The 230,686-nt window shown below is 71.3% G+C and carries 176 protein-coding genes, 2 tRNA genes, 3 rRNA genes, 6 pseudogenes and 1 riboswitch (2 of these 188 running past the window's edge); of the genes and pseudogenes, 77 read left to right on the forward strand and 110 right to left on the reverse strand.

Annotation, left to right across the window (positions count from 1 at the left end; all coding sequences use genetic code 11):
* The 5 genes and pseudogenes from OED52_RS10800 to prcA all read left to right on the forward strand — a co-directional run.
* Positions 1 to 32, forward strand: a pseudogene (locus OED52_RS10800) (nitroreductase family deazaflavin-dependent oxidoreductase); it begins 347 nt to the left of the window's first position.
* A gap of 103 nt (positions 33 to 135) precedes the next feature.
* Positions 136 to 1,629, forward strand: a complete 1,494-nt coding sequence (gene dop, locus OED52_RS10805; protein ID WP_264150912.1) for a depupylase/deamidase Dop — start codon at positions 136 to 138, stop codon at positions 1,627 to 1,629.
* A 154-nt stretch (positions 1,630 to 1,783) separates the two neighbouring features.
* Positions 1,784 to 1,975: a ubiquitin-like protein Pup gene (locus OED52_RS10810; RefSeq protein ID WP_264150913.1), complete on the forward strand. Its 192-nt coding sequence runs from the start codon at positions 1,784 to 1,786 to the stop codon at positions 1,973 to 1,975.
* On the forward strand, positions 1,972 to 2,826 hold the full coding sequence (gene prcB / locus OED52_RS10815; protein ID WP_264150914.1) for a proteasome subunit beta: 855 nt from the start codon (positions 1,972 to 1,974) through the stop codon (positions 2,824 to 2,826). Before OED52_RS10810 ends, prcB begins: the two co-directional genes overlap by 4 nt.
* The gene (prcA, locus tag OED52_RS10820; protein ID WP_264150915.1) at positions 2,823 to 3,608 is read left to right on the forward strand and encodes a proteasome subunit alpha; all 786 of its coding nucleotides are present in this window, start codon (positions 2,823 to 2,825) and stop codon (positions 3,606 to 3,608) included. Before prcB ends, prcA begins: the two co-directional genes overlap by 4 nt.
* A 22-nt stretch (positions 3,609 to 3,630) precedes the next feature.
* Here the strand turns inward: prcA and OED52_RS10825 are convergent.
* A pseudogene (locus tag OED52_RS10825) lies at positions 3,631 to 5,103 on the reverse strand (bifunctional phosphatase PAP2/diacylglycerol kinase family protein).
* A 61-nt stretch (positions 5,104 to 5,164) separates the two neighbouring features.
* Between OED52_RS10825 and pafA the strand changes: the two are divergent.
* From pafA to OED52_RS10860, 7 genes are all read left to right on the forward strand, one after another.
* Positions 5,165 to 6,523 (forward strand): Pup--protein ligase, encoded by a 1,359-nt coding sequence (gene pafA, locus OED52_RS10830; RefSeq protein WP_264150916.1) that lies wholly within the window; start codon positions 5,165 to 5,167, stop codon positions 6,521 to 6,523.
* Positions 6,524 to 6,616: 93 nt separating this feature from the next.
* Positions 6,617 to 7,645: a helix-turn-helix transcriptional regulator gene (locus tag OED52_RS10835; RefSeq protein ID WP_264150917.1), complete on the forward strand. Its 1,029-nt coding sequence runs from the start codon at positions 6,617 to 6,619 to the stop codon at positions 7,643 to 7,645.
* Positions 7,642 to 8,655, forward strand: a complete 1,014-nt coding sequence (locus OED52_RS10840; RefSeq protein WP_264150918.1) for a helix-turn-helix transcriptional regulator — start codon at positions 7,642 to 7,644, stop codon at positions 8,653 to 8,655. The genes OED52_RS10835 and OED52_RS10840 overlap by 4 nt, the downstream gene beginning before the upstream one ends.
* 110 nt (positions 8,656 to 8,765) lie before the next feature.
* Positions 8,766 to 9,032, forward strand: coding sequence for a Sec-independent protein translocase subunit TatA (gene tatA / locus OED52_RS10845; RefSeq protein ID WP_264150919.1), 267 nt, complete (start codon positions 8,766 to 8,768; stop codon positions 9,030 to 9,032).
* Between the two features lie 115 nt (positions 9,033 to 9,147).
* Positions 9,148 to 10,068, forward strand: coding sequence for a twin-arginine translocase subunit TatC (tatC, locus tag OED52_RS10850; protein WP_264150920.1), 921 nt, complete (start codon positions 9,148 to 9,150; stop codon positions 10,066 to 10,068).
* On the forward strand, positions 10,065 to 12,788 hold the full coding sequence (locus OED52_RS10855) for a DEAD/DEAH box helicase (RefSeq protein ID WP_264150921.1): 2,724 nt from the start codon (positions 10,065 to 10,067) through the stop codon (positions 12,786 to 12,788). Before tatC ends, OED52_RS10855 begins: the two co-directional genes overlap by 4 nt.
* Positions 12,789 to 12,885: 97 nt before the next feature.
* Positions 12,886 to 13,650: a DUF4333 domain-containing protein gene (locus OED52_RS10860; protein WP_264150922.1), complete on the forward strand. Its 765-nt coding sequence runs from the start codon at positions 12,886 to 12,888 to the stop codon at positions 13,648 to 13,650.
* A gap of 12 nt (positions 13,651 to 13,662) precedes the next feature.
* On the opposite strand, the gene OED52_RS10865 is transcribed toward OED52_RS10860, so the two are convergent.
* Positions 13,663 to 14,643, reverse strand: a complete 981-nt coding sequence (locus tag OED52_RS10865) for a 5'-3' exonuclease (protein WP_264150923.1) — start codon at positions 14,641 to 14,643, stop codon at positions 13,663 to 13,665.
* Positions 14,644 to 14,678: 35 nt separating this feature from the next.
* Between OED52_RS10865 and OED52_RS10870 the strand changes: the two genes are divergently transcribed.
* Both OED52_RS10870 and OED52_RS10875 read left to right on the forward strand, forming a co-directional pair.
* Positions 14,679 to 15,818 carry a M24 family metallopeptidase gene (locus tag OED52_RS10870; RefSeq protein WP_264150924.1) on the forward strand — a complete coding sequence of 380 codons (1,140 nt, stop codon included), beginning with the start codon at positions 14,679 to 14,681 and terminating at the stop codon, positions 15,816 to 15,818.
* Positions 15,815 to 16,558 (forward strand): SDR family NAD(P)-dependent oxidoreductase, encoded by a 744-nt coding sequence (locus OED52_RS10875; RefSeq protein WP_264150925.1) that lies wholly within the window; start codon positions 15,815 to 15,817, stop codon positions 16,556 to 16,558. Before OED52_RS10870 ends, OED52_RS10875 begins: the two co-directional genes overlap by 4 nt.
* Positions 16,559 to 16,630: 72 nt before the next feature.
* Here the strand turns inward: OED52_RS10875 and OED52_RS10880 are convergent, their stop codons facing one another.
* Together OED52_RS10880 and OED52_RS10885 are read right to left on the reverse strand one after the other, a co-directional pair.
* Complete coding sequence (locus OED52_RS10880; protein ID WP_264150926.1) at positions 16,631 to 18,094, reverse strand: dihydrolipoyl dehydrogenase family protein; 1,464 nt, start codon at positions 18,092 to 18,094, stop codon at positions 16,631 to 16,633.
* A 134-nt stretch (positions 18,095 to 18,228) separates the two neighbouring features.
* On the reverse strand, positions 18,229 to 18,993 hold the full coding sequence (locus OED52_RS10885; RefSeq protein ID WP_264150927.1) for a precorrin-3B synthase: 765 nt from the start codon (positions 18,991 to 18,993) through the stop codon (positions 18,229 to 18,231).
* Positions 18,994 to 19,077: 84 nt separating this feature from the next.
* On the opposite strand from OED52_RS10885, the gene OED52_RS10890 reads away from it, so the two are divergent.
* Positions 19,078 to 19,494: a PPOX class F420-dependent oxidoreductase gene (locus OED52_RS10890; RefSeq protein WP_264150928.1), complete on the forward strand. Its 417-nt coding sequence runs from the start codon at positions 19,078 to 19,080 to the stop codon at positions 19,492 to 19,494.
* A gap of 96 nt (positions 19,495 to 19,590) precedes the next feature.
* Positions 19,591 to 20,124: a glutathione peroxidase gene (locus OED52_RS10895; protein ID WP_264150929.1), complete on the forward strand. Its 534-nt coding sequence runs from the start codon at positions 19,591 to 19,593 to the stop codon at positions 20,122 to 20,124.
* Positions 20,125 to 20,157: 33 nt separating this feature from the next.
* On the opposite strand, the gene OED52_RS10900 is transcribed toward OED52_RS10895, so the two are convergent.
* The 3 genes from OED52_RS10900 to OED52_RS10910 are packed head-to-tail and all read right to left on the reverse strand — an operon-like array spanning position 20,158 to position 23,842.
* The gene (locus OED52_RS10900) at positions 20,158 to 21,528 is read right to left on the reverse strand and encodes a metallopeptidase TldD-related protein (protein ID WP_264150930.1); all 1,371 of its coding nucleotides are present in this window, start codon (positions 21,526 to 21,528) and stop codon (positions 20,158 to 20,160) included.
* Entirely contained in the window at positions 21,525 to 23,033 is a 1,509-nt protein-coding gene (locus OED52_RS10905) for a TldD/PmbA family protein (protein WP_264150931.1), read from the reverse strand. The genes OED52_RS10900 and OED52_RS10905 overlap by 4 nt, the downstream gene beginning before the upstream one ends.
* A 44-nt stretch (positions 23,034 to 23,077) precedes the next feature.
* Positions 23,078 to 23,842, reverse strand: coding sequence for a TSUP family transporter (locus OED52_RS10910; RefSeq protein WP_264150932.1), 765 nt, complete (start codon positions 23,840 to 23,842; stop codon positions 23,078 to 23,080).
* A 113-nt stretch (positions 23,843 to 23,955) separates the two neighbouring features.
* On the opposite strand from OED52_RS10910, the gene OED52_RS10915 reads away from it, so the two are divergent.
* The 4 genes from OED52_RS10915 to OED52_RS10930 are packed head-to-tail and all read left to right on the forward strand — an operon-like array spanning position 23,956 to position 28,490.
* Positions 23,956 to 24,492: an FxsA family protein gene (locus OED52_RS10915; protein WP_264154654.1), complete on the forward strand. Its 537-nt coding sequence runs from the start codon at positions 23,956 to 23,958 to the stop codon at positions 24,490 to 24,492.
* A 19-nt stretch (positions 24,493 to 24,511) separates the two neighbouring features.
* Positions 24,512 to 26,125 (forward strand): amidohydrolase, encoded by a 1,614-nt coding sequence (locus tag OED52_RS10920; RefSeq protein WP_264150933.1) that lies wholly within the window; start codon positions 24,512 to 24,514, stop codon positions 26,123 to 26,125.
* Positions 26,122 to 27,714: an apolipoprotein N-acyltransferase gene (gene lnt / locus OED52_RS10925; protein WP_264150934.1), complete on the forward strand. Its 1,593-nt coding sequence runs from the start codon at positions 26,122 to 26,124 to the stop codon at positions 27,712 to 27,714. Before OED52_RS10920 ends, lnt begins: the two co-directional genes overlap by 4 nt.
* Entirely contained in the window at positions 27,714 to 28,490 is a 777-nt protein-coding gene (locus tag OED52_RS10930) for a polyprenol monophosphomannose synthase (RefSeq protein WP_264150935.1), read from the forward strand. Before lnt ends, OED52_RS10930 begins: the two co-directional genes overlap by 1 nt.
* 51 nt (positions 28,491 to 28,541) lie before the next feature.
* Here the strand turns inward: OED52_RS10930 and OED52_RS10935 are convergent.
* The 5 genes and pseudogenes from OED52_RS10935 to OED52_RS10955 all read right to left on the reverse strand — a co-directional run bounded on the left by OED52_RS10935 (position 28,542) and on the right by OED52_RS10955 (position 33,486).
* A pseudogene (locus tag OED52_RS10935) lies at positions 28,542 to 29,536 on the reverse strand (AurF N-oxygenase family protein).
* The gene (locus tag OED52_RS10940; protein ID WP_264150936.1) at positions 29,533 to 30,438 is read right to left on the reverse strand and encodes a prephenate dehydrogenase dimerization domain-containing protein; all 906 of its coding nucleotides are present in this window, start codon (positions 30,436 to 30,438) and stop codon (positions 29,533 to 29,535) included. Before OED52_RS10940 ends, OED52_RS10935 begins: the two are co-directional and overlap by 4 nt.
* A complete protein-coding gene (pabB, locus tag OED52_RS10945; RefSeq protein WP_264150937.1) occupies positions 30,435 to 32,561 on the reverse strand; it encodes an aminodeoxychorismate synthase component I in 2,127 nt (708 codons plus the stop codon). Before pabB ends, OED52_RS10940 begins: the two co-directional genes overlap by 4 nt.
* 7 nt (positions 32,562 to 32,568) lie before the next feature.
* A complete protein-coding gene (locus OED52_RS10950) occupies positions 32,569 to 32,916 on the reverse strand; it encodes a chorismate mutase (RefSeq protein ID WP_413247646.1) in 348 nt (115 codons plus the stop codon).
* Positions 32,917 to 33,150: 234 nt separating this feature from the next.
* Entirely contained in the window at positions 33,151 to 33,486 is a 336-nt protein-coding gene (locus OED52_RS10955) for an RNA polymerase-binding protein RbpA (RefSeq protein ID WP_264150939.1), read from the reverse strand.
* A 237-nt stretch (positions 33,487 to 33,723) separates the two neighbouring features.
* Here OED52_RS10955 and OED52_RS10960 point away from each other — a divergent pair, with 237 nt between their 5' ends.
* Complete coding sequence (locus OED52_RS10960; protein ID WP_264150940.1) at positions 33,724 to 34,056, forward strand: hypothetical protein; 333 nt, start codon at positions 33,724 to 33,726, stop codon at positions 34,054 to 34,056.
* A gap of 23 nt (positions 34,057 to 34,079) precedes the next feature.
* On the opposite strand, the gene OED52_RS10965 is transcribed toward OED52_RS10960, so the two are convergent.
* Complete coding sequence (locus OED52_RS10965) at positions 34,080 to 34,673, reverse strand: hypothetical protein (protein WP_264150941.1); 594 nt, start codon at positions 34,671 to 34,673, stop codon at positions 34,080 to 34,082.
* A gap of 508 nt (positions 34,674 to 35,181) precedes the next feature.
* On the opposite strand from OED52_RS10965, the gene OED52_RS10970 reads away from it, so the two are divergent.
* The 5 genes from OED52_RS10970 (at position 35,182) to OED52_RS10990 (ending at position 60,770) form a co-directional block, all read left to right on the forward strand.
* Complete coding sequence (locus tag OED52_RS10970; RefSeq protein ID WP_264150942.1) at positions 35,182 to 57,195, forward strand: non-ribosomal peptide synthase/polyketide synthase; 22,014 nt, start codon at positions 35,182 to 35,184, stop codon at positions 57,193 to 57,195.
* Between the two features lie 102 nt (positions 57,196 to 57,297).
* Positions 57,298 to 58,473: a cytochrome P450 gene (locus OED52_RS10975; RefSeq protein ID WP_264150943.1), complete on the forward strand. Its 1,176-nt coding sequence runs from the start codon at positions 57,298 to 57,300 to the stop codon at positions 58,471 to 58,473.
* Positions 58,470 to 58,664 (forward strand): ferredoxin, encoded by a 195-nt coding sequence (locus tag OED52_RS10980; protein WP_264150944.1) that lies wholly within the window; start codon positions 58,470 to 58,472, stop codon positions 58,662 to 58,664. The genes OED52_RS10975 and OED52_RS10980 overlap by 4 nt, the downstream gene beginning before the upstream one ends.
* Complete coding sequence (locus tag OED52_RS10985; RefSeq protein WP_264150945.1) at positions 58,661 to 59,824, forward strand: NAD(P)/FAD-dependent oxidoreductase; 1,164 nt, start codon at positions 58,661 to 58,663, stop codon at positions 59,822 to 59,824. The genes OED52_RS10980 and OED52_RS10985 overlap by 4 nt, the downstream gene beginning before the upstream one ends.
* A gap of 10 nt (positions 59,825 to 59,834) precedes the next feature.
* Entirely contained in the window at positions 59,835 to 60,770 is a 936-nt protein-coding gene (locus OED52_RS10990; protein ID WP_264150946.1) for a LysR family transcriptional regulator, read from the forward strand.
* A 24-nt stretch (positions 60,771 to 60,794) separates the two neighbouring features.
* On the opposite strand, the gene OED52_RS10995 is transcribed toward OED52_RS10990, so the two are convergent.
* Complete coding sequence (locus OED52_RS10995; RefSeq protein ID WP_264150947.1) at positions 60,795 to 61,385, reverse strand: TetR/AcrR family transcriptional regulator; 591 nt, start codon at positions 61,383 to 61,385, stop codon at positions 60,795 to 60,797.
* A gap of 149 nt (positions 61,386 to 61,534) precedes the next feature.
* Here OED52_RS10995 and OED52_RS11000 point away from each other — a divergent pair, with 149 nt between their 5' ends.
* The 6 genes from OED52_RS11000 to OED52_RS11025 are packed head-to-tail and all read left to right on the forward strand — an operon-like array spanning position 61,535 to position 68,332.
* Positions 61,535 to 62,512, forward strand: coding sequence for a phosphotriesterase family protein (locus OED52_RS11000; protein WP_264150948.1), 978 nt, complete (start codon positions 61,535 to 61,537; stop codon positions 62,510 to 62,512).
* 54 nt (positions 62,513 to 62,566) lie between these two features.
* On the forward strand, positions 62,567 to 63,523 hold the full coding sequence (locus OED52_RS11005) for a phosphotriesterase family protein (RefSeq protein ID WP_264150949.1): 957 nt from the start codon (positions 62,567 to 62,569) through the stop codon (positions 63,521 to 63,523).
* 44 nt (positions 63,524 to 63,567) lie between these two features.
* Positions 63,568 to 64,686 (forward strand): FAD-dependent oxidoreductase, encoded by a 1,119-nt coding sequence (locus OED52_RS11010; RefSeq protein WP_264150950.1) that lies wholly within the window; start codon positions 63,568 to 63,570, stop codon positions 64,684 to 64,686.
* Positions 64,687 to 64,723: 37 nt separating this feature from the next.
* On the forward strand, positions 64,724 to 65,656 hold the full coding sequence (locus OED52_RS11015) for an alpha/beta hydrolase (protein ID WP_264150951.1): 933 nt from the start codon (positions 64,724 to 64,726) through the stop codon (positions 65,654 to 65,656).
* The gene (locus tag OED52_RS11020; protein ID WP_264150952.1) at positions 65,649 to 66,602 is read left to right on the forward strand and encodes an MBL fold metallo-hydrolase; all 954 of its coding nucleotides are present in this window, start codon (positions 65,649 to 65,651) and stop codon (positions 66,600 to 66,602) included. Before OED52_RS11015 ends, OED52_RS11020 begins: the two co-directional genes overlap by 8 nt.
* Before the next feature lie 5 nt (positions 66,603 to 66,607).
* Entirely contained in the window at positions 66,608 to 68,332 is a 1,725-nt protein-coding gene (locus OED52_RS11025; RefSeq protein ID WP_264150953.1) for a CocE/NonD family hydrolase, read from the forward strand.
* Between the two features lie 140 nt (positions 68,333 to 68,472).
* Here the strand turns inward: OED52_RS11025 and OED52_RS11030 are convergent, their stop codons facing one another.
* The gene (locus OED52_RS11030) at positions 68,473 to 68,826 is read right to left on the reverse strand and encodes a VOC family protein (protein ID WP_264150954.1); all 354 of its coding nucleotides are present in this window, start codon (positions 68,824 to 68,826) and stop codon (positions 68,473 to 68,475) included.
* 216 nt (positions 68,827 to 69,042) lie between these two features.
* On the opposite strand from OED52_RS11030, the gene OED52_RS11035 reads away from it, so the two are divergent.
* Both OED52_RS11035 and OED52_RS11040 read left to right on the forward strand, forming a co-directional pair.
* The gene (locus OED52_RS11035) at positions 69,043 to 70,113 is read left to right on the forward strand and encodes a class I SAM-dependent methyltransferase (protein WP_264150955.1); all 1,071 of its coding nucleotides are present in this window, start codon (positions 69,043 to 69,045) and stop codon (positions 70,111 to 70,113) included.
* A gap of 122 nt (positions 70,114 to 70,235) precedes the next feature.
* Positions 70,236 to 70,604 (forward strand): HNH endonuclease, encoded by a 369-nt coding sequence (locus OED52_RS11040; protein ID WP_264150956.1) that lies wholly within the window; start codon positions 70,236 to 70,238, stop codon positions 70,602 to 70,604.
* A gap of 1,080 nt (positions 70,605 to 71,684) precedes the next feature.
* On the opposite strand, the pseudogene OED52_RS11045 reads toward OED52_RS11040, so the two are convergent.
* Positions 71,685 to 71,918, reverse strand: a pseudogene (locus OED52_RS11045) (TAXI family TRAP transporter solute-binding subunit); the annotation flags it as partial.
* A gap of 150 nt (positions 71,919 to 72,068) precedes the next feature.
* Here OED52_RS11045 and OED52_RS11050 point away from each other — a divergent pair.
* From OED52_RS11050 to OED52_RS11075, 6 genes are all read left to right on the forward strand, one after another.
* Complete coding sequence (locus tag OED52_RS11050; RefSeq protein ID WP_264150957.1) at positions 72,069 to 72,287, forward strand: hypothetical protein; 219 nt, start codon at positions 72,069 to 72,071, stop codon at positions 72,285 to 72,287.
* A 104-nt stretch (positions 72,288 to 72,391) separates the two neighbouring features.
* The gene (gene soxR, locus OED52_RS11055) at positions 72,392 to 72,865 is read left to right on the forward strand and encodes a redox-sensitive transcriptional activator SoxR (protein WP_264150958.1); all 474 of its coding nucleotides are present in this window, start codon (positions 72,392 to 72,394) and stop codon (positions 72,863 to 72,865) included.
* Positions 72,866 to 72,913: 48 nt separating this feature from the next.
* Entirely contained in the window at positions 72,914 to 73,654 is a 741-nt protein-coding gene (locus OED52_RS11060; RefSeq protein ID WP_264150959.1) for a VIT1/CCC1 transporter family protein, read from the forward strand.
* A gap of 59 nt (positions 73,655 to 73,713) precedes the next feature.
* Positions 73,714 to 74,907: a Fic family protein gene (locus OED52_RS11065; protein WP_264150960.1), complete on the forward strand. Its 1,194-nt coding sequence runs from the start codon at positions 73,714 to 73,716 to the stop codon at positions 74,905 to 74,907.
* A 103-nt stretch (positions 74,908 to 75,010) separates the two neighbouring features.
* Positions 75,011 to 76,069 carry a tyrosine-type recombinase/integrase gene (locus tag OED52_RS11070; RefSeq protein ID WP_264150961.1) on the forward strand — a complete coding sequence of 353 codons (1,059 nt, stop codon included), beginning with the start codon at positions 75,011 to 75,013 and terminating at the stop codon, positions 76,067 to 76,069.
* An 84-nt stretch (positions 76,070 to 76,153) separates the two neighbouring features.
* Positions 76,154 to 77,572, forward strand: coding sequence for an NAD(P)/FAD-dependent oxidoreductase (locus tag OED52_RS11075; protein ID WP_264150962.1), 1,419 nt, complete (start codon positions 76,154 to 76,156; stop codon positions 77,570 to 77,572).
* Positions 77,573 to 77,636: 64 nt separating this feature from the next.
* On the opposite strand, the gene OED52_RS11080 is transcribed toward OED52_RS11075, so the two are convergent.
* The 3 genes from OED52_RS11080 to OED52_RS11090 all read right to left on the reverse strand — a co-directional run bounded on the left by OED52_RS11080 (position 77,637) and on the right by OED52_RS11090 (position 80,169).
* Complete coding sequence (locus tag OED52_RS11080; protein ID WP_264150963.1) at positions 77,637 to 78,089, reverse strand: PaaI family thioesterase; 453 nt, start codon at positions 78,087 to 78,089, stop codon at positions 77,637 to 77,639.
* Positions 78,090 to 78,222: 133 nt separating this feature from the next.
* Positions 78,223 to 78,741: a hypothetical protein gene (locus OED52_RS11085; RefSeq protein WP_264150964.1), complete on the reverse strand. Its 519-nt coding sequence runs from the start codon at positions 78,739 to 78,741 to the stop codon at positions 78,223 to 78,225.
* A 711-nt stretch (positions 78,742 to 79,452) separates the two neighbouring features.
* The gene (locus OED52_RS11090) at positions 79,453 to 80,169 is read right to left on the reverse strand and encodes a hypothetical protein (RefSeq protein ID WP_264150965.1); all 717 of its coding nucleotides are present in this window, start codon (positions 80,167 to 80,169) and stop codon (positions 79,453 to 79,455) included.
* Between the two features lie 205 nt (positions 80,170 to 80,374).
* Here OED52_RS11090 and OED52_RS11095 point away from each other — a divergent pair, with 205 nt between their 5' ends.
* The 7 genes from OED52_RS11095 to OED52_RS11125 all read left to right on the forward strand — a co-directional run bounded on the left by OED52_RS11095 (position 80,375) and on the right by OED52_RS11125 (position 87,678).
* Positions 80,375 to 81,796: a FecCD family ABC transporter permease gene (locus OED52_RS11095; RefSeq protein ID WP_264150966.1), complete on the forward strand. Its 1,422-nt coding sequence runs from the start codon at positions 80,375 to 80,377 to the stop codon at positions 81,794 to 81,796.
* Positions 81,793 to 82,908 carry a FecCD family ABC transporter permease gene (locus OED52_RS11100; RefSeq protein ID WP_264150967.1) on the forward strand — a complete coding sequence of 372 codons (1,116 nt, stop codon included), beginning with the start codon at positions 81,793 to 81,795 and terminating at the stop codon, positions 82,906 to 82,908. Before OED52_RS11095 ends, OED52_RS11100 begins: the two co-directional genes overlap by 4 nt.
* Complete coding sequence (locus OED52_RS11105; protein WP_318841876.1) at positions 82,905 to 83,780, forward strand: ABC transporter ATP-binding protein; 876 nt, start codon at positions 82,905 to 82,907, stop codon at positions 83,778 to 83,780. Before OED52_RS11100 ends, OED52_RS11105 begins: the two co-directional genes overlap by 4 nt.
* Positions 83,781 to 83,857: 77 nt before the next feature.
* A complete protein-coding gene (locus OED52_RS11110; protein ID WP_264150968.1) occupies positions 83,858 to 84,268 on the forward strand; it encodes a BlaI/MecI/CopY family transcriptional regulator in 411 nt (136 codons plus the stop codon).
* A 13-nt stretch (positions 84,269 to 84,281) separates the two neighbouring features.
* Positions 84,282 to 85,232, forward strand: coding sequence for a M56 family metallopeptidase (locus OED52_RS11115; protein WP_264150969.1), 951 nt, complete (start codon positions 84,282 to 84,284; stop codon positions 85,230 to 85,232).
* A gap of 75 nt (positions 85,233 to 85,307) precedes the next feature.
* Complete coding sequence (gene gndA / locus OED52_RS11120) at positions 85,308 to 86,759, forward strand: NADP-dependent phosphogluconate dehydrogenase (protein WP_264150970.1); 1,452 nt, start codon at positions 85,308 to 85,310, stop codon at positions 86,757 to 86,759.
* A 4-nt stretch (positions 86,760 to 86,763) separates the two neighbouring features.
* Entirely contained in the window at positions 86,764 to 87,678 is a 915-nt protein-coding gene (locus OED52_RS11125; protein WP_264150971.1) for a DMT family transporter, read from the forward strand.
* On the opposite strand, the gene OED52_RS11130 is transcribed toward OED52_RS11125, so the two are convergent.
* A complete protein-coding gene (locus tag OED52_RS11130; protein WP_264150972.1) occupies positions 87,632 to 88,270 on the reverse strand; it encodes a class I SAM-dependent methyltransferase in 639 nt (212 codons plus the stop codon). The two genes, OED52_RS11125 and OED52_RS11130, sit on opposite strands and share 47 nt — an antisense overlap.
* A 342-nt stretch (positions 88,271 to 88,612) precedes the next feature.
* Here OED52_RS11130 and OED52_RS11135 point away from each other — a divergent pair, with 342 nt between their 5' ends.
* The 6 genes from OED52_RS11135 (at position 88,613) to OED52_RS11160 (ending at position 97,391) form a co-directional block, all read left to right on the forward strand.
* Positions 88,613 to 89,998 (forward strand): hemolysin family protein, encoded by a 1,386-nt coding sequence (locus OED52_RS11135; RefSeq protein ID WP_264150973.1) that lies wholly within the window; start codon positions 88,613 to 88,615, stop codon positions 89,996 to 89,998.
* The gene (locus tag OED52_RS11140; protein WP_264150974.1) at positions 89,995 to 91,128 is read left to right on the forward strand and encodes a hemolysin family protein; all 1,134 of its coding nucleotides are present in this window, start codon (positions 89,995 to 89,997) and stop codon (positions 91,126 to 91,128) included. The genes OED52_RS11135 and OED52_RS11140 overlap by 4 nt, the downstream gene beginning before the upstream one ends.
* 28 nt (positions 91,129 to 91,156) lie before the next feature.
* The gene (locus tag OED52_RS11145; protein WP_264150975.1) at positions 91,157 to 92,089 is read left to right on the forward strand and encodes a 3-methyladenine DNA glycosylase; all 933 of its coding nucleotides are present in this window, start codon (positions 91,157 to 91,159) and stop codon (positions 92,087 to 92,089) included.
* Positions 92,090 to 92,158: 69 nt separating this feature from the next.
* Positions 92,159 to 94,342 carry a malate synthase G gene (locus OED52_RS11150; protein WP_264150976.1) on the forward strand — a complete coding sequence of 728 codons (2,184 nt, stop codon included), beginning with the start codon at positions 92,159 to 92,161 and terminating at the stop codon, positions 94,340 to 94,342.
* 218 nt (positions 94,343 to 94,560) lie between these two features.
* Positions 94,561 to 96,246, forward strand: coding sequence for a substrate-binding and VWA domain-containing protein (locus tag OED52_RS11155; protein ID WP_264150977.1), 1,686 nt, complete (start codon positions 94,561 to 94,563; stop codon positions 96,244 to 96,246).
* Positions 96,247 to 96,248: 2 nt separating this feature from the next.
* Positions 96,249 to 97,391: a metallophosphoesterase gene (locus OED52_RS11160; protein ID WP_264150978.1), complete on the forward strand. Its 1,143-nt coding sequence runs from the start codon at positions 96,249 to 96,251 to the stop codon at positions 97,389 to 97,391.
* 134 nt (positions 97,392 to 97,525) lie between these two features.
* Here the strand turns inward: OED52_RS11160 and gcvP are convergent, their stop codons facing one another.
* The 11 genes from gcvP to OED52_RS11215 all read right to left on the reverse strand — a co-directional run bounded on the left by gcvP (position 97,526) and on the right by OED52_RS11215 (position 107,243).
* Positions 97,526 to 100,378 (reverse strand): aminomethyl-transferring glycine dehydrogenase, encoded by a 2,853-nt coding sequence (gcvP, locus tag OED52_RS11165; protein WP_264150979.1) that lies wholly within the window; start codon positions 100,376 to 100,378, stop codon positions 97,526 to 97,528.
* A gap of 163 nt (positions 100,379 to 100,541) precedes the next feature.
* Positions 100,542 to 100,637: riboswitch (glycine riboswitch) on the reverse strand.
* A 77-nt stretch (positions 100,638 to 100,714) separates the two neighbouring features.
* Positions 100,715 to 101,341 (reverse strand): MerR family transcriptional regulator, encoded by a 627-nt coding sequence (locus OED52_RS11170; RefSeq protein WP_413247647.1) that lies wholly within the window; start codon positions 101,339 to 101,341, stop codon positions 100,715 to 100,717.
* Positions 101,342 to 101,591: 250 nt separating this feature from the next.
* Positions 101,592 to 102,065, reverse strand: coding sequence for a bifunctional nuclease family protein (locus OED52_RS11175; protein ID WP_264154657.1), 474 nt, complete (start codon positions 102,063 to 102,065; stop codon positions 101,592 to 101,594).
* Positions 102,066 to 102,181: 116 nt separating this feature from the next.
* Entirely contained in the window at positions 102,182 to 102,919 is a 738-nt protein-coding gene (gene ftsR / locus OED52_RS11180) for a transcriptional regulator FtsR (RefSeq protein ID WP_264150980.1), read from the reverse strand.
* Positions 102,919 to 103,380 (reverse strand): glycogen accumulation regulator GarA, encoded by a 462-nt coding sequence (gene garA, locus OED52_RS11185; protein WP_264150981.1) that lies wholly within the window; start codon positions 103,378 to 103,380, stop codon positions 102,919 to 102,921. The genes ftsR and garA overlap by 1 nt, the downstream gene beginning before the upstream one ends.
* A gap of 156 nt (positions 103,381 to 103,536) precedes the next feature.
* Positions 103,537 to 103,941, reverse strand: coding sequence for a glycine cleavage system protein GcvH (gcvH, locus tag OED52_RS11190; RefSeq protein ID WP_264150982.1), 405 nt, complete (start codon positions 103,939 to 103,941; stop codon positions 103,537 to 103,539).
* 42 nt (positions 103,942 to 103,983) lie between these two features.
* On the reverse strand, positions 103,984 to 104,697 hold the full coding sequence (locus OED52_RS11195; protein WP_264150983.1) for a DUF881 domain-containing protein: 714 nt from the start codon (positions 104,695 to 104,697) through the stop codon (positions 103,984 to 103,986).
* A 3-nt stretch (positions 104,698 to 104,700) separates the two neighbouring features.
* Positions 104,701 to 105,060: a small basic family protein gene (locus OED52_RS11200; protein ID WP_264150984.1), complete on the reverse strand. Its 360-nt coding sequence runs from the start codon at positions 105,058 to 105,060 to the stop codon at positions 104,701 to 104,703.
* Positions 105,057 to 105,917: a DUF881 domain-containing protein gene (locus OED52_RS11205; RefSeq protein WP_264150985.1), complete on the reverse strand. Its 861-nt coding sequence runs from the start codon at positions 105,915 to 105,917 to the stop codon at positions 105,057 to 105,059. Before OED52_RS11205 ends, OED52_RS11200 begins: the two co-directional genes overlap by 4 nt.
* 4 nt (positions 105,918 to 105,921) lie before the next feature.
* Complete coding sequence (locus OED52_RS11210) at positions 105,922 to 106,524, reverse strand: CDP-alcohol phosphatidyltransferase family protein (RefSeq protein ID WP_264150986.1); 603 nt, start codon at positions 106,522 to 106,524, stop codon at positions 105,922 to 105,924.
* A 101-nt stretch (positions 106,525 to 106,625) separates the two neighbouring features.
* Positions 106,626 to 107,243 (reverse strand): NUDIX hydrolase, encoded by a 618-nt coding sequence (locus OED52_RS11215; RefSeq protein ID WP_264150987.1) that lies wholly within the window; start codon positions 107,241 to 107,243, stop codon positions 106,626 to 106,628.
* A 247-nt stretch (positions 107,244 to 107,490) separates the two neighbouring features.
* On the opposite strand from OED52_RS11215, the gene OED52_RS11220 reads away from it, so the two are divergent.
* Together OED52_RS11220 and OED52_RS11225 are read left to right on the forward strand one after the other, a co-directional pair.
* Positions 107,491 to 108,525, forward strand: a complete 1,035-nt coding sequence (locus tag OED52_RS11220; protein ID WP_264150988.1) for a phosphotransferase family protein — start codon at positions 107,491 to 107,493, stop codon at positions 108,523 to 108,525.
* Positions 108,526 to 108,612: 87 nt separating this feature from the next.
* Complete coding sequence (locus OED52_RS11225; RefSeq protein ID WP_264150989.1) at positions 108,613 to 109,008, forward strand: MmcQ/YjbR family DNA-binding protein; 396 nt, start codon at positions 108,613 to 108,615, stop codon at positions 109,006 to 109,008.
* Positions 109,009 to 109,059: 51 nt separating this feature from the next.
* On the opposite strand, the gene OED52_RS11230 is transcribed toward OED52_RS11225, so the two are convergent.
* The 36 genes from OED52_RS11230 to OED52_RS11405 form a co-directional block, all read right to left on the reverse strand.
* Positions 109,060 to 109,476 carry a VOC family protein gene (locus OED52_RS11230; protein ID WP_264150990.1) on the reverse strand — a complete coding sequence of 139 codons (417 nt, stop codon included), beginning with the start codon at positions 109,474 to 109,476 and terminating at the stop codon, positions 109,060 to 109,062.
* A gap of 141 nt (positions 109,477 to 109,617) precedes the next feature.
* Positions 109,618 to 109,691 (reverse strand) — tRNA-Pro (locus tag OED52_RS11235).
* Positions 109,692 to 109,787: 96 nt separating this feature from the next.
* Entirely contained in the window at positions 109,788 to 111,224 is a 1,437-nt protein-coding gene (gene der, locus OED52_RS11240; protein WP_264150991.1) for a ribosome biogenesis GTPase Der, read from the reverse strand.
* Positions 111,221 to 111,883: a (d)CMP kinase gene (gene cmk, locus OED52_RS11245; protein ID WP_264154658.1), complete on the reverse strand. Its 663-nt coding sequence runs from the start codon at positions 111,881 to 111,883 to the stop codon at positions 111,221 to 111,223. Before cmk ends, der begins: the two co-directional genes overlap by 4 nt.
* A gap of 29 nt (positions 111,884 to 111,912) precedes the next feature.
* Entirely contained in the window at positions 111,913 to 112,821 is a 909-nt protein-coding gene (locus OED52_RS11250) for a pseudouridine synthase (RefSeq protein ID WP_413247648.1), read from the reverse strand.
* Between the two features lie 124 nt (positions 112,822 to 112,945).
* On the reverse strand, positions 112,946 to 113,647 hold the full coding sequence (gene scpB, locus OED52_RS11255; RefSeq protein ID WP_413247649.1) for an SMC-Scp complex subunit ScpB: 702 nt from the start codon (positions 113,645 to 113,647) through the stop codon (positions 112,946 to 112,948).
* Entirely contained in the window at positions 113,644 to 114,555 is a 912-nt protein-coding gene (locus OED52_RS11260) for a segregation and condensation protein A (protein ID WP_413247650.1), read from the reverse strand. Before OED52_RS11260 ends, scpB begins: the two co-directional genes overlap by 4 nt.
* 5 nt (positions 114,556 to 114,560) lie before the next feature.
* Complete coding sequence (locus tag OED52_RS11265; RefSeq protein WP_264150993.1) at positions 114,561 to 115,514, reverse strand: ParA family protein; 954 nt, start codon at positions 115,512 to 115,514, stop codon at positions 114,561 to 114,563.
* A 134-nt stretch (positions 115,515 to 115,648) separates the two neighbouring features.
* Positions 115,649 to 116,623 carry a site-specific tyrosine recombinase XerD gene (gene xerD / locus OED52_RS11270; RefSeq protein WP_264154661.1) on the reverse strand — a complete coding sequence of 325 codons (975 nt, stop codon included), beginning with the start codon at positions 116,621 to 116,623 and terminating at the stop codon, positions 115,649 to 115,651.
* A gap of 2 nt (positions 116,624 to 116,625) precedes the next feature.
* A complete protein-coding gene (locus OED52_RS11275) occupies positions 116,626 to 117,252 on the reverse strand; it encodes an NUDIX domain-containing protein (RefSeq protein ID WP_264150994.1) in 627 nt (208 codons plus the stop codon).
* Positions 117,253 to 117,257: 5 nt separating this feature from the next.
* Positions 117,258 to 119,006, reverse strand: coding sequence for a CTP synthase (locus OED52_RS11280; RefSeq protein WP_264150995.1), 1,749 nt, complete (start codon positions 119,004 to 119,006; stop codon positions 117,258 to 117,260).
* Between the two features lie 285 nt (positions 119,007 to 119,291).
* Entirely contained in the window at positions 119,292 to 120,239 is a 948-nt protein-coding gene (locus tag OED52_RS11285) for a copper transporter (RefSeq protein WP_264154662.1), read from the reverse strand.
* Positions 120,236 to 121,420 (reverse strand): putative cytokinetic ring protein SteA, encoded by a 1,185-nt coding sequence (gene steA, locus OED52_RS11290; RefSeq protein WP_264150996.1) that lies wholly within the window; start codon positions 121,418 to 121,420, stop codon positions 120,236 to 120,238. The genes OED52_RS11285 and steA overlap by 4 nt, the downstream gene beginning before the upstream one ends.
* A gap of 142 nt (positions 121,421 to 121,562) precedes the next feature.
* Positions 121,563 to 123,332: a DNA repair protein RecN gene (recN, locus tag OED52_RS11295; protein WP_264150997.1), complete on the reverse strand. Its 1,770-nt coding sequence runs from the start codon at positions 123,330 to 123,332 to the stop codon at positions 121,563 to 121,565.
* 1 nt (position 123,333) lies between these two features.
* Positions 123,334 to 124,293, reverse strand: a complete 960-nt coding sequence (locus OED52_RS11300) for an NAD kinase (RefSeq protein WP_264150998.1) — start codon at positions 124,291 to 124,293, stop codon at positions 123,334 to 123,336.
* Positions 124,290 to 125,114, reverse strand: coding sequence for a TlyA family RNA methyltransferase (locus OED52_RS11305; RefSeq protein ID WP_264150999.1), 825 nt, complete (start codon positions 125,112 to 125,114; stop codon positions 124,290 to 124,292). The genes OED52_RS11300 and OED52_RS11305 overlap by 4 nt, the downstream gene beginning before the upstream one ends.
* A gap of 1 nt (position 125,115) precedes the next feature.
* Entirely contained in the window at positions 125,116 to 125,346 is a 231-nt protein-coding gene (locus tag OED52_RS11310; protein WP_264151000.1) for a hypothetical protein, read from the reverse strand.
* Positions 125,347 to 125,398: 52 nt separating this feature from the next.
* Positions 125,399 to 126,415 carry an HAD-IIA family hydrolase gene (locus tag OED52_RS11315; protein WP_264151001.1) on the reverse strand — a complete coding sequence of 339 codons (1,017 nt, stop codon included), beginning with the start codon at positions 126,413 to 126,415 and terminating at the stop codon, positions 125,399 to 125,401.
* The gene (locus OED52_RS20805) at positions 126,412 to 127,887 is read right to left on the reverse strand and encodes a hypothetical protein (protein ID WP_413247651.1); all 1,476 of its coding nucleotides are present in this window, start codon (positions 127,885 to 127,887) and stop codon (positions 126,412 to 126,414) included. The genes OED52_RS11315 and OED52_RS20805 overlap by 4 nt, the downstream gene beginning before the upstream one ends.
* A 65-nt stretch (positions 127,888 to 127,952) precedes the next feature.
* Positions 127,953 to 128,069, reverse strand: a 5S ribosomal RNA gene (gene rrf, locus OED52_RS11325).
* Positions 128,070 to 128,175: 106 nt separating this feature from the next.
* Positions 128,176 to 131,304, reverse strand: a 23S ribosomal RNA gene (locus OED52_RS11330).
* 298 nt (positions 131,305 to 131,602) lie between these two features.
* A 16S ribosomal RNA gene (locus tag OED52_RS11335) occupies positions 131,603 to 133,123 on the reverse strand.
* The 16S, 23S and 5S rRNA genes sit together here, the layout of an rRNA operon.
* A gap of 460 nt (positions 133,124 to 133,583) precedes the next feature.
* The gene (tyrS, locus tag OED52_RS11340; protein ID WP_264151002.1) at positions 133,584 to 134,861 is read right to left on the reverse strand and encodes a tyrosine--tRNA ligase; all 1,278 of its coding nucleotides are present in this window, start codon (positions 134,859 to 134,861) and stop codon (positions 133,584 to 133,586) included.
* A gap of 15 nt (positions 134,862 to 134,876) precedes the next feature.
* Positions 134,877 to 135,512, reverse strand: coding sequence for a DNA-3-methyladenine glycosylase (locus OED52_RS11345; protein WP_264154663.1), 636 nt, complete (start codon positions 135,510 to 135,512; stop codon positions 134,877 to 134,879).
* On the reverse strand, positions 135,509 to 135,730 hold the full coding sequence (locus OED52_RS11350) for a Trm112 family protein (RefSeq protein ID WP_264151003.1): 222 nt from the start codon (positions 135,728 to 135,730) through the stop codon (positions 135,509 to 135,511). Before OED52_RS11350 ends, OED52_RS11345 begins: the two co-directional genes overlap by 4 nt.
* Before the next feature lie 39 nt (positions 135,731 to 135,769).
* Positions 135,770 to 138,781, reverse strand: a complete 3,012-nt coding sequence (locus OED52_RS11355; RefSeq protein WP_264151004.1) for an AMP-binding protein — start codon at positions 138,779 to 138,781, stop codon at positions 135,770 to 135,772.
* 98 nt (positions 138,782 to 138,879) lie between these two features.
* Positions 138,880 to 140,301: an argininosuccinate lyase gene (gene argH / locus OED52_RS11360; RefSeq protein ID WP_264151005.1), complete on the reverse strand. Its 1,422-nt coding sequence runs from the start codon at positions 140,299 to 140,301 to the stop codon at positions 138,880 to 138,882.
* 2 nt (positions 140,302 to 140,303) lie between these two features.
* Positions 140,304 to 141,503 (reverse strand): argininosuccinate synthase, encoded by a 1,200-nt coding sequence (locus OED52_RS11365; RefSeq protein ID WP_264151006.1) that lies wholly within the window; start codon positions 141,501 to 141,503, stop codon positions 140,304 to 140,306.
* 47 nt (positions 141,504 to 141,550) lie between these two features.
* Positions 141,551 to 142,063, reverse strand: a complete 513-nt coding sequence (locus OED52_RS11370; protein WP_264154664.1) for an arginine repressor — start codon at positions 142,061 to 142,063, stop codon at positions 141,551 to 141,553.
* A 2-nt stretch (positions 142,064 to 142,065) separates the two neighbouring features.
* On the reverse strand, positions 142,066 to 143,004 hold the full coding sequence (argF, locus tag OED52_RS11375; RefSeq protein WP_264154665.1) for an ornithine carbamoyltransferase: 939 nt from the start codon (positions 143,002 to 143,004) through the stop codon (positions 142,066 to 142,068).
* On the reverse strand, positions 143,001 to 144,188 hold the full coding sequence (locus OED52_RS11380) for an acetylornithine transaminase (protein ID WP_264151007.1): 1,188 nt from the start codon (positions 144,186 to 144,188) through the stop codon (positions 143,001 to 143,003). Before OED52_RS11380 ends, argF begins: the two co-directional genes overlap by 4 nt.
* Complete coding sequence (gene argB / locus OED52_RS11385) at positions 144,185 to 145,096, reverse strand: acetylglutamate kinase (protein WP_264151008.1); 912 nt, start codon at positions 145,094 to 145,096, stop codon at positions 144,185 to 144,187. Before argB ends, OED52_RS11380 begins: the two co-directional genes overlap by 4 nt.
* A 41-nt stretch (positions 145,097 to 145,137) precedes the next feature.
* Positions 145,138 to 146,388, reverse strand: a complete 1,251-nt coding sequence (gene argJ, locus OED52_RS11390; protein ID WP_264151009.1) for a bifunctional glutamate N-acetyltransferase/amino-acid acetyltransferase ArgJ — start codon at positions 146,386 to 146,388, stop codon at positions 145,138 to 145,140.
* Complete coding sequence (gene argC, locus OED52_RS11395; RefSeq protein WP_264151010.1) at positions 146,385 to 147,458, reverse strand: N-acetyl-gamma-glutamyl-phosphate reductase; 1,074 nt, start codon at positions 147,456 to 147,458, stop codon at positions 146,385 to 146,387. The genes argJ and argC overlap by 4 nt, the downstream gene beginning before the upstream one ends.
* A gap of 61 nt (positions 147,459 to 147,519) precedes the next feature.
* Positions 147,520 to 148,002, reverse strand: coding sequence for a hypothetical protein (locus tag OED52_RS11400; RefSeq protein WP_264151011.1), 483 nt, complete (start codon positions 148,000 to 148,002; stop codon positions 147,520 to 147,522).
* Complete coding sequence (locus OED52_RS11405; RefSeq protein WP_264151012.1) at positions 147,999 to 148,406, reverse strand: Rossmann-fold NAD(P)-binding domain-containing protein; 408 nt, start codon at positions 148,404 to 148,406, stop codon at positions 147,999 to 148,001. The genes OED52_RS11400 and OED52_RS11405 overlap by 4 nt, the downstream gene beginning before the upstream one ends.
* Positions 148,407 to 148,803: 397 nt before the next feature.
* Here OED52_RS11405 and OED52_RS11410 point away from each other — a divergent pair, with 397 nt between their 5' ends.
* Positions 148,804 to 149,013 carry a hypothetical protein gene (locus tag OED52_RS11410; protein ID WP_264151013.1) on the forward strand — a complete coding sequence of 70 codons (210 nt, stop codon included), beginning with the start codon at positions 148,804 to 148,806 and terminating at the stop codon, positions 149,011 to 149,013.
* Positions 149,014 to 149,016: 3 nt separating this feature from the next.
* Here OED52_RS11410 and pheT read toward each other — a convergent pair whose 3' ends face one another.
* The 6 genes from pheT to infC all read right to left on the reverse strand — a co-directional run bounded on the left by pheT (position 149,017) and on the right by infC (position 155,027).
* On the reverse strand, positions 149,017 to 151,503 hold the full coding sequence (gene pheT, locus OED52_RS11415; RefSeq protein WP_264151014.1) for a phenylalanine--tRNA ligase subunit beta: 2,487 nt from the start codon (positions 151,501 to 151,503) through the stop codon (positions 149,017 to 149,019).
* 102 nt (positions 151,504 to 151,605) lie between these two features.
* Positions 151,606 to 152,676, reverse strand: a complete 1,071-nt coding sequence (gene pheS, locus OED52_RS11420) for a phenylalanine--tRNA ligase subunit alpha (RefSeq protein WP_264151015.1) — start codon at positions 152,674 to 152,676, stop codon at positions 151,606 to 151,608.
* An 85-nt stretch (positions 152,677 to 152,761) separates the two neighbouring features.
* Positions 152,762 to 153,574: a TrmH family RNA methyltransferase gene (locus OED52_RS11425; RefSeq protein ID WP_264151016.1), complete on the reverse strand. Its 813-nt coding sequence runs from the start codon at positions 153,572 to 153,574 to the stop codon at positions 152,762 to 152,764.
* A 38-nt stretch (positions 153,575 to 153,612) separates the two neighbouring features.
* Positions 153,613 to 153,993, reverse strand: coding sequence for a 50S ribosomal protein L20 (rplT, locus tag OED52_RS11430; protein ID WP_264151017.1), 381 nt, complete (start codon positions 153,991 to 153,993; stop codon positions 153,613 to 153,615).
* A 69-nt stretch (positions 153,994 to 154,062) separates the two neighbouring features.
* Entirely contained in the window at positions 154,063 to 154,257 is a 195-nt protein-coding gene (gene rpmI / locus OED52_RS11435; RefSeq protein WP_264151018.1) for a 50S ribosomal protein L35, read from the reverse strand.
* A gap of 71 nt (positions 154,258 to 154,328) precedes the next feature.
* Positions 154,329 to 155,027: a translation initiation factor IF-3 gene (gene infC, locus OED52_RS11440; RefSeq protein ID WP_264154666.1), complete on the reverse strand. Its 699-nt coding sequence runs from the start codon at positions 155,025 to 155,027 to the stop codon at positions 154,329 to 154,331.
* A 312-nt stretch (positions 155,028 to 155,339) separates the two neighbouring features.
* On the opposite strand from infC, the gene OED52_RS11445 reads away from it, so the two are divergent.
* Complete coding sequence (locus OED52_RS11445; protein WP_264151019.1) at positions 155,340 to 155,702, forward strand: DUF1844 domain-containing protein; 363 nt, start codon at positions 155,340 to 155,342, stop codon at positions 155,700 to 155,702.
* A 4-nt stretch (positions 155,703 to 155,706) separates the two neighbouring features.
* On the opposite strand, the gene OED52_RS11450 is transcribed toward OED52_RS11445, so the two are convergent.
* Positions 155,707 to 156,606, reverse strand: a complete 900-nt coding sequence (locus OED52_RS11450; RefSeq protein WP_264151020.1) for a macrolide 2'-phosphotransferase — start codon at positions 156,604 to 156,606, stop codon at positions 155,707 to 155,709.
* 189 nt (positions 156,607 to 156,795) lie between these two features.
* A complete protein-coding gene (uvrA, locus tag OED52_RS11455) occupies positions 156,796 to 159,732 on the reverse strand; it encodes an excinuclease ABC subunit UvrA (RefSeq protein WP_264151021.1) in 2,937 nt (978 codons plus the stop codon).
* Between the two features lie 158 nt (positions 159,733 to 159,890).
* On the opposite strand from uvrA, the gene OED52_RS11460 reads away from it, so the two are divergent.
* Together OED52_RS11460 and OED52_RS11465 are read left to right on the forward strand one after the other, a co-directional pair.
* A complete protein-coding gene (locus OED52_RS11460; protein WP_264151022.1) occupies positions 159,891 to 160,580 on the forward strand; it encodes an MBL fold metallo-hydrolase in 690 nt (229 codons plus the stop codon).
* A 222-nt stretch (positions 160,581 to 160,802) separates the two neighbouring features.
* Positions 160,803 to 171,308, forward strand: a complete 10,506-nt coding sequence (locus tag OED52_RS11465) for a type I polyketide synthase (RefSeq protein ID WP_264151023.1) — start codon at positions 160,803 to 160,805, stop codon at positions 171,306 to 171,308.
* A 53-nt stretch (positions 171,309 to 171,361) separates the two neighbouring features.
* Here OED52_RS11465 and OED52_RS11470 read toward each other — a convergent pair whose 3' ends face one another.
* A complete protein-coding gene (locus OED52_RS11470) occupies positions 171,362 to 171,610 on the reverse strand; it encodes a hypothetical protein (protein WP_264151024.1) in 249 nt (82 codons plus the stop codon).
* Positions 171,611 to 171,819: 209 nt separating this feature from the next.
* On the opposite strand from OED52_RS11470, the gene OED52_RS11475 reads away from it, so the two are divergent.
* The 3 genes from OED52_RS11475 to OED52_RS11485 all read left to right on the forward strand — a co-directional run bounded on the left by OED52_RS11475 (position 171,820) and on the right by OED52_RS11485 (position 177,187).
* Positions 171,820 to 173,469 carry an alkaline phosphatase D family protein gene (locus OED52_RS11475; protein ID WP_264151025.1) on the forward strand — a complete coding sequence of 550 codons (1,650 nt, stop codon included), beginning with the start codon at positions 171,820 to 171,822 and terminating at the stop codon, positions 173,467 to 173,469.
* Between the two features lie 162 nt (positions 173,470 to 173,631).
* Positions 173,632 to 174,672, forward strand: a complete 1,041-nt coding sequence (locus tag OED52_RS11480) for a DoxX family protein (protein ID WP_264151026.1) — start codon at positions 173,632 to 173,634, stop codon at positions 174,670 to 174,672.
* Positions 174,673 to 174,886: 214 nt separating this feature from the next.
* Positions 174,887 to 177,187, forward strand: coding sequence for a HelD family protein (locus OED52_RS11485; protein ID WP_413247652.1), 2,301 nt, complete (start codon positions 174,887 to 174,889; stop codon positions 177,185 to 177,187).
* 76 nt (positions 177,188 to 177,263) lie between these two features.
* Here OED52_RS11485 and OED52_RS11490 read toward each other — a convergent pair whose 3' ends face one another.
* From OED52_RS11490 to uvrB, 3 genes are all read right to left on the reverse strand, one after another.
* Positions 177,264 to 177,716, reverse strand: a complete 453-nt coding sequence (locus OED52_RS11490) for a universal stress protein (protein WP_264151027.1) — start codon at positions 177,714 to 177,716, stop codon at positions 177,264 to 177,266.
* A gap of 156 nt (positions 177,717 to 177,872) precedes the next feature.
* Positions 177,873 to 178,745 (reverse strand): SCO6745 family protein, encoded by an 873-nt coding sequence (locus OED52_RS11495; RefSeq protein ID WP_264151028.1) that lies wholly within the window; start codon positions 178,743 to 178,745, stop codon positions 177,873 to 177,875.
* A gap of 59 nt (positions 178,746 to 178,804) precedes the next feature.
* The gene (gene uvrB / locus OED52_RS11500) at positions 178,805 to 180,964 is read right to left on the reverse strand and encodes an excinuclease ABC subunit UvrB (RefSeq protein ID WP_264154668.1); all 2,160 of its coding nucleotides are present in this window, start codon (positions 180,962 to 180,964) and stop codon (positions 178,805 to 178,807) included.
* A gap of 78 nt (positions 180,965 to 181,042) precedes the next feature.
* Between uvrB and OED52_RS11505 the strand changes: the two genes are divergently transcribed.
* The gene (locus OED52_RS11505) at positions 181,043 to 181,552 is read left to right on the forward strand and encodes a ribonuclease FAU-1 family protein (RefSeq protein WP_264154669.1); all 510 of its coding nucleotides are present in this window, start codon (positions 181,043 to 181,045) and stop codon (positions 181,550 to 181,552) included.
* Between the two features lie 33 nt (positions 181,553 to 181,585).
* Here OED52_RS11505 and OED52_RS11510 read toward each other — a convergent pair.
* The 5 genes and pseudogenes from OED52_RS11510 to OED52_RS11530 all read right to left on the reverse strand — a co-directional run.
* Positions 181,586 to 182,399: pseudogene (locus OED52_RS11510) on the reverse strand (LLM class flavin-dependent oxidoreductase); the annotation flags it as partial.
* 120 nt (positions 182,400 to 182,519) lie between these two features.
* Complete coding sequence (gene coaE, locus OED52_RS11515; RefSeq protein ID WP_264151029.1) at positions 182,520 to 183,794, reverse strand: dephospho-CoA kinase; 1,275 nt, start codon at positions 183,792 to 183,794, stop codon at positions 182,520 to 182,522.
* A 46-nt stretch (positions 183,795 to 183,840) separates the two neighbouring features.
* On the reverse strand, positions 183,841 to 184,125 hold the full coding sequence (locus tag OED52_RS11520) for a hypothetical protein (RefSeq protein WP_264151030.1): 285 nt from the start codon (positions 184,123 to 184,125) through the stop codon (positions 183,841 to 183,843).
* A 231-nt stretch (positions 184,126 to 184,356) separates the two neighbouring features.
* Positions 184,357 to 185,745 carry an FAD-binding oxidoreductase gene (locus OED52_RS11525; RefSeq protein WP_264151031.1) on the reverse strand — a complete coding sequence of 463 codons (1,389 nt, stop codon included), beginning with the start codon at positions 185,743 to 185,745 and terminating at the stop codon, positions 184,357 to 184,359.
* Positions 185,746 to 185,933: 188 nt separating this feature from the next.
* On the reverse strand, positions 185,934 to 189,353 hold the full coding sequence (locus OED52_RS11530; RefSeq protein ID WP_264151032.1) for a BTAD domain-containing putative transcriptional regulator: 3,420 nt from the start codon (positions 189,351 to 189,353) through the stop codon (positions 185,934 to 185,936).
* A gap of 267 nt (positions 189,354 to 189,620) precedes the next feature.
* On the opposite strand from OED52_RS11530, the gene OED52_RS11535 reads away from it, so the two are divergent.
* Positions 189,621 to 189,836 carry a hypothetical protein gene (locus tag OED52_RS11535; RefSeq protein WP_264151033.1) on the forward strand — a complete coding sequence of 72 codons (216 nt, stop codon included), beginning with the start codon at positions 189,621 to 189,623 and terminating at the stop codon, positions 189,834 to 189,836.
* Between the two features lie 146 nt (positions 189,837 to 189,982).
* Here OED52_RS11535 and rpsA read toward each other — a convergent pair whose 3' ends face one another.
* Entirely contained in the window at positions 189,983 to 191,440 is a 1,458-nt protein-coding gene (gene rpsA / locus OED52_RS11540; protein WP_264151034.1) for a 30S ribosomal protein S1, read from the reverse strand.
* A 219-nt stretch (positions 191,441 to 191,659) separates the two neighbouring features.
* Here rpsA and OED52_RS11545 point away from each other — a divergent pair, with 219 nt between their 5' ends.
* Positions 191,660 to 192,607 (forward strand): class I SAM-dependent methyltransferase, encoded by a 948-nt coding sequence (locus OED52_RS11545; protein ID WP_264151035.1) that lies wholly within the window; start codon positions 191,660 to 191,662, stop codon positions 192,605 to 192,607.
* Between the two features lie 41 nt (positions 192,608 to 192,648).
* Here OED52_RS11545 and OED52_RS11550 read toward each other — a convergent pair whose 3' ends face one another.
* The 4 genes from OED52_RS11550 to OED52_RS11565 are packed head-to-tail and all read right to left on the reverse strand — an operon-like array spanning position 192,649 to position 196,466.
* Positions 192,649 to 193,401 carry an amino acid ABC transporter ATP-binding protein gene (locus tag OED52_RS11550; RefSeq protein ID WP_264154670.1) on the reverse strand — a complete coding sequence of 251 codons (753 nt, stop codon included), beginning with the start codon at positions 193,399 to 193,401 and terminating at the stop codon, positions 192,649 to 192,651.
* A gap of 17 nt (positions 193,402 to 193,418) precedes the next feature.
* Entirely contained in the window at positions 193,419 to 194,405 is a 987-nt protein-coding gene (locus OED52_RS11555) for an amino acid ABC transporter permease (protein WP_264151036.1), read from the reverse strand.
* A gap of 11 nt (positions 194,406 to 194,416) precedes the next feature.
* Positions 194,417 to 195,349 (reverse strand): ABC transporter substrate-binding protein, encoded by a 933-nt coding sequence (locus tag OED52_RS11560; protein ID WP_413247653.1) that lies wholly within the window; start codon positions 195,347 to 195,349, stop codon positions 194,417 to 194,419.
* A gap of 46 nt (positions 195,350 to 195,395) precedes the next feature.
* On the reverse strand, positions 195,396 to 196,466 hold the full coding sequence (locus OED52_RS11565) for an isocitrate/isopropylmalate dehydrogenase family protein (RefSeq protein WP_264154672.1): 1,071 nt from the start codon (positions 196,464 to 196,466) through the stop codon (positions 195,396 to 195,398).
* Between the two features lie 37 nt (positions 196,467 to 196,503).
* Here OED52_RS11565 and OED52_RS11570 point away from each other — a divergent pair, with 37 nt between their 5' ends.
* Positions 196,504 to 197,022, forward strand: a complete 519-nt coding sequence (locus OED52_RS11570) for a 2'-5' RNA ligase family protein (protein ID WP_264151037.1) — start codon at positions 196,504 to 196,506, stop codon at positions 197,020 to 197,022.
* Positions 197,023 to 197,130: 108 nt separating this feature from the next.
* Positions 197,131 to 197,517: a thioredoxin gene (trxA, locus tag OED52_RS11575; RefSeq protein WP_264151038.1), complete on the forward strand. Its 387-nt coding sequence runs from the start codon at positions 197,131 to 197,133 to the stop codon at positions 197,515 to 197,517.
* A 135-nt stretch (positions 197,518 to 197,652) separates the two neighbouring features.
* On the opposite strand, the gene polA is transcribed toward trxA, so the two are convergent.
* Together polA and OED52_RS11585 are read right to left on the reverse strand one after the other, a co-directional pair.
* Positions 197,653 to 200,376, reverse strand: coding sequence for a DNA polymerase I (gene polA / locus OED52_RS11580; protein WP_264151039.1), 2,724 nt, complete (start codon positions 200,374 to 200,376; stop codon positions 197,653 to 197,655).
* 116 nt (positions 200,377 to 200,492) lie between these two features.
* Positions 200,493 to 201,107, reverse strand: a complete 615-nt coding sequence (locus tag OED52_RS11585; protein WP_264151040.1) for an ANTAR domain-containing response regulator — start codon at positions 201,105 to 201,107, stop codon at positions 200,493 to 200,495.
* Between the two features lie 108 nt (positions 201,108 to 201,215).
* Here OED52_RS11585 and OED52_RS11590 point away from each other — a divergent pair.
* The 3 genes from OED52_RS11590 to lexA all read left to right on the forward strand — a co-directional run bounded on the left by OED52_RS11590 (position 201,216) and on the right by lexA (position 202,631).
* Positions 201,216 to 201,292 (forward strand) — tRNA-Leu (locus OED52_RS11590).
* Between the two features lie 79 nt (positions 201,293 to 201,371).
* Positions 201,372 to 201,902 (forward strand): hypothetical protein, encoded by a 531-nt coding sequence (locus OED52_RS11595; RefSeq protein ID WP_264151041.1) that lies wholly within the window; start codon positions 201,372 to 201,374, stop codon positions 201,900 to 201,902.
* A gap of 66 nt (positions 201,903 to 201,968) precedes the next feature.
* Entirely contained in the window at positions 201,969 to 202,631 is a 663-nt protein-coding gene (gene lexA / locus OED52_RS11600) for a transcriptional repressor LexA (RefSeq protein WP_264151042.1), read from the forward strand.
* Between the two features lie 10 nt (positions 202,632 to 202,641).
* Here lexA and OED52_RS11605 read toward each other — a convergent pair whose 3' ends face one another.
* On the reverse strand, positions 202,642 to 203,487 hold the full coding sequence (locus OED52_RS11605) for a hypothetical protein (RefSeq protein WP_264151043.1): 846 nt from the start codon (positions 203,485 to 203,487) through the stop codon (positions 202,642 to 202,644).
* A gap of 160 nt (positions 203,488 to 203,647) precedes the next feature.
* Here OED52_RS11605 and OED52_RS11610 point away from each other — a divergent pair, with 160 nt between their 5' ends.
* Positions 203,648 to 204,277: a hypothetical protein gene (locus OED52_RS11610; protein ID WP_264151044.1), complete on the forward strand. Its 630-nt coding sequence runs from the start codon at positions 203,648 to 203,650 to the stop codon at positions 204,275 to 204,277.
* Positions 204,278 to 204,374: 97 nt separating this feature from the next.
* The gene (locus tag OED52_RS11615; protein ID WP_264151045.1) at positions 204,375 to 204,851 is read left to right on the forward strand and encodes a hypothetical protein; all 477 of its coding nucleotides are present in this window, start codon (positions 204,375 to 204,377) and stop codon (positions 204,849 to 204,851) included.
* A 10-nt stretch (positions 204,852 to 204,861) separates the two neighbouring features.
* Here the strand turns inward: OED52_RS11615 and OED52_RS11620 are convergent, their stop codons facing one another.
* Entirely contained in the window at positions 204,862 to 205,728 is an 867-nt protein-coding gene (locus OED52_RS11620) for a class II glutamine amidotransferase (protein ID WP_264151046.1), read from the reverse strand.
* Positions 205,729 to 206,173: 445 nt separating this feature from the next.
* Between OED52_RS11620 and OED52_RS11625 the strand changes: the two are divergent.
* Positions 206,174 to 206,302 (forward strand): annotated as a pseudogene (locus OED52_RS11625) (ion channel); the annotation flags it as partial.
* A 58-nt stretch (positions 206,303 to 206,360) separates the two neighbouring features.
* Here OED52_RS11625 and OED52_RS11630 read toward each other — a convergent pair.
* On the reverse strand, positions 206,361 to 206,912 hold the full coding sequence (locus tag OED52_RS11630; protein ID WP_264151047.1) for a MarR family winged helix-turn-helix transcriptional regulator: 552 nt from the start codon (positions 206,910 to 206,912) through the stop codon (positions 206,361 to 206,363).
* 89 nt (positions 206,913 to 207,001) lie between these two features.
* Here OED52_RS11630 and OED52_RS11635 point away from each other — a divergent pair, with 89 nt between their 5' ends.
* The 4 genes from OED52_RS11635 to OED52_RS11650 all read left to right on the forward strand — a co-directional run bounded on the left by OED52_RS11635 (position 207,002) and on the right by OED52_RS11650 (position 213,124).
* Positions 207,002 to 208,468 (forward strand): MFS transporter, encoded by a 1,467-nt coding sequence (locus OED52_RS11635; protein ID WP_264151048.1) that lies wholly within the window; start codon positions 207,002 to 207,004, stop codon positions 208,466 to 208,468.
* A gap of 245 nt (positions 208,469 to 208,713) precedes the next feature.
* A complete protein-coding gene (locus OED52_RS11640; protein ID WP_264154673.1) occupies positions 208,714 to 210,501 on the forward strand; it encodes an ABC transporter ATP-binding protein/permease in 1,788 nt (595 codons plus the stop codon).
* A 298-nt stretch (positions 210,502 to 210,799) separates the two neighbouring features.
* On the forward strand, positions 210,800 to 212,338 hold the full coding sequence (locus OED52_RS11645) for a WS/DGAT/MGAT family O-acyltransferase (RefSeq protein ID WP_264151049.1): 1,539 nt from the start codon (positions 210,800 to 210,802) through the stop codon (positions 212,336 to 212,338).
* A gap of 6 nt (positions 212,339 to 212,344) precedes the next feature.
* The gene (locus OED52_RS11650) at positions 212,345 to 213,124 is read left to right on the forward strand and encodes a crotonase/enoyl-CoA hydratase family protein (protein ID WP_264151050.1); all 780 of its coding nucleotides are present in this window, start codon (positions 212,345 to 212,347) and stop codon (positions 213,122 to 213,124) included.
* Positions 213,125 to 213,160: 36 nt separating this feature from the next.
* Here the strand turns inward: OED52_RS11650 and nuoN are convergent, their stop codons facing one another.
* The 16 genes from nuoN to OED52_RS11730 all read right to left on the reverse strand — a co-directional run.
* A complete protein-coding gene (gene nuoN, locus OED52_RS11655) occupies positions 213,161 to 214,765 on the reverse strand; it encodes an NADH-quinone oxidoreductase subunit NuoN (RefSeq protein ID WP_264151051.1) in 1,605 nt (534 codons plus the stop codon).
* Complete coding sequence (locus tag OED52_RS11660; RefSeq protein WP_264151052.1) at positions 214,762 to 216,420, reverse strand: NADH-quinone oxidoreductase subunit M; 1,659 nt, start codon at positions 216,418 to 216,420, stop codon at positions 214,762 to 214,764. The genes nuoN and OED52_RS11660 overlap by 4 nt, the downstream gene beginning before the upstream one ends.
* A gap of 14 nt (positions 216,421 to 216,434) precedes the next feature.
* Positions 216,435 to 218,327, reverse strand: a complete 1,893-nt coding sequence (nuoL, locus tag OED52_RS11665) for an NADH-quinone oxidoreductase subunit L (RefSeq protein ID WP_264151053.1) — start codon at positions 218,325 to 218,327, stop codon at positions 216,435 to 216,437.
* A 51-nt stretch (positions 218,328 to 218,378) separates the two neighbouring features.
* The gene (gene nuoK, locus OED52_RS11670; RefSeq protein ID WP_264151054.1) at positions 218,379 to 218,678 is read right to left on the reverse strand and encodes an NADH-quinone oxidoreductase subunit NuoK; all 300 of its coding nucleotides are present in this window, start codon (positions 218,676 to 218,678) and stop codon (positions 218,379 to 218,381) included.
* Entirely contained in the window at positions 218,678 to 219,493 is an 816-nt protein-coding gene (locus OED52_RS11675; protein WP_264151055.1) for an NADH-quinone oxidoreductase subunit J, read from the reverse strand. Before OED52_RS11675 ends, nuoK begins: the two co-directional genes overlap by 1 nt.
* The gene (gene nuoI / locus OED52_RS11680) at positions 219,490 to 220,014 is read right to left on the reverse strand and encodes an NADH-quinone oxidoreductase subunit NuoI (protein WP_264151056.1); all 525 of its coding nucleotides are present in this window, start codon (positions 220,012 to 220,014) and stop codon (positions 219,490 to 219,492) included. Before nuoI ends, OED52_RS11675 begins: the two co-directional genes overlap by 4 nt.
* The gene (gene nuoH / locus OED52_RS11685; protein WP_264151057.1) at positions 220,014 to 221,300 is read right to left on the reverse strand and encodes an NADH-quinone oxidoreductase subunit NuoH; all 1,287 of its coding nucleotides are present in this window, start codon (positions 221,298 to 221,300) and stop codon (positions 220,014 to 220,016) included. Before nuoH ends, nuoI begins: the two co-directional genes overlap by 1 nt.
* The gene (locus OED52_RS11690; protein WP_264151058.1) at positions 221,297 to 223,729 is read right to left on the reverse strand and encodes an NADH-quinone oxidoreductase subunit G; all 2,433 of its coding nucleotides are present in this window, start codon (positions 223,727 to 223,729) and stop codon (positions 221,297 to 221,299) included. The genes nuoH and OED52_RS11690 overlap by 4 nt, the downstream gene beginning before the upstream one ends.
* Positions 223,726 to 225,897 carry an NADH-quinone oxidoreductase subunit NuoF gene (gene nuoF / locus OED52_RS11695; RefSeq protein WP_264151059.1) on the reverse strand — a complete coding sequence of 724 codons (2,172 nt, stop codon included), beginning with the start codon at positions 225,895 to 225,897 and terminating at the stop codon, positions 223,726 to 223,728. The genes OED52_RS11690 and nuoF overlap by 4 nt, the downstream gene beginning before the upstream one ends.
* Positions 225,894 to 227,189, reverse strand: coding sequence for an NADH-quinone oxidoreductase subunit D (locus OED52_RS11700; protein ID WP_264151060.1), 1,296 nt, complete (start codon positions 227,187 to 227,189; stop codon positions 225,894 to 225,896). The genes nuoF and OED52_RS11700 overlap by 4 nt, the downstream gene beginning before the upstream one ends.
* Positions 227,186 to 227,905 (reverse strand): NADH-quinone oxidoreductase subunit C, encoded by a 720-nt coding sequence (locus OED52_RS11705; protein ID WP_264151061.1) that lies wholly within the window; start codon positions 227,903 to 227,905, stop codon positions 227,186 to 227,188. The genes OED52_RS11700 and OED52_RS11705 overlap by 4 nt, the downstream gene beginning before the upstream one ends.
* Entirely contained in the window at positions 227,902 to 228,456 is a 555-nt protein-coding gene (locus tag OED52_RS11710) for a NuoB/complex I 20 kDa subunit family protein (RefSeq protein ID WP_264151062.1), read from the reverse strand. Before OED52_RS11710 ends, OED52_RS11705 begins: the two co-directional genes overlap by 4 nt.
* A 97-nt stretch (positions 228,457 to 228,553) precedes the next feature.
* Entirely contained in the window at positions 228,554 to 228,913 is a 360-nt protein-coding gene (locus OED52_RS11715) for an NADH-quinone oxidoreductase subunit A (RefSeq protein ID WP_264151063.1), read from the reverse strand.
* Between the two features lie 250 nt (positions 228,914 to 229,163).
* The gene (locus OED52_RS11720; RefSeq protein WP_264151064.1) at positions 229,164 to 229,562 is read right to left on the reverse strand and encodes a hypothetical protein; all 399 of its coding nucleotides are present in this window, start codon (positions 229,560 to 229,562) and stop codon (positions 229,164 to 229,166) included.
* Between the two features lie 69 nt (positions 229,563 to 229,631).
* Positions 229,632 to 229,910, reverse strand: a complete 279-nt coding sequence (locus OED52_RS11725; protein ID WP_264151065.1) for a hypothetical protein — start codon at positions 229,908 to 229,910, stop codon at positions 229,632 to 229,634.
* Positions 229,911 to 230,238: 328 nt separating this feature from the next.
* Positions 230,239 to 230,686, reverse strand: partial view of a methionine ABC transporter permease gene (locus tag OED52_RS11730; RefSeq protein WP_264151066.1) — the 3' portion only. It continues 221 nt past the right edge of the window; 448 of the gene's 669 nt are visible here — the last part of the coding sequence; its start codon lies off the right edge, out of view; its stop codon occupies positions 230,239 to 230,241.

The following is a 230,686-nucleotide window of genomic DNA, read 5'->3' on the forward strand; positions in this document are numbered from 1 at the left end:
CGCACGACTACCTGGATCTGTCCCCGCGGTGAGCGTTCCATGCCCGCGGTGATCCGTGGATGCGACCGGCCGTCGCGGAGATCGGAGCGGGGCGGTTCCCGACCAGGATCGGGGCCATCGCCTAGGCTCGAGGGCATGCAGCGGATCATCGGTATCGAGGTCGAGTACGGGATCTCGTCCCCCAGCGACCCATCGGCGAACCCGATCCTGACCTCCACGCAGGCGGTGCTCGCCTACGCGGCCGCCGAGGGGGTGCCCCGGGCCCGGCGCACCCGCTGGGACTACGAGGTCGAATCGCCCCTGCGCGACGCGCGCGGATTCGACCTCGGCCGGTTCAACGGCCCGGCCCCGGTCATCGACGCCGACGAAGTCGGCGCCGCCAACATGATCCTCACCAACGGGGCGCGGCTGTACGTCGATCACGCCCACCCCGAGTACTCCGCGCCCGAGGTCGCCGACCCGCTCGACGCGGTGATCTGGGACAAGGCCGGCGAGCGGGTGATGGAGGCCGCCGCCCGGCACGCCTCGAGTGTGCCCGGCGCCCCGCGCCTGCAGCTGTACAAGAACAACGTCGACGGCAAGGGCGCCTCCTACGGCACCCACGAGAACTACCTGATGCGCCGCGACACGCCGTTCTCGGCGATCGTCACCGGCCTGACGCCCTTCTTCGTCTCCCGGCAGGTCATCACCGGCTCCGGGCGGGTCGGCATCGGGCAGAACGGCGACGAGCCGGGTTTCCAGCTGTCGCAGCGCGCCGACTACATCGAGGTCGAGGTCGGTCTCGAGACGACCCTGAAACGCGGCATCATCAACACCCGCGACGAGCCGCACGCCGACGCCGACAAGTACCGGCGTCTGCACGTGATCATCGGTGACGCGAACCTGGCGGAGATGTCGACCTACCTGAAGGTGGGCACCACCGCGCTGGTGCTCGACCTGGTCGAGGCCGGGGTGGACCTGTCGGATCTGCAGCTGGCGCGGCCGGTGACGGCGGTGCACCACATCAGCCACGATCCAACTCTGCGCAAGACCGTGGCGCTGGCGGACGGGCGGGAGCTGACCGGTCTGGCGTTGCAGCGGATCTACCACGAGCGGGCCGCGAAGTTCCACGACGGCACCGAGGACAAGCGGGTCCTCGACATCCTCGACAAGTGGGCGATGGTGCTCGATCTGCTCGAACGTGACCCGATGGAGTGCGCGGACCTGCTGGACTGGCCGGCGAAGCTGCGGATCCTCGAGGGGTTCCGGAGCCGGGAGGGGCTGGCCTGGTCGGCGCCGCGCCTGCACCTGGTGGATCTGCAGTACTCGGATGTGCGGCTGGACAAGGGCCTGTACAACCGTCTCGTGGCCCGGGGGTCGATGCAGCGGCTGGTGGCCGAGCAGCAGGTCCTCGAGGCGGTGCACACCCCGCCGGAGAACACCCGCGCATACTTCCGTGGTGAGTGCCTGCGCCGTTTCGGCGCCGACATCGCGGCGGCGAGCTGGGATTCGGTGATCTTCGATCTCGGTGGCGAGTCGCTGGTGCGCATCCCCACCCTCGAACCGCTGCGGGGCAGCCGCGCGCACGTCGGGGAACTGCTCGAGACGGCGCAGTCGGCGGCGGAGCTGGTCGATCAGCTCACGCACTGACGTCCCGGATCGGACGATCCGTACATCACGACACGCGTCGTGTCCCCGGCAGCGGGGCGTCCGGCTCGGTAGGGTAGGAGTTCGAAGCTGCGGTACCCGCACCGATCGTCGACCGGGGTCGGGTCCGCGCCGGAGAAGGAGGAGGTCGGCGGCTATGGCACAGGAGCAGACCACACGCGGTGGCGGCGGGGACGACGACGAGGTCGTCGGCGACGCCGGGGCCGGTCAGGAACGTCGCGAGAAACTCGCCTCGGACACCGACGATCTTCTCGACGAGATCGACGACGTGCTCGAGGAGAACGCGGAGGACTTCGTGCGGGCATATGTGCAGAAAGGTGGCCAGTGACAGCCGAGCGGTCCTCCCTTCCCTATCGCGAGGTGCAGCCCAGGCTGCACCTCGCGTCGCCCTTGTCCTCGTTCACCGACCATCTGCGGGCGTATGCCCCGGAGTTGCTGCCGGAGAACCGCTTCCGAGCCGAGCGGGGTGAGCACATGGAGCTGGCGCCGCACGGCACCACGATCGTGGCGCTGACCTTCGACGGTGGGGTGCTCATCGCCGGGGACCGGCGCGCGACGATGGGCAACATGATCGCCTCGCGCGATGTCGAGAAGGTGTTCATCACCGACAACTATTCGGCGGCGGGCATCGCCGGCACCGCCGGGCTGGCGATCGAGCTGGTGCGCCTGTTCGCGGTGGAGCTCGAGCACTACGAGAAGATCGAGGGTGTGCCGCTGACCTTCGACGGCAAGGCCAACCGGCTGTCGTCGATGGTGCGCGGCAATCTCGGGGCGGCGATGCAGGGCCTGGCCGTGGTGCCGCTGCTGGTCGGGTTCGATCTCGATGCGGCCGATCCGCACCGGGCCGGGCGCATCGTGTCCTACGACGTGGTCGGGGGCCGCTACGAGGAACGCGCCGGCTATCACGCCGTCGGGTCGGGGTCGTTGTTCGCGAAGTCGTCGCTGAAGAAGCTCTACCGCGCCGACGCGGACGAGCGGACCGCGCTGCGCACCGCCGTGGAGGCGCTGTACGACGCGGCCGACGACGATGCCGCGACCGGGGGCCCGGACACCACTCGCGGGATCTATCCGACCGCTGCGGTGATCACCGCCGAGGGGGCGGTGATGGTGCCGGAGGAGACGTTGTCGGAGTTGGCGCGCGCGATCGTGGCCGACCGTACCGCAGGAGATGCCCGGTGACCCTTCCGTACTATGCGTCCGCCGAGCAGATCATGCGCGATCGCTCGGAGCTGGCCCGCAAGGGCATCGCCCGGGGCCGGTCGGTGATCGCGTTGACCTACGCCGACGGGGTGCTGCTGGTGGCGGAGAACCCGTCGAAGGCGCTGCACAAGATCAGCGAACTGTACGACCGGATCGGGTTCGCCGCGGTCGGCAAGTACAACGAGTTCGAGAATCTGCGTCGCGCGGGGATCATGCACGCCGACATGCGGGGCTATTCCTACGACCGGCGGGATGTGACGGGCCGGGCGTTGGCGAACGCCTACGCGCAGACCCTGGGCACGATCTTCACCGAGCAGCCCAAGCCGTACGAGGTGGAGATCTGCGTCGCCGAGGTCGGCCGGGCCGGCACCGAGGACGGCCCGCAGCTGTACCGCATCACCTACGACGGGTCGATCGTCGACGAACCGCAGTTCGTGGTGATGGGTGGCAACACCGAGCCGATCCTCACCGCGCTGAAGGACTCCTACCGGCCGCAGCTGCCGCTGGCGGAGGCGATCGCGGTGGCGGTGACGGCGCTGCAGCAGCCGGCGAGCAGCGATGCCGCCCCGCGGGTGCTCGGCCGGGGGGAACTCGAGGTGGCGGTGCTCGAGAAGTCGCGGCCGCGTCGCGCGTTCCGCCGCATCACCGGGGCCGCGCTCGAGGCACTGCTGCCCACCCCGACGCCGGCCGCCGAGGCGAAGTCCGAGCCGGAGCAGCCGACCGGCGGGGCACCGGCGGACGGCGAGACGCCGCAGGGCTGACCGGTCCCAGCCGACCCGTCCCTCAGCAGGACCGGTAGACGGTCAGCGCCGACGGCACCGCGGTGAACTCGAACCCGGTGCCGTCGGCGGGCACCTCCCCGTCGGTGGCCAACGCCACCGCCTCCCCGGCGACCTGCACCGACACCGACGGGGTGTGCTGCTGCCGGTAGACGGGGGAGCTGGCGAGGGTGCCGGTCGCGGCGGCAGCGAGCAACCGCAACCTGGAGAAACGCCGGTCGGCGTGCAGATACCGCACGTCCAGCGTCCCCGGATCGAGATGCGAGCGGGACATCGGCACCTGATCGGCCGGGGTGTAGCGGCCGTTGCCGACGAACAGCAACCACACCCTGTGCCGCCGACCGCCGACCGTCGACGGTCACCGGCATCGGCTGCGCCGAGCGCAGCACCACCAGCATCGCCAGGCCCGCCGCGGGCCACTTGCCGATCCGCGGCTCCCATCTCTCCCGCAGCCCACCGCGTCCGGATAGCCGCCGAGGCTGGCGGTGTTGACGAACCGTCGTGTCGTCGTGCCGTCGGGGCCGGTGACGGTGACCTGCCCGATCTGCACCCGGACGGCCTGCCCGGTTTCGGCGGCGGCGACGGTGCCGGCGATGTCGGTGGCGCCGACGTCGAGGGCGAAGTGGTTGAGGGTGCCGCCGGGGAACACCGCGACCGGCAGGTCGTAGGTCAGGGCGGCGGCGACCACCGCGGCGACGGTGCCGTCGCCGCCGCACACCCCCAGCGCCCGCGGCCGGTGGGCGGTGATCAGCCGGTGCAGTTCGGTGATCAGGTCGTCCTCGGTGTCGAGGGTGATCACCCGGGCCTGGGGCAGCGCCGCGGTCAGGGCCCCGGCGGTGTCGTCGCTGCTGCCGGCGCCGGGATTGACCAGCAGCAGCATCCCGGCCCCGGCGGGCAGGGCGGGTGCGGCGACGGTGGGGTGGACGGTGGCCGGGTCGTGGCTGCGCACCGCCCACCAGCGGCGGGTGGACCACGCCACGCTCGCCCCGACGGCGGCGCCGACGAGGACGTCGCTGGGCCAGTGCACCCCGGTGTGAACCCGCGAATACGCCACCGCCGCGGCAAGCGGGGCTACCAGCGCTCCGGCGGTGGGGGATTCGAGGGCCAGGCCGGTCGTGAACGCCGCCGCCGAGGCCGCGTGCCCGGACGGGAACGACGAGGAGCGGGGGATCGGCACGATGCGCCGCGCGAAGGTCGGGTCGGTGCGGGCCGGGGGCCGCCGTCGCGGCAGCAGCGGCTTGAGCAGCCCGTTGGCCAGCGCCGAGGCCCCCGCGACGGCGAGCAGGCCGCGCACCGCGCCGCGGCGGGGGTGACCGCCGACGGCGGCGGCGACGGCGGCGCAGCCCATCCACAGCACACTGTGGTTCGCGGCGCGCCCGAGATCGCGCAGCAGCGGGTCGGCGAGGGACGGGGGCAGGGCGGAGGCGCGGTCGAACAGGGTGTGGTCGGCGGCGCGGGCACGGACACGGAAGGTCACACCTGCAAACCCTAGATCTCGTTGCGACCCATGGGGGTAGCCGTCGCGGTACTGTCGAGGTGTGCAGCGACGAATCATGGGTATCGAGACGGAATTCGGCGTCACGTGTACCTTCCACGGGCATCGCCGGTTGAGCCCCGACGAGGTGGCCCGCTATCTGTTCCGCCGGGTGGTGTCCTGGGGACGCAGCTCCAACGTGTTCCTGCGCAACGGTGCCCGGCTGTATCTGGATGTCGGTTCGCATCCGGAATACGCGACCGCCGAATGCGACGATCTGCTCCAGCTCGTCACGCACGACCACGCCGGTGAACGGGTCCTCGAGGAACTGCTCGTCGACGCCGAGCAGCGTCTCGCCGAGGAGGGCATCGGCGGCGAGATCTTCCTGTTCAAGAACAACACCGACTCGGCGGGCAACTCCTACGGCTGCCACGAGAACTATCTCGTCGCCCGCGTCGGGGAGTTCTCCCGTATCTCCGATGTGCTGCTGCCGTTCCTGGTGACCCGGCAGCTGATCTGCGGTGCCGGGAAGGTGCTGCAGACCCCGAAGGCCGCCACCTTCTGTCTGTCGCAGCGCGCCGAGCACATCTGGGAGGGTGTGTCGTCGGCGACCACCCGGTCGCGGCCGATCATCAACACCCGCGACGAGCCGCACGCCGACGCCGAGAAGTACCGGCGGCTGCACGTGATCGTGGGCGATTCGAACATGTCCGAGACCACCACCATGCTCAAGGTAGGGTCGGCGTCGCTGGTGCTCGAGATGATCGAGGCCGGGGTGGTCTTCCGCGACTTCGCCCTCGACAACCCGATCCGCGCGATCCGTGAGGTGTCCCACGACCTGACCGGGCGGCGCCCGGTGCGTCTGGCGGGGGGCCGGCAGGCCAGCGCCCTGGACATCCAGCGCGAGTACCACGCGCGGGCGGTGGAGTATCTGCACCACCGCGAACCCGATCCGCACGTCGCGCAGGTGGTGGACCTGTGGGGGCGGGTGCTCGACGCGGTCGAGTCGCAGGACTTCGCGAAGGTCGACACCGAGATCGACTGGATCATCAAGCGCAAACTGTTCCAGCGCTATCAGGACCGCTACGGCATGGAACTGTCGGATCCGAAGATCGCCCAGCTGGATCTGGCCTATCACGACATCAAACGCGGCCGTGGGGTGTTCGACCTGCTGCAGCGCAAGGGTCTGGCGGCGCGGGCCACCGACGACGAGGCCGTCGACGCGGCAGTGAACACCCCGCCGCAGACCACCCGCGCGAAACTGCGCGGTGATTTCATCGCCGCGGCGCAGGCCGCGGGCCGGGACTTCACCGTCGACTGGGTGCACCTGAAGCTCAACGATCAGGCGCAGCGCACGGTGCTGTGCAAGGACCCCTTCCGGGCGGTGGACGAACGCGTCGAACGGCTCATCGCCTCCATGTGAGTGTGCGCCCCGTGGCCCCTGGTTCGGACCGGATGGTCCGAACCAGGGGCCACGGTTGCGGTGCGAAGCGGTTTCGGGCACTAGGGTTGGCGCGTGGCGATCTCGAAAGTCGAACGGCTGGTGAATCTGGTCATCGCGCTGCTGTCCACCCGGCAGTTCGTGACCGCGGAGAAGATCCGCGCGTCGGTGGCCGGCTACGCCGACTGCGCCAGCGACGAAGCGTTCAGCCGGATGTTCGAGCGGGACAAGAACGAGCTGCGTGATCTCGGGGTGCCGCTCGAGACCGGCCGCCCGTCGCGCACCTCCACGGTCGAGGGCTACCGCATCAACCGCGACGCGTACGAGCTGCCGGAGATCGACCTGACCCCGGAGGAGACCGCCGCCGTCGCCGTCGCCGCGGCCCTGTGGGAGTCCCCGGAACTCGCCTCCGCCGCGCAGGGGGCGCTGCTGAAACTACGGGCCGCCGGGGTGCGGGTGGACACCGACGGCAGCGGGGTGGTCGCGCCGCTGCCGCCGCGCGCCCGCGGTTCCGAACCGGCGCTGACGGCGTTGCTGGCGGCGATCGATGCGCGTCGCGCGGTGCGGTTCACGCACCGCAGTTCCCCCACCGACCCGTGGACGCAGCGCACCGTCGAACCGTGGGGTGTGGTGACCGTGCACGGCCGCTGGTATCTGGTCGGGCACGACCGCGACCGCGACGCGGTGCGCACCTTCCGCCTGTCCCGCATCGGGGACGACGTCGAGGCGTTCGGCCCCGAGGGGGCGGTGCAGATCCCGCAGGATGTGGACCTGCGGGCGCGGGTGCTGGCCGCGACCAGTCCGCGGGAGCCGGCGGGGTCGGCGCGGGTGTGGGTGGCCGAGGGGCGGGCCTGGGAGTTGCGCCGGCTCGGCACCGTCGTCGCCGAGAAGGTGGTGGCCGGGCGGGTCGGGGCGGTGCTCGAGGTGCCGGTGCGCACGTGGGAGTGGATCGCGCGGATCGTCGCCGGGCAGGGCGCCGACGCGTTGGTGCTCGCCCCGCCGGAACTGCGCGGCGAGGTCGAACGCATCCTCACCGCGGTCGCCGACCCGCAGCCGGTGTGGGCGGGCGACGCGGTGGACACGACGGGGGAGGGACGGCGATGAGTACCCGACTGTCGGCCCGGCTGGGACGATTGCTGAATCTGGTGCCCTATTTCCTGGCGCACCCGGGGATCAGTGCCGCCGAGGCCGCCCGGGATCTGGGGGTGACGCCCAAGCAGGTGATGGACGATCTGAACCTGCTGTGGGTGTGCGGGTTGCCCGGCTACGGACCCGGTGACCTGATCGATCTGTCGTTCTCCGAGGACAGCATCGTGGTGACCTTCACCGCCGGCATCGACCGGCCGCTGCGGCTGACCTCCACCGAGGCCACCGCGCTGCTGGTGGCGTTGCGGTCGCTGCAGGAGATGCCCGGGGTGGTCGACCCGTCGGCGGCGCAGTCGGCGATCGCGAAGATCGAGGCGGCCGCCGGCACCGCCGCGGTACCGACCGGCGAGCATCCCGGGTCGGGCCCGGAGGCGCCGGGGGAGGACGGTGACGATCCGGTCGCCGGGCGGGTGCGTGCCGCGGTGCGCGAACACCGCGCGGTGCACCTGACCTACTATTCGGCCTCCCGCGACACCGTCTCCGAACGGGTCGTGGACCCGATCCGCATCGTCATCATCGACGAGCACGCCTACCTGCAGGCCTGGTGCCGCAGCGCCGAGGGGGTGCGGCTGTTCCGCTTCGACCGCATCGACGCCGCGACCGTGCTCGACGAGCCGGCGCGGCCCCCGCACCGGGCCCTCGCCGAGGACGAGCACCTCGAGCTGTTCGAGGGCGACCCGTCGTTGCCGGCGGCGCGGCTGCACATCGCCCCCGCCTACACCTGGGTGCTGGACTACTACCCGCTCACCGACGTGCGGGTGCTCCCGGACGGCAGCTGCGAGGCGTTGATGCGATATGCGTCACCGGACTGGCTGGCGCGGCTGCTCGTCGGTCTCGGGGCCGGGGTGCGGGTGCTCGACCCGCCGCAGCTCGCGACCGCGGTGCGGGAGCGGGCCCGCGCAGCTCTGGCGGCCTACGCGGCCCTCGACGCCGACCCGGGGGTCGGGCCCGGCACCTCGCCGTCGTGATACGGGCAGGTGAACACTGTGCAACATCGAGGTGCATCGCGCCGCACAGAAGGCTTCGGTGTGCTCGAGGTCCGGTAGCATCGGTCGAAGCCGATCAGTGGAGGTTGTAAATGGGTGCAATGAGCCCGTGGCACTGGGCCATCGTCGCGTTGGTGGTCATCATTCTCTTCGGTTCGAAGAAGCTGCCCGACGCCGCACGGGGTCTCGGACGTTCGCTCCGCATCTTCAAGAGCGAGGTCAAGGAGATGCAGAACGACGACGCCCGGTCGTCCGCGCCGCAGCAGCCGGCCCCGAATCCGTTGCCGTCGGCACAGCCCGTGGACGCGACCGTCGTCGATCCCGCGCCGTCGCCGCACCCCGATCAGCGGTCGGCCTGACCGACGTTCGTACCCACCGGGACACCCATCCGGAACAGCCGGGTGCCCCGGCGTTTTCCGCTGATCCCGGCACGCTCCAGGGCCGGTGATCTCGACAGGAGCTGAGATCCGCACCGTGCGCATTCCGTTCGATCCGCGCCGCAGCCGGCGCAAGACCAATCCCGACGGCACCATGTCGCTGGTCGAGCACCTCTACGAACTGCGCACGCGCCTGCTCATCGCCCTCGCCGCGGTGCTGCTCACCACGATCCTCGGGTTCGTCTGGTACAGCCGCGGTCTGTTCGGCATCGACAGTCTCGGTGAGATCCTGCGTGGCCCGTACTGCGACCTGCCCGCCTCCTCCCGCGCCGATCTCAGCGCCGACGGGGCGTGCCGGTTGCTCGCGACGGGCCCGTTCGAGCAGTTCATGCTGCGGCTGAAGGTCGCGCTGACCGCCGGCATCGTGATGGCCTGCCCGGTGTGGCTGTACCAGATCTGGGCGTTCGTCACCCCCGGCCTGTACCGCAAGGAACGCCGCTGGGCGATCGGCTTCGTCACCTCCGGGGCGGTGCTGTTCGTCGCCGGCGCGGTGCTGGCCTATCTGGTGGTCTCCCACGCCCTGTCGTTCCTGCTGTCCGTCGGCAACGACGTGCAGGTCACCGCCCTGTCCGGCACCCAGTACTTCGGGTTCCTCATCAACCTGCTGGTGATCTTCGGGGTGTCCTTCGAGATCCCCCTGGTGATCGTCGCGCTCAACGGGGTAGGGGTGCTGCCCTACGAGAAGCTCAAGGCGTGGCGGCGCGGCCTGATCATGGGCCTGTTCGTCTTCGCCGCGATCGCCACCCCCGGCCAGGATCCGTTCTCGATGCTCGCCCTCGCCGTGGCGCTGGTGCTGCTGATGGAATGCGCCATCCAGATCGCGCGCCTCGTCGACAAGCGCCGCGCCCGCCGCGCCGCCGCCGACGGCTGGGGTGATCTCGACGACGACGAGGCCTCCACCATCGCCGCCCCGAGCCCGGTGGAACCGGCCCGCCCCGACTACTCCGACACCCTGTGACCGACCCCGGCTCCGCTCCGGCCGCGGCCGGCCCGCAGCTGGACACCTTCGCGGCCGCCCTGTCCTTCCCCCTCGACCCCTTCCAGGTCGAGGCGTGCCGCGCGCTCGAGGGCGGGCATTCGGTGCTGGTGTGCGCCCCCACCGGCGCCGGCAAGACCGTGGTGGGGGAGTTCGCGGTGTTCCTGGCGTTGCAGGGCGGCACCAAGTGCTTCTACACCACCCCCATCAAGGCGCTGAGCAACCAGAAGTACGCCGACCTGTGCGCCCGGCACGGCAAGGATTCCGTCGGCCTGCTCACCGGCGACCAGTCGATCAACTCCGACGCGCCGGTGGTCGTGATGACCACCGAGGTGCTGCGCAACATGATCTACGCGTCGTCCACCGCCCTGATCGGGCTCACCCACGTGGTGATGGACGAGGTGCACTTCCTCGCCGACCGTTTCCGCGGCGCCGTGTGGGAAGAGGTGATCCTGCACCTGCCCGAGGATGTGCGGCTGGCGTCGCTGTCGGCGACCGTGTCCAACGCCGAGGAGTTCGGCGACTGGATGACCACGGTGCGCGGCGACACCACCGTCGTCGTCGACGAGGTGCGGCCCATCCCGCTGCACCAGCACATGATGGTCGGCTCCCGCATCTACGACCTGTTCGATCCCCGCGCCCACGGCGACGGCACCTCGCGGCGGCGCCGGGAGATCGTCGTCAACCCGGAGCTGGCGTCGGTGGTGCGGCAGCGGCAGAGCCTGTCCGGGATGGGCCGCTGGGGTGAGCGCGGCGGGCCGCGGTTCCGGCCGCCGCCGCGCCCGGAGGTGATCGTCCGCCTCGACCGGGAAGGACTGTTGCCGGCGATCACGTTCGTGTTCAGCCGCGCCGGCTGCGACGCCGCGGTGCAGCAGTGCCTGCGGTCGGGGCTGTATCTGACCGACGAGGACGAGGCCGCCGAGATCGGGCGGATCATCGACGAGCACACCAAGGACCTGCCGCGCGCCGACCTCGAGGTGCTCGGCTACTCGTCGTGGCGCACCGCCCTGCAGCGCGGCATCGCCGCCCACCACGCGGGCATGCTGCCGGCCTTCCGGCACACCGTCGAGGAGCTGTTCGTGCGGGGGCTGGTGCGGGCGGTGTTCGCCACCGAGACCCTCGCCCTGGGCATCAACATGCCGGCGCGCACCGTGGTGCTCGAGAAGCTCGTCAAGTTCAACGGCGACACCCACGCCGAACTCACCCCCGGTGAGTACACGCAGCTGACCGGGCGGGCCGGGCGGCGCGGCATCGACGTCGAGGGGCACGCGGTGGTGCTGTGGCAGCCGGGCATCGAACCGGCGTCGGTGGCGGGGCTGGCGTCCACCCGCACCTTCCCGCTGCGCAGCTCGTTCCGCCCGTCCTACAACATGGCCGTCAACCTCATCGACGCCGTCGGGGTGGACCGGTCGCGGGCACTGCTGGAGATGTCCTTCGCGCAGTTCCAGGCCGACAAGTCGGTGGTCGGGCTCAAACGCGGCATCGACCGCAACGAGGCGGCGCTGGCGCAGCTGCGCGAGCAGCTCGGGGGCGGCGACAGCGAGATCCTGGACTATCTGCGGTTGCGGGCCGAGCTCACCGACGCCGAACGCGCCCACGAACGTCGCCGTCGGCAGGACCGCCGCTCCGAGGCGATCGCGTCGCTGGTGACATTGCGGCGCGGTGACATCGTCGCCGTCCCGGCGGGGAAGCATTCCGGGCTGGCGGTGGTCGTCGACCCGGACGACGACGCGCGGGATCCGCGGCCGCACGTGGTGACCACCGACGCGTGGTCCGGGCGGCTGTCGGCGGGGGATTTCCCGACCCCGGCGCAGGTGCTGGGCCGGTTGCGGTTGCCGCGGCACGTCGACCACCGCACCGGCCGTGGGCGCCGCGACATCGCGTCGGCGTTGCGGTCGAAGAATCTGGTGGTGCCGCGCCGCCCCAAACGCGCCAAGGGCAAGGGCGACACCCGCGAGATCGACACGTTGCGCCGGCAGCTGAAGAACCATCCGGCGCGCAAGCATCCGGATCTGGATCGGCTCGCCCGGCTCGGGGAGCGCTACCACCGGCTGCTGCGCGAGACCGAACAGCAGCGACGCAAGGCCTCCGCCGCCACCGATTCGCTGGCGCGCACCTTCGAGCGGATCGTCGCGCTGCTCACCGAACGCGGCTATCTCACCGAGGGGGACGATCCGGCGACCACCGAGGCCGGTGAACGTCTGGCCCGGATCTACACCGAGGCGGACCTGCTGGTCGCCGAGTGCCTGCGGCGCCGCGCCTGGGCGGGGTTGTCGCCGGCCGAGCTGGCGGCGGTGGCGTCGGCGGTGATCTACGAGTCACGCACCGACGAGCCGATCACCGTGGTGGGGCCGACCGGCCCGATCCGGCACGCCCTTGCGGAGACGACGCGCCTGTGCGACGCGTTGCGCGCCGACGAGATCCGGCACCGGCTGCCCCCGACCCGAGATCCGGATCTGGGGTTCGTCACCGCCGCCTACACCTGGGCGTCCACCGCGTCGCTGACCGAGGCGCTGGTCGCCGCGGAGGCCGCCGGCAAGGAACTGTCGCCCGGGGATTTCGTGCGCTGGTGCCGGCAGTTGATCGACCTGCTCGACCAGGTCCGCACCGTCGCGGACGACCCGGAGATCGCGCGGACCGCGGGCAAGGCGGTCGCTGCGATCCGTCGCGGTGTCGTCGCCGTCGATCCCACCGCGGACTGACCCTGGCCCCACGGTGGGGCGCGGCGCTGCCGACCTGCCGGGGTGGGCGCTAACGTAGGGGGCCGACGCACACCGGAAAGGGCGAGTGGAGACGACGATGACCGGGCCGAACGAACCGCAGGACTCCCACGGACACACCCCGTCCGAGTCGCCGGATCCCTGGGCTCGCCCCACCGGCTCGGCTCCGGGTTCGCCGTGGGCGCCGCCCGGCTCCGCCGCGCCCGCGCAGCCGACCACCGATCCGCAGGCCCCCACCACCGCGTGGCCCGGACAGCAGAATCCCGGCCAACAGAATCCCGGGCAGCAGAACCTGTGGGGGCAGCCGGCCGCGCCGCAGCCCGCCTGGGGGGGACAGCCCACCGCACCCGCCTGGGGCCAGCAGCCCCAGCCTGCCGCCGCCCCCGGGTGGGGTGCCCCGCCGCAGGGCGGGCAGCAGCAGTGGCCCGGCGCCCCGGCGCCCGGCTGGGCCGGCCAGCAGCCCGGCGGGCCGCAGCAGCCGTGGGGTGCCCCGCAGGGTGCCTGGCAGCCGCCCGGCACCCCCACCTCGGGGGGGAAGTCGAAGCTGCCGTGGATCCTCGCCGCCGCCGCGGTGGTGCTCGTGCTCGTCGTCGGCGGCATCACCGCCGCCACCCGGCTCGGCGGCAAGGTCCTCGACCGGTCCGCCACCCAGGCCGGGGTCGCGAAGGTGCTCACCGACTCCTACGGCGCCACCCAGGTCGGCGACGTGCAGTGCCCGAGCGGGCAGCGCGTCGAGGTCGGGCACAGCTTCTCGTGCCAGGTGACCGTCGACGGCCAGTTCCGGGAGGTCACCGTGACCGTCACCGACGACAACGGCACCTACGAGGTCAGCCGCCCCCGCTAGCGTTCCGCTCGGTCAGCTGCCGGCCTCGGCGAGCGCCGCGCGCAGCGCGGTCACCGGCCGGTCGAGTCCCCACTGCTGCGCCAGCGTGTCGAGCCGGTCGGGGTCGGCGGGGGTCGCCGGGAGGGTGTCGGGGAGCGACAGTTCCACCGGGGCGTCGGTGGCGACCCGCACCACCGGCAGCGCCGCGTCCAGATAGTCCGCGGCCGCAGTGAGTTTGACGCGCATGCCCTTGGCCAGCGCCGACGACTCGTCGAGGGCGGCGGCGCGGATCGCGTCGAGGGAGCCGTACTGCCGCAGCAGCGAGGCGGCGGTCTTCTCCCCGATGCCCTTGACGCCGGGCAGCCCGTCGGAGGGATCGCCGCGCAGCACCGCGAGTTCGGCGTAGGCGGCGCCGGCCCGTTCGGCGGGCACCCCGTACCGCTCGGCGACCAGCGCCGGGTCGAACAGTTCGGCCTTGGCCAGGCCGCGGCCGGCGTAGAGCACCCGCACCGGCACCGGGTCGTCGGTGACGACCTGCAGCAGGTCGCGGTCGCCGGAGACCACGATCACCGGGTCGGTGGTCTCGGTCGCGGCGAGGGTGCCGAGCACGTCGTCGGCCTCGAAGCCGGCGGCGCCGCCGGTGGCGATGCCGGCGGCGGCGAGCACCTCGAGGATCACCGGGACCTGCGGCAGCAGCGTCGGGGGGACGTCCTCGACGGTGCCGTCGGAGCCGGCGGCGACGCGGTGGGCCTTGTAGCCGGGGACGGCGGCGACGCGGAAGGCGGGGCGCCAGTCCAGGTCCAGGCACACCACCAGCCGGCTGGGGTGGTGGGTGCGGATCAGGGAGGCCACCATGTCGACGAAGCCGCGGACGGCGTTGACGGGGGTGCCGTCGGGGGCGGTGACCTTCTCCGGGATGGCGTGGAAGGCCCGGAACCACAGGCTCGCGCCGTCGAGCAGCATCAACGTCGGGTGCGGGGCGGGGGGCGTTGCGGGTGCGGTCACGGACCACATCCTGCCATCCGGTGACGCGCACTAGGCTCGGATGCATGACCACTGCCGCCCCCCGATTCCCCGCCGCCCGTTACGGGAAGCGTCTGTCCCGCGCCGCCGAGCTCGGTGCCGCCGCGGGGCTGGACGCGCTGCTCATCACCCCCGGCCCGGACCTGCGCTATCTGACCGGTTCCCGCGCCGCCTCCTTCGAACGGCTGACCTGCCTGGTGATCCCCACCGACGGGTCCACCCCGTCGGTGGTGGTGCCGCGGCTCGAGCTGGCGTCGCTGCGCGAATCCGCGATCGGTGAACTCGCCCTGCCGGTGCACGACTGGGTGGACGGGCAGGATCCCTACGCGGTGGTGCGGGAGCTGGTGCCGGCCGCGACGGCGGTCGCGGTCGCCGAAGCGATGCCCGCGCTGCATCTGGTGCCGCTCACCGACCGCTTCGGTACCGCTCCGAGCCTGGCGACCGCGGTGATCCGCGAGCTGCGGATGGTCAAGGACGAGGACGAGATCGCGGCGCTGCGCCGCGCCGGCGCCGCCATCGACCGGGTGCACGCCCGCATGGGTGAGTGGTTGCGTCCGGGCCGCACCGAAGCGGAGGTCGCCGCGGACATCACCGCCGCGATCGTCGAAGAGGGCCACACCGAGGCCGATTTCGTGATCGTCGGGTCCGGGCCGCACGGCGCCGACCCGCACCACGAGGTGTCCGATCGGGTCGTCGAGGCCGGGGACATCGTCGTCGTCGACATCGGTGGGCCGGTGGAGCCGGGCTACTACTCGGATTCGACCCGCACCTACAGCCTCGGCGACCCCGATCCGGAGATCGCGGCAAGGATCGCGATCCTCGAGCAGGCCCAGCGGGCCGCCGTCGAGGCGGTGCGGCCCGGGGTGCGCGCCGAGGCGGTCGATGCGGCGGCGCGGGACGTGCTCACCGCCGCCGGCTACGGGGAGGTGTTCGTGCACCGCACCGGGCACGGCATCGGCCTGTCGGTGCACGAGGAGCCGTACATCGTGGCGGGCAACGACGACGAACTGCGCCCCGGGATGGCATTCAGCATCGAGCCGGGCATCTACTTCCGCGGCGAGTGGGGGGCGCGCATCGAGGACATCGTCGTGGTCACCGAGGACGGCTGCGAGCCGATGAACCGGCAGCCGCACGGGCTGACCGTGCTGCCGGGCACCGACGCGTGAGCGGCCCCGGCGGCACCGTCGTCGTCTTCGGCGGGCGCAGCGAGATCGGCGTCGAGGTCGCCGCCCGGCTCGGGCCGGGTCGCACCGTGGTTCTCGCCGCGCGCCGCGCCGGTGACCTGGCCGACGAGTGCGCCGCGGTGCGGGCCGCGGGCGCGACGGCGGTGCACACCGTCGAGTTCGACGCCGACGCGGTCGACGGGCATGCCGCGGTGCTCGATCGGATCGCGGCGTTCGGGCCGATCGACGTGGCGGTGCTGGCGTTCGGCATCCTCGGGGATCAGGCCCGCGCGGAAACCGAGGTGGCGCACGCGGTGTCGATCGTGCACACCGACTACGTCGCGCAGGTCGCGTTGCTCACCGAGCTGGCGCAGCGGTTGCGGGTGCAGGGGCACGGGCGGCTGGTGGTGTTCTCCTCGGTCGCCGGGTGGCGGGTGCGCCGCGCGAACTATGTGTACGGGTCGGCGAAGGCCGGGCTCGACGGGTTCGCCTCCGGTCTGGCGGATGCCTTGCACGGCAGCGGCGTGTCGTTGCTGCTGGTGCGGCCCGGGTTCGTGATCGGCCGGATGACCGAGGGGATGAGGCCGGCGCCGTTCTCGAGCACACCTCCGCAGGTCGCGGAGGCGACGGTGCGGGCGTTGCAGCGCGGACGCGGGGAGGTGTGGGTGCCGGCGTTGCTGCGGCCGGTGTTCTTCGGTATGCGCCTGCTGCCGCGCGCGATCTGGCGGCGCCTGCCGCGCTGAGCCCGGTTCGGGGGAGTAGTTCTCGTCGGTCGTCCTCGGTGTGCCGCAACGAGAACTGCACACGAAACCGGTTCAGGGGCGGCGGGATTCGAGCAGACGCAGCCACACCTCGCTGATCGTGGGGTACGAGGGGACCGCGTGCCACAGCAGGTCGAGGGGAACCTGGCCGACGAGGGCGATGGTGGCGGCGTGGACGAGTTCGGCGACCTCCTGACCGACGAAGGTCGCGCCGATGAGGGTGTCGGTGGCACGGTCCACCACCAGCGCGGCGTGCCCGGCGTAGTCGTCGCGGGCCAGGGCGGCGCCGGCGACATCGATGTCGGCCTCGAGCACCGCGACGTCGAAGCCGTCGGTGCGGGCCTGCTCGGCGGTGCGGCCGACCGCAGCGATCTCGGGGACGGTGAAGATCACCTGAGGAACCTGCCCGTGGTCGGCGCTCGCCCGGAATCTCGGGCCGTCGGTGGAGCGGCCCTCGGCGCGGGCAGCGATGACGTCCCCGCACACCCGCGCCTGGTATTTGCCCATGTGGGTCAGGGCGGCGCGACCGGCGAGATCCCCGACCGCGTACAGCCATTGCCCGTCCACCCCGTCGACGGTCAGATCGTCGGCGACGCGGAGGTGGCCGTCGGGCAGGCCGACGGTGTCGAGGCCGAGTCCGTCGCTGGCGGGGCGGCGGCCGGTGGCGACGACGATCTCGTCGACCTCGAGGGTGCTGCCGTCGGACAGGTCGACGGTGGCGGGGCCGCCGTGGATGCGACCGACACCGGTGTCGTCCACCTCGGGGCGCTGCACGGCGCGGATCTCGGTGCCGTAGCGCACATCCAGACCCTTGTGGGTCATGCGGTCGGCGACCCGCTGGGCGGCGAAGGGTTCGACGCGGGGCAGCAGCCGATCGCCGCGCACCGAGACCGTCAGTTCCTCGACGCCGAGTTGCCGCAGCCAGGTGGCGGTTTCGCAGGCGACGACCCCGCCGCCGACGACGAGGACGCGGTGCGGGATCTCGGTGAGGTTGGTGGCGTCGCGGGAGGTCCACGGCCGCGCCGCGCGCAGGCCGGGCAGGTCGGGGACGACCGGGACGGTGCCGGTCGCGAGGACGACGGCGTGGCGGGCGTGCAGGATGCGGGTGCCGTCGGCGCCGGTGAGGGTGACGGTGCGGGGCCCGGCCAGCGCGCCCGTGCCGCGGAGCACGTCGATGCCGACGGAGCGGGCCCACTGCACCTGCGAGTCGTCGTCGCGGCGGTGGGTGAACTCGTCGCGGCGGGCGAACACGGCGGGCACGTCGACACCGTGGGCGCTGATCTTGTCGGCAACGCCGGGCATGTTGCGGGCGGTGGCGAGCACCTGAGTGGGCCGCAACAGCGCTTTGCTGGGCATGCAGGCCCAGTAGGAGCATTCGCCGCCGACGAGTTCGTGCTCGACGAGGGCGGCGGTTCGGTCGCTGCCGGCGATGGCGTACTGGGCGGCGTTCTCCCCGGCGGGACCGGCGCCGAGCACGATCACGTCGTAGTCGTCGGGGGCCGCGGTGGGACCGCTCATCCGTCCACGATAGGCGCGCCGCGGGCGTGCCCGGGCGGCTTCGAGGAGGGTCGTCCGGTTCGCGAGGTCCGCCCGTTCCCGCAGCTCAGCGCCGGGTGTCAGCGCAGGGCAGGGTGTCAGCGCAGGGCAGGGTGTCAGCGCAGGGCGGGGGAGTCCGCGTCGAAGACCAGCCCCATCGGGGCGAGCACCCGCACCACCTGCTCGGCGGTCCATTCGTCGAGATCGCACAGCAGCACCGACCGCCAGGGGGTGACGATCAGCGGCCGCTCCACGGCGGCGAGGAATTCGGCGAGCCGGGCGGGCAGCACCCCACCGGGCAGGCCCCCGGCGAGGGTGACGGCACCGTCGGGCTGGTCGAGCCATCCGATGGGCGCCGGCGGGGCCTCCGGCAGCGGGTCGGTGTCGGTGCCCGGGGCGGGGGGGTCGGTGAACAGCACGTCGGCGGCGTCGTCGGGATCGGCGCGCAGCCCGGTGTCGCGGCCGTCGCGCAGCACCGCGAAGCGGCCGTCGGGGCGGGCGAGCAACCCGAGGGTGGGGGCGAGGGCGGCGATGTCGCCGGTGCCGTCGTCGAGCCCGAACACGGTGCCGGGGGCGACGTCGGTGTCGGTGAGGCGCGCCGCGACGGTGCGGGCGAGTTCGCGGATGTCGCGGTGGCCGCCGATGCGGCCGCTGAGCGGGGAGGTCAGCAGCCTTCCGCGGGTGGGGGTGTCGATGCGCAGGCCCGCGGCGGTGAGCGCGTCGGTCAGGGCCGCGGCATCGCCGCGCAGCTGCAGCTGGGCGTGAACGGTCAGGTACAGTTCGCCGCCGCCGTGGGTGTGGGCGATCTCGGCGAGCAGCTGGACCTGCGCGGCGGTGAGGTGCCCGCCGGGCAGGTGCACGTCGACAGCGGTTTCGGCCATGCCCGTCAGGGTAGAACGCCGCGTGTCGGGGCCGGTGGGACGACCCCCGTGCAGCGACCGGCCACGGCTCGTAGGGTGGGCGGCATGTCCGATTCGCCGCCGCCGGGGTTCGCCGAGCTCGCCGCTGCCCAGTACGTGCTGTTGACCACCTTCCGCAAGGACGGCAGTGCCGTCGGCACCCCGGTGTGGGCGGTGGGCGACGGGCAGCAGCTGCTGGTGTGGACCGCCACCGACTCGTACAAGGTCAAGCGGTTGCGGCGCGATCCGCGGCTGACGCTGGCGATCTGCGATGCGCGGGGGCGACCGCGGTCGGAGGCGGTGCCGGGCACCGGGGTGGTGCTCGACGCGGAGGGATCCGAGCGCACCCGCACGCTGATCGCCCGCAAGTACGGGATCGTGGGGCGGGTGCTGATGCTGGGCAGTGTGTTGCGGCGCGGGCGCAGCGGCACCGTCGGGGTGGCGTGCACCCTCGATCGCGGCGGGGAAGGCGACGCCGCCTGACCCCGCGCGTCCGGATCGTCCGGTCTCGCCGGATCCCGTAGGGTCGCGGTGATCCCGCCGCCGGCGGGTTCCCCGAACCGTTTTCCAGGAGAGCGCATGTCCGTTCACAATTTCACCGTGCGTACCGCCGACGGCGGCACCGCGTCCCTCGCCGACTTCGCCGGCAAGCACCTGCTGATCGTCAACGTCGCCAGCAAGTGCGGCCTGACCCCGCAGTACGAGGCGCTCGAGGCGCTGTACCGCGAGACGAAGGACCGGGGTCTGGAGATCCTGGCGTTCCCGTGCAACCAGTTCGGTGGGCAGGAGCCGGGCACGGACGCGGAGATCCAGGAGTTCTGCCGCGTCAACTACGACGTGTCCTTCCCCGTCTTCGCCAAGCTCGACGTCAACGGCGACGACGCCGACCCGCTCTACCGGCACCTGCGTGCCGAGGCCCCCGGTGATTTCGGGCCGCAGCACGGCTTCCTGTTCGAGCACGTGAGCAAGACCCGCCCGGAGGCGATCGGCACCGACGAGGTGAAGTGGAACTTCACCAAGTTCCTCGTCGACCCGCAGGGCACGGTGGTGCGCCGCTTCGAGCCGACCGTCACCCCCGAGGAGATCGGCAAGGAACTCGCCGACCTGCTCTGACCGGCTGCGGCGCCGCCCCGGCCCCCGGTGGGGTCAGCGGGCGGCGCTGACCGAGGACATGTGGAAGTCGGGGATGCGGATCGGTGGCATCGCGGTGCGGGTGAACCAGTCCTTCCACTCCCGCGGCAGGGTGCGTTCGGTGGCGCCGATCTCGGTGGCGCGACGCAGCAGATCCACCGGGGATTCGTTGAACCGGAAGTTGTTCACCGCCGCCCGCACCTGCCCGTCCTCGATCAGATAGACCCCGTCGCGGGTCAGGCCGGTCAGCAGCAGCACCGCCGGATCCACGTCGCGCAGGTACCACACGGTGGTGAGCAGCAGGCCGCGTTCGGTGCGGGCGATCATCTCGTCGAGCCCGGTTTCGCTGCCGCCGGTGAGCAGCAGGTTCGCGCCCGGCGCGGTGGGGGTGGCCCCGAATTCGGCGGCGGTCGCCCGCGGATAGGCCAGGGCCCGCAGCACCCCGCGGTCGATCCAGTCGACGCGCCCGGCGGGCATGCCGTTGTCGAACACCGACACGGTGTCGCTCGACGAGGTCGCCGCGACGAACGGCGCGTAGCCCAGTCCGGGTGCGGCGGGATCGGAGGTCAGGGTCACCGGCAGGGACGCGACGGTCTCGCCGAGGCGGGTGCCGCCGGGTGTGGACCACACCGAGTGGCCTTCCTCGGCGCCGCGGCCCTCGAGCGACCACAGCAGCGGGAGCATCAGGTCGGCGACCACCGAAGGCGGCAGCAGCGTCTCGTACCGCCCGGCGGGCAGGTCGACGGTGACGCCCGCCCAGTCCAGGCGCCGTGACAGTTCCGCGAGCAGGGCCGGTAGGTCGACGTCGGTGAAGTCGACGGTGCCGGCGCCGGCCCAGGCGCTCGCCCCGGTCAGGCCGCCGCGTTTGCCGTTGATCTCGATCGACCCGTCGCGCTGCACCCAGCGGCGCCGCAGCCCGGTGGAGGTGCCGAGCCAGAGGGTGGACACCTCGTGGTGGGCGAAGCCGTAGAGGGCATCGGCGTCGTCGAATCCGGCGGCGAGCGCGTCGATCAGCGGCGTGAACACCTCGATGCCGGTGGTGGCGGCCGGGTCGCCCCAGTCGGGGCCGGGTCCGGTGCCGGTGCACAGGTCGGTCGCGTCGGGGGCGGCCGGGGCCTGTTCGGCGGCGGCGTGCGCGGCGGCGACCCCGGCGACGATGTCGTCGCGGCCGGTACCGGCGCCGGTGACCACCCCGCAGTGGGTGCCGGTGGGGCGGCGGCGCAGCGCGATCACCGTCCAGCTCGACGCGCGAGCGGAGCCGTTGGTGGTCATCGAACCGTCCGCCCACCGCAGCGCGGCCTCGGCGCGGTCGGTGACGAGCACGATCGTCTCGTCGGCGGGGGAGGCGGCCAGCGCCGCCTCGACGAGGTCGTGACCGCCGATCATCGCCCACCCTCCTGAACCGTGTTGAGCACGTTGACGCCGCGGACGAGCACCGAGGGGCAGCCGTGGGAGACCGCCGCGACCTGCCCGGGCTGGGCCTTGCCGCAGTTCATGGCGCCGCCGAGCCGCCAGGTCGACGGCCCGCCGACGGCCTCGAGGGCACCCCAGAACTCGGTGGTCGACGCCTGGTAGGCGACGTCGCGGACCTGCCCGGCGAGCCGGCCGCCGCGGATGCGGTAGAAACGCTGGCCGGTGAACTGGAAGTTGTGGCGTTGCATGTCGATCGACCAGCTGCGGTCCCCGACGATGTAGAGCCCGTCGTCGACCCCGGCGATCAGATCGGCGGTGCTGCGGTCGACCCGCGGGTCGGGTTGCAGGGACACGTTCGCCATCCGCTGGATCGGCACGTGATGCGCCGAATCGGCGTAGGCGCAGCCGTTGGACCGGCCCACCCCCAGTTTCGGGGCGAACGCCCGGTCGAGCTGGTAGCCGACGAGCATCCCGTCGCGCACGAGATCCCACGATTGGGCGGCGACCCCGTCGTCGTCGAACCCGACGGTGGCCAGGCCGTGCGGTTCGGTGCGGTCGGCGGTGACGTGCATGGCGTCGCTGCCGTAGCGCAGGGCGCCGAGCAGGTCGGGGGTGGCGAAAGAGGTGCCGGCGTAGGCGGCCTCGTAGCCGATGGCCCGGTCGTATTCGGTGGCGTGCCCGACCGATTCGTGGATCGTCAGCCACAGATTCGTCGGGTCGATCACCAGATCGGTGGGCCCGGCGGTCACCGACGGGGCCTGCGCCTTCTCGGCGAGCCAGTCCGGCAGCTGCGCCAGTTCACCGCTCCAGTCCCACCACCGGTCGGAGGCGACGTACTCCCAGCCGCGGCCGGTCGGGGGGGCCAGGGTGCGCATCGACTCGAAGGTGCCGGCGGTGCGGTCGACGCGGGTGGCGTCGAGTTCGGGCTGGATCCGCACCCGCTGCTGGGTGATCGTCGAGCCGGCGAGATCGGCGTAGAAGGACTGTTCCTTGACCTGCAGCAGGTGCGCGTTCACGTGGTCGACGCCGGCGCGCAGCAGCCGCTGCGAGTAGTCCGCGAGCACCGCGATTCGGTCCGCGGCGGGCACGGTGAACGGGTCGATCTCGTAGTCCGACACCCACACCGCGTCCCGGTACACCGGTTCGTCCGCCCACTGCACCGGGTCCCGGTTCAGCGCGCGCAGGGTGCGGGCCGCGGCGACCGCGCGGTGCGCGGCGTCGGCGGCGCCGTCGGGGCCGGGCACCGGATGGGAGGCGAACCCCCAGGTGCCGTCGAGCAGCACCCGCACCGCGATACCGCAGTCGGTGGCGTCCACCGCGGCCTGCACCGCGCCGTCCCGCAGCGTCGTCGTCCCGGTGCGCACCCGCTGCACCCGCACGTCGGCGTGCGTGGCCCCGGCGGTGCGCGCCACCGTCAGCGCCGCATCCGCCGCCGCACGCAGCGGCAGGGCCAGAAAGTCGTCGTCCACAGCCGTCACACCGATCACCGTAGGCAATCACCGTCGCGAAACGTGGGAGCGGCTCACCCGAACTGTTCGATGCCGAGGCGGATCACCATCGCCACCACCACGATCAACAGCACGATCCGCACGAAGCCGGCGCCGCGGGCCAGGGCCGTGCGGGAGCCGAGCACCGACCCGGCGACGTTGCACACCGCCAGCGTCAGGCCGAGGGCCCACCACACGTGCCCGGCGACCGCGAACAGCACCAGCGCCCCGAGATTCGAGCCGAAGTTGAGGACCTTCGCCATCGCCGCGGACTGCACGAACTCGGCGCCGAGCAGCGACGCGAAGATCAGGATGAGGAAGGTGCCGGTGCCGGGGCCGAGGATCCCGTCGTAGAAGCCGATCACCGCGGCGGCGGTGAGGGTGACCGTCGCCAGGCGCAGCAGGCTCGGCCGGCGGGTGGTGGTGACCCCGAGGGTCGGGCGGGCGGCGACGAAGACCGCGACGGCGACGAGCACCACCATCACCAGGGGGACGAACACGGACCGGTCGATCAGCGACACCGCGGCGGCCCCGGCGGCGGAGGCCAGGGCGGCGACGAGGGCGGCGGGGCCGAGCACCGGCCAGCGCAGCGGGATGCGGCGCGCGAAGGTGAGCACCGCGGCGCCGGTGCCGCAGATCGCGGTGAGCTTGTTGGTGGCCAGCGCCGCCTGCGGGGTCAGTTGCGGGGCGACGAGGAACAGGGCGGGCAGCAGGATCAGCCCGCCGCCGCCGACCACCGCGTCGACCCATCCGGCCGCGGTCGCCGCGACCATCAGCAGCGCCCAGTCACCTGCACCCATGCGGGCCATTCGATCACGCGGCCGTGTCTCGGGGAGGGCGCGGGAGAAAATGGGCGGCCTCGTTCGTTGACGGGGTGAGTGCCGGCTACGGAAGGATCCCCGACGTGTACCCGATGATGTTCCTGCTCTACGTGGTGGCGGAGATCGCCGTGCTGGCCTGGCTCGGCTCCACCCTCGGTGCGCTGACCACGGTGCTGATCTTCCTCGGCGTGTCGATCGCCGGGTATCTCGTGCTCGCAGCCCGCGGACGCCGCGCGCTGCGGAGCCTGTCGCGGCTGCGGTCCGGGCCGGCGCTGTCGGCGAGCCCCGAGCAGACGTTGACGGACGGGTTGCTCACCGGGCTCGGGGCGGCGCTGGTGCTGGTGCCCGGCCTGATCACCACGCTGCTCGGGGTCGTGCTGTTGTTGCCGACCCGGGCGGCGGCGCGGCCGCTGGTGCGGGCGGCGGTGGCGCGACGCGCCACGAAGCGGGGGTTCTCGGCAGGAGGGTTCTCGACACAGCGGCTGGTGATCGTGGACGGGCAGGTCGTCGACCACAGCGTCGTCGGGGCGGCCCCGCACCTGACCGCCGGTCCGGTCCCGACGTCGGGTGAGGCGCCGGTGCTGGAGGGGGAGATCGTCGACACCCCGCGGCCACGCGACGGGCGGTGACGGGGCAGACTGGGCAGCTGTGAGTCGAGCACCGCGCACCCAGCTTCTCGTCGGCGGCCGCATCTACAGTGCCAGCGCCCCCGATGCCACCGCGATGGCCGTCACGGACGGTGTGGTGGTGTGGGTCGGGCAGGACCGGCCCGGCCGCGCCCTGCACCCGGACGCCGAGATCGTCGACCTGGACGGGGCGTTCGTCGCCCCCGGATTCGTCGACACCCACGTCCATCTCACCGCGCACGGGCTGGCGTTGACCGGCCTGGATCTGACCGGCGCGGTCGACCGTGACGACGCGCTGCGCCGGCTGCGCGCGCACGCCGATGCCTGCGACGACGCGGTGCTGTGGGGGCAGGGCTGGGACGAGACCCGCTGGCCCGATCCGACCCCGCCGACCACCGCCGAGCTCGATGCCGCCGCCCCGGGCCGGATGGTCTATCTCGGGCGGGTCGACGCGCATTCGGCGGCCGCGTCCACCGCGCTGCGTGCCGCCGCCGGCGAGGATGTCGGCACGCTGGCGGGGTTCGATCCGGAACATCCGCTGACCGGCGCCGCGCACCACGCGGTGCGCGCCGCCGCGCGCAGCCGGCTGACCGCTGCGCAGCGCGCCCGCGCCCGCCTGGCCGCCCTGGACGATCTGGCCGCGCAGGGCATCGTCGCGGTGCACGAGTGCGGCGGCCCGGAGATCTCCGGGCTCGACGACTTCACCGAGTTGCTCGGCACCGATCATCCGGTGGAGGTGCGCGGCTACTGGGGACAGGCGGTGGGCAGCGCCGCCGAGGCCACCGAGCTGCTGGCCGCCACCGGCGCGCACGCCCTCGGTGGGGATCTGTTCGTGGACGGCTCGTTCGGCTCGCACACCGCGTGGCTGAGCCGCCCCTATGCGGATCGGCCGGACTGCTGCGGCACCGCCCATCTCGCCGAGGATCAGCTCGTCGCGCACATCCGGGCGTGCACCGAGGCGCGGATCCAGGCCGGTTTCCACGTCATCGGGGATGCCGCGACCGCCGCGGCGGTCGCGGCGTTCGAGGCGGTCGCGGGGGAGGTCGGAGGACCGGCGCTGGCGGCGTGCGGGCACCGGCTCGAGCACGTCGAGTCGCTGACGGTGGCGCAGGCGCAGGTGCTGTCGCGGTACGGGGTGATCGCGAGCATGCAGCCGGGCTTCGACGCGCTGTGGGGCGGACCGGGTGGGATGTACGCGCAGCGGCTCGGCGCCGATCGGGCCGCGGCGCTCAACGCGTTCGCGCCGCTGGCGGCGACCGGGTTGTCGTTGGCGTTCGGCTCGGATGCGCCGGTGACGGCGCCGCGGCCGTGGCAGATGCTGCGGGCGGCGGTGCACCACCACACGCCGGGCAGCGGCATCTCGCCGCGGGCGGCGTTCGCCGCGGCGACCCGCGGGGCGTGGCGGGCCGGGGGCCGGCGGGACGGCACGGCCGGCACCCTCGAGCCGGGTGCCCCGGCGTCCTATGCGGTCTGGGAGGTCGGGGAGCTGGTGGTGCGGGCCCCGAAGGATTCGGTGCAGCGCTGGTCCACCGATCCGCGGTCGCGGGTGGCGCCGTTGCCCGATCTCGAGCCCGGTACCGACGATCCGGTGCTGGTGCGCAGCGTGCACCGCGACCGGGTCGTGTACGGCCGGTGACCGCACGGCCCCGGACGGCGGTGGCGGTGCGGGCGGCGGCCTCCGTCGCCGCGGGCTTGCTGCTGTTCGCGAGTTTCCCGCCGCGGCCGCTGTGGTTCCTGGCGCCGCTGGGGATCGCGTTGCTGGTCGCGGCCGTGACCACGGGGGCGCTGCGGCGCCGCGCCGGGTTCGGCTACGGATATCTGGCCGGGCTGGGGTTCTTCCTGCCGTTGCTGCCCTGGGTGGGGGTGTACGTGGGGCCGCTGCCGTGGCTGGCGCTGGCCGCCGCCGAAGCGGTGTTCGTCGGCCTGTTCGGGATGCTGGCGGTGCAGCTGCGGTCGCTGCGGGCGGCGCCGGTGTGGATCGCGGCGGTGTGGAGTCTGACCGAGTGGCTGCGCGCGAGTGTGCCCTTCGGGGGGTTCCCGTGGGGCCGGTTGGCGTTCGGGCAACCCGACGGGTTGTTCGTGTCCCTCGCCGCGGTCGGTGGGGCGCCGCTGGTGTCCTTCGCGGTCGCGCTGACCGGTGCGGGGCTGGCGGCCCTGGTCCCGGTGGTGCGCACCCGGCGGGGCTGGCCGGTGCCGGTCGCGGCGGTGCTGCTCGGCCCGGTCTGCGCGGCGGCGGTGTGGCCGCTGGTGCGCGCGGACGGGGACGTCGTGGACACGGTGACGGTCGCGGCGATCCAGGGCAGCGTGCCGCGTCTGGGGCTGGACTTCAACGCCCAGCGCAAGGCGGTACTCGACAACCACGTCGCCCGCACCCGTGAGCTCGCCGCCGACGTCGCCGCCGGGCGGGTCCCGGCGCCCGATGTGGTGATCTGGCCGGAGAACGCCTCCGACATCGATCCGCTGCGCAACGCCGACGCCGCCCGCGAGATCACCGCCGCCTCGGCCGCGATCGGCGCACCGATCCTGGTGGGGGCGGTGCTCGCCAACGGCGACGGCACCACCACCAACTCGGTGATCGTGTGGGACGCCGAGGCGGGGCCGGGGGAGCGGCACGACAAGCGGATCATCCAGCCGTTCGGCGAGTACCTGCCGTGGCGGTCGTTCTTCCGGTTGTTCTCCGAGTACGCCGACCGGGCCGGCTATTTCGTGCCCGGGGACGGGGACGGCACCGTCGAGGCGGCCGGTATCCCGATCGGGGTGGCGACCTGCTACGAGGTGGCCTTCGACCGGGCGTTGCGCGACGCGGTCGCCGCGGGGGCGCAGCTGCTGGCGGTGCCGACGAACAACGCCACCTTCGGCGACACCGAGATGACCTACCAGCAGCTGGCGATGTCGCGGTTGCGGGCCGTCGAGCACGGCCGGGCGGTGGTGGTCGCGGCGACGAGCGGGGTCAGCGCCGTCGTCGAACCGGACGGGCGGGTGGCGCAGGACACGCCGTTGTTCGTGCCCGATGCCCTGGTGGCGGAGGTGCCCTTGCGGGCAGACGTTACGCTGGCTAGTCGGTTCGGAGTCGCGCCGGAGCTTCTGCTCTGTGCGGTCGCCGTGGCCGCCGTGGGTGTCGCCGTCGTGCGGGGCCGGCGGGAGAAGGCCGGTTCGGGGCCCGTACCGAGCACCGGCGCAGCAGGAGCACCGGCCGGTGGCCGGTTCGACAAGGAGGACCTCTGATGGCAGCGGCGACGCCGGCCGGGAACGACAGCGCACCCAGCGCCCGCACCCTGGTGATCATTCCGACGTACAACGAGCGGGAGAATCTGGGCCGGATCATCTCGCGGTTGCACGCCGCCCTGCCGCAGACCCATGTGCTCGTCGTCGACGACGGCAGCCCCGACGGGACCGGGGCCCTCGCCGACGAGCTCGCCGCCGCCGACGAGCGCATCGCGGTGATGCACCGCACCGAGAAGAACGGGCTCGGTGCCGCCTACATCGCCGGTTTCCGGTGGGGTCTCGAGCACGGCTACACGGTGCTGGTGGAGATGGATGCCGACGGCAGTCACGCCCCCGAGCAGCTGCATCTGCTGCTGGAGAAGATCGACGCCGGCACCGATCTGGTGCTCGGTTCCCGCTACGTGCCCGGCGGCACGGTGGTGAACTGGCCGTGGCACCGCGAGGTGCTCTCCCGCGGCGGCAACATCTACTCGCGGCTCGCGCTCGGGGTGTCGATCCGCGACATCACCGGCGGGTACCGCGCCTACCGGCGGGAGGTGCTCGAGAAGCTCGACCTCGACGCGATCGCCTCGCACGGCTACTGCTTCCAGGTCGACCTGGCGTGGCGCACCCTGCAGGCCGGGTTCTCCGTCGCCGAGGTGCCGATCACGTTCACCGAACGCGAGGTCGGCGAATCGAAGATGAGCGGCAACATCGTGCAGGAGGCGCTGCTGCGCGTCACCGTGTGGGGGCTGCAGAGCCGCCTCGGGAAGCTGCGGGCCCTGCTGGGACGCTGACCCCCGCCCCGACGCCCCCGACACCCCCGCCCCCGCCATCCCCGTCCCGGGTCAGTTCGGGGACGGCCAGGGCCAGCGGGCGGCGAGTTCGTCGCCGAGCCCGACCGCCGCGCACAACCGCAGGACGGCGCTGCAGTCCTGCACGACCGGACTGTCGGCGAGGGCCTCGGCGGTGTCGGCGAGCATCTGCTCCCCACCGGGGACCTGTTCGTGCGCGACGATCGCCGCCCAGGTGTCCAGATCGGGGCCGGTGAACGCGGCGACCGCCCCGGCCAGCGCGTCGAGCAGCCGCACCCGGTCCCGGTCGTCGAGGGCGGTGAGCAGCACCGGCAGCAGCTCCCCGGTCAGCGAGGCGTGGCACAGCTCGTCGCGGCGGTGCACCGCCACCGTCGCCCGGTTGACCGGCTGCAGGTCCGGATCGCCGGTGAGCAGGCCGAGATAGGCACTGATCGAGGTCTCGGCGACGGTGGTGAACGCCAGCTGCACCAGCGCCACGGCCCGGGAGTCGGGGCCTCGGCCACCGCGCGACGCTGGTCGCGGACGGTGCGGCAGGCCGGCAGCACCGCATCCGGCAGCGGCCAGCCGCGGCGGCGGCGGGTGAGCAGGTTCGCCTGATGGTGCATCAGGGTGTGGTACTGCTCGTCGACCATCGCCTGCATCACCGCGACCACCGTGGTGTCGGACAGGCCGAGACCGAACCGGTCGCCGGTCAGCAACGCGAAACCCGGGTTGACGACGTGCTGTTCGATGTCGACGACGTTCTTGTTGTAGGCGATCCAGCCCCAGGCCCGCAGCCGCGCCCGCCGGGTGTCGTCGAGGGCGCGATACCGCGGATGGGTGTGGAAGGGCAGCATCACCTCGGGGAAATCCGTGTGCTGCTCGTCGAACAGGTCGTCGAGATCCGGTGCGGGCTTCTTCACCGCCGCGCGCCGCGGCCACGACCGCATCAGGCTCGCGACGACCGCGCTCTCGACCGGATCGGACGGATCGTGCTGCGGCAGGTGCGCGGCGTGCAACCGCGGGCCGGGGATGTCGGGATCGGTCACGTCCTGCTCCTGTCCTCGCCGGGCCCGCCGGCCGCCCGCGGATCGCGGGGCAACGCCGCGAACAGCTGCGCACACAGTTGCGCGGCGGCCGGTCCGTCGCCGAGACCGGTGCGGGCCCGATCGAGCAACGCCGAGAAGGCGGGCAGGGAGTCGGTGGCGGCGTCGAGCTCGGTGACCGCCTCGGCGAGGGCCCGGCGGGCGGCGACGGCGTACGGATTGGTGAGCTGGATGTCATGGTAGACCTCCGGGGCGCCCTCGGTGATGCGTCCGAGCAGCGCCCGCAGCACCGTGTGCGGTGGGGCGGCGAGCTGCGCCGCGAACGGCGGCACGTCCAGCGTCTCCAGCGCCACCCCGAACGCGAGGATCGCGGCGTGGGTGAGCACCTGCACCGCCGCGGTGATGCGGTCGTGGTCGTCGGCGCCGATCTCCACCACCGTCGCCCCCCACTCGCGCAGCAGGGTCACGAACTGCTCGACGGCGGGTCCGTCGTGGTGCCGCACCGCCGCCACCGGCCGGCCCGGCAGACCCAGATCGGGGGCGAACATCGGGTTCAGGCCCAGCGCCGGGTGACCCGGCCGGTGGGTGCGCAGCGCCGCCGCGATCGGGGTCTTGACCGACAGGGTCTCCACCAGCAGGGTGTGCGGGGGCAGCAGCCGCGCCAGCACCGGCAGCGCCGCCCCGGCGATCACCTCCGGCACCGCCAGCACCACGAGGTCGGCGCCGGCGAGCGCGTCGGCCAAGGCCGCATCCGGGGACGTCAGGTCCGCGCGCAGCGTGCCGGGGGCGGTGGGATCGGCGGCCGGGTCGACGACGAGCACCTCGCGGTCGGAGCGGCGCAACGCGTCGACGAACAGTCGACCGACGGCGCCGCATCCGCCGGCGACGAGCACCGGCGCGGTCACGACGCCCGTCCCGCCTCGGTGCCCGCCGCCGGGTCGGTGCGGTCGTCGTCGGGGACGGCGGCCAGGCAGCGGCGCATCGCCACTGCCTTGACCAGGATCTCGTCGAGTTCGTCCTGCGGATCGGACAGGGCGACGATGGCCCCGCCGATCCCGAAGGTCACCTCGCGGTCGGTGGCGACGAGGGTGCGGATCACCACCGACAGGTCCGCGGCGCCGGTGGGCGAGAGATACCCGATCGCCCCCGAGTACACCCCGCGCGGGCCGTCCTCGAACTTGTCGATGATCTCCATGGTGCGCACCTTCGGGGCGCCGGTCATCGACCCACCCGGGAACGCCGCGCGCACACAGTCCACCGCGGAGACCCCGCGGCGCAACCGGCCCCGCACCGTGGAGACCAGCTGGTGCACCGCCGCATAGGTCTCCACCGCGAACAACGCCGGCACGTGCACCGACCCCGGTTCGCACACCCGCGACAGGTCGTTGCGCACCAGGTCGACGATCATCAGGTTCTCGGAGCGGTCCTTCTCGCTCGCCCGCAACCCGGCGTGCAGGGCTGCGTCCTCCTGCGGGGTGCGCCCGCGCGGGCGGGTGCCCTTGATCGGTTTCGACTCGACGGTGCCGTCCGCCTCGATGCGCAGGAACCGTTCCGGGGAGGCGCTGAGCACCGACAGGCCCGGGAAGGTCAGCAGCGCACTGTAGGGGGTGGGGCTGATCCGGCGCAGCACCCGATAGGTGCGCAGCGGATCGATGCGGCCGTCGACGGTGGCGGTGTTGGTCAGGCACACCTCGTAGGTCTCACCGCTGCGGATCTCGTTCTGGCACTCGGCGATCAGATCGAGATACCGCTCCGGGTCGTGCCGCAGCCGGATCGGCGGGGCCCCGTCGGCGCCGACCAGCGGCGGTGGGGTCGCCGCGGCCGGTTCCGGGGCGGGCAGCGTCGCCAGCGCCGCGGCGGTCGCGTCGAACCAGGCCAGGGTGTCGGGATCGTCGGGCCGGTCGGTCAGCGCCAGCAGATAGCACCGGCGCGCGTCGTGATCGAGCACCACCGCCCGGTCCGCGAACACCAGCGCCGCGTCCGGATGCGGGGAGGTGTGCACCAGCTGACCCCCGGCGTCGGCCTTGAGTTCGTAACCGAGATACCCGACGTAGCCGAGCGCGAACCCGAACGGCAGGGTCGGGTCGGCGGCCACCCGCCGTTCCGCCAGCCGCGCGTCGAGATGGTCGAAGACGGTGCGCCGGTATTCGACGATCCGACCGTCGGCACGCTGCTCACGCACCGTGCCCTCGGCGACCCGATAGGTGAGATATTCGGCGCGAGGCCCGGATCCGCTGCCCAGCACCGTGAAACGGGAGGAAGGGTCGAGGGCGGCGCTGCCGTCGAGCCAGAAGCCGTGCGGGCCGTCGGCGAACAGCGTCTCGTAGATCGCGTGCGGATCCGGGTGCAGCTCGAGCACCCGGTGCACGAGCGTGTAGCGCGGCGGCGCCGGGGCGGGCACCGGGCCCGGGGCGGCGGCCGGGCGCGGGCCGTCCCCGCGCGCGACGGTGGCGTCGCGGAAGTTGGCCAGCAGCTGCGTGCCGTGCTCGGTGCAGATGCTTTCGGGATGGAACTGCACCCCCCACAGCGGGCGGTGCCGGTGCCCGACGGCCATGAGCAGCCCGTCCTCGGTCCACGCGAGCGCCTCGAGGTCGTCGGGGACGGTCTCGGCGATCAGCGAGTGGTAGCGCACCGCCGCGAAGGGCGAGGGCAGCCCGGCGAAGAGCCCGGTGCCGGTGTGGTGGACGGCGCTGGTGCGTCCGTGCACCGGTTCGGGGGCGCGCACCACGGCGCTGCCGAACAGGTGGCACAGGCCCTGGTGCCCGAGGCACACCCCGAGCACCGGCACCCCGGCGTCGGTGATCGCGCGGGCGCTGATGCCGAAGTCCCGGGGCCGGTCGGGGCGGCCGGGACCGGGGGAGACGACGATGTTGTCGAACGGTTCGGCCTGCACCTCCTCCCAGGGGCGGTCGTTGGTGACCACCCGGGGCGGGATGCCGTTGACCCGGGTCAGCAGGTCGTAGAGGTTGTAGGTGAACGAGTCGTAGTTGTCGATCAGCAGGGTGCGGATCGGGCGGGGCGCGGACACGACGACCTCAGTTCGCCTCGGCCCCGGGGTCGCCGGAGACGATCTCGTCCTCGACGCGGCAGGCCTCGTCGATGAGCAGGGTGTAGAGGGCGCGCACGAACTCGCCGGACAGGCCGTGGGTGCGGGCGTAGTCCTGGGCGCGCCGGTGCACGACCTCCATGCGGCCGGGTTGGAAGACCGCCACGCCGTGGCGGCGTTTCAGGTCGGCGACGCGTTCGCACACCTCGAGCCGGGCCCGCACCGTGTCGAGCAGGTCCCGGTCGATGGCGTCGAGTTCGGCGCGCAGGATGTCGAGTTCGGCGTCCGGGCTGGAGACCACCGGTGCCTGGGCCGCGGCGTGGTGACGATCGGTCACGGACACTCACCCCCTGTGCAGCAGACCCGCTCGGGCCGTGGTGTGTGGTGCTTCGGGCGGCGCCGATCGCGGGGGACCGGCGTTCGATCATGATTGCACGCGGTCTGTACGGGAGGCCGACGATTCGTTGTTTCGTGGCGGGGCCGCAACCGGATTCGGGTCGGGGCGGGCCCCGGAACGCATCGTGCCGCCCCGGACGGTGTCCGGGGCGGCACGGGAAAGCGGTGGGGCGGCTCAGCCGCGGCGCTTGGCCTTGAGCAGTTCGAGGCGTTCCTTGAGCAGTTCCTCGAGTTCCTCGATGGAGCGGCGTTCGAGGAGCATGTCCCAGTGGGTGCGCGGCGGCTTGACCTTCTTGGGTTCGGGGGCGGCCCCTTCCACCAGGACGCCTTCGAGGCCGTTCTTGCAGATCCAGGTGCCGGGGATCTCGGCGTCGTCCGCGAACGGGACCTCGTACTCCTCGCCGTTGTCGCAGCGGTAGCGCGCGATTCGCCGCGGCGCCAGATCGTGGTCGCGGTCGGTTTCGTAGCTCACCGCCCCGAGCCGGCTGCCTCGCAGTACACGATCTGCCATGGTGGTGTCCTTCCTTGTGTGCTCCGCCCGTCGGCGACGCCGGTGGCATCGCCGTCGGGCTCGACGTCCATAGTGTCAACGTCGCAGGAGCCGATTCCGTTCCCGCGGCCCACGGTGGAGCCGGAGGCAACAGTCTACCGGCCCGCCCGATGGCTCTCCCCGGCGCGGGGCGCCGGGACGTCACCGTCGACGCGGGGCGGTCCCCCTCGGGGCGGGCGGCGATTACAGTGTCTGCTCGTGACCGGACGACGAGCCCGACACCGGACGTGCCTGTGGTGCGGCCGCCCCGTGCCGGAGGTCGGGACCGGTCGGCGGCGCCGCTACTGCCGGCAGTCGTGCCGGCAGCGGGCCTACGAACAGCGCAACAGCACCCGCCGGGCGGGTCTGCCCGAGGACGCGGTGGTGCTCACCGCCGCGGAGGTCGAGGCCCTCGCCGAGCGGGCGTTCCGGTTGCGGTGCGCCGCCGAGGACGTGGCCACGGCGGTCGCCGAGGACGCCGACCGGACCGAGCTGGAGCGGTTGTGCGCCGACCTGCTCGAGCTGGCCCGCGACGCCGAACGGCTGCGCTGACCGCAGGCCGCTCGCAGCGCGGGTCAGGCGAAGAATCCGCCCATGGTGTAGACGACCTGACAGAACGTGCCGTTGCCGTAGTCGATCGAACCGAACAGCGCGCCCATGATGGCGCCCGGCCCGGAATCGACCACCGCGGACTGCAGCCAGCCGTGGTTCTCCAGGTTGGCGACGCCCGCCCGGAAGTTCTCCACGTTGATCCACACGAAGGTCAGATCGGAGCCGACCACCGGGGCACCGACGGTGGGTTCGACGAACACCTCGATCTGCCCGAACGGCACGTCCCCGTGCGGGCCGGGATGCACCCACGCGGTGGTCATGGCGAACGGCACGAATCCGCCGCCGCAGCCGGGACCGAAGGTGGGTGCCTTCTCGGTGAACGGCTGCGGGATGTTCTTCGGGGGTGGCGCGAACGGGTTGGCGGAGCCGGTGTCGGCGTCGGCGGCGAGCCGTTCGAGCGCGGCGAGGATCTCGGGGGAGTCGGCGACCCGGGTGCGCAGCTCGTCGAGCGGCACCCCCGGGGCGGCGGGCTGGGCGGCGGCCTGGGCGGGCAGCACGGCGGTGAGGGCGGCCGCGCACAGGGCGGTGACGAGGCGGGCGGTCCGGCGAGGCGACATCGCGAAGGCTCCTTCGGGTCGGACGTTCGGGCCGGCGGGCCGGTCACGGCGGTGTGACGCGGGGCACGCGGGCGTGATCGCTTCGAAGGATAGGGAGACCGCGCGCTGTGCGGGGCGTTTCGGGCATCCCGCCCGGCGGGTCTACGACACATCACGAGCCACACCCGTCACGAACTGGACAATGCCCACAGCCGGTGCCGAAATGTTATGGAACCGCGACGAAATCGGACCGCGCGGAAGGATTTCCGAGGTCGTCCCGTCGCGCCGCGGTACCGGACGGGGGTATCGCGCCGCCCCCGCGTCCTGCGATCGGACGATCCCGGCGAATTCCGCCTGCCCCCCGCCGGGAGAAGGACTAGCTTGTTGTGTGTTCCCCATCACAAGGGGATGCACGATCGAACGGGAGTCCGGTCGCGGCGCCGCGCACTCTCCGGCACCGGGCCCGGATCCTCGTACGCGATGTCGGGGGGCACGCCGAAAACGGCCAAACATCGCTATCGGAGGGGATATGTCGTTGCGTCACCGTCGTTCGCAGCCGCCCGCCGGGGCTTTTCCGCTCTCGTCCGCTCAGCGCGCCATCTGGTTCGCCCAGCAGCTCGCACCGGAGGTGCCGGTGTGCATCGCGCAGTACGTGGACCTGCGCGGCACCCCGGATCTGGATCTGCTGCGTCGCTGCGGGTACCGCGCCGGCGCCGAATTCCAGTCCGCCTACCTGCGGGTCGTGGAGGTCGACGGCGATCCCTACCAGTACGTCGACCCGAGTGTCGCCGACAGCAACAAGATCCCGTTGCTCGACTTCCGCGACGAACCCGACCCGATGGCCGCGGCGCACGCGTGGATGACCGCCGACTACGCCACCCCGGTGGATCTGGCCACCGATCCGCTGGTGAACATGACGCTGCTGCAGGTCGCCGACGACCGGTTCCTGTGGTACGCCCGCATCCACCACGTCGCCCTCGACGGGTTCGCGGCGATGACGATGGTCAACCGCATCGCCGCGCTGTACACCGCGGAGGTCGAGGGCCGCGAACCCGAACCGTCCCGCGCCGCGGACCTGCGTGAACTCTACGAATGGGACCGTCAGTACCGCGAATCGGACCGGTTCCGCGCCGACCGCGAGTACTGGACCGGCCGGCTCACCGGCCTCGAGGAGGGCTCCACCCTCGCCGAACGCGACGCCCCCACCGCCGCGGTGTCGCGGCTGTCGAGCCGGATCCTGCCCGACGACCTCGTCTCCACCCTGCACGCCGCCGACGACGAGGCCGGTGCCTCCTCGACCGCCGCGGTGATCGCCGCCGTGGCGGTCTATCTGGGCCGCATGACCGGCCGCGGCGACGTGGTGATCAACCTGCCGGTCTTCGCCCGCACCACCGCCAAGGCCCGCCATTCCGGCGGCATGCTCGTCAACACCGCGCCGCTGGCGATCCACCTCGAGCCCGGTGACAGCCGCGCCGACCTGATCCGCCGGGTGCAGCTCGAGCTCACCGGGGCGCTGCGGCACCAGCGGTGCAGCCTCGAGGACATCCGCCGCGAGTCCGGCGCCGCGGGCGATCCGCGCCGCTACGCCGGCCCGATGGTCAACGTGATGCTGTTCCGGCAGGAGATCGTCCTCGGCGACATCCGCGGCGAGTTCCACATCATGACCTCCGGTCCCGTCGAGGACCTGCTGGTCAACATCTATCAGAGCGGCGCCCCGGCCCGGACCTATCTCGACTTCCGCGGCAACCCCAACCGCTACACCGACGACGAGCTGCACACCCACCACGACCGGTTCCTCGAACTGCTCGCCGAGTTCCTGCACGCCGACGCCGACCGGCCGGTGGCCGAGATCCACCCGGCCACCGTCGCGCTGGCCGCCGCGCGCCGCCGCGCCGCCGCGGCCGCCGCGCACTGGCGCACCGTCCTCGCCGCCGCCCCCGACCGGTTGGACCTGCCGCGCCCGGTCACCACCGTGCGCACCGACACCGCCACCACCGTCGAGCACCGCCTGCCGGTCAGCGGCACCGCCCTCGCCGACCGCTTCGGCCCGCGCCTCGCCGACGGCACGGCCCCGGCGGAGTCGACCGCGGCGGTGCTGCACGCGAGCCTGGCGGTGCTCACCGCCCGCCTCACCGGGCACGGCGACGTGCTCGTCGGGCTCACCCACGGCGAGCGGGTGCTGCCGCTGCGCGTCGACGTCGAACCCGCCGAACCGTTCGCGGCGCTGGTGCGGCGCGTGCACGCCCTCACCGCCGACGCCCGCACCCACGCCGAGGTCGATCCGGCGCTGCTCGCGGAGCTGACCCCGGACCTGCCGGTGGTGGTCGCACTCGACACCGACGTCACCCCGCCCGCCCCGGCGGGGGCGCTGGCGGTGGCGATCACCCCCACCGGGACGGGACTGCGGATCCGCACCACCTTCCGGCCCGACCGGGTCGACGAGCACACCGCCGCCGCCACCGGAGCACGGCTGGGCCGGGCCCTGACCGCCGCCCTGACCGAACCGGACCTACCGGCGGGGGATCTGCCCTTCGCCGGCGGTGACGAACTCGCCGGGCTGGTACCGGCCCACGGTGAACCGGCCCGCTCCGCGCAGACCCTGCCGGAGATCCTGTGCGCGGTCGCGGCGATCGTGCCGGACACCGACGCGCTGGTCTGCGAGGACCGGCGCATGACCTACGGCGAACTCGACGCCTGGTCCAGCCGGCTCGCCCGGGTGCTCATCGACGCCGGCGCCGGCCCCGAGACGTTCGTCGCCGTCGGCATCGCCCGCTCCCTCGAATCGGTCGCGACGATCTGGGCGATCGCCAAGTCGGGGGCGGCGTTCGTGCCGGTCGACCCGACCTATCCGGCCGAGCGCATCGAGTACATGCTGGCCGACTCCGGCACCCTGCTGGGCCTGACCACCGCCGCGCACCGCGACCGGCTGCCCGACACGGTGCCGTGGCTGGTCCTCGACGATCCGGAACTGCAGGCGCGGATCGCCGCCGCCGACGACGGACCGGTCACCGACGACGACCGGGCGATCACCCTGCTGTTCGACCACCCGGCCTATCTGATCTACACCTCCGGCTCCACCGGCCGCCCCAAGGGGGTGGTGGTGCCGCACCGTGGCCTGGCGAACCTGTCGGAGAGCCTGCACACCCGGCTCTCACCGCCACCCTCGGCGCGGGTGTCGCACTTCTCGTCGCCGAGCTTCGACGCGTCGATCTTCGAGTACATGACCGCCTTCGGCATCGGCGCGACGCTGGTGATCGTGCCCGCCCACATCTACGGCGGCGACGAACTCGCCGACCTGCTGCGCCGCGAACGCATCACCCACCTGTTCTCCACTCCCGCCGCGCTGGCCTCGGTGGATCCGGCGAAGGTCCCCGCCCACACCGTGACGGTGGCGGGGGAGGCGTGCCCACCGGAGCTGGTGACCCGCTGGGCGCCGGGCCGGCGCATGTTCAACGCCTACGGACCCACCGAGACCACCATCGTCTGCAACATCACCGACGCGATGGTGCCCGGCGAGACCATCACCGTGGGCCGCCCGGTGTGCGGGATCGCCGAGCTGATTCTCGACGAACGGCTGCACCCGGTGCCCACCGGCGTCGCCGGTGAGCTGTACATCGCGGGCCCGGGCGTGACCCGCGGCTACTTCGACCGGCCGGGCCTGACCGCGACCCGTTTCGTCGCCGACCCCTACGGCCCGCCCGGGTCGCGCATGTACCGCACCGGTGACGTCACCCGCTGGCGCAGCCCCGACCCGCGGCATCCGGCCGCCGGGGTGACCGTCGAGTATCTGGGCCGCTCCGACTTCCAGGTCAAGATCCGCGGGTTCCGCATCGAACTCGGGGAGATCGACGCCGCCCTGTCCGACCAGCCGGGCGTGGCGTTCGCGATCACCCTCGGCCGGCCCGCCCCCTCGGGGGAGACGGTGCTGGTGTCCTACGTGCTGCCCGACACCGGCCACGACCTGGACCCGGCGACGCTCACCGCCGCGCTGGCCGCGCGGCTGCCGAGCCACATGGTGCCCGCCGCGATCGTGGTGCTCGACGAGATCCCGCTGACCGCCGTCGGCAAGCTCGACCGCAAGGCCCTGCCCGAACCGGTCTTCGCCGCCGGCACCACCGCGTCCGGTCCGATGACCGCGCAGCAGAGCGCCGTCGCCCGCGTGTTCGCCGACCAGCTCGGGGTCGGGATCGTCGGTCTCGACGACAGCTTCTTCGATCTCGGCGGCAACTCGCTGGTCGCCACCCGGGTGATCTCCCGGCTCAACGACACCTTCGGCAGCGATCTGGGGGTGCGGGCGCTGTTCGAGGCCCCCACGGTGCGGGAGCTGGCGACGCTGCTGCCCGCCGACCCGGCCGCCGGACCCGACCCGGACCGGCCCGCCCCCACCGCGGTGGTGCCGCGCCCGGCCCACATCCCGGTGTCGGCGGCGCAGCAGCGGCTGTGGTTCGTCAACCAGCTCGACCCGTCCTCGGCGGCCTACAACATCCCGATGGTGGTGCGGATGCGCGGCCGGCTCGACCCGCGGGCCCTGGCCGCCGCGGTGGCCGACGTGCTCGACCGGCACGAGAGCCTGCGCACCGTCTACCCGGCCACCGAGGCCGGACCCGCCCAGCAGGTGCTGCCCGTCACCGCCCTGCACCTCGACCTCGACGCCACCGACACCGCCGACCTCGATGCGGACATCGACGCGGTGGTCACCGCCGGTTTCGACGTCACCGTCGACCCGCCGGTGCGGATGCGGCTGCTGCGCACCGGCACCGACGAACACGTGCTCGCGGTGGTGGTGCACCACATCGCCGCCGACGGCTCGTCGCTGACACCGCTGGCGCGGGATCTGGTCCTCGCCTACGCCGCCCGCGCCGGCGGGGAGGCCCCCGCCTGGGAGCCGCTGCCGCTGCAGTACGCCGACTACACGCTGTGGTTCGACACCGTCCTCGGGGATCCGGACGATCCGGAGTCCCGCGCCGGCCGGCAGCTCGACTTCTGGCGCCGCACCCTCGCCGGCGCCCCCGAACTGCTCGCCCTGCCCACCGACCGGCCCCGCCCGGCGCAGCAGTCCTTCCGCGGCGACACCGTGGAACTGCGGGTCGACCCGGAGCTGTACCGGCGGATCACCGAGCTCGCGCACGCGCACGGCGCCACCGAGTTCATGGTGGTGCACGCCGCCCTGGCAGTGCTGCTGGCGCGGCTGTCCGGCGGCGACGACATCGTCGTCGGCACCCCCGTCGCCGGGCGCAGCCACCGCGCCCTCGACGACCTGGTGGGCATGTTCGTCAACACCGTCGCGCTGCGCACCCCGATCCTGCCGGAGACGAGCTTCGCGGAGTTCCTGCTCGAGGTCCGCGAGAGCGACCTGGCGGCGTTCGCGCACACCGACCTGCCCTTCGACCGGCTCGTCGACACCGTCGTGCACACCCGCTCGGCGGCCTACTCGCCGCTGTTCCAGGTGATGCTCGCCTTCGCCGACACCACCGGCGCGCAGCTGACCCTGCCCGAACTCGACGTGGAGATCCGCGAGATCGACACGCACACCACCAAATTCGATCTGCACCTGCAGATGGTCGAGGAACCCGACGAGACCGGCCGCACCGGTTCGCTGCGCGGGCTGCTGTCCTACGCCACCGACCTGTTCGACCCGGCCACCATGCGGGCGTTCGCGGACCGCTTCGTGCGGCTGCTCGACAGCCTCACCGCCGCCCCGGCCACCGCCGTCGGCGACGTCGACCTGCTCACCGCCACCGAACGCGCCGACATCCTGCGCACATGGAACGCCACCACCGCCGAGGTCGGCCCCGGCGAGACCCTCGCCGCGCGGTTCGCCGCGCAGGTCGCCGCGACCCCGCACGCCCCGGCGCTCACGGTCGACGACCGCACCCTCAGCTACGCCGAGTTCGACGCCGTCACCAACCGGCTCGCCCGGCGGCTGCTGCGCGCCGGCGCCGGCCCGGAGACGGTGATCGCGCTGGCCGCCCCGCGGTCGCTGGAACTGCTGGTGGGCATGTACGCGATCGTCAAGACCGGCGCCGCCTATCTGCCGCTCGACCCCGAACATCCCACCGAACGCCTGCGCTACGTGCTCGACAGCGCCGCCCCGCGCGCGATCCTGGCGACCTCCGCGACCGCCGCGGCACTGCCCGACACCGGCCCCGAGGTGCTGCTGGTGGACCGCCTCGACCTCGACGCCGAGTCCGCGACCGCGCTCACCGCGGACGAACGCCCGGACCCGGCGGGGGCGCATCCGGCCTACGTCATCTACACCTCCGGCTCCACCGGCCGCCCCAAGGGGGTGGTGGTCCCGCACGCGGCGATCGTCAACCGGCTCGCGTGGATGCAGGAGACCTATCCGCTGACCGCCGCGGACACCGTGGTGCAGAAGACCCCCGCCACCTTCGACGTGTCGGTGTGGGAGTTCTTCTGGCCGCTGCAGGTGGGGGCGCGGCTGGTGCTCGCCGCGCCCGGCGGGCACCGCGACCCGGCCTATCTGCTGCGCCTGTTCGCCCGGCAGCAGGTCACCGTCGCGCACTTCGTGCCGTCGATGCTCGCGGTGTTCGTCGACGCGCTGCGCACCGACCCGCAGGCCGGCCGCACACTGCGGTACGTCTTCGCCTCCGGGGAGGCGCTGCCCGCCGAGACCGCCGCGGCGCTGCGCGAGACCCTGCCGACCGCGCAGCTGCACAACCTCTACGGCCCCACCGAGGCCGCCGTCGACGTCACCGCCTGGGCCACCTCCGACGCCGATCTCGGCGCCACCCCGATCGGCCGGCCGGTGTGGAACACCCGCACCTACGTGCTCGACGCGCGCATGCACCCGGTGCCCGCCGGTGCCGCCGGCGAACTGTATCTGGCCGGGGTCCAGCTGGCCCGCGGCTATCTCGGCCGCCCCGCCCTGACCGCCGAACGATTCGTCGCCGATCCCTTCGGGGCACCCGGGGCCCGCATGTACCGCACCGGTGATCTGGCCACCTGGCGCGCCGACGGCACCCTGATGTACCTGGGGCGCACCGACTTCCAGGTCAAGATCCGCGGCCTGCGCATCGAGCTCGGCGAGATCGAGACGTTGCTGCGCGCCCACCCGGACGTCGCGCAGGCGGTGGTGCTGGTCCACCACGGAGTCGACGCCCGGCTCACCGGCTATCTCGTGCCCGAGACCGGCCGCAGCATCGACACCGCCGCGGTCACCGCGCACCTCGCCGCGACGCTGCCGGACTACATGGTGCCCGCCGCGCTGGTGGTGCTCGACGCGCTGCCGGTCGGCCCCAACGGCAAACTCGACCGGCAGGCGCTGCCCGCGCCGCCCGCACCCACCCGTGAGGACGGGGAGTTCGTGCCGCCGCGCACCGCCTGCGAAGAACTCGTCGCCGCGGTGTTCGCCGACCTGCTCGGCCTCGACCGGGTCGGCGCGAACGACCACTTCCTCGACCTCGGCGGCACCTCACTGCTGGCGATGCGGGTCGCGGCGCGACTGTCCACCGCGACCGGCAGCGAGGTCGGCATCCGGGACCTGTTCGACCATCCGGTCGTCGCCGATCTCGCCGCGCACCTCGACGACCCGGCCCGCGCCGAACACGACCGCGGTGCCCCCACCCCGGGGCAACGCCCGGATCCGATCCCGCTGTCGCCGGCGCAGCAGCGCATGTGGTTCATCAACCAGTTCGACACCGGCTCCCCGGCCTACAACATCGCCGTGGCGCTGCGCCTGACCGGCCGCCTCGACCTGACGGCGCTGCAGCACGCCGTCGCCGACGTCGTCACCCGGCACGAGAGCCTGCGCACCCGCTATCCGCTCACCGACGACGGCCCGGTCCAAGTGATCGTCCCCGCCACCGCCGCGGTCCCGGACCTGACGGTACTGCCGGCGAGCGAACCGCTCGACGAGCACCTCGCCCCGATCCTCGGCACCGGCTTCGACGTCGCCACCGAGATCCCGGTGCGGGTGCGGGTGCTGGCACTGGCCGAGAACGAACACGTGCTGGTGCTGGTCGTGCACCACATCGCCGCGGACGGCTTCTCCATGGGGCCGCTGGCCCGCGACGTCATCGCCGCCTACAACGCCCGCCACGCCGGGCACGCCCCCGACTGGGAGCCGCTGCCGGTGCAGTACGCCGACTACACCGTCTGGCAGCACCGGGTTCTCGGCGACGACAACGACCCCGACTCGCTGGCCGCCGCGCAGCTGCGGTTCTGGCGCGAGAACCTCGACGGCGCCCCCGAACTGCTCGAGCTGCCGCTGGACCGGCCGCGTCCGGTGCAGCCGTCGCGGCGCGGCGCCCGCATCCCGTTCACCCTCGACGCCGACGCGCACCGCCGGCTGCTCGAGATCGCCCGCGCCCACGACGCGTCGCTGTTCATGGTGATCCACGCGGCGCTGACGGTGCTGCTCGCCCGGCTGGCCACCGCCACCGACATCGTCGTCGGCACCCCCGTCGCCGGCCGCGGTCACCACAGCCTCGACGATCTGGTGGGCATGTTCGTCAACACCGTGGTGCTGCGCGCCGAAGTCGACGACACCGAACCGTTCGCGGCACTGCTCGACCGCATCCGCACCGACGACCTGGCCGCGCTCGGGCACACCGACGTGCCGTTCGAGCGGCTCGTCGAGGTCCTCGACCCGCCCCGCTCGACCGCCTACACCCCGCTGTTCCAGGTGCTGCTCGAATTCCAGGACACCGAACGCCCCAGGGTGGACCTGCCGGACCTGACCGTGTCGATGCTCGACCTCGACCCGGAGCTGGCACTGTTCGACCTGCAGCTGTCGATCGCCGAGAACACCGACAGCGACGGGCCCGCCGGGATCCGCGCGTCGTTCACCTACGCCACCGACCTGTTCGACCCGGCCACGGTGCGCTCGTTCGCCGACCGGTTCGTGCGCATCGTCGAGTCGGTCACCGCCGACCCGCAGCTGCCGGTCGGGGACATCGACATCGTCACCGAACGCGAACTCGCCGCCCTCGCCCCGGCCCGCGGGATGCCACCGGTGTCCCCGCAGCTGTGGCCCGAACTGCTGTCGTTGATCGCCGCGATCGTGCCCGACCAGATCGCGCTGCGCTTCCAGGACCGGCAGTGGACCTACGCCGAACTCGACGCCTGGTCCACCCGCCTGGCGTGGCTGCTGCTCGACGCCGGCCTCGGCCCCGAACAGGTCGTCGCGCTCGCCGTCACCCGCTCCATCGAATCCGTGGCGGTGGTGTGGGCGGTGACCAAGACCGGCGCGGCCTTCGTGCCCGTCGACCCGACTTACCCGCCGGACCGGGTGGCGTACATGCTCACCGACAGCGCCGCCGCCCTCGGCATCACCACCGGCACCCACCGCGACGGGCTGCCGGACACCGTCGACTGGCTCGTCCTCGACGACCCCGAGGTCACCGCGCGCATCGACGCCGCCTCCGACCGGCCGATCACCGACGCCGACCGGCCGGTGCCGCTGCGCTTCGACCACCCCGCCTACCTGATCTACACCTCCGGTTCGACCGGCAAGCCGAAGGGCGTGGTGGTCACCCACCGGGGTCTGACCAACCTCAACGCCGAGGTGCGCAGCCACTTCACGATCACCCACACCGCGCGGGTGTCGCATCTGGCGTCGCCGAGCTTCGACGCCTCGCTCTTCGAGCTGACCAAGGCGTTCTCCGCCGGCGCCACCCTGGTGATCGTGCCGCCGGACATCTACGGCGGCGACGAACTCGCCCGGCTGTTGCGCGCCGAGAAGGTCACCCACGCGTTCATCACCCCGACCGCGCTGGCCTCCCTGGACCCGGCGGGCCTCGACGACCTCGAGGTGCTGGTCGTCGCCGGGGAGGCCTGCCCACCGGAGCTGGTGGCGCGCTGGGCGCCCGGCCGGCGCATGTTCGACGGCTACGGCCCGTCCGAGGCCACCATCGAGACCAGCGTCAGCCCGCCCCTGCAGCCCGGGCACACCGTCACCATCGGCGGGCCCGCGATCGGCTTCCACCAGGTGGTGCTCGACGACCGGCTGCGGCCGGTGCCCGTCGGGGTCGCCGGGGAACTGTACGTCGCCGGGCCGGGTGTGGCCCGCGGCTACCACCGGCGCCCGGACCTGACCGCCGCCCGATTCGTCGCCGATCCCTACGGCACACCGGGGGAGCGGATGTACCGCACCGGAGACGTGGTGCGGTGGCGGCACGACGGCACCGTCGAATATCTCGGCCGCACCGACTTCCAGGTCAAGGTGCGCGGCTTCCGCATCGAGCTCGGGGAGATCGACGCCGCGCTCACCGCACATCCGAGCATCGCGTTCGCGCACACCATCGGGCACACCGCCCCGTCCGGGGAGACGGTGCTCGTGTCCTACGTGCTGCCCGATCCCGGCGCCGACGTCGATCCGCGGGCCCTGCGGGCCTTCGCCGCGGCACGGCTGCCCGGGCACATGGTGCCGGCGCGGGTGGTGGTGCTCGACACGCTGCCGCTCACCCCGGTCGGCAAACTCGACCGCCGTGCCCTGCCGGTGCCCGACCTGACCGCCCTCGGCGGCGAGTACCACGCGCCGACCACCGACCTCGAGGCGACCATCGCGGAGATCGTCGCCGACGTGCTCGGCCTGCCCGCCGTGTCCGTCGACGACAACTTCTTCGAACTCGGCGGCAACTCGCTCATCGCCACCCGCGTCGTCGCCCGCCTGAACACCGCCCTCGGCACGGACGCCGGGGTGCGGGCACTGTTCGAGGCCCCGACGGTGCGGGCACTGGCCGACCGCATCCTCGACGATCACGGTGGCCACGGCCAGGTGCCGCTGGTCGCCGGGGAGCGCCCCGACCGGTTGCCGTTGTCGGCGGCGCAGCAGCGCATGTGGTTCATCAACCAGTTCGACACCGACTCGGCGGCCTACAACATCCCGCTCGCGCTGCGCCTGACCGGCCGGCTCGACACCGCGGCGCTGACCGCCGCGGTGCGCGACGTGCTCGACCGGCACGAGAGCCTGCGCACCTGGTATCCCGGCGACGAGCACGGCCCGCGCCAGGAGATCGTCGACACCGACCGGGTGCTGCCGCAGCTGACCGTCACCGACCTGCCCGCCACCGAGCTCGAACCGACGGTCACCGAGTTCGTCACCGCCGGCTTCGACGTCGCCGCGGCGGTGCCGGTGCGCGCGGCGCTGTGGCGTCTCGACACCGACACCCACGTGCTGACGGTGGTGGTGCACCACATCGCCGCGGACGGCGCGTCGATGGCGCCGCTCGCCCGGGACCTGGTGGCCGCCTACACCGCTCGCACCGGCGGGCAGCTCCCCGGCTGGGAACCGCTGGCGGTGCAGTACGCCGACTACGCGCTGTGGCAGCAGCAGCTGCTCGGCGACCCCGACGACCCCGACTCGCTCGCGGCGACGCAGCTGCGGTTCTGGCGCGAGACCCTCGCGGACGTGCCGGAGCTGCTGCCGCTGCCGACGGATCGGCCGCGCCCGCCGCAGCAGTCCTTCCGCGGGGATCTGGTGCGGTTCACCGTGCCCGCCGACCTCCACGCCCGCCTCGCGGCGCTGGCCGCCGAGCACGACGCCACCGAGTTCATGGCGATGCACGCCGCGTTCGCGGTGCTGCTGGCCCGCCTGTCGGGCACCGGCGACATCACCGTCGGCTCCCCGGTCGCCGGTCGCGGGCACCGCGCCCTCGACGACCTGGTGGGCATGTTCGTCAACACCGTGGTGCTGCGCACCCCCGTCGACGGTGCCCTGTCGTTCAGCGATCACCTGCACCGCACCCGCGAAACCGACCTGGCGGCGTTCGGGCACACCGATCTGCCGTTCGAGGTCCTCGTCGACCGGCTCGCCCCGACCCGCGCCGTCGACCACACCCCGCTGTTCCAGGTGGTCATCGAGTACGGCAACACCGAACGCGCCCACCTGCAGCTGCCCGACCTCGAGGTCACCGCGCTCGGCACCGACCTGCCGGTCGCGAAGTTCGATCTGCAGCTGACCCTGCAGGAGAACGACGAAGGTGAGCTGCAGGCGGCGTTCACCTACGCCACCGACCTGTTCGACGCCGCCACCGTCGCGGACTTCGCGGACCGCTTCGTGCGGCTGCTCGAGCAGATCACCACCGACCCGCACCGCCCGGTCGGCGACCTCGATCTGCTCACCGCCGACGAACACCCGTCACCGGCGGTGCCGGTCGTGCCCGCGCGGGAGACCCTGCTGGAGGTGTTCGCCCGCGGTGCCGCGCTCGACCCCGACGCGGTCGCGGTCACCGCCGGCGACGAGCAGCTCACCTACCGGGAACTGTCCGCGCGGGTGCACCGGCTGGCGCGGCTGCTCGTCGACCGCGGCGCCGGCCCGGACCGGCTCGTCGCGGTGGCGTTGCCCCGCGAGGCCGATCTGGTGGTCGCGCTGCTCGCGGTGCTGCACAGCGGCGCCGCCTACCTGCCGATCGACGTGACCTTCCCACCGGACCGGCTGGCGTACATGTTCGACGACGCCGCCCCGGTGTGCCTGCTCACCACCGCCGAGCACGCCACCGCGCTGCCGCCGCACACCCCACCGGTGGTGGACCTGCACGACCCGCAGGTCCGCGCCGACCTCGACGCCCGCCCGGCGGCGCCGCTGAGCGACACCGACCGCGGTGGCCGGGTGCATCCGGACAGCACCGCCTACGTCATCTACACCTCCGGCTCGACCGGCCGCCCGAAGGGCGTGGTGGTGCCGCACCGCACCGTGGTCACGTTGCTCACCGACACCCGCGAGCTGTTCGGCTTCGACAGCTCGGACGTGTGGACGCTGTTCCACTCCTACGCCTTCGACTTCTCGGTGTGGGAGCTGTGGGGGGCGCTCGCGCACGGCGGCCGGGTCGTGGTGGTCGACTACCACACCGCCCGCAACCCGCAGGAGTTCCTCGAGCTGCTGCGCCGCGAACGGGTCACCGTGCTCAACCAGACCCCGACGGCGTTCTACCAGCTCATCGACGCCGACCGGGCCGCCGGCAGTCCCGCCACGGCGCTGCGCTGGATCGTCTTCGGTGGGGAGGCCCTCGACTTCGCGCAGCTCGACCGCTGGTACCGGCGCCACGACGACACCGCCCCGACGCTGGTGAACATGTACGGCATCACCGAGACGACCGTGCACGTGACGATCCGGCCGATCACCCGGGAGCTCGCCGCGGGCACCGCCGCGAGCCTGATCGGTGAGCCGCTGCCCTCGCTGCGGCTGCACATCCTGGACCGGCGGCTGCATCCGGTGCCGACCGGGGTGGTGGGCGAACTGTACGTCGCCGGCGCGCAGCTCTCGCGCGGCTATCTGCACCGCCCGGAGCTGACCGCGACCCGCTTCGTCGCCGACCCGCACGGCGCCCCCGGCGACCGGCTCTACCGCACCGGCGACCTCGCCCGCCGCACCCGCGACGGGGAGATCGAGTACCTCGGCCGCGCCGACTTCCAGGTGCAGCTGCGCGGTTTCCGCATCGAACTCGGCGAGATCGAGGCGGCGCTGCTGCGCGCCCCGCACGTCGCCCGGGCGGTGGTGCTCGTGCACACCGACGACACCTCCGGCACCGAGCGGCTCGTCGGCTACGTGGTGCCCGAGAGCGGGCACCGCATCGACGTCGACGCGGTGCTCGAGTACGCCGCGAGCGAACTGGCGGCGTACATGCTGCCGGCGACGCTGATGGTGCTCGATGCGCTGCCGGTCACCGCCACCGGCAAACTCGACCGCCGCGCCCTGCCGGAACCGGACTTCGCGGCGCGTGCCACCGTCTCCCGCGCCCCGGCCCACGGCCACGAGGCCACCCTGGTGGAGCTGTTCGCGCAGGTACTGGGCCTGCCGACGGTGGGGGTCGACGATTCGTTCTTCGCGCTCGGCGGCGACTCGATCATGTCCATCCAGCTGGTCTCCCGCGCCAAAGCCCTCGGCCTGGACCTGACCCCGCGGGACGTCTTCGAGCACAAGACCCCCGCGGCGCTGGCCGCGGTGGTCGGCACCAGCACCGGGCAGGTGCTCGAGGAACTGCCCGGCGGCGGGGTCGGCGACATGCCGCTGCCCCCGATCGTGCACTGGATGCTCGGCCGCGGCGGCAGCATCGACCGCTACTCGCAGGCGGTGCTGCTGCGCCTGCCCACCGGCCTCGACGCCGCGACCCTGCACGCGGTGGTCGGCGCCGTAATCGACCGCCACGACATGCTGCGCGTGCAGCTCGTCGACGACCCGGACGCCGCCGGCGGGCACCGGCTGCACGTGCCCGCCCCCGGTGCGGTGCCGGTCGCGGAGCTGATCCACCGGGTGCCGGTGACCAGCGCCGCCGACAGCGACGACTTCTTCGCCCTGGCCGCCACCGAACTCGACGCCGCCGCCGACCGCCTCGACCCGCGGCGCGGGCGGGTGGTGCAGCTGGTGTGGTTCGACGCCACCAGCGGCGCCGGGCGACTGCTGATCGTCATCCACCATCTCGCCGTGGACGGGGTGTCCTGGCGGATCCTGGTGCCGGACCTCGCGACCGCGTGGTCGGCGGCGCTGGCCGGCGCCGACCGGCTGCTGCCCCCGCCCACCGGCACCAGCGTGCGCCGCTGGGCGCACGCCCTCGTCGACGCCGCGCACGAGCCCGACCGTCACCGCGAACTCGACTTCTGGCGGCACATCGTCGACCACGACGACCCGGACCTCGGCCGACGGGCCTTCGATCCGGCCCGCGACACCAACGCCACCGTCGCCACGGTGGTCTCCGAGCTGCCCACCGCCGTCACCGAGGCGCTGCTCACCGCGGTTCCCACGGCCTTCCACGGCGCCGTCGACCACGGTCTGCTCACCGCCCTCGCGCTGGCGGTGACGGCCTGGCGCCGCGACCGCGGCCGGGACCACCGCAGCGTGCTGCTCACCCTCGAGGGGCACGGCCGCGACGGCCTCGCCGAGGCCGGGGCGGACCTGTCGAACACCGTCGGCTGGTTCACCACCCTGCATCCGCTGCTGCTGGACATGACCGGCCTCGACCTCGACGACGCGCTGGCGGCGGGGCCGTCGGCGGGCCGGGCGATCAAGACGGTCAAGGAACACCTCGCGGCGGTGCCGGACCACGGCCTCGGCTACGGGCTGCTGCGCTATCTCGAGCCGGAGACCGCCGCGGCGCTGGCCGGGCACCCGGCCCCGCAGATCAGCTTCAACTATCTGGGCCGGCCCACCGCCGGCACCGCCGGCGCCGGTCCGGACACCCCCTGGCTGCCCATCGACGGGTTCCCGCACGGCGGCGCCCACGACCCGGACATGCCCGCCGCAGCGGTGCTCGACATCAACGCCGTCACCGCCGACACCCCGGACGGGCCGGTGCTGCGGCTGCACTGGTCGTATCCGGCCGGGCTGCTCGACGACAGCGACGTCACCGCCCTGGCGGAGCGGTTCGCCACCGCCGCCACCTCCCTGACCCGGCACACCCGCAGCCCGCACGCCGGGGGCCTGACCCCCTCGGATCTGCCGCTGGTGCGCCTGGACCAGGACAGCATCGAGCAGCTCGAGCACCGCTACGGCCGGCTCGACACCGTCTGGCCCACCGCGCCGCTGCAGACCGGGCTGCTGTTCCACGCGCTGCTCGCCGGCGATCAGCCCGACGCGTACATCGTGCAGCTGGTGCTGGATCTGCGCGGCGAGGTCGACACCACCCGCATGCGCCGCGCGCTGCAACTGCTGCTCGATCGGCATCCGGCGCTGCGGGCCGCCTTCCCGGCGGTCGGGGACGGGCACGTGCAGGTGGTACCCACCCATGTGGAGGTGCCGTTCACCCTCGCCGACACCAGTGACGATCCGGATCCGGACGACGCGGCCGCGCAGCTGCTGGATCTGGACCGGCGCACCCGCTTCGACACCGCGATCCCGCCGCTGCTGCGGGCGACGCTGGTGCACACCGGCAGCGACCGGCACCTGCTCGCCCTGACGAACCACCATCTGCTGCTGGACGGCTGGTCCACCCCGGTGCTGGTGCGTGAGCTGCTGGTGCTCTACGCCACCGACGGGGATCCGCGGGCGCTGCCCCCGGCCCCGGACTACGGCCACTACCTGAGCTGGCTCGCCGACCGCGACCAGCAGGCCTCCCTCGACGCCTACCGTCACGCGCTGGCGGGGGTGGAGGAACCGACCCTGCTGGCACCGCAGCACCGGCCCGGCACCACCCCGGCGGTGTCGGAGGACCTCGACGTCGACCTCGACACCGACCTGTCGGTGCGGCTGCACACCACCGCCTCGACCCGCGGTGTCACCGTCAACACCCTGGTGCAGACCGCCTGGGGTCTGGTGCTCGGCGCGCTGACCGGCCGCACCGATGTGGTGTTCGGGGCCACCGTGTCCGGCCGGCCCCCGCAGATCCCCGGCATCGAGGCGATGATCGGGTTGTTCATCAACACCGTCCCGGTGCGCATCACCGTGCACCCGGACGACACCCTCGGCGCGCTGGTGGACCGGGTGCAGGCCGAACAGGTCGCCCTGCTCGACCACCACCACCTGGATCTGGGCACCCTCGAACAGCAGCTCGGCGCGGCGGTGCGATTCGACACCCTCACGGTGTTCGAGTCCTATCCGGTCGAACGCGCCGGGCTGTCCCGCGAGACCGATCTCGGGGGTATGCGGGTGGCGGACATCGTCGGCCGCGACGCCGCGCACTACCCCCTGTCGGTGGTGGTGCACACCGACGACGCGGTGCACCTGCGGATGAAGTACCTGCCGGAGGTGTTCGACCGGGCCGAGGTCGCCGGCATCGCCGGCCGCATCAGCGCCGTCCTCGACGCCCTCACCGGCGATCCGGGGACCGCGGTGACCGACCTGCCGCTGCTCACCGCCGCCGAACGCGCCGCGCTGCTGCCGGTGCACGGACCGGCCGGGGACAGCGAACGGACCCTGCCGGAGCTGTTCGCGGCCACCGCCGCGGCGCATCCGGAGGCGATCGCGGTGACCGACGGGCCCCGCAGCCTCACCTACCGGCAGCTCGACGAGTACTCGACCCGCCTGGCGCGGCTGCTGCGCGAGCGGGGCGCCGGCCCCGAGACCTTCGTCGCCCTCGGCATCGCCCGCTCGCTCGAATCGATCGCCGCGATGTGGGCGATCACCAAGACCGGCGCGGCGTTCGTGCCCGTCGACCCCGGCTATCCCGCCGAGCGGGTGGCGTTCATGCTCGACGACTGCGGTGCCGCCCTCGGTCTGACCACCGCCGCGCACCGGCCCGGGCTGCCGGACACCGCGCAGTGGCTGATGCTCGACGAACTCGCGCTGCCGGACGACACCACCGCGCTGACCGACGCGGACCGCACCACCCCGCTGCGGATGGCGCACCCGGCCTACCTGATCTACACCTCCGGGTCGACGGGCCGCCCGAAGGGTGTGATCACCACCCACCGCAGCCTCGACAATTTCGCCCGCGACCAGCTCGGCCGCTTCCACGCCACGGTCGGCTCCCGGGTGATGCACGTGTCGTCGCCGAGCTTCGACGCGTCGATCTTCGAGTACCTGCTGGCCTTCGGCTCCGGGGCGACGCTGGTGATCGTGCCGCCGCAGGTCGTCGGCGGCCGCGAACTCGGGGCGCTGCTGCGCGCGCAGCAGGTCACCCACGGGTTCATCACCCCCGCCGCGCTGGCCTCCCTCGACCCGGCGGACCTGACCGCCCTCGTCGACCTGGCGGTCGGTGGGGAGGCGTGGCCGGCGGACCTGCAGGCCGTGTGGGCGCCCGGGCGGCGGCTCGTCAACGCCTACGGACCCACCGAGACCACCATCATGGCGGCGATCAGCGACCCGCTCGACGTCGACAGCCCGCTCACCCTCGGCGGCCCGCTGCGCGGCGTGCACGCCGTGGTGCTCGACGCGGCGCTGCGCCCCGTGCCGCTCGGCGTCACCGGCGAGCTGTATCTCGCCGGGGTCGGGCTGGCCCGCGGCTACCACGCCCGCCCGGCGCTGACCGCCGCGCGGTTCGTCGCCGACCCCTACGGCATCCCCGGCGAACGGATGTACCGCACCGGCGATCTGGTGCGCTGGGTCGGCAGCGTCGAGGACGCAGACCTGCGCATCGAGTACGTGGGCCGCTCCGACTTCCAGATCAAGATCCGCGGCTTCCGGGTCGAACTCGGGGAGATCGACGCGGTGCTCGCCGCCCACCCGGCGGTGTCCTTCGCCGCGACCCTCGCGCACCGCGCCCCCAGCGGGGAACTGGTGCTCGTCGCCTACCTGCATCCGGCGGCCCAGGCCCGGATCGACGCCGCCGAGATCAAGACGCACGCGGCGCAGCACCTGCCGGCGCACATGGTGCCGACGGTGATCACCGTGCTCGACGAGATCCCGCTGACCCCGGTCGGCAAGCTCGACCGCGCCGCGCTGCCGGTGCCCGAGCTGACCGGCAGCGGCGGCGACTACCGCGCCCCCGGTGACGCCCTCGAAACCCTCGTCGCCGAGGAACTCGCCGACCTGCTCGGCCTCGACCGGATCGGGGTGGACGACAGCTTCTTCGATCTCGGCGGCAACTCGCTGCTCGCCACCCGCGCCGTCGCCCGCCTCGGCGAACGCCTCGGCCGGTCGGTGCCGGTACGCACCCTCTTCGAGGCCCCCACCGTGCGGGCGCTGGCCGCGGCACTGGGACCGACCCCGGAGCCGGCCGAGCAGCCGGACACCGTCAGCGGACCGGTCGCCGGGCCGCGCCCGGACCGGATCCCGCTGTCCCCGGCGCAGCAGCGGCTGTGGTTCCTCAACCAGTTCGACACGAGCTCGGCCGCCTACAACATCCCGCTCGCCATCCGGTTGTCCGGGCATCTGTCCGCGGCGGCACTGTCGGCGGCGCTGCACGACGTGCTGGCCCGGCACGAGAGCCTGCGCACCGTCTACCCGGCCTCCCCGGCGGGACCGTACCAGCGGATCATCGATCCCGCCGACGCCCCGCTGCCGCTGGACGTGGTGCCGGTCGACGAGCACGACGTGCTCACCGCGGTCGGCGACTTCATCGGCGCCGGTTTCGACGTCACCGTCGACATCCCGGTGCGGGCGCGGGTGTTCGCCTTCGGCCGCGACGACCATCTCGCGGTGCTGGTGGTGCACCACATCGCCGCCGACGGTGCCTCCACCGGGCCGCTGGCGCGGGATCTGATGGCCGCCTACGCCGCCCGCACCCGCGGCGAGACCCCGGCCTGGGAGCCGCTGCCGGTGCAGTACGCCGACTACACCCTCTGGCAGCTCGACCGGCTCGGTGACCCGCAGCAGCCGGGCAGCCTCGCCGCCGAGCAGACCGAGTACTGGCGGCGCCGCCTCGCCGGGCTGCCGGACGTGCTGACCCTGCCGACGGACCGGCCCCGCCCGGCGCAGCAGTCCTTCCGCGGCGACATCGTCCGCTTCGGGGTCGACGCGGACCTGCACGCCCGGCTGCAGCGCCTCGCCGCCGAACACGGCAGCACCGTGTTCATGACCGTGCACGCCGCCCTGGCGGTGCTGCTGGCGCGGCTGTCCGGCAGCGACGACATCGCCGTCGGCTCCCCGGTCGCCGGTCGCGGCCACCGCGCCCTCGACGACCTGATCGGCATGTTCGTCAACACCGTGGTGCTGCGCACCCGGGTCCCCGGCGACGTGTCGTTCGCGGCGCTGCTCGCCGACGTCACCGACGGTGACCTCGACGCCTTCGCGCACACCGACCTGCCGTTCGACCGGATCGTCGACACCCTCGCCCCGACCCGCTCGACCGCGCACTCGCCGCTGTTCCAGGTCTCCCTCGAATTCCACACCGCGGCCCTGCCCGCCGTGGAACTGCCGCACCTGAGCATCCAAGGTGTCTCCCTCGATCCGACGGTGTGCAACTTCGACCTGGAACTGCTCGTCGGCGAGAACACCGAGGGCGGACTCGACGCGGCGTTCGTGTACGCCACGGACCTGTTCGACGCCGGCACCGTCGCCGGCTTCGCCGAACGGTTCGTGCGGCTGCTCGAACAGATCACCATCGACCCGCACCGCCCGGTCGGGGACGTCGAGCTGCTCACCGCCACCGAACGGGCCGCGCTCGTCCCGGCACGCGGCCCGGAACCGGAGCCGGTGCGGCTGTGGCCGGAGCTGCTCGACGCCGCCGTGGCCGCGGCCCCCGACACGATCGCGGTGATCGACGGGGATCGGGCGCTGACCTACCGGGAGCTCGACGTCCGCGCCACCGCCCTGGCGCGGCGCCTGCTCGCCCGCGGCGCCGGACCGGAGAAGGTGGTGGCGCTGGCGTTGCCGCGGTCGCTCGAGTCCGTCACCGCGGTGTGGGCGACGGTGCGCACCGGCGCGGCGTTCGTGCCGGTGGACCCGACCTATCCGGCCGAGCGCATCGCCTACATGCTCGACGACTCGGCCGCGGTGCTCGGCCTGACCGACGCCGCGCACCGGGCGGTGCTGCCGGCGCGGGTGGACTGGCTCGTCCTCGACGAGCTCGACCTGCCGCTCGACGGACACGGCGCGCCGCTCACCGACGCGGAACGGCCCACCGCGCTGCGCCCGGACCATCCGGCCTATCTGATCTACACCTCCGGGTCGACCGGCCGGCCCAAGGGCGTGGCGGTCACCCACCGGGGGCTGGCGGCCCTGGCCCGGGAGGAACGCGAGCACCTGCAGGTCACCGGCCACAGCCGCGTCTCGCATCTGGCGTCGCCGAGCTTCGACGCGTCGGTCTTCGAACAGATGATGGCGCTGTCCGCCGCCGCGACCCTGGTGATCGTGCCGCCGACCGTCTACGGCGGCGACGAACTCGCCGCGGTGCTGGCCACCCACCGGGTCACGCACAGCTTCATCACCCCGACGGCGCTGGCCTCGCTGGATCCGGGCACCGTACCGGACCTGCAGGTGCTGCTCGTCGCGGGGGAGGCGCTGCCGCCGGAGCTGGTGGCCCGCTGGGCGCCGGGCCGGCGCATGATCGACGCCTACGGCCCCACCGAGGCGACCATCATGACCTCGCTGAGCGCACCGCTGCAGCCCGGGGACCGGGTCACCATCGGCCGCCCGAGCCGCGGCTTCCGGGCGCTGGTGCTCGACGCGCGGCTGCGGCCGGTGCCGGTCGGGGTGGCCGGGGAACTGTACGTCGCCGGGCCCGGTCTGGCCCGCGGCTACCACGACCGGCCCGGCCTGACCGCCGCCCGGTTCGTGCCCGACCCGTTCGGGGCGCCGGGGGAACGGATGTACCGCACCGGTGATCTGGTGCGGTGGACCGACGATCACCGCCTCGACTACGTCGGCCGCACCGACTTCCAGGTCAAGATCCGCGGTTTCCGCATCGAGCTCGGCGAGATCGACGCCGCGCTCACCGCGCACCCGGAGGTGGTGTTCGCCCACACCCTCGGGCACACCACCCCCTCCGGGCAGGCGGTGCCGGTGTCCTATCTGCGGCTCGCGCCCGGCGCCACCAGCGGCGTCGACGAGATCAAGGCGTTCGTCGCGCAGCAGCTGCCGGCGCACATGGTGCCCGCGGTGCTGACGGCGCTCGACGAGATCCCGCTGACACCGGCGGGCAAACTCGACCGCACGGCGCTGCCGGCGCCGGACTTCGGCACCGACACCGGCCGCTACCGGGCGCCGCGCACCGACCTCGAACGGCTCGCCTGCGAGGTGTTCGCCGAGCACCTCGGGGTCGAGCGGGTCGGGATCGACGACAATTTCTTCGATCTCGGGGGCACCTCGCTGCTGGCGACCCGGCTGCTGCCGGCCCTCGGCGAACGGATCGGGCGGCGCATCCCGATCCAGACGATCTTCACCCACCCGTCCCCGGCGGAGCTGGCCGAGCACCTGACCGAACCGCGCGAGGAGGGCGGCATCGACGACGCCTTCCGGCCCCTGGTGCCGCTGCGCACCGGCACCGGACCGGCACTGTTCTGCATCCATCCCGCCGCCGGGCTGGCCTGGGTGTATGCGGGGCTGGCGCAGCGGCTCGGCGACGGCCGGCCCGTCTACGGCCTGCAACTGCCGGTGCTGTCCGGCGGTCCGCGCCACGACAGCGTGCGCGAGCTGGCACGCCACTACGTGCAGGAGATCCGTCGGGTGCAGCCGCACGGCCCGTACCACCTGCTCGGCTGGTCGCTCGGCGGAGTGCTCGCCCACGCCGTCGCCGTCGAACTGCGCCACGCCGGGGAGGTCGTCGACACCCTCGCCCTGCTCGACAGTCATCTGGTCACCGGCACCGTCGCCCCGGCCGTGGGCACCCGCGAGATGCTGCGCGATCTGGGCATCCCGCTCGACGGGGGACCGGAGCCGAGCTTCGAACACGCCGCGGCGCTGCTCGACGAGGCGTTCGGCGGCGCCACCGGGCTCACCGCCGGGCATCTCGAACGGATCCACTCCGGGTCCACCGACGCGGCGCGCGCCGCGCGGCGGCACGAGCCGGACAGCTTCGACGGGGACGCGTTGTTCTTCACTGCGGCCCGCTCGGAGACGTCGGTGCCGGCGGTGGCGGCCTGGCACAACGTGATCGCGGGGGAGATCCACCAGTACCGGATCGACTGCGAGCACCACGAGATCGTCACGCCGGGCGCGGTGGAGACGATCGTGGCGGTGCTCGAGGCGCGACTGGCCGAGAGCGACGAGGCGGTGCGCCGCTGGGGTCTCGGCCGGGTCGCGTCCGCGCCCAACGGGCAGCGGCGTCGCTGAGCCGCCCGCCGCCTCCGCATCCCCGGTCATGCACACGATGCATGACCGGGGATGCACATTATGAGTTGGATTGATCGCGCGGTGGTCGCTTCACTGAAAGGCATGACCAGCAGCCCTCCCACCGCCGACGTCGACCTGTTCGCCGACGACGTCCTCGTCGACCCCTATCCGACCTTCGCGCAGCTGCGCGCACTCGGCCCCGTGGTGTACCTGCCGCGCCACGACGTCTACGCCCTGACCCGCTACGACATCATCCGCGGCGCCCTCGCCGACACCGCGACGTTCTCCTCCCGCAGCATCGCCTTCAACCCCGCCGCCAACGACGCCCTCCGCGGCACCTCCCTGGCCTCGGACCCACCGATCCACACCGAACTGCGCGCCACCCTCACCGAGAACCTCTCGCCGCGGGCGCTGCGCGGCCTCAAGGCCGGCATCGAAGCCAAGGCCGACACCCTCGTCGCCGACCTGGTGGAGCAGGGCTCCTTCGACGCGATCGACGCGCTCGCCCGCGCCTTCCCGCTCGAGGTCGTCGCCGACCTCATCGGGTTCACCGGCGAGGTGCGCGCGAACATGCTGCGCTGGGGACAGGCCGCCATGGAGGTGCTCGGCCCCATGAACCAGCGCACCGCCGAGAACTTCCCCATCGCCGGGGAACTGTACGCGTGGTGCTCCCAGGTACAGGCCGAGGACCTCACGCCCGGCTCGGTCGGGCGCGGCATCTTCGACGCCGAGGCCCGCGGCGCCATCCCCGCCGGCAGCGCCGGGCACATCATCCACCAGTACCTCGGTGCCGGGGTGGACACCACCATCGCCTCGATCGGCAACCTCATCGCGTTGTTCGCGACGTTCCCCGACCAGTTCGACCTCGTCCGCGCCGACCCGTCGCTGGTGCCGTCCGCCTTCGCGGAGGTGCTGCGCTACTGGGCGCCCCTGCACGCCTGGGGCCGCGCCGTCACCCGCGACGTCGAGATCGACGGCCACCTGATCCCCGGCGGGTCGCAGGCCGCGGTGCTGCTCGGCTCCGGCAACCGCGACCCGCGGCACTACGAGGACCCGGATGCGTTCCGGGTGGTCCGCAACCCGGTCGATCACCTGTCCTTCGGCTACGGCCCGCACGGCTGCGCCGGCCAGGGCCTGGCCCGCCTCGAGGCGCACGCGATCCTCGCCGCCCTCGCCCGGCACGCCCGCCGCCTCGTCGCCGGCGAACCGGTCCGGCTGCCCGCCAACACCACTCGTTCCATCGACGCCCTCGAAATCCTGGAGGTTGTGCCCGCATGAAGATCACCCTCGACCGCCCCCGCTGCGAAGGCCACGGCCTGTGCGAGGAGACCGCCCCCGAGCTGATGCACCTCGACGACGACGGCGAACTGGTCCTCGACGTCACCGACGTCCCCGAGGACGGCCCGCAGGCCGCGGCCGCGCGCGCCGCCGTGCGGGTGTGTCCCGTAGCCGCCCTCGGGCTCGCATGAGCACCGCAGTTCCCCTGAACATGAACACCGTGCGGGAGCGGATCGTCGTCGTCGGCAACGGCATCGCCGGGCAGACCGCCTGCGACAGCCTCCGCGCCGCCGGGTTCACCGGGCAGCTGACCGTCGTCGGCGACGAACCGATCCCCGCCTACTCGCGTCCCGCCCTGTCGAAGGCGCTGCTCACCGACGGTGGTTCCCACGAACTCGCCGCCCCCACCCACGGCGCCACCGAACACCTCGGGGTCGCCGCGGTCGGCCTGGACGTGGACGCCCGGCTCGTGCACCTCGACGACGGCACCGCCCTCGAGTTCGACGGGCTCGTCATCGCCACCGGGGCCCGGCCCCGGCCGCTGGGCGACGGTGCGCTGGTGCTGCGCACCCTCGACGACGCCCTCGCGCTGCGCGAACGACTCGTCGCGCGCCCGTCGGTGACGGTGATCGGCGGTGGCCCCCTCGGCATGGAGGTGGCCTCCGCCGCCGCCCAGGCGGGCTGTGAGGTCACCGTGGTCACCGACACCGCCCCGATGCTGCCGCAGTTCGGCCCGTATCTGTCCGAACTGTTCACCGCCGCCGCCACCGCTGCGGGGGTGAGGCTCGTGTACGGCACCGCCACCGGCCTGCAGGCCGGCACGGTGACCCTCGACGACGGCACCCGCATCACCGCCGACCTGGTCGTCGCCGCTATCGGGGACCTCCCCAACGTCGAGTGGCTGCGCGGGTCCGGGCTGCTTTCCGACGGGCGGCTGATCGCGGACTCGCGCGGGCGGGTCGCGCCGGGCATCGTCGCCGCCGGGGACGTCGCGTACCTGCCGATCCGCGGCGTGACGCGGCGAATCCCGTTGTGGAACAGCGCGATCGAACAGGCCCGCACCGCCGCCGCGGCGCTGCTGCACGGCGACGACGCCCCCGAGGGCGATGCCGATCCGTACTTCTGGACCGAACAGTTCGGGGTGCATCTCAAGGCGATCGGGCACCTGCCCGCCGACGGCGAACCCACCCTTCTGGCCGGCGACGATCCGCGCGGCCCGGCGCTGCTGCACTGGCGGCATCCGGACGGGGCCGGGGTGGCGGTGGCGATCAACCACCGCATCCCCATCCCGCGGCTGCGCCGCGCCGCGGCCACCGGGGAGCTGCCGGCCCCCGCCCGGGCCGCTCGGTAGGTTCGTGGGGGTGAACCACCCCCCGCAACACCCCGCCGATCCCGACCTCGCGCGGCTGGCCTCGGTCAACCTCAACCTGCTGGTGCCGCTACTCGCGGTGCTCGAGGAACGCTCGGTCACCCGCGCCGCCGCGCGGGTCGGGATGACGCAGCCGGCGATGAGCCACGCGCTGGGCCGGATGCGGCGGCTGCTCGGTGACGAGCTGGTGGTGCGGCAGGGGAGCGGGCTGGCCCTGACCCCGCGCGCCGTCGAGCTGATCGCGCCGCTGCGGGAGGTGCTGCGGCAGACCGCGCGGGTGGTGAACTTCCCCGGCTTCGACCCGGCCCGGGACAACCGCACCATCACCCTGGCGATGACCACGAGCACCGCCTTCGTCGTCGGCGCCGAGCTGACCCGGGCGATCTCCGAGTGGGCCCCGCACGCGACGGTGCGCATCCGCACCTTCGTCGAGCCGCAGCCGTCGGATTTCACCGACGACGGGGTGGACGTGGTGCTGGTCTCGGAGGCGTTCGCCGCGCCCTATCCGCGGGAGCGGCTCTACGAGAACCGGTGGGTGGTCGTCGCCCATCCGGACACCGCCCCGGACGCACCGGCGCTGGAGTTGCTGGAGTCGGTGCCGCACACCGCCTACGACGCGCGGCACCGCATCGCCCCCTATGCGGCGCTGGATGCGGCGGGGGTGCCCTATCGGATCGGCCGGCTGGTGTCGGATTTCCTGCTGGTGCCGCAGCTGGTGGCGCGGGCCGGTGGGGTCGCGATCCACACGCGGCGGGTCGCGGCGCAGATGCGCCGGCAGTTGCCGTTGCGGATCGAGGAGTTCCCGCTGCCCGTGCCGCCGCTGGGTATCGACATGGTGTGGAATCCGCGGTTGGCGGACACCGTGTTCATCGCGTGGTTGCGGGCGATCCTCGTCGAGGCGACCACCGAGGCGCTCGTCGTCGGCTGAACCCGCCTCGGCCGGTGCTCGCGTTCAGGCGTCGTGGACGTCGAGCAGGTGGCACCACGAGTCGGTGAGTTCGTCGAGGCAGATCTCCCGTGGGGTGCGCCAGCCGATGGAGAAGTAGCGGCGGGACATGTGTTCGAGCTGCCCGAAGGCGAGCACGCAGCGGATGCGGCGCCGCGCCGGGTCGATCCGATCGGCGCGGTTCAGGCCCTCGGTCATGTCGGTGACGGCGCTTTCGAACCACTGCTCGGTCTTCGCGGCGACGTCCGGGTCGTGGGCCGTCTGGTAGGAGGCGACCATGTACGGCTTGATCTCGTCCCACTGGGTGAACTTGCGGTCGAGGAACTGCCGCACCAGCGCGCGGGAGCCGGAGGCGACCACGGTGGTCAGGTCGGGATCGTCGGCGCCGGTGAGGATCGCGTCCACCTTGCTCAGCAGTGCGCTCATCACGTCGGCTTTCGACGAGAAGTGCAGGTAGAAGGTGGTGCGGGTGGAGCCTGCGGCGGTGGCGATGTCGTCGATGGTGGTCGCGGCGTAGCCCTTGGTGCCGAACAGGTCGAGCGCCTTGGCGAGGAACAGCTCGTAGGTCATCTGCTTCTGGGCGGCACGGAGCGACATGGCCGAAATCCTAACCTCGACTCGAGGACTTACCGTCGAGTACAGTCACACATCGTTGAGCCAATTAACTTGACAGCGTGTAATCCGAATTCGTACTGTGACTGCCAACACGTCGCGTGACCAGCGATGTCGACGAAAGGAAAGTGCCGATGACAGGCGCCGAGTCCCGCACCGTCCACACCGTCCTCGGGCCCGTCCCCGCCGCCGACCTCGGTGTCGTCGCCGTTCACGAGGCCCTGCTGTCGGTGTTGCCCGGCGCCCGGTACGCCCACGACATCGACTTCGACCGCGCCGAGATCTTCGGTGCCCTGCTCGACAAGCTGCGCGCCTTCCGCGCCGCCGGCGGCGGCACCCTCGTCGACGCGACCGGCATGTTCCACGGCCGCGACGTGCCGCTGTACGAGAACCTCTCCCGCGCCTCGGGGGTGCACATCGTCGCCTCCACCGGCCTCGGCCCGGAGAACCTGCTCGGCGGCTACTTCCTGACCCCGCAGACCAACCCGCCCACCCCGTGGCCGGCGGAGAAGTTCGCGGACCTGTTCACCAAGGAGGTCACCGAGGGCATGGTCGTGCCGCGCGTCGAACGCCGCGGCCCCGCCGGCCTGGTGACCACCGCCGCGAACCCCGACGGCATGACCGTCACCGAGGAGAGCCTGTTCCGCGGCGCCGCCCGCGCTGCCCGCGACACCGGGGTCGCCGCCTCCCTGCGCTACGGCAAGGACGCGGTCGCCGACCTCGACGTCGCCCTGAGCGAGGAGCTGCCCGCCGACCGCATCGTCGTCGCCGGCCTGGACCGCCGCGACGCCGTCGCCGCCGGGGCCCCGGCCGCGATCGCCCGCCGCGGCGCCTACGTCGGCCTCGACCACGTCGGCAGCGAGGACGACACCCATCTGTCCGACGCCGAGCGCGTCACCCTGGTCCGCGAGCTCGTCGACGCCGGGTTCGGTGACCGGATCCTGCTGTCCGCGAGCGCCACCGGTGTCGCCAAGGGGCACCCGGCCAACGATCTGCCCTACGCGACGGTGCTCACCGGGTTCGTGCCGCAGCTGACCGCCGCCGGACTCACCGACGACGCCGTGCAGCGCATCGTCACCACCAACCCGCAGGACCTGCTGGCCGTGCGCTGAGCCGCCGCCACCCACCCGTCACCGAGAAGTCTTCGTCCCGAAGGGGAAACAGCCGTGTCGAAAGTCAACACCGTCCTGGGCCCGATCGCGCCCGAGGAACTGGGCATCGTCGCCGTCCACGAGCACATCGGATACGGCATGCCCGGCTCCGAGCTGGACACCCGCTGGTGGAAGAGCCCCGAGCAGCGCTACGAGGAGACCGTCCCGAAGCTGCGCAAGTTCCACGAATACGGCGGCGGCACCTTCGTCGACGTCACCGGCATCTGCAACGGCCGCGACATCGACTACTACAAGTCCCTCTCCGCAAAGACCGGCGTGCACATCATCGCCTGCACCGGCTTCGTCGGCGGCGACACCGCCCTGCCGTTCTTCGAACGCGCCTCCGTCGACTACCTCACCCGCCAGTTCGTGCACGAGATCACCGTCGGCATCGGTGACACCGGCAGCCGCGCCGGCGTCATCAAGGTCGGTGTCTCCCGCGGCGGCAGGATGACCGAGCTCGACAAGCGCATCTACCGCGCCGCGGCCCGCGCCGCCCTCGAAACCGGCGTGCCGATCCTCACCCACCTCGCGATCGACGCCGAGAACGCCATCACGATCTTCACCGAGGAGGGCCTGCCGCTGCACCGGGTGCTGTTCGGGCACGCCGACGACGGTGTCAACGCCGAGAAGACCCGCGACACGTGGATCGCCGAGCAGGGCGGCCGGGTGGGCTTCGACACCTTCGGCTACGAAACCGAACTCGAGGACCCGCCGTTCTGGGCCCGCCCCCGAGCCGAACGGCTCGCCCACTTCCTCCGCTTCCTCGATGCCGGCCACCTCGATCAGGCCCTGGCCGGCGTCGACGCCAACTGCAGCCCACTCGGCTGGCCGGGCGTCAAGGGACACACCGTGAACTACCTGTTCGAGGACCTCATCCCGGATCTGCGCGAGGCCGGACTCGACGAGGCGACCATCACCAAGCTGTTCGTCGAGAATCCCGCCGACTTCCTCACCATCGCGCAGCCCTGACCTAACCCCCGGCGCCCCGCGCGCCCTCCGAAAGAGACCCCAGAATGCAGTCTTCGGATCTGAACGACCTCACCATCGCCATCGTCGGGGCCGGCTACGCCGGTGCCGCCGCCGCCAAGGCGCTGTCGCTGCTCGGCGCGAACGTCACCGTCTACGAGCAGGCCCCCGAGATCCTCGAGGTCGGCGCCGGCATCGGCCTGCGCCCGTCGAGCATGGCCCGCTTCCACGAGTGGGGCATCTTCGACGAGATCGCGAAGGTCAGCTCCCCGAGCGACTACTTCGAAATCCTCACCGCCACGGACGAGCCGATCATGAAGGACAGCTGGCCCGAGCACGGCGAGCAGAAGAACACCTACCTGATCCACCGCGGCGACTTCATCGACGCCCTCGTCGGGGTGCTGCCCGAGGGCATGGTCAGGCTCGGCCACCGGCTCGAGACCGTCACCGACCACGGCGACCACAGCACCCTGACCTTCACCAACGGCACCACCGTCGACGCCGACCTCGTCGTCGGCGCCGACGGCATCAAATCCGTCGTCCGCCGCCAGCTGTTCTCCGACGCCGAGCCCGTCTTCTCCGGTGAGCGCGCCTACCGCGCCGTCATCGACCTCGACGACGCGCACGGCATGGTCACCGACGACAACCTGCGCATGTACATCGGCCAGGGCACCAAGGTGTACCTGCTGCCGCTGCGGCACCGCGGCCAGGTGTCCTTCGACATCACCGCCCTGTGCCCGGACCCCGACTGGGCGCCGCAGGTGAGCAAGGAGGACATGCTCGCCACCGTCACCGGTTTCGACCAGCGCATCGTCGACATCACCGCCGGCCTCGACATGAGCACGGTCAACATCCGCGGCGTGTACGACATCGACCCGATCGACGTGTGGCACTCCGATTCGGTGGTGCTCGTCGGCGACGCCGCCCACTCGATGCTGCACCACCAGGGTCAGGGCGCGAACTCGGCGATCCTCGACGCCGGGGTACTCGCCGACAGCCTCCGCGAGGCCGCGACGCTGCCCGAGGCGCTGACGCTGTACCAGGCCACCCGCAAGCCCGTCACCGACGAGCTGCAGCGCATCTCCCGGCAGGGCTGGAGCGAGGACGAGGTCCGGGCCGTCTTCCCCGGCCAGAAGCCCGCCGCCCAGCAGCCCGCCGCGAACTGACCGGCCGCCCACCGCGATCCCCAGGAGCCCCCGCACCATGCCGTTGCATCCCCGCATCGCCGAGATCCTCGCCGACCTGCCCGCCCCGCCGCCCGGCCCCCTCGACCCGGCCGCGATGCGCGCCGGCGAAGAAACCCAGGTGCCGCCGCTCGATCAGCGGCTGCCCCTGCACGACGTCCGCGACACGATCGCCGACACGGCAGCCGGACCGGTGCCGGTACGGATCTACACCCCGACCGACGCCGAGCGCTTCGGATTGCTGATCTACTTCCACGGCGGCGCGTTCTTCCTCGGCAGCCTCGACACCCACGACCACGTCGCCCGGCACCTCGCGCAGGCCACCGGCTGCCGGGTCGTGTCCGTCGGCTACCGCCGCGCCCCCGAAGCGGCGTTCCCCGCGGGGCTGGACGACTGCTACGGCACGGTGCGGTGGGCCACCGACCACGGCGACGAACTCGGCTGGGACGGCACCACGCTCGCGATCGCGGGGGACAGCTCCGGGGGCACCTTCGTCGCCGCCGTCACCGGCCTCGCCCACGACGACGGCTTCGACCGCATCACCCACCAGGTGCTGTACTACCCGTCCCTGGACCTGGACTTCGACGCCGACCGCTACCCGTCGATGCGGGAGAACGCCGTCGGCTACGGTCTCGAAACCGCCGGGCTGGCACCGTTCAACGCCTTCTACCTCGACAGCGGCGCCGACCCCGCCGACCCGCGCGTGTCGCCGATCAAGCGGGAGGACCTGACGGGACTGCCCGCCGCGCTGGTCGTCACCGCCGAGTTCGACCCGCTGCGCGACGAAGGCGAACTCTATGCCCGGCGGCTCGAGGAGGCCGGGGTGCCGGTGACGGCACGCCGCTACGCCGGCGCCAACCACGGCTTCGTGCAGAACTTCTCCTGGATCCCCGACTACGCGCAGGTCTTCGAGGAGACCGCCGCCTTCCTGCGGGGCGACACGCATGAGTGACGTGGCGATCCATCCGATCGTCTCCCCGTGGGGACGGTTCGGGCTCTACACCTTCTTCATCGACGCCGAGCAACCCGCGATCGTCGACACCGGCATCGCCTCGTCCCCGGCCGAGGGCATGGCCCCCGCACTGGAGAAGCTGGGCCGGCGGCTCGAGGACGTGCGGTGGATCCTGCTCACCCACGGGCACATCGACCACATCGGCGGCGCCCACGCCCTGTGGGAGGCCACCGGCCGCACAGCCCAGGTCGTCATCCACGAGGCCGACGCCCCGCTGCTGCGCACACGGCAGGCCCACGTCGACGACTACCTCACCGGCCGCGGGCAGTACCTGAACGACCCCGAGGGCGCTGCCCACGTCACCGCGGCCGCCGAAGCGGTCATCTCGGGGGAGATGGAACCGACGATGCTCGTGCGCGGCGGGGAGACCCTCGCGCTCGGCGGCGGCGTGGAGATCTCCGTGCACTCGATCCCCGGCCACACCCCGGGGTCGGTCGCCTACGTCGTCGAAGGGCAGAACAGCGTGTTCGTCGGCGACGCCGTCCAGGTGCACGGCGCCGCCAACGGCTTCCCCGGCTACACCGACCCCGACGCCTACCGCGACAGCCTCGCCTACCTGCGCGAGACGATCCGCCCCGAGAAGCTGTATCTCGGGCATCCCTACCGCCGCGCCGACGGCACCCCCTACGGCGTCGAACTCGACCGCGACCAGGCGGCCGAAGCCCTGCGGGAGAGCGTCGACATCGAAGGGGGAGTACGCGGCGCCGCCCACCGCTGCCTGTGCCACGGCCCGGCCACCACCGACTCGGTGTACTCACCGTTCGAACCGGTCGCCACCGACCTCGGCTACACCGGCGACCCCACCCTCGAGCCGTCCCCGTTCTTCACCACACTGCACGGCTACCGCACGCAGTACCAGCACCGAGAATCCACGAAGGAGTCGTAAGGCCCATGGCCGAGTTCGAAACGTTCGACGCGGGCGGACAGACCATCCACATCCGCAAGCACCTGCGGGTCCCCATGCGGGACGGCATCGAGCTGGCCGCCGACGCCTACCACGGCGTCGACGACAAGCCCCGCCCCGCGCTGGTCGCCCTGAGCCCCTACGGCAAGGAACTCCAGGCCCTCGCCCTGACCACCCCGCCGCAGCGCCGCCCCAGCCCCATGTGGGACGGCTGCATCGAAGCCGGCGACATCGCCCGCGTCGTCGCCGAGGACTACGTCCACGTCATCGGCGACATCCGCGGCACCGGTGACTCCGACGGCGAGCACATCGGCAACTACAACGCCGGTGGGGTCTCCCTCGGCCAGGACGCCTACGACTTCATCGAATGGGTCGCCGCCCAGCCCTGGTGCGACGGCAACGTCGGCATGATCGGCATCTCCTATTTCGGGTCCATGCAGGTCCTCGCCGCCGCTGAACGCCCCCCGCACCTGAAGGCCATCTTCGTCTCCGGCGGTCACTACGACTTCTACGAGACCACCTACCACGGCGGCATCATGTGGTTCATGCCCCGCGCCGCCCGTGAGGGCCGCGGCGGCGACTCCGGCTGGGCGTTCACCGACCGGGTCACCTCCCGCATGCTCGAGACCTACACCCCCGAGGAGATCCGGGCACGGGTGCAGCAGCGCCTCGCCGACCCCGACGTCGCGGCCTGGCCGAATCTCGTGCACGTGCTGCACTACCCGAAGCACCACGAGGCCTGGTTCGACATCATCACCAACGAACTCGACGGCGAGTGGTACGAGGAACGCAACCCCATCACCCTCGCCCCGAACATCGACATCCCCGTCTACCTGCAGATCGACCAGGGACGCGGCTGGACGATGGACGGCACCATCGAACTGTTCCACGCCCTGCAGGGACCGAAGAAACTCGACATCGGCCCCTACCCACCCATGCAGTCGCGGCCCTTCATCGAAGAGCACGACACGATGTTCCGCTGGTACGACTACTGGATCAAGGGCATCGACAACGGCATCATGGACGAACCCGCCGTGACCGTCTTCGTCGAAGGCTCCAAGCAGTACGTCGCCGCCGACCAGTGGCCACCCAAGGCCATCGACTACCGGCCGCTGTACCTGCGTCCACGCGGCAAGCTGTCCACCGAACCCGAACCCATGGGCACGCAGTACGCCGCCCCGGACGGCTTCTACCAGGCCCCGCTCACCGTCACCGACAAGGTCGAGATCCTGCGCTGGGAGACCCCGGTGTTCACCGACCCCACCGAGATGATCGGCACCGGCGCCGCGCACATCTTCGCCGAGATCGACCAGCCCGACACCAACTTCATCCTGCGCATGTGGGACTACGCCCCCGACGGCACGCGGCAGCTGATCACCACCGGCTACCTCAAGGCCTCCCACCGCGAACTCGACGACCGCACCCGCGAGGGCAATCCCTACCACCCGCACACCCGCGCCGTGCCCGTCGAACCGGGCACGATCGAGGAATACGTGCTGCGGCTGTACCCCTTCGCCGCGACCTTCATGCCGGGCCACAAGCTCGTCGTGGAACTGTCGAACAACGAACCGCTCGCCGACGAACACAACGCGCTGCTGCCGCCGGACGCCTTCCACCTGCCCGTCGGCCGCCCGGTGACCCACAAGATCTACCGGGACGCCGCGCACCCGTCACGGCTGGTGCTGCCGTTCACCACCGCCGCGCAGGACTGAACCGGTTCGTCGCCACTCGCCGGGTTCCGGGTCATCCGAGCCCGGCGAGCACGACCGGCGTCCATGCCGGCCACCGCACCCCCGCCGAACGGTCCTCGTCCGACGAGGGTGCCCCGACCGCGTCGGCCATCGTCTTCGCGTCAGCGCTTCAGCGGGCTGTAGAACACCAGGCCGTTGCCCTTGTTGTCGTAGACCACCGCGCGGCGCTCGTGCGCATCGTCGTAGGGGCCCTTCACGATGCCGCCCCCGGCCTCCTCGATCGCCTTCGCCGCGGCATCGACGTCGGCGGTCTTGATGCCGACGACCACCTGACCATGAATCGGATGATCCACCGCCGTCGCGAGGGCGAGGGTGACCCCACCACCGTCGAGCGCGGCGAAATGCGTGCCGTCGCGGAACTTCAGCGCCATCCCGAGGGTCTCGCTGTAGAACTCGATCGACTCGTCGAGATCGTCGGTCGACAGCACGATCATCTTGACTTCGTGGTCGCTCACGGACACATCCTCCTCGAAGTTCGAAAACGCGCACAGCATAACGCCGTTCGGAACCGGACGCAGGCGGCGCGGTGCCGTGTTCGCCACCGCGGCACCGGTTCGTGACCTTCGACCCCACAGCACCACCCCGATCGTCACCCGATCGACCCCGGCTCGTCGCCGCCCCGGCCCGGCCACGACCTACCGTGAGCACAGATCCGACCACGGAGGTGCGTGATGACCACGGACGCGCAGGACCTCGACCCCGCCCGACTCGACTCGATCCTCGGGCAACTCGTCACCGACATGGGTGCCGCCATGAACGGCGCACTCGTGCTCATCGGCGTCGACCTCGGCCTGTGGCGGGCCCTCGACGACCACGGTCCGGCCACCAGCACCCAACTCGCCGAGCGGACCGGGCTGCGCGAACGCTACCTGCGCGAATGGCTCTCCGCCCAGGCCGGCAGCGGCTATCTCCTCCACGACCCCGACACCGGCACGTTCACCCTGCCCCCGGAACACGCCCTGGCGCTCGCCCGCCAGGACAGCCCCGTCTACATGGCCGGCGGCTTCCACCTGATCGGCTCGGTCTACAAGGACCGCGCCCGCATCACCGACCGCATCCGCACCGGCGACGGTTTCGGCTGGCACGAACACGATCCGGAACTGTTCGTCGGCACCGAACAGTTCTTCCGGCCCGGCTACCGGGCGAACCTCGTCGACGCCTGGCTGCCCACCCTCGACGGGGTCGTCGACCGGCTGCGCGCGGGCGCTGTCGTCGCCGACATCGGGTGCGGGCACGGGGTGTCGACGACGATCCTGGCGCAGGCCTTCCCGCAGTCCACCGTCCGCGGCTTCGACTACCACGACGCGTCGATCGCGCGGGCGCGGGAACTGGCCGCCGAGCAGGGGATCGGCAACGCCGTCTTCGCCGTCGCCTCGGCCGCGGAGTTCCCGGGGGAGGGCTACGACCTGATCTGCTATTTCGACTGCCTGCACGACATGGGGGATCCGGTCGGGGCGCTGCGGCACGCCCGCGAGGTGCTCGCCGGGGACGGGACGGTGATGCTCGTCGAGCCGTTCGCCCGCGACAGTCTCACCGAGAACCTCAATCCGGTGGGGCGGATGTACTACGCGGCCTCGACGGTGCTGTGCACGCCGTCCTCGCTGTCGCAGCCGGTGGCGTTGGGACTCGGGGCGCAGGCCGGCGAGCAGCGGCTGGCGGAGGTGGCCCGGGAGGCGGGGTTCGGGTCGTTCCGGCGGGCGACGGAAACTCCGTTCAACCTGGTGCTGGAGGCCCGCCCCTGAACCACCGTTTCGTCACTGTGACGATTTAGCGGTGGTCGACCGGAGGTCGTCCGGACAGGTTCGGAGGAGTCACGCCACCGGCGCGATGGCGCGCGCGGCGCGACCTGCGGCAGGATCGACGGGTGGACCGCGCCGCCCGTCTCGCCCTCGCCGTCGACCGTCAGCAGGGATGCTGCCTGTGGTGCGGTCGCACCTTCGGCCGGTTGATCCCGCCGACCACCGATCATCTGGTACCGCGGCTCAAGGGCGGCCCGAGCATCACCGCCAACGAGGTCGCCGCCTGCCGGCGCTGCAACGCCGACCGCGGCCACACCGGGCCCGTGGACTGGCTCGACGACTGCCTGCACCGACCGGACCGGGCGCCGCAGACCGAACTGCTCGTGACGATGCTCGGCGAGCTGGACGCCGCACTCGAACGCGACGGCGGCCGGCGCCGGGCGCGGCAGTATCTGGCGAGCCAGTTGCGCCGGTTGCGCGGCATCACGTCGTAACAGGCCGTACCCGACCCGACCACCGTCATACCGTCACAGTGACGTTTTGACGTGGGCGGAGCGGCGTCGGAGGGGACCGGCCGACGTGGCACTCGAACATCGATTCGAGGAGCCCGCAGGGGGCGCAGCCCGGGCAGAGTCGCGCCGAATCGCGAGCACCGGCAGGCGGGCGAACTCGGCGGATCCAGCCGGATCGGCAGGATCCGAACCGGGGCGAACCGGGCACCGGGACGACGCACCGAGGCGGAGCGTGCGCACCACTGCGGCCGGCGCAAGAGCGACGGCGAACGCGTGGCAGCGCGCGGCGCCGACACAGCACCGAGCACCGACCCGGCGCGGCGCGCACGAACCGGCAGACCCGAGGTGCGGCCGGCCGATGCGCGTCGATGCAGGCGTCGACGCGCGTTTCCGCGGGTGGATAAATTGCCGATAATCTACATTATGTCAACTAGCCGGTACGGAACCCTTCCCGACCACGGGTGAAGCGACCGCGCGGACGCACGGCCGGACGGGCTCGTTCGTAGGGTTTCCGGCGGCAGCCACCCCAGGTCCCGGTCATCGCCTCCGTTCCCGGGCGCCCGGCCGCACCCGCGCTCCACGTCGGCCCGGGCCCGGCCCGGCCCGACCCTACGAGTGTCCGCGTGCCGCCGGTCGGCCCGCCGGACGATCCGTCGGCGGCCGCCGGCGTGTCCGGATCCGCGGGTTCGTCGGACGATGCACCGCGCGTGCGCGTGTCACGTCGACGGGTTGCAGCAACCGGTCGCGACAACCGGAAACCCTCCGCAGACGCCGTGGATGCGCCGAGGTCGGCACGTCGGGTTCCACCCGCCCCCACTCGTGGCCCGACCCCTCTTCGGATGATCTTGATGGATAATCACCGTTATCCACGAATCACGGTGTGCATCAATACCTTCGGTGTTGCCCGAGAGATTCTTCCACCTCCACGCGCCACGCGCATTCCCGTTGCGCACCGGGCCGGCTCGCCCCCTCCCAGGGCGTCCGCCCGTCTGCTACCCCACCCGTCCGTCGCGAACCGGCTCGAGCGTCGTATGTACGCGCCTCTCCCCTCGTCCCGTCCCGTCAGCCGTGGTGCCGGCGGTATCCGGCCGCCGCCCCGGAGTGCAGCGGGACGTCGGCGGTGACGATCAGCGACTGCCGATCGAGGAACTGGCTGCCGGTGGCCTGGGCCGGCACGAGTCCGGACGTGTGGTCGACCAGCAGATCGACCAGGGCGACGGCCGCTACGTCCGACACCGCGGGGCCGGCGAGCAGCAGGTTGCCCGGCCCGATGGTGGCGACGGCATCCGGATCCCCCGCCACCAGCGCGGCGAGATCGGTGACCGATCCGGGGGTGTATTCCGGGACGATCCCGACGGGTTGGGTCCGCAGGGAAGTGGGCGCTGTCGGGGAGGTTCGGGGTGGTGCTCCCCCACCTCGGTTGCGGCAGGTTCTACGGTGGTCGTCGTGACGATCCCCGCATCGAGCTATCTTTTCCAGGCGCAGACCTTCGTGAGCGGCCGGCACAAGCTGCAGTTGAAGGCGGCGTTGGCGACGGCGAAACTGTGCGAGCGCTTCAATCGTCCGTACCCGCAGTCGGTGCGGTCGATGGTGGCCACCGCCTACGACCTGCTGCGGATGGATGCGCCCGAGGTGGCCGCCGAGTACGGTCCGCCCGCCGTCTGAGCCCGGTGCCCGGCGCCGGGTACTGTGCAGCACAACTCGCGTCGCCGTGCGGTGACGCGGAGCGCACGTCGAGCACGCTTCTCCGACGACGAGGACGGTGACCGATGAATCCCCCGGTGTGGTTGACCCCCGGGCAGTTGGCCGAGCGGTCGGGTGTGGCGGTGTCGGCGTTGCACTACTACGAGTCGCGGGGGTTGATCACCAGTCGCCGCACGGCGGGGAATCAGCGGCGGTATCGGCGCGACACCCTGCGGAAGGTCGCGTTCATCAAGGTGGCGCAGGGTGTCGGGGTGTCGTTGGACGAGATCCGGGAGGCCTTCGACTCGTTGCCGGACAACCGGGTGCCGACGGTGCAGGACTGGGCGCGTCTGTCGCGGGCGTGGCACGACCGGTTGACCCGCCGGATCGAGGACTTGGTGGCGTTGCGGGACCGTTTCACCGACTGCATCGGCTGTGGGTGCCTGAGCCTGGCGTCGTGTCCGCTGGCGAATCCCGGGGACGTGCTGGGGGCGCAGGGGCCGGGTCCGCGGCGGTTGCCGGTGCACGACGAGCCGCCGGCGGATGCGCCGGTGAGGTAAGGATGTCCGTGCTGGCGGGATCGGGTGCGGTGGTGCCAGGATGACGGAATGTCGCTTCCCGAACGGTCGTTGGACGATGCCGCGGATGTGCATCGGGGTGGGGAGCCGCACGCCGGTGGGTTGGCGTCGCGGCTGAACTGGTTGCGGGCGGGGGTGCTCGGCGCGAACGACGGGATCGTGTCGACCGCGGGTTTGGTGGTCGGGGTCGCGGCGGCGACGACGAACGAGCAGGCGATCCTGACCGCGGGGGTGGCGGGCTTGGCGGCGGGGGCGGTGTCGATGGCGTTGGGTGAGTACGTGTCGGTCAGTGCGCAGCGCGACACCGAGCGCGCGGCGCTGTCGAAGGAGCGGTGGGAGCTGGCGGCGATGCCGGACGCCGAGCTCACCGAGCTGGCGGGATTGCTCGAGGCTCGGGGGTTGTCGGCGGAGACGGCGCGGGTCGCGGCGGAGGAGTTGACGGCGCGGGATCCGCTGGCGGCGCATGCGCGGGTGGAGTTGGGGATCGATCCGACGGAGCTGGCGAATCCGTGGGCGGCGGCGTTCGCGTCGGCGGTGGCGTTCACGCTGGGGGCGTTGGTGCCGTTGCTGGTGATCGTGGCGGTGCCCGACGCGGTGCGGGTGCCGGGGACCTTCGTGGCGGTGCTGGTGGCGTTGGCGGCGACCGGGTCGATCAGTGCGTGGCTGGGCCGCGCGCGGCGGGTGCGGGCCGTGGCGCGGGTGGTGCTCGGTGGGGCGTTGGCGATGGCGGTGACCTATGTGGTGGGGCAGTTGTTCGACACGGTGGTGTGACGAAGCTGCCCGGAGTCCATACCATCGGATAACCGATTATCCGATGGTATGGTTCGGCGATGGCATCGGTTGACGACGCGCGCTGGCCCCCCGTCACCTACGAGGACCACCCCTGGGCCGACAGCGACGCCCACGGTTCGCGGCGCGAACGTCGCCTCATCACCGGCCCCTATCGGGCGGCGGTCCCGGCGTTCATCGCGCATCGCTCCCTCCCCCTGGGCACCGAGGTGCAGGCCCTGATCGAGGAGGCCGCCGCGGAACTGACCCGGTTCGACACCGAGGTCGGGCACATCACCGCCCCGTTCGCGTCGATCCTGTTGCGTACCGAGAGCGCGTCGAGTTCGGAGATCGAGAACCTCTCCAGCGGGGCACGGCAGATCGCGCTGGCCGAGCTCGGTCAGCACGCCTCCCGCAATGCACGGTTGATCGTCGGGAACGTGCGGGCGATGCGCGCGGCGCTGGAGTTGTCCGATGTCATCGACGCCGACGCGATCCTGCGCATGCACCGGGCGTTGCTCGAGCACGACGATCCGGCGATCGCGGGCCGGTGGCGGAGTCAGCAGGTGTGGATCGGCGGCGGCAGCCTCGGCCCGCACACCGCGCAGTTCGTGCCGCCGCACCACGAGCGGGTACCGGAGCTGATCGACGACCTCGTGGTGTTCGCGACTCGGGTGGATCTGCCGGTGGTGGCGCAGATCGCGGTGGCGCACGCCCAGTTCGAGACGATCCACCCCTTCCCCGACGGCAACGGCCGGGTGGGGCGGGCGCTGGTGCAGGCGATGCTGCGCGGTGGGGGCCTGACCCGCAGTGTCGCGGTGCCGGTGTCGGCGGGGCTGTTGCACCACACGGCGGAGTACTTCGAGGCGCTCGGCGCCTACCGGGCCGGGGACGTCGAGCCGATCGTACGGTCGATCGTGGACGCGTCGTTCGCGGCGGTCGCCAACGGGCGCCGGCTCGTCACCGATCTGGAGGCGGTGCACGCCGACTGGCGGGACCGGGTGCGGGCGCGGCGGGATTCGGCGGTGCACCGTCTGCTGAAGGTGTTGTTGCGGCAGCCGGTGATCGACAACCGGACGGCGGCGAGCGAACTGGCGGTCACCGGTGCGAACGCGCAGATCGCGATCGACCGGTTGGTGGAGGCCGGGGTGCTCACGCAGATCACCGAGGGGCGCCGCAACCGGATCTGGCAGGCGAAGGATGTGGTGCGGGTGCTCGACGAGTTCGCCGCCCGCGCGCGGCGGCGGCGCGGCTGAGCCCGTCCGCGGGCCGGCGCGTGTGGTCGGGGTGCGGGTGGCGTCGGTCCCGGCTGTCACACTGGTCTCGCACAGGTGTACGACGGGAAGGGAGCTGCGGGTGATGACGGGCCGGGACGAAGCGGGCCTGCTCGAGTGGGTGGCGTCGTACCTGGAGACCCTGCAGACCGCGAAACGGTCGGCGCACACCGTCAAGGCCTACCGGCTCGACCTGCACGGGGTGTGCACCCATCTGGCCGCGGTGCACGGAACCGCGGTGGAGCAGCTGCAGGTGGCCGATCTGTCGATTCGGGCGTTGCGTTCGGCGTTCGCGGCGTTCGCCGCCGATCGGCAACCGGCGTCGGTGCGGCGCGCGTGGTCGGTGTGGAACAGTTTCTGCAACTTCCTCGTCTCCGAGGGCATCTCGGAGGGCAATCCGATGGCGTCGATCGCCCAGCCGAAGCGTCCCCAGCACACCCCGAAGGCGTTCTCCCCCACCGCGATCAACCAGCTGGTGGACACGGTGACGGTGGACGCGCAGCGGCCGGCGGAGTCGGCGCGGGACTGGCCGCAGCGGGATCTGGCGTTGATCGCGACGCTGCTGCTGACCGGGATCCGCTCCGAGGAACTGATCCGCCTCGATCTGGGCAGCATCCTCGGTGGCCGGGAGGCGCCGGTGCTGCGGGTGCTCGGCAAGGGCGGGATCGAGCGGGAGATCCCGTTGGAGGACAGCTGGACGGCGATCGTGTCGGCCTATCTGGAGGAACGCTACGCCCGGTTCCCGGTGGCGCGGCGCCGCGACCGGGACCGGGAGGAGCTGCCGATCTGGGAGCGGCACGATCCGGCCGATCCGTTGTTCGTCGGGGCGGACGGGCAGCGCATCACCCGTGGCACGCTGCAGTACCGGGTGCGGCGGATCTACCGGCGGGCGGGGATCGAGTCGGAACGCAAGCGCGGGGCGCTGGCGCACGCGCTGCGGCACACCTTCGCGACGAGCCTGGCCGACAGCGGCGCGACGATGGTGGAGTTGCAGCAGTTGCTCGGGCACCGGTCGTTGCAGACGGTGCAGGTGTACACCTCGGCGACCAACGATGCGGTGCGGCACGCCGCCCGGCACAACCCCGTCTACGGGTTGCTGGCGCCGCGCGCCGAGCGGGCGGACGGCGACGCCGGGGCGGGCTGATCGGGTCGGCCGGTTGCGCTGTGAGGGGGCGCGGCACCTGCAAGACTGGGGTGCGATCCATCGGGCTACGCGTGAGGAGCATCCATGAGCGTCCAGCAGACCGAACCTCGGCGTCATCGGGTGGTCGTGATCGGCTCCGGTTTCGGTGGGCTGTTCGCGACGCAGGCGTTGGCGCGTGCCGATGTGGACGTGACGGTGGTGGCGCGCACGACGCATCATCTGTTCCAGCCGTTGCTGTACCAGGTGGCCACGGGCATCCTGTCGGTCGGTGACATCGCCCCCGCCACGCGGATGGTGCTGCGCAAGCAGAAGAACGCGCAGGTGCTGCTCGGGGAGGTCGAGACCATCGATCTGGAGAACCGGACGGTGACCTCCCGGTTCCTCGAGCGTTACACCACCACCCCGTTCGACAGTCTGATCGTCGCCGCCGGGGCGGGCCAGTCCTATTTCGGCAACGACCAGTTCGCGGAGTTCGCGCCGGGCATGAAGACCATCGACGATGCGCTCGAGTTGCGGGGCCGCATCCTCGGGGCGTTCGAGCAGGCCGAGTTGTCGCACGACCACGACGAACGCAGCCGGTTGCTGACCTTCGTCGTGGTGGGGGCCGGCCCGACCGGGGTGGAGCTGGCGGGGCAGATCGCGGAGCTCTCGCGCCGCACCCTCAAGGACGCGTTCCGCCACATCGATCCGACGGAGGCGCGGGTGGTGCTGCTCGACGGGGCCTCCGATGTGCTGCCGGTGTACGGGGGCAAGCTCAGCCGCAAGGCCCGCAAGACCCTCGAACGGCTCGGGGTGGAGATCCAGCTCGGGGCGATGGTCACCGATGTCGACGCCGAGGGGCTGACGGTCAAGGACAAGGACGGTTCCGAGCGGCGCATCGAGTCGCAGTGCAAGGTGTGGTCGGCGGGGGTGGCGGCCAGTCCCCTCGGCAAGCAGCTCGCCGAGCAGTCCGGGGCCGGGATCGACCGGGCGGGCCGGGTGGAGGTGCTGCCGGATCTGACGCTGCCGGGTCACCCGCACGTGTTCGTCATCGGCGACATGATGTCGCTGAACAAGTTGCCCGGTCTGGCGCAGGTGGCGATGCAGGGCGGCAAGTACGCCGCGCGGCAGATCATCGCCGGGCTCGAGGGCGCGGATCCGTCGCAGCGGCCGCCGTTCAAGTACTTCGACAAGGGCAGCATGGCCACCATCTCGCGGTTCAGTGCGGTCGCGAAGATCGGCAGGCTCGAGATCAGCGGGTTCGTCGGCTGGGTGGCGTGGTTGTTCATCCACCTGCTGTATCTGGTGGGGTTCTCGTCGAAGGTGTCGACGCTGGTGTCGTGGGCGCAGGCCTTCCTGTCCACCGGCCGCAACGAGATGGCCGCCACCGAACAGCAGGTGTTCGCGCGGCTCGCGCTCGAGCACATGCGCGCGGCGCAACCGAGCGAGGCGGGCACCAGCGCGGACCGGGCCGCCGGTGAGGGGTCCGCGCGGGGTCGTGGGGGTGCGCAGGCCGCGGGCTGAACCGAGGACGTCCCGGGGGGCGGTCCGGTGTCGTGCCGGGCCGCCCCCGCGGTGTGAGTGGGTGTCAGTGGCCGATGCGGGCGGCGTCGGTGATGTTCGCCAGCCGCACCTGCCCCTGCGCGACCGTGCGGTCCTGCTCGTCGGTGATGACCACCCGCCACAACTGCTGGGTGCGGCCGCGGTGCACGGGGGTGCCGGTGGCGGTGAGGACCCCGTCGCGGGTGGCGCGCAGGAAGTCGGTGTTGTTGTTGACACCGACGACGTTGCCCTTGTCCCCGAGCCAGTTGGCGGCGGCGACGCTGGCGACGGACTCGATCACCGCGCAGTACACGCCGCCGTGCACGATGCCGTAGGGCTGGTGCTGCGAGGGGGTGACCGTCCAGCGGGCCCGCGCGAGGTCGGGGCCGATCTCGGTGAACTCGAGGCCGAGCGCGGAGTTGAATCCGGTGTCGTTGACGGCGTTGATCGCCTGCAGGTCGTTCGGCTGGAGCTGGGCCGAGGTGGACTGGTCGCTCATACGGTTCCCCTTGTTCGTGCGCGAGGTCGGCCGCCGGGACCGGTGGCCGTCGAACGATGGTAGGACATCACCGTTTTCGGGCGGCGCGCCGAGCAGCCGGGTTCGTCCCGTCGGGGATGGGGACCGGGGGCGGTCAGCTGCTGCCGGTGAACAGGCACACCGAACCGAAGCAGCCCGGCTCGGCGGGCGGCTCGGGCGCCGGTTCCGGTTCGGGTTCGGCGGCGGGCACGGTCAGGCGGATCGGTTCGCGGTTCTTGACCATGGGCGGATGGTCGGAGTCGCTGGTGACCCAGTAGTCGACCATGCCCGTGCCGTCCTTGACGGCGCGGCACCAGTAGTCGACCCGCCACTGCCCGTCCGGCACGTCGGTGAAGTCGTGGGTGTACACCCCGCCGGTGGTGGTGAGCACGGCGTAGTCGAGCGGCGGATTGTCGTCGGTGTACGGGGGTGCGCCGAGGAAGATGCCCTTGCAGCCCTTCTCGTCGACGTCCCCGGTGTAGGTGTCGGTGACCGTGACGGTGACGGTGTGGCCGTCGACCGCGGCGGCGACGGTGATCTCCCCGTCGGCGTCGGCGGCGCCCACCGACGGGGCGAACAGGCCGGTGAGCGCAGCGGTGACGGCGACGGCGGTGAAGCGAGCGAGCGGACGCACAGGGACCCCCTGTGATAGGCGTATGCCCGATGGCCGAACGATGCTGCCGATTCTAGGGACTCGACCGCGCCGTGGACCCCGATTCGCGGACCTGCCGGGTACGAACCGCCGGGTCCGAGCAGGGCGGCCTCCCGGTCCACCGTGGAGATCCACCGCACGGGCAGCACCCATTCGCGGTAGTCCTCTCCGGGACGGGGGGCCCGCGACGTCGTGCCGATAGGGGCCGTTCGACTCCAGGCTGCGGAACGGCACGTCCCGGCCGTCGATCGTGAGCACCGCCTCGTCGGCGGGTCGGGCGGGACCGGTGACCTCACCGATGCCGACGTACCCGGTCTTGGGGATGCAGGTGAACACCCGCGCGCCGACCGGGACCTGTCGGAGGGTGCGGGAGAACCACTTCCCGCCGCCGGCGGAGACGAATCCGTAGCGGCGCGCGTCGTCCCGGCGATAGGTGGCGTAGATCGAGCGCACCTCGTCGTCGGTCGGGCTCCGCACCCACGCGCCGTAGTCGAGGACCTGGGCGACGACGTCGCGGGGTGTGCCATCGGGTTTGAGTTCGAGGATGTGCAGGCCGCCCTCGGCGGTGGCTCTTCGGGGTGCCCGGACACACGACGGTGGGCCCCACATTCGTGAGGCCCACCGCGGGAAGGGACCGGGAGTCACTGCAGCCCTCAGGACTCCGGCTGGTCCGGCAGATCGGAACTGATTCGATTATAGGGAAGGCTGCCCTAATCTGGCAAGGCCTCGAACGGGATATCCGGCGGCGACGAAGGCGTCGAGGAGCTCCTGGCCGCGGCGCGCAGCGGTGCGCCGGGACGCTCCCCCGAGCACGGGCAGCTGCGCGGCGCCGGTGACGACGGTGCGGCCGACGATGCCCCAGAACCGGCCCGCGTCGAGCGGGCCGTTGGTGCGCACCGCGGCGTACACGGCGGTCAGGGCGGTGACGGAGCGGTGTGCGGTCCACACGGCCATGGCGCGTTCGCACGGGAGCACCACGACGTCGCGGTGGCCGACGGCGCGGTCCTCGGGCAGCACCCGCAGGGTGTCGTCGGCGACCCCGGCCCAGTCGATGCAGCCGTCGGAGTCCATGTGCAGCCACAGGTTGTCGAGTCCGGGATCCCAGACGCGACCCTCGAGGGCGTACGGGGCGAGCACCCGGCCGACGACGGCGTGGATGAGCGCCGCGGCGACCTGCTCGGCGGCGATGCGGGGCTCCTCGACGTCGGCGAGGGCGCGGGCGTAGAGCAGGTCGATGCGCTGCTGGCGTTCCGGGCCGCCGAGGAACCACCAGCGGCGGCGGGGCTCTTCGTCGATACAGGCCACTGCGTACACCCGGGGAGCGCCCGCGGCGAGGGCGCGCAGGCGGGCGCGCGTGTCCTCGAACGGGCGGACGGGCGCGGCCGTGGGCGGCAGCAGCAGAGTCGTCATCCGACACCTCCTGATCGACGGAAAGATCGCTTAGGTAAGGCTAACCATTGCATCTGGAGGTGGTGAGCGCAACCCCACCGGCATCGTGTCCCCACTGCCGCCACGAAATAGGATTCCGTAACCTAACTGCGGGGAGATTCGTGGTTGTTCCGGATCACGAACATCCCGATCCCGTTTCGTCATCGTCGAGGAGCACCCCGCGCCCGTGACCGCCACCGACCACGCCGCACCCCCGGACACCGATCCGGACGCGGCCCCCACCGCGGGCCGAAAGGTCACCGCCGCCCTGTGCGATCTCGCCCTGATCGCCCTGCCCCTGCTCGTCGGGGCCCTGCTCGTCGACGCCCTCGCCGACACCAAGGGCGGCGGCCAGACCGACCGCATCGTCTTCGGCGGCGCCGCCGTCCTCGCCGCCCTCGGCCTCGCCTGGTGGAACCGCGGCCACCGCGCCGGCCGCACCGGGCAGAGCCTCGGCCTGCAGTGGACCGGCCTGGTGCTGCGCGACCGCACCACCGGCGGCCCGGCCGGCGCGCGGCGCGCCCTGCTGCGGCGCGGCACCGAGACCGTCACCGCCGCCCACGCCGCCGCCGACGGCTTCACCCCCCGCGCCGCCGCGACCGGGATCGCGGCGCTGCGCCGCCGCCGCATGCTCGGCATCGCCGCGCTGCTGGTGCTGCTGGCGCTCGTGGCGCTGGCCAGCATCGCCATCGGCGCCCGCCCGATGACCTTCGGGGAGGTCTTCCACGCCCTGACCGTCAACGACGGCTCCGAGACCGACGTGATCGTGCACTCGCTGCGCATCCCCCGCACCCTGCTCGGGCTGCTGGTCGGCACCGCCCTCGGCGTCGCCGGCGCCCTCATCCAGGGCCACACCCGCAACCCCCTCGCCGACGCCGGTCTGCTCGGCATCAACGCCGGCGCCGCCTTCCTGGTGGTGCTGTCGATCTACCTGTTCGGGCTCAACACCCCCGCCCAGTACCTGTGGTTCGCCTTCGCCGGCTCCGCGCTCGCGAGCGTGGTGGTGTTCGGCTTCGCGTCCATCGGCAACGGCGGGTCGAGCCCGCTGAGTCTGGCCCTCGCCGGCGCTGCGGTCGCGTTCTTCCTGCAGGCGATGATCCAGACCATCGTGCTGCTCGACCAGACCAGCCTCGACGGCTACCGCTTCTGGGTGGTCGGCTCCGTCGCCGGCCGCGGCATGGACATCTTCTGGCAGGTGGCCCCGTTCATCGTGGTCGGGGTGCTCGTCGCGATCGCCTCCACCCCCGCCCTGAACCTGCTCGGCCTCGGCGAGGACGTCGCCCGCTCCCTCGGCACCAACATCGTCACCACCCGGATCATCGGTATCGCCGCGATCACGATCCTCACCGGCGCCGCCACCGCCGCCTGCGGCCCCATCGCCTTCGTCGGCCTGATCGTCCCGCACATCGCCCGCGCCGTCACCGGCCCCGACTACCGCTGGCTCGTCCCCTACGCCGGTCTCCTCGGCGGGGTGCTGCTCGTGCTCGCCGACGTCATCGGCCGCATCGTGGTGCGCCCCGGCGAACTGCAGGTCGGTATCGTGCTCGCCCTCATCGGCGGCCCGTTCTTCATCGCGCTGGTGCGCCGCCGGAAGCTGGTGGGACTGTGACCGAGACGACCACGACCACCCCCAGCGGGCGCCGCTCCCGCTGGCACACCCCCACCCGCATCCCGGGCCGCCCCGCCTTCCGGCTCGGCCCCGTGTCCCTGGTGTGGCGCGGCCGCACCGTCGCCGTGTGCACCCTGCTGCTCGTCGCCACCTTCGCGCTGCTGTGCATCGCCCTCGGCCGCGGCGACTATCCCCTCACCCCGCTGCAGGTCCTCGAGGTGCTCGTCGGCGGCGGCGAACGCCTCGACCGGTTCATCGTCACCGAACTGCGCCTGCCCCGCGGTCTCGCCGCCGTCGTCGTCGGCGCCGCCCTCGCGGTGTCCGGGGCGATCACCCAATCGGTCTCCCGCAACTCCCTGGCCAGCCCCGACATCCTCGGCATCACCGCCGGCGCGTCCGCCGCCGCGGTCGCCCTGATCGTCCTCACCGGCGGCGGCTCCATCGTCGGGCTGCTCGCCGCCCTCGGGCTACCGCTGTCCGCGCTGCTCGGGGCGCTGCTCACCGCCGCCGTGATCTACCTGCTCGCCTGGCGGCGCGGCGCCGACGGGTTCCGGCTCGTGCTCGTCGGCATCGGCGTCAACGCCATGCTGCTCGCGCTCACCCAGTGGATGCTCGTCTCCGCCGACATCAACGACGTCAGCCGCGCCCAGGTGTGGCTCACCGGCTCCCTCAACGGCGTGTCCTGGACCCAGGTGATCCCCGCCGCGCTCGCCCTGCTGCTCATCGGCGGCTGGGCGCTTGCCGCGTCGTTCACCGTCGGGGTCCTCAAACTCGGCGACGACACCGCCCGCGCCCTCGGCGTGCGGCTGCAGGCCCAGCAGGCGCTGCTGCTCGTCGCCGCCTGCGGTCTCGCCGCCGTGGCCACCGCCGCCGCCGGCCCCATCGGCTTCGTCGCGCTCGCCGCCCCGCAGATCGCGTTGCGGCTCGTCGGCTCCGCCGGCCCCCCGATCTTCACCTCCGCGCTGACCGGGGCGTTCTTCGTCGTCGCCGCCGACCTGGTCGCCCGCACCATCCTGCCGGTGGCCCTGCCCGTGGGCCTGGTCACCTCCGCGCTCGGCGGCCCGTTCCTGCTGTACCTGCTCGTGCGTTCCAACCGAAAGGTGTCCGCGTGACCGACACGCATCGCCCCCCAGCACCGACGACCCCCACCTCCGGCGGGCACGCGGCACCCCGGCTGGTCGCCGACCACGTCAGCCTCGGCTACGGCGAACGGCTCATCGTCGACGACCTCGAGCTGACCGTCCCCACCGGCGTCGTCACCACCATCATCGGCCCCAACGGCTGCGGCAAGTCCACCCTGCTGCGGTCCCTGAGCCGCCTGCTCAAACCCCGCACCGGCACCGTGCTGCTCGACGGCCACGACATCACGAGCATGCGCACCCGCGAGGTCGCCCGCGTGCTCGGCATGCTGCCGCAGGCCCCGGTCGCCCCCGAGGGCCTGACCGTCGCCGACCTGGTCTCCCGCGGCCGGCACCCGCACCAGTCCTGGTTCCGGCAGTGGTCCTCCGACGACGAGGACGAGGTCGCCACCGCCCTCGAACTGACCGGCATCGCCGACCTCGCCGACCGGCCCATCGACGAACTGTCCGGTGGGCAGCGGCAACGCGCCTGGATCTCCATGGCCCTCGCGCAAGGCACCGACATCCTGCTGCTCGACGAACCCACCACCTATCTCGACCTCGCCCACTCGGTGGAGGTCCTCGACCTCGTCGACCGGCTGCACAGCGAACTCGGCCGCACCGTGGTGATGGTGCTGCACGACCTGAACCTGGCCATCCGCTACAGCGACCACCTGGTGGTGATGAAGCAGGGCCGCATCGTCGCCGCCGGTGCCCCCGCCGAGGTGATCTCCGTCGAGCTGCTGCGCGAGGTGTTCGCGCTCGACGCGTCGGTGATCGACGATCCGGTCTCCGACCGGCCGCTGATCGTGCCCATCGGCACCCGCCACGTGTACGGGACGGCCGGAGGACCCGCCACGGTGTGACGAAGGTCCCGCCCAGCTCAGACCCTACGACCAGGGGTAGTACGCACAAGCGTCGGAGAAATCCGTAGACTCGGGTCATGGCAGCACTAGGCGAACTCGAGCGCGCAGTGATGGACCACCTGTGGTCCTCCACCGAACCCCAGACCGTGCGACAGGTCCACGAGGCCCTCTCCGCCCGCCGCACCCTCGCATACACCACCGTCATGACGGTGCTGCAGCGCCTGGCGAAGAAGAACCTCGTCATCCAGCAACGCGACGACCGCGCCCACCGCTACCTGCCGGTGCACGGCCGCGACGAACTCGTCGCCAGCCTCATGGTCGACGCCCTCGACCAGGCCGACGAGACCGCCGGTCGCGCCGCCGCCCTCGTCCACTTCGTCGGCCGCGTCGGCGCCGACGAGGCCGCCGCCCTGCGCGCGGCCCTGGCCGAACTCGAAGCCAAGCAGGCCGCAGCGGACACCCGGCACGACACCGACCGGGCGGGCTGACACACTCGATGTCATGAACGCGACCACGGCGCTGTTCTTCGGAACGACGGCGCTTCTCCTCGCCGGCCCGGTGCCGGGGCTCCTCGCCCGCGCCGCCTGGCCGCACCGCAACCCCCGGGCCGCCCTGGTGTTGTGGCAGGCGGTGGCGCTCGCCGCGGTGCTCTCCGCGTTCTCCTGCGGCCTGGCCATCGCCGCCCGGCTGCTCGCCCCCGGCGCCGACGGCCGCCCCACCACCGGTCCCCTCGAGGAGATCGCCGCCCTCGGCCTGCCCCTGTGGCTGACCTACGTCGTCGTCTTCGCGCTCACCGTCCTCGTCGGCGCGCGGCTGACCTACTCGATGCTGCGCGTGGCGGTGCGCACCCGCCGCCGCCGCTCCCGGCACCGCATGCTCGTCGACCTGCTCGACCGCCGCGACAGCGGCGCCGCCGTCCGGCACCACCCGCACGTGCGCATCCTCGACACCGCAGACCCCCTCGCCTACTGCCTCCCGGGTCTGCGGCACCGGGTGGTGCTCAGCGAAGGCACCCTCGACAACCTCGACGACGACGAGCTACGCGCGATCCTGCGCCACGAACACTCCCACCTGCGGGCCCGCCACGACCTGATCCTCGAGGCGTTCACCGCCGTCTACGAGGCGTTCCCCCGCCTGGTGCGCTCCGGATCGGCGCTCGGCTCGGTGAAACTGCTCGTCGAGATGCTCGCCGACGACTCCGCCGTGCGGGTCACCGGCCCCACCCCCCTCGCGCGGGCACTGGTCGCCTGCGCCGGCGCCCACACCCCCACCGGCGCCCTCGCCGTCGGCGGCCCCACCACCGTGATCCGGGTGCAGCGCCTGTCCGGTCCGGGCCCGCACCTGGGGGTCTCCCTCGCCGCGTACACCGCCGCCGCCGCGATCCTGGTGGTGCCCACCATCGCCGTGGCGGTGCCCTGGCTGGTGGAACTGTCGCTGCTGCTCGGACTCTGAGCACCCCGACACGCCGACCCGCGGTTTTCCCGCCCCGATTTCGATCACTCACGGTTTGGGGGGAAGCTGTTATCCATGACCGTCGAAAACACCGAGACAGCCAAGGCCCAGATCGGCGTGACCGGCCTGGCCGTCATGGGATCGAACATCGCCCGCAACTTCGCCCGCCACGGCTACACCGTCGCCCTCCACAACCGCAGCATCGCCAAGACCGACGCGCTGCTCGCCGATCACGGCCACGAGGGCACCTTCATCCGCACCGAGACCGTCGCCGAGTTCGTCGCCGCCCTCGAACGGCCCCGTCGCGTGCTGATCATGGTCAAGGCCGGTGACGCCACCGACGCCGTCATCGAGGAGCTCGCCGCCGTGATGGAACCCGGCGACATCATCATCGACGGCGGCAACGCCCTCTACACCGACACCATCCGCCGCGAGGCCGCGCTGCGCGCCCGCGGCCTGCACTTCGTCGGCGCCGGTATCTCCGGCGGCGAGGAGGGCGCCCTCAACGGCCCGTCGATCATGCCCGGCGGCCCCGCCGAGTCGTACGAGGCGCTCGGCCCGCTGCTCGAGACCATCGCCGCGCAGGTCGACGGCACCCCCTGCTGCACCCACATCGGCCCCGACGGCGCCGGTCACTTCGTGAAGATGGTGCACAACGGCATCGAGTACGCCGACATGCAGCTCATCGGGGAGGCCTACAACCTGCTGCGCGACGCCCTCGGCTACGACGCCGGACAGATCGCCGACGTGTTCGCCGAGTGGAACACCGGCACCCTCGAGTCGTACCTGATCGAGATCACCGCCGAGGTGCTGCGCCAGACCGACGCCGCCACCGGCAAGCCCCTCGTCGACGTCATCGTCGACGCCGCCGAGCAGAAGGGCACCGGCCGCTGGACCGTCAAGGCCGCCCTCGACCTCGGGGTGCCGGTCACCGGCATCGCCGAGGCCGTCTTCGCCCGCGCCCTGTCCGGCTCCCGCGACCAGCGGGCCGCCGCCCGCGGCCTCGCCGCCGGCACCCTCGGCGCCGCCCCCACCGACACCGCGCAGTTCGTCGAGGACATCCGCGCCGCCCTGTACGCGTCGAAGATCGTCGCCTACGCACAGGGCTTCGACGAGATCGCCGCCGGCAGCGCCGAGTACGGCTGGAACGTCGACCGCGCCGCGCTGGCCACCATCTGGCGTGGCGGCTGCATCATCCGCGCCCAGTTCCTCAACCGCATCAAGGAGGCCTACGACGCGGACCCGCAGCTGCCCAGCCTCATCCTCGCGCCGTACTTCCGCGACGCGATCGAGGCCGGCATCGACAGCTGGCGCCGCGTGGTGATCACCGCGACGAGCCTGGGCATCCCGGTCCCGGCGTTCGCGTCGTCACTGTCCTACTACGACGGGCTGCGCGCCGAACGGCTGCCCGCCGCCCTCACCCAGGGTCAGCGCGACTTCTTCGGTGCCCACACCTACGAGCGCACCGACCGGCCCGGCAAGTTCCACACCCTCTGGAGCGGAGACCGCTCCGAAGTGGAAGCCTGATCCGATGACGGGCACGGCCGTCGCCGTCCTGTGCGCCCTGGCCGCCGCGGTGTTCATCGCCGTCGGCAGTGTCGCGCAACAGACCTCGGCCGCGGCCGTGCCCGACTCCGGGGACCTCGTCGGCTCGCTGCTGCGCAGCCCCCGCTGGTGGGCAGGGATCCTCGGCGACGGCGGCAGCTACATCCTGCAGGTGATCGCCCTGACGTTCGGGTCGGTGCTGCTCGTCCAGCCGCTGCTGGTGACCTCCCTGCTGTTCGCGCTGCCCATCGCCGCCGCGACCGGGGGGCGCCGCGTCGACCGCAGCACCTGGCTGCTCGCCGGGGCATTGTGCGCGGCCCTGGCGATCTTCCTGCTCGTCGGCAATCCCAGCGAGGGCCGCGGCGACGCCGCCGCGGCCCGCTGGGCGCTGCCCCTCGGCGCGGTGCTCGCCGTCGCCGCGGCCGCCGTGGCCCTCGCGCTGGCCTCCCCGCGGTTGCGGGCGCTCGCGTTCGGCACCGCCGCGGGCATCCTCTACGGGGTGACCTCCGCGTTCACCAAGCACGTCACCGACCTCGCCGAACACGGCATCCCGCAGCTGCTGGGCTCGTGGCAGACCTGGACGCTCGTCGCCGCCGGCGCCGCCGCGATCTACCTGCAGCAACGCGCCTTCCAGGCCGGCTCGCTGACCGCTTCGCTGCCCGCCCTGACCGTCGGCGAACCCCTCGCCGCGATTGTCCTCGGGATGACCGTGCTCGGCGAGCACCTGCGCACCGACAGCGCGGGTCTGCTGCTCGTCGGCGCCGCCGTCGTCGTGATGCTCGCCACCACCGTGCTGCTGTCCCGCCAGCAGGCCGCCGCCACCGGCGACACCACCCCCGGGGACGACACGGTGGCTACGCCCGCCCCAGCACCGCCACCAGAAACTCCGCGTCCTCGCTGAACGGCCGCAGATCCCAGGTCGACAACAGCAGCTGCGGCACCAGCCCCGCCTCACGGGCATCGTCGAGGAACCGCCCGAACTCGTAGTCCCGCCCGGCCCCGAAGCCGATCACCGCGCGGCCCGCCGGCGCCAGATGCGCCGCGAAGTTGCGCAGCACCGTCACCCGCGTCGACGGCGCCACGAAGGTCATCACATTGCCCGCGCACACGATCGCCTCGAACTCCGCGGCGATCCCCCGGCCCGGCAGATCCAGCTCCGCCAGATCCCCCACCAGCCAGATCGGACCCGGATGGTCCTCCTCGGCCGCGGCGATCAGCACCGGATCCACATCCACCCCCACCACCGTGTGCCCGGCGCGGTGCAGATACCCGCCGATGCGGCCCGGCCCGCACCCGGCGTCGAGGATGCGCGCACCCCGCGACACCATCGCATCGATCAGCCGCGCCTCCCCCACGGTGTCCTGCCCCTGCGCCGCCATCGCCCGGAACCGCTCGACGTACCACCGCGAATGCCCCGGATTCTCCGCCACCAGCTCCTCCCAGCGGCTCGGCACCCGCCCCGCACCCGATCCACCCGCGCCCGGCCCGCTCATCGCCACCTCGTCCTCCCGTTCTGCACTCCGGCACCTACGCTCCGGCACCCACGACTGCCCTGCCACGACCCACCGTAGGCCCCGCCGACGCGACACGACGGCAAGGACATCAGTAGAATCGATGCCCATCCGATACCGCTTCCGCGATGCGGCCCAGCCCGTGCGCGGACCCGACGAGAGGACACCGGTGCCCACGGCACCCACCGTCACCAGCACATCCGACGTCCCCGCCGTCAGCGCGACGTCCCCCACCCGCACGGAGTCCGACTCCGGTTCGGAGGGCTCCTCTAGTCGGCCGGGCACCGCGCCCGGCCAGACCCCGACCCGAGCGGACCGGCTCCGATGACCGTTCTGCTCGACATCGCCGCCCTGCTCGGCTTCGTCGCCCTGACCGCCGGCACGGCCCTGTTCGTCGCCGCCGAGTTCTCGCTGACCGCCCTCGAACGCAGCGCCGTCGACGCCCGCGCCCACCACGGCGACCGCCGCGCCCGCCAGGTGCAGCACGCCCACCGGACCCTGTCCTTCCAGCTGTCCGGGGCGCAGCTCGGCATCACCATCACCACGCTGATCACCGGCTACCTCGCCGAACCGATCCTCGCCCGCTTCCTCACCCCGCTGCTCGACGCGGCAGGTCTCGGCGCCACCGCCGCCGCCACCGTGTCGTTGATCCTGGCGCTGCTCATCGCGACGTCGTTCTCCATGGTCTTCGGCGAACTCGTCCCCAAGAACATCGCGATCGCCCGCCCCATGGGCACCGCCCGCGCCACCGCCGGCCTGCAGATCGGGTTCTCGCTGCTGTTCAAATGGGCCATCCTCGGCCTCAACGGCACCGCCAACCGCATCGTGCGGCGCCTCGGCATCGAACCAGCCGAGGAACTGCGCTCGGCGCGGTCCCCGCAGGAACTCGGCTCCCTCGTGCGCGCCTCGGCGCGCAGCGGCACCCTCGACGAGAGCACCGCCCGCCTGGTCTACCGGTCACTGCAGTTCGGCGACCGCACCGCCGAGGACCTCATGACCCCCCGGGTCACCGTCGAGGCCCTCGACCGGCAGGCCACCGTCCTCGACCTGATCGACCTGTCCGCCCGCACCGGCTACTCCCGCTTCCCCGTCGTCGACGGTGACCTCGACGCCCCCCTCGGCGTGGTGCACATCAAACACGCGTTCACCGTGCCCGCCGGCGCCCGCGCCACCACCACCGTCGGCAGCCTCGCCCGCCGCATCCCCACCGTGCCGTCCACCCTCGACGGCGACACCGTCATGGAACGCGTCCGCTCCGACGGCATGCAGGTCGCACTCGTCGTCGACGAATACGGCGGCACCGCCGGGCTCATCACCATGGAGGACCTCATCGAGGAGATCGTCGGAGACGTCCGCGACGAACACGACGAGACCGAACTCGACGCCCACCGTGCCGGCGACGGCTGGTCCTGCACCGGCCTGCTGCGCATCGACGAGGTCGCCCAGCTCACCGGCTACCACGCCCCCGACGGCGACTACGAGACCCTCGCCGGGCTGATCCTCACCGAACTCGGCCGCATCCCCGCCGTCGACGACGAGGTGCAGCTGCCACTGCGCCGCGACCGCCGCGACCGCACCTGGTACGCCCGCATCCTCGAGATGGACGGGCACCGTATCGACCGGGTTCTGCTCGTCCCCGGCGCCGCCCCCGACCCCGAGGACCCGGACACCGCCGAACCCGGCGACGACGAGGCGGGTGAGCGGCGATGAACGACTGGCTCGCCCTCGCCTTCGCGATCCTGCTGCTCGCAGGCAACGCCTTCTTCGTCGGCGCCGAGTTCTCCCTCATCACCGTGCGCCGCGACCGGCTCGAGACACTGCTCGCCCAGGGCAAGACCCGGGCCCGCACCGTCATCGAGGCCGGCGAACACCTCTCGCTCATGCTCGCCGGCTCGCAGCTCGGCATCACCATCTGCTCGATCCTGCTCGGCCGCGTCGCCGAACCCGCCATCGCGCACCTGATCGAGACCCCGCTGCACGCCGTGGGCCTGCCCGACGGGCTGCTGCACCCGATCGCCTTCGCGCTCGGCCTGTCGATCGTGGTGATCGCCCACATCCTGCTCGGGGAGATGGTGCCGAAGAACATCGCCATCGCCGGCCCCGAACGCATGGCCATGCTGCTCGTGCCCGTGCACCTGCTGTTCATGCGCCCGGCCCGCCCGGTCATCGCGTTCTACAACCTGTGCGCCAACGCCACCCTGCGCGCCGTGCGCATCGACCCCAAGGACGAACTCGACAGTTCCGTCTCCGCCGTGGAACTCACCGAGATGATCGGCGAATCCCGCTCGGAGGGGCTGCTCGACGAGGAGGAACACCGCCGGCTCACCCGGGCACTGGCCACCGGCGGCCGCACCGTCGCCGACATCATGATCCCCCTCGCCCGGGTACGGACCGTGCCCGTCACGGCGCGCGGCACCACCCTCGGGGTGGTAGAGCAGGCGGTCACCGCCACCGGCTACTCCCGCTACCCCACCCGACGCACCGACGGCACCATCACCGGCTACGTGCACATCAAGGACGTGCTCGACCTCGTGCGCGAGGAATCGACCGGCCCCGACACCGTGGTGCCGCTGGCGCTGATCCGGACGCTGCCCACCGTCGCCGCCGAATACGGACTCGACGAGGCCCTGGCGGTGCTGCGCGACACCAATGCGCACCTCGCCGGAGTGAGCGACGCCACCGGGACACTACGGGGCATCGTGGCGCTCGAGGACCTCGTGGAAGAGTTCGTGGGGACGGTGCGCGACGCCACCCACCGGGTCCCCGACCCGCCGGCATCCCGGGCCCCCGACCCGCAGGGACCGACCCCGACCGACCCGGTGCAGCACCGTCCCAGCTGACCGAGCCCGACCCGAGCGAACGAGGACGATGACCCCCGACGCCCCGCCCACACCACGGATTCTCGACGAGGCCGAGTGGACGGCCCGCCGCGACCGGCACCACACCGCGGCCGACGATCTGCTCGCCGGGCACGTGCAGCGGCGCGCGGCGGGCGAGAAGCATCCGGTGCACGACTTCCTGTTCACCTACTACAGCCTGCGGCCGAGCCAGCTGCGCCGCTGGCATCCGGGCTTCGGCAGGGTGCTGCTCGGCGCAGCGGCGGTGCGCGAGTACCGGGACCATCCGGGCTACGAGCGGGTCGTGGTCGACGGCACCGTCGGGGTGCGGGTGGCCGAGCATGTGCTCGACCGGCGGTTCGAGACGGTGGAGTTCGTGGCCGGGCTGCTCGCGGCGACGGCGGCGCGGCCCCCGCAGCTCGGGTGCTTCGGCCTGCACGAATGGGCGATGGTGTACCGGGTGGGCGACGACGGGGTGCGGCACTCGGCGGTGCCGCTGCGGCTCGGCCATGCCGGCATCGACGCGGTGGTGGAATCAATGCAGTTACGGTGCACCCATTACGACGCGTTCCGGTTCTTCACCCCCGAGGCCGCGCCCCGCAACGCCACGGGGCTCACCCGGGAGGACCAGCTCGGCAGCGAGCAGCCGGGCTGCCTCCACGCCGGCATGGATCTGTACAAGTGGTGTTACAAATTGCTGCCGCTCACCGACTCCGACCTGCTCCTGCGCTGCTTTCGGCACGCGTCCGCAGCCCGTGAACTCGACATGCGGGCGAGCCCGTATGATCTTCAGGACTACGGCTACTCGCCCATCAGGATCGAGACTGCATCCGGACGCGCACAGTACGTCCGCGAGCAGTCGGCGCTCACCCGAGGCGCCGCAACTCTTCGCGAAGAGCTGCTGAATCGATGTACCGCCCTGCGTGCGCACCGAACCTCCGCGCCGCTACCTACCGGCGGGTAACATTAGCGACGATTTCTCGTGCGGCCGGAGTCTGTCCGGTCGCACAGCGAACCGGAAAGAGTGAGGGTGATGACAGAACGCGTGCAGGTCGGCGGACTCCAGGTCGCACAGGTCCTCTACGACTTCGTCAACAACGAAGCCATCCCCGGCAGCGGGGTCGACGCCGAGACCTTCTGGGCCGGCGCCGACAAGATCATCCACGACCTCGCCCCGCGCAACCGCGAGCTGCTCGCCAAGCGCGACGAGCTGCAGACCAAGATCGACGGCTGGCACCGCGACCGCGCCGGACAGCCCCACGACCCGGTCGCCTACAAGGCCTTCCTCGAGGAGATCGGCTACCTCGTCCCGCAACCGGAGCCGTTCACCGTCGGCACCGAGAACGTCGACGCCGAGATCGCCGAGACCGCCGGCCCCCAGCTGGTCGTGCCGGTGCTCAACGCCCGCTTCGCCCTCAACGCCGCCAACGCGCGCTGGGGCTCGCTCTACGACGCCCTCTACGGCACCGACGTCATCGGTGAAGAGGGCGGCGCCGAGAAGGGCACCGGCTACAACAAGGTCCGCGGCGACAAGGTCATCGCCTGGGCCCGTGACTTCCTCGACAAGGCCGTCCCGCTCGCGCAGGGCTCGCACCGCGACTCCACCGGCTACACCATCGACGGCACCGAACTGAAGGTCGCCCTCGCCGACGGCACCGTCACCGGCCTGGCCCAGCCCGACAAGCTCGTCGGCTACCTCGGCGACAAGAGCGCCCCCTCCTCGGTGCTGCTGCGCAACCACGGCCTGCACATCGACATCCAGATCGACCCGGCCTCCCCGATCGGCAGCACCGACCCGGCCGGCGTCAAGGACGTCGTCCTCGAATCCGCCGTGACCACCATCATGGACTTCGAGGACTCCGTCGCGGCCGTCGACGCCGACGACAAGGTCGTCGGCTACCGCAACTGGCTCGGCCTCAACCGCGGTGACCTGTCCGAGTCCTTCGACAAGGGCGGCAAGACCCTCACCCGCAGACTGAACCCGAACCGCACCTACACCGCGCTCGACGGCAGCGAGCTCGAACTGCACGGCCGTTCCCTGCTGTTCGTCCGCAACGTCGGTCACCTCATGACCAACCCGGCGGTGCTCGACCGCGACGGCAACGAGGTGCCCGAGGGCATCCTCGACGCGCTGATCACCAGCCTGTGCGCCATCCACGGCCTGCACACCGACGAAGCCCACGGCCCGCTCGCCAACAGCCGCACCGGCTCGATCTACATCGTCAAGCCCAAGCAGCACGGCCCCGAGGAATCCGCCTTCACCACCGAGCTGTTCGGCCGCGTCGAAGAGGTCCTGTCGCTGCCGGCCAACACCCTCAAGGTCGGCATCATGGACGAGGAGCGGCGCACCACCGTCAACCTCGCCGCCTGCATCAAAGCCGCATCCGACCGCGTGGTGTTCATCAACACCGGCTTCCTCGACCGCACCGGCGACGAGATCCACACCTCCATGGAGGCCGGCCCCGTCGTCCGCAAGGCCGCCATGAAGCAGCAGCGCTGGATCGCCGCCTACGAGGACTGGAACGTCGACACCGGTCTGGCCTGCGGGCTGCAGGGCAAGGCCCAGATCGGCAAGGGCATGTGGGCCATGACCGACCTCATGCGCGACATGGTCGAGCAGAAGATCGCCCAGCCCAAGGCCGGCGCCAACACCGCCTGGGTGCCCTCGCCCACCGGCGCCACCCTGCACGCCACCCACTACCACGAGGTCGACGTCTTCGCGGTCCAGAACGAGCTCAAGGGCAAGGCCCGCGCCACCGTCGACGACATCCTCACCATCCCCCTCGCCGAGAACCCGAACTGGAGCGACGAGGAGAAGCGCGAGGAACTCGACAACAACTGCCAGTCCATCCTCGGCTACGTCGTGCGGTGGATCGACCAGGGCGTCGGCTGCTCCAAGGTGCCCGACATCCACGACGTCGCGCTCATGGAGGACCGCGCCACCCTGCGCATCTCCAGCCAGCTGCTCGCCAACTGGATCCGCCACGACGTGGTCAGCGCCGACGACGTCGTCGCCGCCCTCGAGCGGATGGCCCCGGTCGTCGACCGCCAGAACGCCGGCGACCCGGCCTACCGGCCGATGGCCCCGAACTTCGACGACAGCATCGCCTTCCAGGCCGCCAAGGAACTCATCCTCGAAGGCACCAAGCAGCCCAGCGGCTACACCGAGCCGATCCTGCACCGCCGTCGCCGCGAGTACAAGGCCAAGTACGCCTGATCCGCACCGACACCGGGCAGGGCCCCGATCCACACCGGATCGGGGCCCTGCCCCTTTCCGGGTACCTCACCTCCCCGACCCCCGGCCCCGCATCCCGCACCCCGCCCCCGACGCTCATTAGACTCGGCGGGCGGACCGACAAACGAAACGAGGCGAACGAACAGGTGGGCGGGCGACATCGCGGCGACGGACGCCGAGGAATCAGCACCAGCGTCATCGTGCTCGCACTGAGCGCAGTACTCATCGTCCTCGCGGTGTTCGGCTGGTTCCGGCTCCGCGACCGCGCCGACAGCGAAGCCGCCGTCGCCGCCGAGACCTGCGTCGAAGGCGACGCCGTGCTGTATCTCGCGGCCGACCCCCTCATCGCCCCGGCCCTCGCCGAACTCGCCGACCGCTGGACCACCGACGCCCCCCGCGTCATCCGCGACCACTGCGTCACCGCCGAGGTCCTCGCCGTCGACAGCCTCGACGCCGCCAACACCCTCACCGGCGACGCCTGGGACCCGGCCCTCGGCCCCGAACCCGCCCTGTGGGTCCCGCTCGACACCCGCTTCACCGCCCGCACCCCCGACGCGATCGACGGCACCCCCCGCTCCCTCGCCACCTCCCCGGTCGTCCTCGCCGTCCCCACCGACCTCGGCCGCGCCTTCACCGGCGCCGCGCTGCGCTGGCAGGACCTGCCCGCCCTCCAGAGCGACCCCGCCGCCATGCGCGAACTCGGCCTCGAGATCTGGGGCAGCCTCGGCCTCGCCCTGCCCACCGGCAGCGACACCCACGCCACCACCCTCGCCCTCGAAGCGGTCACCGCCGCCGTCACCGACGCCGGCACCGGACCGGTCACCCTCGAACAGGCCGCCACCCCCGACGCCATCACCGCCGTGAGCACCCTCGCGCTCGGCGCCGACACCCTCGGCGCGATCGGCAGCACCGGCGACGTCCTCACCGCGCTCGGCACCCGCACCGACACCGGCGCCCCCATCCACGCGGTGCCCGTCGTCGAACAACGCCTGCTCCAGGCCCTCACCGACAAGCAGGTCCGCGGCCTCACCGGACACCTCCCCCTCGGCGCCACCCCCCTCGTGGACTTCCCCGCCGCGGTCGTCGACGCCCCCTGGGTCGACGAGACCCTCGCCCGCGCCGCCGCCGAGTTCACCGACTACGTCCGCCGCCCCGAACAGGCCGACGTGCTCACCGGCCACGGCTTCCGCACCGGCGACGCCACCCCCGAATCCGCCGGGGAACTGCCACTGCCCCGCATCGACGAGACCCTCGCCCCGGCCGACCCCCGGGTCGACGAAGTGCTCGTCTCGCTGCGCCTGGCCCCGGTCACCCCCCGCAAGATCACCCTGGTCGTCGACACCTCCACCTCGATGGGCACCCCCGCCGGGGACGGCACCCGGCTCACCGCCACCGCCGACGCCGTCCGCGAGGTCGTACGCCGCGCCTCCACCAACTCGGTGATGGGCATGTACGTCTTCGACGACGCCGACCCCGGTCACCGCGTCGCCGTGATCCGCGACGGCCTCACCGCATCGAAGCGCGCGGCGCTGTCCACCGCGCTCGACGACATCCCCCTCACCGAGCGGGAGCCGGTCTACGCGACCGTCACCGCCGCCTACCGTGACGCCGTCGACAAGTACGATCCGGACCGCCCCAACTCGGTGCTGGTCGTCGTCGACAGCACCGACGGGGATCGTGCGGCGGCCGACCAACTGCTCGCCGCGATCCGCGAGCTGCGCTCCCCCGACAAGCCGGTGCGGATCGACGTCGTGGTGCTCGGGGAGGATGTCGAGGAGACCGACGCGCTCGAGCAGGCCGCCGACGACACCGAGGGTTCCTTCACCGTCGTCGATCCCGCCGAGTCCGCCGACCTCACCGACCTCCTCCGAAAGCTGGCGTCCTGACCGTGCTCAGACTGCTCGTCGTGGGGGTCTTCCTCGCGCTCATCACCTTCTGGCTGCACCGTCGGCTCGTCCGCGCCCCCGGTCTCACCGGCCCGGCCGCGTTCACCGCCGACCTCGCCCTGGCGGTGATGTTCGCACTCATCCTCGGTGCCTCGCTGGTCGGCACCACCCTCGACCCGTCCTGGGCCCGGCCGATCGGCTACCTCGGCTGGTCCTGGCTCGCGGTGGTGCTGTATCTGGTGCTCGGCTGCATCGTCGTCGGCCTCGTCCGGCTGGTACTGCGACTCGCCCGGCGCGGCCGCACCGAGAACGACCCGGACGGGACCCCGAGCCGCGGACTGCGGATCGCCACCGCGGTGCTCGTCGTCGGGGCCGTCGCCGCCGTGGTCTACGGGACCGTCGAGGCCGACCGGCCCCGCACCGTCACCGTGCCCGTCGCCCTCGACGACCTTCCCGCCGGCTTCGACGGGCTGCGGATCGCGCTGGTCACCGACCTGCACGTCGGGCCCGCCCGCGGCGCCGACTTCGTCCGGCAGGTCGTCGAGCAGGTGAACGCGCAGCAACCCGACCTGATCGTGCTCGGCGGCGACCTCGCCGACGGCACGGTCGAACTCGTCGGCTCCGACCTCGAACCACTGCGCGACCTGCAGGCCCCGCTCGGAGTATTCGGTGTCAGCGGGAACCACGAGTACTACTCCGACGACGCCGAGTCCTGGCTCGACCACTGGGAGACCCTCGGTGTACGGACACTGCGCAACGAACACGTCGTCCTCGAACGCGGCGGCGACGTCGTCGCCCTCGCCGGCGTCCACGACTACACCGCCACCGACCCCCACCACCCCGACATGCCCGCGGCTCTCGACGGCATCGCCGCCGGTACCCCGGTGATCCTCGCCGCCCACCAGCCCCGCCACGTCGACGAGGCCCGCGAACTCGGCGTGGACCTGCAGCTGTCCGGCCACACTCACGGCGGTCAGATGTGGCCGCTGCGGCCGTTCGTCGCGCTCGCCAACCCCACCGTCACCGGTCTCGACCGCTTCGGCGACACACAGATCTACACCTCGCAGGGCACCGGCGCGTGGGGGCCGCCCGTCCGTGTCGCCACACCTCCCGAGGTCACGATCCTCGAACTGACCGGAGCCTGATCCGCCCGCTCCTTGATGGGTGAGGTTCGTCGTCAAGGAGGTGGAGTTTTGTATTCCTATGTTTTCCGTCCTGTACGAACATTCATCGGACCGAATTCGGGGTCGGTGGTCCTGCCACCGACCCCGAACCGCCGTCAGTTGCTGTAAGCCTCCAGCGGCGGGCACGAGCACACCAGGTTCCGGTCACCGTGCGCCCCGTCGATGCGGCGCACCGCCGGCCACACCTTGGCGCGCCGCTTCCCCATCGGGAACACGGCGATCTCCCGCGAGTACGGATGATTCCACTCGCCCACCAGGCATTCCGCGGTGTGCGGCGCGCCGCGCAGCGGGTTGTCGTCGACGGGCCACTCCCCTGCCCCGACCCGGTCGATCTCCCCACGGATCGAGATCATCGCGTCGATGAACGCATCGAGCTCGTCCAGGTCCTCGCTCTCGGTCGGCTCGACCATGAGGGTGCCCGCGACCGGGAAGCTCATCGTCGGCGCGTGGAAGCCGTAGTCCGCCAGCCGCTTGGCGACGTCGTCGACGGTCACCCCCGTGGCCTTGGTGATCGGCCGCAGATCGAGGATGCACTCGTGCGCGACCATGCCGTTCTCCCCCGTGTACAGCACCGGGAAGTACTCGTCGAGGCGCCGCGCGATGTAGTTGGCCGACGCGATGGCCGTCAGCGTCGCGCGACGCAACCCCTGCGCGCCCATGAGCTTGATGTACGCCCAGGTGATCGGCAGGATCGACGCCGACCCGTAGGGCGCCGCGGAGACCGGTCCGGCACCGCCGAGACCCGGCACGGCGGGATGCCCCGGCAGGTAGGGCGCCAGGTGTGAACGGACACCGATCGGGCCGACACCCGGTCCGCCGCCACCGTGCGGGATGCAGAAGGTCTTGTGCAGGTTCAGGTGGCTCACGTCGCCGCCGAACTTCCCGGGCCGCGCGAGACCGACGAGCGCGTTGAGGTTCGCGCCGTCGATGTACACCTGACCGCCTGCGTCGTGGACGGCACCGCAGATCTCGGCGATGTCGTGCTCGTAGACACCGTGCGTGGACGGATAGGTGATCATGATCGCGGCCAGGCGGGGGCCGTGATCGGCGATCTTCGCGCGCAGGTCGTCGAGGTCGACGTCCCCGTTCTCGCGGCACGCGACGACCTCGACGCGCATGCCCGCCATCACAGCGGAGGCGGCGTTGGTGCCGTGCGCGCTCGACGGGATCAGGCAGATGTCGCGGTCGGTGTCGCCGCGGTCGAGGTGGTAGTGGCGGATCGCGAGCAGCCCCGCGTACTCGCCCTGGCTGCCGGCGTTCGGCTGCAGGCTCACCGCGTCGTAGCCGGTGACCGCCGCGAGCCAGCCCTCGAGGTCGGCGATGAGCTGCCGGATGCCCTCGGTCTGCTCGACCGGGGCGAAGGGATGCAGGCCGGCGAACTCGGGCCAGGTGATCGCCTCCATCTCGGTGGCGGCGTTGAGTTTCATGGTGCACGACCCGAGCGGGATCATCGTGCGGTCGAGGGCGAGGTCCTTGTCGGACAGCCGCCGCAGGTAGCGCATCATCGCGGTCTCGGTGCGGTAGCGGGTGAACGCCTCGTGCTGCAGGAACGCGCTGGTGCGGGCCAGCGACGCCGGGAGCGCCGTACCGGTCTCGACGGTCTCCGCGGCGGAGGCCCCGAAGGCGGCGAGCACCGCGTCGACGTGGGCGGCGGTGGTGGCCTCGTCGCAGGAGACGGACACGTGGTCGTCGTCCACACGGAACAGGTTGATGCCGGCCTCGAGGGCCGCGGCGAGCACCGCGTCGGCGCGGCCCGGGACCCGGACCAGGACGGTGTCGAAGAAGTCCTCGTGCACGACCTCCACCCCGGCGGCGCGCAGTCCGTCGGCGAGGCGGCGGGCGTGCCCGGCGACGCGGCGGGCGATCGCGGTCAGGCCCTCGGCGCCGTGGTACGAGGCATACATGGCGGCGAGCACGGCCAGCAGCACCTGCGCGGTGCAGATGTTGCTGGTGGCCTTCTCACGGCGGATGTGCTGCTCACGGGTCTGCAGAGCGAGGCGGTAGGCGGGATTGCCGTCGGCGTCGACGGACACGCCCACGAGGCGGCCGGGCAGGGTGCGGGTGTGGGCGCTGCCCACGGCGAGGTAACCGGCGTGCGGGCCGCCGAAGCCCATCGGCACACCGAAACGCTGGGTGGTGCCGAAGCACGCGTCGGCGCCCTGCTCCCCCGGCGGGGTGAGGAGGGTCAGGGCCAGCAGGTCGGCGCCGACGGCGACGAGGGCGCCGCGCTCGTGGGCGGCCGCGATGATCGGGGCGGCGTCGACCACACGGCCGGACGCGCCGGGGACCTGCAGGATCACGCCGAAGAAGTCGCCTTCCGGCAGGCCCTCGCCGAGGAGGTCGGCGGTGACGATCTCGATGCCGAGCGGCTCGGCGCGGGTCGCGAGGACGGCTGCGGTCTGCGCGAACAGGTCGACGTCGACGACGAGGCGGGGGCTCTTGGACTTGCGGTTCGCGCGGCGCAGCAGGGTCATCGCCTCCGCGGCGGCGGTGGCCTCGTCGAGCATCGACGAGTTCGCGATCTCCATGCCGGTCAGGTCGGCGACCATCGTCTGGAAGTTGAGCAGCGCCTCGAGGCGGCCCTGGCTGATCTCCGGCTGGTAGGGGGTGTAGGCGGTGTACCAGGCGGGGTTCTCGATGATGTTGCGCAGCAGTACCGGCGGGGTGAGGGTGTCGTAGTAGCCCTGGCCGATCATCGAGGTGCGCACGACGTTGCGGGCGGCGAGGGCCTTCAGCTCGGCGAGGACGTCGTGCTCGGAGGCCGGCGGGTCGAGGACGTCGAGTCCCGTAGGGGTGCCGGAGGTGTCGTCGAGGATGGCCGCGGGGAGTGCCGCGGCGGCGAGGGCGTCGAGGGAGTCGACGCCGACGACGTCGAGAATGCGGCTCAGGCCCGCGGTGTCGGGGCCGATGTGGCGGTCGGCGAAGTTCGAGGTGACGGCATCTGTCATCGCAGCTCCCGGGCTGGTCGGCGAGGTCCACGCCCGCGCACGGTTGCGCGGTGTGCTTCCTCCCCCTCTGTCGTGAGCTCGCGAGGCGAGCGCCTGAGAGATTCGGCCGCCAGTGCCTTTCCCCGTGGGCGGGCGGGTGCTCCCACCGCTTTCCAGAGACGTCGATGCCCACGCGGTCCCGGTTGCCTGAGAGATTGACGGGGAGGTGCTGCTCCTTCGGCGCCCGGATCGGTGTCCGGGACTCTCCCGCGTGACGGCGACGCGCTGTCGATTCTAGATCACGCCCTGGGGGCTCCGGCACGCCACGAACGGCCGGAAGTGTGCTGTCGGTGACATTCAGCCGATACGGCGGTTGATGCGTTCGCGGCGACGCGAGGCGAGTTCGTCCTCGGGGCGCTGTTCCACTCCGCCGCCGTCGGCGCGTTCGGCGGGGAAGTCGGCGATGCTGCCGGTCAGTTCGCGCATCGCCCCGCTGACGGCGATCCCGAAGACGCCCTGACCGCCCTGCAGCAGGTCGACGACCTCTTCGGGCGACGTACATTCGTAGACGGTGGTGCCATCGGAGAACAGGGTGATCTTCGCGAGGTCGCGGACACCGCGGCTGCGGAGATGGTCGACGGCGACACGGATGTTCTGGAGCGAGACGCCGGTGTCGAGAAGTCGTTTGACGATCTTGAGGACGAGGATGTCCTTGAACGAGTACAGTCGCTGACTGCCGGATCCGGCTGCGCCGCGGATCGACGGGACGACGAGGTTGGTGCGGGCCCAGTAGTCGAGCTGGCGGTAGCTGATGCCCGCGATCTGGCATGCGATGGGCACTCGGTATCCGACGAGCTCATCGGGTACCGAGTCGTCGGGAAACAGACCCGGCTGGACCTCGTCGACGTCGTGCATCTGCGGCGCCGGATTGGAACGGTCGCCGGTATCGACGCCGAGTGGCTGTCCCTTCGTCCGATCTCGCACTGCTGTGACTTCCTCTCGCGCGCCCCGTTGTGCCTCGCAACGATCGATGGGCGGACCCCCACCACATCCGATCATCGAGCGCTCTCAGGCTCACCGAGTGATCCACTGCGGATTCACTCAGCGTACGCTCCGGTACCGGACGCTGGGCTGCAACACGCCGACCGGAAAGGCAACCTTCGACACTACCCCTGCTTCGGTCCGCGCGCTCGTCGAGCACGCGCCGTCGCCTGTGCGACCGCGCGAACGGCTCTCACCCGTCCGTCGCCTTGAAGTCGTCCGGCGAGACCGAATCGAGGAATTCCTTGAACTTCTCCACCTCGTCCTCGCGTTCGTCCGGCATCACCAGACCCGCCTCGGCGAGCACCGGCTCCTCCACGAAGACCGGGGCGCCGACGCGCAGGGCCACCGCCACCCCATCGGAGGGCCGGCACGACACCCGCATCCCGTCGTCGAAGACGAGATCCGCGTAGAAGGTGCCCTCCTGCAGGTCGACGATGCGCACCTCGACCAGGTTGTGGCCGAACACGTCGAGGAGATTCTTGATCAGGTCGTGGGTGAGCGGGCGTGCCGGCTCGACCCCCTGCTGTTCGAGCGCGATCGCCGTCGCCTCGTTCTGCCCGATCCAGATCGGCAGGTAACGTTCCCCGTCGACCTCCCGCAGCAGCAGGACGGGCTGGTTCTGCGGCTGTTCGATACGAATGCCCACTATCCGCATCTCGCTCATCGCGGTGCCTCCGTCCTGCTGCTCGCCGGTGGTGTGGACCACCCCGGCATGCTGCCAGGAATTCTAGTGAACTCCCGGGGATCCGTCAGGTGCCGAGACTCACCCCGGCATCGTCGTCAGCGGTCCAGCGCGCCCTGCACCGCCGCCTTCACCAGGCAGGTGTGCAGGGTCAGCGACAGCGCCGCCAGTTCGCGGACCATCTCCTCGGCCCGCTGCCGTGCTCCCGCGTCGCGTCCCTTCGCGACCGGCCCGGCGATCTGCGCCACGAGCGCGGCCTCGCGGTCGGCGGCGAGCTTGAACGCCCGCAGGTGCCGCACCTCGAGACCGAACTCCGACATCGCCTTGACGGTGCGGGCGAGCAGCACCGCGTCCTCGTCGAAGAAACCGGCCGGGCCGGGCCTGAGCAGCCCGGCCCCCACCAGTTCGGTGACGAAGGCCGGGTCGATGCCGGCGCGCTCGCACAGATCGTCGCGGCTGACCCGGACCTCCCGGTCGCTGCGCAGATCCTCCGGCGAGACCTCCCCACGGGCGACCGCGAGGGGACGCGGCCGCTTGACGCGGGTGTCGACCGAGCCCACGGTGGCGGCACCGCGGTCGATGGCCTCGAGCTGCTCCTTGATGACCTTGAGCGGGAGGTACTGGTCGCGCTGGGCGGTGAGCACGTACCGCAGACGCTCGCAGTCGGCGATCGAGAAGCGACGGTAGCCGGAGGGGGTGCGCTCCGGGCTGATCAAGCCCTCCGCTTCGAGGAACCGGATCTTCGAGATCGTCACGTCCGGGAACTCCGGCCGCAGATGGTCGAGCACCGCCCCGATCGACATGCCGGCCGCGGCCGGCTGGCGAGCTGCGGTCATCAGCTACCTGCGCCCTGGGTGCCCCGGGGACCGGTCAGGAAGACCAGACGGAACTTGCCGATCTGCACCTCGTCGCCGTTGGCGAGGACCGCCGAGTCCACCGGCTCGCGGTTGACGTAGGTGCCGTTGAGGCTTCCCACGTCGACGACCTGGAACTGGCCCTCGTCCTGGCGGAACTCGGCGTGCCGACGGCTGACCGTCACGTCGTCCAGGAAGATGTCGCTGTCGGGATGCCGCCCGGCCGAGGTCGTCGGCTGATCGAGCAGGAAGCGCGATCCCGCGTTGGGTCCGCGCTTGACCACCAGCAGTGCCGACCCGGCGGGAAGCCCCTCGACGCCCGAGACGGGAGTCTCCGTCGTCGACGCGCCCGCGCCCTCCACCTCGTTCAGGAAGTCGGCGCGAAATACCGAAGTGGTCTCTGCAGGAGTCTCCTCGTAGCCCGCGTTGCCGTTCTCGCTCACCGTTTCTCCTTATCCGTTCGGCCGCCCGGGGGTGTACCCGGACGACCGCTGATTCGTTCGCCCCGCTCACATCCCGACACGGCACACGCCATATCCGACCGTACCCCGCGCGGGGGTACCGGTGCAGACAGTCGGGTCACGTTACCGGCGGGATGCTCAGCCTTCCGTGATACCGCGGTAACCGTCGGCGTCGAGCGCCTGCGCGAGGGCCTCGTCGAGCTCGCTCTCGCTGCCCACCTCCACGTCGACGAGCCAGCCCTCCTCGTACGGGCTGCTGTTGACGAGTTCGGGGTTCGCGTCCAGATCGGCGTTGACCGCAACGACCTTCGCGGTCAACGGAGCGAAGACGTCCGAGACGCTCTTGGTCGACTCGACCTCGCCGAAGGACTCCCCGGCGGTGATCTCCGAGCCGGTCTCCGGGAGCTGGACGAAGACGACGTCACCGAGCTGGGCCTGCGCGTAGTCGGTGATCCCGATCCGTGCGGTCGTCGCACCCGTTCTGCGCACCCATTCGTGCTCCGCGGTGTATCGCAGGTCGGCGGGTGCCGCAAAGTCACTCAAGACAGGTCCTTTCGAGGACGACGTTCGACCGGAACGTCGGGTTCAGTTTCCGGGCTGAGCGTATTGGCGTGGTTCGATCTCCCGCAAGGCGGACACGTCCACCTGCGGAAACTGCTGCACGGTCAATGATCCGCCCGCGCGGGCGACCGTGTCGACCACTCCGCCGGGAATGTTCAGCGCCGCCGCGAGAGTCGGCCCGTCGCCGATCGCGGTGACGGTATAGGGCGCGTCGAGCCGGCGGTCGTCGACGGTGATCTCCCCGCCCGCGCCGGTGACCCACGAATCCACGCCGATGCGGACGGTTTCGCCGTTGCTCCCGGCGATCTGCATCGTGTCGGCGCCCGCCGCGCGCAGTTCCTGGATCAGGTCGAGCAGCACCTCCGAGCCGACACCACCGCGCGGGTCGTCGACGGTGAGCACCACCCCGGGTCCGGTGGCGGGTTCGGTGCCGAGCTGGATCGACAGTGTGTACAGCCGGGCGCGGGCCTCCTCGAGGGCGGCTTCGGAGCCCTCCTGCTCGAGACTCGAGAGGATGCGCTCGAGGTCGGTGATCTCCTGGCGCAGTGCCGCTTCGCGGCGGTTGAGGTTGTCGAGGAGCACCAGCAGGTCGGCGGGCCGGGCCGAGTCGAGAGCGTCGCCGGTGCCGGTGGTGCGGACCTGGGTGGCGATACCGATGCCGAGCAGCACGATCAGGATCCCGGCGAGCACCACGAAGACGGGTTTCGAACGGGGCGAGGGGGTTCGGGGTTCGGTCACGGCTCAGGCCCCGAAGAGCCGGCGGCGCAGGGCCGCGGCGTTGCCGAAGATGCGGATGCCGAGGACGACGATGACGGCGGTGGACAGCTGGGTGCCCACGCCGAGTTGGTCGCCCAGCCACACGATCAGGGCTGCGACGAGCACGTTGAAGACGAACGAGACGACGAAGACCTTGGCGTCGAAGATGTCGTCGAGATAGGCGCGCAGGCCGCCGAAGACGGTGTCGAGGGCGGCGACCACGGCGATGGGCAGGTAGGGCTGGACGATGTCGGGGACCTGCGGGCGGAACAGGATGCCGGCGGCGATGCCGATCGCCAGTGCCAGGACCGCGTAGAGCGCACGACCGTGTTCGAGCCGCTTCACCTGTACCCCGTTTCTCCGCTGCTGCCGAGTTTCCGGACCGCGGCGGCCGGAAGCTCGAGCTCGTCTTCCTCGGTGAGGGTGAAGCCCACCCCGTAGAGCTGCTGGATGCCGGCGATGCGCAGATAGGCGTCGCTGACGACGAAGGACGTCTGCAGCCGGGAGGGTGAGCCCACCGCCGACACCGTGTAGGGCGAGAATACGGGCCGGTTGTCGACGAGCATCGCTCCCCCGGCCTGCCGGATGGTCACGCCCGGGCCGACCCGCACGTCGCCCACGGCGATCGCCTCGGCGCCGGCGGCCCACAGGGCGTTGACGACGGCCTGCAGGTCGCGGTCGAGGACGACGGCGCTGGGGCGGTCGGTGCGCCGGGTGGCGTCGGACAGGTTCGGCGGCGCGGCGGGTTCGGCGAGGGTGACGATGAGGCCGGGTCCGCGGACCGGTACCGCGGCCGCGGCGGTCTCGGCCTCGCGGAGTTCGTCGAGGACGGTGCCGCCGCCGTTCTCGGGGACGAGGGCGGCGCGGCGTTCCTCGATCGCAGCGTCGAGTTCGTCACGGCGTGCGGTGAGATCGGCGACGCGATCCTCCCCCGCGTGCAGGGAGTCGAGGATCTCGGTGCGGGTGCGGTCGGCCCCGGCTTCGGTGGAGTCGTTCTGGGCCCAGGCGACACCGAGGACGAGGCCGGTGAGCAGGGTGCCGGCGGCGAGCCACACGCGCGCCGCGCGCGGGGAGGTGCCGGGGCGGCCGGTGGCCCGGTCGGCGGCGGCCGCGGCGTAGCCGGGATCGAGGTGCTCGGTGAGCAGGGACCGGAGCAGCGACGGGACCGGGTTGCGCCGGATGCGTTCCCAGTTGCGGCTCATGCGGTCATTTCCGGAGGGGGACGACGCGGGCGGTGGCGACGGCCTGGGCGAGGTAGAGCGCCCCGGTCCACACGTACAAGGCGGTGCCCCAGATCAGGGCGGCCCAGCCGAGCGGTTGGGCGACGGGTTCCCAGGCGGGCACGGCGACCGCGGCGAGCAGCAGTGGCAGCGCGCACATGAGCAGGAAGGTGGCGCCCTTGCCGAGATAGAGCACGGCCGGCGGCGGCAGGTCGCGGCGGCGGTAGACGGCGAGGGTGGGCGCGAGGACGAGTTCGCGGCCGACGAGGATCACCGCGATCCACCACGGCACGATGTCGCGGGCGACGAGCGCGACGAGGGTGGCGACGATGTAGAGGCGGTCGACGGCGGGGTCGAGGAGGGCGCCGAGGCGGGAGGTCTGGTCGAGCAGGCGGGCGAGTTTGCCGTCGGCCCAGTCGGTGAAACTGCTCGCGGCGAGCAGGATCAGGGCCCAGACGTCGGCGTGGGTGACGAGGACGAGCCAGAGGAAGACGGGGACGCCGATGAGCCGGAGCAGGCTCAGCGCGTTGGGCACGGTGAGGATGCGGTCCGTGCCGCGCGCGTCGGCGGTTCCGGTCGCCTCGGTCATGGTGTGTCGATTCCTCGCTGTCGGCAGTGCGGTCGCGGGGTGTGCGCGGCCGCAGGGTGCTCTCCAGCCTTGCACAGGCGCGTGGGAGCCCCGGTGGGGTGTCAGCGCCAGGCGAAGACGGGTTGTTCGAGTCCGTCGATGCGGGTGTGGCGGCCGCGCAGGGCGATCTCGCGGAACTGGTAGACCACGGCGGCGGTGGGTGCGTGCACGAGGTGGCCGCAGAAGGGCCACTGGATCACGGGCTTGTCCGATTCGGGGATGGTCACGAAGCGGGGTTCGGCGTCGAGTTCGTCGGCGGTGACGGAGAAGAGCACGTCCACTTCGTCGGGGTTCGGGGTCAGGTCGGTGACGGCGACGTCCGCCCGGACGACGAAGGGGGACATGACGTAGCCGGAGCGGGTGACGTAGTCGTCGAGCCTGCCGACGATGTGCTCGGGGGCGAGTTCGAGGCCGAGTTCCTCGTGGAGTTCCCGCAGGGCGGCCTGTTCGGGGGTCTCCCCTTCGTCGAGGCGTCCTCCGGGCAGCGCGAACTGTCCGGGATGGGCGCGCAGCCGGGTGGGCCGGCGGGTGAGGGGCATGACGGGGTTGCCGGTGCCGTCGTCGAGGACGGCGACGACCACGGCGGCGTGGCGCCGGCCCTCGAGGGGCAGGCGGCGCGAGTCGAATCCGTCGAGGGCCGCGGTGAGGCGGTCGCGGTCGAGGGGGTGGGGATCGGCCATGCGTCGACCCTAGTGTGTGGATCCGGCTGTGTGGATCCGGCTGTCCGGCTGTGTGGATCCGGTCGCGGGCGGCGGACCTCACCGTCCCGGCTGGGGGTGTGGGCGAGCGGCCGAGAGGAATTGATTCTGCATTTCTCGTTGTTCCGTTCCATGCGGATTCTGTCTCGGGTGGGGGTTTTCCGCCCGCACCGACCGCCCCCTCGCCATAGTGGTCGCAACGACAGCGGTCGCACCCGAAAGGATCCGCATGAACGACGCCCCCGCCGGCCTCGATCCCCGCGTCTTGGAGAAGTACCTGGCGACCTCCTCCCCCGGCCTGTTCCACGGTCCGCTCGAGGCGCGGCTGATCAGCGGCGGCCGATCCAATCTCACCTACGAAGTGACCGACGGCGAACGCCGGCTGGTGCTGCGCCGTCCCCCGCTCGGGCACGTGCTGGCCACCGCGCACGACATGGGACGCGAGTACCGGGTCATGACCGCGCTGGCGGGCACCGCGGTGCCGGTCCCCCGCACACATCTGCTGTGCGAGGACACCTCGGTGCTCGGCGCCCCCTTCTATCTCATGGAGCTGGTCGAGGGCACGCCCTATCGCACCGCCGAGCAACTCGAACCGCTCGGCGCCGCGCGCACACGGGTGATCTCCGAGCGGATGGTGGACACGCTCGCGGCGCTGCACTCGGTGGACCCCCGGGAGGTGGGGTTGGGCGATTTCGGCCGGCCACAGGGCTTCCTGGCCCGGCAGGTGCGTCGCTGGGCGACACAGCTCGAGCACTCGCGCAGCCGTGAGCTCACGGGCGCGGAGGAACTGCACCGGCTGCTGCTCGAGAATCTGCCGGCCGACGGCGAGGCGGGCATCGTGCACGGCGACTACCGGCTCGACAACGTGCTCGTCGACGACCGCGACGAGGTGGTCGCGGTGCTGGACTGGGAGATGGCCACCCTCGGCGATCCGGTCACGGACGTGGCACTGCTGCTGATCTACCAGCGCCTCGCCCGGGCGGAGACCGAGTTCCCCGTGTCGACGGTGTCGCGGGCGCCGGGCTTCCTCGGCGACGACGCACTGCTGGCGCGTTACGAGGCCGCCGGCGGACGGGACCTGTCGGACATGGCGTTCCATCTCGGGCTGGCCTGCTTCAAGCTCGCCGTGATCCTGGAGGGGATCTACTTCCGGTTCACGCAGGGCAAGACGGTCGGTGCGGGCTTCGAGGAACTCGGGCGCGGGGTCGAACCGCTGCTGAGCGAAGGGATCGCGGCGCTGACCGGGGCGTCACCGGCGCGGTGACACAGGCACGGATTCCACCGGCGCGGTGACACAGGCAGGCACAGTGATCCGAGCGCGGGTGTCGCCGCCCGGCGGTACGCTCCGCGCATGCCGCATCCGGTGATGTTCGACGACGCCGACCCGCTGCTGGCGCGGGTCCGGGAGCTGGCGCTGGCGCTGCCCGGCGCGCACGAGAAGATCTCGCACGGCCGTCCGTTCTTCTCCACCCGGACGGCGTTCGCGGTGTACGGCGGCTCCGAGAAGGGCACGCGCACAGCGTTTCCCCACTCGATCATCGTCAAGCCCGACGAGGAGGAGCGCCGCGCGCTGCTCGAGGAGCCGCACACCTACCTGCCGATGTACTTCGGCCCCGCCGGCTGGGTCGGCTACGACCTCGATCGCCCGGCGGTGGACTGGACCGAGGTGGCCGAGCTGCTCGACATGTCCTTCCGGGAGACAGCGCCCGTACGGCTGGTGCGCGAACTCGACGCCCGCCACGCCTGACTTCCCCCACGCCCGTCCCGCCACGGCCGACGTGCGCTGCGCCGCGCGGCGTCAGCCCTGCTGGTCGCCGATGCTCACCATCCACGAGATGCCGAAGCGGTCGGTGCACATCCCGAACAGGTCGCCCCAGGGGGCGCGTTCGAGGGGCAGGTCGACGCGTCCGCTGCCGCTGAGGGCCTCCCAGTAGCCGCGCAGGGTCTCCTCGTCGTCGCCGCTGAGCGAGAGCGCGAAGTTGGTGCCGGGGGTGCAGTCCATGCCCTGCGGGGTGTCGGAGGCCATCAGGACGAAGCCGCGGGCGGTGGTGAGCATCGAGTGCATCACCTTGTCGTTCTCGCTCGGATCGTCGGTGGCGTGCATGTCGCCGAAGGTGCTGATCTCCAGCTCGCCGCCGAGCACCGAGCGGTAGAACTCCATCGCCGGCCGGGCGGAGTCGCGGAAGGACAGATACGGGTTGAACCGGACAGCCATGATGCTTCCTCTCCCGAGATGTCGGACGGTTCCCATCGTGACGCATCCCACAGACATCCGGGAGGGTTGCCCGACCATCCACCGGGGCCCGGAAACGGCGGAACCCCGGTGAGAGAATCTCTCACCGGGGTTCCGCCTCGGTCGGGCTGACAGGATTTGAACCTGCGACCACTTGACCCCCAGTCAAGTGCGCTACCAAGCTGCGCCACAGCCCGTCCGCGCTCTCTCCGAGCGCTCTCAGAGATTACAACAGGAACGAACCGAAACGCTAATCGGCTGGTCAGCGGCACTTTCCGGGCCGCGCTCCGCGGCTACTTGCGGCGGGGGCGCTTCTCGCGGACCCGCACCGAGATGCGTACGGGGCTGCCGTCGAAGCCGAACTCCTCACGCAGGCGGCGTTCGAGGAAGCGCCGGTAACCGGCCTCGAGGAAGCCGGTGGTGAACAGCACGAAGGTCGGGGGCCGGGTGGCGGCCTGTGTGGCGAAGAGCACACGCGGCAGCCGGCCGCCGCGCATCGGCGGCGGGGTGGCCGCGACGACCTCCTTGAGCCAGGTGTTGAGCCGGCCCGTGGAGATGCGCTTGTCCCACGACTCGAGGGCGGTCTCCATCGCCGGGACGAGCTTCTGCACGGCCCGCCCGGTCTTCGCGGAGATGTTCACCCGCGACGCCCACGGCACCCGCGACAGGTCGCGTTCGATCTCGCGGCCGAGTTCGTAGCGGCGGTCCTCGTCGACGAGATCCCACTTGTTGAACGCGATCACGAGGGCCCGCCCGGATTCGACCACCATCGTGATGACCCGCTGGTCCTGCTCGGTGATGGGCTGGGAGGCGTCGATGAGCAGTACCGCCACCTCGGCGGCGTCGATCGCCGCGCGGGTGCGCAGCGACGCGTAGTACTCGGCACCGGAGGCGTGCGAGACCCGCTTGCGCAGACCGGCGGTGTCGACGAAGCGCCACGGCTTGTCGCCGAGTTCGACGATGGAGTCGACGGGGTCGACGGTGGTGCCGGCGACGTCGTGGACCACCGAGCGTTCGTCGCCGGAGAGCTTGTTGAGCAGGCTCGACTTGCCGACGTTCGGCTTGCCGACCAGCGCCACGCGCCGCGGTCCCTCTCCCCCGCTGCCTTCACGCGGGGTGGCCGGGAGCTTGGCGAGCAGCTCGTCGAGCAGGTCGCCGGTGCCGCGGCCGTGGGTGGCCGACACCGAATAGGGCTGGCCGAGGCCGAGGGACCACAGGGCGGCCGCTTCGGCCTCGAGCCGGTCGTCGTCGACCTTGTTGGCGACGAGCAGTACCGGGGTCTTGGAGCGGCGCAGCACCTTGGCGACGGCCTCGTCGACGGCGGTGGCGCCGACGGTGGCGTCGACGACCACCAGGATGGCGTCGGCGGTGCGCATGGCGACCTCGGCCTGCCGGGCGACGGACTGCTGCATGCCCTTGGCGTCGGGTTCCCAGCCGCCGGTGTCCTGCACCATGAAGCGGCGGCCGTTCCAGGACGCCTCGTAGGACACCCGGTCGCGGGTGACGCCGGGGACGTCCTCGACGACGGCTTCGCGGCGGCCGATGATGCGGTTGACGAGGGTGGACTTGCCGACGTTGGGACGTCCGACCACCGCGACGGTGGGGACGGGCACGAACTCCTCGAGGTCGCCGCCCTCGGTGAACTCGATGTCCCAGTCGGCTTCCTCCGACCAGGTGCCGTCGCCGTCGAACGCGGTGTCGGCGTATTCGGTGCTCAGGTCGTCGCTCACAGCTTCGCTCCAGTCTGGTCGGCGACCACCGCGACCAGTGCGGCGATCACCTCGTCGATGTTCATGTCGCTGGTGTCCACGACGACCGCGTCGTCGGCCGCGCGCAGCGGGGACACCGCGCGGGTCGAGTCGAGGTGGTCGCGGCGCTGGACCGCGGCGAGAACCGCCTCGTAGTCGTCGCCGCGTCCTTCGGCGATGTTCTGGTTGTTGCGCCGGTGGGCCCGGGCCTCCGCGGAGGCGGTGAGGAAGATCTTCACGTCGGCGTCGGGGAAGACCACGGTGCCGATGTCGCGGCCCTCGATCACGACGCGGTGTTCGGCGCGGCCGAGGCGGCGCTGCGCCTCGACGAGGAGGGTGCGGACCTCGGGGACCGCCGAGACGGCGGAGACCGCGGCGGTGACCTCGGCGCCGCGGATGATCTCGCGCACGTCCTCCCCGTCGAGGCGGATGTCCTCGACGGTGGGGTCGGTGCCGATCGACCAGGGCAGGTCGGCGGTGACGGCGGCGATCGCGGCGGGGTCGGTCAGATCGGTGCCGCGGCGCAGGGCGTGCAGTGTCGCGATCCGGTACATGGCGCCGGTGTCGAGATAGGCGGCGCCGAGATGCTGCGCGAGGCGCTTGGAGACGGTGGACTTGCCGGTGCCCGAGGGCCCGTCCATGGCGACGAGCAGGGCGGCGGTGGGGTCGGTCACAGCTTCACCGCCTGGTACAGGCCGCCGACCTCTTGGCGGTTGAGTACCCGGAGGGTGCCGGGCCGCTGGTCGCCGAGCGCGACCGCGCCGATGTGGGTGCGCACGAGCCGGATCACCGGGTGTCCGACGGCGTCGAGCAGGCGGCGGACGATGTGCTTGCGTCCCTCGTGCAGCACGATGCGGACGAGGGACTGGCCCTCGTGCACCTCGAGCAGCGCGAACTCGTCGACCCTGGCGGGGCCGTCCTCGAGCTCGACGCCGGCGCGCAGCTGCTTGCCGACGCCGCGGCCGAGCACGCCCTTGACGGTGGCGAGGTAGGTCTTGGGCACCTCGAAGGAGGGGTGCATGAGCCGGTGGGCGAGTTCGCCGTCGTTGGTGAGCAGCAGCAGGCCCTCGGTGTCGGCGTCGAGCCGGCCGACGTGGAACAGACGCTGCCCGGCGGCGACGCGTTCGGAGACGATGTCGCCGACGCAGGGGCGGCCGAGATCGTCGGACATGGTGGACTGCCAGCCGCGGGGCTTGTTGAGCACGAGGTGGACGAGGTCCTTGTTGATCACGACGCGGATGCCGTCGACGCGGATGACCGCGTTCTCGGGGTCCACGCGCAGGCCCTGTTCGACGACGATGTTGCCGTCGACCTCGACGCGGCCTGCGGCGATGAGTTCCTCGGCGGCGCGGCGGGAGGCCACACCGGCCTGGGCGAGGACCTTCTGCAGGCGCACGCCCTCGCCGGCCGGGAGGGGGGCGGGGGCCGCGTCCCGGTGCTGGTGGCGCGCGGGGCGGGCGTTGCTGATGGTGGGGAGGGTGCGCTGCGGGGCGCGTTTCGGGGCGGCGGAGCGGCCGGTCTTGCCGGTGCCGGTGCTCTTGGTGCTGTTGCCCTTGCGGTGCGGCTTCTTGCCGGTCACCGGCTGGGAGGAGTCCGACCGGCGGTCGGAGCGGGGCGCCTCGGCGCGTCCTCCCGTGCGGGGGTTCTTTCGTCTACGGTCCGGTGTGCCATCACGGCGAGCGGGTGTATTCACTTGGTTCCTGTCAGTTCTCTGGATCGAACTCCGCGGGCGAGAGAGCCTCGGGACGCGCGTTCCTGCCCATTCTCTCAAATCGTGGGTCCGACTCGAGACTGTCGGCGATGTCGTCGATCACATCGACATCGGGCAGAAGGGGCGCGACGGGCGGCAGATCCTCCAGGGAGGCGACGCCGAGGCGTTCGAGGAACAGGTCGGTGGTGACGTAGAGGGTGCCGCCGGTCTCGGGGTCGGTGCCGGCCTCGGCGATCAGGTCGCGGGCGAGCAGGGTGCGCATCACCCCGTCGACGTTGACGCCGCGGATGGCGCCGACGCGGCTGCGGGTCACGGGTTGCCGGTAGGCGACCACCGCGAGGGTCTCGAGTGCGGCGCGGGTGAGTTTGGTGCGGGCCCCGCCCTGCAGGAGCTTCTCGACGTAGGGGGCGTATTCGCGGCGGGTGTAGAGCCGCCAGCCGTCGCCGGCGTAGCGCAGGTCGATGCCGGAGCCGCGCGCGGTGTACTCGTCGGCGAGGCGGTGCAGGGCGTCCTCGGCGCGGGCGGCGGTGACACCGATGGCGGCGGCGAGCTGCTCGGTGGGGGCGGGTGTGTCGACGACGAGCAGCAGCGCCTCGAGGGCGGCGGTGAGTTCGTCGTCGGTGATGTCGAGCAGTTCCCCGTCCCAGGCGCGGCTGTCCTCGCCGTGGGGTGTGCCGGTGTGCTCGTCGCTCACCCGTAGTCCTCCTCGAATGCGATGTCGGTCTCGTCGGTCTCCCCGGTCCACGCGACCCGCAGCGGGCCGAGCGCGTCGGTCTGGTCGAAGGTGACGGCGCGTTCGCGGTAGAGCTCGAGCAGGGCGAGGAACCGCGCGACGATGAGCAGGCCGTGGTCGCAGTCGTCGACGAGCTCGTCGAAGCCGATCCAGACGCCGGCGCCGCGGTCGCGCAGCCGGGCGAGGATGAGCGCGGCCTGCTCGGGCACCGACACCTTGGGGGCGTGCAGGTGGTCGAGGCCGACGGTCGGTGGGGGTTTGGGGCGGAACGCGGCGGCGGCGATCTCGGCGAAGCGCTGCGGGTCGACACCGAGGATCACCTCGGGCACGAGGTTCTCGAAGCGGTCCTCGAGGGAGACCGCGCGGGGATAGCGGCGCAGCGCGGCGGCCTCGAGTTCGGCGAAGCGTTCGGCGACCTGTTTGTAGGCGCGGTACTGCAGCAGCCGCGCGAACAGCAGGTCGCGGGCCTCGAGCAGGGCGAGGTCCTCGGGATCGTCGACCTCCCCGGAGGGCAGCAGCCGCGCGGCCTTGAGGTCGAGGAGGGTGGCGGCGACGACGAGGAATTCGGTGGTCTGGTCGAGGCCGGCCTCGGGGCCGAGTTCGCGGGTGTAGGCGATGAAGTCGTCGGTGACCTCGTGCAGGGCGACCTCGGTGACGTCGAGGCGGCGTTGCGAGATCAGGGTGAGCAGCAGGTCGAAGGGCCCCTCGAAGTTGCGCAGCCGCACGTGGAAGCCGGTGCGGGGCTCGGGCTCCTCCGCCGCCGGGGGCGCACCGGCCGGTGGGTCGGGGTCCGGTCGGGCCGGGGCGGGCCCGGCCGGGTCGTCGAGGCTGCCGTCGGTGATGGGTCTGTCCTGGATGGGGGCGTGCACGGAAGTCAGCGACCGCTCCGGTGGATCACCTCGCGGGCCAGTGCCCGGTACGCCTCGGCGCCCGCGGAGGCGGGGGCCCAGCGGGTGATGGGTTCCCCGGCGACGCTGGTCTCCGGGAACTTCACGGTGCGGTTGATCACCGCGTCGTAGACGAGATCGCCGAAGACCTCGACCACGCGGGCCATCACCTCGCGGCCGTGCAGGGTGCGCGAGTCGAACATGGTCACCAGGATGCCCGCCACCGACAGCTTCGGGTTGAGCCGGTCGCGGACCTTGTCGACGGTGTCGTTGAGCAGCGCCAGGCCGCGGAGGCTGAAGAACTCGCATTCCATCGGGATGAGCACCGAGTCGGCGCAGGCCAGGGCGTTGACGGTGAGCAGCCCGAGGGAGGGCTGGCAGTCGACGAGGACGTAGTCGTAGCGGTCGAGCATCGGGTACAGGGCCCGGCCGAGGGCCTGCTCGCGGCCGACCTCGGAGACGAGCTGGATCTCCGCGGCGGACAGGTCGATGTTGCTCGGCAGCAGGTCGACGTTCTCGACGTGGGTGCGCACGAGCACCTCGTCGGCGGAGACCCGGGGTTCGACGAGCAGGTTGTGGACGGTCAGCTCGAGATCGTGGTGGGCGACCCCGAGCCCGGCCGACAGGGCGCCCTGCGGGTCGAGGTCGACGAGCAGCACCCGGCGGCCGTATTCGGCGAGGGCGGCACCGAGGTTGATGGTGGAGGTGGTCTTGCCGACCCCGCCCTTCTGGTTGCACATCGCGATGATGGTGGCCGGCCCCTGGTGCGAGGGGGGCTGCGGCTCGGGGATGTGCCGGCGGGGCCGCCCGGTGGGGCCGAGTTCGGTGTCCGGGCTCACGTCGGTACCGGGGGCACCGCGGTGCGGCGCGTCGGCGGAGACGGTGGCCGGTCGGGTGTACGGCTGTGCGGTGTACGTGGCGGGTGGCCGAGGTGTGCCCACGTTCGGTACTCCCCCTGTCTTGCGACCCTGGTGTTCACTCGTCCCGACGCTGGGCCGGGGCGATCCGTCGGACGAAACGCTACCGCTTCGCCGCCGGGTCCACCGTACGGGACACGCACCGGATCGGGGCGGCGTCAGCGGGCGCGGGGATGCGCCTGCGCCCACACCTCCCGCAGCGCCCCGGCCGTGACCAGCGTGTATATCTGCGTGGTCGTCACAGAAGCATGACCGAGCAACTCCTGTACCACCCGCACGTCGGCGCCGCCGTCGAGCAGATGGGTGGCGAACGAGTGTCGCAGGGTGTGCGGGGACACCGCGATGTCCAGGCCGGCGCGTTCGGCGGCGGTCTGCAGCACCTTCCATGCGCTCTGCCGCGACAGGCGGCCGCCGCGCACGTTGAGGAACACCGCGGGGCTCTGCCCGGTGGCGAGGGCGGTGCGGCCACGCACCAGATAGGCGTCGAGCGCCGCCAGGGCGGGCCGGCCCACCGGCACGAGGCGCTGCTTGCCGCCCTTGCCGCGCAGCAGCACGGCGCGGGCGGAGGCGTCGATGTCGTCGACGTCGAGACCGACGGCCTCGGAGATGCGGGCGCCGGTCGAGTACAGCAGCTCGAGCAGGGCCCGGTCGCGCAGGCCGCGCGCGCCGTCGGCCTCGGAGCCGGCGGCGTCGAGCACGGCGGCGACCTGGTCGACGGTCAACGCCTTGGGCAGGCGCCGGCCGGCGCTGGGGGGTTTGACGGTGCGGGCCACGTCGACGGGGGTCTGCCCCTCGGCGGCGGAGAAGCGGTGCAGGCCGCGCACGGCGATGAGGGCGCGGGCGGCGGAGCTGGCGGCCAGGGCCGGGCGGCTCCGCTCGGGGTCGCCGCGGCGCAGGCTCGCCCCGAACTCGCCGATGTGGTGTTCCTGCACGTCGGCGAGGTCCCCGATGTGCAGGTCCGTCAGGTATTCGAGATAGCGGCGCAGGTCGCGGCGGTAGGACGCGAGGGTGTTCGCCGCGACCCCGCGTTCGACGGTGAGATGCGCGAGATAGGCGTCGAGTTGCCGGGTGAGGGTCGGCGCGGGGGCGTGTGCGGGGTCGACCTGCGCGAGCTGTTCCTCACCGGGCGGCACGGTCACCGTCCCGCGCGGGTGCGGGCGAAGGCGGTGGGCCGGTCCGGCCACGGCGCGTCCGCAGTCCGGGTGGGCAGCCCGGTGGCGCGGCCGGCGGCGAGGGCCAGCAGCCCGGACACCGCGGTGGCGTTGACGATCTCGCCGCGCAACACCATGGCCACCGCCTCGTCCACGGGGATCCGGTGCACCTCGAGGTCGGCTTCCTCGTGTTCCGGATCGGGCCGGTCGACGGTGCGCAGGCCGCGGGCGGCGAACACCCGCACCGCCTCGTCGGTGAAGCCGGGCGAGAGGGCGATGTCGACGAGCACCTCCCAGTCGTCCGCGGCGAGGCCGGTCTCTTCGGCGAGTTCGCGGCGGGCGGTGTCGAGGGGGTCCTCACCGGGGGCGTCGAGCAGCCCGGCGGGCAGTTCCCACAGGCGGCGGCCGAGCGGGTGCCGGTACTGGTGCACGAGCACCACCCGGTCCTGTTCGTCGACGGCCACGACGGCGACGGCCCCGTGGTGTTCGACGACCTCCCGCTCGGCGGTGTGCCCGTCGGGCATCGCCACCTCGTCGACGCGCAGCGACACGATGGCCCCGGTGTAGATCCGCCGGCTCGACAGGCTGCGGAATTCGTGTCGCTGCGCCATCGTGACTACTCGGTCTCGCCCGAGGCGGGAGCCGAGACCACCGGCTCCTCGGCGGCCGGGACGTCCTCGCCCGGGATGTCCACCGGGAGCCGTTCGGCGGCCTTGTACTGCAGGGCCGCGGCGATCAGGCCGGCGAACAGCGGGTGCGGGCGGGTGGGGCGGCTCTTGAGCTCCGGATGCGCTTGGGTGGCCACGAAGTATGGGTGCACGTCGGCGGGGTACTCGACGAACTCGACGAGACGCCCGTCCGGGGAGGTACCCGAGAACACCAGGCCGGACTTGGCGATCCGGTCGCGGTAGGCGTTGTTGACCTCGTAGCGGTGCCGGTGCCGCTCGGAGACCTTCTCGCTGCCGTACGCCTTGGCGACGACCGAGCCCTTCTTCAGCACCGCGGGGTAGGCGCCGAGCCGCATGGTGCCGCCGAGATCGGCCTCACCGGCGACGGCCTGCTCCTGGTCGGCCATCGTGGAGATGACCGGGGAGCTGGTGTCCGGATCGAACTCGGTCGACGACGCGTCGGCGATGCCCACCGAGCGGGCCGCCTCGATGACGACGCACTGCAGGCCCAGGCACAGGCCGAGCAGCGGGATCTTGCGGGTGCGGGCGAACCGGATGGCGCCGAGCTTGCCCTCGATGCCGCGGATGCCGAAGCCACCGGGGATCAGGACGGCGTCGACGTCACCGAGATGCTTCTCGGCGCCGGCCTCGGTCTCGCACTCGTCGGAGGCGACCCAGCGGATCTTGACCTTCGCGCGGTGCGCGAAACCGCCGGCGCGCAGCGCCTCGGTGACCGACAGGTAGGCGTCGGGCAGGTCGATGTACTTGCCGACCAGGGCCACCTCGACGGTCTCGCGGGGGTTGTGGACACGCTCGAGCAGGTCGCCCCAGACGGTCCAGTCGACGTCGCGGAAGGGCAGGCCGAGCTGGCGCACGACGTAGGCGTCGAGGCCCTCGCTGTGCAGCACCTTCGGGATGTCGTAGATGCTCGGGGCGTCCGGGCAGGAGATGCAGCCGGCGACGTCGACGTCGCACATCAGCGAGATCTTCGCCTTGAGCGAGGCCGGCACGTCGCGGTCGCAGCGCAGCACCAGCGCGTCGGGCTGGATACCGATGTTGCGCAGCGCGGCCACCGAATGCTGGGTCGGCTTGGTCTTCAGCTCGCCGGACGGGCCGAGATACGGCACGAGCGAGACGTGCAGGAAGAAGCAGTTGTCGCGGCCGACCTCGTGGCGCACCTGGCGGGCGGCCTCGAGGAAAGGCTGGGACTCGATGTCGCCGACGGTGCCGCCGATCTCGGTGATCACCACGTCGGGGGCGTGCCCCTCGGCGTCGGGAGCGGCCATCGCGAGGATGCGGCGCTTGATCTCGTCGGTGATGTGCGGGATGACCTGCACGGTGTCACCGAGGTATTCGCCGCGACGCTCCTTGGCGATCACCGTCGAGTAGACCTGGCCGGTGGTGACGTTGGCGTCGGCGGACAGGTCGCGGTCGAGGAAACGTTCGTAGTGGCCCACGTCGAGGTCGGTCTCGGCGCCGTCCTCGGTGACGAAGACCTCACCGTGCTGGAACGGGTTCATCGTTCCGGGATCGACGTTGAGATACGGGTCGAGCTTCTGCATCGTCACGCGCATGCCGCGTGCGGTGAGCAGGGCCCCCAGGCTCGACGCTGTGAGCCCCTTGCCGAGCGAGGATGCGACGCCCCCGCTGACGAAGATGTGCTTGGTAGGGGTACGCGAGTGGCGTGACTGTGGCAAAGAAGCTCCCGTGACGTCTGGTGCAGGACTTTTGGACTGATGCGATACAGCTGGGGCCTGCCGACCCACGGAATTTCACGGTAACACCTCCGGAGGCAGGCGCGTACCCGACCCGCGGGTACGCGTCCCCGGATCGGCGAGATCACAACCGTCGCGGCATGTGAGCGCCGCCGGATGCAACCGATCTCACACCGCGCCGGGGACGGCGTGCCCTCGCGGGCCGGCCCGAAGGTGCCCTCGCGGGCCGGCCCGAAGGTGTCCTCTGCCGGCCGGGACGGGAGGTGTCTAGCGGGCGGGCGAGCCGACGGTCACGGAGGCGGCGTTGGGGCCGGTGCCGTAGCGGCCGCTGCCGCCGTCGACCTGTTCGCGCAGCGCGAGAACCGTGGTGATCCGCCCCGATTCGCGGTCGAGGGTGTCCACCGTGGACAACCCCGCGGCGAGCGCCGCGTCGGCCCGCACCACGGCGATGGGTCCGTTGCCGACCGCCGCGCCGGGCCGGCCGGTGAGCACCGCACCGGCGCCGCGGCCGTCGACGGCCCCGGCGAAGCGGGCGATCAGCGCCGCCCGGTTGCCGGCGTGCTCGGGGTCGCCGGTGTGGTCGCCGGTGACGACCAGGGCGGCCTGCGCCGGTTCGATGCCGTCGTCGTAGGTGACGAACCCGCCGCTGCGCAGGGTGCTCAGTGCCAGGGCCCGTTCCTCGGGGGTGCTGCGCGGCTGACCGGTGCCCGGGTCGACGAGCAGCACCGCGCCGAGCAGGTCACCGGCGAGGCTGCCGGGGTCGACGGCGCCGGTCTGCAGCTCCACCCCGGCGGGCACCACATTGGTGACGGTGGTGCGCAGCTGGTCGGCGCCGGCCGCGTCGACGAACGACTCGGTCAGCGACACCCGCCCGGTGACGCGGCCACCGGCGGCGGCCACGGTGCGCACGAGCGCGTCGAGGTCCTCCGGGTCGGCGTCGGGGGTGGTCACCACCAGCACCGACCGGTCGAGCAGTTCGTCGCGCACGATCCTCGGAGCGACCGTGGCGTCGAAGCCGTCGGCGGCGAGCAGCTGGGCGTCGAGCAGCGAGGCCCGGTCTTCGGCGTCCTGCACCTCCTGGCGCAGCTCGGCCTTGTCGTCGCGCAGACCGGAGACGACGCTGTCGGCGAGCAGCCCGGAACCGAGCACGATGCCGATGGCCAGGGCCAGGAAGACCGCCACGAGGGAGACGGCGTGGTGGCGCATCGAGATCACGCGCGCAGACCCCGGATCCACTCGACGAGGCTGTCCCACCACTGTTTCGCGAGTTCGACGACGTCGGCGCCGAGATTCGACACGACCAGCGCGGCGATGACCGCGATGAGCGCCGCGAACACGAGCAGGGCGATCACTCCGCCGGAGACGCGGCTGCGGTAGAGCGTGGCCACGGCCTTGGCGTCGACGAGCTTCGCACCGACCTTCAGCCGGGTCATCACCGCCGACGGGTTGGTGTCGCGGCGGCCGTGATCGAAGAACTCGTCGAGGGAGACGGTGCTGCCGACGGTCACCACCAGCGCCGCGCCGTGATGGTCGACGAGCAGCAACGCGAGATCGGTGGGGGTACCCGCGGCGGGGAAGGTCATCGCGCCGATGCCGAGATCCTGGATGCGTTCCAGGCCGGGGGCGTGCCCGTCCGGGTCGGCGGGCAGCACGACCTCGGCGCCGGACTTGAGGGTCGCGGTGCCGATCTCGTCGGGATCGCCGACGATCAGGTCGGGCTTGTAGCCCGCCTTGGTGAGGGTGTCCGCGCCGGGACCCACGCCGACGAGGATCGGCGAGTACTCCTTGATGAACGGCTTGAGGTCCTTGAGGTCCTGCACGTGGCCGGGACCGTCGGAGACCACCACGACGTGCCGGTCGCGCAGGTCGAGGTCGATGTCGGGGATGCCGACGCCGTCGATGAGCAGTGGGCTCTCCGAGCGGATGAACTCGATGGTGTTGCCGGAGAACGCCTCGAGGTGGTCGACGAGCCCGGTCTTGGCCTCGATCATGCGATCGGAGATCTCGACCTCGGTCTGCTCCTCGCCCTCGACGAGCAGCTTCTCGCCGGCGTAGACGTTGCCCTCGTGCAGGCGGATCTTGGCGCCGTCCTTGATCTTCTTGAAGACCTCGGCGCCGACGTTGTCGACGAGGACGATGTCGTTGGCGACGAGCACCTCGGGGCCGAGATTCGGGTAGCGGCCCGAGATGGACGGGGAGGCGTTGACGACGGCGGTGACGCCGGCCTCGACGAGCGCGTCGGCGGTCACCCGGTCGAGGTCGATGGCGTCGAGGACGACGATGTCACCGGGGCCCACCCGGCGCAGCAACTTCGCGGTGTTCCTGTCCACCCGGGCGATGCCACTCACTCCGGGCAGCGATTCGTTGTTCCGTGACAACAGCGCCGGCAACTTCATGGCAAAGATGATGCGCTGGTATACGGGTGAGGTCGTGGAGGCGCGCCGGACGGTCGTGAACATCACGGCCCGCCGTGGCGTGAACATCACGGCCCGCCGTGGCGTGAACATCACGGCCCGCCCGGCAACCCGGAGGGACCGGTCAGCCGGCACGCTCTGCGTGGGCGACGGCGAGCAGTTCCTCGGCGTGGGCGCGGCCGGTCTCGGTGTCGTCGAGCCCGGCCAGCATCCGCGCCAGCTCGGTGACCCGCTCCTCCTCCGTCAGCGTCCGCACCCCGCTGCTGATCACCCCGGCCCGGTCGTCGACCTTGTCGACGACGAGGTGGGTGTCGGCGAACGCCGCGACCTGCGGCAGGTGCGTGACCACGATGACCTGGTGGGTGCGGGCCAGGCGCGCGAGGCGGCGGCCGATCTCCACCGCGGCCCGCCCGCCGACCCCGGCGTCGACCTCGTCGAAGACCATGGTGGCGCCGCGTTCGGTGCCGGCGAGCACCACCTCGAGGGCGAGCATCACCCGCGACAGCTCACCGCCGGACGCGCTGCGCGCGAGCGGCCGCGCCCCGGCACCGGAGTGGGCGGCGAGCCGGAACTCCACCTCGTCGATGCCGGACTCACCGGCGTGCAGCAGCCGGTCGCCGACGGGCAGGGGTGCGGAGTCGGTGGCGGTGGCCTCCCGCTCCCCCACGTGGACCTCGAGCACGGCGCGGCCCATCGCGAGCCCGGCCAGTTCGGCGCTGACGGCCTTGGCGAGCTTGCCGGCGACCTTGCGGCGCGCCGCGGACAGGGCCTGCGCCGCCTCGGCGGTGGCGGCGGCCTCGGCGTCCACCTCGGCGGCGAGCTTGTCGAGGGCCTCGGCGGAGACGTCGAGACCGGACAGGCGTTCCCGGGCGTCGCGGGCCCACTCGAGCACCCCGTCGATGTCGGCGGCGTACTTGCGGGTGAGGGTCTTCAGTTCGGCCTGCCGGTTGAGCAGCGACTCGAGCGCACCGGGATCCGAGGGCAGATCCGACAGATAGCCGGACAGGTCGGAGGTGATGTCGGTGACCACGGTGATGGCCTCGGCCAACCGCGGTCCCAGTTCACGCAGCACCGGGTCGTCGCTGCCGTCGAGCCGGGAGCGGGCCTCCCCGAGCAGATCCAGGGCGGACCCCAATCCGTCGCCGGCACCGTCCTCGTCGCCGGCGAGGGCGGTGTGCGCGGCGGTCGCGGCCTCGCGCAGGGAGTCGAGATCCGACAGGCGCCGCACCTCCTCGACGATCCGCTGGTCCTCCCCCGGCTCCGGAGCGACACGGTCGATCTCCTCGAGCCCGAACTGCAGCCGGTCGGCTTCCTGGGCGAGCTCGCGGGATCGTTCGGTGCGTTCGGTCAGCTCGGCGCGGGCGGCGAGCCAGCGGCGGCGGTGCGTGCGGTACCGCTCGAGCAGACCCGCGACGGCCTTGCCGCCGAACCGGTCGAGGGCGGCGCGCTGCTCGTCGGGGCGCAGCAGCCGCAGCTGGTCGTTCTGGCCGTGCACGGTCAGCAGCGGGTCGGTGAAGTCCGACAGCACCCCCACCGGCACGCTGCGTCCGCCGAGATGGGCGCGGGAGCGGCCGTCGCTGCCGACGGTGCGCACCGCGATGATGCTGCCGTCCTCGTCGCGCTGGGCGCCGGTGGACTCGAGCAGCTCCACGATCTTCTTCTCGATGTGGCTGGGGGCGGGTTCGATCTCGAACCGGCCCTCGACGACCGCGCGGGCGGCGCCCTCGCGGACCCGGGACGGATCGGCGCGCACCCCGGACAGCAGGTGCAGGCTCGTGACGACCATGGTCTTGCCGGCACCGGTCTCGCCGGTGAGCACCGTCAGACCTCCGTGGAACCGCGCGTACGCCTCGGAGATCACACCCAGATTGTCGATCCGGATCTCTGCGAGCACCTCAGAGTTTCCTTCCCCGCCAGCCCTTCACCGGAAGTTCGAACTTGCGCACCATCCGATCGGCGAACGGTGCCGAATCCAGACGCACCCAGCGCACCGGGTTGCGTCCGCGTACCACCTCGAGCCGGGCCCCGGCCGGCATCTCGAGGATGCGTCGCCCGTCGCAGAAGACCAGCCCGTCGTGTCCCCCGGCGAGGGTCTCGACGGCGATGATCGATTCCGGGCTGGTGACCAGCGGCCGGGCGAACAGCGCGTGGGCGTTGCTCGGGATGACCAGCAGCGCCTCGAGTTCCGGCCACACGATCGGTCCGCCCGCGGAGAACGCGTAGGCGGTCGAGCCCGTCGGGGTGGCGACGAGCACGCCGTCGCAGCCGAACGACGAGACCGGGCGCCCGTCCACCTCGAGCACCACCTCGAGCACCCCGAGCCGTGATTTGTTCTCGAGGCTCGCCTCGTTCAGCGCCCAGCAGCGGTCGAGGATCTCGTCCTCGAGGCGCACCGTCACGTCGAGGGTCATGCGCTGCTCGATGCGGTACTCGCGGCGCACCACCTGCAGCAGCGCCTCCTCGAGGTGTTCGGCCTCGGACTCGGCGAGGAAACCGATGCGGCCGAGGTTGATGCCGAGTACCGGGACCGCGTCGTACTGGGCGAGTTCGGCGGCGCGCAGGAAACTGCCGTCGCCGCCGAGGACGATCACCATCTCGCAGCCGGCCGCGGCCTCCGGGCCGGGTTCGACGACCCGGATGAAGCTGCCGGGCACGGCGAGGACGCCGAGTCCGTTGGCCACCGCCTCGTCGTCGAGGGTGCGCAGGCCTATGCCCGCCTCCCCCAGCATCCGCGCGACCCGCAGTGCGGTACCGGCGATCTCGTCGCGCCCGGAATGGGAGACGAGCAGGATCTCACGGTCGAACGGCGCCGTGTTCTCCGCGCCGGTCCCGGGGGTCCCGGTCCCTGTGGTCACTGTGGTCCTTCCTGCACCGCACGTTCGATCCGTTCGATCACCTCGGGGTCGAGTTCCTCCGACCCCGGCGCACCGGCCCGCAGCCACAGGAAGTACTCGACGTTCCCCGACGGCCCCGGCAGCGGGCTCGCCACGGCGCCGAGGGTGCGCAGGCCGAGCCGCTGCGCCTCGCGGGCCACGTCGACCACCGCTTCGGTGCGCAGGGCCGGGTCGCGCACGACGCCGCCGCTGCCCACCCGGTCCTTGCCGACCTCGAACTGCGGCTTGACCATCGGCAGCAGATCGGCGCCGGGCTTCGCGCAGGCCACGAACGCCGGGAGCACCAGTTTCAGCGAGATGAACGACAGGTCGGCGACCACCAGGTCGACCGGCCCCCCGATCGTCTCGGCGTCGATGCTACGCACATTCGTTCGATCCATCACGTGCACACGCTCGTCGGACTGCAGCCGCCACACCAGTTGTCCGTAGCCGACGTCGACGGCGACGACCTCCGCGGCCCCCTCGTGCAGCAGCACGTCGGTGAATCCGCCGGTGGAGGCGCCCGCGTCGAGGCACCGCTTGCCCGCGACCGTCACGCCCTGCGGGGTGAACGCCTCGAGCGCGCCGAGGAGTTTGTGGGCGCCGCGGGACGCCCAGTTCACCTCGTCGGCGACCTCGGTGACGATCAGCGGGGTGTTCGGTTCGACGGCGGTCGCGGGTTTGGTCGCGACCGTGCCGGAGATCAGCACCCGCCCGGCGGCGATCAGCTCGGAGGCGTGTTCCCGCGACCGTGCCAGTCCGCGGCGGACCAGTTCCGCATCCACTCGTGCCCGGCGTGCCACGTCAGATCCTGTCCACGGTCGACAGCGCCTGCACGAGGACGTCGTGGGCGCGTTCGAGCAGGTCGGCCTGCTCGAGGAGGCGGGACTGGTCGGTGATCGGGAGGTCGGATCCCTCCCCCTGCTCGCGCACACGGGTCAGCAACGCGTCGACCTCCTCGTGGACACGAGCGGGATCGACGGTGGGGCGTGCGCCGGGGAGGTGTTCGCCCGGACGTGGAATCGACGTGCTCATCGCCGTCCACGCTAGTCGATCACCGTGACCGCTCCACACCGTCCGGTGCGGATCAGGCCGGCACACCCCATGCCGCGAGAACGGCCCGGGCGCGTGCGTCGTCGGCCACGACCTGCCCGAATGCGGGCTCGGCCCAGGCGAGATCGAGCACGGCTCGCAGCGCCTGCATCGGGTCGTCGGAGTCCCCGGTGGCGGCGAGGTGAAGATCACCGCCGTCGACGGTCACCGTCCACGCCGGGTCCGCGGCGGGACGCAGCCGCTCGGCCGGCTCGTCGAGGGAGGTCAGCGACCCGGCGACGTAGGTGGGTCGCTGCCGGGCGGGGGCGCGGAGCAGGTCGGCGACGGTGCTCACGCCGGTCAGGACGAGCAGCGAGTCGGCGCCGACGGCGTCGGCGCCCTCGATGTCGGTGTCCAGCCGGTCGCCGATCACGAGGGGCCGCCGGGCAGCTCCCCGTCGGATCGCGTCCTCCAACAGGGGCGCGGCAGGCTTGCCCGCGACGAGAGGGGTCGCGCCGGTGGCGTTGCGCACCGCGGCGACCATCGACCCGTTGCCCAACACGAGCCCCCGCTCGGTCGGCAGGGTCGAGTCGATGTTGGTGGCGACCCACAGGGCACCGGACCGCACCGCCAGGGTGGCCTCGGCGAGCATCGCCCAGCCGGTGTCCGGGGAATGGCCCTGTACGACCGCGGCCGGACCGGCGTCGGCGGTACGCACCGGCTCGAGACCGACCGCGGCGATCTCCTCGGCCAGCGCCTCGGTGCCGACGACCAGCACGGGCGTGCCGGCGGGCAGTTGCTCGGCGAGCAGCCGGGCCGCGGACTGGGAGCTGGTGACCACCGACGCGTCCTCGGCGGGGAAGCCGAGTTCGCGCAGGTGCAGCGCCACGTCCGCGGGCCGGCGACTCGCGTTGTTGGTCACGTACAGGACGGTGTCGTCGCCACCGGTCAGGGCCTCGCGGGCACCGGGCACCGGTTGCGCACCCCGGTACACGGTGCCGTCGAGGTCGAGCAGCAGGACGTCGTAGATCTCGCGGAGAGTCTTGCCGACAGGGAGGTTCCCCTCGGTCACGGGGCCTCTCCGGTGAGTTCCTCCACCCGTTCCTCGGCGTCGGTGACGCCTTCGAGGTCGGCGGCGGCGGAGTGCAGGAACCACTGCAGGCCCTCCTCCGTCCGGCCGGCCGCGACGAGAGCGTCGGCGTAGGCGTAGAACAGGCGTGCGGCCGCGGTGCCCCGACGCTCGGGATCGAGATCCGGTGTCTGCAGCGTCACGACCGCCTGGTCGTACTGACCGAGGTCCATGCGGGCACCCGCGACGACGATGCGCAGCTCGCTGGCCTCGTCTCCGGTGAGAGCGCGGGCCTCCTCGCTGCGGCCGATCTCGATGGCCTTCTCCGGCCGTCCGAGACCACGCTCGCAGTCCGCCATGACGGCAAGAAGGCTTGTGCCGCCGGACATCCGGCGGGCAGCGCGCAGCTCCGACAGGGCCTCGGCCCATTCACCGGCGTGGTACGCGGCGATACCGGCGGCCTCACGCACCACGGCGATGCGGCCGGCGCGCTGCCGGGCGGCGCGGGCGTGGGCCAGAGCGGCACGCGGGTCGTCGTCGAGCAGCTTGACGGCCATCACCAGGTGCCGGGCGACGGTGTTGGCGTTCGACTTGTCCAGGCTGAGCAGGTCGCGGCGGATCGTCGGGTCGAGCTCCGACGCCTCGACGTCGTCGGGCAGATCGGGCTCGTCGGGACGGGCCTCACGGCGCTGCGGGGCGACACCCTCGCGGCCACGGCCGGGACCGAAACCGCCCTCGCCACCGCGGCGACGGGGAGCTCCGCCTCCGCGACGGTCACCGCCGCGCTGGTCGCCGCCACGGCGGTCGTCACGGTTGCCGTAGCTGCGCTCGCCACGGGGACGATCGGAACGGTCGTCTCGATTGCCGTAAGTACGTTCGCCGCGGGGACGATCCGAGCCCTGCCGGCGGTCGTCTCCACTGCGGCGCGGTCGATCGTCACCACCGCGGGGGCGATCGTCCCGGCGCTGGGGCCGGTCGTCGCTGCGCCGACGGTCGTCGCCGGTGGAACGCTCGCCGTAGGGGCGGTCACCGCGTTCGCGGTACGGCCGATCGTCACGCTCGCGGTACGGCCGATCGTCACGCTCGCGGTACGGCCGATCGTCTCGCTCGCGGTACGGCCGATCGTCTCGCTCGCGGTACGGCCGATCGTCACGCTCGCGGTACGGCCGATCGTCACGCTCGCGGTACGGCCGATCGTCACGCTCGCGGTGCGGCCGATCGTCACGGCGCCCGCGGGAGTCGTCATTGCGGCCGCGGTAGGGACGGTCGCCCTGGCCGCTGCGGCGGTCGTCTCCACGGCCGGACGATCGTCCGCCGGAGCTGAAACCGCCCTGCCGGCGGTCGTCGCGACCGCCTCGCTGCTCCCCTTCGCTGCGATTGTCGTCGGCGCGCTCGGCGCCCTCGTTCTTACGGCCCGACCACGGAGTGGATCCTCCACTCCGGAAGGACCGACGTTCACCGTTGCTGTCGGACACAGAAAAATCCTCTCATGAAAACACGGAAGGGGACCCACTCCTGTGGGTCCCCTTCCGGAACGGGTGTTCGGCGGTGTCCTACTCTCCCACACCCTGTCGAGTGCAGTACCATCGGCGCAGACAGGCTTAGCTTCCGGGTTCGGAATGGGACCGGGCGTTTCCCTGTCGCTATGGCCGCCGTAACTCTATGAAACTTCACGCACCAGAATCGACCACCCGAACACCGCCGGGCCCGACATCTGATGTGTGTGCTGTTTCAGATACCGCACAGTGGACGCGTAACACCTTCATGGTAAGTCCTCGGCCTATTAGTACCGGTCACCTCCACACATTACTGCGCTTCCAGTTCCGGCCTATCAACCCGGTGGTCTGCCGGGCCTACCCTCGAGGGGTGAGAAACCTCATCTTGGAACAGGCTTCCCGCTTAGATGCTTTCAGCGGTTATCCCTTCCGAACGTAGCCAACCAGCCATGCCCCTGGCGGGACAACTGGCACACCAGAGGTTCGTCCGTCCCGGTCCTCTCGTACTAGGGACAGCCTTCCTCAAGTTTCTAACGCGCGCGGCGGATAGAGACCGAACTGTCTCACGACGTTCTAAACCCAGCTCGCGTGCCGCTTTAATGGGCGAACAGCCCAACCCTTGGGACCTACTCCAGCCCCAGGATGCGACGAGCCGACATCGAGGTGCCAAACCATCCCGTCGATATGGACTCTTGGGGAAGATCAGCCTGTTATCCCCGGGGTACCTTTTATCCGTTGAGCGACACCGCTTCCACATGCCGGTGCCGGATCACTAGTCCCGACTTTCGTCCCTGCTCGACCTGTCAGTCTCACAGTCAAGCTCCCTTGTGCACTTGCACTCGACACCTGATTGCCAACCAGGCTGAGGGAACCTTTGGGCGCCTCCGTTACATTTTGGGAGGCAACCGCCCCAGTTAAACTACCCACCAGGCACTGTCCCTGAACCAGATCATGGTCCGAGGTTAGATGTCCAATACGATCAGAGTGGTATTTCAACAACGACTCCACGACAACTGGCGTCACCGCTTCACAGTCTCCCACCTATCCTACACAAACCGAACCGAACACCAATACCAAGCTATAGTGAAGGTCCCGGGGTCTTTTCGTCCTGCCGCGCGTAACGAGCATCTTTACTCGTAATGCAATTTCGCCGAGTCTGTGGTCGAGACAGCAGAGAAGTCGTTACGCCATTCGTGCAGGTCGGAACTTACCCGACAAGGAATTTCGCTACCTTAGGATGGTTATAGTTACCACCGCCGTTTACTGGGGCTTAAATTCTCAGCTTCGCGGAGTAAACCCCGCTAACCGGTCCTCTTAACCTTCCAGCACCGGGCAGGCGTCAGTCCGTATACATCGTCTTACGACTTCGCACGGACCTGTGTTTTTAGTAAACAGTCGCTTCTCTCTGGTCTCTGCGACCACCCCCAGCTCAGAGTGCAAGACTCATCACCAGGGCTGGTCCCCCTTCTCCCGAAGTTACGGGGGCATTTTGCCGAGTTCCTTAACCACAGTTCTCTCGATCGCCTCGGTATTCTCTACCTGACCACCTGTGTCGGTTTGGGGTACGGGCCGTGTACCAACTCACTAGAGGCTTTTCTCGGCAGCATAGGATCACTGAATTCCCCTCAACGGGTACGCATCACCTCTCAGGCTCCATGAATGGCGGATTTGCCTACCATTCGCCCTACCGGCTTACACCAGGTATTCCACCACCTGGCCCAGCTACCTTCCTGCGTCACCCCATCGCTTGACTACTACAGCCAGGGTCCCGTGCAGCCATCCCCAGAGCCCCCGAAGGGACAAAGAGAACTTTTGGACGGTTAGCACAACTGCCTCGCCATTGGGCGCGGATACACGGGTACGGGAATATCAACCCGTTGTCCATCGACTACGCCTGTCGGCCTCGCCTTAGGTCCCGACTCACCCTGGGCGGATTAACCTGGCCCAGGAACCCTTGGTCATCCGGCGGACGAGTTTCTCACTCGTCTTTCGCTACTCATGCCTGCATTCTCACTCGCGCAGCCTCCACAACTGGGTCACCCCGCTGCTTCCACGGCTGCACGACGCTCCCCTACCCATCCACACCACTGCCGGAGAAACCGTAATCCCTCCGAGGTGTTGTGTGAATGCCGCGGCTTCGGCGGTGTACTTGAGCCCCGCTACATTGTCGGCGCAGAACCACTTGACCAGTGAGCTATTACGCACTCTTTCAAGGGTGGCTGCTTCTAAGCCAACCTCCTGGTTGTCTCAGCGATCCCACATCCTTTTCCACTTAGTACACGCTTAGGGGCCTTAGCCGGCGATCTGGGCTGTTTCCCTCTCGACTACGAAGCTTATCCCCCGCAGTCTCACTGCCACGCTCTCACTCACCGGCATTCGGAGTTTGGCTGATTTCGGTAAGCTTGTGGGCCCCCTAGACCATCCAGTAGCTCTACCTCCGGTGAGAAACACGTGACGCTGCACCTAAATGCATTTCGGGGAGAACCAGCTATCACGGAGTTTGATTGGCCTTTCACCCCTACCCACAACTCATCCCCTCAGTTTTCAACCTAAGTGGGTTCGGGCCTCCACGACGTCTTACCATCGCTTCACCCTGGCCATGGGTAGATCACTCCGCTTCGGGTCTAGAACATGCCACTCAACCGCCCTGTTCGGACTCGCTTTCGCTACGACTACCCCACACGGGTTAACCTCGCGACATGCCACTAACTCGCAGGCTCATTCTTCAAAAGGCACGCCATCACCAGCCATGAACCAAATCATGCACCAGCTCTGACGGATTGTAAGCGCACGGTTTCAGGTACTATTTCACTCCCCTCCCGGGGTACTTTTCACCTTTCCCTCACGGTACTAGTCCGCTATCGGTCACCAGGGAGTATTCAGGCTTATCGGGTGGTCCCGACAGATTCACACCGGATTTCACGGGCCCGGTGCTACTCGGGTATCCGATTCGACAGTCGCCATGTTTTCGTCTACGGGGCTCTCACCCTCTACGACAGGCCGTTCCAGACCACTTCGACTAACACAACGATTTCTGACTGTCGGCCGACTCGGCAGCGTCGACATATCGAACCCCACAACCCCGAACACACAACCCCTGCCAGGTATCACATGTGCCCGGTTTAGCCTCATCCGCTTTCGCTCGCCACTACTCACGGAATCACTGTTGTTTTCTCTTCCTGTGGGTACTGAGATGTTTCACTTCCCCACGTTCCCTCCACACACCCTATATATTCAGGTGCGGGTAACACGACATCACTCGTGCTGGGTTTCCCCATTCGGAAATCCTCGGATCACAGCTCGGTTGACAGCTCCCCGAGGCATATCGCAGCCTCCCACGTCCTTCATCGGCTCCTGGTGCCAAGGCATCCACCGTACGCTCATAAACACTTACAACAAAGATGCTCGCGTCCACTGTGCAGTTCTCAAACAACACACAACAACCCCTACCGCAAGAAACCGAAGCTCCTCGTTTCGCGGATCATCGTCGCTGAAAAAACACTCGCGTGTTCCCTCAGGACCCAACAGTGCACCGATATAACCACCGCACACCACCACTATTGGATGATGCATACACGGTGATGGTTGTCAGCGTTCCACCCATGAGCAACCGTGTCCCACGATCGGGGACAATCGGCCTCTGCCTGCTCCCCCACCACCTGCGTGCTGGTCCGAGACAGGAGATGCTCCTTAGAAAGGAGGTGATCCAGCCGCACCTTCCGGTACGGCTACCTTGTTACGACTTCGTCCCAATCGCCGATCCCACCTTCGACGGCTCCCTCCCACAAGGGGTTAGGCCACCGGCTTCGGGTGTTACCGACTTTCATGACGTGACGGGCGGTGTGTACAGAACCGGGAACGTATTCACCGCAGCGTTGCTGATCTGCGATTACTAGCGACTCCGACTTCACGGGGTCGAGTTGCAGACCCCGATCCGAACTGAGACCGGCTTTAAGGGATTCGCTCCACCTCACGGTATCGCAGCCCTCTGTACCGACCATTGTAGCATGTGTGAAGCCCTGGACATAAGGGGCATGATGACTTGACGTCGTCCCCACCTTCCTCCGAGTTGACCCCGGCAGTCTCCTGCGAGTCCCCACCATTACGTGCTGGCAACACAGGACAAGGGTTGCGCTCGTTGCGGGACTTAACCCAACATCTCACGACACGAGCTGACGACAGCCATGCACCACCTGTATACCGACCACAAGGGAAACCCCATCTCTGAGGCGATCCGGTATATGTCAAACCCAGGTAAGGTTCTTCGCGTTGCATCGAATTAATCCACATGCTCCGCCGCTTGTGCGGTCCCCGTCAATTCCTTTGAGTTTTAGCCTTGCGGCCGTACTCCCCAGGCGGGGCGCTTAATGCGTTAGCTACGGCACGGATCCCGTGGAAGGAAACCCACACCTAGCGCCCACCGTTTACGGCGTGGACTACCAGGGTATCTAATCCTGTTCGCTACCCACGCTTTCGCTCCTCAGCGTCAGTTACTGCCCAGAGACCCGCCTTCGCCACCGGTGTTCCTCCTGATATCTGCGCATTTCACCGCTACACCAGGAATTCCAGTCTCCCCTGCAGTACTCAAGTCTGCCCGTATCGCCTGCAAGCCCGCAGTTGAGCTGCGGGTTTTCACAGACGACGCGACAAACCGCCTACGAGCTCTTTACGCCCAGTAATTCCGGACAACGCTCGCACCCTACGTATTACCGCGGCTGCTGGCACGTAGTTGGCCGGTGCTTCTTCTGCAGGTACCGTCACTTGCGCTTCGTCCCTGCTGAAAGAGGTTTACAACCCGAAGGCCGTCATCCCTCACGCGGCGTCGCTGCATCAGGCTTTCGCCCATTGTGCAATATTCCCCACTGCTGCCTCCCGTAGGAGTCTGGGCCGTGTCTCAGTCCCAGTGTGGCCGGTCGCCCTCTCAGGCCGGCTACCCGTCGTCGCCTTGGTAGGCCATTACCCCACCAACAAGCTGATAGGCCGCGGGCTCATCCTGCACCGAAAAAACTTTCCACCCCCTGCCATGCAGCAGAAGGTCGTATCCGGTATTAGACCCAGTTTCCCAGGCTTATCCCAGAGTGCAGGGCAGATCACCCACGTGTTACTCACCCGTTCGCCACTAATCCACCCAGCAAGCTGGGCTTCATCGTTCGACTTGCATGTGTTAAGCACGCCGCCAGCGTTCGTCCTGAGCCAGGATCAAACTCTCCGTTAAAGACTCTCGATCCCCCCGAAGGGGTAATCAGCCATAAGCGTAGAGCCAAATCACTAGCGTAAAAACTCAAATACCGATCGCCCCAGACGGAAGAACGAGACGACCAGCAAACAACCACTCCGCTAGAAGTGGCTGCACCAAAAAAATTTGGCACTGACATTCATCGGCACACTGTTGAGTTCTCAAAGAACACGCACACACCATCACGTTCCGGACTGGTGTCCGGCCCGCTCCGGGGCAACCGTTCCAAGCTATCACACCCGATTTCGGATCCGCAACCCGGCAGATCCTGCGATTCGGGGGTGAATCGCCGTTCGAAGCGACTTCGTGGACACGCTTACTGCCGAACCGTGCGGTCCGGGTCGGTGTTCCGTGTCGCTCGAACGACGACTAAGTTACGCCGACGCTAACGAGCCGTCAAATCCGCTGGTCAGAGGCCCGCCAGCGTCGGCGAACCGGGTCAGCCCCGGACGACGCGGACGCCGGCGAAGTTCCGCTTGCCGCGACGCAGCACGAGCCACTGTCCGTGCAGCAGTTCGCCGTCCTCCGGAGTCCACTCCTCCGAGGAGACGCGGACGTTGTTCACCGAGGCGCCACCCTCCTTGATCGTGCGGCGGGCCGCGCCCTTGCTCTCGCACAGACCCGACGCCACGAGCAGATCCACGATGGTGTTCGGTTCACCCGGATGCAGTTCGGTCACCGAGGCCTCGGTCAGTGCGGCGGCGAGAGTCGCCTCGTCGAGCTCGGCGAGTTCGCCGCGGCCGAACAGGGCGCGGCTCGCCAGCTCCACGGCGGCGGTGTGGTGCGCGCCGTGCACCAGGGTGGTCATCTCCGCAGCGAGACGCTTCTGTGCCTCGCGGGCGTGGGGACGCTCGAGGGTCGCGGTCTCGAGCTCGGCCAGCTCCTCCTTGTCGAGGAAGGTGAACCAGCGCAGGTACTTGACGACGTCGGCGTCGGCCGCGTTGACGAAGTACTGGTACCAGGCGTAAGGGCTGGTCATCTCGGGGTCGAGCCACAGGCTTCCGCCGCCGGTGGACTTGCCGAACTTCTTTCCGTCGGACGAGGTGACCAGCGGAACCGTCAGCGCGTGGACGGACGCACCGTCGGTGCGGCGGTTGAGCTCGACACCGGCGATGATGTTGCCCCACTGGTCGGAGCCGCCGACCTGCAGCGCGCAGCCGTACTCGCGGCGCAACTGCACGTAGTCGTTGGCCTGCAGCAGCATGTAGCTGAACTCGGTGTAGGAGATACCGTCCGACTCGAGGCGGCGCTTGACCGTGTCGCGCGCGAGCATGACGTTCACCGAGAAGTGCTTGCCGATGTCGCGCAGGAAGTCGATGGCCGACAGCTTGCCGGTCCAGTCCATGTTGTTGGCGATGATCGCGCCCGTCGGGGAGTCGTCGAAGTCGACGAACCGTTCGAGCTGGCCGCGGATCCGCTCGGCCCATTCGGCGACGGTGTCCGCGGAGTTCATGGTGCGCTCCCCCACGTCCCGGGGATCGCCGATCATGCCCGTGGCGCCGCCGGCGAGGACGATGGGCCGATGGCCGGCACGCTGGAAGCGCTTGAGCGCGAGGAGCGGCACGAGGTGACCGGCGTGCAGGCTGGGCCCGGTGGGATCGAAGCCCGCATAGAGGGTGATCGGACCCGCATCGAGATCGCGCCTGAGGGCGTCGAGATCGGTCGATTGCGCGATGAGCCCGCGCCAGGTCAGTTCGTCGAGAATGTGCTCAGTCACCGCTCGATCATCCCACTACGGCTTCGGGGCCGCGGGCGCGCGTGGGCTTCTGCGGTAGGCGGACACTCCGACGGCGCCGGCGACCCACACCCGCCAGGGCCGGTCGGCGGCGGTGCTGATGCCCACCCGCGGACCGTGCCGGACCTCTCCGGCGGGCGCTCCGTCGGCGAGGGTCACGCGCACCCGCGCGTGCGCGGCCCCCACGTCGATGCCGTTGTCGTCCAGGGTCAGCCCCAGTGCGGCCGCGAGATTGCCGGGTCCGCGCGCGAGGTTGCCGAAGGGGGTGCCCGGTGTGCGGCGGGTGCGGACGGCGGCTTCGCCGTCGACGACCTCACCGCCGCGCAGCAGTACGGCTCCGGCGACCCCGTCGGGGCCGAGGGAGACGTTGGCGCAGAAGTGCAGGCCGTAGCTGCGGTAGACGTACAGGTGCCCGGCCGGTCCGTACATCACCGCGTTACGCGGGGTCCGCCCGCGATAGGAGTGCGCGGCCGGGTCGGGCCAGGGTCCGTCCTCCGGTCCGCCGTACGCCTCGACCTCCGTGAGGCGTACGGCCGCGTCACCGACCCGGACGGTGGCCCCGAGCAGCGCCTCGGCCGCCTCGAGCGGGGTGAGCGCCTCGAGATCGTGGACGGTGCGGCGGGTGCCGGTCAGTCCTGACTCCAGCCGGCGACGCCACGCGCCACATAGTCGTCGTGTTCGGCGTCGGTGACCTCGCGGGCCTCGTCGACGAGCAGCACGGGGATGCCGTTCTCGATGGGGTACGCCCGGCGCAGACGCGGGTTGTAGAGCACCGTGTCGTCGACGAGCAGCAGCGGCCCCTTGTCCTCGGGGCAGGCCAGGATGCTCAGGAGAGTGGGATCGACAGCCACGGATGTCCTTTCGTGGGGCGGAAGCGAACCGGACCCAGGCTACCGCGCACCGGTCGACGTCCCGGCCGTGGCCGCCTTCCATTCCGCGGCGACCGCCTTGGTGAACCGCTTGTAGGTGCCGGTGCCGGGATCCAGGTACCAGGTGCGCACCGTCGGGGTCGGCAGTCCCCGCTCGCGGAGCGCATCGGCCGAGGGCCGGTAGGACGGGCCGAGGGGGATGTCCCGCACGACGTGCACGAGGTCGGGACGTTCGTCCGGTGGGATCGCGTCGAAGGCGGCGGTGATCTCCGCGGCGGTCGGGGCCTTGTTCTCGCGCAGGGTGCACGCGGCGACGGCGATGTCGGTGCCGCCGACGGTGATGCCGTAGGCGACGGCGATGTCGACGCGCGGGATGGAGTCGAGCACGTCGGCGACGATCTGGGAGAACACCGGTCCGTGGTGGGTGGGGATCACGGCCCGCCGGTTGTCGAGCAGCCAGTAGTCGCCGTCGGCGTCGCGGCGGAACAGGAAGTCGGTGGACACCCACATGTCGCCGGCCTCGAAGACGCCGCGCATGACGGTGCTCAGCACCGAGGCGGAGGGGCCGGGGCGGCCGAGGAGCAGGCCCACCTCGCCGTCCTGCGCTTCGCGGACGAAGCCGCGTTCGTCCTCGACGAGCCGTCCGGTGGCCGCGTCGTAGGCGGCCAGGCGGACGTCGGCGCTGCCGGGCAGGGGCCGGCCCTTCGATCCGATCTTGGCGCCGGAGACGTTGGCGAGCACGACGTTGCCCTCGGTGGAGGCGTAGAACTCGAGCACGCGCGCCGGTTCGAAGCGTTCGAGGGTGCGTCGCCACAGGCCGGGTGGCATGCCGGAGCCGATGAACAGGCGGATGGGGTGGATGGCGTCGATGTGCAGCGACGGGCTGTCGAGCACCTCGCGCATCATCGACCAGGTGTAGGTGACGACGGTGACGCCGTAGCGGTGCACCTCGTCGCTGAACTGCGAGGGGTCCAGTCCGCGGGACAGTGCGATGCGGGCGCCGCCGGCGAGGGCCCCGCCGAAGCTGACGAGCAGACCGGAGGAGTGGTGCAGCGGCGCGAGGCAGTACATGGTGTCGCCGCGGCCGAGCGACGCGGCGGTCGCGGTGCCGAAGGCCGACAGCGCCCACCGGTAGTTGGTGACCCGGCGTACGGAGAGGGTGTCGCCGCTGCCGTTGAACAGGATGAAGGCGAGTTCGCGGGCCAGGCCGGGATCGGGGACGTACCAGCCGGGCAGCTGCACCCCGGAGATGTCGAGTCGTTCGAGGTCGACGACGTCGGCGTCGGGATCGACGTCGAGGTCGCGCACGTCGCCGCCGCCGAGGACGAGGGCCGGCAGCCCGGTGGCGACGGCACTGTCGAGGTTCTCGGGGTCGGTGACGATCTTCTCGACACCCCCGAGCCGGACGGCTTCGGCGACGTCCGGGCCGGGCGGGATGAGCACCGACACGGCGCCGATGCGGGAGATGGCGGCGACGGCGGCCATGGCGCTGGGCCGCACGTCCATGAGGACGCCGACGTGCATGGCGGGTCGGACGCCGCTGTCGACGAGGCCGAGCACGACGTTGTCGATGCGACGGTTGACCGCCTCGAAGGTGTAGACGCGGTCCTCGAAGATGAAGCACTCGCGGTGGGGGTTCTTGCGGCCGACCTCGGAGAGGAGGCTGCCGACGGAGATGCGGGTGCGCGGCTGGATCTGCCCGAGCCGGGCCAGGCGCGGCAGTGCGCGCACGGCTTCGCCGGTCAGGCCGCGGGCGCCGCGCACGGCGCCGACCGCCAGGTCGGTGACCCCCTTGCCGACCTCGGTGCCGACGTCGGCGAGGGTGGCGACGGTGTGGGTCACGCGGGAGGCGATGGAGACGCCGGTGCCGTGGTCGGCCTCCGGGTCGGGGACGGCCATGGTGGCCATGCCCACGGGGCGGTCGCCGATGCCCTCGCGCCACTGCACCCACTCCCCCACCGCGGGCCAGGTCTGCTGCGATGCGACGGTCCCGACGACGAGACCGAAATGTCCTGCGCGCAGGGTGTATTCGTAGACCTCGGCGCGTGGGGCGGCCTTGCGGATGCCGCGGACGGCGAGCGGTTGGCCGATGTCGTCGACCTCGCCGACGAAGGCGAGGACGGGGCAGGTGATGTCGGCGAGGGTCACCGCGCGGTCGTTGATGACGAAGCCGCCGCTGACCATGCGGTTGTGCGCGATGAACTGGCGCAGCACCTCGGCGACGGCGGGTCCGGACCAGGCGACCCAGCCCTCGTCGTCGAGGAAGCGGCGCTGCGGTTCGCGCGGGAGCAGGGCCTCGCGGTCGTGGAGCTGACGCAGGAAGTCGATGCGCGAGCGCACCGTCTTGACGGGGTCGAGCAGCTGGAAGCCGGTGCGGGCCATCCATCCGGTGATGGACAGGCGGTTGAAGACGTGGTCGGCGAGGAAGTCCGCGGATCGGGTGGCGAGGATCTCGGGGATGCCGAAGGGCAGCGCGGCGAGGGTGTCGACGGGGCTGCCGAAGGTGATCAGGCTGGCGATGCCGCGGCTGCGCCGGTAGGCGGCGACCTGGTAGCAGAACATGCCGCCCTGCGAGTAGCCGCCGAGGTGCACGTCCCGTCCGGTGTAGGAGCGGACGTGGTCGACGACCTCGTCGAGGGCGAGGATGTGGTCGGTGAGGGTGCGTTTCCAGCCGCCCTCCTCCTGGTCGGGCGAGCCGAAGTCGACGACCCAGGGGTCGAGGCCCATCTCGTGGAGGGTGCCGACGGCGCCGGCGTCGCGGGTGACGTCGTAGACCTCGGCGGAGACCATCATCGGGGGTACGAGGACGACGGGGATGCCGGACGAGGCGGTGTCGGAGTTCGGGAAGTAGCGGCGCAGCCGGTACATCGAGGTGCGCTCGACGACCTGATGAGGCGACGAGGGCGCCCCCGGATCGAGCCCGCCGTAGCGGAGCACCTCGAGACCGTTCTGAGCGGTGGCGACGAGCCGCCGGACCGACTCGGCCACTACATCGGTGTCCAGTGCCACGAACCCTCCTACACGCCTGCCCATGCCGGTACCCACCCGGATGGCCGTTCATGTGCAAGCGTGCCACATCGGTGCCACCGTCCCGGTCGACTCGTCTCGTCTCCGGGACGATGGCACCGATGTCAGTCGCGCACCCAGCCCCTCAGCTGCGCGCTGTTCTCGCGCACACGCTCGAGCTGCTCGGCGACACGCACCCCGGCGGTACCGCCGCGGGCGTTGCGCGAGGCGATCGAACCCTCGACGGTGAGCACCTCCCGCACCTGCGGGGTCAGCGCCGGGTCGACGGCGGCGAGCTCCTCGTCGGTGAGGTCCTCGAGGCCCACGCCGCGCGCCTCGGCGGTCCGCACGCACGCCCCGGCCGCCTCGTGGGCGACGCGGAAGGGCACGCCCTGGCGGACCATCCACTCGGCGATGTCGGTCGCGAGGGTGAATCCGGCGGGGGCGAGTTCGGCCATGCGGTCGGTGTGGAAGGTGAGGGTGCTCACCAGTCCGGTGATCGCCGGCAGCAGCAGTTCGAGCTGTGCCACCGAGTCGAAGACCGGTTCCTTGTCCTCCTGCAGGTCGCGGTTGTACGCGAGCGGCTGCGCCTTGAGGGTGGCGAGCAGTCCGGTGAGGTTGCCGATGAGCCGGCCGGCCTTGCCGCGGGTGAGCTCGGACACGTCCGGGTTCTTCTTCTGCGGCATGATCGACGATCCGGTGGACCACTCGTCGGCGAGGGTGACGTACCCGAACTCGGGGGTGCTCCACAGGATCACCTCTTCGGCCATGCGGGACAGGTCGACGGCGATCTGCGCGAACACGAACGCCGCCTCGGCGGCGAAGTCGCGGGAGCTGGTCGCGTCGATGGAGTTGTCCGCCGCCGAGTCGAAGCCCAGGTCGGCGGCGATCGCGTCGGGATCGAGCCCGAGCGACGAACCGGCCAGGGCACCCGAGCCGTAGGGCGAGACCGCCGCGCGCTTGTCGAAGTCGCGCAGCCGGTCGACGTCCCGCAGCAGCGGGTGGGCGTGGGCGAGCAGGTGGTGCGCGAGCAGCACCGGTTGCGCCGCCTGCAGGTGGGTCTTGCCGGGCATGACCGCGTCGGGATGGGCGGCGGCCTGGCCGGCGATGGCGTCGACGACGTCGAGGACCCCGTCGGCGATGCGCCGCGCGCTGTCGCGCAGCCACATGCGGAACAGGGTGGCGACCTGGTCGTTGCGGGAGCGGCCCGCGCGGAGACGTCCGCCGACCTCGGGTCCGACCCGTTCGATGAGGCCGCGTTCGAGTGCGCCGTGCACGTCCTCGTCGGATTCGGCCGGGGTGAAGGCACCGGAGGCGACGTCGGCGGCGAGGCGCTCGAGGCCGTCGAGCATCGTCGCGAGGTCGTCGTCGGTGAGGAGCCCGGCGCGGTGGAGGACCTTGGCGTGGGCCTGCGAGGCGCGCACGTCGTAAGGGGCGAGTGCCCAGTCGAAGTGCGTGGACTTGCTCAGCGCCGCCATGGCGGCGGCCGGTCCGGATGCGAACCGGCCGCCCCACAGGGCACCTTCGTTGGTGCCGTGAGTGGTCATGGTTACAGGCCCAGATCGCGCTTGGCGGCGACCTTCGTCGACAGGCCGTGGATCTGCACGAAGCCCTTGGCGTTGGACTGGTCGAAGCTGTCGCCCTCGTCGTAGGTGGCGAGGTTGAAGTCGTACAGCGACTCGGGGCTGCGGCGGCCGTTGACGGTGATGTGGCCGCCGTGCAGGACCATGCGGATGTCGCCGGTGACGCGCTCCTGGGTGTGGGCGACGAACGCGTCGAGGGCGCTCTTGAGCGGGGAGAACCACAGACCGTCGTAGACCAGCTCGCTCCAGCGCTCCTCGACCCGGCGCTTGTAGCGGCCGAGCTCGCGCTCGAGGGTGACGTGCTCGAGTTCCTGGTGGGCGGTGATCAGGGCGATGGCACCGGGGGCCTCGTAGATCTCGCGGCTCTTGATGCCGACGAGGCGGTCCTCGACCATGTCGAGGCGGCCCACACCCTGGGCGCCGGCGCGGCGGTTGAGTTCCTGGATGGCCTCGAGGACGGTGACGGGCTTGCCGTCGATGGCGACGGGGCGGCCGGCCTCGAAGCTGACGATGAGCTCGTCGGGTGCCTGCCAGTGGACGGTGGGGTCCTCGGTGTAGGAGTAGACGTCCTTGGTGGGGGCGTTCCACAGGTCCTCGAGGAAACCGGTCTCGACGGCGCGGCCCCAGACGTTCTGGTCGATGGAGAACGGCGAGCGCTTGGTGACGTTGATGGGCAGGCCGTGCTCCTCGGCGAAGGCGATGGCCTTCTCGCGGGTCCAGGCGTAGTCGCGGACGGGCGCGATGACCTCGAGGTCGGGGGCGAGGGCGCCGAAGCCGACCTCGAAGCGGACCTGGTCGTTGCCCTTGCCGGTGCAGCCGTGGGAGACGACGGTGCCGCCGTGTTCGCGGGCGGCCTTGACGATGTGCTTGACGATCAGCGGGCGGCTGATCGCCGAGACCAGCGGGTAGCGGTCCATGTAGAGCGCGTTGGCCTGGATGGTGGGCAGGCAGTATTCATCGGCGAATTCGTCCTTGGCGTCGACGACGATGGATTCGACGGCTCCGCAGTCGAGGGCACGCTGCCGCACGACGTCCATGTCCTCGCCGCCCTGGCCGAGGTCGATGGCGACGGCGACGACCTCCTTGCCGGTCTCCTTGCCGATCCAGCTGATGGCAACGGAGGTGTCCAGCCCGCCGGAATAGGCGAGTACGACGCGATCGGCCATTGTCTTTGTGCTCCTTTGTATTTCGACGTGCGTCTATGTGTGGTAGGTCAGGCGAGTGATTCGATCTTCGCGGCCAGTTCGGCTCCCGTCGTCGGTTCGCGGGCGATGACGGCGATGGTGTCGTCGCCCGCAATCGTTCCGACCACCTCGGGTAATGATGCCCGATCCAGCGCGCTGGCCAGATAGTGCGCCGCCCCGGGCGGGGTGCGCAGCACTGCGATGTTGCCGCTGGAGTCGGTGGAGACCAGCAGTTCGCCGAGCAACCGGGACAGGCGGTCGGTGCCTCCGGTCACGCCCCGTACGGGGCTGCCGTCCTCGGGGACGACGTACACGCCCGCTCCCCCGTCGGCGGCGCGCAGTTTGACGGCGCCGAGTTCCTCGAGGTCGCGGGAGAGGGTCGCGGTGGACACCTCGATGCCGTCCTCGGCGAGGAGGGCGGCGAGTTCGGTGTGGCTGCGGACCGCGTGGGTGGAGAGCAACGCGACGATGCGGGCCTGCCGCGCGGCGCGGGTGCGTGCGCTCGCGGGGCTGTCCGCATGGTGGTTCGCCGCGGTGCCCACGGTCAGCTCCTGCTCTGCTCGAGCAGCCACACGAGCAGAGCCTTCTGGGCGTGCAGGCGGTTCTCGGCTTCATCCCAGACGACCGAGCGGGGGCCGTCGATGACCTCGGCGGTGATCTCCTTGCCGCGGTAGGCGGGCAGGCAGTGCAGCACGATCGCGTCGCCGTCGGCGAGGTCGACGAGGTCGCTGTCGAGCTGGAAGGGACGGAAGGGGGCCTCGCGGTCCTTGCCGTCGGCCTCCTGGCCCATCGACACCCAGGTGTCGGTGACGAGCACGTCGGCGCCGGTGGCGGCGGCGCGCGGGTCGCCGGTGATCGTGACGCTGCCGCCGGTCTGCTCGGCGCGGGCGCGGGTGGCGGCGACGACCTCGGGGTCGGGGGTGAAGCCGTCCGGGGAGGCGATGGTCACGTGCATGCCGGCGGTGACGCCGCCGAGCATGAGCGAGTGCGCCATGTTGTTGGCGCCGTCCCCGAAGTAGGTCATCCGCAGGCCCGCGGTGGCGCCCTTGTTCTCGCGGATGGTCTGCAGGTCGGCGAGGACCTGGCAGGGGTGGAAGGTGTCGGTCAGGGCATTGACGACCGGGACCGTCGAGTGCGCGGCGAGCGTCTCGATGCGGTCCTGGCCGTAGGTGCGCCACACCACCGCTTCGGTGAAGCGGGAGAACATGCGGGCGGTGTCCTCGAGGGTCTCGCCCTTGCCGATCTGGGTCGAGCCGGTGTCGACGACGATGGCGTGGCCGCCGAGCTGGGCGATGCCCGCGTCGAAGGAGAAGCGGGTGCGGGTGGAGGTCTTGTCGAACAGCACGGCGACGCTGAGCGGCCCTTCGAGGGGGCGGCGCGACAGCGGGGCCCGCTTCAGTTCGGCGGCGAGTTCGAGGACCTCGGCCTGTTCGGCCGGGGTGAGGTCGTCGTCGCGCAGGAAGTGGCGTAGCACGGGGGTCAGTTCCCTTCCCGGTCGGCGGTGTCGAGGACGGCGGGCAGCGCGGTGACGAAGCTCTCGGCCTGCTGGTCGGTGAGGATCAGCGGCGGCGCGAGGCGGATGACGTCGGCCGCGGCGGCGTTGACGAGGAAGCCGGCCTCGCGGGCGGCGGCTTCGACGGCGGGGGCCTTGGCGGCGGTGAGCACGATGCCCAGGAGCAGACCGGAGCCGCGGACGTGGTCGACGAGCGGATGTCCGAGGGCCTCGATGCCGGCGGCGAGGGTCTTGCCGACGGAGTTCACGTGGTCGAGCAGGTTCTGCTCGTCGATGGTGCGCAGCACCGCGAGGGCGGCCGCAGCGCACACCGGGTTGCCGCCGAAGGTGGTGCCGTGCTTGCCGGGCTGGAACAGTTCGGCGGCCGGGCCGGTGGCGAGGACGGCGCCGATGGGCAGTCCGCCGCCCAGGCCCTTGGCGAGGGTCATCACGTCGGGGGTGATGCCGGCGGCCTGGTGGGCGAAGAAGGTGCCGGTGCGGGCGATGCCGGTCTGCACCTCGTCGAGCACGAGCAGCGCGCCGCGCTCGGCGGTGATGCGGCGGGCGCCGGCGAGATAGCCCTCGGGCGGGACGACGACACCGGACTCCCCCATGATCGGCTCGATGAAGACCGCGGCGGTGTTCTCGTCCACGGCGGCCTCGAGTGCGGCGAGGTCGCCGTAGGGCACGAACTCGACGCCGGCGGGCATGGGCTCGAAGGGGGCCCGCTTGTCGGGCTGGCCGGTGAGGGCGAGGGCGCCCATGGTGCGGCCGTGGAAGGCCTTCTCGCAGGCGATGATCTTGGGCCGGCCGGTGAGCCGGGCGATCTTGAAGGCGGCCTCGTTGGCCTCGGTGCCGGAGTTGCAGAAGAACGCGCGACCCTCGTGGCCGAAACGGTCGAGGAGCTTCTCGGCGAGTTCGATCACCGGCGGAGAGGCGTACAGATTGGACACGTGCCCGAGCTGGTTCAGCTGCGCGGTGACGGCCTCGATGATCGCGGGGTGGCGGTGGCCGAGGCTGTTGACGGCGATGCCGCCGAGCAGGTCGACGTACTGCTTGCCGTCGGCGTCGGTGAGCACGGCGCCCTCACCGGCGACGAGCGCGACCTTCGGCACGCCGTAGTTGTGCATGAGCGAGCCCGCCCAGCGTTGCTGGAGGTCGGAGGTGCCGGTCATCGGGAGCCTTCCTGGTGCGGCGCCGGCACCACCATGGTGCCGATGCCTTCTTCGGTGAACAGTTCGAGGAGCACGGAGTGCGGTTGCCGTCCGTCGATCACGTGGGCGGTGGGCACCCCGCCCTGCACGGCGCGCAGGCAGGCCTCCATCTTCGGGACCATGCCCGAGTCGAGGGAGGGCAGCAGCGCGGCGAGCTCGGCGGCGTCGATCCGCGAGGTGAGCGAGCTGCGGTCCGGCCAGTTCGTGTACAAGCCTTCGACGTCGGTGAGGACGACGAGTTTCTCCGCGCCGAGCGCCTCGGCGAGCGCGGCCGCGGCGGTGTCGGCGTTGATGTTGTGCACGACGCCGTCGGCGTCGGGCGCGATGGTGGACACCACGGGGATGCGGCCGGCGGCGATGAGGTCGAGCACGGCGGTGGGGTCGACGGCGGTGACGTCGCCGACGAGGCCGATGTCGGTCTCCTCGCCGTCGACGACGACGGTGCGGCGGGTGGCGGTGAACAGACCGGCGTCCTCACCGGAGGTGCCGACGGCGTAGGGGCCGTGGCTGTTGATGAGGCCGACGAGTTCGCGGCCGACCTGCCCGAAGAGGACCATGCGCACCACGTCCATGACCTCGGGGGTGGTGACGCGGAAGCCGCCGCGGAACTCGCCCTCCATCCCGAGGCACTTCAGCATGGCGTTGATCTGCGGGCCACCGCCGTGCACGACCACGGGGTGGATGCCGACGGTGCGCAGGAACGCCATGTCGGCGGCGAAGGCGGCCTTGAGGGTGTCGTCGATCATGGCGTTGCCGCCGTACTTGACGACGACGATCTTGTCGCGGAACTTCTGCAGCCAGGGCAGGGCCTCCGCGAGCACGAACGCCTTCTGGTGCGAGGTCAGGTCAGCGATGAGGGGGTCGGTCACGTCGTCTCCTGTGCTCGAGCCGGTCGAGTCGGTCGGTGCGGTCACGACGAGTACGCCGAGTTCTCTTCGACGTAGGCGTGCGAGAGGTCGGTGGTGCGGATGGTCACCTCGCCGTCACCGAGCCCGAGGTCGATGTCGAGGTCGATGTCGGCGGACGACAGGTCGACCTCGCGGGCGCCGGGCGCACCGACCCCGTCGATGCACACGGGATTGCCGTTGAACGACACCGAGATCTTGTCGGGGTCGAGCTCGATGGGAGCGATGCCGATGGCGGCGAGCACGCGGCCCCAGTTGGGGTCGGAGCCGAACAGGGCGGTCTTGACGAGGCTGTCGCGGGCGACGGTGCGCGCGCCGATGAGGGCGTCGGATTCGCTGGCGGCGCCGCGCACGGTGATCTTCACGCGCTTGGTGACGCCCTCGGCGTCGGCCATCATCTGCTCGGCGAGGTCGTCGCAGACGGCGAGCACGGCGGCGTTCAGCTCGTCCTGGCTCGGGGCGATGCCGCTGGCGCCGGAAGCGAGCAGCAGCACCGTGTCGTTGGTGGAGGTCGCGCCGTCGACGTCGAGCCGGTCGAAGGTCATGCGGGTGGCCGCGCGCAGTGCGAGGTCGAGCTGTTCGGCGGTGGCGACGGCGTCGGTGGTGACCACGCACAGCATGGTCGCCAGGGCCGGGGCGAGCATGCCCGCGCCCTTGGCCATGCCGCCGACGTTCCACTTGTCGGTGTGGTGCAGGGCGGCCTGCTTGGCGACGGTGTCGGTGGTCATGATGGCGTGAGCGGCGTCGGTGCCGCCGGAGATGCCGCCGGCGAGTTCGTGGACGATCTCCTGGACCCCGGCGAGGACCTTGTCCATGGGCAGCCGGTCACCGATCAGGCCGGTCGAGCACACGGCGACCTCACCGGCACCGGTCTCGGTGCCCCAGTTGCTCAGTGCGTCGGCGACGGCCTCGGCGGTGGCGTGGCTGTCCTGGAAGCCGCCGGGTCCGGTGCAGGCGTTGGCGCCGCCGGAGTTGAGGATCACCGCGCGCAGCTGCCCGGCCCCGAGGACCTGCTGGGACCACAGCACGGGGGCGGCCTTGACCTTGTTGGAAGTGAACACGCCGGCGGCCGCGAGGTCGGGGCCCTCGTTGAACACCAGCGCCAGGTCGGCCTTGCCGGAGGCCTTGATGCCGGCGGGGATGCCGGCGGCGCGGAAACCGGCGGGGCTGGTCACACCCTGGCTGCGGATCAGCCGGCCACCGGCGATCTCGACGGCGTCGGTGTAGACGTGGTCGGCGAACTTGTTCTCGGTCACGGAGCGACTCCCACGGTGGACAGGCCGGCGGTCTCGGGCAGGCCGAGTGCCAGGTTCATCGATTGCACGGCGGCACCGGCGGTGCCCTTGGTGAGGTTGTCGATCGCGGCGACGACGACCAGCAGGCCGGCGTCGGCGTCGACGGTGACGGCGATCTGGACGGCGTTGGAGCCGACCACGGCGCCGGTGCTGGGCTGCACCCCTTCGGGGAGCAGCTGGACGAAGGGTTCGTCGGCGTAGGCCTTCTCGTAGACGGCGCGGGCCTCGGCGGCGCTCACCCGGGTAGGGGCGGTGCAGGTGGCGAGGATGCCGCGCGGCATCGGTGCGAGGACGGGGGTGAAGGAGACCTTCACGTCGGTGCCGGCGAGGGCGGAGAGGTTCTGCTTGATCTCCGGGGTGTGGCGGTGGACGCCGCCGACGCCGTAGGCGCGGACCGAGCCCATGACCTCGGAGCCGAGCAGGTCGACCTTGGGGGACTTGCCGGCGCCGGAGGTGCCGGAGACCGCGACGACCTGCACGACCGGGTCGACGATGCCGGCGGCGACGGCCGGGGCGAGGGCGAGGGAGGCCGAGGTCGGGTAGCAGCCGGGCACGGCGATGCGGGTGGCGCCGACGAGGGCAGCGCGCTTGCCGGGCAGTTCGGGCATGCCGTAGGGCCAGGTGCCGGCGTGGTCGCTGCCGTACCAGCGCTTCCAGTCGTCGGCGTTGGCGAGGCGGAAGTCGGCGCCGCAGTCGATGACGACGGTGTTCTCGGGCAGCTGCTCGGCGATGACGGCGGAGTGGCCGTGCGGCAGGGCGAGGAAGACGACGTCGTGGCCGGTGAGGGTGTCGACGTCGGTGGGGGCGAGCACCCGGTCGGCCAGGGGCATCAGGTGGGGGTGGAACTCACGCAGCGTCGATCCGGCGTTGCCGCCGGCCGTGAGTGCCCCGACGACGAGGGAGCCGTCCTGGTAGGCGGGGTGGCCGAGGAGCAGCCGCAGGATCTCGCCGCCCGCGTATCCGCTGGCGCCGGCGACGGCGACCCGTAGCGGCGACTCGGGGCTGGCGGTGAATGCCGGTGAAGTACCCATGCGAACAATTATGCACGCTCATGCAAATGATTTCATAACGGGTGTCGTTTCCCGTCCGCACTCACTCCGACCGGATCGATCTGCGGATCTCCTCGAGGCGTTCGGCGGCGGCCGCGCGGCGCTCCTCGTAGCGTTCCTCGAGCGTACGCCCCGCCTCGGTGCCCCTCGCGAGCTCCTCCGCACCGAGCGCCGTTCCGACGCGTCGCTCGATCTTCTCCCGCACCGAGTCGAAGGTCGGCACCCCGGCGGCGGTGTAACCGGTGACCTCCTCGACGGTGGGCGCCCGGAGCCCGGTGTCGATGCCGGGCTCGACGATCTCGGCGTCGTACAGCCCGGCCGCGGGGAGCTGCGCGTCGTGCGGGGAGACGTCCGGATCGGTGGTCGGTTCCGGATCGATCGGCGGCACGTCGGGGATGTCCGGGCCCGGCGGGACGTCCGGCACCGTGGGGGTGCCCGGGCCGGCGGGGGTCACGTCGGGGGCGGGCTGTTCCGGACGGTCGGGCTGCTCCGGGGACGGCACCCGGTCGGCCTCATCCATGCTCATGTCTCCAGGCTACGTCCACCGGCCCCCACCGGAACCGGTTCGGTGCGAGCCCGCAGGTAGGCCTCGAAGGCCTGACGGCTGGTGCAGCGCGGCCGCACCCCGAGGTCCTCTCGCAGCCGCCGACGGTCGAGCAGCGCGGTGATCTGGTTGCGGACGGTCTCCCCCAGGCCGGTGCCGATCCGCAGGATCACCTGTTCGAATTCGGGACGGTAGGTGCGGGTGGCAGCGAGCACCTCCTCGACGAGCCCCTTGTGCCGGCTGTGGGTGAACTCCTCGTTGCCGCGCAGCGGGTGCTCCTCGGTGAGCGGGACGGGATTGTCGGCGTGCGACGGCATCGGGAATTCGGAGAACTGCGTCGTCGTCTTCGACGAGATCAGGTGCGCATACCGCCGCTGTGTCTCCATGGATCGTAGGCTGGCAGGCCGCGACGGATCGACGCGCATCTGCAGGATGATGACGAGATGGCCGCGTCCGGGTCCGGACAAGGTCGATCGATCGATGAAATCGATCTGCGAACAATCGATGCGCTGCAGTGGTCCCCGCGTTCCACCAGGGATGCGCCGGCGGCCCGCTGGGGCCGGACACGGCGACGGTGGCGCGGCACTGGCGGCGTCTGGAACACGACCGGCCGGAGCGGACCAGCATCACGCCGGGCCCGCGGATCCTCGCGCAGGTGACGACCGCGTTGCCGGAGATCTCGGTGGCGCCCGGGGTGACCGCCGTGCGCACGCACGTGGTGTCGGACCGGTTCACCGCGGGCGGCGCGTGGCGGCTCGACGCCCTCGCGCCCGACGAGCGGGGGTGGCCTGGTGGCGCACCGGATCCCCGGCGCACCTCCCAGCGGCGGAAGCGACCGACGGTCACCGCGACCGGGTGCTGGTGCTGCGCATCCACGAGCTCGCCGGGCACGTGCTGGACCGGTGGGGCCGCAGAGTCACCACGGTCCCGCCCGACGTGTGGTTGTCGGACGGGACCGGGGTGGATGCGAGCGGGCCGAACCCGATCGGATAGGGCTCAGGCGCGCAGTTCCGCGCCGACCGCGGCGGCCGCGGCGGCCACGGCGGCGTCGCGGGCCGCGCTCGCCTCGTCCTCGGTGAGGGTGCGGTCCGCGGCGCGGAACCGCAGCGCGAACGCGAGGGACTTGCGGTTCTCGCCCACCTGGGCGCCCTGGAAGACGTCGAACAGGCGGATGTCCTCGAGCAGCTCACCGCCACCGGACCGCAGCGCGGCCTCGACGTCCGCGGCGGGCACGGAGGCGTCGACGACGACCGCGACGTCCTGCAGCACCGCCGGGAACGGCGAGACGGTCGGCGCCGGGAACGACTCGACGAAGGGCAGCGCGTCGAGGTCGAGCTCGAAGGCGCAGGTGCGCGGCGGCAGCCCGGCCTTCTCGACGACCGCGGGGTGCAGTTCACCGGCGTGGCCGACGACGACCCCGTCGACCAGCAGCTCGGCGCAGCGGCCCGGATGCCAGGGCAGGTACTGCGCGGCGCGGCGCTCGAGCGTCACCCCGGCGGCACGGGCGATCGTCTCGGCCGCGGCGAAGGCGTCGAAGGCGTCGGCGGCGCGGCCGGGGCCCCACGGTCCGGCCGGCTCCCGCAGCCCGGCGAGCACACCGCCGACGTGGACCGGCTGCTTCGGCAGCGAGCCCTCGAGCAGGGTGATCTCCTCGTCGGTGGGCCGGCGGTCGACGGGCAGCGCATCCACCGGCCTGGTGTCGTCGGTGGGCAGCACGACCTGCGCGATCGTGTACAGCGACAGGTCGCGCTGGCCGCGCGAGACGTTGCGGCCGAGGATCTCGAGCAGACCCGGCAGCAGCGTGGTGGCCAGTTCGGGGCGGTCCGCCTCGAGCGGGTTGAGCACCTTGGTGGTGACGCGGCGCGGGTCGTCGGCGTCCAGGCCCCAGGTGTCGAACACCCCCGCGGGCAGGAAGACCGGGGAGAGCACCTCGACGTAGCCGTCGTAGGCCAGGGCGCGCGAGACCGCCCGGCGGCGCTTCTGCTTCGCGGACAGGCCGCGGCCGGCGGGGGCGGCGGGCAGCACCGACGGAATCTGCTCGAGTCCCTCGAGGCGCAGCACCTCCTCCACCAGGTCGGCGGGACGCTGCAGGTCGGGGCGCCAGGACGGCGGGGTGACGACGAGCTGGCCGTGGCCGTCCTCGCCGACCCCGACCTCGACGGCGCAGCCGATCTGGGTCAGGCGGCGCGCGGCGGTGCCGTTCGGGTAGGCCACGCCGGCCACCCGGTCGGGCAGGTCGATGTCCATCCGGATCGTCGGGCTCTCCTGTGGCACGACGATGTCGGTGAGCGTGGGCTCGACCCGTCCCCCGGCGATCTCGACGAGCAGCGCGGCGGCGCGGTCGACGGCGGCGCGGGCGACGGCCTGGTCGACGGTGCGCTCGAAGCGCTTGCCGGCCTCGCTGCTGAGCTTGTGGCGGCGGTTGCTGCGGAAGACCGCCAGCGGATCCCAGGTGGCGGCCTCGAGCAGTACGTCGGTGGTGCTGTCGCTCACCTCGGTGGTGGCACCGCCCATGATGCCGGCGAGGGAGATCACGCCGGAGTCGTCGGTGATGACGACGTCCTCGGGGTCGAGGTCGCGCTCGACACCGTCGAGGGTGGTGAGCTTCTCCCCCGCGCGGGCGCGGCGCACGACGAGCTCACCCTGCAGGGTGGCGGCGTCGAAGGCGTGCAGCGGCTGGCCGAGCTCGAGCATGACGTAGTTGGTCACGTCGACGGCCGGGGAGATCGGGCGCACCCCGGCGGTGAGCAGGCGGCGCTGCATCCACCAGGGGGTCACGGCGTTCGGGTCGATGCCGGTGACGCGGCGCACCGCGAAGCGGGTGGCGTTCGTCTCCGGCTCGAGCCGCACCGGGTAGGCCTCGCCGCCCTCGGCGGGCAGCGGCACCACGGCCGCCGGGTCGGCGAACTCCAGGTCGAAGCCGCAGGCCAGCTCGCGGGTCAGGCCGCGGAGGGAGAAGCAGTAGCCGCGGTCCGGGGTGATGTTGAGCTCGACGACCGTGTCGCCGAGGCCGAGCAGATCGTTGGCGTCGGTGCCCGGCTCGGCGCTGCCGTGCTCGAGCACGAGGATGCCGGAGTGGTCCTTGCCGATACCCAGCTCGGCCACCGAGCAGATCATGCCGTCGGAGACCTGCCCGTAGGTCTTGCGGGTGGCGATGACGAAGTCGCCGGGCAGCACCGCGCCGGGCAGGGCGACGACGACGAGGTCGCCCTCGGCGAAGTTGCGGGCACCGCACACGATGCCGCGCGGCTCGGCCTCACCGACGTCGACCTTGCAGAAGCGGATGGGCTTCTTGAACTCGGTGAGTTCGGTGATCTCCACGACCCGGCCGACGACGAGGTTGTCGATGCGGGCGAGGGTCTCGATGTCCTCGACCTCGAGTCCGACCCGGACGAATCCCGCGTCGAGTTCCTCGGCGGTGACGCTCCACTCCGGGGTGGTGCGCTGCAGGATCTCGGTCAGCCAGGACTGCGCTACTCGCACTTGTGCTCAGCTCTTTCGTTCGGTCGTCGGTCGGTGGGGTCGGTGTCGGGAGGCGGTGCCGTGAGGCGGTGCCGTGAGGCGGTGCCGGAACGGTGGGCGCGGTCAGCCCTGCACGCCGAACGGCAGGGTGAACCGCACGTCGCCCTCGACGATGTCGCGCATGTCGGGGATGCCGTTGCGGAACTGCAGGGTGCGTTCGAGACCCATACCGAACGCGAAGCCGGTGTAGACGTCGGGGTCGATGCCGGAGGCCCGCAGCACGTTGGGGTCGACCATGCCGCAGCCGCCCCACTCGACCCAGCCGGCGCCGCCCTTCTTGTTCGGGAACCACACGTCCACCTCGGCGGACGGCTCGGTGAACGGGAAGTAGTTCGGACGCATCCGGGTGTGCGTCTCGGGACCGAACAGGGCGCGGGCGAACGCGTCGAGGGTGCCGCGCAGGTGCGCCATCGTCAGGCCCTTGTCCACCGCGAGACCCTCGACCTGCGAGAAGACCGGGGTGTGGGTGGCGTCGAGCTCGTCGGTGCGGAAGGTGCGGCCCGGGCACACCACGTAGATCGGCAGGTCGCGTTCGAGCATGGTGCGGACCTGCACCGGGGAGGTGTGGGTGCGCAGCACCTGCCGCGAGCCCTCCGGCGCGATGTGGAAGGTGTCCTGCATCGTGCGGGCCGGATGGTCGGGCAGGAAGTTCAGCGCGTCGAAGTTGAAGTGCTCGGTCTCGACCTCGGGGCCCTCGGCGATCTCCCAGCCCATCGCGACGAAGACGTCGGCGATCTCGTCGGAGATGATCGAGATCGGGTGGCGGGCACCGAGGGCGCGGCGGGTCGCCGGGAGGGTGACGTCGACGGTCTCGGCGACGAGCACCGCGGCGTCGCGCTCGGCGAGCAGCACGGCCTTGCGGTCGTCGAAGGCGGCCTGCACGACGGTGCGGTGCGCGTTGACCCGCTTGCCGGCGTCGGCGCGTTCGTTGCCGGGCAGGCTGCCGAGGGCACGCTTGGCGAGGGAGATGGGGGCCTTGTCGCCGAGATGCTCGATCTTTGCCTGTGCGAGCGCGTCGAGGTCGGTCGCGGCGGCGAAGGCCTCGATCGCGGCCTTCTCCGCGGCGGCGAGCGCGTCCTCGGTCAAGGCGCTCGGATCGACTGCCGGCGGGGTGCCGCCCTCTTTCTTGGCCACGACCGGTGCAACTCCTTCTTCGGGCGAACGGTGATGTCTGTCGGGTGCGGGCCGGGGCCGGAGCCTGCGGTGCACCGGGAAAATCCTATGTGATGGGTCGATCGGCCCGATGCTGCACCCGCGCGCTGGCGTACAGGCAGATCGAGGCGGCCGTCGCGAGGTTGAGCGATTCGGCGCGGCCGCGGATGGGGATCCGGACCCGATGGTCGGCGCGCGCGGCGACCTCCGGATCGAGCCCGTGGGCCTCGTTGCCGAACAGCCAGGCCGTCGGGGCGGTGAGCAGTTCGTCGGCGTCGTCGAGGTCGACCTCACCGTCGGCGGCCGTGGCGAGGATCTGCACCCCGGCCTCGGTGAGGGCGCTCAGCACCCGCTCGGTGTCGCGTTCCCGCGCGACCGGCAGGTGGAAGACGCTGCCGGCGGAGGCGCGCACGCACTTGCCGTTGTGCGGGTCGACGCTGTCGCCGGCGAGGACCACGGCGTCGGCACCGACGGCGTCGGCGACGCGGATCAGGGTGCCGGCGTTGCCGGGTTCGGCGATCTCGACGGGCACGGCCAGCAGCCGGGCGGTCGGCGAGACCGCGGCCTCGAGGGACACGTCGAGGGTGTCGCACACCGCGACCAGCCCGGGCGGGGTGACGGTGTCGGACAGCCGGGCGGCGGCGCGGTCGGTCACGATCCCGACACGCACCCCCTTGCGGCGGGCGGCGTCGACGACGGGGGCGTAGCGGGTCGCGGCGGCCTCGGTGACGAACAGGTCGTGGACCCGCGCGGTGGCGAGCGCCTCGGTGACCGAGTTCTCCCCCTCGGCGAGGAACCGTCCGGTCTTGCGTCGTTCGGCGGTGCGCAGCAGTTTCACAGCAGAAACGACCCGCGGTGTGCGCTCGGTGAGCGTGTCCACGGGTCGTTCCTGGGTGTTGTCGTCGCTCAGGGCAGCACTCAGGCAGCCGGGGCGTTGACGTCGGCCGGCAGCGCGGCCTTGGCGACGGCCACCAGGCCGGCGAAGGCCTGCGGGTCGGTCACGGCCAGGTCGGCGAGGTTCTTGCGGTCGACCTCGACACCGGCGGCCTTCAGGCCCTGGATGAAGCGGTTGTAGGTGATGTCGTTGGCGCGGGCCGCGGCGTTGATGCGGCTGATCCACAGCTTGCGGAAATCACCCTTGCGGGCGCGACGGTCGCGGTAGGCGTAGGTCAGCGAGTGAAGCTGCTGCTCCTTGGCCTTGCGGTACAGGCGCGAGCGCTGCCCGCGGTAGCCCTTCGAGGCCTCGAGAATCGAACGACGCTTCTTCTGGGCGTTGACGGCCCTCTTCACGCGTGCCACTGGTTATGTCCTGTCAGAGTTCGGGGGACGACGTGTGCTGTGTCCCCGGGGCGGATCGGTCGGGAAGGCTCAGAGCCCGAGCAGGCGCTTGACGCGGGGGGCGTCGACGTCGGCGACGACGGCCTTGCCGTCCAGGCGACGCGTCACGCGGGAGGACTTGTGCTCGAGCAGGTGGCGGCGACCCGCCTTCTGGCGCAGGATCTTCCCGCTGCCGGACACCTTGAATCGCTTCGCGGTGCCGCTGTGGGTCTTCGACTTGGGCATGGAGTCCTCAGTTCTTGTCGTGGGCGTACATCGGTGCTCGCATGCAGCACCGGGTGTGCTGCCGGAGCGGGCTAGTTGCTCGGAGCGTCGCCCGCCTCGGGAGCCGCAGCGGGCTCCGGGGACGGGGTCGCGGAGGCGTTCTTGCGGGGCGCGGCCTGAGCGGCTTCCTGAGCCTTCTGGCGGGTCTTCGCGCCCTTGTGCGGGGCCAGCACCATCGTCATGTTCCGGCCGTCCTGCTTGGGGGACGTCTCGATGAACCCCAGGTCGGCGACATCGGCGGCGAGACGCTGCAGAAGGCGGAAACCCAGCTCCGGACGCGACTGCTCGCGGCCACGGAACATGATGGTGACCTTGACCTTCGAACCCGATTCGAGGAAGCGCACGACGTTGCGCTTCTTGGTCTCGTAGTCGTGGTCGTCGATCTTCGGGCGGAGCTTCTGCTCCTTGATCACGGTCTGTTGCTGGTTCTTGCGCGATTCGCGCGCCTTCTGCGCGGCCTCGTACTTGAACTTGCCGTAGTCCATGATCTTGCAGACCGGCGGCCGGGCGTCGGGCGCCACCTCGACGAGGTCGAGGTCGGCTTCGTATGCCAGGCGGAGTGCATCTTCAACACGCACGATTCCGACCTGTTCACCGCCGGGTCCGACGAGACGGACCTCGGGAACACGGATGCGTTCGTTGATGCGGGTCTCAGCGCTGATGGGGCCTCCTAGGTAGAGCGGTGCGGTCGTTCTGACCGCACCGCAGCACGTGGCCCGATTCCTCGACAAGAAGACCCCGCCGTGGTACTCCACGCGGGGTCCGATACCGACCGGTCGACGGTGCACAGCCGGAACTGCACGACCCGTTCCACCACCGTCGAGGTGGCGGACCCCGGACGCTCCCGTCCGGAGGACCGGACCCCTGAGCTGCATCGATGTGCCGCCAGAGGTGGGAGTCGGACTCCACTTGCTGCCCGCGACGGGTCGTCGCAGGCGGTCGTGAAGATCAGTCTAGCAAAAGGGCACGTCGACCACGAATCGGTGCACGTACACCCCACCCCGGCAGCCGGGCGACGCGGTGGTGATGGGATGCTCGGAACCATGACGGACGCTCCCGAGACCCCCGATCAGGACGCTGCGCAGCCGGTGCGCGAACTCGCCGAGATCCCGGCGGTCGAGGTGATCAGCCGCGCCGCCGTGATGCTCATGAGCTCGGCCGCGGAGAAGCTCGGCCTCGCCGACGAGAATCCCGACGAGAGCCGGCACCGGGATCTCGACGAGGCCCGCCGGGTGATCACCGCGCTCGCCGGCCTGATCACCTCGTCGGTGGAGTACCTCGGCCCGCACGCCGGTCCGTTGCGCGAGGGCCTGCAGGCGCTGCAGCGCGCCTTCCGTGAGGCCTCGGCGGTGCCGGACGAGCCGGGCAAGGGCCCGGGCGAGAAGTACACCGGCCCCGTCTACTGATCCCCTACCGGCCGGGGTCGAGCATCGCCGCCGCGGTGGCACGATCGACCTCGGCACCGGTGGCCAGCGCGAACAGGCCGTAGCCGATCGGCGCGGCCTCCCACAGGTGTTGCGTCTGCGCCACCAGCCCCGGCCGGACCCGTCCCCCGGCGTCCACGTAGGCGTCGAGGGTGACCTGCAGCATCTCCGGTCCGGCCGCGCCGAACTGGATGACGAAATCGCGGGCCGGGTCGTCCACGCGTGCCGTCGTCCAGTCCAGCACCCCGGTGATCGCACCGTCCTCACCGAGCAGGACGTGCGCGGGATAGATCTCGCCGTGCGTCATCACGGTGCGGTCGGGCCAGCAGTCCTCGTCGGCGAGCCACGCGTCCCACGCCTCGACGAGCGCCGGGGCGACGGCGAAGGCGTCGCACACCCGGGCGATGTCCTCGGCCCAGGCCCGCCGCACCCGTTCGGGGTCGCGGACCTCCACTCCCCCGGCCGCGGCCTGCTCGGCGGTGATCGAGTGCAACCGCGCCAGCAGCCGACCCAGCCGGACCGCGTAGTCCGGGTCGGCCGGGTCCATACGCCAGTCTGGTTCACCGGCATCGGTGAGGACCAGACCGGGCGCGCCGGGCAGGGCCGGATAGGCGACGAGGTCGGCCGCGCGGACCTGCCAGTCCGGCACCGCGATCCCGTCGGCGGCGAGTACCGGGGCGACCAGGTCGAGGATGCGGATCTCGGCGGCCATGCCGTCGGTGACGTCGGGGCGGCGCGGCACCCGCAGCACCCACCGGCGACCCTCCCAGTCCGGGACCAGGATCACCCGGTAGTCCAGCCCGGCCTCGTTCACCACCGCGTGCTCGGCGGACAGGCGCAGCCCGTGCGCCGCGGCCAGGGCGAGGACATCGTCGATCGCGGTCATGCGATCACCATGTCACCCACCCCGGCCCCGGAGCCACCGAATTACCGGACGCGGTATCTCGGCTCGCGTCACCGACGCGGTGTCTCGGCTCGCGTCACCGACGCGGTGTCTCGGCTCGCGTCACCGACGCGGTGTCTCGGCTCGCGTCACCGACGCGGTGTCTCGGCTCGCGTCACCGACGCGGTGCCGTCAGCTCGCGGCGGCGACCTTCTTCTTCGTCGTGCGGGTGGCCCGCTTGCGCGCCGGGGCACGCTTCGGTGCGGGGGTCTCCCGGCTGAGGATCTCGGCGAGGAAGCGGCCGGTGTAGCTCTCCTCCACCTCGACGACCTGCTCCGGGGTGCCCTGCGCGACCACCGTGCCACCACCGGAGCCACCCTCCGGACCCATGTCGATGATCCAGTCGGCGGTCTTGATCACGTCGAGGTTGTGCTCGATGACGATGACGGTGTTGCCCTTGTCGACCAGACCGTTGATCACGCCGAGCAGCTTGCGGATGTCGTCGAAGTGCAGGCCCGTGGTGGGCTCGTCGAGGATGTACGCGGTGCGGCCGTTGGACCGTTTCTGCAGCTCCGCGGCCAGCTTCACGCGCTGCGCCTCACCACCGGACAGGGTCGTGGCCGGCTGCCCGAGCCGCACGTAACCCAGCCCCACCTCGACGAGCGTGTTGAGGTAGCGGTGGATCGAGGTGACCGGCTGGAAGAACTCCGCGGCCTCCTCGATGGACATGTCGAGCACCTCGGCGATGGTCTTGCCCTTGTAGTGGACCTCGAGGGTCTCGCGGTTGTAGCGGGCCCCGTGGCACACCTCGCACGGCACGTACACATCGGGCAGGAAGTTCATCTCGATCTTCAGCGTGCCGTCGCCGGAGCATGCCTCGCAGCGACCACCCTTGACGTTGAAGGAGAACCGGCCCGGCTGGTAGCCGCGCACCTTCGCCTCGGTGGTCGACGCGAACAGGGTGCGGATCTTGTCGAACACACCGGTGTAGGTCGCGGGATTCGAGCGCGGGGTGCGGCCGATCGGCGACTGGTCGACCTGCACGAGCTTGTCGAGCTGGTCGAGCCCGTTCACGCGGGTGTGCCGGCCGGGCACCTGCCGCGCGCCGTTGAGCTTGTTCGCCATCACCGTGGCGAGGATGTCGTTGACCAGGGTGGACTTGCCCGAGCCGGACACCCCGGTGACACAGGTGAGTACCCCGAGCGGGAACGACACGTCGAGCTCGCGCAAGTTGTTCTCCCGGGCACCGACGACGGTGACCTGCCGCTTCGGGTCGATCGGGCGGCGGAGCTCCGGGATCGCGATCTCCTCGCGGCCGGACAGGTACGCGCCGGTCAGCGAGTCGGGATTGTCGAGCAGCTCCTTGTAGGTGCCGCTGTGCACGACCTGACCGCCGTGCTCCCCGGCGCGCGGTCCGATGTCGACCACCCAGTCGGAGGCGCGGACGGTGTCCTCGTCGTGTTCGACGACGATGAGGGTGTTGCCGAGATCCCGCAGCCGCGTGAGGGTGTCGATCAGGCGCCGGTTGTCGCGCTGGTGCAGGCCGATGGACGGCTCGTCGAGCACGTACAGCACGCCGACGAGACCCGACCCGATCTGGGTGGCGAGGCGGATGCGCTGGGCCTCGCCGCCGGAGAGGGTGCCCGCGGCGCGGGAGAGCGTCAGGTAGTCGAGGCCGACGTCGAGCAGGAAGCCGAGCCGGGCCTGGATCTCCTTGAGCACCTGGCCGGCGATCGCGGCCTCCCGGTGACCGAGCACGAGGCTGTCGAGGAATCGGGCGCAGTCGGCGATCGACAGCTCGCACACCTCGGCGATCGACTTCGGACCGAAGTCGCCGGCGGAGACGGTCACCGACAGGATCTCGGGGCGCAGGCGGGCCCCGTTGCAGGCCGGGCACGGGATCTCCCGCATGTAGCCCTCGTAGCGTTCCTTCGCCTGGTCGGACTCGGCCTGCTCGAGGCGACGGTGCAGGAAGGGCATCACGCCCTCGAACTCGGCGTAGTACGAACGGACCCGGCCGTAGCGGTTCTTGTACCGCACGTGCACCTGCTCGGTGCTGCCCTCGAGCACGGCCTTGCGGACCTTCGCGGGCAGCTTCCGCCAGGGGGTGTCGATGTCGAAGCCCATGACGTCGGCGAGACCGGACAGCAACCGGCCGAAGTACTCGGCGCTCTGTCCCGACGACCACGGGGCGATCGCGCCGTCGGCCAGGCTCAGGTCAGGGTCGGGGACGACCAGTTCGGGGTCGACCTCCTTGCGGACGCCGAGACCGGTGCACTCGGGGCAGGCACCGTAGGGCGAGTTGAACGAGAACGAGCGGGGCTCGAGCTCGTCGATCGATAGCGGGTGGGCGTTCGGGCACGCGAGCTTCTCGGAGAAACGGCGTTCGCGGTCGGGGGCGTCCTCGTCGCGGTCGACGAAGTCGAGGACCACGACCCCCTCGGCGAGGCGCAGCGCGGTCTCGATCGAGTCGGTGAGGCGCTGCTGCGCGCTGGCCTTGACCGCGAGGCGGTCGACGACCACCTCGATGTCGTGCTTCTCCTGCTTCTTCAGCTTCGGCGGATCCGTCAGCGGGTGGACGACGCCGTCGACGCGCACGCGGGAGTAGCCCTGCACGGTGAGCTGCTCGAACAGGTCGACGAACTCGCCCTTGCGGGTGCGCACCACCGGGGCGAGCACCTGGAAGCGGGCGCCCGGTTCCATCTCGAGCACCTGATCGACGATCTGCTGCGGCGTCTGCCGGGAGATCTTCTCGCCGCAGACCGGGCAGTGCGGGGTGCCGGCGCGGGCGTAGAGCAGGCGGAGGTAGTCGTAGACCTCGGTGATGGTGCCGACGGTGGACCGCGGGTTGCGGTTGGTCGACTTCTGGTCGATCGACACCGCGGGCGACAGGCCCTCGATGAAGTCGACGTCGGGCTTGTCCATCTGCCCGAGGAACTGGCGGGCGTAGGCCGACAGCGACTCGACGTAGCGGCGCTGCCCCTCGGCGAAGATCGTGTCGAAGGCCAGGCTCGACTTGCCGGAACCGGACAGGCCCGTGAAGACGATGAGACTGTCCCGCGGCAGATCCAGGTCGACTCCGCGCAGGTTGTGTTCCCGCGCACCACGCACGATCAGGCGGTCTGCCACGCGACATCCTTTCTGTAGACGGGGCCGGAGTTCGGCCCTCAGCCATGGTAGGCGCGGGTACCGACACGTTCCCGGGTCGAGCGATGCCCCACCTCTCCCTCGCGCGCGGGCGCGCGGCCTGCCTCTCGCGCGCGGGCGCGCGGCGGTAGGTTGGCGGCATGACGCAGCAGCCCGTGATCATCGAGGACACCTACACCGGCGACGTCGCTCCCGGCGGCCCCGCGCAACGTCGGAGGATTCCCGGCGCGAGCATCGTCAAACTCGCCGTCGGACAGATGAACAACAACGCCTACCTCGTCACCGACGACGCCACCGGCAAGTCCGTGTTCATCGACGCCGCAAACGAACCCGAGCGGCTCGTGCAGTTCCTCCGCGACAACGCCCCCGGACTCGAGCTGATCGTGACCACCCACCAGCACTGGGACCACTGGCAGGGACTCGAGCAGGTGGCCGCCGCGACCGGCGTTCCCACCGCCGCCCATCCCCTCGACACCGACCCGCTGCCGGTGAAGCCGGATCGTCTCCTGAACGAGGGCGACGTCATCGAGATCGGTGAGCTGAATCTCGAGGTGATCCACCTCGCAGGGCACACGCCGGGCTCGGTCGCGCTGGTCCTGACTGAGCAGGGCACCGGCCGGCACCACATCTTCACCGGCGACTCACTGTTCCCGGGCGGCGTCGGCAAGACGGCGGACGACGCGGCGTTCCGCTCACTGCTCGGCGACGTGGAGACCAAGATCTTCGGCCGCTTCGACGACGAGACCGTCTTCTACCCCGGCCACGGCAAGGACTCGACCCTCGGTGCCGAGCGCCCGCATCTCGGGGAGTGGCGCGAGCGGGGGTGGTGACGCAGCCGCGGAGATCGGTGTCGTCGGGGTCGGTGTCGTCGGGGTCGGCGTCGGCGGGGTGAGCAGGTCGCCGTCGGGGTGCACCGGCCGTCGGGGTGCGCGCCGGCCCGCGCGCAGGAATCTGCACCACCGATGCACGGAACTCCGCTTCCGGAACAGGGGCCGCGGATAGAATCGAAATCTGCGACGGCTCGGGGGGCTTCCGGTTAGGGGCGATCTCGGATGACCGATCAAGCGACACTGCTCGACTACCTGAAGAGAGTGACCGCCGAGCTCTACCAGGTGAAAGAGAAGCTTCGCGAGTCCGAGGCCGTGCGTCACGAACCGATCGCCGTCATCGGGATGGGCTGCCGGTTCCCCGGTGGTGTGCGGTCGCCCGAGGACCTGTGGCGCGTGGTCGAATCCGGTTCGGAGACCGTCACCGGCTTCCCCGAGGACCGAGGCTGGAATGCGGCCGCTCTCTACGACCCGAAGGCGGATCGGGCCGGCAAGACCTACACACTGCAGGGCAGCTTTCTCGACGACCCGGCGGGATTCGACCCCGAGGTCTTCGGCATCTCCCCACGCGAGGCGCTGGCCATGGACCCGCAGCAGCGTCTCCTGCTCGAAACCAGCTGGGAGACCTTCGAACATGCCGGTCTGGATCCGCGGTCCGTGCACGGTTCCCGGGTCGGGGTGTTCACCGGTCTGTCCGGCATCGACTACGCGGCGCGGGCCGGGGGCCGGCCACCCGCGGATCTCGAGGGGTACTTCATCACCGGCAACGCGATGAGTGTCGCCTCCGGGCGGGTGGCGTACAGCTTCGGTCTGTCCGGACCGGCGATCACCGTCGACACCGCATGCTCGTCGTCGCTGGTGGCCATCCATCTCGCCATGCAGGCACTGCGGGGCGGCGAGTGCGAACTGGCGTTGGCGGGCGGCGCGACCGTCATGGCGACGCCGGGGGTCTTCGTCGAGTTCAGCCGCCAGCGGGGACTGGCCCCCGACGGGCGCTGCAAGGCGTTCTCGGCCACCGCCGACGGCACCGCGTGGGGTGAGGGCGCGGCGATGGTCGCGTTGGAACGGCTGTCCGACGCACAGCGCCACGGGCGGCGGATCCTCGCGGTGATCCGGGGCAGCGCGATCAACCAGGACGGTGCCAGCAACGGCCTGACCGCACCGAACCGGCAGGCCCAGGAACGCGTCATCCGGCAGGCACTGACCGATGCCGGGCTCGGCCCGGGCGACGTCGACGTGGTCGAGGCGCACGGCACCGGCACCACCCTGGGCGATCCGATCGAGGCATCCGCCCTGCTGGCGACCTACGGCCGCGAGCGTCCCGCCGACCGGCCGCTGTGGCTCGGCTCGGTGAAGTCGAATCTCGGGCACACCCAGGCCGCCGCCGGGGTGGCCGGGGTGATGAAGACGATCATGGCGATGCGGCACGGCGTCCTGCCGAAGACCCTGCACGTCGACCGGCCCACCCCGCACGTCGACTGGTCTTCCGGATCCGTGGCCCTGCTGACCGAGCACCGGGAGTGGCCCGAACTCGACCGGCCCCGCCGGGCGGCGGTCTCCTCGTTCGGCATCAGCGGCACCAACGCGCACGTCGTCCTGGAACAGTCCCCGCCGGCCGAGGCACCGGCCCCCGACCGGACGGCGCCCACGGGTGAGTTCGTGGCCTGGTGCGTGTCCGGCCACACCGAGTCCGCGCTGCGCGCCCAGGCCGAACGGTTACGCGACCACGTGTCGGCCCACCCCGACCCGACGCCTGCCGCGGTCGCCGGGGCGCTGCTGGGCTCGCGTGCCACCTTCGACCACCGCGCCGCCGTCATCGGTGCACGGTCCGAGACCCTGCTCGGCGGTCTCGACGCACTCGCGCGCGGCGCCCCGAGCGCCGACGTCGTCACCGGTGTGGCGGTGGAGGCCGGGGACCGACCGGTGTTCGTCTTCCCCGGTCAGGGGTCGCAGTGGGTCGGGATGGCCGCGGACCTGCTGGACACCTCACCGGTGTTCGCCGATGTCGTGCGCGACTGCGCCGAGGCACTGGCGCCGCACACGACGTTCGCGCTGCTCGACGTGCTGCGTGACCGGGATCCGGCGTCGCTGGACCGCGTCGACGTGGTGCAACCGGCACTGTTCGCGATGATGGTCGGGCTCGCCGCGTTGTGGCGCTCCCACGGGGTCGAACCCGCGGCGGTGGTCGGGCATTCGCAGGGTGAGATCGCCGCCGCTCATATCGCCGGTGCGCTGAGCCTGTCCGATGCGGCGCTGGTCGTCGCCGCGCGCAGCCGGGTGATCGCGGCGTCGGCGCGGCGCGGCGGCGGGATGGCGTCGGTGGCGCTTCCCGAGGACGCGGTGCGGGATGCGATCGCTCCCTGGGCCGGTGCCGTCGAGGTGGCCGCGATCAACGGGCCGTCCACGACGGTGGTGTCCGGTCCCGTCGAGGCACTCGACGAACTGGTCGGGCGGTGGCGGGAGGACGGCGTCCAGGCCCGCCGGATCGCGGTGGAGTACGCCTCGCACTGCGCGGACGTGTCGGTGCTGCGCGAACCGATCCTCGACGTGCTGGCCCCGGTCCGTCCGCGCCGGTCGAGGATTCCGTTCTACTCGGCGGTGACCGGCGGCGAGCTGGACGGTGCCGCGCTCGACGCCGAGTACTGGTACCGGAATCTGCGCCACCCGGTCCGTTTCGAGCAGGCGACGAGAATGCTGGTCGCGGACGGGTACCGCCTGTTCGTCGAGTCGTGCAGCCATCCCGTCCTGACCGTGCCGATGCAGGAAACGCTCGACGCGGAGGGCGTCGCCGGTCGTGTCGTCGGCACTCTCCGGCGCGACCGGGCGGACCTGCGTCAGTTCACCGCCGCACTCGCGGACGCGTACGTCCACGGTGTGCAGGTCGACTGGGAGCGGGTGCGGTGGGCGCGGCGCCCCGAAGGGCAGCCGTGGGTGGACCTGCCCACGTACGCATTCCAGCACCGCCGCTACTGGCTGGACGCCCCCGCGCCGGAGGGTGATGTCGCGTCGGCCGGCATGGACACGGGTGGGCATCCGATGCTCGCCGCGTCGGTCGACCTCGGTGACGGCCGGGGCGCGGTGTCCACGGGGGTGCTGTCCCTGCGGCGGCTTCCGTGGCTGCACGACCACATGGTCGGCGACATCGTCGTGCTGCCCGGCACGGCTTTCGTGGAACTCGCGCTGCACGCGGGCAGCCGCGTCGGCTGCGATCGGCTCGACGAGCTCACCCTGGAGGCGCCGCTGGTGATCCCCGCCGACGGTGAGGTCGCGGTGCAGGTGAGTGTGCTCGCCGACGCCGGGACCGGCCGATACGCGGTGTCGGTGCACTCGCGGCCTGCGGACTCCCCGCCGGACACGTCGTGGACCCGGCACGCCACCGGCACGCTCACGACCGCGGTCCTGGGCGGCGCCGATTTCCCGGAACCGCAGTGGCCACCCACCGGTGCCGCACCGGTCGACGTCCGCGGTCTCTACGACCTGCTCGACGAGGCCGGCTACGGGTACGGTCCGGTCTTCCGGGGTCTGCGGGCGGCGTGGCGCCGCGGCGACGACATATTCGGTGAGGTGCGCCTGGGCGGTGAGGATCCGGCCGCGGTGGTCGCGGGGTACGGGATCCATCCGGCGGTGCTCGATGCCGCTCTGCACCTGATCGCGCTCGGAGCCACCGAGACCGGTGTGCGGATGCCGTTCGCGTGGCGGGACGTGCAGGTGCATGCCGTGGGCGCCTCCGCGCTGCGGGTGCACGTCGCCGGGACCGGACCGGAGCGCTATCGGGTGTCGGCCTACGACGCGGCCGGCCGGCCGGTGGTGACCGCGGACTCGCTGACGCTGCGGCCTCTCGGGGAGACGGGTGTTCCGGTCCCGGGGGCCGGCGCCGGCCTCTACCGCGTCGAGTGGGTGCCGGTCGCGCCGCCGGCGGACCCGATGCCGGTGGACCTGCTGCCGCTGCCGGAGGCGCTCGCCGGGGACGATCCCGCCGGTCGTGTTCTGTGGCTGCCCGCCACACCGGGCATCGAACCCGATACACCGGCCCGCGCGCACGCCGCAGCCGAGGCGACGCTGCACGCGGTGCAGTCCTGGCTCCGGGACGAACGCCTGGCCGACACCCACCTGCTGGTCACGACGAGGCACGCGGTGGTGGTCCGGGACGACGAACCGCCGGTCGACGATGTCGCCGCCGCACCCGTCCGGGGCCTGCTCGGTGCCGTGCAGAACGAGCATCCCGATCGCATCACCCTGGTGGACCTGGACGGACCGTCCGGCGAACTCCCCGATCCGGCGTTGCTGTCGGCAGCTCTGTCCTGCAACGAATCCCAGCTGGCGGTCCGGGACGGGGCGCTGCTGACACCGATGCTCGCCGCGGTGGCACCCGCCGCGGCGACGCCCGACACCGGTGCGCCGCCCTTCGGCCCGGACAGCACGGTTCTGATCAGCGGGGGCACCGGGACCATCGGCCGGCTGATCGCCCGCCACCTCGCCGGCCGGTACGGGGTGCGCAGGCTCGTGCTCACCGGTCGGCACGGACTCGACGCCGAGAGCGCGGCCGCGCTGCGCGCCGAGTTCGCCGCCACCGGAACCGACGTCGAGATCGCCGCGTGCGACGTGGCCGACCGCGCGGCGGTGGCCGCGCTGCTCGACGGCATTCCCGGCCTCACCGGCGTGATCCACGCCGCCGGGGTGCTCGACGATGCCACCGCCGCCACATTGAGCGCGGAGCAGTTGCACGCGGTGCTGCGGCCCAAGCTCGACGGCGCCTGGCACCTGCACGAGCTCACCCGCGAACGGGACCTGACCGCGTTCGTGCTGTTCTCCTCCGCCGCCGGGGTCCTCGGCGGCGCCGGACAGTCGAACTATGCGGCGGCCAACGTCTTCCTCGACGCCCTCGCCCAGCACCGCCGCGCCCGCGGGCTCCCGGCGATCTCCCTGGCCTGGGGGTTGTGGGATCGCCCGAGCGGCATGACGTCCCATCTCGATGCCGGCGACCTGGACCGGTTGCAGCGCAACGGCATCGACACCATCGACGTGGACTCGGGGCTGACCCTGTTCGATGCCGCACTCGCCGCGAACCGTCCCCTGCTCGTGCCGCTGCGGCTCTCGAGGTGCGCCGCGCACACCGAGGGGGCCACGCTGCCGCCGATCCTGCGCCGGGTCCTCGGGAGCCGGCGCCGCCGGGTCGCGGCCACCGCATCGTCGACCGGACTCGCCGACGAGCTGCGCGCGTCGGACCCCGGCGACCGGTACGGCCGGGTGCTGGACATCGTCACCACCCACGTGGCCGCGGCCCTCGGCTACGACGACAGCGAAGCGATCGACCCGGGGCGGGCGTTCAAGCAGCTCGGCTTCGACTCGCTCACCGCGGTGGAATTGCGCAATCAGCTGGCCACTGCGACCGGCGTCAAGCTGGCCGCGACGGTGGTGTTCGACCATCCCACCGCGGACGCACTCGCGCGGGAGCTGCTCGACCGCCTGCTCGGCAGCGAGACCGCTCCGCAACCGGCGACCGCCCCCGTCCGCACCCGCCGGGACGACGACCCGATCGCCATCGTCGGGATGGCCTGCCGGTATCCGGGTGAGGTGCACTCCCCCGACGATCTGTGGCGACTCGTGCGCGACGGCCGGTGCGCCGTCGGCGAGTACCCCCTCAACCGGGGCTGGAATCTCGACGAGGTGTACGACCCCGATCCGGAACGGACCGGCACCACGTACATGAGGGAGGGTGGATTCCTCTACGACGCAGACGAATTCGACGCCGCGTTCTTCGGGATCAGCCCGCGCGAGGCGATCGCGATGGATCCGCAGCATCGATTGCTCCTCGAAAGTGCCTGGGAGGCGCTGGAACACGCGGGGATCCGGCCGGACGCCCCCGGCCTGTCCGATACCGGTGTCTACATCGGACTGATGGGTGGCGACTACGGCTTCCACCTGATGACCCGGCGCGACGTCGACGCCGAGGGTTACCTGATGACCGGGACCAGCAACAGCGTGGCCTCCGGCCGGATCGCCTACGCGTTCGGGTTCACCGGTCCGGCGGTCACCGTCGACACGGCCTGCTCGTCGTCGCTGGTGGCCGTGCACCTCGCGGCCCGCGCGCTGCGGGACGGGGAGTGTGCGCTGGCGCTGGCCGGGGGCGCGACGGTGATGGCCACTCCGGGTGTGCTGGTCGAGTTCAGCCGGCAGCGCGGGCTCGCGCCGGACGGCCGCTGCAAGCCGTTCTCGGACCGGGCGGACGGCACCGGGCTCGGCGAGGGCGCGGGAATGGTGGTGCTCGAACGGCTCAGCGACGCCGAACGCCACGGCCACCGGGTGCTCGCGCTCGTCCGCGGCTCGGCGGTCAACCAGGACGGGGCCTCCAACGGCCTGACCGCCCCGAACGGGCCGTCCCAGGAACGCGTGATCCGGCAGGCGCTGGCGTCCGCCGGACTCGGTCCCGCGGACATCGACGCCGTGGAGGCGCACGGCACCGGCACGCGACTCGGGGATCCGATCGAGGCGCAGGCGCTGCTGGCCACCTACGGGCAGCAGCGGGACGGGCGGCCGCTGTGGCTCGGATCGATCAAGTCGAACATCGGCCATGCGCAGGCAGCGGCCGGGGTGGCCGGCATGATCAAGATGGTGATGGCGATGCGGCACGGGGTGCTGCCGCCGAGCCTGCACGGCGACACACCGACCCGGCACGTCGACTGGACCGCGGGAGAGGTTGCGCTGCTCGCCGAACCGGTGCCGTGGCCGGACACCGGACGGCCCCGGCGCGCCGGGGTGTCGTCGTTCGGGATCAGCGGCACGAACGCGCACGTGATCCTCGAGCAGCCGCCCACACCCACGCCGCCGGAGGTGACGCCGCCGCCGGCGGTCCCACTGGCCTGGGTGCTCTCGGGAAGGACCGAGCAGGCGCTGCGCGCGCAGGCGGCTCGGCTGGCGGAATTCTGTGGGAGCGCGGATCTCCCGGATCCGGCCGACCTCGCGTACTCGCTGGCCACCACCCGGTCCGGTTTCGCCCACCGCGCCGCGGTGGTCGGCACGACACCGGCCGAGCTGCTCGACGGCCTGACCCGCCTCGCGGCCGGGCGGTCCGGCGGCACCGTCGTGACCGGAACGAGCACCCGGGGCCGGACGGCGTTCATGTTCACCGGTCAAGGTGCGCAGCGCATCGGGATGGGGCGCGGCCTGTACGAGACCTACCCGGTGTTCGCCCGCGCCCTGGACGAGGTGTGCGCCGCGCTCGACGAGCACGTCGAAATCCCGGTGCGGCAGGTGCTCTGGGACGACACCGGCGGTGCGCTCGACCGCACCGAGTACACCCAGCCGGCGCTGTTCGCCGTCGAGGTCGCGCTGTACCGGTTGCTGCGGGAGTGGGGCCTCGGCCCCGATTGTCTGATCGGCCATTCGATCGGCGAGATCGCCGCCGCCCACGTCGCGGGGGTGTTCGACCTGCCCGATGCCGCCGCCCTCGTGGGTGCTCGCGGCCGGTTGATGCAGTCGACCGAACCGGGCCTGATGCTCGCCGTGCGGGCCGGTGAGCAGGACATCCTGTCGCGGATCGACGGCCGTGTCGACCTCGCCGCCGTCAACGGCCCCGACGCGGTCGTGCTGTCGGGCGCCGAACGCGACATCCGCACCGTCGCCGCCGAGCTGTCCGCCGCCGGGCTGCAGACCACGACCCTGAGGGTGGGCCGAGCCTTCCATTCGGCCTTGATGGAACCCGTCCTCGATCGGTTCACCGCCGTGGTGGCGCGGCTGAGGCCGCAGCCACCGGAGATCCCGGTGATCTCCGACGTCACCGGACGCGTCGCGACGGCCGAGGAACTCGCGTCCCCGGACTATTGGGCCCGGCACCTGCGGCACACCGTGCGTTTCCACGACGGGGTGCGCACACTCGACGGCCTCGGCGTCACCCGCGTGGTCGAGGTCGGTCCCGGTGCGACCCTGACGTCGCTCGCCTCCGAGCTCGTACCGACCGCGATCGCCACGTTGCCCGGTCGCGGCGACGAGGCACACGAGGTCGTCGAGGCAGTGGCCGCGGCGTTCGTGCACGGCGTCACGATCGACTGGGATCGGATGCTGCCCGGCCGCCGCCGGGTGGAGCTGCCCACCTATGCGTTCCAGCGGCGGTCCTTCTGGCCGACCGCACCGACGCGCGCGAGCGGCGATCCGGTGGAACTGGGGCTGAGCGCAGCCGGTCATCCCCTGCTCGGTGCCGTGGTGCCGCTCGAGGACGACGCGGTGATGTTCACCGGACAGCTGTCGCTGCACCGGGATTCGTGGCTCGTGCCGTCACCGTCGGACGACGATGCCGAGCCGTCGTCCGATGAGGAGAAGACGGTGCTGCCGACGGTGCTGGTCGATCTCGTCCTGCACGCGGCGCACCATGTCGGTCTCGGCCACGTCGCCGAACTCACCGTGCACCGTCCGCTCCTGCTCGCGCCGTCGGGGCAGGCGTCGATCCGTGTGCACGTGTCGGCGCCCGCCAGTGACGGCAGTCGCACGGTCACGATCTCGTCCACCCCGAACGAGACCGAGGGTGCGGACACCTGGATGCGGAACGCCTCGGCGACGATCGACGATGTCGCCGCACCCGGTGGGGCACCTCGCGTCGCGGTCGACGCCGACACCGAGGTGCAGCTCGACACCGACACCGAGGTGCACCTCGACGACGGCACCGACACGGACGGTTTCGGCATCCATCCGGAGCTCCTGCAGGCGGCGCTCGCACCGCTGCTCGGCGAGGGCGACACGCCGCTGGTCTGGTCGGGGATCCGATTGCACAGCGTCGGCGCGGAGGCATTGTCGGTGAGCGTCGACGCCTTCGGGAACGGCCGGTATCGCGTACTCGCCGTCGATACCGCCGGTGCGCCGGTCCTGACCGTCGACGCACTGCAGGTCGGGACACCGGCCGGCAGGCCGGGGGCAGCACACGCGGCGGCGCGGCGACTGCATCGGCTGTCCTGGGTGCCGGTCGAGACCTCCGCGGCGGACGAGCGGACGCGGACGGTGCTCGTCGAGTGCCGTCCGGCCGGTGGGCCCGGGCCCGACGCCACCCATGAGCTGTGCACCCGGGTGCTGCGCGTGTTGCAGGAGTGGCTCGACGACGAGGACGCGGACGGAACGCTCGTGCTCGTGACCCGCCACGCGACGGTCACCGGCACCGAGCCGGACGGCGCGACGGACATCGATCCGGCGGCCGCGGCGGTGTGGGGGCTCGTGGGCTCCGCGCAGAGCGAGAATCCGGGCCGATTCGTGCTGGTCGACCTCGACGACGCGGCGGACCCCGAAACCGCGATCGCGGTCGCGCTGGCAAGCGGGGAACCGCAGTCGGCGGTCCGCAACGGCACCGTGCTCGCGCCGCGGGTGCGGCCGCTGCGGGTCGTCGACGAGTCCGGTTCACCCTTCGATCCCGACGGCACCGTCCTGATCACCGGCGGTACCGGCACGCTGGGGGCGCTGCTCGCGCGGCACCTGGTGACCGCCCACGGGGCACGGCACCTGCTGTTGACGAGCCGCCGCGGACCGGCCGCCGAGAGATGCGACCGGTTGCTGCGCGAACTGGACGATCTGGGGGCCGAGGTGCGGGCGGTGGCCTGCGACACGACCGACGAGATCGCGCTCGCCGAGGTACTGAACGGGATACCGCCGGCGCATCCGCTGACGGCCGTCGTCCACGCGGCCGGCGTGATCGACGACGCCACCCTGACCTCGCTCACCCCCGGACGCCTCGACGCGGTACTGCGGCCGAAGGTCGACGCGGCCTGGCATCTGCACCGGCTGACCGCGACCTCCGACCTGCGGGCGTTCGTCGTGTTCTCGTCCCTCGCCGGCATTCTCGGGTCGCCCGGGCAGGCGAACTATGCCGCGGCGAACATGTTCCTCGATGCGCTCGCCCGGCACCGTCGTGCCCTCGGTCTGCCCGCGCTCTCGATCGCGTGGGGCATGTGGGCGTCGCCGAGCGCGATGACCGGCGAACTCGGCACGATCGATCTTGTCCGGTCCCGCCGTAGCGGCATGGTGCCGCTGACCGCGGACGACGGCCTGGTCCTCTTCGACCGCGCGGTGGCGGCCGGGGTGCCCACCGTGGTGGCCGCCCGGTTCGACCACGCCGGCGCAGCCGCACCCTTCGTGCCGGCGCCGCTGCGCGGCCTGATCCGGGAATCCCGTCCGCGGGCCGCGGGCCCCGCGGCGACCGGATCCACCGGTGCCGGGTCGTCGGAGTGGGCGCAGCGTCTTGCCGAGCGGTCGGTGCCCGCGCAGCGGCATCTGATGCTCGAGCTGGTCCGGGGCGCGGCAGCCACGGTCCTCGGCTACGACAACCCGGACGCGGTCGACCCGGAGCAGGCGTTCAAGGAACTCGGGTTCGACTCGCTGGCCGCGGTGACACTGCGCAATCAGCTCGGGGCCGCCACCGGGCTGCGGTTGCCGCCGACGCTGGTGTTCGATCACCCGAATCCGCGGGCGGTCGCCGAGTTCCTGCGCGCGGAACTGGTTCCGGATCCGATGTCGGTCGTCTGTGCCGACATCGACCGGCTCCGGCTGGACCTCGCCGAGGTCGGGGAGGACAGGCAGGCGCGGTCCGCGATCGCGGAGCGGCTGGAACACCTACTGGCCGAGATCCGGGCCGACGGCAAGGCCGGTGCCGAGGCGGTCGATCGGATTCGCGCGGCGACCGGCGAGGAGATCCTGAACCTGATCGACCGTGATCTGGGACCCGGCAACGGGCGCGATCCGTCCGGCAACGGGTGAGTGCCGAGCACGCTCCGCCGAACCCGGACCCTGTCGATTCGATCGGGGACATCTCACTGATCGGCATCGTCCGTGCTCGGCTCCGCCTGTTCGTCCGTGGACGCCCGCTCGTCCCTCGTCCGCTCCTCGCCCGAGTCCGCGAACGCCGTCCCGGAGACCATCCCGTTCGTCCCCGGCACGGTTGTGGTCTCCCGCGCGCCGGGTTCGTACATCCGGTCCATCTCCTCGGCCTTCTCCCGCGCCCGCTGCCTGGTCTCCTCGTCGAGGTCGGCCCATTCGGCGCGGTGGTGGCTCTCGCTCATGATCGGCTCCGTTCCGGTCGCAGATTCCGGCTGCACCCCAGGCACACGGCCGGTCGAGAATTCCCCGTCTCCCAGGGTCCTCCCGAGCGCCGCTCCGGGTCCTGCGAACCGACGAGGAAGTTCTGCGGAACCGTCCTGGCGAGCGCGTGGGCGAGTACCGTCGGAGCGTATGACATCGTGGCTGCGCCGAGCACGGAATCCGTGACGTCGTGGTGCAACTCGTGCTCGGTCCCCTGCTCAGGCACGTGGGTACCACGGACGCCACGATCTGGGTCGAGACGTCCGAGCCGTGCACCGTGCGGGTGCTCGACCGTGCGGAACGGACGTGGACGGTCGCCGGGCATCACTACGCCGTCGTTCCCGTCGAGGATCTGGAACCCGGCACGATCTCGCCCTATCGCGTCGTTCTGGACGGGGAGGTCGCCTGGCCGGCGGCCGGGGAGGATCCGCCGCTGATCCGGACCCGCGCGACCGGCACGTCCGAGTTCGTCCTGGCGTTCGGATCGTGCCGGGTGGCGTCGACCTCGGACGACGAGGAACCCACGGAGATCTTCGGAACCGATGCTCTCCTCGCCTACGGCCGGCGTATGCGTTCCCGACCTCCCGGCGACTGGCCGGACGCCCTTTTGCTGCTCGGTGACCAGGTGTACGCCGACGAGCTCTCCCCGGAGATGAAGCGGCGGGTCGGCGAACGGCACGATCTGTCGGAGCCTCCGGGTGCGCAGGTCCGAAACTTCGAGGAGTACACCTGGCTCTACGCCCGGTCGTGGTCGGAACGCACCGTGCGGTGGCTGCTGTCGAACGTGCCGACGTCGATGATCTTCGACGACCACGACGTGCACGACGACTGGAACACCTCGTATTCGTGGCGGGCCGAGATGGAGGCCTCCCCGTGGTGGGAGGAACGCATCGTGGGCGCTCTTATGTCGTACTGGATCTATCAGCATCTCGGGAACCTCTCTCCGGGCGACCTCGCCGGCGACCGGCTCTACCAGCAGGTGCGGAACAGCACCGGTGACGCCGAGCCGATCCTCCGCGCCTTCGCCTCGGGCGCGGACGAGGAGGCGGACGGCGCCCCGGGCGCACGATGGTCCTATCGACGGGACTTCGGGCCGGCGCGAATGCTGGTGATCGATTCGCGGTGCGGGCGTCTGCTCACATCCGACCGGCGGGAGATGGTGACCGATCCCGAGTTCGACTGGATCGAGGAGCAGACCGTCGGCGACTACGACCATTTGCTGATCGGGACGTCACTGCCCTGGTTGCTTCCCCGGGCGATGCACGACATCGAAGTCTGGGACGAGAAGCTCACTTCCGGTGCCCGCGGGCGGCGGTGGGCACTGTGGTCCGAGAAGCTCCGGCGCGCAGCTGATCTCGAGCACTGGTCGGCCTTCGGGGTCTCCTTCGAGCGGTTCACGCGGTTGCTGGCCGAGGTGGGTCGTGGTGGCCGTACCGGCCCGTCCGGTCGCGCCCCCGCGACGGTGTGTGTCCTGTCGGGGGACGTCCACCACGCATATGTGGCGCGGGCCCGGTTCGACGCACCTGTGCGGGCCGCGGTCTACCAGCTGACCTGTTCGCCCCTGCACAATCGTGTTCCTGCGGCGATCCGGGTGGCGTTCCGGGTCGCGTGGAGCCGGACGGCGGAGCGATGGGCGCGCGCCGTCCTCGGTGTGGTGACGGCGGTTCCACCGGTTTCCGTGTCGTGGCGCCGGGTCGCCGGTCCCACCTTCGGCAATCAGATCGCGACCCTCCGGATCCTGGGGCGCGCCGCCGACCTGGTGATCGAGCGCACCACACACGCCGGCAGCCTCTTCGAAATCGTGGCCGAGCTGAGCCTTTCGGTTCCCGACGAGCCCTGAGTCTCCGGGTGGGGGTGTTGTGGGCACCCGAGCAAGAGGGGTTTCGGAAATCCTCGTATTCCGTGCGGTCCGTAATCCTTCCGGATCGGCGCATATTCCGGTATCGCCGGGGGTACCTGTGTCAGGGTTCGGAAAACGGAAGCCGACCACGGGAGGAAGCACATGCTCGTTCGGAGAATCGCGCGGCCCATGCTCGCGTCCATATTCATCGCCGGGGGCGTCGACGCCCTGCGCAAACCCGAGCCGAAGGCGGGTGCCGCGCAGCCCGGCCTCGATCAGGCGTTGAGCGCCCTGCCCGCCTCGGTCACCGACCGGCTGCCCAGCAGCCCCGAGACGCTCGTGCAGATCAACGCCGCGGTGCAGATCGGCGCCGGCGCGCTGCTCGCCCTCGGCAAGGCCCCGCGGCTCTCCGCGCTGGCCCTGGCCGGCACCCTCGTGCCGACCACCCTCGCCGGCCACGACTTCTGGAACGCCGACGACCCGGCCACCCGCGCGCAGCAACGCACCCAGTTCATCAAGAACGTCAGCCTCCTCGGTGGTCTGCTCATCGCCTCGGTGGACACCGAGGGCAAACCGTCGCTGGGCTGGCGTGGCCGCCGCGCCGCGCGCCGCGCGCAGCAGTCGGTCGCCGCGGTGCTGCCGGGCTCGTCGCCGGACCATCGGAGTGAGGCCCTGACGGAGGGTCTGCACACCGTCGCCGAGCGGGTGAAGGTCCTCGCCGACGAAGCCGGTGAGCAGGGCGGGCATCTGCTCGATGTGGCGAAGGAACGCGGACCCGAGCTGGCCGAGGTGGCCCGCGAGCGTGGCAGCGGTCTGCTGGAGGTCGCGCGGGATCGCGCGCCGGTCCTCGCCGAGCGGGCGCGGGAACGCGGCTCGGAGATCCTCGAGCTGGCCCGTGATCGCGCGCCGGAGCTCGCCGACGAGGCCCGCGGCCGCGGCACCGAGCTGCTCGGTCTCGCCCGCGAACGCACCCCCGAACTCGCCGAGGTGGCCCGCGAGCGCGGCGCGAAGCTGTGGGACACCACCCTCGACCGCAGCGAGGAGTGGGCGAAGCTGGCCGAGGAGCGGTCCGCGCTCCTGAACGCGAAGGCGCTCGCCGCGGCGGAGAAGGCCCGGGCCCGCGCCGAGGAGGCCCGCAAGCAGGCCGAGAAGGCGGAGAAGAAGCTCGCCGCCAAGCTGGCGAAGCTGGAGAAGAAGAAGTAGCCGCCGGGCTCGTTCGCTACAAGGATGGCTGTTCGCTACAGGAATTTACCTGTTGCGAACAGCCATCGTCGTAGCGGATGGGTCGCTGCGATGGTTCCGACCAGCCCTTCTGCGCGCACCCGGCCGGGGCGACTAGACTTCTCGGGCACTTTCTCGGACGCACCGCTCGTGCGTCACGACCCCGATCTCGTTCAGCCCTACCCGAGGAGTTCATGTGCCGCTCGATGGCGCGTCCCATCCGGAGCTCGACCAGGAACAGGCCTACGTGTCGATGCTCTACACGCACCTCGACGGTCTGCGCGAGTACGCGAAGACCCGGCTGTCCCGCGTGCTGCGCGAGACCGGAGGGACGCCGCAGGCCCGCAGCGAACGCGAGTCGTACACCCACATGTACACCGAGGACATCGCCAAGTACGACGCCGCCGAGCACGGCCTGTGCTTCGGGCGCATCGACGTACAGGGCGGTGAGGACGGCAAGCACGCCGACGGTGAGGACGTCCGCTACATCGGCCGGCTCGGAATCCTCGACGAGAAGAACGACTACGAGTCGTTGCTGCTGGACTGGCGCGCCCCGCAGGCCCGGCCCTTCTATCTCGCGACCCCCGCAGCCCCGGACGGGGTGGTGCGGCGCAGGCACATCCGCAGCCGCGGCCGGACGGTGACGGCGCTGCACGACGAGTACCTCGATCTCGACGCGGCGCTCGAGCACGGCGACACCCCCTCGGCGGGCGGGGTGGCCGGGGAGTCGGCGTTGCTGGCCGCGCTCAACGCCGCGCGCACGGGACAGATGCACGACATCGTGGCGACCATCCAGGCCGAGCAGGACGCGGTGATCCGGTCTGAGCACCGCAGCGTGCTGGTGGTGCAGGGCGGTCCGGGGACGGGCAAGACGGCGGTGGCGCTGCACCGCGCCGCCTACCTGCTCTACACCTACCGCAAGCAGCTCGCGAAGAGCGGTGTGCTCATCGTCGGCCCGAACTCACGGTTCCTCGACTACATCGGGCAGGTGCTGCCCTCGCTCGGTGAGACCGGTGTGCTGCTGTCCACCGTCGGCGAGCTGTATCCGGGGGTATCCCCCACCGTCGAGGACTCTCCGGAGGCCGGGGAGATCAAGGGTTCGCTCGACATGGTGAAGGTACTGACGAAGGCGGTGCGCGACCGGCAGGAGGTGCCGCGCACCCCGATCCGGTTGAGCTTCGACACCTACGCGCTGAGCCTGGACCGCAAGATCGCGACGAAGGCGCGGGGGCGGGCACGGTCGTCGCGCCGGCCGCACAATCTGGCGCGGCCGATCTTCGTCAGCGGCGTGATCGAGGCGCTCGCCGATCAGCTGGCGGAGATCATCGGGTCGAATCCGCTCGGTGGCGCGAACCTGCTGAGCCGCGACGACCTCCACGACATCCGCTCGGAGATGCGCGCGGATCCGGGTATCGTCGCGGCGATCGACTCGCTGTGGCCGGAGCTGACCCCGCAGCAGGTGCTGTCGGATCTGCTCGCCTCCGAGGAGCGGCTCGCGTCGGCGGGACTGTCGGCGGAGGAGGTCGCGGCGCTGTACCGGCCCGACGCGTACGGGCAGTTCAGTGCGGCGGACGCTCCCCTGCTCGACGAGCTGGCCGAGCTGCTCGGTGTCGACGACGCGGCGGAGCGGGAACGCGCGAAGCGGCGGTGGCGCAAGCAGATCGCCGACGCGCAGGGGGCGCTCGACATCCTCACCGGCTCGGCGCCGCAGGATCTCGAGGACGATCTCGATCCGGAACTGCTCATGGCGTACGACCTGATCGACGCGACGCAGCTGGCCGAGCGGCAGAACCACCGCCGGCACGAGACCACCGCCGAGCGTGCCGCCGGGGACCGCACCTGGACCTACGGTCACGTGATCGTCGACGAGGCGCAGGAGCTGTCGGCGATGGCCTGGAGGACGATCATGCGGCGCATCCCGAACCGGTGGATGACCCTGGTGGGCGACACCGCGCAGACCGGGGATCCGGCGGGCACCGAGTCGTGGCAGGAGATCCTCGAGCCGTACGTCGCGAACCGGTGGCGGCGCACCGAGTTGACGGTGAACTACCGCACCCCCGCGGAGATCATGCGGATCGCGCACGCGGTGCTGGCGGAGATCGATCCCGAGCAGGTGCCGCCGCAGTCGGTGCGCGAGTCGGGTTTCGAGCCGTGGGCGCGGCAGGTGGACGAGGACGCGGTGCTCGAGGCGGTGCGGACCGCGCTCGAGGACGAGGACGGGCCGGGCACGACGGCGGTGCTCGCGCCGGCGCGGCTGGTGGCCGAGTGGGAGCATCTGGCGTCGCCGTCGGTGACGGTGGCGACCGTCAAGGACGTCAAGGGCCTGGAGTTCGACGCGGTGCTGCTCGTCGAACCGGCGGAGATCCTCGCCGATTCGTCCCGCGGCATGAACGACCTGTACGTGGCGTTGACCCGCGCGACGCAGCGTCTCGGTGTGGTGCACTCGGCGCCGCTACCGGAGGTGCTGTCGGGCCTGCCCTCGGCGACGCACTGCTAGCCGGGCACCGCGGGAACGACGACGGCCGCCGCATCGCGGGGTGCGGTGCGGCGGCCGTGGGTCCGTCGGTGGACGGTCAGCGCACGGTGTGCACGACCAGCACGTCGCAGGTGGCCTTGCGGGCGACATCCGAGGGCACGGAGCCGAGCAGGCGGCCGGTGAGGGTGTTCAGGCCCCGGTTGCCGGTGACGAGCAGGTCGGCGCCGACCTCCTCGACGAGGGTGAGCAGCGACTCGACGGGGGCACCGACGATGGGTCGTTCGGAGATCTTCTTGGCACCGGCGACGAGAGCCTTCTCCCGCGCGGTGCGCAGGATCTCGTAGGTGGGGGCGGAACCGGTGACCTGGTACGCCTCGTCCCGCAGCACGTCTGCGGCCTGCGCGGTCTCCTTGGGATCGGCGGGATAGTAGGCGCACGCGATCACCAGTTCGGCGCCGGCGTCACCGGCGAGAGCAGCAGCCTTCTCCACGGCCCGATACGACGATTCGGAACCGTCGGTTCCGACGACTATGGTCCGGTAGGCGCTCATTCATCCTCCATCGTGTGTGTGGTCCATCGGCGGCGCGTGCCGTCGAGGCTGCGACGGAGGACCTGTACCCTCCCCCGCCCTGCACTGGCGTAGACAGTAGCGGCAGGACCGGCCCACGTGGGACGTTTGGGTCTCATCCCACAAACCGGTTGTTTGTTACCGTGCGTCACCGTAACGCGAGCCGAAGAGCCCGGCGGGGAACACCCCGGCATCGACGACGGCGTCCCGCCACGGAACCGCCAGGTCGAGCAGCCGTTCCACCCCATTGTCGCCGAGCGCCCGCCACGGCGCGGCGGCCAGGTCGTCGGTGAGATCCTCGACGAGTTCGCGGACCTCGAATCCTTCGCCGGTGAGCTCGCCCCGCTTGTTCAGCAGGCCGCGTTCGCGCAGGCCCTGCTCGGCCGCCGCCCAGTCGTCCCGCGACCAGCCGCGCAGCTTCCGCGCCGGTTCGGCGGCGAAGCCGATGCCGGTGGCGGTGTGGGTGATCAGGGCGTCGAGGCCGGAGAGCCCGGCGGTCTGCAGGGCGGCGATGTGCCCGTCGCCGCGGTACTCGCGCAGCAGGGTCAGGGCGTGCCACAGCCGCAGGTGGGCCTCCTCCGGCCAGGGCAGGTCGGCGTAGGCGGCGTAGAGGGGCCGCCCCTCCGGTCCGGGGATCGCGCGGGCGGAGGTGGCGGCGAGATCCGCGGCCTCGCCCATCTCGGCGGAGTCGACGACCTCCGGGCCGAGCACGCGCCGATAGACGGCGTCGATGCCGCGCAGCCGGGCCGCGGTGATCTCCGCCGGGCCGGCCTGCTCCCAGACGACCGGGACCGCGGAGGCGATCAGCCGCGGCGCGAAGTTGTAGAAGGTCGCGGTGACGACGCCGGGGCCGACAGGACCGAGCGGCGCCGAGCGCGCCCCGAAGTACTGGGCGGCCGGGCCGTCCACGCCGATCGCCGCGAGTTCCCGGGGGATCTCGGGTGCGAAGTAGGCCACCGAGTGCAGCAGTTCGAGTGCGCGGGCGGCACGCCCGGCCGATGAGGGCTCCATGGGAGGGGACCCTACCGACTTCCCTCGCCCGAGTCTGCGGCGCCGCCCGGGGCGAGCGGCTACTTCAGGCCGGCGGCGTCCATGCCGCGCAGTTCCTTCTTCAGGTCGGAGATCTCGTCGCGCAGGCGGGCGGCGAGCTCGAACTGCAGGTCGCGGGCGGCCTGCATCATCTGGTCGGTGAGCTGCTGCACCAGATCGGCGAGTTCGGCGCGCGGCATGGTGGAGGTGTCGCGGCCCTCGACGACGCCGGAGCTGACCGCACGTCCGGATTCGCCCTGGGCGCGGCGCCCGCGCGAGGCGTTGCGCCCGGAGCCGCCGACCTCGACGGTCTCGGTGTCCTCGGCCTCCTGGTAGACCTGGTCGAGGATGTCGGCGATCTTCTTGCGCAGCGGCTGCGGGTCGATGCCGTGCTCGGTGTTGTAGGCGATCTGCTTCTCGCGGCGCCGCTCGGTCTCCTCGATGGCCCGCGCCATCGAGTCGGTGATCTTGTCGGCGTACATGTGCACCTCGCCGGAGACGTTGCGGGCCGCGCGGCCGATCGTCTGGATCAGCGAGGTGGTCGAGCGCAGGAAACCTTCCTTGTCGGCGTCGAGGATCGCCACGAGCGACACCTCGGGCAGGTCGAGGCCCTCGCGGAGCAGGTTGATGCCGATGAGCACGTCGTACTCGCCGAGGCGCAGCTGCCGCAGCAGTTCGACGCGGCGCAGGGTGTCGATGTCGGAGTGCAGGTAGCGCACCCGGATGCCGAGTTCGAGCAGGTAGTCGGTGAGGTCCTCGGCCATCTTCTTGGTGAGGGTGGTGACGAGGACGCGTTCGTCGCGGTCGGCGCGTTCGCGGATCTCGTGCACGAGATCGTCGATCTGCCCCTTGGTGGGCTTGACGACGACCTTCGGGTCGACGAGGCCGGTGGGGCGGATGACCTGCTCGACGAACTCGCCTCCGGTCCGCCCGAGTTCGTAGGGGCCGGGGGTGGCCGACAGGTAGACCGTCTGCCCGATGCGGGCGACGAACTCCTCCCAGGTCAGGGGCCGGTTGTCGACGGCCGACGGGAGCCGGAACCCGAAGTCGACGAGGTTGCGCTTGCGCGACATGTCGCCCTCGTACATCGCGCCGATCTGCGGCACGGTGACGTGCGACTCGTCGATGACGAGGAGGAAGTCCTCGGGGAAGTAGTCGATGAGCGTCGCGGGCGCGGAGCCGGCGGGGCGTCCGTCGATGTGGCGGGAGTAGTTCTCGATGCCGGAACAGAAGCCGACCTGCCGGATCATCTCGATGTCGTACTGGGTGCGCATGCGCAGCCGCTGCGCCTCGAGCAGTTTGCCGCGGTTCTCCAGGTCGGCCAGGCGTTCCTCGAGTTCGGCCTCGATGCTCGCGACGGCGCGTTCCATGCGTTCGGGACCGGCGACGTAGTGGGTGGCCGGGAAGATGCGCAGGGAGTCGACCTTGCGGACGACGTCGCCGGTGAGCGGGTGCAGGTAGTACAGGGCGTCGATCTCGTCGCCGAAGAACTCGATGCGCACGGCGAGTTCCTCGTAGGCGGGGATGATGTCGACGGTGTCGCCCTTGACGCGGAACGATCCGCGGGTGAACGCCGTGTCGTTGCGGGTGTACTGGACGTCGACGAGCAGACGCAGCAGCGCGTCGCGGGGCACCTCCACGCCGACCTCGAGCTGGATGGACCGGTCGAGATAGGACTGCGGCGTGCCGAGGCCGTAGATGCACGAGACGGAGGCGACGACCACCACGTCGCGGCGCGAGAGCAGCGACGAGGTGGCCGAGTGCCGCAGCCGTTCGACGTCGTCGTTGATCGACGAGTCCTTCTCGATGTAGGTGTCGGTCTGCGCGATGTACGCCTCGGGCTGGTAGTAGTCGTAGTACGAGACGAAGTACTCGACGGCGTTGTGCGGCAACATCTCCCGCAGCTCGTTGGCGAGCTGGGCAGCGAGGGTCTTGTTGGGGGCCATCACCAGGGTGGGCCGCTGCATCCGCTCGATGAGCCAGGCGGTGGTCGCGGACTTGCCGGTGCCGGTGGCGCCGAGCAGGACGACGTCCTTCTCCCCCGCCTTCAGCCGGCGTTCGAGCTCGTCGATCGCGGCGGGCTGGTCGCCGGCCGGCTCGTACTCGCTGACGACCTTGAAGCGACCTTCGGTGCGCTCGATATCGCCCACCGGGCGGAACTCCGAGTGGGCGACGACTGGATGTTCACTTGCGAACGCCATGCACCCCAGGGTAGGCGCTCCCACCGACACGGACGCGGGCGCCGCCTCCGGCGCGCTCCGGCCCGCTAGCGTGCAGGCATGCCTGCCGTCCCGCATCACGTGAAGACCGAGACGTTCGACGTCGCGGCGCGAACCAATACCGACCCGAAGGGTTTCGTCCGGCCGGTGGACGTCTACCGCGTCGAGCCGTGGGGCCTGTACATGGCGCGACCGTCGGATCATCCGCAGTTCCACTATCTGGAGTCGTGGCTGCTGCCGGAGCTGGGCCTGCGGGTGTCGATCTTCCACTTCACACCGGGCAACGAACGCGACCAGGACCGCTACGTCGACGTCGGGCGGTTCTGGCGCGAGGGCGAGCTGTGGCATTCGCGCGACCATTTCCTCGACCTGGTGGTGCGCACCGGGCGCGAGACGCTCGTCGAGGACGTCGACGAGTTGTTCGCGGCGGTGGGCGCCGGGCTGCTGGACGCGGACGCGGCGGAGGCGGCGGTGCACACCGCGCTGCGCACCGTCGACGGGATCGCCGCCCACGGCTACGACCTCGATGCGTGGCTGCACGCGCAGGGTGCGCCGGTCTCCTGGCGGTGACCCCGCGGGGCCACCGCCGGGTGCGCGGTCAGCGTCCGTCCGCCCCACGCGCGCCGGAGCGACCTGCCGGTGCGGCGATCCGGCGCCCTGGGCGGCGAGGCCGGCGTGCGTGGGCGGATCCGACGGCACGTGCGCGGGGCGTCGTCGCTCGAATTCGGTGCGCAGCACCGGCACGACCTCGCGGCCGAGGATCTCGATCTGGTCGAGCACCATCTCGAGCGGCAGCCCGGCGTGGTCGACGAGGAACAGTTGCCGCTGGTAGTCGCCGGCGTAGTCGGCGAACCCGAGGGTACGTTCGATCACCTGCTCGGGGATGCCGACCGTGAGCGGGGTGGTCGCGGAGAACTCCTCGAACGACGGGCCGTGGCCGTAGACGGGGGCATTGTCGGCCCTCCCCGTCGGGGTCGCGTTCGCGCCAGAGGCGGCGCAGCAGGTGGTAGTTCTCGAGGGCGAGCGGGATGCCCTGGCGGATGTCCTTGCCGAACCAGGGGTGGACGGGCCCGGTGTTGCCGCGGCCGAGCATGAGGTCGACACGACCACCCGAGAGATGCTGCAGCATCGCGAAGTCCTCGGCGATCTTCACCGGATCGCTGGTGGTGATCAGAGTGGTCGCGGTGGACAGGATCAGCTTCTCGGTGCGGGCGGCGATCCAGCCGAGCATCGTGGTCGGCGAGGACGGCACGAAGGGCGGGTTGTGGTGCTCGCCGGACGCGAAGACGTCGAGGCCCACCTCCTCGGCCTTCAGCGCGATCTTCGTCATCGCGAGGATGCGGTCGTGTTCGGTGGGGATCCGGCCCGTGGTGGGATCGCGGGTCATGTCGCCGATGGTGAAGATGCCGAACTGCACGACGAACCTCCGCCAAATAGTTGAAGTATCAACCACCCTGACCGAGGGGTCCGCCGGATCATTCCCCGGCGCGGTGCCATTCCCCGGTGCGGTGCGCAGCATGCGCACCGCACCGGAACGTCAGGCCGACCAGCCGGTCTTCTCGGCCCACTCCCACGCCCGGTGATAGGCGCGGTCGAACCACGGGGCCTTGAGCGCGGCGTAGGCCGCGGCCGCCTCGGCACCGGCCTGATGCTGCGCCGCCGCCTCGGCCGCGGCGGTGGCCTCGAGCGCCTCTGCCGCGGCGGTGGCCTCGAGCGCCTCTGCCGCGGCGGTTGCCTTGAGATCGGCGTACTCCTGCCGCGCCTCGGCGTCGGCCGTCAGCCAGTCGCGCAGCAGCAGCGCGAACTGCTGGGCGGGCCAGCCGTCGACACGCACGGCCACCCGCGCGGGACGTCCCGGATCGGCGCTGCCGTGCAGCCGCATCGCCCACACCCCGGGATCGGTCTCGCCACCCGCACCGTAGGAGGGCTTCGGCTCGTCGCTCACCACGTCCTCGATCCGGGGGAAGCCCGCGGCGGCGAGCGCCGGGGCGAGCGCGTCCGCCGCGTCCAGGTCGGCGACGGTGATCTGCAGATCGAGCACGTCGACCGCATCCAGTCCGGGCACCGCGGTGGAGCCGACGTGGTCGATCCGCACCGCCGCTCCCCCGGCCGCGAGCGCGAGCCGGGCGACGAGCCGCTGCGCCTGGCGGTGCCAGTCCTCCCGTGCGGGGACCGGCACGGGCTGCGGGTCGACGACCCGGCCCTCCCGCAGGTTCCGCTCGAACGGGACGAGCCGTTCGGTCCACAGGCGCCGCACCTGCTCGACCACCGCGTCGCGGTCACCGGTGTTGTCGAGCCAGACGTCGGCGACCTCGCGGCGTTGTTCCACGGTCGCCTGCGCCGCGATGCGGGCGCGGGCGTCGGCCTCCGGCATGCCGCGCTGTTCGACGAGCCGCCGCAGGCGCTGGTCCTCGTCGGCGTGGACCACCGCGACGAGGTGGAATCCCGCCGCCATGCCGCCTTCGACGAGCAACGGGATGTCCTGCACGACGATGCCGTCGGCGGGTGCGGCGGCCACCAGTTCGGCGGTGCGCCGGCCGACCCGCGGGTGGGTGATGGCGTTGAGCACGGCCCGGGCCTCGTCGCTGGCGAACGCCCTGGCGGCGAGGGCGGGCCGGTCGAGACTGCCGTCCGGCTGGAGGATGTCCTCCCCGAAGGCGTCGACGAGTTCGGCGAGTCCGTCGGAGCCGGGCGCGACCACCTCCCGGGCGATGGCGTCGGCGTCGACGAGCACCGCGCCCAGGTCGACGAGTTCCTTGGCGACGGTCGACTTGCCCGCCCCGATTCCTCCGGTCAGCCCCATTCTCAGCACGCCGACAGTCTCGCATCACCGCGCCGCCCCGGCATCATCGCGGTCGCTACGAGCCTTCCCGCATCGTCGGACCCGACAGGGCGATGACGTACTCCCCCGCCTCCTCGTCGAAGTCGACGGTGTACAGGGTGGGGTAGTAGCCGGTGCGCCGGTAGGCGGCCGGCTGCTCGACGACCTCCCGCAGGGACGGCCGGGTGGCCAGCCGGTCCCGGGTCATCATCGGCTCGATGAAGACGAACTCGCCGTCCCACGACCCGTGGAGCAGCACCTCGGTGAACTCGAAGGAGCCGGGGGCCACGCCGTCGGCGGCGTTCGTCCGGTGCATGCCCATGAACGGCACGGTGTTCTCGACGGGCGAGCCCGGCGGGGCGGAGCCCGCGGGGACGTAGCGGGGGTCGGGCCGCGCCGCCGGCCTCCGGGAGGAAGCCGTCGCCGCAGCCGGTCGGGGCGAGTGCGGCGCTCGCCACGAGGCCGAGTCCGGTGATCGATCGGACGATGCGCATTGACTGCCCTGTTCGGGTCGAGGGGTCGGTGGTGGGGGCCGGTGTCGGGCGGTGCGCGGTCATCGGGAGGTACGCACGACCTGCCCGACGCGCAGCACCCCGTGGGCATCGTGTTCGTCGGCGAGGGCACCGAGCCAGTGCGCGGTGTCGTCGTCGTAGGTGCGGGCGATCCGGGCCGGGTCGCCGGTGGCCGCGAAGTTGGGCATCGCCGTCCCCGTGGTCCACGGCGCCAGCGCCCGGTCGAGGACGTGGGTGTGCGGGACGACGGCGTCGGCGACCGGCGGGGCGAGCACCCCGATGACCATCACGGAGAAGGCGGCGTCGCGGTGGCAGAAGACGCTGCGGTGCCGCGGTTCCCGGTCCAGCGCACCGCCGAGCAAGCGCAGCTCGACGATCGTCTGCGGCGAGTGCGAGCCCGGCCCCGCGACCGCCAGCAGGGCGTCGATCGCCTCGTGGGTCAGGTCACGGGTCAGTGCGCTGTACTCGTGGGAGGGCATCGGGTCGACCGGGTCGGCGTGCACGGCCCCGAGCGCCGTGTAGGGCAGTGTGCCGATGCCGTCGAGGATCGGGGTGGCCACACCGCGCAGGGCACCGATGATCGCTTCTGCGTCGGCCGCGTCCGCGACGCTCGCGAACCGGACGGAGACGGTGGCACGTCCCGCGAGGGGTCGGGGCACTCCCGGCAGCGGCGGGAGCTGGAGGAAGGCCAGCGAGGTGGAGGTGTGCTCGGGCAGGTCCGCGCACAGGTCCAGCCAGGTGTGGGCCACCGCCGCGGCGTCCGCGCCGTCGAAGTACAGGGCGCCGCCGTAGAAGCTCGGCAGGGGCATCAGGTCGATCTCGACGGCGGTGACGATCCCGAGGGTCGCCTTGCCGCCGCGCAGTCCCCGGAACAGTTCGGCGTGCTGGTCGGGGGTCACGCGGAGCACGTCCCCGTTGCCGGTGACGAGGTCGAAGGCCCGCACGTGGTCGGCGGACAACCCGTAGGTGCGCACCAGGGGCCCGACGCCCCCGCCGGTCAGGAAGCCGGCCACGCCGACGTTCGGGGACGATCCGGCGAGCGGGGCCAGGCCGTGGGGCGCGGCGGCGTCGATGACCTGCTGCCACACCAGCCCGGCGCCGAGCCGCGCGGTGCGGGTGCCCGGATCGATCGTGCATTCGGTGAGGCGGGCGGTGTACACGAGCAGGACGTCGTCGCCGAGCGGCACGGCACCGTGCCCGGTGCGTTGCACGGCCACCTTCAAATCGTGTTCGGCGGCGAACCGGACAGTGGTGACGACGTCGAACGCGGACTCGACGGCGATCACCGCCCGGGGCCGGACCGGGACGGCGAGGTTCCAGGGTGTGGCGGCGTCGTAGCCGGGTTCGCCGGGGAGGGCGACGGATCCGGAGATCGTCGTGCGGAGCGTGTCGAGGGGGTCGGTACCGAGGGTGGGCATCCGGGAGGTCATCTGCACTGTCCTTTCGTCACAGGTTCTCGGCTGTGACGAAAGGGTGCCGAGGCGCACTTGGCGGGTTCTTGCGGCGCGATCCGCGCGCCGTCCAGGCGTCCTCCAAGGACCGGTCAGGTCGGGATCGACCGCGTCGGTTCAGGTCGGGATCGACCGCGTCGGTTCAGGTCGGGATCGACCGCGTCGGTTCAGGCCGGGATCGACCGTGCGTAGGCCGCGAGGCCCAGCATCCCCGTGCGGGTCGCCGCGTCGGCGATGTCGGCGATCTCGCGGCTGCGCTGCGCGGACGGTGGCCTCAGCTGGGCACGCAGCAACCGGCACCGCAACAGGGTCGGTGGGCTCGCGGTGCGGGTCGCGAGCTCCTCGGCCCGATCGAGCAACCGCACGGCGTCGTCGGTGCGGCCGAGCAGCGCCTGCAGCCGCGCACAGACCTCCGCCACCGAGCCGATCACCCCGACCTGCCCCACCGTCGCGATGCGGTCGGTGAACGGGCCGAGCAGGTCGAGGAACAACTCGGCGTACTCGACGAGCCCGAGGTCGGCGACGACCCGCCCGATGAGGGTCCGGTGCCCGAGGGTCGTCCACGTGAAGGGGGCGCCCTTGGCCGCCCACTGCTCGATGTCACGGGCGACGGTCTCGGTGTCCCGGCGGGCACCGGCGATGGCGATGCTCCACGAATCCGGTTCCACCGTGCCGGGATCCGCGTCGGCGAGGGTGCCGCACTCCCATTCGAGGGTGTTGGTGGCCAGGTCGGCGCTGCCCGCCGTGTACAGCTCGGTCTGCAGATGGAACTGCCGGGCGGTCTCGTAGTGGCGCCTACCCTCGGCGAAGTCCCCGTGCCACACCGCGAGGGTCGCCTCCATCCAGCGCAGCTGCACGCGGATCACGGGCAGCCGCAGCAGGTCGCAGCCGATGATGCCCCGGCGGACGTGGTTCGTGGCGGCGTCGACGTCGGCCAGGTTCATCCGGGCCATGCTCCCGAGGGCGTGGGCGAGCACCTCGTCGAAGCGGCTCTGCTGGTGCGGAAGGGCGAGGAGTTCGTCGATGAGAGCGACGGATTCGTGACTGTGCGTCGCGACCCCCGAGTAGAGGAGGAGCCGACCCAGCAGGGCGTCGGCGAGCACGTCGGGGTCGTGGAGGTCGCGTGCGATCTCGAGGGCGGTCCGGCTCAGGCCGTCGGGCACCGACGAGTCGGGGTGGTAGCAGTACCCCGCGGCCAGTGCGGCGAGCACCCGGACGCGGGCCGCACGGTCGTCGGCGACGAACGGTTCGAGGGCCGCGAGCCGTTCGAGGACGGGTCCCGGATCCTTGCCGTAGGACACCCACGGCCATGCCCCGGCGGAGCGCAGCAGGGTCGCGGCCAGGCGCCCCGCCGTCGCGGTGCGGCCGTCCCGCACCGCGTCGAGGAGACCGGCCTCCACGGCGTCGAGCACGGTCTGTCCCCGCCCGGATCGCACGAGCTCCTCGACGTGGGCGACGAGCAGGTCGTCGCGGGTGCCGGGATCCCGGTCGGAGGCGGGCAGCAGGTCGAAGGCCCGCACGGCGGCGTCCCACCAGCGGGCCGCCTCCTCGGAGATCCACCGGTCGGTGGCCTCCCGCGCCGCGACGACGCACGCGTCGAGCACGTCGCGCGGATCGACGAGGGGTGACGCGGCCACCAGGTGCTGGGCGCGGCGGCTCGCCCGGTCGGGGTCCGCGGAGTCGGCCAGTGCCTCCGCGACCCGCGCGTGGATGCGCTGGCGCCGGATGGCGGGGATGGCGGCGAGCACCTCCTCCCGCAGCAGTCCGTGGGCGAAGGCGTAGCCCCGCAGGCCGGGGTCGGCGACGATGATGCGTTCGTCGGCGGCGCCGTCGAGGTAGTCGGCGAGGGTGTCGGGATCGAGGCGGGTCGCGGCGGCGAGGATGTCCATCTCGATGGTGTCGCCGACGATCGCGGCGACCCGCAGGACCTGCAGGACGGCCGGTTCCACCGCGGCGAGCCGCCGGCCGAGGACGGAGCGGACGGCCATCGGGATGCCGCCGTCGAGGCGTTCGTCGCGGGGCAGCCGGGCGTATTCGGACACGAACAGCGGGTTGCCGCCGGTCCGTTCGGCGAGCAGGCGGGCCTCACCGGCGTCGAGCGGTTCACCGCTCACGTGACCGGCCAGGGCGGCGACCTCGGTCTCCGCGAGGGCCGGGACCTCGAGGTGCCGGTTGCCGTCGCCGTGCAGGACCGCGTCCACGAGTCTCTGCACGCCGGGGGTGGTCTCGGAGTCCCGGAGGGTGCACACGAACCAGACGCCGCGTTTGTGCAGGGCGCCGGCGAGATGGAGCAGGCAGCGCAGGGAGGCCGCGTCGACCCACTGGATGTCGTCGAGCACGACGGTGAGCACAGGGGTGCGGGTCGCGGCGGTCTCGATAGCGGTCAGGACCCGTTCGTAGACGGCGAACCGGGCTTCGTCGGACTCCACCCCGGTGGGTGGGATCAGGGTGTCGTCGGCATCGGCGCCGAGCTCGCGCAGGACCCGCCGGACGGGCCACCACGCCGGTGCGCCGTCGTCCTCGAGGCAGCGGGCCCACACGGTGGTGCCGCCGACCGCGGCGGTGCGCACCTCGCACTCCTCCGCGAGGCGGGTCTTGCCGATGCCGGCGGGCCCGGTGAGCACGACCCAGCGGGTGGCGCCGGACCGCACCTCGTCGAGCATCCGGTCGAGGGTACCGGTCTCGGCGGTGCGGCCGACGAACATGCGCCCGGGTGCCGGGACCTCCGCGGCGACGGCCGGGCTGGACGGTGAGGGGACCTCCTCCGCTCCCGTCCAGCCCCGGGTGCGGGGCCAGGCCGCCAGACCCGGTTCGTGCCGGAGGATCGAGCCCTGGAGGTCGACGAGTTCCGTCCCGGGCCGCAGTCCCAGATCGGCGTCGAGCCGGTTCTCGTGCAGGCGGAACTGTTCGAGGGCCTCCGACGAGCGGCCCGCCCGGTGCAGGGCGAGCATGCGTAGCCAGCAGGTGCGGTCGCGGTAGGGGAACTCGGTGCACAGTTCGGTGGCGTCGACGAGTGCGGGCGCGAGCCGGCCCAGCGCGAGCAGCGCGGTGATCCGTGTTTCGCGGCATTCGATGCGCACCTCGTCGAAGGAGGCGGCGGCGACCTCCACCCAGTGTTCGTCGCGCAGGTCGTCGAGGAGGTGTCCGCGCACCGATCCGAGGGCCCGGTCGGCCGTCTCCAGGGCGAGTTCCCAGGCCCCGTCCTCGGCGTGGCGCCGGGCGGTCTCGGCGTCGTCGAGGAAGCGGGACAGGTCCACCCTGTCGGCGGGGATGTCGAGGACGTAGCCGGGTGGCTGGCGCACGATCGGGGAGGCCGCACTGCTCCCCCCGCGCAGGACCCGCCGCAGGTTGGAGATGTAGGCCTGCAGGCTCGCCGTCGCACTGGCGGGCGCGTCGTCCTGCCACAGGGCGTCGATCAGCCGGTCGGTGGAGACCACGCGGCCGCGGTTGAGCAGCAGGACGGCGAGGACCGCCCGTTGCTTGCGCGGCCCGAGATCCACCTGCGCCGCGGACGAGGAAGATCCGGCGCCCTCGTCGTCGGCCGGATCCCGCAGCACCGCCAGTGGTCCCAGCACTCGGTACTGCATGCGGTGAGCTCCCTCGCCCCGTCCGACCCCGACGATTGTTGCAGTGTAGGGACAGTTCCCACCGTCTGCGCGACATCGGCTCCACACCGCCGCCCGCGGAACCACGTGTCGATCACGGCGTGGTCACGGACGGGTCGCGTGCTCGTCCGGAAATCGGACACACCCCGTCCCACCTGCGGCATATGCGTGGAAGCAGGGTTCCAGTCCGTTATCGTCGTTGCGAAGCGTCCGACCCCGGCTCGTCCGGATCATCCGAGAAGGCAGGCCATGCGATCCTCCCACTCTTACGTCGGTCGGCACCGCCTCGGCACGGAGAACGGTGTTCACTGCATCCTCATCCCCGAGGTCGCCGCCGCCCTCGCCGAGCACCGGCGCAACTGGTTCACCTCGCTCGTGACGAATGCGCGGCACAGCCAGGCCGCGATCCGTAAGCGCACGGCAGCCCTGCCGACGGCCCAGTGGGCGTCCCCCGCGGTGGGCTGAGCACCGCTTCACACATCGACGACGGCGCCGGCCCTCTCCCGTTCGGGAGGGGCCGGCGCCGTTTCGTCCGTGCCTCCGTACGGGAGGTCCGGAAAAGGCGGCCCCGCACCGTGTGGTGCGGGGCCGCCCGGGTGAAGCGTTGTGCGTCAGGCGTTGCCGGACAGCTTCTCGCGGAGCGCAGCGAGCTGGGCGTCGCTGGCGAGCGATCCACCGGTCTCGGAGGCCGACTCGGCACCCGACTCGGAGGAGTAGTTGCCACCGGACACGCCGGCCGCAGCCTCGGCGGCCTCGTCGGCAGCCATCTTCTCGATCTGAGCGGTGTGCATCTTGTGGCGACGCTCGGCCTCGGCGTAGCGGGACTCCCACTCCTCACGCTGCTTCTCGTAGCCCTCGAGCCATTCGTTGGTCTCGGGATCGAAGCCCTCGGGGAAGATGTAGTTGCCCTGCTCGTCGTAGCTGTCGGCCATGCCGTACTTCGACGGATCGAACTCGGCGGTGTAGTCCTCGTTGGCCTGCTTCAGCGACAGCGAGATGCGACGACGCTCGAGGTCGATGTCGATGACCTTGACCATCGCATCGTCGCCGACCGCGACGACCTGGTCCGGAACCTCGACGTGGCGCTCGGCCAGCTCGGAGATGTGGACGAGGCCCTCGATGCCCTCCTCGACGCGGACGAAGGCGCCGAACGGAACGAGCTTGGTGACCTTGCCCGGAACGATCTGGCCGATCGCGTGGGTGCGGGCGAACTGACGCCACGGGTCTTCCTGGGTGGCCTTGAGCGACAGGGAGACGCGCTCGCGGTCGAGATCGACGTCGAGGACCTCGACGGTGACCTCGGTGCCCACCTCGACGACCTCGGACGGGTGATCGATGTGCTTCCAGGACAGCTCGGAGACGTGCACGAGGCCGTCGACACCGCCGAGATCGACGAAGGCGCCGAAGTTGACGATGGAGGACACGACGCCCTTGCGGACCTGACCCTTCTGGAGCTGGTGCAGGAACTCGCTGCGGACCTCGGACTGGGTCTGCTCGAGCCATGCGCGGCGCGACAGGACCACATTGTTGCGGTTCTTGTCGAGCTCGATGATCTTGGCCTCGATCTCCTTGCCGACGTACGGCTGGAGGTCGCGGACGCGACGCATCTCGACGAGCGAGGCGGGCAGGAAGCCGCGCAGACCGATGTCGAGGATCAGGCCGCCCTTGACGACCTCGATGACGGTGCCCTTGACAGCCTCGTCCTTCTCCTTGAGCTCCTCGATCGTGCCCCAGGCGCGCTCGTACTGCGCACGCTTCTTGGACAGGATCAGGCGGCCTTCCTTGTCCTCCTTGGTGAGAACGAGGGCCTCGACCTCATCGCCCACCGACACGACCTCGTTGGGGTCGACATCGTGCTTGATGGAGAGCTCGCGGGACGGGATGACGCCTTCGGTCTTGTAACCGATGTCGAGCAGCACCTCGTCGCGGTCGACCTTGACGATGGTGCCTTCGACGATGTCGCCATCGTTGAAGTACTTGATCGTGGCGTCGACGGCGGCGAGGAAATCCTCGGCGGAGCCGATGTCGTTGACGGCTACCTGCGGCGAGGTGACGGTGGTGGAGGCCATGTGTTGAGTTGCTCCGGACGGGTTGTTAGTCGGTTGGTCAAATGCGGTCGGGCTCGCGATCCACCCATTGCCGCGAGGCGATGTGCGGGTCACGGCGAGTGGAGCGGATCGACCCGGGAGCCGAACAGCGGACACTCGCGATCACCAGGCTACGCGTCGGAGGGGACCTGGGCAAACCGATACGCAGGACCACTCGCGCGACCCTCTAGGCTGGACCATATGTCCGGATCCGAAAACGCCTCCCCCGCACCGTCGCAGCCCGGCGACGATTCCCCGACGTCGCAGGTCGGAGGCACCCCAGCGGAGCCGGCCGAGGAAACCGAGCGGCACGCCACCGCGGCCGAGCTGCTCGGCGAGACCCGGCCGGCCCGGACCCGTCTCGGCTCCCTCGCCAGCGAACGCGCCAACCGCACCTGGTGGGACGCCGACGCCGACGACTACCACCGTACCCACGGCGAGTTCCTCGGGGTGGACTCGAGCGAGGGCGAGTTCGTGTGGTGTCCCGAGGGGCTCCACGAGGCCGACGTGCAGCTGCTGGGCCCGGTCGCGGGGCGCGACGTGCTCGAGATCGGCTGCGGGTCCGCGCCGTGCACCCGCTGGCTCGACGGCCTGGGTGCCCGCGCGGTGGGCCTGGACGTCTCGGAGGGGATGCTGCGTCGCGGCCTCGCCGCGATGGACGCCGCGGGCCGGCGGGTGCCGCTGGTGCAGGCGGGCGCCGAGAACCTGCCGTTCCCGGACGCGAGTTTCGACATCGTGTGCTCGGCCTTCGGCGGGGTGCCCTTCGTCGCCGACTCGGCGCGGGTGATGCGGGAGGTCGCGCGGGTGCTGCGGCCGGGTGGACGCTGGGTGTTCTCGGTGAACCACCCGATGCGCTGGATCTTCGCCGACGATCCGGGCGAGCAGGGACTGGTCGCGATGTTCTCCTATTTCGACCGCACCCCCTACGTGGAGTTCGACGCCGAGGGCGAGGCGGTCTACGCCGAGCATCACCGGACGATCGGCGACCGGGTCCGCGAGCTGGTCGCGGCCGGGCTCGAGCTCTACGACATCGTCGAACCCGAGTGGCCGGAGCATCTCGACCGCGAGTGGGGTCAGTGGAGTCCGTTGCGCGGGGAGATCTTCCCCGGCACCGCGATCTTCTGCAGCCGCAAACCGGAGCGGGCCTGACCCCAGCTCCGGCCCCCCGGCCGGTCCCCACCGACCGGGGATCAGAGGAGCCGGGACAGGAACTCCCGGGTGCGGCTCTCCTTCGGGTTCGACAGCAGTTCGCGCGGGTCGCCGGCCTCGACGACGACACCGCCGTCCATGAACACCAGCTGGTCGGCGACCTCCCGGGCGAAACCCATCTCGTGAGTGACCACGACCATCGTCATGCCGCCCTCGGCGAGATCGCGCATGACGGCGAGCACCTCGCCGACGAGTTCCGGGTCGAGCGCCGAGGTGGGCTCGTCGAACAGCATCAGCTTGGGTTCCATCGCCAGCGCCCGGGCGATCGCGACACGCTGCTGCTGCCCGCCGGACAGCTGGGCCGGATAGGCGTCGGCCTTGCTCGCGAGCCCGACCCGTCCGAGCAGGTCCCGTGCCCGCTCGATCGCCGCGTCGCGTTTGACCTTCTTGACGAGGATCGGGGCCTCGATCACGTTCTCGAGGACGGTGCGGTGCGGGAACAGGTTGAAGTGCTGGAACACCATGCCGATGTCTCGGCGTTGCCGCGCCGCCGCGCGCGGGTGCAGCTCGTACAGCCTGGAGCCGCGTTCGGCGTAGCCGACGAGTTCACCGTCGACGTAGAGCCGACCGGCGTCGACCCGTTCGAGGTGGTTGATGCACCGCAGGAAGGTCGACTTGCCGGAGCCGGACGGGCCGATGAGGCAGGTGACCTGGCCGCGGCCGACCTCGAGAGAGATGCCCTTGAGCACCTTCACGGCACCGAAGCTCTTGCAGACCCGGTCGGCCCGGACCATGGGGGTGTCGGCTGTGGTCACCTCGCGTCCTCTCCTGGTGCGCCGGGCTTGGGGGTGTCGAGGGTCAGTCCCGCGACCGGCGTGTTCTGCGCGTCGGCCAGGGCCTGCAGCTGCCGGGCGGTGAGCTGCCGGCTCACACCCTTCGAGAAGTACCGCTCGAGGTAGAACTGGCCGATCATGAGCACGCTGGTGATGGCGAGGTACCAGGTGGCCGCGACCAGCAGCAGCGGGATGGGCTGGAAGTTCGCGCCGGAGATGTCCCGGGCGCGGCCGTACAACTCGAGGCTGTAGGGCACGGCCGCGACCAGCGAGGTGGTCTTGAGCATGCTGATCAGTTCGTTGCCGGTGGGCGGGATGATCACCCGCATCGCCTGCGGCAGCACGGTGCGCCGGATGGTCTGCGACCACGACATGCCGAGCGCGGTGGACGCCTCGATCTGCCCTTCGGGCACCGACGAGATGCCGGCCCGCACGATCTCGGCCATGTAGGCGGCCTCGTTGAGGGCGAGGCCGATCACCGCGAACAGGAACGCCGCGTTGATGCCCTGCACGTCGATGTGGACGAACTGGTGGACGAACGGGATGCCGATGTCGATCTGCTTGTAGATCGACGGGAACAGGCCCCACAGCACCAGCTGCACGTACACCGGGGTGCCACGGAAGACCCACAGGTACAGCCACGCCACCGAGCGCAGCACCGGATTCGGGGACAACCGCATCACGGCGAGCAGCACACCGAGGAGTACGGCGAACAGCATCGCGAGCACCGTGAGCTGGATGGTCTTCCACGCGGCGGCGGTGATCCGGCGGTCGAACAGGTACTGGAAGTAGACGTCCCAGCGGTAGGCCTCGTTGGTGGCCGCACCCCAGGCGAACAGGCCCAGGGCGATCAGGACGAGGGCGCCGGAGATCCACCGGCCGGGATGGCGCAGCGGTACCGCGCGGATCGGTTCCGGTTCGTCCTGTCGCGGGTCCGCGGGTGACGCGGACGTGGACTCGCTCATGGTTCCCTTCCTCAGCTCGTCGCACCGTTGATCTGCGAGGTGGTGATCGCACCGTCCTCCATACCCCAGCGCTCGAGGATCTGCGCGTACACGCCGGTGTCGACGAGGTTCTGCACCGCCTGCTGCAGGACCGGCCCGAACGGCGAGTCCTTGGCGACGACGAACCCGTAGGGCGCGGCGTCGAAGAGGGGCCCGGCGTCCTCGAGGCGTCCCTCGCTGCGGGCGATGACGTAGGCCGTGACCGGCGAGTCGGCGGACATCGCGTCGACACGGCCGAGGATCAGGGCATTGGCGGCCTCGTCCTGGCTGTCGTACTTGACCTTGTCGATCGGCGGCAGACCGCGGGCGATGCATTCCTCGCTCTTGGCCGGGACCTCCTCGATGTCCTCGATGGTGGTGGTCTGCACCGCGACCCGCAGTCCGCACGCGTTGTCGGGGTCGACGGGCTCACCGGTGCGCTGAGCCCACTGCACCCCGGCGCTGTAGTAGGTGACGAAGTCGACCGTCTCCTCGCGTTCCTTGGTGTCGGTGAACGACGAGGACCCCATCTCGAAGGTGCCGGCCTGCACGGCCGGGATGATCCGGTCGAAGTCGGATTCGGTGAACACCGGTGTCAGGCCGAGGACGTCGCCGAGCGCTTCGACGAGTTCGACGGCGAATCCCACGATGGTGCCGTCGTCGTCCTTGAACTCGTTGGGCGCGTAAGGGGTGTTCACACCGATCTCGAGGGTGCCACCGTCGGCGATGTCCGGGGGTATCTGCGCGGCGATGGCGTCGGACTTCTCGGCGCGGATGCGCTCCCCCGGCGGCACCGTCGATTCGGTGTTCACGACGCATCCGGTCGCGAGGGTGAGTACAGCCAGCACCCCGATCGGTCCGCACAACCTCCGCGCGAGACGACGCCGGAGCGTCTCCCCGCGCCGCGTGTGCGCTGCTGGATTCACAGTCGCACAGTATCCAACCCGGAGGGGAGCCGGACGCAAACCGAGGTCAGGCGCGCAGTCGCTGCACGACGGCCTCGGTGAAGCCGGTTGTCGACGCCGTGCCACCGAGATCGGGGGTGGCGATGCCGGCGGCGACGGTGGCCCGCACCGCGTCCTCGATGCGGCGTGCGGCGTCGATGAAGTAGACGTCCTCGCGCGCGCCGACACGGTCGAGAAGCATGGCGGCGGACAGCATCAGGGCGATGGGGTCGGCGCAGTCCTGCCCGGCGATGTCGGGTGCTGCGCCGTGTGCGGCCTGCGCCATCGTCTTGGTGCGCGAGGCGTTGATGGACGCGGCGGTGCCGAGGGAGCCGGACAGTTCGGCGGCGAGATCGGACAGGATGTCGCCGAACATGTTCTCCGTCACCACGACGTCGAACTCCTCACCGCGGCGCACGAGCAGCGCGGCCATCGCGTCGACGTGGGCGTCGTCGACCGTCACGCTCGGGTACAGCCGACCGACCTCCCGGCACACGTCGCGGAACAGTCCCGTGGTGTGGGAGAGCACGTTCGCCTTGTGCACGACGGTGACCCGCTTGCGGCGCCGCGAGGCGAGGTCGAAGGCGGTGTGGGCGATACGTTCGCACGCCGCGCGGGTGATCACCCCGACGGCGAGCGCCACGTCCGGGGTGGGCATGAATTCGCCGCTGCCGACGGCCATGTTCCGGTCGGCGTAGAAACCCTCGGTGTTCTCGCGGACGAGGACGAGGTCCATCTTCGGCGACACCGCCCGCACACCCGGGAGCGCGCAGGCGGGACGGATGTTGGCGAACAGGTCGAAGTGCTTGCGGATCCGGCCGCCGGGGGTGAGTTCGCCGCGGAACGCCTCGGGATAGGAGGCGCTGTCGTGGGGGCCGAGGATCCAGGCCTCGAGTCCTTCGAGCGCCGCGAGGGTGCTGTCGGGCAGAGGGCTGCCGTGGGTCTCGATGGCGGAGGTCCCGATGGGCAGCGGCACCCATTCGACGGGCGGTCCACCGGCGGCCTCGACGGCGGCGTCGACGACGGTCCGGGTCGCGGGCACGATCTCGGGACCGATGCCGTCCCCCTCGAGGATGCCGATGCGATAGGGCCGGAGCATTGCGGTGTCGTCGATCACCCGGCCATCATTGCCTACCGTGGTCCAATCGGTGGAACTGCTCCTCGATGCGGGGCTCGACGCGGTGGTGCGCGACGAGTGGTCTCGGCTGCTCGAGGCGGGTATCGCGAGTCAGGGGCGGATCCGTTCGGAGTCCAACCGCCCGCACATGACGTTGTTCGTGGCGCGGGAGATCCCGGCCGAACTCGAGGAGGCGGTGCAGGCGGCGATCGCCGTGCGGCGGCTCACCGTCCGGCTCGGCGGTGTGGTGGTCTTCGGGGGCCGGCACGCGACCCTGGCCCGGGCAGTGGTGCCGTCGGCGGAACTGCTGGACCTGCAGGCCCGCGTGTACACGGCGCTGGCCGGATGTCCCGGGATCCCGGATCACATCCGCCCGGGGGAATGGACCCCGCACGTGACGTTGGCCCGCCGGGTCCCGTCCGCACGGCTCGGCACCGCGCTGCTGGCAGTGCAGACCCCGGAACGAAAGCTGCTGGGTTCGAGTGCGGGGATCCGTCGCTGGGACGGTGAGGCCCGCCGCGAGTGGCTCCTCGTTTGAGGCACGTGCACGGTCACGATCGCGTAACGTGACTTATCAACACCTGGCGGGAAGAAACCCGGAGGGCCGGGTGTTGAAGACGGGACATACTCGAACGAAAGGACCCTCTTGCCTACACAGACCCTCACACAGCAGAACTTCGACGAGGTCGTCACCGGCAACGACATTGTACTCGTCGATTTCTGGGCCGACTGGTGCGGACCGTGCAAACAGTTCGCGCCGACCTTCGAGGCCTCGTCGGACAAGCACCCCGACGTCGTCCACGGCAAGGTCGACACCGAGGCCGAGCAGGCGATCGCCGCGGCGGCGAACATCCGCTCGATCCCGACCGTCATGGCCTTCCGTGAAGGCATCCTGGTCTACAACCAGGCCGGAGCTCTCCCGCCGGCCGCCCTCGACGATCTGGTCTCCCAGGTGAAGGCTCTCGATATGGACGAGGTCCGCAAGCAGATCGCCGCAGCCCGCGCCGCCGAGGCCCAGGCACCACGACCGTAGACGAGGCGAACGAAGCCGACGGCGCCGCCCGGGGATCGGGGATCCCGGGGGGCGCCTTCGTCGTTCTACGGCGGAATCGTCCATCTACAGCGGTGCCGTACCCGCGTCGTGCACGCCCGGGCCGCCGGAGCGGGGTCAGTGCGCGGCGGCGTCCCAGGTGCGGCCGTAGCCGACGGACACCTCGAGCGGCACGGACAGCTCGATGACCGAGTCCATCTTGTCGCGCACCAGCGCCTCGACCTGCTCGCGTTCGGACTCGACGACCTCGAGCACGAGTTCGTCGTGTACCTGCAGCAGCATCCGCGACCGCAGCCCGGCCTCGCACAGCGCCTTCTGCACGTCGATCATCGCGACCTTGATGATGTCGGCGGCGGTGCCCTGGATGGGGGCGTTGAGCGCGGCGCGTTCGGCGACCTCCCGGCGCTGCCGGTTGTCGCTGTTGAGATCGGGCAGATAGCGGCGGCGACCGTAGAGGGTGGAGGTGTAGCCCACCTTGCGGGCCTCCTCGACGACGTTGTGCAGGTAGTCACGCACCCCACCGAAGCGGGTGAAGTATGCCTCCATCTGCTCGCGGGCCTCGTCGATGGAGATCTTCAGCTGCTGCGCGAGACCATAGGCGCTGAGCCCGTAGGCCAGCCCGTAGGACATGGCCTTGACCCGGCGCCGAAGCTCGGGGGTGACCTCCTCCGCCGGCACCCCGAAGGCCCGCGACGCCACGAAGGTGTGCAGGTCCTCGCCGGTGCGGAAGGCCTCGATCAGGCCCTCGTCGGCCGACAGGTGCGCCATGATGCGCATCTCGATCTGGCTGTAGTCGGCGGTGAGCAGCAGATCGAAACCCTCGCCGACGACGAACCCGTCACGGATGCGTCGACCCGCCTCGGTGCGGACCGGGATGTTCTGCAGGTTCGGGTCGGTCGACGACAGGCGGCCGGTCGCGGCGACCGTCTGGTTGAAGGTGGTGTGGATGCGGCCGTCGTCGGCCACCGACTTCACGAGCCCGTCGACGGTGGTCTTCATCTTGGTGTGCTCGCGGTGCGCGAGAAGGTGTTCGAGGAAGGGATGGCCCGTCTTGTCGAACAGGTTCTGCAGGGCGTCGGCGTCGGTGGTGTAGCCGGTCTTGGTCTTCTTCGTCTTCGGCATCTCGAGTTCGTCGAAGAGCACCACCTGCAGCTGCTTCGGCGATCCGAGGTTGATCTGCTTGCCGATGACCTCGTAGGCGGCGTTCGCGGCCGCGGCGACCTGAGCGGCGAACTCCGACTGCAGGTCGTGCAGATGGTCGATGTCGACTGCGATGCCGGTGGATTCGAGGTCGGCGAGGACCTCGAGCAGCGGCAGTTCCATGTCGGTGAGCAGGTGCGTCGACTCGATGGCCTCGAGTTCGGTGTCGAGCGCGGCGGCGAGGTCGACGACGGCCCGCGCCGCGAGGATCTGGCTCTCGGCGACCTGCGCGTCCGCGGCGTCCTCGTCGTCGAGCAGCGACAGTTGCTGCGCGCCGGTGTCCTCCACGCGCAGTTCGCGCTTGAGGTAGCGCAGCGACAGGTCGTCGAGCTTGAACGACCGCTGCCCGGGCCGCACGAGATAGGCGGCGAGTGCGGTGTCGCTGGTGATCCCGGCGACCGTCCAGCCCCGGCCCCGCAGCGCGTGCAGCGCCGACTTCGCTTCGTGCACGGCCTTTTCCACGGCCGGGTCGGCGAGCCACGCGGCGAGCGCGGTCTCGTCCTCCGGGGTGAGCGCGAGGGTGCTGACGTAGGCACCCTCCCCATCGGCTCCGGCCACGGCGATCGCGGTGGCGTCGCCGCCGTAGGGGGTGCCGGTGCCGGTCACGGCCAGGCCGTGCCGCTTGCCGGCCGGGGCGTGTTCGGCCAGCCAGTCGCCGAGCGCACCCGGTTCGACGATGCCGCCGCGCACCTCGAAGCCCTCCTCGGCCTCGGGTTCGGCGGAGGACAGGGTGTCGAACAGCCGGTCGCGCAGGACCTTGAACTCGAGGTCGTCGAACAGACGGTGGATGCGGTCGCGGTCCCAGGGGGCGAGGGCGAGCTGGTCGGGGGTGTACGGCACGGCGACGTCGCGGACCATCTCGGTGAGCTGCCGGTTGAGCAGCACGTTGGACAGGTTCTCGCGCAGCGCGTCGCCGGTCTTGCCGCGCACCTCGTCGACGCGGTCGACGAGGCCGCTGAGGCTGCCGTACTCGCGGATCCACTTGGCGGCGGTCTTCTCCCCCACTCCGGGGATGCCGGGCAGGTTGTCGCTCGGGTCGCCGCGCAGCGCCGCGAAGTCGGGATACTGCTGGGGCGTCAGGCCGTACTTCTCCTCGACCGCCTCCGGGGTGAAGCGCGTCAGGTCGGACACGCCGCGCCGCGGGTACAGCACGGTGACGTCGTCGTTGACGAGCTGCAGCGCGTCGCGGTCGCCGGTGACGACGAGCACCCGGAAGCCCTGGTTCTGCGCCTGGGTGGCGAGGGTGGCGATGATGTCGTCGGCCTCGTAGCCCTCGATCGCCATGACCGGGATGCCCATCGCGCCGAGGACCTCCTTGGTGAGGTCGATCTGGCCCTTGAAATCGTCGGGGGCGGCGCTGCGCTGGGCCTTGTAGGCGGCGAACAGTTCGGCGCGGAAGGTCTTGCGGCTGACGTCGAATGCCGCGGCGACGTGGGTGGGCTGCTCGTCGCGCAGGAGGTTGATGAGCATCGAGGTGAACCCGTAGACCGCGTTCGTGGTCTGCCCGCTGTGGGTCTTGAAGTTCTCGGCGGGCAGCGCGTAGAACGCCCGGAAGGCCAGCGAGTGCCCGTCGAGGAGCAGCAGGGTCGGGCGGTCGACGGCGGACGCAGCGGTCTTCGGAGAAGTGGATGCACGGGTCACGCGTGTCAGTCTAGGGACCCGTGGCGACACCGACCGGAGGACCGGTCGAAGGCGACACCGACCGGAGGACCGGTCGAAGGCGACACCGACCGGAGGACCGGTCGACGCAGCGGGAGTTATCCGGCGGACTCCTCGCCCAGGTTCTCGATGACGACCACGGCGACCTGCTTCATGGTGGTGCGCCGGTCCATGGCGGTGCGCTGGATCCACCGGAAGGCCTCGGGTTCGGTCATCGCGTGCTTGTCCATGAGCAGCCCCTTGGCGCGGTCGACGAGCTTGCGGGTCTCGAAGCGTTCGTTGAGTCCCTGCACCTCGCGTTCGAGTTCGCGCAGTTCCGCGAAGCGGCTGACGGCGACCTCGATGGCCGGCACGAGATCGCTCTTGGAGAACGGTTTGACGAGATACGCCATGGCACCGGCGTCCCGGGCGCGCTCGACGAGTTCACGCTGACTGAAGGCTGTGAGAATAACCACAGGTGCGATACGGCGCTGGGCGATCTCGGAGGCGGCGTCGATGCCGTCGCGGCGGGGCATCTTGACGTCCATGATGACCAGATCCGGCTTCAGCTCCTCGGCGAGCTCGACGGCCCGCTGTCCGTCGCCGGCCTCACCCACGACCTCGTAGCCCTCCTCACGGAGCATCTCCACAAGATCGAGCCTGATCAGAGCCTCGTCCTCGGCCACCACGACCCGACGGGACGTTGCGGTGCTGTCGTGCGGCGCGGCTGCCATGGTCGGGCCTTCCCCTCGGTACGGACGGTCCCCTGCGCGGGGGTGGAACGTAAGAAGGGTACCGGTGAGCGCCCGCTTCGCCCGATCCTCTACAGTGGTGTCCGCAACGCCCCCGTATCCCAATTGGCAGAGGAAACGGATTCAAAACCCGTCCAGTGTGAGTTCGAGTCTCACCGGGGGCACCACTTCCGGTCGAGGCCACACGGGCCGGCCCGAGTGGCACGGATCCCGTGGATCCGCCCGCCGCTGTCGTACTGTTCCGGCGTGGACATCTGGGTTCCTGTCGTCGTTGCACTGGTCACCGGTTCGGTGACATCGGGTTTCGTGTTCCTCCGCCGCGAACTGGCCCGTCGGAACCTCCGGACCCGGGTCGCCGCCGATCTCGCCATCTACAAGGAACTCGGCGACGAGTTCCGCAAGCGCGCCCTCCGGGAGAGCATCGATGCCCGGTTGTGGCAGCTGGCGGCGCAGTCGATGCCCCTGCCGGCGGGATCGCGCCCGAAGCCCCGGTTCCGCCGCGTGCTGGCGCTCGCCGGAGTCGTTCTCGCGATCGTCGCCGTGTTCGTGGTCCTGGAGTGGTTCCTGGGGATCGGGGACGAGCTCTCCGTCCGGGTGGCCGCGGCTCTGCTGGGCGGTGTCCTGGTCGGCTTCTGGGTTCCGGCCCTGGTCACCGAGCCGACGGAGGCGAGGGATCGGCAGCTCACCCGCGCGCTGCGGGAGCGGCGGTCCATGGAGCAGCTGCAGAACGGATCGGGTGCGGCCGGTGCTCCCCCGGACCTGGCGGACATCGCGTAGCAGTGCCACCCGGCGTAGCAGTGCCGCCCGGACGTCGAGTCGGTGCCGCCCACTACGATTCGCCGGGTGACCGGTTACGACGAGTTCGACATGTTCGGGGGCCTCGACCCCTCCTCCCTCCCGCTCCGCCAGCAGCAGATCCTGCTCGCGATCCGGGACTGGATCGTCGCCCACGGTTGTGCCCCGAGCACGCGGCAGATCGCGGACACCGTGGGGCTGCGGTCGACGTCGACGGTCTCGCGGCATCTGAAGGCGCTGGAGGAGAAGGGTTTCCTGCGGCGCGGCAGTGCCGTGACCCGGCAGCTCGACGTACGTCCCTTCCTGGGCGCCTCCGGCGGGGAGGGTGGCTCGGACGACACCGTCACGGTTCCGGTGGTCGGCGACATCGCCGCCGGTGCGCCGATCCTCGCCGAGGAGCACACCGACGACCTGCTCACCCTCCCCCGCGACCTGACCGGTTCGGGCACCGTGTTCGCCCTGCGGGTGCGGGGCGAGTCGATGGTCGACGCCGCGATCTGCGACGGCGACGTCGTGGTGGTGAAGCAGCAGCACGAGGCGCATTCGGGGCAGATCGTCGCCGCGATGATCGACGGGGAGGCCACTGTCAAGGTCTTCCGGCGGCGCAACGGTCACGTCTACCTCGAGCCGCGGAATCCCGCCTATCCGGTCATCGACGGCGACGGCGCGGTGGTGCTGGGTGTCGTCGTGTCGGTGATGCGCCGGATCTGACCGGCCGGGGTCAGCCGCAGAACGCATCGGGTACGCCGGGCGGCAGCGCGTCGAGCAGGTTCTGCGCGGGCCCGCCGAGCAGCGGGTCGTCGGTCAGCGGTCCCAGCGGCGGGCAGTCCTGCAGGCGGGGTCCCGGTTCCGGTGCGGGCGCCGGGCCGTCCGCGAAGGCACCGAGCACGTGGTCGGTGAGCTGCCCGGCCGACCCGCCGGTGGACGCGGCGACGGAGAAGTCCGCCCCGAACGAGGCGGACGCGTGGAACGAGCGGTCGTCGCTCCATCCCCACTTGGTGCCGATCACACCGGGGAGCGCGGCGGTGCCGTAGTCCTGCCGGGTCCCGTCCGCGGCCGTGTCGTGGGCCGAGGCCATCGCGGCGAGCACCGGAGAACCGGGATCGGTGCGTTTCTTGGTCTCGAGATAGGTGACCATGTCGTGCGTCGAGGTGGTGCCGGCACCCCAGTATCCGGGCACGTGGGTGTCGGTGAGCCCGAATTCGGTGGCGGTCGCGGCGATCGCCTGCGGGTACCTCGCGTGGAGCCGGTCGGCGATCGCGTCGTCGGAGGACCGGATCATCTCGACGGCGTCGGCGCGGTCGGCAGGATCACCGTGCTGCACCACGTATTCGGCCAGGTACAGCTTGACGATCGACACACCGGCGCGGGACTCGTGTTCGTTCGCCGTGCCGGCACGCATCCCGCTCGGGGTGTGGGCGAAGGAGATCCGGGTACCGCCCGGCGCGACGATCGCGCCACGGTCGTCGACGATCGGTGCGGGCGCCGCGGCGGCGACGGAGGCACCGAGGACGGTGAGGGCGGCCGCGGAGACGGTGGCGGTGAGGGTGGTCGCGATGGGGCGCATACCGGCGGTTACCCCGTCGCAGGAGGGGTAACCGCCGCGCGGGAAAACCCGCGCGGGAAGACCGCAGGGCGACGCGGCCGGATCCCGGTGTCGGTCCCCTGCCCTACAGTTCTGCCGTCCGGAGACCGATCCGGACCTTACGACACGAAACGGACCCGCCATGCCGATCTCCGTCACCCCGTCCTCGCACCGGGCGTGTGCTCGTTCCGCCCTCGTGCATCCTCTCCGCAGCCATACCGACGGCCGTGCCCACACCGACGGTCCCGCCCGGGGCTGCACGGTCCGTACGCGGGCGCGCGGCACCACGATCCCGTTCGGCCGGAACAGCGACGGCACGGCCGTGTCCTGGGATCTCGCCTCGGGCCGCAACCTGCTCGTCCGCCGCGACGAGCGCCGGTCGTCGCCGAGCGTGGCGCTCGATCTCATCGCGATGCGGGTGCTGACGGGCGGCACCCACGACCTGGTCGTCGTCGATCCCCACCGGCGCCATCCGTGGCTGGCGGGGCCGGGCACGCTGCCGGAGGGCTCGCGCCGGGCGACGACGCCGGAGGAGATCGCCCAGGTGGTGGCCGACCTCGATTCGCCGGTCGTGGGGCGCCCCGCGGTGCTGCTCGTCGCAGATCTCGCCGCGACGGTCGCGCTGCTCGACGAGGAGGGCCGCGCGCGGCTGGCCGCGGTCGTGCTCGCGTCGGGGGAACGGAACCTGGTGTGCGTCGCGACCACGGCGGACACGAATCCGCGCTGGTATCCGGACGGGCTGATCGACGCGTTCGGCGATCTCGTGGTGTGAGGCGCCGAGGTCACGGTTCCGACTCGCCGGTGTCGTGCCGGGCGGTGGTGGAGGATCATGGCCGATGCGGCACCGAGCGACACGCACAGGAGCCATCATGACCACCATCCACGTCCATCGGACGACCACCGCAACCCCCGAACAGATCGTCGCCGGCCTCACCGACTTCGGCCCGGGGCGTCAGGAGATCTTCGGGAACAGCGCGGCCGACTATCTGGAGGTGCATCACCGGGGCCCGCACGACGCCGACGTCACGGAGGGCTCGAACCACATCTGGGAACGCTTGCACTACGACTGGAGCGAACCTCGCCGGGTACGGATGACGACCACCGATTCCAATCTGTGGGGCGGCTCCTCCGGGCACGTCTACACCATGACGCAGCAGCCGTCGGGGACGACCGACGTCGATGTCGTCGTGGTCCGCGACGGGAAGAACCTCCGGGGGCGGATCGTTGCGGCGGCGCTCGGACTCGCCGGTTCCCGGTTCTTCGGAAGGCAGCTCGAGAGATCCGTCGCGGCCATCGAGGCCCGCAACGGCGGCCCCGGTGGCGGAGCAACGGATCCGGGGCGGTGATCCCCCGGCCCTATCTCGCCGAGGCTTCTTCGCTGCGCGTCGCCCCCGCGGTCTGCCGCACGGGCGGGATGGGGTGGAACGGCCGGAAGTCGTCCGTCCCGGCGTGGATGATCCCGGCGTGCGACTCGGGCACCTCGTTCCACAGGCCTTCGAGGTCGCGTAGCGGTTCGGAGACGACGAAGCGGGTGTCGTCGCCGTAGCGGCGCAGCACCTCGACCTCGGGGTGCAGGGCCCGGACCTTCTCGATCTCCGTCGAATAGAACAGCGAGCGGGTCTGCTGTGCGGTCGAGTACCGGAACACCCAGATCGATTCACCGTCGGTGGTCGCCAGGGTCGCCTGCACGGCGTTCTCGATGCCGTGCCGTGCGGCGACGTCCTCGACGAACCCGACTGTGCGGGCGACCGCGGTGAAGGGATCGTCGGCGAGCCCGAAGGTCAGGGCGAGGAAGAACAGCATCTCCGAGTCGGTCGTGCCCTCGATCGAGGAGTACAGGCTCGGGTCGACGGCCATCGCGAGGTCGCGTTTGATCCGCAGGAACTCGTGGACCTCGCCGTTGTGCATCCACAGCCAGTTGTCGTGCCGGAAGGGATGGCAGTTGCTGCGCTGCACCTCGGATCCGGTGGAGGCCCGCACGTGGGCGAACAGCAGCGGGGTCCGGATCTGACGGGAGATCTCGACGAGATTGCGGTCGTTCCATGCCGGTTCGACGCTCTTGAACAGCGCGGGTTCGGAGCCCTCGCCGTACCAGCCGATCCCGAAACCGTCACCGTTGGTGGTGGTCGCACCCATGTGGGAGTGCAGGGCCTGGTCGATCAGGGAGTGGACGGGACGGAACAACAGATCCTCGACGAGGATCGGATCGCCGGAGTACGCCATCCATCTGCACACCTCTCCATTCAAACCATGGGGTGGCGTCGGTGTACGGACTTTGGCGGTATCGGCCGGACGGGTCCCCGGCGGCCTCGTAGGCTGGACGCGTCGATGCGTTCGGCACGCACCGGAACTGGACGGACTCGCCATGACCGGTTCCTCCGGACCTCCCGGTCCGCACGAGCGGCGACGGGTGATCGTGGCCGCCCTGGCACGCCCGACCCCGACCGCGCTCGTGCTGATGAGCGTCTGCTTCGTGATGCCGCTCGATCACGTGCACGGCGCCTCCGAGGTGCTCGTCCTCATGGCGAGTCCGGGCGTGGTGGCCCTCGTCGGGTTCCGGCAGATCCGCCGGATCCTGGCCGCGGAGTATCCGGCGGTGCAGGCGCTCGAGGCTCGGACCGCGGTGGTGTCCCTCCACCTCGTGGTCTATGCGGGCGTGTACCACCGGATGTCCGTGGTCGATGTGGCGAACTTCGACGAACGCTTGTCCCGTGTCGATGCGCTCTACTTCTGTCCCACGGTGTTCTCCACCGTGGGATTCGGGGACATCGCCGCGGTGAGCGAGCCGGCGCGCGCGGTGGTGTCGGTGCAGATGGTCGGCAATCCGATCCTGATCGCACTCGGTATCAGGATGCTCACCGTCGCGGTGGAGTGGCGCCGGCGCCTCGGGGTGACCCTTCTCCCCGAAGCTCTCCCCGAGGCGCCACGCGCGCCGTCCCGTCCTGCGCCTGGTGCTCGGCCGCGTCGACGTAGGCCGAGGCGAAGACCTCGAGGTGCCGGACGAAGTCCTCGCGTGCCTCCGCCGGGAGTGCGTCCAGCGCGGTCGCGAGGAGCGACATCTTGCGCTCGAGCTCGGATTCGAACATCGCCCGGCCCGCCGGGGTCGCCCGCAGGGCCTTCGCACCTCCGCCGGCGCTGTCGAGGCGTTCGACCAGGCCGCGCGCCAGCGCGGCGTTGACCTGGCGGTTCACCGTGGACTGTTCCAGCCGGAGATCCTCGGCGATCTGCCGCATGGTCCGGGGTTCGTCCGCGCCGAGGAGCAGCCACAGCAGCCGGTTGTCGGCGGCGTTGAGTTCGTTCAGCGACTGGGCCGCGCGCTGCCCCCGTTCGAGACGCGCGGTGGCCACCACGAGTCCCCACTCGGGCATGTCGCGTACCGACTCCACCAGGCCTGTGATGGGAACCACCCCGTCTCGACTGTCTCTCGCCACACCGACTTGTGTACTCTACACATCTCTGAATATGTAACCTACATAGCCCCTTACGTCAGGAATACATGGACACCACCACCGCGACGAGCGCGGCGGCACCGAGAATCTCGGACAGCCGCGCCACCGCCGTCATCATCACGCTGTGCTTCGGGTCGCTGGCCGGAGCGCTCATGCAGTCGCTGGTCATCCCGATCCAATCCGAACTGCCCGCTCTGCTCGACACCTCGGCCGCCAACGCGTCCTGGGCGATCACCGCCACCCTGCTGGCCGGCGGCGTCTCCATGCCGGTCACCGGGCGCCTGGCCGACATGTACGGCAAGAAGCGCGTCATGGTCGCCTGCGCTGCGATCCTGGTCGTCGCCTCGCTGCTGTGCGCCGTCGGCACCGGCCTGGTGCCCTTCCTCCTCGGCCGCGCCCTCCAGGGCATCGCGATGGGCTACATCCCGGTCGCCATCTCCGCCGTGCGCGCACTCGCCCCGAGGGAGAAGCAGGCCACCGCGGTCGCGACCGTCTCCGCCACCCTCGGTGTCGGCGGTGCCATCGGCCTGCCGCTGTCGGCGTGGATCGCCCAGACCTTCGACTGGCACGCCCTGTTCTACGTCTCCACCGCGCTGGCGGTCGTCGTGCTCGCCGCCACCGCGCTGGTCGTCCCGGCAACCGGGGACACCCACCCCGCCCGGCTGGACCTCGTCGGCCTCGCGCTCATGGCCGTCGGTCTCGTCTCGCTGCTCGTCGGCATCTCGAAGGGCTCGACCTGGGGCTGGGGCAGCGGCACCACCTGGGCCTGCATCGTCGGCGGCCTCGTCGTCCTGGTGATCTTCGGCCTGTTCGAGCTGCGCCACCACGATCCGCTGGTCGACGTGCGCACCATGGGACACCGGCCGGTGTTCTTCACCAACATCGCCGCCGTGCTCATCGGTTTCGGCATGATGGCCTCGTCGATCGTCGTGCCGCAGCTGCTGCAGATGGACGAGCGCACCGGCTACGGCCTCGGCCAGACCATCCTGCAGGCCGGCATGTGGATGTTCCCCGGCGGCCTGATGATGATGGTCTTCGCCCCGATCTCCGCGCGGCTCATCAACGCCATCGGCGCCCGCCTCACCCTCGCCATCGGCGCCTTCGTCGTCGCCTGCGGCTACGTCTTCGGCGCCTTCATGATGGACGCGCCGTGGAAGCTGATGGTCAGCGTGATCATCTCCTCCGCCGGTGTCGGCATCGGCTACGCCGCCTTCCCGACGCTCATCATGGACAACGTCCCCCTCGCGGAGGCCGGGTCCAGCGTCGGCGTCAACTCACTGATGCGCTCGGTCGGCACCACCACGGCCGGTGCCGTCATGGCCGCCGTGCTCACAAGCAAGACGATGGAGCTGGGCGGTTTCTCGATCCCGAGCGAGTCCGCCTTCCAGCTCTGCTTCTTCGTCGGCGCGGGTGCCGCGGTCGCGGGCGCACTGGTCGCGCTGCTCGTCCCGGCTCGCACCCGGCGGTCCGCGGGCCGGCCGGACACCCCGGAGCCAGGGAAGGTGAACGCCTGACCCTCGGGGGCCGCTCCCCCGATCACGGCACACGACAGGCGCCACGCTCACCCGATCCGGGGCGGCGGGGCGCCCGTCGCGCGTTCCCGGCCCCGTTCCCGCATCCCGCTTCCGTGGCCCGCTTCTGCATCCCGCTGCCGTGTCTCGGACAGGTGAAATCTCACGCATTCACGCTCCGGCCTGCCGATGTGGGGTGATCCTGGGAAAGATCCACCGTCCACTGACGCAGGTCGGAGGTCCAGGTGCTGGAGTGGGGAACGGTCGTCGCCGACAGCGCGATGTGGACGCTGAAGGCCTACGCGATCACGCTCGTGGTGTTCCTGGCCGTGCTCGTCGCGGTGGTGCGATTCACCCACTGGGGACGGCAGTGGTGGCGTGTCGCCGGGTCGTTCTTCGATCCCCGCAACGGTCTCGGCGGGCCCGGGCTCGCCGCGGTCGTGCTGCTGCTGACGGTCTTCGCGGTGCGGATGAACGTGCTGTTCTCGTACTGGTACAACGACTTCTACACGGCCATCCAGAATCTCGACGAGTCGGCGTTCTGGCGGTTCATGCGGGTCTTCGCGATCCTGGCCACCGTGCACGTGGTGCGCGCCCTGGTCGCCTATCTGCTCGCGCAGACCCTCGACATCCGCTGGCGGACCCACCTCAACGAGCATCTGCTGGACCGGTGGCTGCGGTCGGGATCCTTCTACAAGGACCGCTTCGTCTCCTCCCCCGTCGACAATCCCGATCAACGGATCCAGGTGGACATCACCGATTTCGTCACCACGACCCGGGTGCTGTCGATGGGCGCGGTCACCGCGGTGTTGTCGATCGTGAGCTTCACCGGCATCCTGTGGGACCTGTCGGGGCCGCTGACGATCTTCGGCACCGAGATCCCGCGCGCGATGGTGTTCCTCGTGTTCGTGTACGTGCTCGTCACCACGGCGGTCGCGTTCTGGATCGGCCGCCCGCTGATCCGGTTGAACTTCCTCAACGAGAAACTCGGCGCCACCTACCGGTACGCGCTGGTGCGGGTGCGCGAATACGGCGAGTCCATCGCGTTCTACCGCGGCGAGAACGTCGAACGCGGCGGACTGCTCTCGAGGTTCGCCGCGGTGATCCGCAACTGGTGGCGGATCGTGTTCCGGATGCTCAAGTTCGACGGCTTCAACCTGGCCGTGAACCAGACGGCGGTGATCTTCCCGTTCCTCGTGCAGGGCCCGCGCCTGTTCGCCGGGCAGGTCACCCTCGGCGACGTGATGCAGACGTCCAACGCGTTCGGCCAGGTGCACGACTCGCTGTCGTTCTTCCGCGAGTCGTACGACGACTTCGCGGCGTTCCGCGCCACCACCATCCGCCTCAACGGGCTGCTCGACACCACCGAGCACGCCGAGGAACTGCCCACCCTCGCGGCGACCGAGAGCGGGGATCGCCTGGAGCTGGCGGGACTGTCGGTCACCACCCCGTCGGGCACACCGCTCGTCGCCGACCTGTCGCTGAGCGTCGCGCCCGGGGAGGCCCTGCTGGTGCGGGGCGCGTCGGGCAGCGGCAAGACCACCCTGCTGCGGACGATCGCGGGACTGTGGCCCTATGCGCGCGGCACCGTGGATCGCCCCGTCGGTGACGGCCTGTTCCTGTCGCAGGACCCCTACCTGCCGCTGGGCACTCTGCGCGAGGCCGTCACCTATCCGCACGAGACGGTCCACGACGAACGTGCGGTGCGGGCCGCGCTGGAGCGGGTGCAGCTCGGGCATCTCGCCGACCGTCTGGACGCGGAGGCGGACTGGGGCCGGACCCTGTCCCCGGGCGAGCAGCAGCGCCTCGGCTTCGCCCGCATCCTGCTGTCGCGGCCGGCGATCGTGTTCCTGGACGAGGCGACGGCCGCGGTCGACGAGGGACTCGAGGACGCGCTCTACCGCACGGTGCGCGAGGCGCTGCCGGAGTCGGTGATCGTGAGCGTCGGCCACCGGAGCACCCTGGACCGGTTCCACGACCGGGTGCTCGAACTGCGGGGCGACGGCCGCTGGGCGATCACCGACCGGGTGCCGTGACGACCCGCCGCGGCGTGCGCGAAATCGACGGCCGTTCCACATATCTCGACTTATGTCGCCGAACGCGAACGGAATCGATCCGCAGGGCCGAAGGGACCGAATCGGACAGAAATTCCGACATTCGTCCTGTTTGCAGTTCTCCCGTTTGGAGATGACGCTCAGATCGCGTACTAATTGTGTCGCGTCATCAAACTGTGATGGGGATCATGGTTTGACGCACATCAGGCGGGTTCGCAGGGGATCCCGCCGTGAGCTGCTCGGTCGACGAGCGGAGGAACCTTCGACGATGCGCTTGCCCATGCCTCCCACGGACTCGATGTTCCTGCTCGGAGAAAGCCGCGACCAGCCGATGCACGTGGGTGGGCTGATCCTGCTGCGACCGGCGCCGGGCACGAACGCCCCCGACCTCGCACAGATGTTCGCCGGCAACCTCGCCGACGCAACCGATACCGAGTTCGAGGGCACCGGGTCCGATGCCACGGCCGTCGACACCTTCTGGCGCAAGCGCGCGGTGCGGTCGCTCACCACCCTCGGTCAGTGGGCGTGGGAGGACGACCGGAACTTCGATCTGTCGTATCACGTGCGGCGCAACGCACTTCCGCGTCCGGGCGGACTCGACGAACTGTGGGAGCTCGTCTCCCGGCTGCACGGCACACTGCTCGACCGGCGGCGGCCACTGTGGGAGGTGCACCTCATCGAGGGTCTCGCCGACGGCCGCCTCGCCGTCTACACGAAGATCCACCACGCCCTCGCCGACGGGGTGGGCGCGATGAAACTGCTGCGCCGCGCGCTGAGCCCGGATCCGGACCGCACCGGGATGCCCGCGCCCTGGGCACCGATCTCCGCGCCCCGCCGGCCGCACGGCGCGGGGACCACGCTCGATCTGCCCGAGGCGGCGGTGCAGGCGGTCAGGACCGTCGCGACCGACGCGGTGGGGGTCCTGCCGGCCCTGGCCGGCACGGTCGAGCGGGCACTGCGCGGGAAGGGCGGATCGTTGTCGCTCGCCGCCCCGAACACCATCATCAACGTCCCCGTCACCGGCACCCGCCGGTTCGCGGCCCGCTCCTGGCCCCTCGACCGGCTCCGCGCGGTCGCCGCGGCCGCCGGCAGTACCGTCAACGACGTCGTGCTCGCGATGTCGTCGGGTGCGCTCCGGGCCTTCCTGCTCGACCACGATGCGCTGCCCGATCGATCGCTGGTGGCGATGGTGCCGGTGTGCCTGCGGCCCGACAAGGACTGCTCCGGCAACGAGGTCGGCGTCCTGATGTGCGATCTGGGCACCGACGTCGACTCCCCCGCCGAGCGGCTCGCCACGATCTCGGCGTCGATGACACGCGGCAAGGAGTCGATGCGCGGCATGTCCTCGCTGTCGAGACTGGCGACGAGCGCGCTCGGGGTCGCCCCGCTGGCGGTGGGCATCCTCACCCGGAACCGGGCGCTGCCCCGGCCGCCCTTCAACGTCATCGTCTCCAACGTGCCGGGATCTCCGGATCCGTTGTACTGGAACGGCGCCCGGGTGGAGGCGATCCATCCGCTGTCGGTGCCCGTGGACGGTCAGGCGCTGAACATCACCTGCACCAGCACCGACGACGCCATCGCCTTCGGCCTGACCTCGTGCAGCCGGATCCTGCCGCACCTGCAGCCGCTGCTCGACCATCTCGACGCCGCGCTGGTGGCGCTCGAGGACGCCGTCGGGGTGAGCCCGGCCCTGAAAACCACCGAGATCACCGAAACCACCGAGGTCACCGAGACCGCCGCGATCACCGATCGGCAGACCTCCCCGGAAGTCACCGACAGCACCCGGGTCCCCGCGGAGGCGACCGCGCACGCGGTGTGACCGCCGATGACGCAGACCGACGAGCCGTCCGTCCGGGTGGAGACGAAGGACCGGGTCACCACGGTGATCCTGGCGCGACCCGAGCGCCGCAACGCCGTGGACGGGCCGATGGCGGCGGAGCTGGCCGCGGCCTTCCGGACCTTCGACGCCGACCCCGACGCCGATGTCGCGGTACTCCACGGCGAGGGCGGAACCTTCTGCGCCGGAGCCGATCTGAAGGCGATCGGCACCGACGATCAGAACCGCGTCGAGGTGGAGGGCGACGGCCCGATGGGTCCCACCCGGATGATGCTCTCCAAACCGGTGATCGCGGCGGTCGAAGGGCACGCCGTGGCCGGCGGGTTGGAGCTGGCGATCTGGTGCGACCTGCGGGTGGCGGCCTCCGACGCGGCGTTCGGGGTGTTCTGCCGACGCTGGGGTGTGCCGTTGATCGACGGCGGCACGGTGCGGCTGCCGCGACTGATCGGGGAGAGCCGCGCGCTGGACATGATCCTGACCGGCCGCCCGGTCGACGCCACCGAAGCCCTGGAGTTCGGGCTCGTCAACCGGGTGGTGGAGCCGGGCACGGCCCGCGCGGCCGCCGAGGAACTCGCGCGGCAGCTCACCCGGTTCCCGCAGACGTGTCTGCGCAACGACCGCCGCTCGGCCCGGGCGCAGTTCGGGCGCACCGAGCAACACGCGATGGCCGTCGAGATCCGGCTCGGCCTCGAGTCGCTGGCCGCCGACACCGCGTCCGGCGCCGCGCGGTTCCGCGCCGGGGACGGACGGCACGGCAGCTTCTCCTGAACGGGTCCCGAACGGGAGGAGCCCGGACCGCCGCGGTCAGTACACGAAGACGGCGCGTTCGGCGAGGTCGAGAACGGGCTGCGGCAGGATGCCGAGCAGCACGGTGGTGACGGCCGCGAACGCGATCGCCGCGCTCGTCGCGAGGGTGGATGTCGCGAGCCGCGGGGCGTCGGGCAGGGGCTCGCTGAAGAACAGCAGCACGATCACCCGCACGTAGAAGTACGCCGCGACCGCGCTGACGAGCACACCGACGATCACCAGCGGCGCGGCGCCCGCGCCGACCGCGGCCCCGAACACCGCGAACTTCGCGATGAACCCGCTCGTGAGCGGGATACCGGCGAGGGAGAGCAGGAACAGCGCGAAGATCCCGCCGAGCAGCGGCGAGCGCCGGCCCATCCCGGCCCAGCGGGACAGCTCCCAGGCCTCCCCGTCGGGGTCGCGCACGAGCGTCACCACCGCGAACACCCCGACGGTGCCGATGCCGTAGACCAGCAGGTAGAACAACGTGGACGAGACCCCTGCGGGGGTGCCGGCGACGACACCGGTGAGCACGAAGCCGGTGTGGCTGATCGCCGAGCAGGCGAGCATGCGTTTGATGTCGTGCTGGGTCACCGCCAGCACCGCCCCGACGATCATCGTCGCGATGGCCACCGCCCACAGGATCGGCCGCCACTGGTCGGCGAGACCGGGCACGGCGACGTACAGCACGCGCAGCAGGGCCCCGAAGGCGGCGATCTTCGTCGCGGCGGCCATGAACGCCGTCACCGGGGTGGGTGCGCCCTGGTAGACGTCGGGGGTCCACGAGTGGAACGGCACCGCGCCGATCTTGAACAGCAACCCGACGGCGAGCAGTCCGGTGCCGAGCAGCGCGATCGTCTCCTCCCCGGCGTCCTCCCCCACCGCCCGGGCGATCCCGGCGAGTCCGACGGTGCCGGCGTAGCCGTAGAGCAACGCGACGCCGTAGAGGAAGAAGGCCGACGAGAAGGCCCCGAGCAGGAAGTACTTCAGCGCCGATTCCTGTGACAGCAGCCGCCGGCGCCGCGCGAGACCGCACAGCAGGTACAGCGGCAGCGACAGCACCTCGAGGGCGACGAACATCGTCAGCAGATCCCCGGACGCCGGGAAGACCAGCATGCCGCCCACCGCGAAGAGCATCAGGGGGAACACCTCGGTGCGGCTCACCCCCGCCGCGGTGGCCTCCCGTTCGGCGGCGGTGCCCGGGATCGCGGAGGCCTGCGGCGCGAACGCGTCGAGGCGGGCCCCGACGGTCGCGGCGGCGGCCCCCACGCCGGCGCGGTCGCGATCGATGCTGCGTTCGGCGACCAGCGCGAGCGACAGCACCGCGACGATCAGGATCGACCCCTGCAGGAACAGTGCGGGCCCGTCGATCACCACGGCGCCGGACAGGGTCGTGCCGCTGCGTCCGGCCAGGGCCACCACCGCGACGAACGCCGCCACGAGTGCAGCGAACGCGAGGACCACGTGGGTGCGGTAGCGTCCGCTCGCGGGGACGAACGCCTCGACGAGCACCCCGGCCACCGCGGCGGCGAAGACGATCAGCACGGGGGCGAGCAGACCGTAGTCGATCGGCGGGGCCGGGAGGGCCTCGGCCAGGAGCGTGACGCCGGTGGATGCGCTCATTCGGATGCACCTTCCTCCCCGGTTCCCGTCGCCGGCGGTCCGGTCTCGGCGAGCGGACGCTCGACGGGCACGGCCAGTTCCGGTTGCGGCAGGTCGATGGACACGAGGGTGTCGTCGACGGCGGGGGTGATGACGTCGAGGGCGGGCTTCGGGTAGATCCCGAGGACGAGCAGCAGCGCGAGAAGCGGTGCCACCACGACGATCTCACGTGGCACGAGGTCCGTGAGCCGCGAGCCCGGCTCGTCGGTGTCCTCCCGGGGCGGCCCGCCCATCATGCGCTGGTAGAGCCACAGCACGTACATCGCGGACAGCACGAGGGCGAGGGTCGCGATCACCGCGCCGGCCCCGTAGCGCGGGTAGGTGCCGACGAAGACGAGGAATTCGCTGACGAAGGGGGCGAGTCCCGGCAGCGACAGGGTCGCCAGACCCGCGACGAGGAAGCTGCCGGCGAGCACCGGCGCGACCTTCTGCACCCCGCCGTAGTCGGCGATGAGCCGGGTGCCGCGCCGCGAGACGAGGAAACCGGCGACGAGGAACAGTGCGGCGGTGGAGATTCCGTGGTTGACCATGTACAGCGTCGATCCGGCCTGTCCCTGCCCGGTCATCGCGAAGATGCCGAGGACGATGAACCCGAAGTGCGAGATCGAGGTGTAGGCGATCAGGCGCATCACGTCGGTCTGGCCGATCGCGAGCAGCGCCCCGTAGACGATGGCGATCACCGACAGCGTCACCACCAGGGGCGCGAAGGTCACCGCCGCGTCGGGGAACAACGGCAGGCAGAACCGCAGCATGCCGAAGGTGCCGACCTTGTCGACGACGGCCATCATGAGCACCGCGACGGCCGGTGTGGTGCGCACCGCCGCGTCGGGCAGCCAGCCGTGCAGCGGCCACAGTGGGGCCTTGACGGCGAATGCGGCGAGGAAACCGAGGAAGAGCGCCCCGAGGACCGCGGCGGCGGCGTCGAGGTCCCCGGCGGCAGCCGCGGCGGTGACGACCCGCAGGTCGAAGGTACCGACGCCGGGCTCGGTCCCCAGCCCGGACCGGGCGGTGACCACGTACAGCCCGATGAGGGCGGCGAGCATCACCAGCCCGCCGAGCAGGTTGTACAGCAGGAACTTCACCGCGGCGCGTGCCCGTTCGCCGCGGGCGGTGCCGCGGCTGCCGAATCCGCCGATGAGGAAGTACATCGGCACGAGCATCGCCTCGAAGAAGACGTAGAACAGCAGGATGTCGAGCGCGACGAAGGACACCAGCACCATGGACTCGACGAGCAGGATCAGCGCGGTGTAGGTGTGGGCGGGCCGGGCGCGGCCGTCGTCCTCGGCGCCGGGCCGGTCGTCGTGCCATCCGGCGACGAGCAGCAGCGGCACCAGCACGGCGGTGAGCAGCACGAGCACCAGCGCGATCCCGTCGACGCCGAGCCGGTAGCCGGCACCGAACGACGGGATCCACGAGGCCGATTCGACGAACTGGTACCGTGCACCGCCGGTGTCGAAGCCGGCCGCGACGAGCACGCCGACGATCAGCACGGCGAGCGACACCGCCAGTGCCAGCGCCTTCGCCGTCGCCGGCCGGTGGGTGGGCACAGCGAACACCGCGGCGGCGCCCAGCAGCGGCAGGAGCCACAGGATCGTCAGCCACGGAATGCCGTTCACCGCTCCACCCCCCGTCACAGTGTCACCAGCATCAGAGCGGCGACCACGACGGTCGCGCCGGCGAACATGTACAGCGCGTAGGACCGCACGAATCCGGTCTGCAGCCGGCGCAGGCCGCGGGAGAGCGCGCCGACGCCGGTCGCGGCGCCGGTCGTGGACCCGTCGATCGCCACGGATTCGACGCCGACGAGCGCGCGCACCAGGCCCTGGCCCGGGCGCATGACCACCGCTTCGTTCACCGCGTCGCCGTACAGATCGCGGCGGGCTGCGACGGTCAGCGCCGACACGTCCTGCGGCGCGGTCTCCGGCACCCGTTCGCGCGCGTACTGCAGGTAGGCGACCGCCACGCCCGCGGCGACGACCGCGAGGGTCAGGGCGGTGACGAGCCACACCGGCAGTCCACCCTCGTGGTGGTCGGTGCCGACGACCGGTTCGAGCCAGTGCTGCAGCGCACCGCCGAGTACCAGCAGCCCGCCGGAGAAGACCGAGCCGACGGCGAGGACGATCATCGGCCAGGTCATCACCGGGGGCGACTCGTGCGGCGCGGTGTCGGCGGCCCAGCGTTTCTCCCCGAAGAAGGTCAGGATCATCACGCGGGTCATGTAGAAGGCGGTCAGTCCCGCCCCGAGCAGCGCGGCGGCGCCCAGCACGACGCCTTCGGCGCCGCCCGCCGCGAACGCGACCTCGACGATCTTGTCCTTCGAGAAGAAGCCGGCGAAGGGCGGGACGCCGATGATGGCGAGATAGCCGAGTCCGAAGGTCGCGAAGGTGATCGGCATGACGGTGCGCAGCCCGCCGAAGCGGCGCATGTCGGTCTCGTCGTTCATCGCGTGCATCACCGAGCCGGCGCCGAGGAACAGCCCGGCCTTGAAGAAGCCGTGGGTGAGCAGGTGCAGGATCGCGAAGGCGTATCCGGCGGGGCCGAGTCCGGCGGCGAGGACCATGTACCCGATCTGGCTCATGGTCGATGCGGCGAGGGCCTTCTTGATGTCGTCCTTGGCGCAGCCGATGATCGCGCCGAACAGCAGGGTCGCGGCCCCGACGACGACCACGGCGAGTCGCGCGGCGGGGGCCGCGTCGAAGACGGTGTCGGCCCGGACGATGAGGTAGACCCCGGCGGTGACCATGGTGGCGGCGTGGATGAGCGCCGAGACCGGGGTGGGGCCCTCCATGGCGTCGCCGAGCCACGACTGCAGCGGCAGCTGCGCGGATTTCGCACAGGCGGCGAGCAGCAGGCACAGTCCGAGCGCGGTCACCGTGCCGCTGCTCGCGTCGCGCACCGCGGGGAAGACGGTGTCGAAGTCGAGGCTGCCGAAGGTGGTGAACAGGATCATCAGGGCGACGAGCAGGCCCATGTCACCGACCCGGTTGACGACGAACGCCTTCTTCGCGGCGGTCGCGGCGGTCGGCTTGTACTGCCAGAACCCGATGAGCAGGTAGGAGGCGAGACCCACGCCCTCCCAGCCGAGGTAGAGCACGAGGAAGTTGTCGGCGAGCACGAGCAGCAGCATCGCAGCGAGGAACAGGTTGAGATACGCGAAGAACTTCCGTCGCTCGGCGTCGTGTGCCATGTAGCCGATCGAGTACAGGTGGATGAGCGAGCCGACGCCGGTGATGAGCAGCACGAAGCAGATCGACAGCGCGTCGAGCCGCAGCGCGAGGTCGACCTGCAGCTCTCCCACGGGAACCCAGGCGAACAGGGACTGCTGCGCGAGGCGCTCGTCGGCGTCGATGCCGAGCATGGCGACGAACATCGCGGCGCCGACCGCGAACGACGCGAGGGCGGTGGCGCAGCCGAGGAGGTGCCCCCAGCGGTCGGAGCGGTGCCCGGTCAGCAGGAGCACGGCGGCGCCGGCGAGCGGCAACGCGAACAGCAACCACAGGGCCGAGCTGGTGAACGAACTCATGTCGCGGTTCCTCTCGGCTCGTCGGGATGTCCCACACTCACTCCCGGGTGGTCAGTACTTGAGCAGGTCGGCGTTGTCGACGGACGCGGAGCGGCGGGTGCGGAAGATCGTCACGATGATGGCCAGGCCGACGACCACCTCGGCGGCGGCGACCACCATGGTGAAGAACGCGAAGACCTGCCCGTGCAGGTTGCCGTGCATCCGCGCGAACGTCACGAACGCGAGGTTGGCGGCGTTGAGCATCAGCTCGACGCACATGAACACCACGATCGCGTTGCGCCGCAGCAGCACTCCGACCGCGCCGATGGTGAAGAGCAGTGCCGACAGGTAGAGATAGTTCGCGGGGTCCATCACCGCTCCTCCCCTCGCTTCTCGGGTCCCCGGTTGCCGTGCGCCCGGTGCTCCTGCCCGGGTGGCGGCAGGCCGAGATCGGCGTGGTCCCAGTCGCGTCCGATGCGGCCGAGCAGGTCGCCGACGGACAGTTCGGAGAACGACCCGTCCGGCAGCAGGGCGGGCACGTCGGCGGCGTTGTGCCGGGCGTACACCCCGGCGGCGGGCAACGGGGTGACGCGCTCGCCCTCCCGGAACCGCCGCTGCGCCAGTTCGCGTTGGGTGGGGCGCGGGCGGAGCCGTTCGCGGTGCGCGAGGACCATCGCGCCGACCGTCGCGGTGATGAGCAGGGCGCCGGTGAGTTCGAACGCCCACACGTAGTCGACGAACAGCAGCACGGCGAGCGCTTCGACGTTCCCGTCGGCGTCGGCGGCATCGAGGCCGGTGAAGCCTGCGGCCGAGACGTTGCCGATGCCGCCGATGAGCATCACCGCGAATCCGATACCGACGACGATCGCGAGAACCCGCTGTCCACGGATGGTTTCGACGAGCGAATCGGCCGAGTCGATACCGACGAGCATGAGCACGAACAGGAACAGCATCATCACCGCGCCGGTGTAGACGACGACCTGCACGACCCCGAGGAACAGGGCGTCCTGCGCGATGTAGAAGACGGCGAGGACGATCATCGTGGTGGCGAGGAACAGCGCAGAGTAGACGGCCTTGCGGGCGACGACGACCCCGAGCGCGCCGAGCACGGCGACGGCACCGAGGATCCAGAACTGTACGGCCTCCCCGGTGGAGGTGCGGGTGAGTTCCGCGGCGAGTACGGTCATCTCCCACCTCCCTCGGCGAGAGGGATCGTTCCCCGGTAGTAGTCCTCGTCGGTGGCGCCGGGGACCATGGGGTGCGGGGGCGGGTCCATGCCGGGTTCGAGGGGCGCGAGCAGCCGGTCCTTCTCGTAGATCAGGTCGGCGCGGTTGTCGTCGGCCATCTCGTACTCGTTGGTCATGGTCAGCGCGCGGGTCGGGCAGGCCTCGATGCACAGTCCGCAACCGATGCACCGCAGATAGTTGATCTGGTAGATCCGCCCGTACCGTTCGCCGGGTGAGTAGCGTTCGGTGTCGGTGTTGTCGGCGCCCTCGACGTAGATGGCGTCGGCGGGGCACGCCCACGCGCACAGTTCGCAGCCGATGCACTTCTCGAGGCCGTCGGGATAGCGGTTGAGGCGGTGCCGGCCGTGATAGCGGGGAGCGGTGGGTCTCTTCTCCTCCGGATAGTTCACGGTGTTCGGCTTCTTGAACATCGTCGTGAGCGTCACACCGAAACCGGCCAGCGGGCCACGGAATTCGACCATCACGATCCTCCTGGGACTCGGCTCACCCGGGTGTCCCGGTCGGGGCGCGGGGGTAGCGGCGGCACGGGGAAACCACCGGCGAACGGATCGGCTCCGATGTCGGCGGGTGGTGCGAGCGCCGGTTCGGCGCGGCGGCTGCGGCGGGCCCGCACGGCGAGGTAGGCGAACAGCAGTGCGGTGGACACGATCCCCGCAACGATCAGTCCCGCGGTGGCGGGCAGGACCTCGTCGTCGTCGAGCAGGTGCACGACCGCGACGATCATCACCCACACCACCGAGACGGGGATGAGCAGTTTCCAGCCGAGCGCCATGAACTGGTCGTAGCGCAGGCGGGGCAGGGTGGCGCGCAGCCACACGAACACGAACAGCACCAGCCACACCTTGAGCACGAACCACAGCAGCGGCCACCATCCGGAATTCGCGCCGCTCCACAGGGTGAGCGGCCACGGGGCGTGCCAGCCCCCGAGGAACAGGGTCGTGGCGAGGGCGGAGACGGTGGTCATGTTGACGTATTCGGCGAGCATGAACATCGCGAACCGCAGCGACGAGTACTCGGTGTGGAAGCCGCCGACGAGTTCGCCTTCGGCCTCGGGCAGGTCGAAGGGGGCGCGGTTGGTCTCGCCGACCATCGACACCGCGTAGACGAGGAAGGACGGCAGCAGCAGCACGACGAACCACAGTCCGTCCTGGGCGGCGACGATCCCGGAGGTCGACATGGTGCCGGCCTGCAGGAACACCGCGGCGAACGCCAGGCCCATCGCGATCTCGTAGGAGATGACCTGGGCGGTGGAGCGGAGTCCGCCGAGCAGCGGGTAGGTGGAGCCGGAGGCCCAGCCGGCGAGCACGATGCCGTAGACACCGACGGAGGTGACGGCCAGGACGTAGAGGACGGCGACGGGAAGGTCGGTGAGCTGCAAGGGGGTCCGCGTCCCGAGGATCGACACCTCGGGACCGAACGGGACCACCGCGAACGCCATGAACGCCGGCACCGTCGCGATGATCGGGGCGAGCAGGTAGACCGGCTTGTCGACGCCTGCGGGGACGATGCCCTCCTTGAGGGCGAGTTTGATGCCGTCGGCGACGGTCTGCAGCAGGCCCTTCGGCCCGACCCGGTTGGGGCCGACGCGCATCTGCATCCAGGCCATGACCTTGCGTTCGACGAGGATGGCCACGAGCGTGGTCAGCACGAGGAACGCGAAGATCGCGATGGCCTTGGCGACGACGAGCCACCACGGGTCGATGCCGAACATCGACAGGTCGACGGGTCCTCGGGCGGTGCCGGTCATCGTCTCGCCTCCTCCCCGGTGGGCCGGATGCGCACCACGTCGCCCGCGACGGCGCCGAGGGTGTCGTGCACGAGCGAGCCGGGTGAGGCGGCCGGCAGCCACACGACACGCTCCGGCAGCTCGTCGACGACGAGCGGCAGGGTGATCTCGCCGCGTTCGGTGGTGACGGTGAGCAGTTCACCGGCGGCTGCGCCGATCTCGGCGGCGGTCGCGGCGGACAGGCGGGCAACGGCGGTGCGGGCGGTTCCGGCGAGGTGCGGTTCGTCGTCCTGCAACCGGCCGGTGTCCAGGAGCATCCGCCAGGTCGCGAGCACCGCCTCGCCGAGCACCGGGCGGGCCGGCGCGGCCGGTGTCACCGGTGCGGGGGCCGGCCGGTGCCCGGTCCAGGTGCCCAGTTCGGCGAGTTCACGGCGGAGTGCGGCGAGATCGTCGAGCCGTGCCGGTGCACCGAGCGTCTCGGCGAGCGCGGCGAGCACCCGGTGGTCGGACAGTGCACCGGTGTCGTCCAGCGCCGCCGGGAACGGGCGTTCGCGGCCCTCCCAGTCGAGGAAGGTGCCGGCCTTCTCGACCACCGGGGCCACGGGGAAGACCACGTCCGCCCGGTCGGTCACGGCACTGCGGCGCACCTCGAGGCTCACCACGAAACCGGCGGCGTCGAGGGCGGCGCGCGCCGCGGCGGGATCGGGCAGGTCGGCCGGGTCCACCCCGGCGACGACCAGCGCGGCGAGGTCCCCGCTCGCGGCGGCGGCGAGGATGCCGGTGGTGTCGCGACCGGGCCGGTACGGCAGGTCGTCGGGCAGTGTCCCCCAAACGGATTCGATCTCGTGCCGGGCCTGCGGGTCGCCGACGGGCCGACCGCCCGGCAGCAGGGTCGGGAACGCTCCGGCCTCGAGCGCGCCGCGGTCCCCCGCGCGCCGCGGGATCCAGGCCAGGCACGCGCCGGTGGCGTCGGCGAGGGCCGCGACCGCCGTGGGTCCGCCGGGGACCTCGGCGATCCGCTCCCCCACCAGGACGAGTGCGCCGGGCGTGCACAGCGCCTCGGTGACGACCGAGTCGGTGCCGCGGAGGTCGTCGAGCAGGCGGGCCTCGTCGCCGGGGGTGCAGGCCAGGAGCTGCCCGGACAGCTTGCGCAGTCCGCGGTCGGCGAAGGGCGCGAGGGAGAACACGCGCAGCCCGTGGCGGCGGACGGCCTTGCGCAACCGCAGGAAGACGATGGGTGATTCCTCCTCGGGTTCGAACCCGACGAGCAGGACGGCGGGTGCCTTCTCGAGGTCGGCGTAGGTCACGTCGAGCCGGCATCCGGCGACCCGGCCGGTGAGGAAACCGGTCTCCTCCGCAGAGAGGGGGCGGGCACGGAAGTCGATGTCGTTGGTGCCCAGCACGGTTCGCGCGAACTTCGCGTAGGCGTAGGCGTCCTCCCAGGTGAGCCGCCCTCCGGTGAGCACACCGGTCCGTCCGCGGGCGGCGGTGAGGCCGCGGGCCGCGACGGCGAGCGCCTCGGGCCAGGAGGACGGCACCAGCGCGCCGGAGTCGTCGCGGACGAGCGGCCCGGTGAGCCGGTCGGTGGCGGTCGCGTAGGTGAAGGCCCAGCGGCCCTTGTCGCAGTTCCATTCCTCGTTGACCTGCGGGTCGTCCCCGGCGAGGCGGCGCAGCACGTGTCCGCGGCGGTGGTCGGTGCGTTGCGCGCAGCCACTGGCGCAGTGTTCGCACACACTGGGGGTGGACACGAGGTCGAAGGGGCGGGCACGGAACCGGTAGGCCGCGCCGGTCAGTGCGCCGACCGGGCAGATCTGGACGGTGTTGCCGGAGAAGTAGGACTCGAAGGGTTCGGCGGTGTAGATGCCGACCTGCTGCAGCGCACCGCGGGCGAGCATGTCGACGAACCGGTCGCCGGCGATCTGGTCGGCGAAGCGGGTGCATCGCGCGCACAGCACGCAGCGTTCGCGGTCGAGCAGGACCTGAGAGGAGATGGCGATGGGTTTCGGGTAGGTGCGTTTGGTGTCCTCGAAGCGGGTTTCGGCGCGGCCGTTGGACATGGCCTGGTTCTGCAGCGGGCACTCGCCGCCCTTGTCACAGACCGGGCAGTCGAGCGGATGGTTGATCAGCAGCAGTTCCATGACCCCGGTCTGGGCCTTCGCCGCGACCGGGGAGGAGAACTGGGTGTGCACGACCATCCCGTCGGTGACGACGGTGGTGCAGGAGGCGAGCGGTTTGCGTTGCCCTTCGACCTCGACGAGGCACTGGCGGCACGCTCCCACCGGCTCGAGCAGCGGGTGGTCGCAGAACCGGGGGATCTGCACGCCGATCAGTTCGGCGGCACGGATCACGAGAGTGCCCTTGGGTACGGCGATCTCGGTGTCGTCGATGGTGACGTGCACCAGGTCGGTGGTGTCGGCCTTCCCCGGTCCGGCACCGGCCACGGCGGTCATCGCGCCTCTCCTTCCACCGGTGTGTCGGCGGCGAGCGTCGCCCGGTGCGGGTCGAACGGGCAGCCGCCGTGTTCGAAGTGCGCGAGGTATTCGTCGCGGAAGTACTTCAGCGACGAGGTGATCGGGCTGGTCGCGCCGTCCCCGAGCGCGCAGAAGGCGCGGCCGAGGATGTTGTCGGAGATGTCGAGGAGTTTCTCGAGGTCGGCTTCGGTGCCGCGCCCGTGTTCGAGGCGTTCGAGGATCTGCACGAGCCACCAGGTGCCTTCCCGGCAGGGGGTGCACTTGCCGCACGATTCGTGGGCGTAGAACTCGGTCCAGCGCAGCACGGTCCGCACCACACAGGTGGTCTCGTCGAAGATCTGCAGGGCGCGGGTGCCGAGCATGGATCCGGCGGCGGCGACACTCTCGTAGTCGAGGGGGATGTCGAGGTGTTCGTCGGTGAAGATCGGGGTCGACGAGCCGCCGGGGGTCCAGAACTTGAGCCGGTGCCCGGCCCGCACTCCCCCGGCGAGGTCGAGCAACTCGCGCAGGGTGATGCCGAGCGGTGCCTCGTACTGACCGGGGGTCGTCACGTGCCCGGACAGGGAGAACATCGCGAAGCCCGGCGACTTGTCGGTGCCCATCGAGCGGTACCACTCGACGCCGTGGCGGATGATCGGCGGGACGTTGGCGATGGACTCGACGTTGTTGACCACCGTCGGGCAGGCGTAGAGGCCGGCGACGGCCGGGAAGGGTGGGCGCAGCCGGGGCTGGCCGCGGCGGCCTTCGAGGGAGTCGAGCAGGGCGGTTTCCTCACCGCAGATGTACGCCCCGGCTCCGGCGTGGACGACGAGTTCGAGGTCGTAGCCGGAGCCGAGGATGTCGCGGCCGAGATAACCGGCGTCGTAGGCCTCGGAGACGGCGGCGTGCAGGCGCCGCAGCACCGGCACGGCCTCCCCGCGGAGGTAGACGAAGGCGTGCCGGGCGCGGATGGCGTAGGCGGCGATGATCACCCCTTCGATCAGGGCGTGCGGGGTGGCGAACATCAGCGGGATGTCCTTGCAGGTGCCCGGTTCGGATTCGTCGGCGTTGACGACGAGATAGTGCGGTCTGCCGTCGCCCTTGGGGATGAACGACCACTTGGTTCCGGTGGAGAAGCCGGCGCCGCCGCGTCCGCGCAGTCCGGCGTCCTTGACGGCGGCGATCACCGCGTCCGGGTCCGTGCCGAGGGCGAGGGGCAGGGCCTCGTAGCCGCCGTGGCGCCGGTAGCTGTCGAGGGTCCACGACCGGTCCTCGTCCCAGTAGCGGGTGAGCACCGGGGTCAGGCCGGCCGGGGGCCGGCCCGGGGCGAGGGCGTCCTCGCCGGTCTGCGGGGGTGCGGGGGCCTGCATGTCGTGCTCGCGGGCAATCCGCAGCCCGGCGAGGGAGGCGGGGCCGGCGGAGCCGCCCGCCTCGAGCGCGCCGGGCCGGTCGTCGGGGAATCCGGCGAGCAGCCGGGCGGTGTCCCGGAAGGTGCGCAGCGGTGCCCCGCGGGTGGGGGCCGGGGGTGTGCCGGCGCGCAGGTCGTCGACGAGCGCGGTGGCCGAGTCGACGGTGCAGTTGTCGAACAGTTCCCAGTTGACGGTCATCACCGGGGCGTAGTCGCAGGCGGCGTTGCATTCGATGTGTTCGAGGGTGATGCTGCCGTCCTCGGTGGTCTCGTCGTGGCCGACCCCGAGACGCGAGCACAGCGTCGCGAAGATCTCGTCGCCGCCCATGGTGGCGCACAGCGCGTTGGTGCACACGCCCACGTGGTAGCGGCCCGTCGGGGATCGGCGGTACATGGTGTAGAAGGTGGACACCGCGGCGACCTCGGCGCCGGTGAGCCCGAGGCGGCGGGCGCAGAACTCTATGCCCGCCGGGGTGACGTAACCGTCCTCGGCCTGCACCAGGTGCAGCAGAGGCAGCAGCGCGGAGCGGGGCTGCGGGTAGCGGGCGACGATGCGGTCGGCGTCGGCGTCGAGGCGGGTGCGCACGTCGTCGGGATATTCGCGGGGCGCGTCGGGGGGTGTGAGGTGGGTGTCCTCGTCGGGGCGGGGCCCGAGCGGGACGAAGACCGGTGTGCGGCCGGCGGGTTCGGTCACGGGCACCGCGGCGCCGGGGTCGGTGGTGCCGGTGAACCGGGTGGTCGGCACGAATTCGGTGCTCATCGATCCACTCCCCCCATGACCGGGTCGATGCTGGCGACCGTGGCGATGACGTCGGAGACCATGCCGCCCTCGCACATCGCCGCGAGGGCCTGCAGGTTCGTGAAGGACGGGTCGCGGTAGTGGACCCGGTAGGGGCGGGTACCGCCGTCGCTGACCATGTGCACCCCGAGTTCGCCGCGTGGGGACTCGACGCTCACGTAGACCTGTCCGGCGGGGACACGGATGCCTTCGGTGACGAGTTTGAAGTGGTGGATGAGCCCTTCCATCGACTCACCCATGATGCGGCGGATGTGGTCGGGTGCGTTGCCGAGCCCGTCCGGTCCGAGAGCCAGCTGCGACGGCCAGGCGATCTTCTTGTCCTGCACCATGACCGGGCCCGGGCGGAGCCGGTCGAGGCATTGTTCGACGATCTTCAGCGATTCGTGCATCTCCCGGATGCGCACGAGATACCGCCCGTAGCAGTCGGACCCGTCGTCGGTGGCGACGTCGAACTCGTAGGTCTCGTAGCCGCAGTAGGGCTGGGCGCGCCGTACGTCGTAGGGCAGCCCGGTCGAGCGCAGGATCGGCCCCGTCACGCCGAGGGCCATGCAGCCGGTGAGGTCGAGACAGCCGATGCCGCGGGTGCGGGAGACGAAGATGGGGTTGTCGGTGAACAGCGCCTCGAGTTCGGCGAGCCGGCCCGGCAGCAGTGCCAGCAGGTCGCGGATCATCGGGACGGCGTCGTCGGGCAGGTCCTGGGCCAGGCCGCCGGGGCGGATGTAGCCGTGGTTCATGCGCAGCCCGGTGATGGTCTCGAAGACGTCGAGGATCAGTTCGCGTTCGCGGAAGCCGAAGAGCATGGGGGTGGTGGCCCCGAGTTCCATACCGCCGGTCGCGAGCGCCACGAGGTGCGACGAGATGCGATTGAGCTCCATGAGCATCACCCGCACCACCTGGGCGCGTTCCGGGACGAGATCCTCGATGCCCAGCAGTTTCTCGACGCCGAGGCAGTAGGCGGTCTCGTTGTGGAAGGGCGCGAGGTAGTCCATGCGGGTGACGAAGGTGACGCCCTGGGTCCAGTTGCGGTATTCGAGGTTCTTCTCGATGCCGGTGTGCAGATAGCCGATTCCGCAGCGGGCCTCGGTGACGGTCTCCCCGTCGATCTCGAGGATGAGCCGCAGCACACCGTGCGTGGACGGATGCTGCGGGCCCATGTTCACGACGATGCGGTCCTCACCGCTGTCGCGGACCGCGGTGGTGATCTCGTCCCAGTCCTGGCCGATGGCGTCGAAGACGGTGGGTTCGGTCGTCACGTGTACGCCCTCCGTTCGTCGGGTGGCGGGATGCGTGCCCCCTTGTACTCCACGGGAATTCCACCGAGCGGGTAGTCCTTGCGCTGCGGGTGGCCGTGCCAGTCGTCGGGCATCTGGATCCGGGTCAGGGCCGGATGCCCGTCGAAGACGAGACCGAAGAAGTCGTAGGTCTCGCGCTCGTGCCAGTCGGTGGTCGGGTAGATGCGGTACAGCGACGGGATGTGCGGGTCGGCGTCGGGGGCGGCGACCTCGAGCCGGAGTCGGCGGTTGTGGGTGATGGACACGAGCGGGTAGACGGCGTGCAGTTCCCGGCCGGTGTCCTGCGGGTAGTGCACACCGCTGACCCCCAGGCACAGTTCGAACCGCAGGTCGGGATGGTCGCGCAGGGTGCGAGCGACCAACGGCAGGTGATCGCGTCGCACGTGGACGGTCATCTCGCCGCGGTCGACGACGATCCGTTCGAGGGCGTCGGCGTAACCGACGCCGGTCTCGGTCTCCTTGTCACCGAGGACGTCCTCGAGGGTGTCGGCGAGGGCGTCGAGGTGGCCACCGTAGGGGCGCGGGGTGCCGCCGGGCAGAACGACGCGGCGCACCAGCCGTCCGTAGCCGCTCGTGTCACCGGAGTCGCGGACCCCGAACATGCCCGTGCGGACGGCGATGACCTCACCGTCGGGGCCCGGGACGCCGGGCCGGTCGTCTCGTTCGTCGCCGGTCATCGTGGTGGCACCCTCAGTTCGATGAGCGGCCGCTGGGCGAGGGCGGCCTCCTCCGCGGCCCGGATCGCCTCGGCCCGGTTCACCCCGAGCGGCATCTGCTGGATCTTCTCGTGCAGCGCGAGGATGGCGTGCAGAAGCATCTCGGGGCGGGGCGGGCAGCCGGGCAGATAGATGTCGACGGGGACGACGTGGTCGACGCCCTGCACGATGGCGTAGTTGTTGAACATCCCGCCGGAGGAGGCGCACACCCCCATGGACAGGACCCACTTGGGTTCGACCATCTGGTCGTAGACGCGGCGCAGGGCGGGGGCCATCTTCTGGCTGACGCGGCCGGCGACGATCATCACGTCGGCCTGCCGCGGGCTGGCACGGAAGGCCTCCATGCCGAAGCGGGCGATGTCGTAGCGGCCGCCGGCGGTGGCCATCATCTCGATGGCGCAACAGGCCAGCCCGAACGAGGCGGGCCACAGCGAGCCCTTGCGGGCGAACCCGGCGAGTGTCTCCACCGTGCTGAGCAGGAATCCGGTCGGTACCTTCTCCTCGAGTCCCACGGCCGTCACCTCCCTCCGGCCCGGAGCACGGGTGCGGTCGCCGGTGCGGCGGACCACGCTCCGGGACAACGGTTCCGGAGCGCTGCGGCGAGTGCGGTCAGTCCCATGTCAACCCACCTCGCTTCCATTCGTAGGCGTAGGCGACGAACACGTTGAACATGAACACGGCCATCGCGACCAACCCGAACAGGCCGAGGGCGTCGAAGTGGACGGCCCAGGGGTACAGGAAGACGATCTCGATGTCGAAGATGATGAACAGCATCGCGGTGAGGTAGTACTTCACCGGGAACCGTCCCCCCTCGGCAGGTTGCGGGGTGGGGTCGATGCCGCACTCGTACGCCTGGAGTTTGGCCCGGTTGTAACGCTTGGGTCCGACCAGGCCCGCCACGGCGACGGAGAACAGCGCGAAGGCGACCGCGATCCCACCGAGCACCAGGATCGGTACGTAGACGTTCATGCCACCTCCGGTTCCTCGCACGAATCCGGCCGCGGGCCGCGCATCCCCCGCGGGCTCACATCCGCCCTGCGGTGTCGTGCATCCGCTCGACGTCGTCAGGTGGGCTGCGGATGTGAACTACGGCACACCCTAGTGCCGTTCGCGTCGGACTTGTCGCGGTTTCACGCCTTCGCTTCGGAGAGGGCGTGTCGGCATGCGCCGGTGCCGGAAGAGGTGTACGTTCTTCGTCTTCCGATGGGGATCGGTGGGGTCAGGACCGGCGGGTGCGGTCGGAGAGCAGGCCGAGGACCTGCCTGCCGAACCGGATCGGGTCGAGCGGATACCGCGCCGCGACCTCGGCGCCGGACCAGCGCGCGAGCCAGCCGTCGTCGGTGCGCGCGACGAGGACGACGAGGGGCGGGCAGGGATCGAGTTCGTCCCCGAGCTGCCGGGCCAGCCCCATCCCTCCGGCGGGGACGGCCTCGCCGTCGAGCACGGCGAGGTCGATGCCCCCGGCGTGCATGCGTTCGAGGACCATCGCCGGCGTCGCGACCTCGACGTGATCGAGGTCCGGCAGGTCGGGATGCAGCCGGGTACCGAGAGCGTCACGGACCCGTTGCCGCACGGTCGCATCGTCGCTGTAGACGAGGATGTGCAGCGAGTCGGTCACGCGCCCGATGCTAGCCGAATCCTGCGGTCCGGTCGGGGAACTCGCGCGTGCGCCCCGCCGGGGCGCGTCTCAGCGATCGACCAGGTGGCGCAGACGATCCAGGAAACCCTGTGTGGCAACGTGTTCCGACGGCTCGTCGTCGAAGATGTCGGCAGGCGCGATCATGAGGTGTGCCAGCACGATGCACGCACCCGTGAGCAGGGCGAAGATCCCGCCCATCAGATACGAATTCGTGAACACCGCACCGAGGAAGCCGATGGCGAGCATTCCCCCGAGCACCAGGATCGCGAGGGCCCGCCTCTGCGACCGTGGTGTGAAGTCGAACATCTCATGCCGTGAAGCGGTCATGAACCTTCTCCGTTCCCTCCCCGGAACAGCGCAGATCGTGCCCCCACACTTGCTCATCGCACCGATACGCCCCCGGTGACGATGTGCGACCCCCGACAGGAGGCCTCTGCGAACTGTTCCCCGTGCCGCTCGAAGTCGAGCGGTTTCGGGTAACAGAATACTATCGAAAGTGACACTTGTCTCCCCTTCTCGCTGTGGAATGTCACCAAAGCGTGGCGTTCAGGTGGATGTTCGGGTACCCCGCGACGGTGCAAGAACCGACGACGAAAAACCGCCGGTGACGCGCTCGTCGCGCGTCACCGGCGGTTCGGGTCGATCCGGGTGCCGTCTACCTGCGGTGCGCCAGGCGCCGGACGGCCCGGTCGCCGATCGACTGCATGATCTGCACCATCACGATGAGCACGATCACCGCGAGCAACAGCACCGGGGTGTTGAACCGCTGGTAGCCGTAGACGATCGCGAAGTCGCCGAGCCCCCCGCCACCGATGACACCGGCCATGGCGGAGTACCCCACCAGCAGCACCAGGGTGAGGGTCGCGCCGGACACCAGCGGGGACATCGCCTCGGGCAGGAGCACCTTGCGGATGATCTGCGCGTTCGTCGCGCCCATCGCCTGGGCGGCCTCCACCCGGCCCTTGGGTACCTCCCGCAGCGCCGCCTCCACGATGCGCCCGAAGAACGGGATCGCACCGATCGTCAGCGGCACGATCGCCGCGGTCGGGCCGATCGCGGTGCCCACCACGAAGCGGGTGAAGCCGATGAGCGCGATCAGCAGG

Source organism: Rhodococcus sp. Z13, from assembly GCF_025837095.1.
GTDB lineage: Bacteria > Actinomycetota > Actinomycetes > Mycobacteriales > Mycobacteriaceae > Rhodococcus > Rhodococcus sacchari.

Coding starts and splice junctions, on each gene's coding strand:
- OED52_RS11565 (WP_264154672.1), bottom strand. CDS start 196,466: ATGCTCCGGCCCTATCGCATCGGCATCCTCGAGGGGGACGGCATCGGT.
- OED52_RS10840 (WP_264150918.1), top strand. CDS start 7,642: ATGAGTACCCGACTGTCGGCCCGGCTGGGACGATTGCTGAATCTGGTG.
- uvrB (WP_264154668.1), bottom strand. CDS start 180,964: ATGGCGTTCGCAAGTGAACATCCAGTCGTCGCCCACTCGGAGTTCCGC.
- OED52_RS11460 (WP_264151022.1), top strand. CDS start 159,891: ATGACGCAGCAGCCCGTGATCATCGAGGACACCTACACCGGCGACGTC.
- OED52_RS11490 (WP_264151027.1), bottom strand. CDS start 177,716: ATGAGCGCCTACCGGACCATAGTCGTCGGAACCGACGGTTCCGAATCG.
- OED52_RS11355 (WP_264151004.1), bottom strand. CDS start 138,781: ATGGGCAGGCGTGTAGGAGGGTTCGTGGCACTGGACACCGATGTAGTG.
- OED52_RS11535 (WP_264151033.1), top strand. CDS start 189,621: ATGCGATCCTCCCACTCTTACGTCGGTCGGCACCGCCTCGGCACGGAG.
- OED52_RS11150 (WP_264150976.1), top strand. CDS start 92,159: ATGACAGAACGCGTGCAGGTCGGCGGACTCCAGGTCGCACAGGTCCTC.
- OED52_RS11465 (WP_264151023.1), top strand. CDS start 160,803: ATGACCGATCAAGCGACACTGCTCGACTACCTGAAGAGAGTGACCGCC.
- OED52_RS10885 (WP_264150927.1), bottom strand. CDS start 18,993: ATGGCCGAAACCGCTGTCGACGTGCACCTGCCCGGCGGGCACCTCACC.
- OED52_RS10930 (WP_264150935.1), top strand. CDS start 27,714: ATGGCAGCGGCGACGCCGGCCGGGAACGACAGCGCACCCAGCGCCCGC.
- gcvP (WP_264150979.1), bottom strand. CDS start 100,378: ATGACAGATGCCGTCACCTCGAACTTCGCCGACCGCCACATCGGCCCC.
- OED52_RS11220 (WP_264150988.1), top strand. CDS start 107,491: ATGAACGACGCCCCCGCCGGCCTCGATCCCCGCGTCTTGGAGAAGTAC.
- OED52_RS11070 (WP_264150961.1), top strand. CDS start 75,011: ATGACGGGCCGGGACGAAGCGGGCCTGCTCGAGTGGGTGGCGTCGTAC.
- OED52_RS11645 (WP_264151049.1), top strand. CDS start 210,800: ATGCCTCCCACGGACTCGATGTTCCTGCTCGGAGAAAGCCGCGACCAG.
- OED52_RS11610 (WP_264151044.1), top strand. CDS start 203,648: ATGCCGATCTCCGTCACCCCGTCCTCGCACCGGGCGTGTGCTCGTTCC.
- OED52_RS11205 (WP_264150985.1), bottom strand. CDS start 105,917: ATGAGCCGCAACTGGGAACGCATCCGGCGCAACCCGGTCCCGTCGCTG.
- nuoH (WP_264151057.1), bottom strand. CDS start 221,300: ATGACCGGCACCGCCCGAGGACCCGTCGACCTGTCGATGTTCGGCATC.
- OED52_RS11215 (WP_264150987.1), bottom strand. CDS start 107,243: ATGGCCGATCCCCACCCCCTCGACCGCGACCGCCTCACCGCGGCCCTC.
- OED52_RS10890 (WP_264150928.1), top strand. CDS start 19,078: ATGTCCGATTCGCCGCCGCCGGGGTTCGCCGAGCTCGCCGCTGCCCAG.
- OED52_RS10985 (WP_264150945.1), top strand. CDS start 58,661: ATGAGCACCGCAGTTCCCCTGAACATGAACACCGTGCGGGAGCGGATC.
- OED52_RS11130 (WP_264150972.1), bottom strand. CDS start 88,270: ATGAGCGGGCCGGGCGCGGGTGGATCGGGTGCGGGGCGGGTGCCGAGC.
- OED52_RS11715 (WP_264151063.1), bottom strand. CDS start 228,913: ATGAACGTCTACGTACCGATCCTGGTGCTCGGTGGGATCGCGGTCGCC.
- OED52_RS11470 (WP_264151024.1), bottom strand. CDS start 171,610: ATGAGCGAGAGCCACCACCGCGCCGAATGGGCCGACCTCGACGAGGAG.
- rpmI (WP_264151018.1), bottom strand. CDS start 154,257: ATGCCCAAGTCGAAGACCCACAGCGGCACCGCGAAGCGATTCAAGGTG.
- OED52_RS10955 (WP_264150939.1), bottom strand. CDS start 33,486: ATGGCAGATCGTGTACTGCGAGGCAGCCGGCTCGGGGCGGTGAGCTAC.
- OED52_RS11080 (WP_264150963.1), bottom strand. CDS start 78,089: ATGAGCGACCAGTCCACCTCGGCCCAGCTCCAGCCGAACGACCTGCAG.
- OED52_RS10810 (WP_264150913.1), top strand. CDS start 1,784: ATGGCACAGGAGCAGACCACACGCGGTGGCGGCGGGGACGACGACGAG.
- OED52_RS10860 (WP_264150922.1), top strand. CDS start 12,886: ATGACCGGGCCGAACGAACCGCAGGACTCCCACGGACACACCCCGTCC.
- OED52_RS11550 (WP_264154670.1), bottom strand. CDS start 193,401: ATGGTCCGGGCCGACCGGGTCTGCAAGAGCTTCGGTGCCGTGAAGGTG.
- OED52_RS11075 (WP_264150962.1), top strand. CDS start 76,154: ATGAGCGTCCAGCAGACCGAACCTCGGCGTCATCGGGTGGTCGTGATC.
- OED52_RS11135 (WP_264150973.1), top strand. CDS start 88,613: ATGACCGTTCTGCTCGACATCGCCGCCCTGCTCGGCTTCGTCGCCCTG.
- OED52_RS11690 (WP_264151058.1), bottom strand. CDS start 223,729: ATGACCGCCGTGGCCGGTGCCGGACCGGGGAAGGCCGACACCACCGAC.
- OED52_RS11125 (WP_264150971.1), top strand. CDS start 86,764: ATGACGGGCACGGCCGTCGCCGTCCTGTGCGCCCTGGCCGCCGCGGTG.
- OED52_RS11230 (WP_264150990.1), bottom strand. CDS start 109,476: ATGGCTGTCCGGTTCAACCCGTATCTGTCCTTCCGCGACTCCGCCCGG.
- steA (WP_264150996.1), bottom strand. CDS start 121,420: ATGAAGTTGCCGGCGCTGTTGTCACGGAACAACGAATCGCTGCCCGGA.
- OED52_RS11175 (WP_264154657.1), bottom strand. CDS start 102,065: ATGAGCGAGATGCGGATAGTGGGCATTCGTATCGAACAGCCGCAGAAC.
- OED52_RS11605 (WP_264151043.1), bottom strand. CDS start 203,487: ATGCGCCCCATCGCGACCACCCTCACCGCCACCGTCTCCGCGGCCGCC.
- argC (WP_264151010.1), bottom strand. CDS start 147,458: ATGGGTACTTCACCGGCATTCACCGCCAGCCCCGAGTCGCCGCTACGG.
- OED52_RS10900 (WP_264150930.1), bottom strand. CDS start 21,528: ATGATCGGCGGTCACGACCTCGTCGAGGCGGCGCTGGCCGCCTCCCCC.
- OED52_RS11705 (WP_264151061.1), bottom strand. CDS start 227,905: ATGACCGGCGACGAACGAGACGACCGGCCCGGCGTCCCGGGCCCCGAC.
- OED52_RS11110 (WP_264150968.1), top strand. CDS start 83,858: ATGGCAGCACTAGGCGAACTCGAGCGCGCAGTGATGGACCACCTGTGG.
- OED52_RS11505 (WP_264154669.1), top strand. CDS start 181,043: ATGCCTGCCGTCCCGCATCACGTGAAGACCGAGACGTTCGACGTCGCG.
- cmk (WP_264154658.1), bottom strand. CDS start 111,883: ATGGACGGGCCCTCGGGCACCGGCAAGTCCACCGTCTCCAAGCGCCTC.
- OED52_RS10995 (WP_264150947.1), bottom strand. CDS start 61,385: ATGTCGCTCCGTGCCGCCCAGAAGCAGATGACCTACGAGCTGTTCCTC.
- OED52_RS11675 (WP_264151055.1), bottom strand. CDS start 219,493: ATGACCGTACTCGCCGCGGAACTCACCCGCACCTCCACCGGGGAGGCC.
- OED52_RS11060 (WP_264150959.1), top strand. CDS start 72,914: ATGTCGCTTCCCGAACGGTCGTTGGACGATGCCGCGGATGTGCATCGG.
- OED52_RS11090 (WP_264150965.1), bottom strand. CDS start 80,169: ATGACGACTCTGCTGCTGCCGCCCACGGCCGCGCCCGTCCGCCCGTTC.
- OED52_RS11615 (WP_264151045.1), top strand. CDS start 204,375: ATGACCACCATCCACGTCCATCGGACGACCACCGCAACCCCCGAACAG.
- ftsR (WP_264150980.1), bottom strand. CDS start 102,919: ATGACCGCAGCTCGCCAGCCGGCCGCGGCCGGCATGTCGATCGGGGCG.
- OED52_RS11650 (WP_264151050.1), top strand. CDS start 212,345: ATGACGCAGACCGACGAGCCGTCCGTCCGGGTGGAGACGAAGGACCGG.
- nuoL (WP_264151053.1), bottom strand. CDS start 218,327: ATGAGTTCGTTCACCAGCTCGGCCCTGTGGTTGCTGTTCGCGTTGCCG.
- OED52_RS11480 (WP_264151026.1), top strand. CDS start 173,632: ATGCTCGTTCGGAGAATCGCGCGGCCCATGCTCGCGTCCATATTCATC.
- OED52_RS10970 (WP_264150942.1), top strand. CDS start 35,182: ATGTCGTTGCGTCACCGTCGTTCGCAGCCGCCCGCCGGGGCTTTTCCG.
- OED52_RS10965 (WP_264150941.1), bottom strand. CDS start 34,673: ATGTCGCCTCGCCGGACCGCCCGCCTCGTCACCGCCCTGTGCGCGGCC.
- OED52_RS11035 (WP_264150955.1), top strand. CDS start 69,043: ATGACCACGGACGCGCAGGACCTCGACCCCGCCCGACTCGACTCGATC.
- OED52_RS11405 (WP_264151012.1), bottom strand. CDS start 148,406: ATGGAGACACAGCGGCGGTATGCGCACCTGATCTCGTCGAAGACGACG.
- OED52_RS11495 (WP_264151028.1), bottom strand. CDS start 178,745: ATGGAGCCCTCATCGGCCGGGCGTGCCGCCCGCGCACTCGAACTGCTG.
- OED52_RS11310 (WP_264151000.1), bottom strand. CDS start 125,346: ATGAGCACGTCGATTCCACGTCCGGGCGAACACCTCCCCGGCGCACGC.
- gndA (WP_264150970.1), top strand. CDS start 85,308: ATGACCGTCGAAAACACCGAGACAGCCAAGGCCCAGATCGGCGTGACC.
- OED52_RS11400 (WP_264151011.1), bottom strand. CDS start 148,002: ATGAGCATGGATGAGGCCGACCGGGTGCCGTCCCCGGAGCAGCCCGAC.
- OED52_RS11585 (WP_264151040.1), bottom strand. CDS start 201,107: ATGGCAGCCGCGCCGCACGACAGCACCGCAACGTCCCGTCGGGTCGTG.
- OED52_RS11210 (WP_264150986.1), bottom strand. CDS start 106,524: ATGACCGAGGCGACCGGAACCGCCGACGCGCGCGGCACGGACCGCATC.
- nuoI (WP_264151056.1), bottom strand. CDS start 220,014: ATGGTCGAATTCCGTGGCCCGCTGGCCGGTTTCGGTGTGACGCTCACG.
- OED52_RS11635 (WP_264151048.1), top strand. CDS start 207,002: ATGGACACCACCACCGCGACGAGCGCGGCGGCACCGAGAATCTCGGAC.
- OED52_RS11015 (WP_264150951.1), top strand. CDS start 64,724: ATGCCGTTGCATCCCCGCATCGCCGAGATCCTCGCCGACCTGCCCGCC.
- soxR (WP_264150958.1), top strand. CDS start 72,392: ATGAATCCCCCGGTGTGGTTGACCCCCGGGCAGTTGGCCGAGCGGTCG.
- OED52_RS11020 (WP_264150952.1), top strand. CDS start 65,649: ATGAGTGACGTGGCGATCCATCCGATCGTCTCCCCGTGGGGACGGTTC.
- OED52_RS10910 (WP_264150932.1), bottom strand. CDS start 23,842: ATGGGTGCAGGTGACTGGGCGCTGCTGATGGTCGCGGCGACCGCGGCC.
- OED52_RS11010 (WP_264150950.1), top strand. CDS start 63,568: ATGCAGTCTTCGGATCTGAACGACCTCACCATCGCCATCGTCGGGGCC.
- OED52_RS11545 (WP_264151035.1), top strand. CDS start 191,660: ATGTCCGGATCCGAAAACGCCTCCCCCGCACCGTCGCAGCCCGGCGAC.
- OED52_RS10865 (WP_264150923.1), bottom strand. CDS start 14,643: ATGTGGTCCGTGACCGCACCCGCAACGCCCCCCGCCCCGCACCCGACG.
- OED52_RS11530 (WP_264151032.1), bottom strand. CDS start 189,353: ATGCAGTACCGAGTGCTGGGACCACTGGCGGTGCTGCGGGATCCGGCC.
- OED52_RS11225 (WP_264150989.1), top strand. CDS start 108,613: ATGCCGCATCCGGTGATGTTCGACGACGCCGACCCGCTGCTGGCGCGG.
- OED52_RS10915 (WP_264154654.1), top strand. CDS start 23,956: ATGATGTTCCTGCTCTACGTGGTGGCGGAGATCGCCGTGCTGGCCTGG.
- OED52_RS10895 (WP_264150929.1), top strand. CDS start 19,591: ATGTCCGTTCACAATTTCACCGTGCGTACCGCCGACGGCGGCACCGCG.
- OED52_RS11000 (WP_264150948.1), top strand. CDS start 61,535: ATGACAGGCGCCGAGTCCCGCACCGTCCACACCGTCCTCGGGCCCGTC.
- rpsA (WP_264151034.1), bottom strand. CDS start 191,440: ATGGCCTCCACCACCGTCACCTCGCCGCAGGTAGCCGTCAACGACATC.
- tatA (WP_264150919.1), top strand. CDS start 8,766: ATGGGTGCAATGAGCCCGTGGCACTGGGCCATCGTCGCGTTGGTGGTC.
- OED52_RS11140 (WP_264150974.1), top strand. CDS start 89,995: ATGAACGACTGGCTCGCCCTCGCCTTCGCGATCCTGCTGCTCGCAGGC.
- OED52_RS11025 (WP_264150953.1), top strand. CDS start 66,608: ATGGCCGAGTTCGAAACGTTCGACGCGGGCGGACAGACCATCCACATC.
- OED52_RS10980 (WP_264150944.1), top strand. CDS start 58,470: ATGAAGATCACCCTCGACCGCCCCCGCTGCGAAGGCCACGGCCTGTGC.
- OED52_RS11275 (WP_264150994.1), bottom strand. CDS start 117,252: ATGGCGCAGCGACACGAATTCCGCAGCCTGTCGAGCCGGCGGATCTAC.
- dop (WP_264150912.1), top strand. CDS start 136: ATGCAGCGGATCATCGGTATCGAGGTCGAGTACGGGATCTCGTCCCCC.
- OED52_RS11145 (WP_264150975.1), top strand. CDS start 91,157: ATGACCCCCGACGCCCCGCCCACACCACGGATTCTCGACGAGGCCGAG.
- OED52_RS10870 (WP_264150924.1), top strand. CDS start 14,679: ATGACCACTGCCGCCCCCCGATTCCCCGCCGCCCGTTACGGGAAGCGT.
- OED52_RS10975 (WP_264150943.1), top strand. CDS start 57,298: ATGACCAGCAGCCCTCCCACCGCCGACGTCGACCTGTTCGCCGACGAC.
- nuoF (WP_264151059.1), bottom strand. CDS start 225,897: ATGAGCACCGAATTCGTGCCGACCACCCGGTTCACCGGCACCACCGAC.
- OED52_RS10880 (WP_264150926.1), bottom strand. CDS start 18,094: ATGAGCGGTCCCACCGCGGCCCCCGACGACTACGACGTGATCGTGCTC.
- OED52_RS11620 (WP_264151046.1), bottom strand. CDS start 205,728: ATGGCGTACTCCGGCGATCCGATCCTCGTCGAGGATCTGTTGTTCCGT.
- OED52_RS11520 (WP_264151030.1), bottom strand. CDS start 184,125: ATGGGCATGCACCGGACGAACGCCGCCGACGGCGTGGCCCCCGGCTCC.
- nuoN (WP_264151051.1), bottom strand. CDS start 214,765: ATGAGCGCATCCACCGGCGTCACGCTCCTGGCCGAGGCCCTCCCGGCC.
- OED52_RS11115 (WP_264150969.1), top strand. CDS start 84,282: ATGAACGCGACCACGGCGCTGTTCTTCGGAACGACGGCGCTTCTCCTC.
- OED52_RS11380 (WP_264151007.1), bottom strand. CDS start 144,188: ATGACCGGCACCTCCGACCTCCAGCAACGCTGGGCGGGCTCGCTCATG.
- OED52_RS11065 (WP_264150960.1), top strand. CDS start 73,714: ATGGCATCGGTTGACGACGCGCGCTGGCCCCCCGTCACCTACGAGGAC.
- OED52_RS11450 (WP_264151020.1), bottom strand. CDS start 156,606: ATGACCGCGATCGACGATGTCCTCGCCCTGGCCGCGGCGCACGGGCTG.
- argH (WP_264151005.1), bottom strand. CDS start 140,301: ATGACCACTCACGGCACCAACGAAGGTGCCCTGTGGGGCGGCCGGTTC.
- OED52_RS11365 (WP_264151006.1), bottom strand. CDS start 141,503: ATGGCCGATCGCGTCGTACTCGCCTATTCCGGCGGGCTGGACACCTCC.
- OED52_RS11445 (WP_264151019.1), top strand. CDS start 155,340: ATGACGGACGCTCCCGAGACCCCCGATCAGGACGCTGCGCAGCCGGTG.
- OED52_RS11525 (WP_264151031.1), bottom strand. CDS start 185,745: ATGACCTCCCGGATGCCCACCCTCGGTACCGACCCCCTCGACACGCTC.
- OED52_RS11725 (WP_264151065.1), bottom strand. CDS start 229,910: ATGACCGCTTCACGGCATGAGATGTTCGACTTCACACCACGGTCGCAG.
- nuoK (WP_264151054.1), bottom strand. CDS start 218,678: ATGGACCCCGCGAACTATCTCTACCTGTCGGCACTGCTCTTCACCATC.
- OED52_RS11555 (WP_264151036.1), bottom strand. CDS start 194,405: ATGAGCGAGTCCACGTCCGCGTCACCCGCGGACCCGCGACAGGACGAA.